Origin of the sequence: uncultured Psychroserpens sp., from assembly GCF_947500255.1 — a bacterium.
In the GTDB taxonomy this organism is placed as follows: Bacteria; Bacteroidota; Bacteroidia; order Flavobacteriales; family Flavobacteriaceae; genus Psychroserpens.
The window spans coordinates 1-230,686 of sequence record NZ_CANMRL010000002.1; the positions used below are offsets into that span (position 1 = coordinate 1).

Annotated in this window: 198 protein-coding genes and 2 tRNA genes (1 of these 200 cut by a window edge); 105 read left to right on the forward strand and 95 right to left on the reverse strand. The window is 33.7% G+C overall.

The genetic code is table 11. The annotated features are described in order from the left end of the window. From Q0783_RS06760 to Q0783_RS06780, 5 genes are all read left to right on the forward strand, one after another. A partial coding sequence (locus Q0783_RS06760; protein WP_298894173.1) for a T9SS type A sorting domain-containing protein occupies positions 1-588 on the forward strand: 588 nt, incomplete at its 5' end. 250 nt (positions 589-838) lie between these two features. After that, on the forward strand, positions 839-5,497 hold the full coding sequence (locus Q0783_RS06765; protein ID WP_298760976.1) for a LamG-like jellyroll fold domain-containing protein: 4,659 nt from the start codon (positions 839-841) through the stop codon (positions 5,495-5,497). A gap of 341 nt (positions 5,498-5,838) precedes the next feature. After that, positions 5,839-7,077: an ABC transporter permease gene (locus tag Q0783_RS06770; RefSeq protein WP_298894174.1), complete on the forward strand. Its 1,239-nt coding sequence runs from the start codon at positions 5,839-5,841 to the stop codon at positions 7,075-7,077. Further along, the gene (locus tag Q0783_RS06775; RefSeq protein WP_298894175.1) at positions 7,070-7,588 is read left to right on the forward strand and encodes a hypothetical protein; all 519 of its coding nucleotides are present in this window, start codon (positions 7,070-7,072) and stop codon (positions 7,586-7,588) included. Before Q0783_RS06770 ends, Q0783_RS06775 begins: the two co-directional genes overlap by 8 nt. 18 nt (positions 7,589-7,606) lie before the next feature. After that, entirely contained in the window at positions 7,607-8,512 is a 906-nt protein-coding gene (locus Q0783_RS06780) for a GyrI-like domain-containing protein (RefSeq protein ID WP_298894176.1), read from the forward strand. A gap of 2 nt (positions 8,513-8,514) precedes the next feature. Here Q0783_RS06780 and Q0783_RS06785 read toward each other — a convergent pair whose 3' ends face one another. From Q0783_RS06785 to rpsF, 5 genes are all read right to left on the reverse strand, one after another. After that, entirely contained in the window at positions 8,515-8,988 is a 474-nt protein-coding gene (locus Q0783_RS06785) for a DUF6495 family protein (protein WP_298894177.1), read from the reverse strand. Positions 8,989-9,052: 64 nt separating this feature from the next. Beyond that, the gene (locus tag Q0783_RS06790) at positions 9,053-12,172 is read right to left on the reverse strand and encodes a carboxypeptidase regulatory-like domain-containing protein (RefSeq protein WP_298894178.1); all 3,120 of its coding nucleotides are present in this window, start codon (positions 12,170-12,172) and stop codon (positions 9,053-9,055) included. Positions 12,173-12,274: 102 nt separating this feature from the next. Continuing rightward, on the reverse strand, positions 12,275-12,724 hold the full coding sequence (gene rplI / locus Q0783_RS06795) for a 50S ribosomal protein L9 (protein ID WP_230937134.1): 450 nt from the start codon (positions 12,722-12,724) through the stop codon (positions 12,275-12,277). Between the two features lie 13 nt (positions 12,725-12,737). Next, entirely contained in the window at positions 12,738-13,034 is a 297-nt protein-coding gene (rpsR, locus tag Q0783_RS06800) for a 30S ribosomal protein S18 (protein ID WP_028873640.1), read from the reverse strand. A 2-nt stretch (positions 13,035-13,036) separates the two neighbouring features. Continuing rightward, positions 13,037-13,375: a 30S ribosomal protein S6 gene (rpsF, locus tag Q0783_RS06805; RefSeq protein WP_230937135.1), complete on the reverse strand. Its 339-nt coding sequence runs from the start codon at positions 13,373-13,375 to the stop codon at positions 13,037-13,039. A 201-nt stretch (positions 13,376-13,576) separates the two neighbouring features. On the opposite strand from rpsF, the gene Q0783_RS06810 reads away from it, so the two are divergent. Then, the gene (locus Q0783_RS06810) at positions 13,577-14,272 is read left to right on the forward strand and encodes a LytTR family DNA-binding domain-containing protein (RefSeq protein ID WP_230937136.1); all 696 of its coding nucleotides are present in this window, start codon (positions 13,577-13,579) and stop codon (positions 14,270-14,272) included. A 60-nt stretch (positions 14,273-14,332) separates the two neighbouring features. Here Q0783_RS06810 and priA read toward each other — a convergent pair whose 3' ends face one another. The 4 genes from priA to nadC form a co-directional block, all read right to left on the reverse strand. Continuing rightward, on the reverse strand, positions 14,333-16,786 hold the full coding sequence (priA, locus tag Q0783_RS06815) for a primosomal protein N' (protein ID WP_298894632.1): 2,454 nt from the start codon (positions 16,784-16,786) through the stop codon (positions 14,333-14,335). Positions 16,787-16,954: 168 nt separating this feature from the next. Beyond that, positions 16,955-17,392 carry a DUF2147 domain-containing protein gene (locus Q0783_RS06820; RefSeq protein WP_366522609.1) on the reverse strand — a complete coding sequence of 146 codons (438 nt, stop codon included), beginning with the start codon at positions 17,390-17,392 and terminating at the stop codon, positions 16,955-16,957. Next, complete coding sequence (locus Q0783_RS06825; protein ID WP_298760993.1) at positions 17,376-18,332, reverse strand: YihY/virulence factor BrkB family protein; 957 nt, start codon at positions 18,330-18,332, stop codon at positions 17,376-17,378. Before Q0783_RS06825 ends, Q0783_RS06820 begins: the two co-directional genes overlap by 17 nt. Next, positions 18,332-19,189: a carboxylating nicotinate-nucleotide diphosphorylase gene (gene nadC, locus Q0783_RS06830; protein WP_298894179.1), complete on the reverse strand. Its 858-nt coding sequence runs from the start codon at positions 19,187-19,189 to the stop codon at positions 18,332-18,334. Before nadC ends, Q0783_RS06825 begins: the two co-directional genes overlap by 1 nt. Before the next feature lie 69 nt (positions 19,190-19,258). Between nadC and rlmH the strand changes: the two genes are divergently transcribed. Beyond that, on the forward strand, positions 19,259-19,732 hold the full coding sequence (rlmH, locus tag Q0783_RS06835) for a 23S rRNA (pseudouridine(1915)-N(3))-methyltransferase RlmH (protein ID WP_298894180.1): 474 nt from the start codon (positions 19,259-19,261) through the stop codon (positions 19,730-19,732). Here rlmH and Q0783_RS06840 read toward each other — a convergent pair. From Q0783_RS06840 to Q0783_RS06850, 3 genes are all read right to left on the reverse strand, one after another. Continuing rightward, positions 19,698-20,120 (reverse strand): HXXEE domain-containing protein, encoded by a 423-nt coding sequence (locus Q0783_RS06840; protein ID WP_298894181.1) that lies wholly within the window; start codon positions 20,118-20,120, stop codon positions 19,698-19,700. The two genes, rlmH and Q0783_RS06840, sit on opposite strands and share 35 nt — an antisense overlap. A 23-nt stretch (positions 20,121-20,143) precedes the next feature. Next, positions 20,144-20,443, reverse strand: coding sequence for an HPF/RaiA family ribosome-associated protein (locus Q0783_RS06845; protein WP_230937142.1), 300 nt, complete (start codon positions 20,441-20,443; stop codon positions 20,144-20,146). A 112-nt stretch (positions 20,444-20,555) separates the two neighbouring features. Beyond that, positions 20,556-20,912 (reverse strand): lipocalin family protein, encoded by a 357-nt coding sequence (locus Q0783_RS06850; RefSeq protein ID WP_298894182.1) that lies wholly within the window; start codon positions 20,910-20,912, stop codon positions 20,556-20,558. 134 nt (positions 20,913-21,046) lie between these two features. On the opposite strand from Q0783_RS06850, the gene Q0783_RS06855 reads away from it, so the two are divergent. Further along, on the forward strand, positions 21,047-21,433 hold the full coding sequence (locus Q0783_RS06855) for a DCC1-like thiol-disulfide oxidoreductase family protein (RefSeq protein ID WP_298894183.1): 387 nt from the start codon (positions 21,047-21,049) through the stop codon (positions 21,431-21,433). Positions 21,434-21,456: 23 nt separating this feature from the next. Here Q0783_RS06855 and Q0783_RS06860 read toward each other — a convergent pair whose 3' ends face one another. Further along, positions 21,457-22,854 (reverse strand): TIGR00366 family protein, encoded by a 1,398-nt coding sequence (locus Q0783_RS06860; protein ID WP_298894184.1) that lies wholly within the window; start codon positions 22,852-22,854, stop codon positions 21,457-21,459. A gap of 71 nt (positions 22,855-22,925) precedes the next feature. Between Q0783_RS06860 and Q0783_RS06865 the strand changes: the two genes are divergently transcribed. The 4 genes from Q0783_RS06865 to Q0783_RS06880 all read left to right on the forward strand — a co-directional run bounded on the left by Q0783_RS06865 (position 22,926) and on the right by Q0783_RS06880 (position 27,511). After that, complete coding sequence (locus Q0783_RS06865; protein WP_298761007.1) at positions 22,926-23,501, forward strand: non-canonical purine NTP diphosphatase; 576 nt, start codon at positions 22,926-22,928, stop codon at positions 23,499-23,501. 5 nt (positions 23,502-23,506) lie between these two features. Next, positions 23,507-24,337 (forward strand): alpha/beta hydrolase-fold protein, encoded by an 831-nt coding sequence (locus Q0783_RS06870; RefSeq protein WP_298894185.1) that lies wholly within the window; start codon positions 23,507-23,509, stop codon positions 24,335-24,337. Between the two features lie 305 nt (positions 24,338-24,642). Then, positions 24,643-26,535 (forward strand): DEAD/DEAH box helicase, encoded by a 1,893-nt coding sequence (locus Q0783_RS06875; protein WP_298894186.1) that lies wholly within the window; start codon positions 24,643-24,645, stop codon positions 26,533-26,535. A 133-nt stretch (positions 26,536-26,668) separates the two neighbouring features. Then, positions 26,669-27,511, forward strand: a complete 843-nt coding sequence (locus tag Q0783_RS06880; RefSeq protein ID WP_230937149.1) for a carboxypeptidase-like regulatory domain-containing protein — start codon at positions 26,669-26,671, stop codon at positions 27,509-27,511. Here Q0783_RS06880 and Q0783_RS06885 read toward each other — a convergent pair. The 4 genes from Q0783_RS06885 to Q0783_RS06900 all read right to left on the reverse strand — a co-directional run bounded on the left by Q0783_RS06885 (position 27,482) and on the right by Q0783_RS06900 (position 29,836). Further along, entirely contained in the window at positions 27,482-28,132 is a 651-nt protein-coding gene (locus Q0783_RS06885) for a hypothetical protein (protein WP_298894187.1), read from the reverse strand. The two genes, Q0783_RS06880 and Q0783_RS06885, sit on opposite strands and share 30 nt — an antisense overlap. 104 nt (positions 28,133-28,236) lie before the next feature. Further along, positions 28,237-28,611, reverse strand: a complete 375-nt coding sequence (locus tag Q0783_RS06890) for a VOC family protein (protein ID WP_298894188.1) — start codon at positions 28,609-28,611, stop codon at positions 28,237-28,239. Between the two features lie 5 nt (positions 28,612-28,616). Continuing rightward, positions 28,617-29,141, reverse strand: a complete 525-nt coding sequence (locus tag Q0783_RS06895; protein ID WP_298894189.1) for an SRPBCC family protein — start codon at positions 29,139-29,141, stop codon at positions 28,617-28,619. 38 nt (positions 29,142-29,179) lie between these two features. Next, positions 29,180-29,836 carry an RNA methyltransferase gene (locus Q0783_RS06900; protein WP_298894190.1) on the reverse strand — a complete coding sequence of 219 codons (657 nt, stop codon included), beginning with the start codon at positions 29,834-29,836 and terminating at the stop codon, positions 29,180-29,182. 36 nt (positions 29,837-29,872) lie between these two features. On the opposite strand from Q0783_RS06900, the gene Q0783_RS06905 reads away from it, so the two are divergent. After that, positions 29,873-31,090: a hypothetical protein gene (locus Q0783_RS06905; RefSeq protein ID WP_298894191.1), complete on the forward strand. Its 1,218-nt coding sequence runs from the start codon at positions 29,873-29,875 to the stop codon at positions 31,088-31,090. Positions 31,091-31,096: 6 nt separating this feature from the next. Continuing rightward, on the forward strand, positions 31,097-31,780 hold the full coding sequence (locus Q0783_RS06910) for an NAD-dependent deacylase (RefSeq protein WP_298894192.1): 684 nt from the start codon (positions 31,097-31,099) through the stop codon (positions 31,778-31,780). Positions 31,781-31,806: 26 nt separating this feature from the next. Here Q0783_RS06910 and Q0783_RS06915 read toward each other — a convergent pair whose 3' ends face one another. The 6 genes from Q0783_RS06915 to ruvX all read right to left on the reverse strand — a co-directional run bounded on the left by Q0783_RS06915 (position 31,807) and on the right by ruvX (position 35,162). After that, positions 31,807-32,007, reverse strand: a complete 201-nt coding sequence (locus Q0783_RS06915; protein WP_230937156.1) for a helix-turn-helix transcriptional regulator — start codon at positions 32,005-32,007, stop codon at positions 31,807-31,809. Beyond that, positions 32,007-32,456 carry a hypothetical protein gene (locus Q0783_RS06920; RefSeq protein ID WP_298894193.1) on the reverse strand — a complete coding sequence of 150 codons (450 nt, stop codon included), beginning with the start codon at positions 32,454-32,456 and terminating at the stop codon, positions 32,007-32,009. Before Q0783_RS06920 ends, Q0783_RS06915 begins: the two co-directional genes overlap by 1 nt. 329 nt (positions 32,457-32,785) lie before the next feature. Then, positions 32,786-33,559 (reverse strand): nucleoside triphosphate pyrophosphohydrolase, encoded by a 774-nt coding sequence (gene mazG, locus Q0783_RS06925; RefSeq protein ID WP_298894194.1) that lies wholly within the window; start codon positions 33,557-33,559, stop codon positions 32,786-32,788. A gap of 90 nt (positions 33,560-33,649) precedes the next feature. Then, on the reverse strand, positions 33,650-34,075 hold the full coding sequence (locus Q0783_RS06930) for a DUF5606 domain-containing protein (protein ID WP_298761024.1): 426 nt from the start codon (positions 34,073-34,075) through the stop codon (positions 33,650-33,652). 17 nt (positions 34,076-34,092) lie between these two features. Further along, the gene (gene def / locus Q0783_RS06935) at positions 34,093-34,683 is read right to left on the reverse strand and encodes a peptide deformylase (RefSeq protein WP_298894195.1); all 591 of its coding nucleotides are present in this window, start codon (positions 34,681-34,683) and stop codon (positions 34,093-34,095) included. 65 nt (positions 34,684-34,748) lie between these two features. After that, complete coding sequence (gene ruvX, locus Q0783_RS06940) at positions 34,749-35,162, reverse strand: Holliday junction resolvase RuvX (RefSeq protein WP_298894196.1); 414 nt, start codon at positions 35,160-35,162, stop codon at positions 34,749-34,751. A 689-nt stretch (positions 35,163-35,851) separates the two neighbouring features. On the opposite strand from ruvX, the gene Q0783_RS06945 reads away from it, so the two are divergent. The 3 genes from Q0783_RS06945 to Q0783_RS06955 are packed head-to-tail and all read left to right on the forward strand — an operon-like array spanning position 35,852 to position 38,146. Then, the gene (locus tag Q0783_RS06945) at positions 35,852-36,667 is read left to right on the forward strand and encodes a 2,3,4,5-tetrahydropyridine-2,6-dicarboxylate N-succinyltransferase (RefSeq protein ID WP_298894197.1); all 816 of its coding nucleotides are present in this window, start codon (positions 35,852-35,854) and stop codon (positions 36,665-36,667) included. Between the two features lie 14 nt (positions 36,668-36,681). Further along, the gene (locus Q0783_RS06950) at positions 36,682-37,077 is read left to right on the forward strand and encodes a hypothetical protein (protein ID WP_298894198.1); all 396 of its coding nucleotides are present in this window, start codon (positions 36,682-36,684) and stop codon (positions 37,075-37,077) included. A 10-nt stretch (positions 37,078-37,087) separates the two neighbouring features. After that, on the forward strand, positions 37,088-38,146 hold the full coding sequence (locus tag Q0783_RS06955; RefSeq protein ID WP_298894199.1) for a glycosyltransferase family 9 protein: 1,059 nt from the start codon (positions 37,088-37,090) through the stop codon (positions 38,144-38,146). Here the strand turns inward: Q0783_RS06955 and Q0783_RS06960 are convergent. Continuing rightward, positions 38,143-38,964 (reverse strand): glycosyltransferase family 2 protein, encoded by an 822-nt coding sequence (locus Q0783_RS06960; protein ID WP_298894200.1) that lies wholly within the window; start codon positions 38,962-38,964, stop codon positions 38,143-38,145. The two genes, Q0783_RS06955 and Q0783_RS06960, sit on opposite strands and share 4 nt — an antisense overlap. A 42-nt stretch (positions 38,965-39,006) precedes the next feature. Here Q0783_RS06960 and Q0783_RS06965 point away from each other — a divergent pair, with 42 nt between their 5' ends. Next, on the forward strand, positions 39,007-39,765 hold the full coding sequence (locus tag Q0783_RS06965; protein WP_298894201.1) for a glycosyltransferase family 2 protein: 759 nt from the start codon (positions 39,007-39,009) through the stop codon (positions 39,763-39,765). On the opposite strand, the gene Q0783_RS06970 is transcribed toward Q0783_RS06965, so the two are convergent. Further along, entirely contained in the window at positions 39,762-40,511 is a 750-nt protein-coding gene (locus Q0783_RS06970) for a lipopolysaccharide kinase InaA family protein (RefSeq protein ID WP_298894202.1), read from the reverse strand. The two genes, Q0783_RS06965 and Q0783_RS06970, sit on opposite strands and share 4 nt — an antisense overlap. A gap of 78 nt (positions 40,512-40,589) precedes the next feature. Here Q0783_RS06970 and Q0783_RS06975 point away from each other — a divergent pair, with 78 nt between their 5' ends. From Q0783_RS06975 to uvrB, 25 genes are all read left to right on the forward strand, one after another. Beyond that, positions 40,590-41,642, forward strand: a complete 1,053-nt coding sequence (locus Q0783_RS06975) for a glycosyltransferase (protein ID WP_298894203.1) — start codon at positions 40,590-40,592, stop codon at positions 41,640-41,642. A gap of 1 nt (position 41,643) precedes the next feature. Further along, positions 41,644-42,576 carry a glycosyltransferase family 2 protein gene (locus tag Q0783_RS06980; RefSeq protein ID WP_298894204.1) on the forward strand — a complete coding sequence of 311 codons (933 nt, stop codon included), beginning with the start codon at positions 41,644-41,646 and terminating at the stop codon, positions 42,574-42,576. A 26-nt stretch (positions 42,577-42,602) separates the two neighbouring features. Beyond that, the gene (locus Q0783_RS06985) at positions 42,603-43,247 is read left to right on the forward strand and encodes a class I SAM-dependent methyltransferase (RefSeq protein ID WP_298894205.1); all 645 of its coding nucleotides are present in this window, start codon (positions 42,603-42,605) and stop codon (positions 43,245-43,247) included. A gap of 11 nt (positions 43,248-43,258) precedes the next feature. After that, a complete protein-coding gene (locus tag Q0783_RS06990; RefSeq protein WP_298894206.1) occupies positions 43,259-43,987 on the forward strand; it encodes a glycosyltransferase family 2 protein in 729 nt (242 codons plus the stop codon). A 39-nt stretch (positions 43,988-44,026) separates the two neighbouring features. After that, positions 44,027-44,602: an L-threonylcarbamoyladenylate synthase gene (locus Q0783_RS06995; protein ID WP_298894633.1), complete on the forward strand. Its 576-nt coding sequence runs from the start codon at positions 44,027-44,029 to the stop codon at positions 44,600-44,602. Positions 44,603-44,626: 24 nt separating this feature from the next. Next, on the forward strand, positions 44,627-46,051 hold the full coding sequence (locus Q0783_RS07000) for an HD domain-containing protein (RefSeq protein WP_298894207.1): 1,425 nt from the start codon (positions 44,627-44,629) through the stop codon (positions 46,049-46,051). Then, a complete protein-coding gene (locus Q0783_RS07005) occupies positions 46,048-46,500 on the forward strand; it encodes a GNAT family N-acetyltransferase (protein WP_298894208.1) in 453 nt (150 codons plus the stop codon). Before Q0783_RS07000 ends, Q0783_RS07005 begins: the two co-directional genes overlap by 4 nt. After that, positions 46,501-47,517 carry a COX15/CtaA family protein gene (locus tag Q0783_RS07010; protein ID WP_298894209.1) on the forward strand — a complete coding sequence of 339 codons (1,017 nt, stop codon included), beginning with the start codon at positions 46,501-46,503 and terminating at the stop codon, positions 47,515-47,517. Between the two features lie 38 nt (positions 47,518-47,555). After that, positions 47,556-48,074, forward strand: coding sequence for a hypothetical protein (locus Q0783_RS07015; RefSeq protein WP_298894210.1), 519 nt, complete (start codon positions 47,556-47,558; stop codon positions 48,072-48,074). Between the two features lie 12 nt (positions 48,075-48,086). Then, positions 48,087-48,665, forward strand: coding sequence for a HupE/UreJ family protein (locus tag Q0783_RS07020; RefSeq protein WP_298894211.1), 579 nt, complete (start codon positions 48,087-48,089; stop codon positions 48,663-48,665). A gap of 114 nt (positions 48,666-48,779) precedes the next feature. Beyond that, the gene (locus Q0783_RS07025) at positions 48,780-49,676 is read left to right on the forward strand and encodes an ATP-binding cassette domain-containing protein (RefSeq protein ID WP_298761049.1); all 897 of its coding nucleotides are present in this window, start codon (positions 48,780-48,782) and stop codon (positions 49,674-49,676) included. Positions 49,677-49,731: 55 nt separating this feature from the next. Continuing rightward, positions 49,732-50,556 carry an ABC transporter permease subunit gene (locus Q0783_RS07030; RefSeq protein WP_230937179.1) on the forward strand — a complete coding sequence of 275 codons (825 nt, stop codon included), beginning with the start codon at positions 49,732-49,734 and terminating at the stop codon, positions 50,554-50,556. Between the two features lie 130 nt (positions 50,557-50,686). Beyond that, positions 50,687-54,124 carry a T9SS type B sorting domain-containing protein gene (locus tag Q0783_RS07035; protein ID WP_298894212.1) on the forward strand — a complete coding sequence of 1,146 codons (3,438 nt, stop codon included), beginning with the start codon at positions 50,687-50,689 and terminating at the stop codon, positions 54,122-54,124. A 7-nt stretch (positions 54,125-54,131) separates the two neighbouring features. Beyond that, on the forward strand, positions 54,132-56,954 hold the full coding sequence (locus tag Q0783_RS07040; RefSeq protein ID WP_298894213.1) for a T9SS type B sorting domain-containing protein: 2,823 nt from the start codon (positions 54,132-54,134) through the stop codon (positions 56,952-56,954). A gap of 7 nt (positions 56,955-56,961) precedes the next feature. Next, positions 56,962-59,400, forward strand: a complete 2,439-nt coding sequence (locus Q0783_RS07045; RefSeq protein WP_298894214.1) for a T9SS type B sorting domain-containing protein — start codon at positions 56,962-56,964, stop codon at positions 59,398-59,400. Positions 59,401-59,438: 38 nt separating this feature from the next. Next, positions 59,439-61,280: a gliding motility-associated C-terminal domain-containing protein gene (locus tag Q0783_RS07050; RefSeq protein ID WP_298894215.1), complete on the forward strand. Its 1,842-nt coding sequence runs from the start codon at positions 59,439-59,441 to the stop codon at positions 61,278-61,280. 652 nt (positions 61,281-61,932) lie between these two features. Next, complete coding sequence (locus Q0783_RS07055; RefSeq protein WP_298894216.1) at positions 61,933-66,774, forward strand: T9SS type B sorting domain-containing protein; 4,842 nt, start codon at positions 61,933-61,935, stop codon at positions 66,772-66,774. Positions 66,775-66,847: 73 nt separating this feature from the next. After that, a complete protein-coding gene (locus Q0783_RS07060; RefSeq protein ID WP_298894217.1) occupies positions 66,848-69,175 on the forward strand; it encodes a choice-of-anchor L domain-containing protein in 2,328 nt (775 codons plus the stop codon). Between the two features lie 139 nt (positions 69,176-69,314). Beyond that, a complete protein-coding gene (locus Q0783_RS07065; RefSeq protein WP_298894218.1) occupies positions 69,315-73,121 on the forward strand; it encodes a two-component regulator propeller domain-containing protein in 3,807 nt (1,268 codons plus the stop codon). A gap of 373 nt (positions 73,122-73,494) precedes the next feature. Continuing rightward, positions 73,495-74,472: a hypothetical protein gene (locus tag Q0783_RS07070; protein ID WP_298894219.1), complete on the forward strand. Its 978-nt coding sequence runs from the start codon at positions 73,495-73,497 to the stop codon at positions 74,470-74,472. 32 nt (positions 74,473-74,504) lie between these two features. Continuing rightward, on the forward strand, positions 74,505-75,485 hold the full coding sequence (locus Q0783_RS07075; RefSeq protein WP_298894220.1) for a hemagglutinin protein: 981 nt from the start codon (positions 74,505-74,507) through the stop codon (positions 75,483-75,485). Between the two features lie 5 nt (positions 75,486-75,490). Continuing rightward, positions 75,491-76,285, forward strand: a complete 795-nt coding sequence (locus Q0783_RS07080; RefSeq protein ID WP_298894221.1) for a T9SS type A sorting domain-containing protein — start codon at positions 75,491-75,493, stop codon at positions 76,283-76,285. A gap of 5 nt (positions 76,286-76,290) precedes the next feature. Continuing rightward, entirely contained in the window at positions 76,291-76,704 is a 414-nt protein-coding gene (locus Q0783_RS07085) for a lipocalin family protein (protein ID WP_298894222.1), read from the forward strand. A 12-nt stretch (positions 76,705-76,716) separates the two neighbouring features. After that, positions 76,717-78,768 carry a tail fiber domain-containing protein gene (locus tag Q0783_RS07090; RefSeq protein ID WP_298894223.1) on the forward strand — a complete coding sequence of 684 codons (2,052 nt, stop codon included), beginning with the start codon at positions 76,717-76,719 and terminating at the stop codon, positions 78,766-78,768. A gap of 53 nt (positions 78,769-78,821) precedes the next feature. Further along, a complete protein-coding gene (uvrB, locus tag Q0783_RS07095) occupies positions 78,822-80,828 on the forward strand; it encodes an excinuclease ABC subunit UvrB (RefSeq protein WP_298894224.1) in 2,007 nt (668 codons plus the stop codon). Here the strand turns inward: uvrB and Q0783_RS07100 are convergent. Further along, entirely contained in the window at positions 80,825-81,226 is a 402-nt protein-coding gene (locus Q0783_RS07100; RefSeq protein WP_298894634.1) for a TerB family tellurite resistance protein, read from the reverse strand. The two genes, uvrB and Q0783_RS07100, sit on opposite strands and share 4 nt — an antisense overlap. A gap of 209 nt (positions 81,227-81,435) precedes the next feature. Here Q0783_RS07100 and Q0783_RS07105 point away from each other — a divergent pair, with 209 nt between their 5' ends. The 4 genes from Q0783_RS07105 (at position 81,436) to Q0783_RS07120 (ending at position 84,011) form a co-directional block, all read left to right on the forward strand. After that, positions 81,436-82,302, forward strand: coding sequence for an alpha/beta hydrolase-fold protein (locus tag Q0783_RS07105; RefSeq protein ID WP_298894225.1), 867 nt, complete (start codon positions 81,436-81,438; stop codon positions 82,300-82,302). A gap of 11 nt (positions 82,303-82,313) precedes the next feature. Continuing rightward, positions 82,314-82,556 carry a DUF1456 family protein gene (locus tag Q0783_RS07110; protein WP_230937194.1) on the forward strand — a complete coding sequence of 81 codons (243 nt, stop codon included), beginning with the start codon at positions 82,314-82,316 and terminating at the stop codon, positions 82,554-82,556. Positions 82,557-82,637: 81 nt separating this feature from the next. Further along, the gene (locus Q0783_RS07115; protein WP_298894226.1) at positions 82,638-83,339 is read left to right on the forward strand and encodes a phosphoadenylyl-sulfate reductase; all 702 of its coding nucleotides are present in this window, start codon (positions 82,638-82,640) and stop codon (positions 83,337-83,339) included. Positions 83,340-83,351: 12 nt separating this feature from the next. Further along, a complete protein-coding gene (locus Q0783_RS07120; RefSeq protein ID WP_298894227.1) occupies positions 83,352-84,011 on the forward strand; it encodes a hypothetical protein in 660 nt (219 codons plus the stop codon). 47 nt (positions 84,012-84,058) lie between these two features. On the opposite strand, the gene Q0783_RS07125 is transcribed toward Q0783_RS07120, so the two are convergent. From Q0783_RS07125 to Q0783_RS07140, 4 genes are all read right to left on the reverse strand, one after another. Continuing rightward, on the reverse strand, positions 84,059-84,400 hold the full coding sequence (locus Q0783_RS07125) for a hypothetical protein (protein ID WP_230937197.1): 342 nt from the start codon (positions 84,398-84,400) through the stop codon (positions 84,059-84,061). Positions 84,401-84,570: 170 nt separating this feature from the next. After that, positions 84,571-85,338, reverse strand: a complete 768-nt coding sequence (locus tag Q0783_RS07130) for a hypothetical protein (protein WP_298894228.1) — start codon at positions 85,336-85,338, stop codon at positions 84,571-84,573. Positions 85,339-85,556: 218 nt separating this feature from the next. Continuing rightward, complete coding sequence (gene sucC, locus Q0783_RS07135; RefSeq protein WP_298894229.1) at positions 85,557-86,747, reverse strand: ADP-forming succinate--CoA ligase subunit beta; 1,191 nt, start codon at positions 86,745-86,747, stop codon at positions 85,557-85,559. Positions 86,748-86,917: 170 nt separating this feature from the next. Continuing rightward, on the reverse strand, positions 86,918-87,574 hold the full coding sequence (locus Q0783_RS07140) for a hypothetical protein (protein WP_298894230.1): 657 nt from the start codon (positions 87,572-87,574) through the stop codon (positions 86,918-86,920). 119 nt (positions 87,575-87,693) lie between these two features. Here Q0783_RS07140 and lysA point away from each other — a divergent pair, with 119 nt between their 5' ends. After that, entirely contained in the window at positions 87,694-88,899 is a 1,206-nt protein-coding gene (gene lysA, locus Q0783_RS07145; protein ID WP_298894231.1) for a diaminopimelate decarboxylase, read from the forward strand. Between the two features lie 39 nt (positions 88,900-88,938). Here lysA and Q0783_RS07150 read toward each other — a convergent pair whose 3' ends face one another. The 13 genes from Q0783_RS07150 to Q0783_RS07210 form a co-directional block, all read right to left on the reverse strand. Further along, positions 88,939-91,320 carry a hypothetical protein gene (locus Q0783_RS07150; protein ID WP_298894232.1) on the reverse strand — a complete coding sequence of 794 codons (2,382 nt, stop codon included), beginning with the start codon at positions 91,318-91,320 and terminating at the stop codon, positions 88,939-88,941. A 4-nt stretch (positions 91,321-91,324) separates the two neighbouring features. Continuing rightward, complete coding sequence (locus tag Q0783_RS07155) at positions 91,325-92,908, reverse strand: carboxypeptidase-like regulatory domain-containing protein (protein WP_298894233.1); 1,584 nt, start codon at positions 92,906-92,908, stop codon at positions 91,325-91,327. After that, positions 92,865-93,242, reverse strand: a complete 378-nt coding sequence (locus tag Q0783_RS07160; protein WP_298894234.1) for a glyoxalase superfamily protein — start codon at positions 93,240-93,242, stop codon at positions 92,865-92,867. The genes Q0783_RS07155 and Q0783_RS07160 overlap by 44 nt, the downstream gene beginning before the upstream one ends. Continuing rightward, the gene (locus tag Q0783_RS07165; protein ID WP_298894235.1) at positions 93,235-93,819 is read right to left on the reverse strand and encodes a hypothetical protein; all 585 of its coding nucleotides are present in this window, start codon (positions 93,817-93,819) and stop codon (positions 93,235-93,237) included. Before Q0783_RS07165 ends, Q0783_RS07160 begins: the two co-directional genes overlap by 8 nt. A 70-nt stretch (positions 93,820-93,889) precedes the next feature. Continuing rightward, the gene (locus Q0783_RS07170) at positions 93,890-95,293 is read right to left on the reverse strand and encodes a M20/M25/M40 family metallo-hydrolase (RefSeq protein ID WP_298894236.1); all 1,404 of its coding nucleotides are present in this window, start codon (positions 95,291-95,293) and stop codon (positions 93,890-93,892) included. 73 nt (positions 95,294-95,366) lie between these two features. Beyond that, positions 95,367-96,245, reverse strand: coding sequence for a PPK2 family polyphosphate kinase (locus Q0783_RS07175; RefSeq protein WP_298894237.1), 879 nt, complete (start codon positions 96,243-96,245; stop codon positions 95,367-95,369). A gap of 7 nt (positions 96,246-96,252) precedes the next feature. Continuing rightward, on the reverse strand, positions 96,253-97,416 hold the full coding sequence (locus Q0783_RS07180; RefSeq protein ID WP_298894238.1) for a sigma-54 dependent transcriptional regulator: 1,164 nt from the start codon (positions 97,414-97,416) through the stop codon (positions 96,253-96,255). Between the two features lie 2 nt (positions 97,417-97,418). Then, positions 97,419-98,243, reverse strand: coding sequence for a DUF6268 family outer membrane beta-barrel protein (locus Q0783_RS07185; protein WP_298894239.1), 825 nt, complete (start codon positions 98,241-98,243; stop codon positions 97,419-97,421). Positions 98,244-98,341: 98 nt separating this feature from the next. Beyond that, complete coding sequence (locus tag Q0783_RS07190) at positions 98,342-99,223, reverse strand: mechanosensitive ion channel domain-containing protein (RefSeq protein WP_298894635.1); 882 nt, start codon at positions 99,221-99,223, stop codon at positions 98,342-98,344. Between the two features lie 2 nt (positions 99,224-99,225). Next, on the reverse strand, positions 99,226-100,542 hold the full coding sequence (locus tag Q0783_RS07195; RefSeq protein WP_298894240.1) for an ABC transporter permease: 1,317 nt from the start codon (positions 100,540-100,542) through the stop codon (positions 99,226-99,228). Position 100,543: 1 nt separating this feature from the next. Continuing rightward, complete coding sequence (locus Q0783_RS07200) at positions 100,544-101,470, reverse strand: ABC transporter ATP-binding protein (protein WP_298894241.1); 927 nt, start codon at positions 101,468-101,470, stop codon at positions 100,544-100,546. Between the two features lie 240 nt (positions 101,471-101,710). Then, positions 101,711-102,838, reverse strand: coding sequence for a molecular chaperone DnaJ (gene dnaJ / locus Q0783_RS07205; RefSeq protein WP_298761100.1), 1,128 nt, complete (start codon positions 102,836-102,838; stop codon positions 101,711-101,713). A 5-nt stretch (positions 102,839-102,843) separates the two neighbouring features. Next, positions 102,844-103,389: a nucleotide exchange factor GrpE gene (locus Q0783_RS07210; protein WP_230937215.1), complete on the reverse strand. Its 546-nt coding sequence runs from the start codon at positions 103,387-103,389 to the stop codon at positions 102,844-102,846. 155 nt (positions 103,390-103,544) lie between these two features. Here Q0783_RS07210 and Q0783_RS07215 point away from each other — a divergent pair, with 155 nt between their 5' ends. Next, positions 103,545-104,219, forward strand: a complete 675-nt coding sequence (locus Q0783_RS07215) for a YceI family protein (RefSeq protein ID WP_298894242.1) — start codon at positions 103,545-103,547, stop codon at positions 104,217-104,219. A gap of 80 nt (positions 104,220-104,299) precedes the next feature. Here the strand turns inward: Q0783_RS07215 and Q0783_RS07220 are convergent, their stop codons facing one another. Then, on the reverse strand, positions 104,300-104,812 hold the full coding sequence (locus Q0783_RS07220; protein ID WP_298761104.1) for a fasciclin domain-containing protein: 513 nt from the start codon (positions 104,810-104,812) through the stop codon (positions 104,300-104,302). A 130-nt stretch (positions 104,813-104,942) separates the two neighbouring features. On the opposite strand from Q0783_RS07220, the gene Q0783_RS07225 reads away from it, so the two are divergent. The 3 genes from Q0783_RS07225 to Q0783_RS07235 are packed head-to-tail and all read left to right on the forward strand — an operon-like array spanning position 104,943 to position 107,269. Beyond that, a complete protein-coding gene (locus Q0783_RS07225) occupies positions 104,943-105,500 on the forward strand; it encodes an RNA polymerase sigma factor (RefSeq protein ID WP_298894243.1) in 558 nt (185 codons plus the stop codon). Then, a complete protein-coding gene (locus Q0783_RS07230) occupies positions 105,500-106,276 on the forward strand; it encodes an anti-sigma factor (protein ID WP_298894244.1) in 777 nt (258 codons plus the stop codon). Before Q0783_RS07225 ends, Q0783_RS07230 begins: the two co-directional genes overlap by 1 nt. A gap of 27 nt (positions 106,277-106,303) precedes the next feature. Further along, entirely contained in the window at positions 106,304-107,269 is a 966-nt protein-coding gene (locus tag Q0783_RS07235) for a DUF2268 domain-containing putative Zn-dependent protease (RefSeq protein ID WP_298894245.1), read from the forward strand. Positions 107,270-107,317: 48 nt separating this feature from the next. Here Q0783_RS07235 and Q0783_RS07240 read toward each other — a convergent pair whose 3' ends face one another. After that, positions 107,318-108,046: an energy transducer TonB gene (locus Q0783_RS07240; RefSeq protein WP_298894246.1), complete on the reverse strand. Its 729-nt coding sequence runs from the start codon at positions 108,044-108,046 to the stop codon at positions 107,318-107,320. An 86-nt stretch (positions 108,047-108,132) separates the two neighbouring features. Further along, entirely contained in the window at positions 108,133-110,283 is a 2,151-nt protein-coding gene (locus Q0783_RS07245; RefSeq protein ID WP_298894247.1) for a carboxypeptidase-like regulatory domain-containing protein, read from the reverse strand. Between the two features lie 142 nt (positions 110,284-110,425). Between Q0783_RS07245 and Q0783_RS07250 the strand changes: the two genes are divergently transcribed. Then, positions 110,426-111,112: a lysoplasmalogenase gene (locus Q0783_RS07250; RefSeq protein ID WP_298894248.1), complete on the forward strand. Its 687-nt coding sequence runs from the start codon at positions 110,426-110,428 to the stop codon at positions 111,110-111,112. Between the two features lie 90 nt (positions 111,113-111,202). Here the strand turns inward: Q0783_RS07250 and Q0783_RS07255 are convergent, their stop codons facing one another. Beyond that, positions 111,203-112,474: an NAD(P)/FAD-dependent oxidoreductase gene (locus tag Q0783_RS07255; protein WP_298894249.1), complete on the reverse strand. Its 1,272-nt coding sequence runs from the start codon at positions 112,472-112,474 to the stop codon at positions 111,203-111,205. 136 nt (positions 112,475-112,610) lie between these two features. Here Q0783_RS07255 and Q0783_RS07260 point away from each other — a divergent pair, with 136 nt between their 5' ends. The 3 genes from Q0783_RS07260 to Q0783_RS07270 are packed head-to-tail and all read left to right on the forward strand — an operon-like array spanning position 112,611 to position 113,963. Beyond that, positions 112,611-113,105 carry an RNA polymerase sigma factor gene (locus Q0783_RS07260; RefSeq protein WP_230937225.1) on the forward strand — a complete coding sequence of 165 codons (495 nt, stop codon included), beginning with the start codon at positions 112,611-112,613 and terminating at the stop codon, positions 113,103-113,105. A 4-nt stretch (positions 113,106-113,109) separates the two neighbouring features. Beyond that, complete coding sequence (locus Q0783_RS07265) at positions 113,110-113,751, forward strand: hypothetical protein (RefSeq protein WP_298894250.1); 642 nt, start codon at positions 113,110-113,112, stop codon at positions 113,749-113,751. A 2-nt stretch (positions 113,752-113,753) separates the two neighbouring features. Then, positions 113,754-113,963, forward strand: coding sequence for a hypothetical protein (locus tag Q0783_RS07270; RefSeq protein ID WP_298894251.1), 210 nt, complete (start codon positions 113,754-113,756; stop codon positions 113,961-113,963). Positions 113,964-113,970: 7 nt separating this feature from the next. On the opposite strand, the gene Q0783_RS07275 is transcribed toward Q0783_RS07270, so the two are convergent. Beyond that, the gene (locus Q0783_RS07275; protein WP_230937228.1) at positions 113,971-114,768 is read right to left on the reverse strand and encodes a lysophospholipid acyltransferase family protein; all 798 of its coding nucleotides are present in this window, start codon (positions 114,766-114,768) and stop codon (positions 113,971-113,973) included. A gap of 48 nt (positions 114,769-114,816) precedes the next feature. Next, a complete protein-coding gene (locus Q0783_RS07280; RefSeq protein ID WP_298894252.1) occupies positions 114,817-115,455 on the reverse strand; it encodes a CoA pyrophosphatase in 639 nt (212 codons plus the stop codon). A 6-nt stretch (positions 115,456-115,461) separates the two neighbouring features. On the opposite strand from Q0783_RS07280, the gene Q0783_RS07285 reads away from it, so the two are divergent. From Q0783_RS07285 to Q0783_RS07295, 3 genes are all read left to right on the forward strand, one after another. Further along, positions 115,462-116,169: a peptidylprolyl isomerase gene (locus Q0783_RS07285; protein ID WP_298894253.1), complete on the forward strand. Its 708-nt coding sequence runs from the start codon at positions 115,462-115,464 to the stop codon at positions 116,167-116,169. A 94-nt stretch (positions 116,170-116,263) separates the two neighbouring features. Then, the gene (locus tag Q0783_RS07290; RefSeq protein WP_298894254.1) at positions 116,264-118,411 is read left to right on the forward strand and encodes a M3 family metallopeptidase; all 2,148 of its coding nucleotides are present in this window, start codon (positions 116,264-116,266) and stop codon (positions 118,409-118,411) included. A 105-nt stretch (positions 118,412-118,516) separates the two neighbouring features. Further along, positions 118,517-118,945, forward strand: coding sequence for a hypothetical protein (locus Q0783_RS07295; RefSeq protein WP_298894255.1), 429 nt, complete (start codon positions 118,517-118,519; stop codon positions 118,943-118,945). A gap of 6 nt (positions 118,946-118,951) precedes the next feature. Here the strand turns inward: Q0783_RS07295 and Q0783_RS07300 are convergent, their stop codons facing one another. Together Q0783_RS07300 and Q0783_RS07305 are read right to left on the reverse strand one after the other, a co-directional pair. Next, positions 118,952-119,566: a trimeric intracellular cation channel family protein gene (locus tag Q0783_RS07300; RefSeq protein WP_298894256.1), complete on the reverse strand. Its 615-nt coding sequence runs from the start codon at positions 119,564-119,566 to the stop codon at positions 118,952-118,954. Beyond that, positions 119,566-120,321 carry an RDD family protein gene (locus Q0783_RS07305; protein ID WP_298894257.1) on the reverse strand — a complete coding sequence of 252 codons (756 nt, stop codon included), beginning with the start codon at positions 120,319-120,321 and terminating at the stop codon, positions 119,566-119,568. Before Q0783_RS07305 ends, Q0783_RS07300 begins: the two co-directional genes overlap by 1 nt. A gap of 23 nt (positions 120,322-120,344) precedes the next feature. Here Q0783_RS07305 and Q0783_RS07310 point away from each other — a divergent pair, with 23 nt between their 5' ends. The 13 genes from Q0783_RS07310 to Q0783_RS07370 all read left to right on the forward strand — a co-directional run bounded on the left by Q0783_RS07310 (position 120,345) and on the right by Q0783_RS07370 (position 132,059). Next, entirely contained in the window at positions 120,345-121,322 is a 978-nt protein-coding gene (locus Q0783_RS07310; RefSeq protein ID WP_298761132.1) for a stage II sporulation protein M, read from the forward strand. Continuing rightward, on the forward strand, positions 121,309-122,247 hold the full coding sequence (locus Q0783_RS07315) for a hypothetical protein (RefSeq protein ID WP_298894258.1): 939 nt from the start codon (positions 121,309-121,311) through the stop codon (positions 122,245-122,247). Before Q0783_RS07310 ends, Q0783_RS07315 begins: the two co-directional genes overlap by 14 nt. Continuing rightward, complete coding sequence (locus Q0783_RS07320) at positions 122,240-122,998, forward strand: DUF4129 domain-containing protein (protein ID WP_298894259.1); 759 nt, start codon at positions 122,240-122,242, stop codon at positions 122,996-122,998. Before Q0783_RS07315 ends, Q0783_RS07320 begins: the two co-directional genes overlap by 8 nt. Further along, entirely contained in the window at positions 122,995-124,191 is a 1,197-nt protein-coding gene (locus Q0783_RS07325) for a DUF4350 domain-containing protein (protein ID WP_298894260.1), read from the forward strand. Before Q0783_RS07320 ends, Q0783_RS07325 begins: the two co-directional genes overlap by 4 nt. A 2-nt stretch (positions 124,192-124,193) precedes the next feature. Beyond that, a complete protein-coding gene (locus Q0783_RS07330) occupies positions 124,194-125,297 on the forward strand; it encodes a MoxR family ATPase (protein WP_298761137.1) in 1,104 nt (367 codons plus the stop codon). Positions 125,298-125,353: 56 nt separating this feature from the next. Then, positions 125,354-125,833: a hypothetical protein gene (locus tag Q0783_RS07335; RefSeq protein WP_298894261.1), complete on the forward strand. Its 480-nt coding sequence runs from the start codon at positions 125,354-125,356 to the stop codon at positions 125,831-125,833. Between the two features lie 17 nt (positions 125,834-125,850). Continuing rightward, positions 125,851-127,182 carry a DUF58 domain-containing protein gene (locus Q0783_RS07340; RefSeq protein WP_298894262.1) on the forward strand — a complete coding sequence of 444 codons (1,332 nt, stop codon included), beginning with the start codon at positions 125,851-125,853 and terminating at the stop codon, positions 127,180-127,182. Positions 127,183-127,284: 102 nt separating this feature from the next. Beyond that, positions 127,285-127,884 (forward strand): DUF998 domain-containing protein, encoded by a 600-nt coding sequence (locus Q0783_RS07345; RefSeq protein WP_298894263.1) that lies wholly within the window; start codon positions 127,285-127,287, stop codon positions 127,882-127,884. Beyond that, positions 127,874-128,998 (forward strand): aminotransferase class I/II-fold pyridoxal phosphate-dependent enzyme, encoded by a 1,125-nt coding sequence (locus tag Q0783_RS07350; RefSeq protein ID WP_298894264.1) that lies wholly within the window; start codon positions 127,874-127,876, stop codon positions 128,996-128,998. Before Q0783_RS07345 ends, Q0783_RS07350 begins: the two co-directional genes overlap by 11 nt. 15 nt (positions 128,999-129,013) lie before the next feature. Beyond that, the gene (locus Q0783_RS07355) at positions 129,014-130,033 is read left to right on the forward strand and encodes a phytanoyl-CoA dioxygenase family protein (RefSeq protein ID WP_298894265.1); all 1,020 of its coding nucleotides are present in this window, start codon (positions 129,014-129,016) and stop codon (positions 130,031-130,033) included. A 67-nt stretch (positions 130,034-130,100) separates the two neighbouring features. Further along, positions 130,101-130,661, forward strand: coding sequence for a TetR/AcrR family transcriptional regulator (locus Q0783_RS07360; protein WP_298894266.1), 561 nt, complete (start codon positions 130,101-130,103; stop codon positions 130,659-130,661). A 65-nt stretch (positions 130,662-130,726) separates the two neighbouring features. Further along, positions 130,727-131,473 carry an SDR family oxidoreductase gene (locus Q0783_RS07365; protein ID WP_298894267.1) on the forward strand — a complete coding sequence of 249 codons (747 nt, stop codon included), beginning with the start codon at positions 130,727-130,729 and terminating at the stop codon, positions 131,471-131,473. Between the two features lie 166 nt (positions 131,474-131,639). After that, positions 131,640-132,059 carry a DUF2141 domain-containing protein gene (locus Q0783_RS07370; protein WP_298894268.1) on the forward strand — a complete coding sequence of 140 codons (420 nt, stop codon included), beginning with the start codon at positions 131,640-131,642 and terminating at the stop codon, positions 132,057-132,059. Positions 132,060-132,178: 119 nt separating this feature from the next. Here Q0783_RS07370 and Q0783_RS07375 read toward each other — a convergent pair whose 3' ends face one another. The 3 genes from Q0783_RS07375 to Q0783_RS07385 are packed head-to-tail and all read right to left on the reverse strand — an operon-like array spanning position 132,179 to position 135,978. Further along, complete coding sequence (locus tag Q0783_RS07375; RefSeq protein WP_298894269.1) at positions 132,179-134,482, reverse strand: TonB-dependent receptor; 2,304 nt, start codon at positions 134,480-134,482, stop codon at positions 132,179-132,181. Beyond that, positions 134,479-135,405 carry a FecR family protein gene (locus Q0783_RS07380; RefSeq protein ID WP_298894270.1) on the reverse strand — a complete coding sequence of 309 codons (927 nt, stop codon included), beginning with the start codon at positions 135,403-135,405 and terminating at the stop codon, positions 134,479-134,481. Before Q0783_RS07380 ends, Q0783_RS07375 begins: the two co-directional genes overlap by 4 nt. A gap of 60 nt (positions 135,406-135,465) precedes the next feature. Beyond that, positions 135,466-135,978: an RNA polymerase sigma factor gene (locus Q0783_RS07385; RefSeq protein WP_298894271.1), complete on the reverse strand. Its 513-nt coding sequence runs from the start codon at positions 135,976-135,978 to the stop codon at positions 135,466-135,468. A gap of 132 nt (positions 135,979-136,110) precedes the next feature. Here Q0783_RS07385 and Q0783_RS07390 point away from each other — a divergent pair, with 132 nt between their 5' ends. Next, on the forward strand, positions 136,111-137,589 hold the full coding sequence (locus Q0783_RS07390; RefSeq protein ID WP_298894272.1) for a hypothetical protein: 1,479 nt from the start codon (positions 136,111-136,113) through the stop codon (positions 137,587-137,589). A gap of 87 nt (positions 137,590-137,676) precedes the next feature. On the opposite strand, the gene Q0783_RS07395 is transcribed toward Q0783_RS07390, so the two are convergent. Further along, the gene (locus tag Q0783_RS07395; RefSeq protein ID WP_298894273.1) at positions 137,677-138,156 is read right to left on the reverse strand and encodes a Dps family protein; all 480 of its coding nucleotides are present in this window, start codon (positions 138,154-138,156) and stop codon (positions 137,677-137,679) included. Positions 138,157-138,259: 103 nt separating this feature from the next. Between Q0783_RS07395 and Q0783_RS07400 the strand changes: the two genes are divergently transcribed. Beyond that, positions 138,260-139,198 carry a LysR substrate-binding domain-containing protein gene (locus tag Q0783_RS07400; RefSeq protein WP_298894274.1) on the forward strand — a complete coding sequence of 313 codons (939 nt, stop codon included), beginning with the start codon at positions 138,260-138,262 and terminating at the stop codon, positions 139,196-139,198. A 71-nt stretch (positions 139,199-139,269) separates the two neighbouring features. On the opposite strand, the gene Q0783_RS07405 is transcribed toward Q0783_RS07400, so the two are convergent. The 5 genes from Q0783_RS07405 to Q0783_RS07425 form a co-directional block, all read right to left on the reverse strand. Then, positions 139,270-140,298: a transporter gene (locus Q0783_RS07405; protein WP_298894275.1), complete on the reverse strand. Its 1,029-nt coding sequence runs from the start codon at positions 140,296-140,298 to the stop codon at positions 139,270-139,272. A gap of 60 nt (positions 140,299-140,358) precedes the next feature. Further along, entirely contained in the window at positions 140,359-140,733 is a 375-nt protein-coding gene (locus Q0783_RS07410; RefSeq protein WP_298894276.1) for a hypothetical protein, read from the reverse strand. A 112-nt stretch (positions 140,734-140,845) separates the two neighbouring features. Beyond that, positions 140,846-141,043 (reverse strand): hypothetical protein, encoded by a 198-nt coding sequence (locus tag Q0783_RS07415; protein ID WP_230937252.1) that lies wholly within the window; start codon positions 141,041-141,043, stop codon positions 140,846-140,848. A gap of 134 nt (positions 141,044-141,177) precedes the next feature. Further along, the gene (locus Q0783_RS07420; RefSeq protein ID WP_298894277.1) at positions 141,178-141,975 is read right to left on the reverse strand and encodes a TIGR00266 family protein; all 798 of its coding nucleotides are present in this window, start codon (positions 141,973-141,975) and stop codon (positions 141,178-141,180) included. A 65-nt stretch (positions 141,976-142,040) separates the two neighbouring features. Next, on the reverse strand, positions 142,041-142,496 hold the full coding sequence (locus tag Q0783_RS07425; RefSeq protein WP_298894278.1) for a DUF4442 domain-containing protein: 456 nt from the start codon (positions 142,494-142,496) through the stop codon (positions 142,041-142,043). A 144-nt stretch (positions 142,497-142,640) separates the two neighbouring features. Here Q0783_RS07425 and Q0783_RS07430 point away from each other — a divergent pair, with 144 nt between their 5' ends. The 7 genes from Q0783_RS07430 to Q0783_RS07460 all read left to right on the forward strand — a co-directional run bounded on the left by Q0783_RS07430 (position 142,641) and on the right by Q0783_RS07460 (position 148,806). After that, on the forward strand, positions 142,641-143,087 hold the full coding sequence (locus Q0783_RS07430; protein WP_298894279.1) for a DUF4870 domain-containing protein: 447 nt from the start codon (positions 142,641-142,643) through the stop codon (positions 143,085-143,087). Between the two features lie 62 nt (positions 143,088-143,149). Beyond that, entirely contained in the window at positions 143,150-143,488 is a 339-nt protein-coding gene (locus tag Q0783_RS07435) for a PadR family transcriptional regulator (protein WP_230937256.1), read from the forward strand. After that, positions 143,488-145,347: a PspC domain-containing protein gene (locus Q0783_RS07440; RefSeq protein WP_298894280.1), complete on the forward strand. Its 1,860-nt coding sequence runs from the start codon at positions 143,488-143,490 to the stop codon at positions 145,345-145,347. Before Q0783_RS07435 ends, Q0783_RS07440 begins: the two co-directional genes overlap by 1 nt. Positions 145,348-145,436: 89 nt before the next feature. Continuing rightward, positions 145,437-146,228, forward strand: coding sequence for a nuclear transport factor 2 family protein (locus Q0783_RS07445; protein ID WP_298894281.1), 792 nt, complete (start codon positions 145,437-145,439; stop codon positions 146,226-146,228). Positions 146,229-146,248: 20 nt separating this feature from the next. Further along, complete coding sequence (locus Q0783_RS07450) at positions 146,249-146,977, forward strand: head GIN domain-containing protein (protein WP_298894282.1); 729 nt, start codon at positions 146,249-146,251, stop codon at positions 146,975-146,977. A gap of 27 nt (positions 146,978-147,004) precedes the next feature. Next, positions 147,005-147,868 (forward strand): hypothetical protein, encoded by an 864-nt coding sequence (locus Q0783_RS07455; RefSeq protein ID WP_298894283.1) that lies wholly within the window; start codon positions 147,005-147,007, stop codon positions 147,866-147,868. A 104-nt stretch (positions 147,869-147,972) separates the two neighbouring features. Further along, positions 147,973-148,806, forward strand: coding sequence for a DUF2807 domain-containing protein (locus Q0783_RS07460; protein WP_298894284.1), 834 nt, complete (start codon positions 147,973-147,975; stop codon positions 148,804-148,806). Positions 148,807-148,868: 62 nt separating this feature from the next. On the opposite strand, the gene Q0783_RS07465 is transcribed toward Q0783_RS07460, so the two are convergent. Then, entirely contained in the window at positions 148,869-149,381 is a 513-nt protein-coding gene (locus Q0783_RS07465) for an NAD(P)H-dependent oxidoreductase (RefSeq protein ID WP_298894285.1), read from the reverse strand. Positions 149,382-149,444: 63 nt separating this feature from the next. Continuing rightward, positions 149,445-150,422 carry a thioredoxin-disulfide reductase gene (gene trxB / locus Q0783_RS07470; protein ID WP_298894286.1) on the reverse strand — a complete coding sequence of 326 codons (978 nt, stop codon included), beginning with the start codon at positions 150,420-150,422 and terminating at the stop codon, positions 149,445-149,447. A 212-nt stretch (positions 150,423-150,634) separates the two neighbouring features. Here trxB and Q0783_RS07475 point away from each other — a divergent pair, with 212 nt between their 5' ends. Then, positions 150,635-151,114, forward strand: a complete 480-nt coding sequence (locus Q0783_RS07475) for a hypothetical protein (protein ID WP_298894287.1) — start codon at positions 150,635-150,637, stop codon at positions 151,112-151,114. 100 nt (positions 151,115-151,214) lie between these two features. Here Q0783_RS07475 and Q0783_RS07480 read toward each other — a convergent pair whose 3' ends face one another. Continuing rightward, on the reverse strand, positions 151,215-151,997 hold the full coding sequence (locus Q0783_RS07480; protein WP_298894288.1) for an SDR family oxidoreductase: 783 nt from the start codon (positions 151,995-151,997) through the stop codon (positions 151,215-151,217). Between the two features lie 16 nt (positions 151,998-152,013). After that, entirely contained in the window at positions 152,014-152,508 is a 495-nt protein-coding gene (locus Q0783_RS07485; protein ID WP_298894289.1) for a DinB family protein, read from the reverse strand. Between the two features lie 114 nt (positions 152,509-152,622). Here Q0783_RS07485 and Q0783_RS07490 point away from each other — a divergent pair, with 114 nt between their 5' ends. The 3 genes from Q0783_RS07490 to Q0783_RS07500 all read left to right on the forward strand — a co-directional run bounded on the left by Q0783_RS07490 (position 152,623) and on the right by Q0783_RS07500 (position 154,492). Next, a complete protein-coding gene (locus Q0783_RS07490) occupies positions 152,623-153,048 on the forward strand; it encodes a helix-turn-helix domain-containing protein (protein ID WP_298894290.1) in 426 nt (141 codons plus the stop codon). An 18-nt stretch (positions 153,049-153,066) separates the two neighbouring features. Then, positions 153,067-153,876: a hypothetical protein gene (locus Q0783_RS07495; protein ID WP_298894291.1), complete on the forward strand. Its 810-nt coding sequence runs from the start codon at positions 153,067-153,069 to the stop codon at positions 153,874-153,876. Between the two features lie 244 nt (positions 153,877-154,120). Then, positions 154,121-154,492 carry a nuclear transport factor 2 family protein gene (locus tag Q0783_RS07500; protein ID WP_298894292.1) on the forward strand — a complete coding sequence of 124 codons (372 nt, stop codon included), beginning with the start codon at positions 154,121-154,123 and terminating at the stop codon, positions 154,490-154,492. Between the two features lie 149 nt (positions 154,493-154,641). Here Q0783_RS07500 and Q0783_RS07505 read toward each other — a convergent pair. From Q0783_RS07505 to Q0783_RS07515, 3 genes are all read right to left on the reverse strand, one after another. After that, positions 154,642-154,719: transfer RNA gene (locus Q0783_RS07505), tRNA-Pro, on the reverse strand. A 39-nt stretch (positions 154,720-154,758) separates the two neighbouring features. After that, positions 154,759-154,847 (reverse strand) — tRNA-Ser (locus Q0783_RS07510). 93 nt (positions 154,848-154,940) lie between these two features. After that, positions 154,941-156,986, reverse strand: a complete 2,046-nt coding sequence (locus Q0783_RS07515; protein ID WP_298894293.1) for an HDIG domain-containing metalloprotein — start codon at positions 156,984-156,986, stop codon at positions 154,941-154,943. A 157-nt stretch (positions 156,987-157,143) separates the two neighbouring features. Between Q0783_RS07515 and Q0783_RS07520 the strand changes: the two genes are divergently transcribed. Further along, positions 157,144-158,322 (forward strand): acetyl-CoA C-acyltransferase, encoded by a 1,179-nt coding sequence (locus tag Q0783_RS07520; protein WP_298894294.1) that lies wholly within the window; start codon positions 157,144-157,146, stop codon positions 158,320-158,322. A 9-nt stretch (positions 158,323-158,331) separates the two neighbouring features. Continuing rightward, positions 158,332-159,081, forward strand: coding sequence for a C40 family peptidase (locus Q0783_RS07525; protein ID WP_298894295.1), 750 nt, complete (start codon positions 158,332-158,334; stop codon positions 159,079-159,081). 50 nt (positions 159,082-159,131) lie between these two features. On the opposite strand, the gene Q0783_RS07530 is transcribed toward Q0783_RS07525, so the two are convergent. Both Q0783_RS07530 and gyrA read right to left on the reverse strand, forming a co-directional pair. After that, the gene (locus Q0783_RS07530; protein WP_298894296.1) at positions 159,132-160,409 is read right to left on the reverse strand and encodes a tetratricopeptide repeat protein; all 1,278 of its coding nucleotides are present in this window, start codon (positions 160,407-160,409) and stop codon (positions 159,132-159,134) included. 29 nt (positions 160,410-160,438) lie between these two features. Next, positions 160,439-162,985 (reverse strand): DNA gyrase subunit A, encoded by a 2,547-nt coding sequence (gene gyrA / locus Q0783_RS07535; RefSeq protein WP_298894297.1) that lies wholly within the window; start codon positions 162,983-162,985, stop codon positions 160,439-160,441. Positions 162,986-163,241: 256 nt separating this feature from the next. On the opposite strand from gyrA, the gene Q0783_RS07540 reads away from it, so the two are divergent. Continuing rightward, positions 163,242-165,791 carry an ATP-dependent Clp protease ATP-binding subunit gene (locus Q0783_RS07540; RefSeq protein WP_298894636.1) on the forward strand — a complete coding sequence of 850 codons (2,550 nt, stop codon included), beginning with the start codon at positions 163,242-163,244 and terminating at the stop codon, positions 165,789-165,791. Positions 165,792-165,875: 84 nt separating this feature from the next. After that, the gene (locus tag Q0783_RS07545; protein WP_298894298.1) at positions 165,876-166,241 is read left to right on the forward strand and encodes a hypothetical protein; all 366 of its coding nucleotides are present in this window, start codon (positions 165,876-165,878) and stop codon (positions 166,239-166,241) included. 176 nt (positions 166,242-166,417) lie between these two features. Here Q0783_RS07545 and Q0783_RS07550 read toward each other — a convergent pair whose 3' ends face one another. After that, on the reverse strand, positions 166,418-179,452 hold the full coding sequence (locus tag Q0783_RS07550; protein WP_298894299.1) for a T9SS type A sorting domain-containing protein: 13,035 nt from the start codon (positions 179,450-179,452) through the stop codon (positions 166,418-166,420). 475 nt (positions 179,453-179,927) lie between these two features. Further along, entirely contained in the window at positions 179,928-181,439 is a 1,512-nt protein-coding gene (hutH, locus tag Q0783_RS07555) for a histidine ammonia-lyase (RefSeq protein ID WP_298894300.1), read from the reverse strand. A gap of 126 nt (positions 181,440-181,565) precedes the next feature. On the opposite strand from hutH, the gene Q0783_RS07560 reads away from it, so the two are divergent. After that, positions 181,566-182,951 (forward strand): TlpA disulfide reductase family protein, encoded by a 1,386-nt coding sequence (locus Q0783_RS07560; protein ID WP_298758013.1) that lies wholly within the window; start codon positions 181,566-181,568, stop codon positions 182,949-182,951. 37 nt (positions 182,952-182,988) lie between these two features. Here the strand turns inward: Q0783_RS07560 and Q0783_RS07565 are convergent, their stop codons facing one another. Then, positions 182,989-184,560, reverse strand: a complete 1,572-nt coding sequence (locus Q0783_RS07565; RefSeq protein WP_298894301.1) for an NAD(P)H-hydrate dehydratase — start codon at positions 184,558-184,560, stop codon at positions 182,989-182,991. A 326-nt stretch (positions 184,561-184,886) separates the two neighbouring features. On the opposite strand from Q0783_RS07565, the gene thrA reads away from it, so the two are divergent. From thrA to thrC, 3 genes are read left to right on the forward strand one after another with little or no spacing between them, the layout of a single operon-like run. Then, entirely contained in the window at positions 184,887-187,331 is a 2,445-nt protein-coding gene (gene thrA, locus Q0783_RS07570; protein ID WP_298894302.1) for a bifunctional aspartate kinase/homoserine dehydrogenase I, read from the forward strand. After that, positions 187,331-188,251 (forward strand): homoserine kinase, encoded by a 921-nt coding sequence (locus Q0783_RS07575; RefSeq protein WP_298894303.1) that lies wholly within the window; start codon positions 187,331-187,333, stop codon positions 188,249-188,251. The genes thrA and Q0783_RS07575 overlap by 1 nt, the downstream gene beginning before the upstream one ends. Further along, entirely contained in the window at positions 188,252-189,547 is a 1,296-nt protein-coding gene (thrC, locus tag Q0783_RS07580; RefSeq protein ID WP_298894304.1) for a threonine synthase, read from the forward strand. It abuts the gene before it with no gap. A gap of 62 nt (positions 189,548-189,609) precedes the next feature. On the opposite strand, the gene Q0783_RS07585 is transcribed toward thrC, so the two are convergent. The 5 genes from Q0783_RS07585 to Q0783_RS07605 form a co-directional block, all read right to left on the reverse strand. Next, complete coding sequence (locus tag Q0783_RS07585; RefSeq protein ID WP_298894305.1) at positions 189,610-190,308, reverse strand: hypothetical protein; 699 nt, start codon at positions 190,306-190,308, stop codon at positions 189,610-189,612. Next, on the reverse strand, positions 190,305-195,764 hold the full coding sequence (locus Q0783_RS07590) for a T9SS type A sorting domain-containing protein (RefSeq protein WP_298894306.1): 5,460 nt from the start codon (positions 195,762-195,764) through the stop codon (positions 190,305-190,307). The genes Q0783_RS07585 and Q0783_RS07590 overlap by 4 nt, the downstream gene beginning before the upstream one ends. 32 nt (positions 195,765-195,796) lie before the next feature. Next, complete coding sequence (locus Q0783_RS07595) at positions 195,797-198,127, reverse strand: hypothetical protein (protein WP_298894307.1); 2,331 nt, start codon at positions 198,125-198,127, stop codon at positions 195,797-195,799. Between the two features lie 32 nt (positions 198,128-198,159). Then, complete coding sequence (locus Q0783_RS07600; RefSeq protein ID WP_298894308.1) at positions 198,160-198,669, reverse strand: T9SS type A sorting domain-containing protein; 510 nt, start codon at positions 198,667-198,669, stop codon at positions 198,160-198,162. A gap of 123 nt (positions 198,670-198,792) precedes the next feature. Then, a complete protein-coding gene (locus Q0783_RS07605) occupies positions 198,793-199,440 on the reverse strand; it encodes an outer membrane beta-barrel protein (RefSeq protein WP_230936395.1) in 648 nt (215 codons plus the stop codon). Between the two features lie 228 nt (positions 199,441-199,668). On the opposite strand from Q0783_RS07605, the gene Q0783_RS07610 reads away from it, so the two are divergent. The 4 genes from Q0783_RS07610 (at position 199,669) to Q0783_RS07625 (ending at position 204,312) form a co-directional block, all read left to right on the forward strand. Continuing rightward, complete coding sequence (locus tag Q0783_RS07610; RefSeq protein ID WP_298894309.1) at positions 199,669-201,603, forward strand: hypothetical protein; 1,935 nt, start codon at positions 199,669-199,671, stop codon at positions 201,601-201,603. A 227-nt stretch (positions 201,604-201,830) separates the two neighbouring features. Further along, the gene (locus tag Q0783_RS07615; RefSeq protein ID WP_298894310.1) at positions 201,831-202,769 is read left to right on the forward strand and encodes a cadherin repeat domain-containing protein; all 939 of its coding nucleotides are present in this window, start codon (positions 201,831-201,833) and stop codon (positions 202,767-202,769) included. Positions 202,770-202,895: 126 nt separating this feature from the next. After that, positions 202,896-203,438 (forward strand): DUF4287 domain-containing protein, encoded by a 543-nt coding sequence (locus Q0783_RS07620; protein WP_298894311.1) that lies wholly within the window; start codon positions 202,896-202,898, stop codon positions 203,436-203,438. 22 nt (positions 203,439-203,460) lie between these two features. After that, entirely contained in the window at positions 203,461-204,312 is an 852-nt protein-coding gene (locus tag Q0783_RS07625; protein WP_298894312.1) for a class I SAM-dependent methyltransferase, read from the forward strand. 5 nt (positions 204,313-204,317) lie between these two features. Here Q0783_RS07625 and rimO read toward each other — a convergent pair whose 3' ends face one another. Beyond that, on the reverse strand, positions 204,318-205,622 hold the full coding sequence (gene rimO, locus Q0783_RS07630) for a 30S ribosomal protein S12 methylthiotransferase RimO (protein WP_298894313.1): 1,305 nt from the start codon (positions 205,620-205,622) through the stop codon (positions 204,318-204,320). Between the two features lie 105 nt (positions 205,623-205,727). Between rimO and Q0783_RS07635 the strand changes: the two genes are divergently transcribed. Further along, complete coding sequence (locus tag Q0783_RS07635) at positions 205,728-206,819, forward strand: serine hydrolase (RefSeq protein WP_298894314.1); 1,092 nt, start codon at positions 205,728-205,730, stop codon at positions 206,817-206,819. Here Q0783_RS07635 and Q0783_RS07640 read toward each other — a convergent pair. The 10 genes from Q0783_RS07640 to Q0783_RS07685 all read right to left on the reverse strand — a co-directional run bounded on the left by Q0783_RS07640 (position 206,816) and on the right by Q0783_RS07685 (position 214,143). After that, positions 206,816-208,489, reverse strand: coding sequence for an amidase family protein (locus Q0783_RS07640; protein WP_298894315.1), 1,674 nt, complete (start codon positions 208,487-208,489; stop codon positions 206,816-206,818). The two genes, Q0783_RS07635 and Q0783_RS07640, sit on opposite strands and share 4 nt — an antisense overlap. A gap of 31 nt (positions 208,490-208,520) precedes the next feature. Continuing rightward, complete coding sequence (locus tag Q0783_RS07645; protein ID WP_298894316.1) at positions 208,521-208,949, reverse strand: SRPBCC domain-containing protein; 429 nt, start codon at positions 208,947-208,949, stop codon at positions 208,521-208,523. A 338-nt stretch (positions 208,950-209,287) separates the two neighbouring features. After that, a complete protein-coding gene (ftsY, locus tag Q0783_RS07650) occupies positions 209,288-210,262 on the reverse strand; it encodes a signal recognition particle-docking protein FtsY (RefSeq protein WP_298894317.1) in 975 nt (324 codons plus the stop codon). A gap of 143 nt (positions 210,263-210,405) precedes the next feature. Beyond that, the gene (locus tag Q0783_RS07655) at positions 210,406-210,558 is read right to left on the reverse strand and encodes a DUF4295 domain-containing protein (protein WP_008271041.1); all 153 of its coding nucleotides are present in this window, start codon (positions 210,556-210,558) and stop codon (positions 210,406-210,408) included. A 68-nt stretch (positions 210,559-210,626) separates the two neighbouring features. Then, positions 210,627-210,809: a 50S ribosomal protein L33 gene (gene rpmG, locus Q0783_RS07660; RefSeq protein ID WP_031444791.1), complete on the reverse strand. Its 183-nt coding sequence runs from the start codon at positions 210,807-210,809 to the stop codon at positions 210,627-210,629. Between the two features lie 27 nt (positions 210,810-210,836). After that, positions 210,837-211,073 carry a 50S ribosomal protein L28 gene (gene rpmB, locus Q0783_RS07665; RefSeq protein WP_298894318.1) on the reverse strand — a complete coding sequence of 79 codons (237 nt, stop codon included), beginning with the start codon at positions 211,071-211,073 and terminating at the stop codon, positions 210,837-210,839. A gap of 80 nt (positions 211,074-211,153) precedes the next feature. After that, positions 211,154-212,401 (reverse strand): competence/damage-inducible protein A, encoded by a 1,248-nt coding sequence (locus Q0783_RS07670; protein ID WP_298894319.1) that lies wholly within the window; start codon positions 212,399-212,401, stop codon positions 211,154-211,156. Beyond that, positions 212,401-212,742, reverse strand: a complete 342-nt coding sequence (locus Q0783_RS07675; protein WP_298894320.1) for an Hpt domain-containing protein — start codon at positions 212,740-212,742, stop codon at positions 212,401-212,403. The genes Q0783_RS07670 and Q0783_RS07675 overlap by 1 nt, the downstream gene beginning before the upstream one ends. A gap of 3 nt (positions 212,743-212,745) precedes the next feature. Next, positions 212,746-213,357, reverse strand: coding sequence for a fumarylacetoacetate hydrolase family protein (locus tag Q0783_RS07680; protein WP_298894321.1), 612 nt, complete (start codon positions 213,355-213,357; stop codon positions 212,746-212,748). A gap of 9 nt (positions 213,358-213,366) precedes the next feature. Next, entirely contained in the window at positions 213,367-214,143 is a 777-nt protein-coding gene (locus Q0783_RS07685) for a 3'-5' exonuclease (protein ID WP_298894322.1), read from the reverse strand. A gap of 177 nt (positions 214,144-214,320) precedes the next feature. Here Q0783_RS07685 and Q0783_RS07690 point away from each other — a divergent pair, with 177 nt between their 5' ends. From Q0783_RS07690 to Q0783_RS07700, 3 genes are read left to right on the forward strand one after another with little or no spacing between them, the layout of a single operon-like run. Then, positions 214,321-214,860 carry an RNA polymerase sigma factor gene (locus tag Q0783_RS07690; protein ID WP_298894323.1) on the forward strand — a complete coding sequence of 180 codons (540 nt, stop codon included), beginning with the start codon at positions 214,321-214,323 and terminating at the stop codon, positions 214,858-214,860. A gap of 10 nt (positions 214,861-214,870) precedes the next feature. Continuing rightward, positions 214,871-215,269, forward strand: a complete 399-nt coding sequence (locus tag Q0783_RS07695; RefSeq protein WP_298894324.1) for a hypothetical protein — start codon at positions 214,871-214,873, stop codon at positions 215,267-215,269. Positions 215,270-215,297: 28 nt separating this feature from the next. Beyond that, positions 215,298-215,513 (forward strand): methyltransferase type 11, encoded by a 216-nt coding sequence (locus Q0783_RS07700; RefSeq protein ID WP_298894325.1) that lies wholly within the window; start codon positions 215,298-215,300, stop codon positions 215,511-215,513. 82 nt (positions 215,514-215,595) lie between these two features. Here Q0783_RS07700 and Q0783_RS07705 read toward each other — a convergent pair whose 3' ends face one another. The 4 genes from Q0783_RS07705 to Q0783_RS07720 all read right to left on the reverse strand — a co-directional run bounded on the left by Q0783_RS07705 (position 215,596) and on the right by Q0783_RS07720 (position 221,364). Beyond that, the gene (locus Q0783_RS07705) at positions 215,596-216,915 is read right to left on the reverse strand and encodes a dihydrolipoamide acetyltransferase family protein (protein WP_298894326.1); all 1,320 of its coding nucleotides are present in this window, start codon (positions 216,913-216,915) and stop codon (positions 215,596-215,598) included. A 91-nt stretch (positions 216,916-217,006) separates the two neighbouring features. Next, positions 217,007-218,104 (reverse strand): glycosyltransferase family 2 protein, encoded by a 1,098-nt coding sequence (locus Q0783_RS07710; protein ID WP_298894327.1) that lies wholly within the window; start codon positions 218,102-218,104, stop codon positions 217,007-217,009. A 7-nt stretch (positions 218,105-218,111) separates the two neighbouring features. Next, entirely contained in the window at positions 218,112-218,729 is a 618-nt protein-coding gene (recR, locus tag Q0783_RS07715; protein ID WP_298894328.1) for a recombination mediator RecR, read from the reverse strand. A 100-nt stretch (positions 218,730-218,829) separates the two neighbouring features. After that, positions 218,830-221,364: a T9SS type A sorting domain-containing protein gene (locus Q0783_RS07720; protein WP_298894329.1), complete on the reverse strand. Its 2,535-nt coding sequence runs from the start codon at positions 221,362-221,364 to the stop codon at positions 218,830-218,832. A gap of 145 nt (positions 221,365-221,509) precedes the next feature. Between Q0783_RS07720 and Q0783_RS07725 the strand changes: the two genes are divergently transcribed. Continuing rightward, the gene (locus Q0783_RS07725; protein ID WP_298894330.1) at positions 221,510-222,970 is read left to right on the forward strand and encodes a sodium:solute symporter; all 1,461 of its coding nucleotides are present in this window, start codon (positions 221,510-221,512) and stop codon (positions 222,968-222,970) included. On the opposite strand, the gene Q0783_RS07730 is transcribed toward Q0783_RS07725, so the two are convergent. Continuing rightward, positions 222,957-223,319 carry a CoA-binding protein gene (locus Q0783_RS07730; RefSeq protein ID WP_298758185.1) on the reverse strand — a complete coding sequence of 121 codons (363 nt, stop codon included), beginning with the start codon at positions 223,317-223,319 and terminating at the stop codon, positions 222,957-222,959. The two genes, Q0783_RS07725 and Q0783_RS07730, sit on opposite strands and share 14 nt — an antisense overlap. A gap of 172 nt (positions 223,320-223,491) precedes the next feature. Between Q0783_RS07730 and Q0783_RS07735 the strand changes: the two genes are divergently transcribed. Beyond that, positions 223,492-225,963: a TonB-dependent receptor gene (locus Q0783_RS07735; protein WP_298894331.1), complete on the forward strand. Its 2,472-nt coding sequence runs from the start codon at positions 223,492-223,494 to the stop codon at positions 225,961-225,963. 438 nt (positions 225,964-226,401) lie between these two features. On the opposite strand, the gene Q0783_RS07740 is transcribed toward Q0783_RS07735, so the two are convergent. Next, on the reverse strand, positions 226,402-226,584 hold the full coding sequence (locus Q0783_RS07740; RefSeq protein WP_298894332.1) for a hypothetical protein: 183 nt from the start codon (positions 226,582-226,584) through the stop codon (positions 226,402-226,404). Positions 226,585-226,838: 254 nt separating this feature from the next. Further along, positions 226,839-227,849: a beta-ketoacyl-ACP synthase III gene (locus Q0783_RS07745; RefSeq protein ID WP_298894333.1), complete on the reverse strand. Its 1,011-nt coding sequence runs from the start codon at positions 227,847-227,849 to the stop codon at positions 226,839-226,841. Positions 227,850-228,033: 184 nt separating this feature from the next. On the opposite strand from Q0783_RS07745, the gene Q0783_RS07750 reads away from it, so the two are divergent. Both Q0783_RS07750 and htpG read left to right on the forward strand, forming a co-directional pair. Beyond that, positions 228,034-230,487: a prolyl oligopeptidase family serine peptidase gene (locus Q0783_RS07750; protein ID WP_298894334.1), complete on the forward strand. Its 2,454-nt coding sequence runs from the start codon at positions 228,034-228,036 to the stop codon at positions 230,485-230,487. 132 nt (positions 230,488-230,619) lie between these two features. After that, positions 230,620-230,686: the 5' end (the start) of a molecular chaperone HtpG gene (gene htpG / locus Q0783_RS07755; RefSeq protein ID WP_298894335.1), read on the forward strand. It continues 1,823 nt past the right edge of the window; only the first 67 of its 1,890 coding nucleotides appear in the window; it begins with the start codon at positions 230,620-230,622; its stop codon lies beyond the right edge, outside the window.

Sequence of the window (230,686 nt, forward strand, 5' to 3'; positions counted from 1 at the left end):
TGTGCGTGGGAGATCACTGGTACACAACCTGCTGAACCTGCAACAGAGTGTTATGAAACTGCAACATTTAATAACACAACATGTGCGTGGGAGATAACAGATAATGGAACAGGAATAACCTATTATGCAGATACAGATAATGACGGGTTTGGAGATCCTGACAACTCAATTGTTGATTGTTCTCAACCAGCTGGATATGTTATAGACAATACAGATTGTGATGACACCAATGATCAGATTTACCCTGGCGCAACAGAAATACCAGATAATGGAATTGATGAAGATTGTGATGGTATGGATGATAATACTCTAGATACTGAAGAGTTTAACAGTAGAGATATTTCTATTAGACCAAACCCATTCACAACTACCATAACTGTTAGTTTGCCACTAAGCTTGAATGGTAGTGAATTTGAAATAAACATCTATGACCTAAATGGTAGAGTTGTTTATAAAAAGAGAAAATCTAGTATAGATGGATCTATAGTTATCGATGAGCTTGACAGGTTAGAACAAGCACCATATTTCATCAAGATATCTAATAGAGATAATGGTATAATTGTTACTAAGAAACTAATTAAATTTTAGTGATAAATCAATTAAACAAAAAAGCTGAATTATAATAATTCAGCTTTTTTTTGTAACATACTAAAACACAGACAATAACAACTAAGACCTAATTAGAGCAAATATCTAAAAATACTCTATTTGTAAATATCTGAAAATCAGGTGTTAAAAAATTATATTTGCATTTCATCGATTATATTTGCATTTCACAGAGTATACACATACATTTGTATTATAAATTTATTAGTCCCAAACTAAAATTTAACCGCTTATGAAAATTTCTACTTTTTTTCAGAAAAAGTATGCTCTAATGGTTTTTACAATAATAACCATGAGCATATGTAACGCTCAAACGACTACAACCCTAGGTTTTTATGATTTCGAATCAGGAACCCAAGGATGGACAGGAGGCTCTTTAGCCTATAGAAACATGTCCACCTTTTGGTCTTATGATGGCACATATGCATTTTGGCTTCGTAATGGTTCAACACCTGCGAACTCAACTATGACTTCGCCTTCTTTCAGCTTAAATTCTTACGACAAAATAGATTTCAAATTCTTTTTCTCATCCTATAGTATGGAATCGGGTGAAGATTTCATCATAGAGTATTATGATGGATCTACTTGGCAAACGATTGCCACTTACAGAGCTGGCTCAGTCGCAGGTAAAAATGCCGATTTTGAAAGTACTACTGTAAAATATTTTTATAGTAAAACGGCGACTATATTTGCATCGGATTATACATTCCCATTATTACCAACAGGACAATTCAGGATTGTAATACGAGCCAATAACAATGGTGATTATGTTTTTGTTGATGCTATAACTATAACAGGAACAACTTTCCAAACACCAACAACCGCACCTGGTGGTATAACATCAGACCTTGACCTCTGGCTAAAAGCAGATCAATTAGATGGATCTTCTGTTGCCGCAGATGGTTCACTAGTATCTCAATGGATAGATAATGGTAAAGGTAATCATGCAGAAACTGTAATTACAGGACAAGAACCCGTCTATAGAAATAATATTACAAACAATTTTAATTTCAACCCTGTTATAGAGTTTGAAAATGATAATAATACAGCTAATCGAGATATGTCATATATCATTAGTGATGGCAGTAGAGATGTTTTAAAAGGTACAGGTGGTTTTAACACTAATGATATGTTCGTTGTATTAATGCCTGATCCTGATATTACAACATCAATGATTCCATTAGATACATTTACAAGTACTGACCCTACAGGTCAAACTTATGATGAAGATGTTACAGGTTTTGGATATGGAGCTTATTCGGCTAGATTCGATAACGAACGACTCACCTACTGTATTGGAGTTACCAATGAAAGTTCTGCTTCCAACCCTGCACCAAGTTATGATGATGGTTATGGACGTGGCGATCTAGGTACTGGAACCGATTATAATCAAATCCACATTGTCAATATTAGACAAAATGCTGCCGATACTGATATGGAATTGTACTTTAATGCCAATCAAGTGGGTACCCTTACTAATGACATAGCTGCATATGCTCAAGTAAACAATGCTAGGTACTGGATTGGTCGTAGTCAATATTGGTCTGGAAGTTATGATGGTCGAATTGCAGAAGTCATCACATATGATTCTAGAAAAACGGATGCCGATCTTACACAAGAACGCAATAGAATTCAATCATACCTTGCTGTTAAATACGGAATCACATTAGGTGTTAATGGAACATCTCAGGATTATGTGAATAGCGATGGTACTATTATTTGGGATCAATCTAAAGATGCTGCTACCTACAATTACGATATTACGGGAATAGGAAGAGATGATGTTTCCGAATTAAATCAAAAACAATCTAGAAGTGTTAATGACGCTGTAGACGGAACTGGAAGAATTGAAGGAATCCTTACAATGGGATTGACAGAAATCTACGATACCAATAGCGATAACATTACTTCTAATGCTACTACTTTTGGAGATAAAGAATACCTCGTATGGGGAAATAATGGCGCCGATCTAAATTTAGCTGCTACTACAATTTCTGTCAATATGAGTGCTGGTATCTCACCTGCGCTTACAACTAATGTATCCTTTACTGCGATGCAACGTGTATGGCGTGTGGAAGAAACTGGTGGTGATATTCCTTCAGTAAAAGTTAGAATACCTCAAGCTGCTATTAGAAATATTACACCTCCAGGAAGCTACTATATGTTTATATCGAGCACTGGAGTCTTCGATCCTACTGCAGATTATAGAGTAATGACATCGGATGGTAACGGTAACCTTGAAACTAATTACGATTTTGATGGTACGAAATACATCACTTTTGGTTATGCACCAATGGTTATTGTAGAGCGTTCCGTTTATTTTGATGGTTCGGTTGATTATGTTGATATGGAAGATGCCTTAGACTTAAACCCTTCAGAATATACCATTTCAGCATGGATCAAAAGAGATGCGGCAGATACTGGAACAAAATCTATCGTATCCAAAAGAGACAATCCATTTACAACGGGTTACGACCTGAGAATTCTTACTGATAATAGAATTCAAATGTGGATAAAGAATGGAACAGATCAAATATTAACTACATCTGCAGCCATACCAGATGATGAATGGCATCATGTTGCGGTTATTTATAATGGCACAAGACTCTACATATACATAGATGGTGTTGTTGCAAATCAAGCGAATAGAACAGCTCCTGTTGATACTGATGAATCCTTCTATATTGCTGCTGCCGGTAAGAATACGCCAACACAACACTTTAGAGGTAATATTGACGAAGTGCGTGTTTGGGATGTTGAACTTAGCGTAGATGAATTAAGGTTCATCATGAATCAGGAAATAGAAGACAATGCAACATTTGTTGGTGGTAAAGTATTACCAACAACGATTACTAAAAATGATGTGGCTACAATTCCATGGTCTGATCTCGCAGGATATTATCCAATGTCTGTATATACCTATACAAATACCGAAGATGCTTCAGGCAACAGTAATCAAGGTGCTTTAAGAAACCTAGATACTGTAGATAGACAAACAGCTCCTTTACCTTTTGAATCTCAAGGAAATGGTGATTGGACCACCGAAGCGACTTGGTTAAACAACACTGTTCAACCATTACCAAATGAATTATCGATAGTAGATGGAACGACGCCTATCGACTGGAACATCGTTAGAATTGGTCATAATGTAACTATTGATACTGAAGTGGTCTTAGGAAGAGATCGTCAAGTATTAGGACTATTTGTCGATGCTGGTGAATTAACTGTTGATGGCGACAATGCAGATGCTGCTGCTGGAAATGGTTTAACAGTATCACATTATTTAAAGCTTGATGGAAAAATCGATCTAGAAGGGCAATCACAATTAGTACAAACTGAAGATAGTGATCTAGACCCTACCTCATCAGGTTCTCTGGAAAAAGATCAACAAGGTACTGCCGATGTACATACGTACAACTATTGGTCGTCTCCTGTTGGTGAAATTAATTCAACAACAAATAATAATTCATATACAGTAACAGATGTCATGTTTGATGGTGTTAACCCGATTAACTTTATCAATACAGGCTATGATGGATCTGATGGTGCTACCATTAGTATTGCTGATTATTGGATATGGAAATTTGCCAACCAATTAGATGATGACTATTCTGCATGGCAACATGTGAGACGTAATGGAACATTATTAACTGGTGAAGGATTCACGATGAAAGGTCCTGGATCTGGAACAATAGTAGATCAACAAAACTATGTTTTCCTTGGAAAACCAAATAATGGTGATGTTAACTTAACCCTTAACGCCGGAAACGATTACTTAGTAGGTAACCCATACCCTTCTGCAATTGATGCAAATCAATTTATTACTGATAACGGACCAAATATTACTGGTGCTGGTGCCGACCCATTAATTAGTGGTACACTTTACTTCTGGGAACATTGGGGAGGTGGAACTCACAACTTATTAGATTACCAAGGTGGTTATGCAACGTATAACTTCTCTGGTGGTACAGGAGCACCTTCGTTAGGAACTAATGATCCAGACGTTGGAACTGGCGGAACTCCAACAAAACTTCCAGCTCGTTACATCCCAGTAAGTCAAGGATTCTTTGTTGTTGGTGAAAGTACTGGTACAATTAATTTTAATAATGGCCAACGTATTTACCGAAAAGAAGGCACTGGAACATCAGTTTTTGTTAGAAATGCTAATCCGAATACTATTGCTGGAGCGGACACCCAAACTGAAGCTGTAGATAATCGTATGAAGTTTAGAATTGGTTACAATTCTATAAATACTATTCACAGACAGTTATTGTTAACTATTGATGAATCGACTACAACTGGATATGATTGGGGATATGACGCCAAGACTTATGACAATCAAATGGATGATCTATTCTGGATGATAGCTGATGAAAAGTATACGATACAAGGAAGTAATTTAGCTGAATCTGATACAGTATATCCATTAGGTATCAAAACAAATGATGATGGATTAAATACGATTACTATTGATAATCTAGAAAATGTACCTAGTACGATTGATATATTTATCCACGATATAGAAAATGATACGTATCATAATCTTAGAGAAGGAGATTTCCAATTTTTCCTTCCTGCAGGTGAATATTTAAACAGATTTGAATTAACATTTAGTGAAGGAGATTCATTAAGCGTTGACGACAATGAATTGAAAACAGTAGATGTTTTCTATAACAATGAAACAGAAAGCATTGTATTATTGAATCCTAACGCTATTGATGTGAAGTCTATAGAATTATATAACATCATAGGACAAAATATTACAACCATTGAAAATATTTCAGAACTGGACTATTCTGAATACAAAGTTAAGAGCCTAAGCACTGGAACTTACATCATTAAGATAGATACTTTAAGCGGTTTGTTATCTAAGAAAGTTTTGGTGAAATAAAATAGACCCAAATCTACCGTGATCTTAACTTATAAATGGCCTCTCTCCTAATGGATTGAGGCTTTTTTTGTAATCTATCAACTCTAAAAACAGATTGTGATTGATATGGATTTTTCTAAAATACTAGATCTCGTTTTTTAGAGTCGCATATTTCTTTTGGAATGCAAGATTTTTATGCCGTATTCATTTTCCGAAGAATCGAAAATCATTTTAATACATTTAAATCTTTCACAAAAAAATTATAAATTTTAGATGCATTCGAAAGTTATTTCAATTTTATAGTAACTTTATGGGTGTTTAGTAGTCTTACTATAAAACACAACCAAATTTTAACGTATAATATGTTTTCATTAGTTAGAGAAAATATCCGAATTGCATTTGATTCTATTAGAAGTCAATTGTTACGAACTATTCTTACCGTTTTAATTATAGCCATAGGTATAACTGCTCTCGTAGGTATTTTAAGCGCTGTTTCTGCATTAGAAAACACTATCTCTAGTGATTTTTCATCAATGGGAGCCAACACGTTTAATATCCAACGCTATGAGTTCAACACTCAACGACGTGGTGATGAATCTCAAAAGATAAATCCGGTTATTAATTACCGACAAGTAAAAGCGTTTGAAGAGGAATATAACTATCCGTACACAAAAACATCGATTGCCTTTTTAGGTACACGAACTGCTGAAGTAAAGTATGAAAATGAAAAAACTGATCCCGAAGTACAAGTATATGGTGTCAATGAACATTTTATTCAAAATACAGGACTAGAAGTTGAAACTGGACGTGCTTTGAATTACTTTGATGTTGAAAACAGTAATACCGTTTGTGTTATTGGTAGTGATCTCAAAAAAGCACTATTGGATGATGTTAACCCTTTAGGTAAAACCATTAGCATTAGAGGTGCTAAATTTAAAGTTGTTGGCGTGCTAAAAGAAAAGGGCGCAACCTTTGGTAATAATCAAGATCTACGTGTGCTTATGCCACTGCAAAAAGCACGTACTATTTTCACTAATGCAAATATCAACTATAATTTAAGTATCAAAGCCGATAAAAAAGACATGCTTGAAGGCGCTCAGGACGAGGCTATTTTATTATTCCGAAATATTAGAGGGTTGAATCCCGTAGAAGAAAACAATTTTGGTATCGAAAAAAGTGATGACCTTATTAATCGTATTGGTTCTATTACAGGTGTACTATCTACTGCTGCGTGGATTATTAGTATCATTACAATCTTTGGATCTACCATTGCATTGTTAAACATGATGTTGGTATCTGTAACCGAACGAACTCGTGAAATTGGTGTACGTAAATCTTTAGGTGCTAAACGCCGCACTATTGCCTTTCAATTTTTTATTGAAACTATTATTATTGGGCAATTAGGCGGATTATTAGGTATTCTATTAGGTATCCTGATTGGTTACATTTTTGCAGCAGCAGTCGATTTTAACTTTGTCATTCCTTGGGGAGCGATGATATGGGCAAGTGTCATCACGTTTGTAGTTGCTGTAATTTCTGGCTCATATCCTGCAAATAAAGCAGCTAAACTTGACCCTGTGGAGTCGTTGCGCTATGAATAATTCTAGAGTTCAATTACTTTCTGAAATTGAACCTTACAAATCTTTATTAATTGGCAAAAAGCTAATAAACGTATTTTTTACCCACCAACGTAAAGGCACTGTGCATCTTGAAGGATTAGGAAGCGCTTACTATTTTTCTACTATTTTAGAAACTGAAGACAAAAAAAAGTATTGTTTTGGTAACGATTGGATTACCAAATGGGATACTAATGAACATCTTTATGAAGTGACACATGAAAACTGGAGGATACCAAGAAATATCAAGTATAGAAACATTGCAATAATTGATATACTAATAGACGATGATGACGAAATTTATATAAGATTAGAAAATGATGTATTAATCTATCACACTATGGATTATGGAGATAAATTATTTTTTGATGAGTATTCGACATTGTTTGATAAAAATGGAAAACTGCTGAATGAAGAATTACCTAGACAAAACAGAGGTTTAAGTCTATCATATAGGGCAAATTTTTTCACAAAGCTTTTACGTAAATTGTTTTAGTTTATTTTTGTGAATTCAATGACACTTTCCAAAGATCACATTAAAAGCATTAACAAAGGCCTAGATTATATCGAAAAACATCTAGAACGCGATCTGTCTCTAGAGCAAATTTCAAGAGTTGCACATTACTCACCTTATCACTTTCATCGCATATTTAAAGTGTTCACAAAAGAAACACTTAACAATTATATAGCGAGAAAACGTGTTGAAAAAGCTTCGGCAGATTTACTACATCGTGAACATATCACTATTTCAGAATTATCGACGCAGTATGGGTTTACAAGCAACTCATCTTTTAGCAGAGCTTTTAAAAAGTTCTATGGTGTGAGTCCGTCCAATTTCCGAAGACATAGCAAAGGAAAATATAGCAAGATTAGTCAAGCGAAAAGCAAGAATGGGCAACCCATTACTACATTTGAAGACTATGTTTGTCATACAAATCAAAACAACGACACAGTTATGACAACAAACATTAAGGTAGAAACGATTGACAGCATTCACACACTAGGTATTACATGTATTGGAAAACATCAGTTAACACCAACTTTTAATCAATTATTAGATTGGGCTGGACAACAAGGTTTGTTACGTAATCCAGATTTTAAAATGGGAACACTATATTACGACAGCTTTAAAATTACTGCACCAGATAAGGTACGAATGACTGCTTGTCTGCTTGTTGATGAACCTTCAAAAACTGATGGCGAAGTAATTTCGACTACAATTAAAGGTGGACTGCACATCACAGCTCATTATGAAATTGGCATTGATGAGTTTCCTACAACTTGGATGAATTTATTTAAATGGATGAATGATAATGGTTACAAAAAGCGTTCGGAACCGCCTTTTGAGATTTATCACAATGATTTTAATAAGCATCCTGAAAAGAAATGTATTGTAGATCTCTACATTCCAGTTGACTAAATTTATTTACTCACTAAATTTTCAAAATATTGATATAAGGCTCCTTTAGTAATGTTGGCTCCTTCCTGTATTAATTTGAACTTATCCTGACCTTTATCATCAGAGTAATCCTTTTTTGCTGTGAAGAATTCGACATCATCAGACATCAAATTATCTCTAAACCATGTATAACCTTCTTTTGTAGTGATATCAATAGAGTCTTTCTTAACTTTTAATGCAATAAGCCTCATATGCTTATCTGTACAATGAAACAAATGCATCTGTTGTGGAGAAATATGCTCTAGATACTTCACCTTAGAAAGCACACCTTCCCATATGAGATCACTAAAGACGTCTAGTTCTTGTTCGGCTACTTCAGGTGTATTAGTTTTAATAGCTGCCCACTCTTTGGCAGTAATAGATTGTGTTGCTAAAAAGTTGATGAATTCTTGGTGTAATTCTTCAAATTGTTCCTTTGTGAGTCTAGAATATTTCATATACAATGATAAAAAAATGCGCTCTTAAAATTAAGAGCGCAAATTTAATGAATTTATCTAGTATTTAGAAGATATATCGTACTCCAAATTGTGCTTGCCATCTTGAAGCTAAACTTGTATCATAACTAAATGTTTCTTGCAAGTCTGCGTTGAATGTATAGGTTGGCACATTGGTACCAGGGTCTACAACAACACCTAAAGGTTGCACACTAATTGGCTGTTGAATAACACCCCAATCACTATTAATTAAGTTTCCGACATTTAATACATCTACACTTAATTGAATCGTGTTCACCTTATCACCTGAAACTTTAAAATTAAAGTCTTGAAGCAACTTAAGATCCCAACGTCCTCTCCATGGTGCTAATGCGCCATAACGCTCGGCATATTGACCTCTTCTATCATTTAAATAATCATCTTGTTGAATATAAGATTCGAAAGCTTCTGCTTGTCCAGCTCCAGAAAACTGCATTTGTGATATTTCACTCGCAGTAGGAATGTATAGTAAGTCATTTAAATTTGACCCATCACCATTAAGATCTCCTCCATATGTATAGTTGAAACGACCACCACGAGCATATTCGAAAAACGTTGAAATAGTCGTTGACCATTTATCACTACCATAAGTCCATTTCTTACTAGCAACACCAATAATTCGGTGTGTATCTCCATATCTAGAATAACTTAATACATCGTCGTTAACATTTCCTAAGGCAGGATTAAACGCAAAGGCATCTCCAGTAATTTCAGCCTCAATAGAATTCACATCTTTAGCATTTAAATAGCTATAACCTAACATGGTGTATAATCCATTATCAAATGATTTTTGTGCTTTAAATGAAGCATTCCAAATTCTACCTTTATCTGAGTTTGTAAATACGTATGCGTTATTAATAATATCGTTAGATGTATAAATTGCTCTGTTATCAACTCCAGCCAAAGTTCCTGAAGGAGGTAATAGTCCCCAATTTTGTACATGAGCACCATTAATATCTTTTGTATAAGACACATCTCCTGTTAATATCAAACCATTTTCAAATCTATAATCTGTTCCTAAATTAGTACGCCATACCTGCGGAAATTTATAATCTGGATCAACAGCTTGGTAAAAGAATACATTAGGATTACCAATTTGGTTTCCTAACCATACAAATGGAAAACGACCAGTAAATAATCCTGAACCACCTCTTAATTGTAAACTTCTATCTCCTTTTACATCATAGTTAAAACCAACTCTTGGTGAGATCAACCAATCATTATTTGGCATTTGCGTATTATCTAGGAATACTGTTTCTCCAGTATTTGGATTTACATATGGAATGTCTGGTGCATAGCAGCAAGCAACATCAATCACATCTTGTGCTTTTTCTGCACTATCAAAAAACAATGGTTTATCGAAACGCACACCATAAGTTAATTTAAACTTCTCGGAAACGTTCCATTCATCTTGAAGATAAAATGACATCTGACCAACATTAGTTTCAGCTAAAGCAAAACCTCCAGCTTCTCCAACTTGATTACCCGATAATGATGCGTGTGCTGCAAGCGCTTGATTGTATAAATCTTGTAACTGTCCAGAATCAACTAGGTCTTGGAAACCGTCCATAGTCGTGGTTGGAAAAAATACACCTTGGGCTCCATAAACACCTAGGTTAAATGAGTTATCAAACTGAAACTTCTCAAAAGCAAAACCAATTGTATACGTGTGATCTCCATCAAAGTAATTCATGTTATTTGAAAACTGAAGTACTTTTTGATCTAATCTATTATTGATTGAGAATGGTTCATGTCCAGCGATAATATAGTTAGAACCATCTTGGGTAATTGTAATGGTTGGTGCTGGCGTGGACAATGGATCTCTAAAGTCGTCAAAATGAGTAAATCCAAATTGAAATTTATTAGATACTTGATCAGAGAATGTTGAATTTAATTCTAACTGAACAGATCTAATATTATTATTGATCTCATAACCTGCATTTTCAAATTGTAATGTATTAGCATTTGGCCCTCTAAATCCTAAAGCAGTAGGGTGTGCTGGCTTTTCTTTAGAAGCATTTAAAAAGTTATAAATTATTGCTAATCGGTTGTTGTCATTGATATTCCAATCTAATTTTATAATACCTTTATTAGACTCAGCTGCATAAGTAAATCCTTGGTAAGCACCAGGATTATAACCTAAATCTAATAGTGCATTTTGAACTGCAATTAAATCAGACTCCAGCACTCTAGATTCGTTAATAGCACCACTTCCTGTATTTGGAACCCAACCATTACTTCCTAAATCAGTTCGTTCATCCTTTTCGAAATTAGCGAAGAAAAATAGTTTGTTCTTTATGATCGGTCCGCCAATACTAAATCCGTACTGATTTTGTTCTAATTTCGGTTTTACAACATCTTCACCTCTAACCGTTCCACCAGTAAGGTCTTCATTTCTAAAAAACCCATAAACAGTACCATGAAATTCATTAGTACCACTTTTTGTTACGGCGTTAACAGCAGCACCAGTAAATCCAGCTTGAGTCACGTCGTAAGGAGCTGTGCTTACAGTAATTTGGTCTATCGCATCAATTGATATTGGTGTCGATTCTGTTTGTCCACCAGGCTGAGCTGCATCCAAACCAAAAGGATTATTGAAGATAGCACCATCTAGCGAGAAGTTATTAAATTGGTCATTACGTCCACCAAACGATCCAGCACTAGCAGTTGGTTCTAATCTTGTAAAATCGTTAGTTGATCTTGTAATTGTTGGTAATCTTGTTAATTCACGTCTACCAACAGATGTTTCGGCACCTGTTCTATCTGTACTAAATGTTCCTGTAGTGCTACCAGTAATGACTACAGCATCAAGCTGTTCACTATCAGGTGTCATTTGTAAATCAATATTCTCCGTTTTACCTAAAGTTAAGAATACATCATTAAAGACTTGTTCTTTATAGCCTACATAAGATATGGTAATTGTATAAGGACCACCAACTCTCATATTAATGATATTGTAGCGTCCGTCAAAATTTGTAGCAGCTCCATACTTTGTACCAGTTGGCGTATGTACAGCAACTACATTAGCTCCAGGCAAGGGTTGAGAGCTTTCGTCTAAAATAACACCTTTTAAACTAGAGGTTGTTACCTGAGCAAAAGCCATAGTAACAAATAGTAGCATAAAAGCTGTAAAAAGGTTTTTTTTCATTTGTATTTAGTTTTTGGTTGTTATAGATTAGCCTAAAGTTAATAAAAAAAGACTGTTCAAATGAACAGCCTTTTTTTATTTATTAACCTTTGTTGTAAACTACTAAGCCTCAGCAACTACTTCAAATGGTAAATCTACTGATACTTCTCTGTGTAATCTTACTACAGCATCGTATTTTCCTAAACGCTTTACAGTTCCACCAGCAACAGAGATGAATTTTTTGTCAATCTCATGACCAGCTTTTTGTAATTCGTTAGCTAAATCAATATTATTTACAGATCCAAATAATTTATCTCCAGTACCTACTTTAGATGAAATCTTGATTTCTAAATCTTTAATAGCGTCTGCAGTTTTTTGAGCTGCTTCAATAATTGATTTTTCTTTATAAGCTCTTTGCTTTAAAGTTTCTTCTAGGACTTTCTTTGCAGATGATGTTGCCATTACTGCTTGTCCTTGAGGAATTAAAAAGTTTCTACCATAACCGTTCTTAACTGTTACAATATCGTCTTTAAATCCTAAATTTTCAACGTCTTGTTTTAATATAAGTTCCATAGTTATTGGTATTTTATTTTAATAAATCTGCTACGTAAGGCATTAACGCTAAGTGACGCGCTCGTTTTACGGCAACAGATACTTTTCTTTGGTATTTTAAAGATGTTCCTGTTAAACGTCTCGGTAAGATTTTACCTTGCTCGTTAACAAAACCTAATAACCAATCTGCATCTTTGTAATCTACATACTTGATACCAGATTTCTTAAAACGACAATATTTCTTCGTTTTGCTTGTGTCAATGTTTAACGGAGTAAGATATCTGATCTCTCCATCTTTTTTTCCTTTTGCTTGTTGTTCAATTGAAGACATAATTACGCTTTTTGTTTATCTCTGTTTCTTCTCTTTTCTGCCCAAGCAATTGCATGCTTGTCTAATTTTACCGTTAAGTAACGCATAAAACGCTCATCACGTCTAAACTCTACTTCTAATGGATTAATAACTTCTCCATCAACAGTGTACTCAAATAAGTGATAAAAACCACTCTTTTTGTTTTGGATTGGATATGCTAATTTTTTTAAGCCCCAATCTTCTTTGGCTACCATCTTCGCTCCTCTAGAAACAAGAAAATCTTCATATTTCTTTACTGTTTCCTTTATCTGGTCATCAGATAAAACGGGATTTAAGATGAAAACAGTTTCATAATGATTCATAAAAATCTTTTTTATTGTGTTAAAAATGAGTGCAAAAATAACTATAATTTATGTTTCTGGCAACGTTTTTGTATATAAAATTTTAGGTATCAAAAAAATGTTAATATTTTGTTAAAAATCACACTTTACCGATGTTTTTTGGTTTTTATCCGAATTTTTCGTACTATTGTCGATATCTTAACCTAAAATATAAATAATGTTATGACTTTAAACTGTGTAGTAGTTGATGATTCTGCGATTCAACGTTTATCGATTGTAAAGTTAATAGAGAATCATTCCTCTCTTAACCTTATTGCAGAATATAGTAGCGCATTAGAGACCAAGAACGGACTAAACACTCATAAAGTAGATTTAATCTTCTTAGATATTGAGATGCCTGTATTGAACGGTTTCGAGCTACTTGATGTACTCAACAACAAACCCCAAATTATTTTCGTTACAGGTAAAACTGAATACGCATTTAAAGCTTTTAATTATGATGCAACCGATTATCTTCAAAAACCTATAACTAGGGAACGATTTAATCAATCTGTTGAAAAAGCATTAGAGCAACATAAATTAAAGCTAGATTTCAATGAAACTGATGGCGAACACATCTTTGTCAAAAGTAATCTAAAAAAACGAAAAGTTTACATTAAAGATATTAAATGGATTGAAGCTCTTGGTGATTATGTAAAACTAGTTACCGAAGAAAACAGCTTAGTCGTTTTATCTACTATGAAAGCTTTTGAACATGAATTACCAGAAGGTAAATTCTTAAGAATCCATAAATCATACATCGTAAACCTTGATAAAGTTGATCGATTTAATAGTAAAAATGTTGAAGTTGGTGCTTATGAGATTCCATTAAGTAGAAATAAGAAGACCCAACTTGTTGATGCATTAAATAATATCTAAAGGCCTTAAGACTAATAATAGTTTGAAGATATAACTTATAACTAACCTAACTAATTAGCTTTAATAATTATCGACATTTAAGATTACTCTTATTGCCCTAAAATCTTTCACGCTTAAGAAGCTGTTATTAATTTTAATGATAGCTTCTTTTGTTTTCGCCAACGATTGTTTCTGAGGAATTTTTACTAAAATATGTTTTAAATACTGATTTCTAATCCTTGCTACAGGTGGAAACTCTGGACCAAGTACATGCTGACTAAAAACGGTTAGAAGCGATTTAGCATACCAATCGGCTCCAACATTGACACGATTATAATCTTTATGTTTTAATGTGATTTTAATCATCCTATATATTGGAGGATATTTATAAATGTGACGTTCATCTAACTGTTCTTCAAACATCTGAACATAATTATTTGTAGACACTTGTTGCAATATCTTATGATATGGATTATACGTTTGAATTAACACTTTTCCGCGTTCTTCTGTACGTCCTGCTCTACCAGATACTTGAGCCATTAATTGATAACTTCTTTCGTGAGCTCTAAAATCTGGAAAATTAAGCATATTATCAGCATTCATAATACCTACAAGTTTCACATTTCTAAAATCCAATCCTTTAGTTAGCATTTGGGTTCCAACTAAGATGTCTATTTCACCTTGCTCTAGCGCTGTTATAATTTTCTCATAACCATACTTACCTCGAGTTGTATCTAAGTCCATACGCGCTACATTATGCTCTGGAAACAATAATTTAGCCTCCTGCTCTACCTGTTCTGTACCAAGACCTTTACTGTCTAATTCTAGACTTCCACAAGCATCACAGGTTTTTGGCATCACGGTATTGTAGCCACAATAGTGACAACGCAGCTGATTTTTATATTGATGAAAGGTTAAACTCACATCACAATTTGGACATTGAGGCGAATGACCACAAGTATGACATTCTACAATTGGCGAAAAACCACGTCTGTTCTGAAACAAAATAATTTGATGACCATTCTTCAAGGTTTCGGTCATTTCTTCAATTAATCGGTCACTAAAATGACCTTGCATACGCTTTCGTTTGTGTTTATCCTTAATATCTACCAATTCAATATCTGGCATCAACACATTGTTATAGCGATGATTTAATTCTACCAATCCGTATTTTGATTGCTTTGCATTATAATAACTCTCGAGACTTGGTGTAGCAGAGCCTAATATTGTTTTACATTGAAAGATACTTGCCAAAACAATAGCAGTATCACGCGCATGGTATCGTGGTGCTGGATCAAACTGTTTATACGACGATTCGTGCTCTTCATCCACAATGATTAATCCTAAGTTCTGAAATGGTAATAACACCGAAGAACGGGCTCCTAAAACCACCTGAACCGTAGATGAATTAGAGAGTACATTATTCCAAACCTCAACGCGCTCATGAGAAGAATACTTACTATGAAATACAGCAACCTTTTCGCCAAAATAATTTTGAAGACGCTCTACCAACTGAGTAGTTAACGCAATTTCTGGTAACAAATACAGGACTTGTTTTTTAGCTTTAAGCTGCTCTTCAATAAGCTTAACATAGATTTCCGTTTTCCCAGAAGACGTCACACCATGCAGGAGCGTAATATTTTGATTATCAAATGATGTATTGATTTCACCTAAAGCTTTTTCTTGATGTGTATTTAATCGTTTTGAATCTTCATTATCATCTCCTTCATAAGTTACACGATCGGTTTGAATATAATATTCTTCTAGAATTCCTTTATTGATCAATGCTTTTACAATGGCACTAGACGTCCCACTTTCCGAAGTAAGGTCAGATACCTTTACTGGTTTTTTGGTTTGTGCAGAAATTGAAAACAAAGTCATTACTACATCTCTTTGCTTTGGTGCTCGACTGAGATCTGTGAGTAACTCCTGTAAGGCATTTTCCGAAGTATAAGACGCGCCTAATTTCACATAGCGCACTAATTTAGGCTTATACTTTTCATAGATTTCCTCTTGAACCGAAATAGCATTTTTATCAAGTAATCGCTTGATCACTGGTAAAACATTTTTCTTGTCGAGAATAGACATCAAATCTTGAATCTTCAATGATGATTGATGATGCAAGGCTTCATAGATTACAAATTCATCATCTCTAAGATCAGCATCGTTAATTACAGTCGTATCATTTTTAGAAATAATAGTTTCGCTTTCTAAAATAAATGCGCTAGGTAAAGCTGCACGCATCACATCTCCTAATGTACACATGTAATAGCTTGCAATCCATTTCCAATGCTCTAACTGCTTTTGTGTCACAATAGGAGCTTCATCTAGTATTTGGTGAATGTCTTTAGCCTCATAGGTTAAAGGTGCATTGTTATGAATATCAATAACCAAAGCTGTGTAGATCTTTGTTTTTCCAAATGGAACAGAAACACGTATACCTGGCTTTAGAAAGTTGGCTTCTGCCTTGGTAATTGCATAGGTGAAGCTCTTTTCTAGAGGAATTGGTAATATGACGTTAATGAAATAGTTCAGCTTAATGGAATGGTTTGATGTCTCGATATAAGATTGATAATATCTCTTCAAAGGTAAGGACATCTTCTTTGTTTATCAACCTAAGTGTTTTAATAAATAGATTATCGTTATGAATTTCTATTTCTAGTTCATTAAAAAGCAACAAATAGAATATCTAGAAACATAAAACTAGTCTTCAGCTCTTACCCAATACTGTGTTCGATAAAAGAAAGCTACATAGCCACGTACTTGAAGTCTATCGGCATTGTCTTCGTCTAGTTGTAATCGGCAATCATACTGTTTTCCATCTTCTGGGTTTGTGATGGTTCCTTTTTTATAAGCATCACCAGATTTTTCCATGTTCTTGATGATTTTCAATCCTAGTACAGGTTTATTATAATCATCGCCTTCACAGAATTTACAGGGTAAATCTCGTTTTTTAGGATCAAAAATTTCAATGATTTTTCCAAACACCTTTCCATTTTCTTTGTAGATCTCAACAATAGACTTCTCCTCGCCTGTTTTGTCATCAATTGTTTTCCATTTCCCAAGAATGCTTTGTGCAGAGACGCTTATGGTCATTAAAAGTATAACTATAACAAGGCCAATTTTATTCATCTTCTCCATTCTTTTTCTTTTTTAAACGTCTAATTGTCGCATTTAGTTCATAACCTAGCAACAATATATTAGCATTTAACCACAAATACAACAATAAAATCAATAGAGCTCCAATAGAACCATAAAGCTTATTATACTGTGAAAAGTTTTCGATATAAATACCAAATAAATATGATGTTAATATGATTAACAAAGTCGTGAACAAAGCACCAATGGAGAAAAACCTTGACGTACGTCCTTCCTTTGTACCAAAATAATATAGGGTTGCTGTGGCGATGTATACCATAAATACAAAGAATAAATATTTAGCAAAAACAACCCAAAACACATTAGATTGATTGGCCTTAAAATCGATACTATCAAATTGTTCATATAAAGGTTGAATCACATAAATTTGAAAATACCCAAAGAAAGCCACTGTTAAAACTACTAGCAAAGCTAAAATCAAAGCGACTCCTAAAGCATATAAATACTGTTTAAATATATTTCTTGTGAGCTCCTGATGGTATGAGTTTTCAAATCCAGAAAACACCGCATTTACACCATTGGCCATTAATAAAATGGATACGATAAAAACAGAGGATAATAATCCGCCACGTTCTGTATTCTCAATATTTTCAAAAATATTGGAAAAGAAAAAATCTGAAGTTTGAGGCGGTAAAAATGACGTTAAAAATTGTTGAAAATCAACTTGAAACCCTTCAATAGGTATATAAGGCATCAAAATAAGTACAAACAATAAAAACGGAAATATGGCTGTAAAAAAACTAAAGGCTATGGCGCTAGCCCTGGCTGTAAGTGCTCCTTTAAAAATACCTATAGCATAAAGCACCAGTAAATCATATAGTGTTAAACCTTCAAGAGCAGGTAATTTTATCTTCCTAAGTAAATCTACAATTCGATTTACGATAGGGATTTTACTCAATATCTCTTTTAATGATTTAGACATTAAACTGCTTTAAGACTTAAATCCATATTATACACAGAGTGCGTCAAAGCTCCAGAAGAAATATAATCTACACCACACTCGGCATACTTTCGTACGGTTTTTTCATTGATTCCTCCTGAAGATTCTGTTAGGCATTGGTTGCCAATTAACCGCACTGCTGTTCGAGTGTCTTCATAATTAAAATTGTCAATGAGAATACGATACACGCCTTCAGTCTCTAAAATTTCTTTAATCTCTTCAAGGTTTCTAGCTTCTACTATAATCTTTAAATCACGTTTAGAATCTTTTAAATACTGTTTAGTTTTATTGATAGCTTTGGTAATTCCTCCAGAAAAATCAATATGGTTATCTTTCAGCATAATCATATCATACAATGCAAATCGATGGTTTTCACCTCCTCCAATTTTTACAGCCCATTTTTCTAAAGCTCTAATTCCTGGTGTTGTTTTTCTTGTATCCAAAATTTTAGTTCCTGTACCTTCTAATAAATCTACAAATTGCTTTGTTTTTGTTGCAATAGCACTCATACGTTGCATAGCATTAAGTACTAAGCGTTCGGCTTTTAAAATAGATTGTGATGCGCCCTCAACATAAAACACAATATCTCCATACTTGACATGACTTCCATCTTCGATTAGTGTCTCTACTTTCATATCTGCATCAACATAAGCAAAAACCTGCTTAGCAAACTCGACACCAGCAATAACACCTTCATCTTTTACTAAAAGTTTAGCTTTCCCTTTAGCTGAAGAAGGAATACAAGCCAGCGAGCTATGGTCACCATCGCCTACATCTTCTCTAATGGCATTAGCAATAATGCCTGCTATTTCTTTATCAAATTGTTCTTTTGAAATCATGTTTTGGATATTTACCGTAAAAATAGCAATTGCAACTTAAAAAATTTCAAAAAAGCATAACTTTGAAATATGACAATTAAACTTCTTGCCATTGGCAAAACAGACAATAGAGATTTGCAATCGCTGATTGATGATTATCAAAAACGGTTAGGGTTTTATATCAAATTTGAATTTGAAATCATACCAGATCTCAAAAAAGCAAAAAACTTAAGTGAAGCGCAGCAGAAGCAAAAGGAAGGTGACCTTATTTTAAACAAACTTAACACAACTGACGTTTTAATTTTATTAGATGAAAACGGAAAGCAATTAGACTCAGTAGCATTTTCTCAGTATTTACAAAAGCATATGAACTCTGGTATTAAACAATTAGTATTTGTAATAGGTGGCCCATATGGGTTTTCTCCTGAAGTTTATCAAAAAGCACAAGGAAAGCTATCATTATCAAAAATGACCTTTTCCCATCAAATGATTCGTTTATTTGTTATAGAGCAGTTGTACAGAGGATTTACTATCTTGAAGAACGAGCCTTACCACCATAGATAAGCGTTATCAAATACACTGCTGTAATAAGCAATAAAGGTGCTGTAATAACGCCTGGCGTATAACTCTTTTGCATGATAGTCCATATAGGATGTCCCACACCATTCACTAATTCAATAAACAACCAAAATCCAATCACAAACTTAGCGAGTATATGATCTGGTCTCACAACATAATACCAAGCTGTTATTCCAAAAATGAAGAGTCCGATATTAATAATTAGAAAACCCAAATGACGATCTTCAGAGATCAAACCAGTTAGCCAAGTTGCTGGAGGAAAGTTTTCCCAGAGCTTACCAATATATTCTTCTATAGAATGAAATGCTTGAAAACAAACCAGTAGCAAAAAAACCGTTGAGATTCTATTCGCTTTATGTGTGCTTTCAAGCATTATCATTTTAAAATTTAGGCGTATTAATACGTTTTATAAACTTCTTTTCTCTTTTTTAGTTGTCGTACTAAATCACTGATGGTTTCTCTTACAGCAACTTCATATTGAGCTTCATTAGAAGTCGCAAAAATACGTGGCCCAGGCAAACTTAATTCAATATCACAAATCTTACCTTTAGTGTGGTCATTGTCATCTTGTTTGAAGCGTACAGTTGCACCTACTATAAACTCATATCTGTCTGATAATTTGTTTAATTTTTCTTCGGTAAACTCATTAAGGGTCTCACTTCTATCGACACCTACATATCTAATCATAACATTCATAATCGTTCCTTGTTTTTAGGTTAATTTCGTTACTCTAATTTACGAAAATTTGAACGATTAATAATGATAAATCTCATAAAGAATTGATAATATTTTCTTATGGAAATTATAGTTATTTTTTAATCAAAGTTAAAATCTCTTCATTACCTGAGCGACTCATTGTAAAAGACAATGTATCAGTATTGAGCGTATTAATTTCTACTGCTATTTCTAATTTATCTTTTGGTGTAGAGTACAAAATACCATCGGCTATCTTATAGGTTCCACTGGTTTCTTGAGCACCTACTTTAGATGTATAGGTCTTGTCTTTTTTAAAACTGAAATACGCATTGCTATTGCATTTGTCTTTCGCTGTAGCTGTATCAATCCAACTAGTGCATTCCCATTCGCCAACAATAGCTTCGGCATATTTAGCATCATTACAAGACACTAGTAATATAACAGCTAACAACATCAATAATTTTCTCATAGTTTATAGTTTAGATTCATTAGTAATGATAAAGGTAAATAAAGCAATATCAAAATTTGAATACTAAAAAAAATCGAATGATATTGTAAGCACCTCTAAAATTGTTCGTCTACCTAATTAAATATCAACATATTATGAGAAGAGAGATTACTAAAGATATTATCATTTTTGATGGCGAATGTAATTTGTGTAATGGCGTTGTAGGTTGGCTTTTAAAGTTTGCACCTAAAGACTTATTCCAATTTGTAGCTTTTCAATCAAAATATGGACAACAATTACTGGGCAAACATGGTTTTCCTACTGAACGGTTAGACACCGTTATTTTAATCGACGATAATGGTGTAAAAACGCATTCTGATGGCTTTTTAAGAATTGTTTCTAAAATCCCTAAATGGAAACGCGTTGCTGCCTTATTAGCCTTTATTCCAAGAATGATACGTGACTTTATTTATAAAACTGCTTCGAAAAATAGAGTAAAATGGTTTGGACAGTCGAAAAGTTGTACTATAGATTTTAGGTAAAAAAAGATTTAAGGCTACTGAATCTATAATGGTACATATAATACCATCAGCGCTTGAATAATAAAAAATATAATAAAAGGCACAACTAAATACCCCATAATATCTCTAGCCTGCAACTTTACTCCTGCTCCCATTACTGGCAATACTAATAATATAAAGAATGGCTGTAACATATTACTCAAACTCTCTCCATAAGCTACAGACAATGATGCACGAGACACCATAGCTGTTACTTGATCTGGAGGTAATCCAGCTCCAATATCTTTAACCGCCTCAATCATACTCGGACCCACAACAGCAAACTCTCCTCCTGCCGAAGGAATAGCGAAGTTAACAACGCCTCCTGTGAGATAGGCATAAAACGGATAGGTATCTATAGTCATAACAGATAACAATGCGTCTGTGAGTTGCTCACCAACTCCTGTATACATCATAATTCCCATAATTCCGGCATAAAACGGATATTGAAATAGCACTCCAGAAATATTATTACTTGCACGTTTCATCGCAATACTATAGCGCATAGGTGTTTTATGCATTAATAATCCTAACATTAAAAAAATGAATATCATGATGTTTAAATTCACATCAAACCCGTTTTCAACAAAATGGATGACGATATAAGTCAAGCCCATAGCAAAAATTAGAATTGATAATAAGAATGTGTTATTTAGGGTGTCTGAAATAGCCTTTATAGGAAGTTTAAAACTTTCGGCTTCTTCTTCAATAGATTCCTCCTGAGATTCGTAGCCTGGCTTTAATAAGTCTTTTAGCTCTTTACCTGTTGTGTTTTTCGGAATTAAAAACAAAAACAATATAGGTGGCAAAAGAACAAATACTGCAATCATTAGCAAGTTTAATGTAGATCCCAACGTAAAACTTGTAGAAATTACATTAGATAGTACATTTTTCTCAATCAAAAAATTATCATTGGTATTTAGTAATAATGGAATAGAACTTGACAAACCGCTCACCCATCCACCAAATGTAAAATATGTGCATGCAATTAAAAACGGATAATTAACACCTTTGACGCGTAAAGCTAATTCTCTTGCTAATAAACAAGTAATAACAATCCATCCAAAACTCACAAATGATAATAACGTTCCAACCACTAAAACAAACATGTATACCTGTTTTGGTGTTTTAATATATACTGTCAATTTTTCAATACCACGCTTTATTTTTGGAGATAATGCGATACTAAAACCAGTAATAATAATTAACACGATCTGCATCCCAAATTTTAGCAACTCGAAAAAACCATTATACCATGATTTAATGATCTTTACTGGTGATGCATCAGCCCAAAAATAAGCTCCCAAAGCCGCAATTAAAGTTAACAGGATAGCAAATACAAAGGCACTTGGCATATACTTTTGAAAGATATCTGTAAATTTTTCGCCGAGTTTAGTGAGCATGGTTAATCAAGTTAAAATTTAAGTCACAATTTAAGTAAAAATATATACTTTTGATTTAAACACTTATCTATATGCAACTCGTTTTCGCTACTAACAATTTAAATAAGCTTAAAGAAGTACAAGCACTCATTCCAGATAATATACAACTACTTAGTTTAAAAGATATTGGTTGTTTTGAAGATGTACCTGAAACACAAATGACCATTGAAGGTAATGCGATTCAAAAAGCTGTATATATCAAAGATCATTATGGTTTTGACTGTTTTGCAGATGACACTGGTTTAGAGGTTGAAGCACTTAATGGCGAACCTGGTGTTTTTAGCGCACGTTATGCTGGTGAATCGCGTGATGCCAATAGCAATATGGATCTTTTGCTTAACAACCTAAAAGAAAAGCCTGATAGAACCGCACAATTTAAAACGGTTATTGCTCTAGACCTTAATGGTAAATTAGAAACGTTTACAGGAATCTGTAAAGGTGAGATTACCACAACCAAACAAGGCGACAAAGGGTTTGGCTATGATCCAATTTTTAAAGCAGAAGGTTATGATAAAACCTTTGCCGAAATTTCTCTAGAAGAAAAAAATAACATTGGACACCGTGGAAAAGCAGTAAGGTTACTTGTCAATTTTTTAAATCAACTATAGTTTATATGAAACTCAAGACCATAATAATCCTTATTACTACGATAGTTACGTACCAAATAAATGCACAAACTCCAATTATAGAAACATCTAAAACGACATTATCAATTGGCGAAAAAGTAATCTTGGATTCTAAAATTCTGAATGAAAATAGAACATTAAACATCTATCTACCTCATAGTTATGCTCAAGACTCGTTAAAAACCTATCCTGTAATTTATTTATTAGATGGCTCAATTGATGAAGACTTTTTGCATATTTCTGGACTTGTACAATTTGGTTCATTTTCTTGGATAAATATGCTTCCTGAATCTATTGTTGTTGGTATTTCTAATGTTGATAGAAAACGAGATTTCACTTATCCAACTTCTAACAAAAAAGATAAAGCAGATTTCCCAACAACAGGAAAGTCTGAAGCATTTATAAACTTCTTAGGCACCGAATTACAGCCATATATAGATCAAAATTACAGAACTAATAAGACCAAGACAATTATAGGTCAGTCTTTAGGTGGTTTATTGGCAACAGAAATTTTGTATAAAACCCCTGACCTCTTTGATAATTATATTATTGTTAGTCCTAGTCTATGGTGGGACGATAACTCATTACTAAAGTCAAAACCAAAAGCCTATACGACGAAAAAAAGCATTTATGTAGGTGTAGGAAAAGAAGGTTCTATTATGGAGAAAGCTGCTACAGACTTATTCAAAACATTAAAATCAAACAAAAAGGAAAACACACAGGTCTATTTTGGTTTTTTTGAAGATTTAGATCATGGTGATACTTTGCATTTAGCAGTTTATGATGCCTTTGAACTCCTATTTAAAACCAAGGAATAGGCTATAGGTGAGCATTTATCATATTTTAAAATCTAGTATCGAGCAAAAACAAACGATCTAATCTCGCGTTAACGATGGAGCAATTGTTGGAGCTCTTTTGGAAAAAAGCGACTTGTGAGAGCGTGTTAAAACGCCATAATATTGATTATCCAAATAATAGTCTATCTTTGCACCTTGAAATTCCCGAAGGATCGGGACGTTAAATTCCTCAGAGTGAGGATGTGTTACCTAGAAGTTTAAGTGTTTAGTATGTCGATTCGCTTCTTTTGTAACACCAAAGAACATAATCGAATACAAACAAAAGAATGAGCACATTCCAAGAACTCGGTCTTAATGAAGACCTGCTTGCTGCTATTAATGATCTAGGATTTGAAACGCCTAGTGATGTACAAGCAAAAGCCATCCCAATTTTATTAGAAGAAGAATCAGACCTCGTTGCTTTAGCGCAAACAGGTACTGGTAAAACAGCTGCTTTTGGTTTTCCAATGCTACAAAAGATCGATATTGATAGTCGTACGACTCAAGGATTGATCTTATCACCAACACGTGAATTGTGTTTACAAATCACAAACGAACTAAAGCTCTACGGAAAGCACTGTAAAGGTTTGAACGTAGTTGCAATTTATGGTGGAGCCAGCATTACAGATCAAGCACGACAAGTAAAGCGTGGTGCACAAATTATTGTTGCTACTCCTGGCCGAATGAAAGATATGATTAGCCGAAATATGGTTGATATTTCTAAAATTGAATATTCGGTTTTAGATGAAGCTGATGAGATGCTAAACATGGGGTTCTATGAAGATATCACTGATATCTTATCTCATACTCCCGACGACAAGAATACTTGGTTATTTTCGGCAACAATGCCTAAAGAGGTGGCTAGAATCGCTAGAGATTTTATGCACGATCCAATTGAGATCACTGTAGGAAATAGAAATGAAAGTACAAGTCAAGTGTCTCACGAATATTATTTAGTAAATGCCAGAGATCGTTACCAAGCTTTAAAGCGTTTAGCAGATGCCAATCCTGATATTTTTTCGGTGATTTTCTGTCGTACGAAACGCGATACTCAAAAAGTAGCTGAAAACTTAATTGAAGATGGTTATAGTGCTGGCGCATTACATGGTGATTTAAGTCAGAATCAACGTGACCTAGTGATGAAATCATTTAGAAACAAGCAAATACAAATGCTTGTTGCAACAGATGTTGCTGCTCGTGGAATTGATGTAGACGATATTACTCATGTTATTAACTATCAGTTGCCAGATGAAATTGAAACCTATACACACCGTTCTGGTCGTACAGGTCGTGCCGGAAAAACTGGTGTTTCTATGGTGATTGTTTCGAAAAGTGAGGTACGTAAGATTAAAAGTATCGAACGTATCATCAAAAAGGAATTTGAGAAAAAAGAGATTCCTGATGGTATGGAAATTTGTGAAGTACAATTAATGTCACTTGCCAATAAGGTTCATAATACTGAAGTAAATCACGAAATTGATTCTTATTTAGTTAGTATTAACGAGCTCTTTGAGGATACAGATAAAGAGGAATTGATTAAAAAATTCTTTTCAGTAGAATTTTCTCGTTTCTTTAATTATTACCAAAAAGCAAAAGATCTGAATGTATCAGACTCTTCAAGAGGTCACGATGAAGAAGGCTCAAGGCGAAGTGGTAATGAAACACGTTACTTTATTAATGTAGGTCGAAAAGATGGTTACGATTGGATGAAATTGAAAGATTTCTTAAAAGAAGTCTTAGAGCTAGGCCGTGATGATGTATTCAAGGTAGATGTTAAAGATAGCTTCTCTTTCTTTAATACTGAAAAAACGATTCAAGAGAAAGTATTAGCCTTTTTTACTGATTTTAAACACAACGGACGTTTTGTAAATGTTGAAGTTAGCGAAGATAGAGGTGGTGGACGAAACCGAGGCGGAAGACGACGTGATGGTGGTGGACGACGCAGACGTGATGACAAACCTAGAGGAGAAAGACGTTCTAGACGTAGTGATTCAGGTTCTGGTAACCGAAGTGATAGACGTTCATCGGAAAGCTCAGGAGGACGAAGTGACAGACGTTCTGGAGAAAACTCTGGAAACAGAAAAGATAGGCGACGTTCGGAGAGAGAATCTAGCGGATCTAGACGTTCTGATCGTAAACCAGTTTCTGATAGACCTAGACGATCTCGACGCAGAGATTAAATTTAAATACATAAACCTCATGATAACCTCATGAGGTTTTTTTAAACCATGTTGTTAATATTAAGTCAAATTTACGTCTACTTACTTAGTGGTATGCAATTTGTTTAGTACTTTTAACACATATTATAAGTGTATGAAATATTTATTTACAGTATTTTTATTTGCTTTTGCCTTAACTACAGGATTTTCACAAGACGCTAAAAATCAAAACACTAAAGTCAAAGACTCGACAAGTCAAGACTCTACTAGTGTAAAAGTAGCGACTAGTGTGAGAGGTACTATCATTGATTTAAGTACCGATAAGCCTATAGATCGTGTAAATATTGTAAACCTTAATCAGGTGATAGGAACCTCAACTGATGATGATGGTAATTTTGAAATCAAGGCTCAAGTAAATGATACACTTCACTTATCGTATTTAGGATATAAATCCATTAAAGTAAGAGTTACAAACGACTGGTTAAAGTTTGGTGAAACCAAGATAGGCATGACAGAATTAGCGCTGGCTTTAGAAGAAGTAGTTGTTAATCAATTAAAGCTAACAGGCTATCTAGAAATAGATGTTAAGCAAGTCCCTATTAAATCTAATTATAGGTATAGTATTTCTGGTTTATCAAACAAAGGTTATGAAGCTGGAAACAAAAGACCTAATGCGGTTAGCAAAGTTCTTGGTGCTATTTTTAATCCGGCCGATTTCTTGCATAATATGTTTGGTAAAAAACCTCGTGAATTGAGAAAACTAAAGAAAATGAAGAAGGACGATGAGATTAGAAATCTTTTAGCTTCTCGTTTTGATCGTGAAATGCTAATGGTATTATTAGAAGTCGATCGTTTTGATTTAGACGAAATTGTTAACCAATGTAACTACTCTAAAGACTTTATTCAATCTGCTAACGATCTTCAAATCCTAGACGCCATAAGTGAATGCTATGAAGAATATAAGATCTTAAACAGGAACAAATCTGGAAGATTTTAAGGTCTGACTCTGAAATATTTGCCTACAAGTTCTCGCAAAATAAAATAACCAACTTACAATCCCTATAAATTTAGCACCATCTTCAAGCAATTTTGTAATGTAAGGCGAAGATTCGTAAAAGAAATTATCTACGAACAGGGAGGCACCAAACCAAAAAAAAGCGCACAATAACAATAAATAATCTGTGCGCAAAAGCACTTTAAAAAAAGTCAAAGCATACACAGATATAATGACTAAATAGCTTAGGTAAACTATTTTTTGTGGAATGCCTAGCGATGGCAAAACAGATTCGTGCAACATAAAGACATCATCAAATCCGAGCAACATAGAAATCAAAGCAGAAGAAATCACAAATGCTTTGAGGCGTTTATTTTTTACGAGTTGACTGCAAAATACACATATAGCTGCAGTAGCAGCCCATAAAAAAATGCCAAACTGAGATAACATACCTATATACGCAGGAAGTTGTGCAATTACAGCCGGATCATCTGTAAGAGTTTCTAGTGCAATATTTTTAGAATAATGAACATATAAAACAATGCTTATAACACTAAGTGAAAAGACAAAAACAGAAATAAATGAGGATAGTAATGATTTTAATTGATTGGTTAAAATAGTCACTTTAATAATAGCTAATTATTAGAACTAATCTAAAGCTATAGCACAAACAAGCAAATTAAATCACGTAAACTACAGATATATCAGATTATCAGTAATTTACAATACTATTTATTAGAATGCAATGCAACTCTATTCCCTTCTGTATCAATAAAAACTGCCATGAAACCATGTTCTGGTGAAATTTCAGTCTTAGGCTGATATATGTGTCCGCCTGCAACTTCAATTCGGTCTAATTCATTTTGCACATTACTACTTACAAAATAGACTAAAGTCCCTTCCTGACTAGGAATATAACTCTCTTGCTTAATTAAAGTACCTGTGGCTCCCGGTTTTTTTTCATCAAAAGGAAACCATCCCATAAGTATGCCTCCAAAATCATGAATAGCAATATCTACTTTAAAAACAGCTTCATAAAATGCTTTGGCCCTATCCATATCATGTACTGGAATTTCGAACCATCCTACCATATTGTGTTCCATAACTATTATGTTTCTAATATCTCCTTTAAACTTGCTAAGCCCTCTTCAAAATCTTTACCTACATGCTTATCAACATTATATAACATCATGAAAATGTTAGCAGGCACTTTATTAATTCCTGAAAATCCCCAAGTCACTTTTGTTTTTCCATCACCAGCATCATCGACTCTAGTCACAGCATCTGATTCAGATTTCCATGGTTTAAAAAAACGTAACCTCGCTTCTAGTCTATCATTTTCAACAATATTCATGATTTCCTGCTCACCTGTTCCAACTTCTTTATTTCCATCCCATTTAGATATAAAACCAACTTGTCCATCTGTACCTATAAATTCTTGTGTCATATTAGGATCTCTTTTTTTCCACGGTGACCAATGGTTTTGATTTTTAATGTGCTTCAAATAATTGAATACCTCAGGAAGTGGTTTATCAATTATTATGCTTCTATTAACTTCATAATGCTTAGGTGCTATTAAAGCGAGAAGAATAATAAGTGCTACTATTCCTCCTAAAATGTAAAGAACTATCATAATTATAGGGTTTTGGTTGTTGTATTAAAATTACGAAATTATCGCGTTTGATAAAAACGCTCTATAATTTCTTTATGACTCTTTATCGTTTTTTTACACCAATCTAATCGCTTTTCCAGCTGCTCATCTTCAGTTAATTGCCAATTCACGTTGGTTTGCTTGAGTTTTGTAGTCACATGCTGAAGAATTATTGCAGCAGAAACTGATATATTTAAACTTTCAGTAAAACCTACCATAGGTATTTTCAAAAAACAATCGGCTGCTTCAATCACTTCAGCTGAGAGTCCGCTCATTTCCCTTCCGAAAAAAAAACAAGACGGTTTTGTAACATCAAAATCTTCAAGCAAACTATCATCTTCATGCGGTGTTGTTGCTACAATTTGATACCCTTTCCTTTCGAGGTCATTAATCGCTTCTTTCACTGAATGGTAACGGTTTAAATCTACCCACTTTTGCGCTCCCATAGCTATTTCCCTATCAATGCGTTTTGTATTTTGTTCTTCAATGATGTTTACTTCTTGAATCCCAAAAACATCGCAACTACGTATCACAGCACTGGTATTATGCAATTGATAGACGTCCTCTGTGGCAACTGTAAAATGCTTGGTACGCTGCGCTAATATGTTCGTAAATTTTTCTTTACGTTGATCTGTTAAATAACTTTCAAGATGTTGTAAAAGTTTGACGTCTATCATGAAAAATAATTTATATTTATGAAAATATAAAACTCAATGGGATATAAAAAACAATTACTCTTTTTTTCAATTCTAATCTTAAGTTGTTTCATTGTTGACGCACAAGAACTAACAAATGACATACGAAAAGACACAGTTTCATTCAGTGAAGAAAACACACAAAAAGTATTAGAATTTGGAGAATTCATTGCTGCCACTGTGCATAACAATGATTCAGAAGCCTTTATCTCTAAACTTAATGATAAAGTCTTTTTTGAACGCATTTTAAGTGTAAACCCATCAATAGATACCGAAGACAGCTACATTAAAGGATTTTTAATTGGTATGAAGCGCGCCTTGAACTCATTTCCAAATGAAATCATTATGGAGGTCGAAAATGGAGCATATTATGACTTTATTAGCTACCGTTATGATCAAGAGGCACAAACTTACTATGCTCTATTTAGAATGTATTCGTCAGAATCTGGAATGAATTATCATGATTTCAGAATTCATAAAGAGAATGATGAGATTCTGTTTTCTGATATGTATGTGTATTTATCTGGTGAGCATTTCACCGAAACTTTGGGTAGACTAATGACCTATACGCTTCCTGAAAAAAAATTATTCGGACTCTTAGAATCGTCGCCAAATGAAGAATCTAAAGATCTTTTTAAAGCAATTATGCATAATAAAAATGGAGACTTTTTAAAAGCCTTTGAAATTATGGATGGTCTAAAATCTGAATTAGCAAAAGAGAAGTTCTTACTCATTTTTAAAAGTCTAATTGCTAGCCAGATTGATGATGAGAAGTATTTAAAATCTTTAGAAGATTTGATTAACACCTTTCCAGATGATCCAACAATACTACTAAATAAAATCGATTATCATATTTATAAAAGTGAGTATTTTGAAGCAATTCAAGTTATTAATCAATTACAAAACGCAACAGAAGATGATTTTTTAAACTATATAAAAGCTTCTGTAGCTTTTGAAGATCAAAACTATGATCTTGCGTTGAATTATTTTAAGTATACTGCTGAAAACTATCCTGATTTTTTTGAAGGTCAAGCCGGTTACCTCAATACATTAATTATGATGAATGATTACCCAGAAGCTGTAAATTATCTTGATGAGTTAATTGCAGATGGCTATGATAAACCTGCAATTATAGAATATATTGAAGAAGATGACGAGTATGGAGAAAACATTCTTGAAACATTTTCAAAATCCAAAGATTTTAAAGCTTGGAAAAAGAAAAAAGAAAAAAACTAGTAAGTTATGAAACATCTTGTCGTTTTAACAGGTGCTGGAATAAGTGCAGAAAGTGGCATAAAGACCTTTAGAGATGCAGATGGTCTATGGGAAGGTCATGATGTTATGGAAGTCGCTACACCACAAGGTTTTGCTAAAAACCCAGAACTCGTTCTAGAGTTTTATAATCAACGTCGTAAACAACTATTTGAAGTACAACCGAATAGCGCTCATAGAGATGTTGCTGCTCTAGAGGAAGACTACAAAACCACTATAATTACACAAAACGTAGACGATTTACATGAACGCGCAGGAAGTAGTAATGTGATTCATCTCCATGGCGAACTTCTTAAAGTGAGAAGTACAAAAAATTATAACGACATACAATCTTGGACAACTGATTTAAAACTTGGTGACCTTTGTGCTCAAGGACATCAATTAAGACCTCATATTGTTTGGTTTGGTGAAGATGTGCCAATGATAGACAAAGCTATTACTATTTGTGAAACAGCAGATATATTATTAATCATAGGCACTTCTATGCAGGTTTATCCTGCTGCAGGATTAATGAATTATGTAAAACAATCTACACGAAAATTTTTTATAGACCCAAAACCAGCTATTAATAGTCAACCCAATCTTACAGTTATTGCAGATACGGCTACAAATGGAATGGAAAAGCTCAAATCAATATTAAGACAAGGTATATAATCATAGATACTAAAAACAAGCTTATTCTAATCATCTTGAGATAGTTTAAAAAAGTCATTAACAGGTTTACTAAAGACTTCAGAAAGTTTTAATGCTAAAACAGTTGAAGGTACATATCTATTGGCTTCTATCGAATTTATTGTCTGTCTTGACACACCAATTTTTTTAGCCAAATCATCTTGAGTTAAGCTCAAAATGGCGCGTTCTACTTTAATTGTGTTTTCCATTATCTATAACGTTTTAAGTTATGATAAAACAACAATTGTATCATAAGCATGAACAATAAAACTTGAAAGTCTCCTAGGTCTTTAAAGGCTTGCCCTTCAGAGTTCACAACATTAGATACTCCAAATTCAACATAAGGCATTACCAATGCATAAATAACTCCAATCACAAAAGCAATCGCATAGGATTGGGCTCTTAAGCTTATGGTCATTTCATCTTCCTCTTTATCCTTGGACAACGACATAATTAATAAACCAACGAGCATTGTTTTTTGCAAGATGTGTTTTAGCCATAGCGTATCACCATCTAAAGCAAAAGCACGTACAAACATTGTAGTTATCGACAGAAGTACTACAGCAATTCCAATAGGCATAAATCGATGTGATAATCTAAAATTAATAAACTTTTGAAATCGATTACGTTCGCAATCTATCATTTTCTCTCTATTCATAATTGACAAATATATTTTATATTAAGTAAAAATGTTTTTACTATATGACAAATATACTTTACATTTTTGAATTACACAACTATTTTCTAAAATTTGTCTTTTAATGAAATTACTTTGAGAAAAATTATGGAGAGTGTATAAATAATAAAATCCTGTCTGAGTAAACAGACAGGATTTTACCCCTAACTAAACTAAATTTTAAATCTTAATGTGTCCGCTTAACTACTACATTAAGATTACCTACTTATGATTAAGAAACTTTTATAAGTTCCTATCTGATTTATATACGAGTGATTTGATTGTTTTGGATTACGAAAACTAAAAAAAAATTATATTTTTTTTGCTTCTTCCCAAAAAACGTCCATTTGCGCTAGTGACATATCAGATAATGGTTGCTCTAAATCTTTAGATTTTTGTTCCAAATATTGGAAACGTTTCATGAATTTTTTATTAGTACGCTCCAGAGCACTTTCAGGATCTATTTTTAAAAACCGTGCATAATTAATCATAGAAAACAACACATCTCCAAATTCGCTTTCAATTTTATCTTGGTCACCTTTATTTACTTCGTCCTGAAGTTCACCCAACTCCTCTTTTACCTTTTCAAAAACTTGATGTGGTTCTTCCCAATCAAAACCAACTCCAGCAACTTTATCCTGAATGCGGTTGGCCTTTACCATAGCAGGTAAACTTTTTGGGACTCCTTCTAAAACACTTTTCTTTCCTTCTTTTAGTTTTAATTGTTCCCAATTTCGTTTGACGTCCTCTTCGTCATTAACAGTAACATCTCCATAGATATGAGGATGACGCTCAACCAATTTATCACAAATGCTATGACACACATCTGCAATATCAAAAGCATTAGTTTCACTACCAATTTTTGAATAAAACACGATATGAAGTAACACATCTCCTAATTCTTTCTTGACCTCATCAAGATCATTATCTAGAATGGCATCACCAAGTTCGTAAACTTCTTCAATCGTTAAATGACGAAGTGTTTGTAGGGTTTGCTTTTTGTCCCATGGACATTGTTCACGCAACTCATCCATAATGATAAGCAAGCGTTCAAAAGCTTTTAACTGTTGGGTTTTATTGGACATTTTTTTGACATTAGATTTCAAAAATACGACGCTTTCCCTCAGATAGAAATTCTAAGTGTAGTTTAATATGAACAATCTATCAACGACGTTCTATTCTTCTTCGTCTGCTGTAACTTCTTCGCCCTCTTCTAAGGCATCCAGCATATCATGTTTTTGAAGTAAATTATACCATTGTACAATTTTTTTGATATCGCTAGCATAAACACGGTCTTCATCATAATCTGGTAATACACCAAAGAAATATTCTTCTAAAGTGTCTTTAGAATCTTTATGACTAATAGATGTCGTCTGTGCATTTTCTTTATCTCTAATTTTTTTAAAAACCTCTCTTAAAGGTAATTCTTCTGTTAAGGTATAAACAGCAATCTCACTTAACACACTAATGTTATTGTGAATATTAACAGCCATTTTCTTCTTATCAATTAAAGATTCTGCAACAAAACCGCTACGTGTTTGTGCTACTATTTTATATAATCCTGGTTTTCCTGAAATGGAAAGTATTTTGTCTAAACTCATGGTAATATGTTTCAGTATTAACGCTTCTTTTTCATTAATGGAAAGCGCATTCTGTAATCTACTTTTATTTTTCCTTTGGAAATATTAGTTAATTTCCCTTTAATTAAACGCTTTTTTAGTGATGATAGTTTATCAGTAAATAAAATACCCTCAATATGATCATACTCATGTTGCACTACTCTAGCAATTAACCCATCAAATACTTCGGTGTGCTCCTTAAAATTTTCATCCTGATACTTTATGGTAACTTTAGGCTTTCTAAATACATCTTCTCTAACATCAGGAATACTTAAACACCCTTCATTAAATGCCCACTCATCACCTTCTTCTTCTAAAATTTCGGCATTAATAAATGTACGTTGAAAGTTTTTAAGCTGTTCTTGCTCCTCTTCAGTATAGGTCTCATCTTCAGCAAAAGGTTCAGTATCGACTAAAAACAAACGGATGGGTAAACCAATTTGAGGCGCAGCTAATCCAACACCATAAGCACCATACATGGTATCTTTCATATTCTCGATTAGTGCATCAAGATTAGGATAATCTTTAGTAATAGCCTTCGCTTTTTTTCTTAAGACTGGGTCGCCATAAGCAACAACTGGTAATATCATTGTATTGTAATTTTCGGGTGCAAAAATACGATTCTTATTATTATTTGAGAACTTTTAAGACGGTTTTAAGACTGATTATACAAATAACTTTGAAGAATAATCGTCGCGCTAATTTCATCAACCAAGGCCTTATCTTGACGTTGCTTTTTTTTGAGTCCACTATCAATCATTGTTTGAAATGCCATCTTAGAGGTAAATCGCTCATCTACACGTTTAACTGATAAATGAGGTATTTCTTTTGTAAGTGTCTCTAAAAATTTTGCTATGAAAACCTCACTTTCCGAAGCTTCAAAATTCATTTGCTTAGGCTCTCCTACAATTATCAACTCAACATTCTCCTTAGAGATATAGGTCTTTAAAAATGGAATTAATGCTTTAGTCTCTACAGTTGTAAGACCAGAAGCAATAATTTGCAACTCATCCGTAACTGCTATTCCTGTTCGTTTTGTTCCGTAATCTAAAGCTAAAATTCTCGCCATTTTGCAAAGTTAATCTTATAATCTTGTTTATCAATCTTAATGCCATAAAAAAAACTCTTCTTTGCAAATCAAAGAAGAGTTTTAAAATAATCAACTATTAATAAATCCATGAAACTATTCACCCTCTACCTTAAACAGTTCATGTTTATATAATTAAGACACACCTGTTTAAAAAAAGTCACACACCTCTATAAAAAAACCTTTCTTATGTTTAAGAAAGGTTTTTAGTAGCTATTAGTTAGATAGGGTATAGATTAGGGATTATCTATAGTTTTTTCATGAAACTCAACTTCATCAAATCACAACTCTAACGTTTCTCATAAAAAAACCTTTCTTGGGGCGAAGAAAGGCTTTTAGTCTTGCTATTATATTAAAAAGGGTATATAGGGCTATTGCTATTATTAACTCAAAACCAATTATTTAGACACATCATTTTTTAATAGGTCACATGATTTCAAAAAAATAGAAAACTCTCCTAAGGGAGAAGGAGAGTTTTCACAAAAATTAGCTATTAATTATTAAATGTCTAGGCATTAGTTTTAGGGAAAATGCCCGACTAATAATAATTCACATTAATTAAGACACAACACTTTTTAAAAGGTCACATATATTTTATTTTTTTATTAATTCAGAATTTATTCTAATCAATTATACCATTATCTTTGTGCAAATAGCAGATAAATTTCAATATGAAACAACTACAAGACACTATAGAAAAAGCTTGGAATGATCGTTCATTATTAACTAGTGATGATACGATTAAAAGTATACGACAGGTCATTAACTTATTAGATGAAGGAACGCTTAGAGTTGCCGAGCCCACTCCAAGTGGATGGCAAGTGAATGAATGGGTAAAAAAAGCAGTTGTGCTTTATTTTCCAATTCAGAAAATGGAAACGCTTGAAGCTGGAATTTTTGAATACCATGACAAAATCCCTTTAAAGCGTGATTATGAAAAGAAAGGTATTCGTGTTGTCCCAAATGCGGTGGCACGTCATGGTGCCTATATTTCCCCAGGAACCATTTTAATGCCTAGCTATGTGAATATTGGTGCTTATGTTGATGAAGGTACTATGGTAGATACGTGGGCAACGGTTGGAAGCTGTGCCCAAATAGGCAAAAATGTACACTTATCTGGTGGTGTTGGTATTGGAGGTGTATTAGAACCACTTCAAGCTGCACCAGTAATTATAGAAGATGGCGCCTTTATTGGCTCACGTTGTATTGTGGTTGAAGGCGTTCGTGTTGAGAAAGAAGCTGTTTTAGGTGCTAATGTGGTGCTAACCATGAGTACTAAAATTATTGATGTTACTGGAGATTCACCAGTAGAAATGAAAGGTGTCGTTCCAGAACGCTCTGTGGTTATACCTGGTAGTTATACAAAAACGTTTTCGGCAGGAAATTACAATGTGCCTTGTGCTTTAATTATTGGAAAACGAAAAGAAAGCACCAACAAAAAAACATCGCTTAATGATGCATTACGTGAATACGATGTTGCCGTGTAATTAACTCGAACTATATGTTAAAGAGAATTGCCGTTTCCTTTTTATTAATCACAGTCCTATCTTGTCAAAAAAACAGGGTACTAACGTTTCGTGACTTTGTAGCTGTAGATAAAATAGAAAGCGTCCAAATGATTAATAATTCGGGGGCTTTCAGTTTAACAGAGAAACAACTAATTAGATTCAAAAAAGAGATTTCTTCTATGACTTACGAACCAAATATTACAGCAAAGGTTGGTGCTATTAACATGAGTCTAATCATAGAAGGAAAATCTTATGATATGACAACAGCTACTCATGGAGATTTTATAGAAATTGATGGTGCTTTAGTCGTTAAAAACAAATCTAAATTTAAAAATCCTTTTTTTAAGACTAACAACATTAACTTTGATAATTATAAAGAAGATAAATAACTAACTGGATTTGAAAATCTTAATTATACAACAAAAAATGATTGGTGATGTACTCACCACTAGCATTTTGTTTGAAGCGCTTAAAAATGAGCATCCAAATGCAGAATTGCACTATGTGATTAATTCGCATACATTTCCTGTGGTTGAGAACAATCCATTTATTGATAAATTTTTGTTCTATACTCCTGAAATGGAAGAAAGCAAATCAACATTTCTTTCGTTTTTAAAGTCGTTAAAAAAAGAAAAGTATGATGCCGTTATAGATGTATACTCTAAGCTATCTAGTAATTTAATGACAAAATTTTCGGGAGCAAAAATTAAGATTTCAAAACAAAAATGGTACACTTCACATTTCTACACACATACATTTAAAGAGCCCAAAACACCAAAAACAAAAGCTAGTATTGCTATTGAACACCGATTGCAATTACTAAAACCACTTTGCAATTCGATTCCTGAATATATTAAACCAAAAGTGTATCTCACACCTGAAGAAGCTGAACGATCGAAACAATTTTTGTTAGATTCGAATATCGATTTATCAAAACCAATATTTATGATAAGTGTCTTGGGAAGTGGTGAGAATAAAACCTATCCCCTTCCGCACATGGCAGATTTGATTGATACGATTGTTGAGAATACTGGCGGACAAATTTTATTCAATTATATTCCAAAGCAAATAGATGAGGCAAAAACAATCTACAACTTTTGTAAAGCCGACACTAAAAAACACATCTTTTTTGAAGTCTTTGGAAAAAGTTTACGCGAATTTCTTGCTATTACTCATCATTGTACGGCTCTAATTGGTAACGAAGGTGGCGCTGTAAATATGGCTAAAGCTTTGAGTATTCCTACGTTCACAGTGTTTTCACCATGGATATCTAAAGAATCTTGGAATATGTTTGAAAATGATTCATCACATGTATCGGTTCATTTAAAAGATTTTAAGCCAGAATTGTATGAAGGTAAAACACTGAAAGAAGCAAAAAACAATGTATTTTCCTTGTACAAAAGCTTTCCACCAGAATTAATCATTCCGAAGTTAAAAAACTACCTCAAACAATTTTAAATTGTTTCGATTCCAAAGTCCGTTTTAATTATTTTGTCCCGCTTAGTTATTGCACGTATTTGATTATTTTTCTCAATCATATCTGGAGTCACGTAACTTCTTTCATGAAATAAATGTAAACAGATAGCACTATAACGTATTTGCTTAAACTTGATGCCGTAATTCATAAGGCGTTCACCAAGTTCGCGATCTTCTCCTCCATATTGCATACGTTCATCAAAGCCATTTACAGCTAATATATCGGCTTTCCATGCTGATGCATTCATACCATCAAAAGTGGCTTTGGTTGGTGTTATAAAATTCAAAAAAGCCGCCTTTAATTTTGATGTTGTAAGCTTATTCATCTTAAAGGATTTTGGTTGTCCTTTTTTTAAAAGCCAACGCGTATCGAAACATAGTTGTGATTTTATTTCAGATTGATCAACAACCTTAGACACCTCTTCTGTTAACTTAAAATATCCAGATGATAAGGCATAACCTTTAGCGCGAAATTTTAAATGTGTTTCAATAAAATCATTACGTGCAATACAATCACCATCTGTATAAATTAAATAATCACCAAGACTAGCAACTGTTGCTTTATTCAATATCTTAGTTTTTTGAAATCCGTTGTCCTCCTGCCAAATATGTTGAATCGGGTAACTCAGTTCCTGTTTCATCCTATCAATTAAAACTTTTGTTTCATCTGTTGAGCCATCATCGGCTATAACAACCTCAAAGCTATTAATCGTTTGTTGATTAAAGCTCCAAAGCACTTTTTGCAAACTTTCTGGCTTATTGTAAGTACTTATAATTACAGAAACATCAATGGTTTTCATTGTTCCAAAAATAGTTATTTTTACCAAATACTTTAAGTACTTATGATTAAGATTTCAGGTGTTATAATAACTTTCAATGAAGAACGGAATATAGAAAACTGTATAACGTCTCTAATTGGTGTTGTTGATGAAATTTTAGTAGTAGATTCTTATTCTAAAGATCGTACTAAAGCGATTTGTGAGCACCATAATGTGAGGTTTATAGAACAGGAATTTTTAGGTTATATCGAGCAAAAAAACTTTGCTTTGAGTCAAGCAACTTTTGACTATGTTGTGTCTTTGGATGGTGATGAATCTTTATCGGAACAACTTCAAAAATCAATAATCAATTTAAAGACCAATTGGAAATTTGATGGTTACTATTGTAATCGTTTTAATAATTTTTGTGGCCAATGGATTAAACATTCCGATTGGTATCCCAATAAAAAATTACGTGTATTTGATCGCAGAAAAGCGGCATGGAAAGGTATTAATCCTCACGATGAAGTTCAACTGCACGAGACATCTAAGACAGGTCATTTAAAAGGTGACATCTTACACCTTACCTATCAAAGTTATTCAGAGTTTAACCAAAAGACTGAGCATTTTTCGACAATTGCAGCTAAATCTTATTACGATTTAGGAAAGAAAGCACCTGTTTGGAAAATTATGTTTAATCCGTTTTGGGCTTTTTTCAAATCCTATTTTTTAAGATTAGGTTTTTTAGATGGGTTTAATGGTTATGTAATATGCAAGCAAACAGCTAACATCACATTTTTAAAGTATTCTAAATTAAGAGAACTTTACAAGGCGGAAGTTTAGGCCTTTTTTTTGCGCCAGAATAGAATTTTATTCTTAATTCTTCGTTTTCGATGGTATCTATTTTGAAATTCTTGGGTGAAATCCCACATCATATTAAAAATAGTGTCATAAGATTCTCCAGTACATTTTGCATATTCATCACTCATGGTTTCTATCATTGACCTGTGAATAGTAAGCTTTGCAAAATTCTTGATGCGAGTTTCAAAATCCATGGGTTCAAATTCCATTCGATTTAAATCTACCAAATAAAAATCATAACCCTCAGCATTCCTGGTGATAAGTGTGTTTCCTGGTGAGTGATCTAAAAAGTTAATTTGCTTCTGGTGCAAGCTATATGTAAACCTTGTGAAAGCTCTCAAAATAGCATCGTGGTCAGCGATATCAAAATTAGTTGTTAATTCACGATAGGTCAGTTCATACGACACAAAAGAACTAATGTAATAACTTGTTCTGAGTCCGAGCCAATTAAAATTTTCGATGTATTGAATGGGTTTTGGAGTTCCAATACCTAACTCACTTAGCTTTGAAGCATATTCAAAAGAGCGCTTAGCCTTACTCTTCCTAAAGTAGCGGTAAGCGATCTTATTAATTAAATTCGGAATTTTAAATGCTTTAATGACAATTTCGGTACCGTCATGAAGCGTGTGTTTAGTGACCAGGTTTCTATCAGACTGTAAGGTCTTTGCTGAATTTTCACTTGCCTGATTGGCTATGATTTTAGCTATTTCATCTTGATATTTATCCAACTTCAACCTGATATTTATTCATCGGGTAAAATTATAAAATTATCCACTACATTTGCAATTAGCTTATCATAAATTATAATGCCACAACAAACGGTTTATATCTTACATAAAAATGGTGCAGATAGTCACTATACAGGATTACAGTTTTTACTTCAAAAAGAAGATATAAACCTTGAATATAGAGAGTTTTCAGTATTGAGTAAGTTGTTTAAATCACTTACTAAATTTGACTTTAAATTATTTAGAAAACAATTAGTGAATGCAGCGTTCATGATAGGTCTCCTTTTTTCGAAAGACAAGAAAATTGTTTTAGGTATCGCGCCTTTTGACTCTAAATTAGGTGGATTGTTGAATTACTTGAAGAAACACCAAGTGTATTATCACACGTCATGGACATTTTGGGATAAATCCTTTCATCCAAAAACAAAGAAAAATTCTCCAAAGGTTTTTAATACGTGGAAACAGTTTCTTGAAGAAAAAGTCTCACATATTTTTGCTGTAACTCATCAAAGTAAATCACAGCTACTTGAAAATTATACGCTTAAAGACAGTAAAATTAGTGTGGTTTATCATGCGATAGATAAAGCATTCACAACTAAGATAACACCCAAAAGAAAACGACAAAGTTTTGTGTATTTAGGTAGACTTGTACCGCAAAAAGGAATTGAAGAGATTCTTGATTTTTTTGCCAAAAATGAGAAATGCTCACTAACTGTCATTGGTAAAGGACCACAACAAAACTTAGTTGAAGATCACGCTATTTCTTATAAAAATATAACGTATTTAAAACATACGTCAAATAAAACGATACTAGCCGAATTACTAAGCACTCATGAATATGTGCTTCTTAATTCTAAAAGAAATAAAAAATGGGAAGAACTATTTGGACTAATCATCATTGAGAGTATGGCCCAAGGTTTAATTTCTATTGCACCAGATCATTCTGGTCCTAAAGAGATCATTTCAGAAGATATAGGTTATATCTTTAATGAAGGTAACTTAAAAGACACTTTAGACCATGTCTTAAGTTTAAATGTATTTGATAATACTATGTCAGAAACAGCTAAGAAAAAATCTGTATTTTATCTACCAGAAAACATTGCTAAGCATTGGCAAGCTATATTAGAATAATATGATTGATGTAAGTTGTATTTTAATAAACTATAATACGTCTCAATATACTATAGACTGTATCAAGTCGATAATTGACAATACTCAAAACTCGATTACTTATGAAATTGTGGTCATTGATAATGCCTCTCGTTTTGAAGATTATAGCATATTAAAAACACAAGTGGATGAATTAAATGCCAAGCAAGTAAAGCTTATCAGAAGTAAGCTCAATGTTGGTTTTGGCGCAGGTAACATGTTGGGTGTTCAGTATGCCGAACCTTGTAAATATTATGCATTTATAAACAATGACACGCTACAAGTAAGTGAAAACTGTTTATACCATTTAAAAGCGTTTATGGATCAAACAACTGATGCTGGCGTATGTTCTCCTCAAATGTTGGACGAACACAAAAAGTTTAGAGTGACTATAGATCATTTTTCATCTATTCAGCGTGAAATTTTAAGAAGACCCTTACTAGAAACATTATTTCCATCTACATATCTCAATCGCAAAAAAACGTACGATAAGCCTACAAAAGTGCATTATGTTCAGGGTTCTTTTATGTTTATAGATGCAAAAGACTTTGATGATATTGGTGGTTTTGACACTAATTTATTTCTGTATTACGAAGAATCTGATGTAAGCAGACGACTTTTAAAACAAAAGAATAAGTATACCTACTTAATACCTGATCTAGAATACATTCACTACAAAAGTGCTAGTATAAAAAAGAACATACATATAAAAATAGAGCAAAAAATCGCATTGCTGTATTACATAAAAAAGCACTTTGGATGGCTACATCACAAAATTCTAATTATTTACTATTCTATTCGCTATTTTTTCACATCGATTATAAAACCTAGCTATTGGAAATTATTTTATATTTTTTTAATTGGCGCACCATTATCAAAATCACTAAAACAGCAACAAAAAATTAATCAACAATAACAAACTAACCATCAATAAAATATTAAATGGATTATAACAATAAATCGAATACTTACTATAAAAATGAAAGAGAGGAAATGCTTGAGTTTTTCCCTACCGATGCCAAGACGGTTTTAGATATTGGTTGTGGCGAAGGTGCTTTTGCTTCAGTTATCAAGGAGAAGTATCAAATTGAAACTTGGGGAATTGAATACATGGAGGATCATGGTAATGAGGCAAAAAAATCTCTAGACAAAGTTTTTATCGGTCCGTGTGAAGACTTTATTGAAGATCTTCCAGAAAACTATTTTGATGTTATTTACTGTAATGATGTCCTTGAACATCTGGTAGACCCTTACTGGGTTCTAGAAAAAATACAATCTAAATTAACAGACAAAGGCATCATTATTAGTTCAATACCTAATATGAGATATCACAGTGCATTAAAAAAGCTTGTTGTCAATAAGAGTTGGGAATATGAACGCAGTGGTGTTATGGACAAAACGCATTTACGTTTTTTTACTAAAAAAAGTATTAGAAATATGTATGAGCGTCTGGGTTATGAAGTAGTCACTCATAAAGGTATAAACAAAACCGGGTCAATAAAACCCTACTTATATAATATTCCATTATTGTTTACAGCTACAGATATGTTTTATGTACAGTATGCAACTGTAGCAAAAAAAGCATAATTTTATGTGTCATGAGAAAATTCAAAAATGTTTTTGCAAAATTATTTAGGGCATTATTTGGTAAAACACCAAGTGATTTCAAGAACATTCCAATTTTCATAAATAACTACAATCGGCTACCAACAATTCTAAAACTTATAGAGGCTTTAGAAAAAAGAGGATATACCAACATTCATATTTTAGATAATCAATCTACATATCCACCTCTTCTTGAATATTACAAGAACACGCCTTACAAAGTACATTTCCTTGAAAAAAACTTTGGCTCTAAAGCATTTTGGAAAAGTGGGTTGTGGTTAAAATTCGTAACATCATATTATGTCTATACAGATCCCGATGTTGTTCCAATAGAAGACTGTCCAGATGACTTTTTAGAATACTTCTATTCGTTGTTAAAGAAATACCCAAAAGCTCACAAAGTAGGTTTTTCACTCAAAATAGACGATCTACCTGATACGTATATCAACAAAGAAAAAGTTATTGAATGGGAAAGTAGATACCATAAAGAAACCATAGAGGATAATGTATTTATAGCTGCAATAGATACCACTTTTGCGCTTTATCGCCCTTTTTCTAAGCTTGGACAACGCGACCATAGAACGTTGACATTGAGAACTGGAATTCCGTATCAAGCAAGACACTTACCTTGGTACATTGACAACGAGAATCTTGATGATGAAGAACTGTTCTATATCAATTCTATCGAAACAAGAACGGGTTGGTCTAGACAAAACAAGTAAATCAAAAAAAATCTCGAAATTTGCATCTTGTAAATTTAAATCATAGTGAGCATATTAGATACCGAAATAGAAAACGCCTTATCAATTCTTAAACAAGGAAAATTGATTCTCTATCCAACAGATACTGTTTGGGGAATTGGTTGTGATGCATCAAATCATGAAGCTGTAAAGAAAGTCTACAAACTCAAACAAAGAGCAGATTCTAAGGCACTCATATGTCTTGTCAATAACTATTCTATGTTAGAGAAACATGTTGATAAAGTGCCTCAAATGGCATATAGTATTTTAAATATCGCCGTAAAACCAACCACAATTATTTATGATAATCCAGCTGGTGTTGCAGAAAATCTAATCGCTAATGATAATACTTTGGCCATTAGAGTTGTCAAAGATAAATTTTGCGAACAACTCATTAAACAATTAAAAAAACCTCTGGTCTCAACTTCGGCAAATATTAGCGGTCAGCCTACTCCAAAATCATTCAAAGAAATAAGTGAAGAGATTTTAAAAGGTGTGGACTATGTCGTAAATTTGCAAAGCGAAAAAAGTGATATAAAACCATCGTCAATTATCAAACTAGGAAATGATGGGGCTATAAAAATCATACGAGAATAAAACTTGCGTCGAGCAATTTTAATAATGAATTATAAACAAGCATTAAAACATCCCATTTTTGCGGTTATTAGCAAGTCTGCTCAAGAATTAGGAGTCGATAGTTATGTTATTGGTGGTTTTGTTCGTGATTTCATTTTAAACCGTGGTGAACACAAAGACATTGATATTGTTGCCATAGGAAGCGGTATCGCTCTTGCAAAACTAGTGGCTAAAAACTTGCCTTCTCAACCAAAAGTTCAAGTCTTTAAAACCTACGGAACTGCTATGTTAGTGCATGACGGAATGGATATTGAATTTGTTGGAGCACGAAAAGAATCATATTCTAAAAACAGTAGAAATCCAGTTGTCGAAAACGGTACACTACAAGATGACCAAAATAGGCGCGATTTTACAATAAATGCCATGGCCTTAAATTTATCTGAGCAGCACTTCGGAAATTTGCTAGATCCTTTTAATGGCATTCAAGACCTAAAAGATAAAATCATACGTACACCTTTAGATCCTGACATCACTTATAGTGATGACCCTCTGAGAATGATGCGTGCGATTAGGTTTGCTACTCAGCTCAATTTCACTATTGAATCTAAATCGCTTCAAGCCATATCAAAAAACAACGATCGTATTAAGATTATTACTAAAGAACGTATTGTAGTCGAGCTTCATAAAATTCTTGAAAGTGATAAGCCCTCAATAGGATTTTTACATTTAGAAAAAACAGGTTTGCTAGACCATATCATGCCTGAGCTTACAGCACTTAAAGGTATTGATGAAGTTGAAGGTCAAACACATAAGGACAATTTTTATCACACCTTAGAAGTTGTTGATAATATTGCAAAAACAACTAAGAACTTATGGTTGCGTTGGGCTGCACTACTACATGATATTGGCAAAGCTCCTACTAAAAAGTTTAGCAAAAAAGTAGGCTGGACATTTCATGCCCATGAATTTGAAGGTGCCAAAATGGTATACCATTTATTCAAACGTCTAAAAATGCCTTTGAATGACAAAATGAAGTTTGTTCAAAAAATGGTATATATGAGTTCTCGCCCTATTGTTCTTGCTCAAGACATCGTTACAGATTCTGCAGTGAGACGCTTGGTTTTTGATGCTGGTGATTATGTCGAAGATTTGATGACATTGTGTGAAGCAGATATCACAACTAAGAATCCAAAAAAATTCAATAAGTATCATAACAATTTTAAAATTGTTCGTCAGAAAATTGAAGAAGTAGAAGCTCGTGATCATGTACGTAATTTTCAACCTCCAATTTCAGGAGAAGAAATTATGAAAGCCTTTAATTTAAAACCATCAAGAGAAATTGGTCAAATTAAAGAAGTAATCAAAGAAGCGATTTTAGAAGGCGATATTCCTAATGAATATGAGGCTGCCTATCAACTTATGCTGAAAGAAGGCGAACGATTAGGACTCAAAGTAAATTCTCAATTATGATTAAAATCATAAGAACAGACTCAAAGAATGAAGATTTTAGCGACCTGATAAAAGAGTTGGATGCCTATCTAAAAGTGACCGATGGGGATGAGCATGAATTTTACAATCAATTTAATGGCATTGATGTCTTGAATCATGTGATTCTTGTATATGACCAAAATGAAGCTGTTGCTTGTGGTGCCTTCAAAGAATTTAACACCTCTAGTGTTGAGATTAAACGCATGTATACTAAACCAAAAACGAGAGGTAAAGGTTTGGCCTCACAAGTGTTAAGCGCTTTAGAAACCTGGGCTCATGAACTAGGCTATACAGCTTGTGTCCTTGAAACAGGAATACGTCAAAAAGAAGCTGTTCAGTTCTACAAAAAAAATAATTACACTAATATCCCAAACTATGGTCAATATATAAATATGACCAATAGCTTGTGCTTTGAAAAAAAACTAGTTTAAATGAAAAAGGATAATAAAAAAGTCATCTATTGGCTACTTATTGGCTGTGTTCTAATCTTTATAATGGTTATTGTTGGCGGTATTACCAGATTAACACATTCTGGATTATCTATATCAAACTATAAACTCATTTCTGGTACTATCCCACCTATGAATGATGTTGAATGGCAAGAAGCTTTTGAACTTTACAAACAATACCCTGAATATCAAAAATTAAATACGCATTTTGACTTACAAGATTTTAAAGATATTTATTTCTGGGAATGGTTACATCGCGTCATTGGTAGATTTATAGGACTCGTATTTATTATCCCTTTCTTATATTTTTTAATACGAAAGCAATTAACCAGAGCAACTATCAAAAAAAGTATTATTCTATTAGCCCTAGGCGCTTTTCAAGGCTTTCTAGGTTGGTATATGGTTAAAAGTGGCTTGGTCGATAATCCTGATGTAAGTCATTATCGTCTTGCTGCTCATTTAACAACAGCGTTTCTAACATTTGCTTTTACATTTTGGGTTGCCTTAGATTTAATCTTTCCGCAAAAAAAAGAGATTGAAAAAAAACTAAGAAACTTTATAAGAATAGCTTTAGTCGTTTTAATATTACAAATTATCTATGGTGCATTTGTTGCAGGTTTAGATGCAGGCTTCATGCATAACCATTGGCCTATGATGAGTGAAGGCAAGTTTATTCATGAAACTGTATATACTGAACATCAGCCACTTTATAAAAACTTTATTGAAGGCAGAAGCGGTGTACAGTTTGCCCATAGAACTTTAGCGTATATTGTTGTGATTTTTATTATTGCTATTTGGTTAAAGACTAGAAAACTAAACGTATCAAAGTACCAAGCAATCGGTATTAAAACACTATTAATCACCATAGCTATTCAGTTTATTCTAGGTGTTCTTACTATAATATATACTGTTCCTGTTTGGTTAGGGGTTTCTCATCAAGCTGGAGCATTCTTGCTTCTTTCTGCTATGGTATTTACATTGCATCGTTTCAGTAAATAATTTAAAAAAAGCATACCTTTGCGCTATAATTAATTACCATGATTTACAGATTTAGAGTCATACTTGATAACGATACTGAAGACGATATTTTTAGAGATATTGAAATTAGAGAAACAGATTCACTTGAAGATTTGCATAACACCATCACACAGTCTTTTGGTTTTGACGGATTAGAAATGGCCTCATTTTATGTGAGCAACGATGCCTGGGAACAAGGCGAAGAAATTTCGATGTTTGATGTGAGTGAAGGAGCAAATGCCGTGAGAACCATGAGTGAAACAGTTCTTAATGATATTGTACACGAAGCCCAAACAAAATTGATTTATGTGTATGACTTTTTAAACATGTGGACCTTCTTTGTAGAACTTGCTGAAATTGTAGATGAAGCTGAAGGTGCCGACTACCCAAACCTCATGTATGTTCATGGTCAAATTCCTGATACCGCTCCTGAAAAAGCGTTTGAAGCTGAGGATCTTGATGACGATTTCAATGAATTAGATGATGATATTGATGTAGGCGATTATGATAATTTAGATTTTGACGAAAATTGGAATTAATACATTTAGAAAATGAGTGAATTTTGGGATTTTTTAGTCGAAGGTGTTAATCATATTCTTGACCCAGAAGGTCTAGATCATTTCTACTTTATTCTCTCATTTTGTATCCTTTATACGTTTAAAGACTGGAAAAAAATTCTGGGGCTTGTAACAGCATTTACTGTAGGCCATTGTATTACACTTTTTTTATCAGGTCTTAATATTGTAAGCATTAATACAGATGTCATAGAATTTCTAATTCCTATTACCATTTTATTGAGTTGCCTCAATAATTTTTGGATACTTCTAAAAGACAAATCATACAAGCCTCAACTCTCAATTACATACCTTATCTTATTAGTATTCGGACTCATTCACGGACTAGGATTCTCAAATTATATCAGACGATTTATTTTTGAGGACGAATCTATCGTTTTGCCTCTACTTGGCTTTAATGTTGGTATCGAATTGGCTCAACTACTTATTGTTGCTGGCTTCCTATCTATTATATCCATACTAGCCCTAATAGCAAAAAAGAATACAAAGTGGATAAAACTGAGTGTAAATTTAATTATTACTCTATTGGTTTTAAAAATGTTATTCTTAGATTGAGAAGCATACATTTAGATGCTATAATTCATTTTTGTAACAAATCTAATTTATAGTCGTCATATTTAAATAATCAACCATTGCAGACCTTTGTGCTGCAAAAAAATCAATCAAATTTTGGAATCAATTTTAACCATTAACAATCTTACCAAGAAATTTGGGTACTTAACTGCTGTTAAAGATTTATCGTTTACTATAAATAAAGGTAATGTTTATGGCATCTTAGGACCCAATGGAAGTGGTAAATCAACCACGCTTGGAATCGTTTTAAATGTTGTCAATGAAACTGCTGGTGACTTTCACTGGTTTGATGGCAATGTATCGACTCATGATGCTCTAAAAAAAGTAGGCGCTATTATTGAGCGACCAAATTTCTATCCTTACATGACTGCGCATCAAAACCTAAAACTAGTCTGTAAGATAAAAGGAGTAGACAATAGTAAAATTCAAGAAAAACTTGAAGTTGTCGGACTTTTAGATAGAAAAGACCATAAGTTCAAAACCTATTCTTTAGGTATGAAACAACGTTTAGCTATTGCCTCTGCATTACTAAACGACCCAGAAATCTTAATCTTAGATGAACCAACAAATGGTCTCGACCCTCAAGGAATTCATCAAATACGACAAATCATAAAAGATATTGCTAACAACGGCACAACCATACTTTTAGCATCTCACCTTCTCGATGAAGTTGAAAAAGTATGTTCTCATGTTGTGGTCTTGAGAAAAGGAGAAAAACTATACTCTGGACGCGTTGATGAAATGATCTCAAGTCATGGCTTTTTTGAACTCAAAACTGAAAAGCAGGATGAATTAATCCATCTTTTGGAAAATCATAAATCCTTCGGAAATATAAAAGTAGAAGACACTTTAATCACAGCGTTTTTAAATGATCCGATGGATGCAGAAACCTTCAATAAGCTGATGTTTGATAAAGGCATCATTTTATCTCATCTTGTTAAACGTAAAGAAAGCTTAGAAGAGCAATTCTTACAATTAACAGACAATAATTAATCATCAATCAAAAGCAGTTCTGAAGTCGCTTCAGAAACTATAAAAACCAACCACCATGTTAAGATTATTACAACTAGAACTTCAAAAATTACTGCTCAATAGAGCGAGTAAGGTTCTTATTTTTATATCATTTATTTTACCATTTTTTGTCATTATCCTATCATCACTACGAATTAACTTTTTTGGCTTTTTCGTACTAGAATTAGGTGACTACGGATTGTTCAATTTCCCAATCGTATGGCACATTACCACATTTTTTGCTTCGCAATTCAAATTCTTTTTTGCTATTGTCGTCGTCAGTATGATCGGTAACGAATACAGCAATAAAACACTCAAACAAAACCTCATCGACGGGTTGAGTAAAAAGGAATTTATTCTGTCAAAATTCTATACCATTATATTTTTCTCTGCGGTTGCTACCATTTTAATATTCCTCATTTGCTTATTCATCGGGTTATACTACTCTAGTATCAATGAAGCGCATTTAATTTTTAGAGAAACCGAATTCTTATTTGCTTACTTCTTAAAATTAGTTGGTTTCTTCAGCTTGTGTTTATTCTTAGGAATGCTCGTAAAACGTTCGGCGTTTGCCTTAGCATTCTTATTTGTACTCTATATTCTTGAATGGATTATTTTCGGACTAATAACATGGAAAGCTAATGTTGATATTGCGGAGAAAATTCAAAATTTCTTCCCATTAAAATCCATGTATAAGTTAATTGATCAGCCTTTCCAAAGAATTGCAATTTCTAAAGCGCCTAATGGTCAAGAGTTTTTATATGACTTCGCTGTGCATTGGCATGAGATCGCAATTGTATTAGCTTGGACAGCCTTATTTATCTTTTTATCGTATAGATTATTAAAAAAGCGAGATTTGTAATATCTTTATTGGCTTAGGTGTCAATTATTTTATAGGTTTTAGTTAGGTGAGCTTTCCGAAGAAAAAAGTAGGAATTCTAAGGCTGAAACTGTTTAATAACTGACACTTCAAGGCTAATTGCAAATATTACATGAAAAAGAAATCCGTTTTAACCCTTATAACGTTACTTTCTGTTGCCCTCACTTTTGCTCAACAAGAAGCTTCTTTTTGGTATTTTGGTCAAAATGCTGGGCTCCAATTTGACGCTGGAACTGGCAGTGTAACTGCAATAGTTGATGGCGAGTTGAACACCTTAGAGGGTTGCACCTCTATTTCAGATACAAACGGAAACTTACTATTTTATACAGATGGGCAAACGGTCTGGAATCAAAATCACGAAATAATGGCAAATGGTGATTATTTTGGAGGTACAGGTTTATTGGGAGACCCATCTAGTACATCTTCTGGCTTAATAGTACCAAAACCACAAGACCCAACCCAATATTATATTTTTACTGTTGATGAGCCACATCACAATAACGCGAGTGTAAGTCCTAACCAATTTACAGGTAATTATGATAGTGGTGGTACAGTTCCTGGTGCTGATGATGGATTCAATAATGGGTTCAATTATTCCTTGGTTGATATGACATTAAATGGAGGTCTAGGCGATGTTGTAGATACGGAAAAAAATATTCAGCTTGTCACTTATGATGTCACTAATCCTCAAGAAGTAGCTTATAAATGTTCAGAAAAAATCACTGCTGTAAAAGCAGATGACTGCTCTTCATTTTGGGTCATTACTCATTTTATAGATAAATTTTATGCGTTTAAAGTGGACATAAATGGTGTTGACACAACTCCTGTCATTTCTACTGTTGGTCCTGAAGTTCCTGTTTCTGGTTATCGTAGAAATTCGCTTGGTTATATTAAAGCATCTCCAGACGGAACTAAATTAGCTGTAGCGCATTTTGGATTTGCAAATATAGAAGCTGGCAATGCGGCTGGAGGCGTTTATTTGCTTGATTTTGATAATGATACAGGAGTCGTTTCTAACTCTGTTGAATTATACGGACCAGAAAATAATAGAAGCCCATATGGTATTGAATTCTCTTCAGAAAACACAAAACTATATGCTAGTATTGGTAACGGTATTCAAGGTAATGAAGGTAGTATTTTATTGCAGTGGGATCTTCTAGTAACGGACATTCCTACATCTGGGACTGAAATTCCTTCACCTGCTAATTTCACTGCTGGAGCTTTGCAATTAGGCATTGACAAAAAAATATATAGAGCACAATTTGACTTTACAGACGCCAACTCTGGTGATTATATAGGTATTATAGAAAACCCAGAAGCAGATGCCGGAAATATTATTTACAATGCTCAAGGAGTATTATTAGATGTTTCTGGCACAAATGAAAATGTGAGTCGTATCGGCTTACCGCCTTTTATCCAATCTTTATTTAATTCGCAAATTGATATTATCCAAAATGGGATTAGTACTACTGAATTGAAACTTTGTACAGGTGATAGTTACACCTTAATTGCTGAAAACGTTCCAGGTGGCACCTATACTTGGATGAAAGATGGTATCGTCGTACCAGAAGATACGTTTGAGCTATTCGTTGACACACCTGGTTTTTATGAGGTATTTATTGAACCTAATAATGGCGAATGCCCAATCGAAGGTGAGGCTGTTGTTGGTGTTTTTGATATTCCTACAGCTACGCAACCTCAAGACATTATCGTTTGCGACTCATCTGAAACATCTCAGTTTGATCTCTCGGTTCAAGATGCCGATATATTAGGTTCACAAGATCCTAATCAATATACTGTGCATTATTATACCTCACAGGAAGATGCAGATTCTAATGACAATGAAATTACCGGTCTGTTTGAAAATACCGAAACACCTCAAATCATTTATGCACGCGTCGATAATAACGATAATCAAAACTGTTATGCGACCACTTCATTTACCTTAAACGTATTTGTAACACCTGTTATTCTCACATTAGATGACATCACTGTTTGTGATACCGATTTTAATGGTAATAATATGGACGGATTTACCAACACTAATCTTCAAGATTTAAACGCAGGAATTTTAGGTCCGCAAGATGAGACACTTTATACTATTTCGTACCATCCTTCTCAACAAGATGCTGATGATAACACCAATGCTCACTCAAGTATATATACCAATACAACACCTAATGTAGAAGAGATTTTCGTACGTATTGAAAATAATGCCAATACTGATTGTTACAGTACAGATTCGTTTATTCTTACCGTGAACAACTCACCAGATGCCCTTGACGCAACACTTATACAATGTGATGAAGATGGGATTCCTGAAGGCTTTACCATATTTGACCTTAATCAAGCCTTTGATGATATTACTGGTGGTGCTCCAGACAGAACGATTAACTTCTATGTGTCGCTTTCTGATCTAGAAAATGATGAAGATGAACTCAATGCTGATGCTTTTGAAAATTATTTCAATCCGCAAACCATCTATGCGTTAGTAACCGATACATCGACTGGATGTATTAATATTGCCGAACTCACTTTGGAGACTAGTTCTACAGCCTCTAACAATGCTATTTTGGAAGTCTGTGATGATGATGGTACCGAAGATGGATTCTATAACTTCAACCTCTCTAATGCTCTTGATGATATTCTCTTTGGACTGCCTTCCGATCTGGATGTGACCTTCTATGAAACCTATGAAGAGTCCTTAATCGAAGACAATCCATTGGGTAATAGCTTTATTAATACAACGCCATACTCTCAAACCATTTATGCGCGTGTGGAGAATATAAATGCCTGCTTTGGAATTAGCGAGATTCAACTCACTGTTTTCGAATTACCTAATATCGTCACTCAAGAAGAAGTATTTTATTGTCTCAATACCTTTCCCGAGACCATTACCCTAACTGGTGGACTCATTGATGACACACCAAATAATTATTATTACGACTGGTCGACTGGTGAAGATGAATTTGAAATTCAGGTGAATGAACTAGGTATCTATACGGTTAGAGTGACCTCTACTGATGGTTGTTTTAAAGACAGAACCATTACTGTATCAGCTTCTGATATTGCTACATTTACCAGTATTGAAGTCACCGATGCCACGAACAATAACTCCATTTCTGTTTTTGTTTCTGGTGATGGCATTTATGAGTATGCACTAGACGATCCTAGCGGACCATACCAAGAGAGCAATGTCTTTGAAAATGTAAGCTTTGGATTTCATACGGTATATGTTCGTGATATTGAAAATGATTGCGGTATTGTAGATGAGATAGTTTCTGTAATTGGATTCCCAAAATTTTTCACGCCGAATGGTGATACGTATAATCAACATTGGCAAGTAAAGGGAATTTCAGCAGATTTTCAACCAAACTCACAAATATTGATTTTTGATCGCTATGGGAAATTACTCAAAGAACTCGATCCGCTTGGTCCTGGTTGGGATGGTACTTTTAATGGATTTAATATGCCATCTAGTGACTATTGGTTTGTAGTGACCTTAGAAGATGGTCGTGTATTTAAAAGTCATTTTGCACTGAAACGTTAACATAAACATGAAATTTAAACTCCAATATCTAATCCTTCTCATCGGCTTTTTCGGTTATGGTCAAAGCGAAGGGTCGTATTGGTTTTTTAATGAAAATGCTGGCGTCAATTTTAATTTTTGTGATGATAATGTGGTGACAGATACCGATGGTATGGTTCAAAGTGATGAAGTGGGTTTTGAACGCTATCCTTCTGTAATTTCTGATAAATATGGAAATCTGTTATTCTATTCAGATAGTAGAACCATTTGGAACAGAAATCATCAACAATTTCCAAATGCCAGCTTGCTTAATGGTACTGATTTAAAAGGGTTTAAAAACTCTGTCATTCTTCCAAAACCAAATAATCCTGGCCACTACTATATTTTTACGATAGATCAAATAGGTCCAAACAACCTCTTTGACGATGGCATCAATAGTGGTTTGAACTATTCTGAAATAGATATGTCTTTAGATAATGGTCTAGGCGATGTCATACCTAATCAAAAAGATATTGAACTTATTACCTATAATCCGCAATCCACCAACGAAACCATTATAAAAACAAGTTGGATGCTGACTGCTGTGAGAGGTTCAGACTGCAACTCCTATTGGATAATCACGCATTTTCAATCTAATTTTTATGCTTTTAAAATGGATGAAAACGGTGTAGATCCAAACCCAGTGATTTCTACGGTCGCTCCTTTACAAGAAATTGGAATTTTTAATAGTACTGGTGATCCGTATTATTTTGGGTCTGGACAATTAAAATCGTCTCCTGATGGTACAAAATTAGCTATAGCACACAGTGGGTTTGTTTCTGAAACTCAATTTATTGATCCAGGAAGTATCCATGTCTATGATTTTAATAATACCACAGGTCTCATAGACAATCGCAAAGATGTATTTGCTGGTCAAAATAGTAACGATTACCCTGTAGCAGTTGAATTTTCTCCTCTTGGTGATTGGCTTTATGGTATAACAGCTGAAGGTGACGCTATAGATTTTGATGTGCCTAAACGGTTCTTGCGATGGAATTTAAACTCAGATAACATCTCAGATTCGATAGAAATAATAGAAGAAGAAGGTATTGCAACTGGTGATGCGTTACAGCTTGGTAATGACAATAAGATTTATAGAACTAATATCGTTTTTGATAGTAGTAATGATGACTATCTACGTTATATGAGTGTGATTAGCAATCCTGATGTCAATAATTTAGACAATATCAATTATATAGAGTTTAGTTTTTTAGTCGACATCAACGATGACCTACAAAATACGGTGAGAACAACTTTACCTCAAATTAACAGACAATGGTTTAACCAACGCATTGATATTGTTAATAATGGCTTGAGCAGATGTGAACTTTTTCTATGTGGCGGACAAAGCAAAAATCTAATCGCCATTAATATTGAAGGCGCAACATATACATGGTTTCAAGATGGTCAAGTTCTCAATGGTGAAACAGGATTTATATTAGAGGTGACTACGCCAGGTTTTTACGAAGTATTTATCGAGCCTAATGATGGTCGCTGTCCTATCGAGGGTAACGCTACTGTTCTAATTTCTACAGAGGATATTCCAGTAGCAAATGATGCTTCTATACTTCAATGTGATGACGATACCGACAATGTTACCATTTTCAACTTAAGTGAAATCGTAGAGGACGTTTCTAATGCAGCAGAAGGTGTTCAGGTTAAATTCTATGAAACCTTTAGTAATGCACAAAGTGAGATTGCTCCAATATCTGTTAATTATACAAATACATCTAATCCGCAAATTATTTATGCAGTCGTAAAAAATACTGATAATGGCTGTATTAATATTTCCGAAGTGACCTTAGAGGTAAGTAGTACAACTGCAAATAATGCGATCTTAGAAGATTGTGATATGGGAGAAAACGACGGATTAACAACATTTAATCTTTCCGATGCTAATGATGCCATAACAGCTGGTCTACCCGATGGATTAACTATTTCTTATTATCCAACCTATGAAGATGCTTTATTGGAAAGTTTCCCTCTAGCTACAAATTTTTCTAATACAATTCCGTATGCGCAAACCGTATATGCAAGAGTAGAAAACGATAATGCTTGCTATGGTATTAGTGAGATTCAATTGAGTGTTTATGAACTCCCAGATGTTGAACTAGAAGAAACACTATATTATTGTCTAAATACTGCTCAGGACACGATTACACTTACTGGAGGTGTTATTGATGATTTGCCAAACAACTACTCTTACGAATGGTCTACTGGTGCTACAACTACAGAAATTGATGTTAATGAGCCAGGAACTTATACGGTAAGCGTAAGTAATACTAACGGCTGTTTTGTTAATAGAACTATAACTGTACTCGCTTCTAATATAGCAACCATTACTGACATTCAAGTGACAGATGCTACATTCAACAACTCTATATCTGTATTTGTAACTGGTGAAGGTATTTATGAATTTGCATTGGACAACCCTATGGGTCCGTATCAGGAAAGCTCTTTATTTGAAAATGTAAGTTTTGGTTTCCATACAGTGTATGTTAGAGACATTAAAAACGACTGTGGAATAGTTGAACAATTGGTTTCAGTGATTGGAGTTCCAAAATTCTTTACGCCAAATGGAGATACACATAATGTATTTTGGAATGTCAAAGGTATTTCAGCAGATTTTCAACCCAATACTCAAGTTTTGATTTTTGATCGCTATGGTAAATTACTGATAGAGGTTGATCCGCTTGGTTCAGGTTGGGATGGTACATTTAATGGTTTTGATATGCCAACTAATGATTACTGGTATGTTATTACGCTAGAAGACGGACGAATATTAAAAGGACATTTTACTTTAAAACGTTAAATTTTACATGAATAGAACCCCAAAATTATCAGTATTAATCACTCTTTTATTATACTTTAACCTTATACAAGCGCAAACGCCTAACGACTGCTCGGATGCGATTCAAATTTGTGGTAATTCTAGTGTAGATTTAGATGTAAGTGGCACAGGAAACATCGATACCTTTTCCAATGCCTGTGGTATGGTTGAGAATAATACCATATGGTTTAGACTCACTTTTGAACAAGGTGGAACTTTAGGTTTTGTGCTAACACCAAATAGTAGTGCGATTACAGAAGATTACGACTTTTCAGTATTTGGCCCAACAAATTCTTGTGCTAACTTAGGTCAAGCTATCAGATGTTCTACAACTAACCCAGCTGCTGCAAATCAAGGCAATAACTTAACAGGAATGAGTGACCCAGAAACTGATGTTTCCGAAGGTCCTGGAGCAGATGGAAATAGTTTTGTTAGTTGGATTACGGTTCAAGCAGGAGAAACATACTACCTCTTAATTGATAGACCTATTGGTAATAGCCCATTTAGTTTAGAATGGACTGGAACAGCTCAGTTCCCAGAATCTCCAGAACCTCAAGTACCAAGTGATGATGCAGCACTTTCTTTTGATAGATGTGATAATCTAGCGCCTTTTGATGATGGTGTTGCCTCTTTTAATTTAGAAGAAAACACGCCTATTATTTTAGGTGGCCAAACCAATACTGTTGTGACTTATCATACGACTGAAGAAGATGCAATACTTGGCAACAATCCTATTGCTAGTCCTTACATGAACACAAACAGCAATGAAATTATTTATTCAAGAATTGAAAACACCGTATCTGGCTGTTTTGTTACCACTCAATTTAATCTTAATGTAAGAAGCATCAATGCGAATGCGCCCAGTGATTTGATTATTTGTGATAATGATAATGATGGCGATATTACCAACGGAATAGCTGAGTTTGACTTAGAAGAGACCATATCTGAAGTTTTAAGCGGGCAAGATCCTGATAATTTTACAGTCACATTTCATAGCACAGAAAATGATGCAGAAAATGATACTAATCCAATTGCTACCATGTTTGAAAATACGACGCCTGATAATCAGCAAGTATTTATTCGTATTGAAGAAATTGCAAATGATTGTATTGGTGTTTTTCCTTTAAACCTAACTGTTAATCCAATTCCTGAGGCCAATGACACCACACTTATTCAATGTGATGAAGATGGCATTCCAGAAGGTTTTACCATTTTTGACCTTAATCAAGCCTTTGATGATATCACTGGTGGTGCTCCAGACAGAACGATTAACTTCTATGTGTCGCTTTCAGATCTAGAAAATGATGAAGATGAACTCAATGCTGATGCCTTTGAAAATTACTTCAATCCGCAAACTATCTATGCGTTAGTGACCAACACTACTGTAGGTTGCACTAATATTGCTCAACTAACCTTAGAAACGAGTTCTACGGCTTCCAACAATGCCATTTTAGAAGTGTGTGATGATGATGGTACTGAAGATGGATTCTATAACTTCAACCTCTCTAATGCGCTTGATGATATTCTCTTTGGATTACCTACCGATTTAGATGTGACCTTCTATGAAACCTATGAAGAAGCATTAATCGAAGACAATCCTTTAGGTAATAACTTTACCAATACCATTCCTAATTCCCAAACCATTTACGCACGTGTTGAGAATATGAATGCTTGTTTTGGAATTAGTGACATACAGCTTACTGTTTTCGAACTCCCCAATATTGTCATTCAGGAAGAAGTCTTTTACTGTCTTAATAATTTCCCTGAAACGATTACCCTAACTGGTGGCCTTATTGATGATATTCCTAATAATTATTATTACGATTGGTCTACTGGTGAAGATGAATTTGAAATTCAGGTGAATGAACCTGGCGTCTATACAGTAAGAGTAACCTCTACTGATGGCTGCTTTAAAGACAGAACCATTACAGTATCATCTTCCGATATTGCTACATTTACCAGTATTGAAGTGACAGATGCAACATCCAATAATTCGATTTCTGTTTTTGTTTCTGGCGACGGCATTTATGAATACGCGCTAGACGATCCTAGTGGGCCATACCAAGAAAGCAACGTCTTTGAAAATGTAAGCTTTGGATTTCATACGGTGTATGTGCGTGATATTGAAAATAATTGCGGCATTGTTGAAGAGTTGGTCTCTGTGATTGGATTCCCGAAATTTTTCACGCCTAATGGTGATACGTATAATCAATTTTGGCAGGTCAAGGGAATTTCAGCAGATTTTCAACCGAACTCACAAATATTGATCTTTGATCGCTTTGGAAAACTACTCAAAGAACTCGATCCGCTTGATGTTGGTTGGGATGGCACTTTTGATGGCTTTAATATGCCTGCAAGTGATTATTGGTTTGTAGTGACTTTAGAAGATGGTCGCACACTTAAAGGACATTTTGCATTAAAACGCTAACTAAAATTTGTGTAAATTGAATATCTAAAAATGGTTGAATGAGGTTCTTAAAACACATAATAGTTATTGTAGCCTTTGTTTTTACAATTCCCTCATTTGCGCAAGACATTGAACTTTTCCAGCAATTCAACGGCAGGTATGACTACACAGCTATTGGCAATACACTCAATCCGTTTGAGAATAATTTAGATGATAGCTTTTGTTTTCCTTTAGAATCTTCTAGTGCCACACTTAACTTGTCGTCCTCTGCTACTGTAGTCGCCGCTTATTTATATTGGGCAGGTTCTGGTACTGGAGACACAAATGTCACACTTAACGGACTTTCAGTTGACGCTGTAGACACGTATACAGTTGATTACTCAGAGCCTTTAGCGGAGACGCTTACCTATTTTTCATGCTATGCAGATATTACCGATTTTATAATTTCCGAGGGAAACACACTCTATGAACTATCTGATCTAGATTTAACAGATACATTAACCAATACACCTGGATTCTGTAATAATCGTACCAACTTTGCTGGCTGGAGCATCTATATCATTTTTGAAGATAGTACACTCCCATTAAATCAATTAAATCTATATCAAGGTTTGGAGATCATTAATAGAAATAATCAAGAAAAAACCATTACGATTGATAACCTTAATGTGATTGATAATGAAGGTGCAAAAATTGGATTTCTAGCTTGGGAAGGTGATAACAATCTAAACTTTGGAGAAAGCTTATCTATTAACGATAATATCTTATCAAATCCACCACTAAATTTAAGTGATAATGCGTTTAATGGAACCAATAGTTTTACAAATTCGAGTGCATTTTATAACGCAGATTTAGATGTTTATGATATTCAAGATAACATCAACATTGGTGATACAAGCGCTGTCATAAAAATGACTACTGGTGATTTTGATGAGTTTGGTGTTTTTAGAGCAGACTTGATAATTATAAATAATATAGTTACTGTTTTAAATAGTCAATTACCAGATGCAACAATCGTACTTGATGATTATATTATCAATTGTGGTGATCGCAGTCTTGCTGTTGATTACACTGTTTTTAATACCAATAGTACAGATCATTTACCTGCAAATACGCCTTTAGCTTTGTATGCTGATGGTGTTCTTGTTGGACAAACACAAACACAAAATGACATCCCAATAGATGCTTCGGAAAGTGGTACGATTACAATAACATTACCAGATACTATAGACGATATATTCTTGTTGACCTTAGTTATTGATGATGATGGCACTGGAAATGGAATTGTTATTGAAATCAATGAAAATAACAATATTGATGATGAACTTATTGAACTTTTAGTCATTCCTCCTATTCAAATACTACCTAATGAAATTGCGTGTAATGAAGGCTTCAATAGTGCTGCTTTTAATTTAGTAGAACTTTTTGAAAACTCTATAACGACTGAATTAGAAGTTGAATTTTATGAAACCATAGACGATTTAGAATCTAATATAAATGCCATTTCAAACCCTGAAGCCTATTCAAATACTAGCAACCCAAAAACTATATATATCAAAGTATACAATCCACCTTGCTATGATGTATACCAGTTTGATCTTTCAGTAGAAAATTGTCCGCCTTATGTACCTGAAGGGTTTTCACCAAATGACGATGGTACAAATGATTGGTTTAACATTCAAGGGCTTTACGATATTTTTGAAGATCATAAACTAAAAATCTTTAACCGCTATGGCACGTTAATTTTTGAAGGCGACAATGGCAAAAAATGGTATGGCTTGATTAACAGAGGTTTAAACAATCATGGTAAACGTGTACCTGTTGGAACGTACTTCTATGTTCTTGATCTTAATGATGTTAACTATCGACCATTGGTAGGCTGGGTGTACGTAAATTACTAGAAATGTTAAAATTTTATGTAATTCATCTTATTTTTTTGTGCTTTAGCTTATTTAATCATAGTTTTCTATTGAAATCAACCTGATGTTCACAATCGTTCCCTACTATGTTTTCAAATTGTGTCTATCAACCAACCAACAAGTATGAAACAATTTTCGTCAAGATTATCACGATACTTTAAAATTACACAATTACCTACTTACAAATTTTAAGCAGGAACCTACCTTGGTACTACAACGACGTATTCTTCCCAGGAGAAACAGCTCCAAATCTTAACGTTAGTCAATCGGGAAAATCATACCGTTGTAGTCCAATTTCCTGTGATCATCTAATAACTATCAATTCAATTGACGAAACATAATGACAAAATGTTTTGTCGCTTTAATATTATGTTAGATACCTTAGAAATCGTTCAAATCAATGAAAAGGAGAAAAAGACTTCTATGATGATTTAGTTATCGAAAACTGAAATAATTTAACAATTTGGACTTTAATAGACGTTATAAAGATCATAAATGTTAAAATTTTGCGCTATTCGTCGTCTTTTTTTGTATTTCATCCAAATTACATCTACTTTTCACTCCAACAGAATATCTATAATCAAACAAGTCCCAAACTAACTAGGTTGTGATATTATAACTTAACCGCTTACAAATGACATTTTTGAAACAATCCCTCTTCATTATTGCATGTCTTATATGCTGCACAATTGGTGCTCAGCAAATTAGTATCAATAACTCATTTACAGAACAAGAACTTATAGAAAACAATCTTATTCAAGGTTGTGTTGAAACGTCTAACATTCAATCCCAAGTTAACGGTCAAATAAACGGATTTAATAGTTTTGCTTATTTCGAGCGAGCAGGTTCTAATTTTCCTTTTGAAAACGGAATCATGTTATCTACAGGTAATGCTGCATCTGGAGGAAACACAGTAAATACTGCTGTTTTAAATGACGGTGAGCCCAATTGGACAACCGATTCAGATTTAGAGACAGCTCTTGGAATCACTGGAACACTAAATGCTACGTCGATAGAGTTCGACTTTGTATCGGTTGCAAACCAAATTCAGTTTAATTATATCTTAGCATCTGAGGAATATTTTGGAAACTTCCCTTGCGAATACTCTGATGGTTTTGCTTTTCTTATCAAAGAAGCAGGTACTAATGATCCTTATGTTAATATTGCAGTAATTCCTGGAACGACCACTCCCGTAAATACAAACACTATTCATGATGAAATTGTTGGCTTTTGTAGTGCTTCAAACGACCAATTCTTTGAAGGTTACAATCTAGGCGACACTAATTACAATGGTCGTACAACTGTAATGACAGCAACAGCAAGCATACAGCCTAACGTTCAGTATCATATCAAATTAATTATAGCAGATCAAACCGATAAAAATTATGATTCGGCAGTATTTATTGAAGGAAATAGTTTTAACTCTACTGTAGATTTAGGTCCAAATATCCAAACCTGTGCCGATCTAGTGACTTTAGATGGAGATATTGAAAATCCGTTGGCCACATACTCTTGGTTTTTAAATAACAACAGTATTCCTGGTGAAACACAATCAACTTTAGATGTGACCCAATCTGGAGATTACCGAGTGGAAATTGAAATTCCTTTGGCTGGTTCTACTTGCCTGATTGAAGATACCGTATCTGTAATTTTAAGTTCAACACAATCAGCTGGACCCATTTCAGATTATGAATTATGTGATGATGCTAGTGCAGATCAAACAGAAACTTTTGATTTATCTACAAAAGACGCTGAAGCTATAGCAGCTGTTCCTGCTTCAAGTTACACAGTAAGCTATCATCTTACAGCAAATGATGCTCAAAATGCTGCAAATGCCGTATCAGGATCTTTTCAAAATACCTCAAACCCACAAACTATATTTGTAAGAATCGAAGATACAAGTACTGGATGTTTGGCATTTCAAAGTTTTGATTTAGTCGTTAACCCTTTACCTATTATTACACAACCAACAACTTTAATGGTTTGTGATGATGCAACAGCTGATGGTTTTACAACTATAGATTTATCTCAAAAAGATGATGAGATTACAAATGGAAATTTCGATCTTAGTGTTACATACCATTTGACACAAAACGATGCTGATAATGGCATAAATGCTATCCCATTACCTTATGTGAATACGAATGCGAATGAAACTCTTTTTGTTAATGTCACAAATATAAACACAGGATGTTCTACAACAACGACCTTAGATATTGAGGTTTTGAACAATCCTGTTATTAATACAGACGATCATTATATTGAAGCCTGTGATCCCGATCATGATGGTTTTGCCAACTTTGATCTCACTTCTGCAATTGATGATATTTTAGAAGGCTTAACTGGTGTTAATGTAACCTTTCATGAAACTCAAGAAGATGCCGATTTAGGTGTAAATGCAATTGCAAATGAGACCAACTATACCAACATCACTAGTGGTGAACAAATCATTTATGTTCGTGTTGAAGATGCTGCAACAGGTTGCGCCTCTACAACGCCTATTGAAATTCATCCAAATTTATTATTAACAGCAACAGACATAAGAAACTTTAATTTATGCGATGTTGATAATGATGGTATTGAAGAGTTTGACCTTATAAATATTAGTCAGACTATCGTTAATGACGTTGAGGAAGTGATGGAATATAATATCATAGTCGCTTTCTATTTAACAGAAGACGACAGAGACAATGAAGTTAATCCAATTGACATCAATGTTCCTTTTATTCCTACATCAAATCCACAAACACTATTTATAACAATTACTAGTCCTGTATGTCAAGAGATTGCTCAAATTGATTTGGTCATAAATCCAATTATAGAGTTTGATCCTGTTGATAACCAATTAGTTTGTGATACAGATCAAGATGGGTTTACAACCATAGACTTAAGTCAGTATGATAATTTAATTACTGATGGTCAACCAGACTTTACTGTATTGTACTTTGCCTCAGAAGCAGATGCAAATTCAAGCTCAAATGTGTTACCAACACAATTTACAAATACTTCGAACCCGCAAACTTTATATGTGAGAATTAGATCTGATAATACATTTTGTGCAGATATAAATCCGCTTGTCATTGAGGTCTTACCTGCACCTTTATCTAATCAACCTACAGATATTGTTATTTGTGATGACGATCAGGATGGTGTATCCATTATTGATTTGAATAGTAAAATATCAGAGTTAGTGAGTGACACTACAGATAGAAGTATCACATTTTACAATACTCAAAATGATGCAGATTTAGCAACTAATGTAATTGCGACAGCAACATCATATGCTGCTAGTACAGAGACTGTTTTTGCTAGAATAGAAAACACGATTACTGGATGTCATTCTACTGAAAGTTTAGAAATCATCGTTAACACACTTCCTAATTTTACCGCAATTTCAAACTATAAGATTTGCGAAGACCAAAGTGATAATGTAGGTGATTTTATCTTTTCTACTAAAGATGCTGAAATTTTAAACGGACAAACAGGAAAAGAAACCCTATACTTCTTAAATCAATCCGATGCAGATAATAACACTAATGCAATTGATAAAACTGTAGCTTATCAAAATACATCAAACCCTCAAACCATCTTTGTGAGAGTTCAAAATATCACAGATACCGATTGCTACGGAACGGCTTCTTTTATTATTGAAGTAGGTACAAATCCTGAGTTTAATGCTCCAACAGATTGGTTTGTTTGTGATGACATCTCAAATGATGGAAGTGAAACTTTTGATTTAAACACTAAAGTTCAAGAAATTTCACAAGGTATTAATGATACCTTAGATATTACATTTTATACGTCTTTGTCAAATGCCGAAAACGACATTAATGCACTTCCTCTAAACTATACGAATACCTTAAACCCACAACAGATTTTCGTGGTTATCGATAATGGAACTATTTGTAATTCGATTACAAGTTTCGAATTAAATATCATTCAATCACCCGAAGCTAATCCAGCATTACCAATTTCAATGTGTGATGAAGATTATGATGGTATTGTAACCTTTGATCTTACTCAAGCGGAGTTCGATATTCTCGATGTAAGGCAAGATGATATTACAGTGACTTATTTCGAAACTATGGAAGATCTGGAAGCGAATACAAATGCTATTCAGGATCCAAGCAATTATACCAACCTCACTAATCCGCAAACTGTTTTCATTCGAGTGACGAATACCATTTCAAATTGCTTCGTATCTGTTCCTTTAGAATTAGATGTTAACCTACCTCCTGCCATTAATGATTTTGGAGTTTATCAAATTTGTGATAATGAAAATGACCTATTCGATTTATCTGAAATTGATGCAACACTACTAGATCAGACAGCAAATGTTTTAGTTAGTTATTATGCTTCTGAAGCAGATGCGCGTAACCAAGAGAATGCTTTAGCTAACGACTATAACTATCAAACTAATAATGATACGCTATTTGCTCGCGTAGAATTTTCTACAACACATTGTTTTACAATCTATGAGTTCAACCTACAGGTAAATTCGTTACCTATAGCTAATCAGCCCAATGATTTAGAGGCTTGTGATGATGATTTTGATGGGTTATTAGTATTTAACTTAACACAGCAGAATGCTCAAATTCTGGGTGGTCAAAACCCTAACGCATTCACAGTTACCTACTATAATGATGTAGTATTAGCTAATCAAGGTACAAATGACTTAGGAGATAGTTATGAGGCGATAACAAATGAAACTATTTATGTTCGTGTCGAGAATAATGCAACTGGCTGTTATAGTACAACTCAATTTATGACTATTATTTTTGAAAAACCAGTCATTGATATAGATGATCAAGTCATCTGTTTAGACAACTTACCACTTATTGTAAGTGCAAACACGAACAATGCTGGTGATACATATATATGGTCTACTAACGAAACAACACCTGAGATTGAAATTACCAATATAGGAACTTATTCCGTCACAGTAACTACACCAAATGGTTGTGAAACAACACGAGTATTCTCTGTATCTGAATCTGAAGCCGCAACCATCGAAATTACCGAAACCGTAGATTTCTCTGATCCAAACAATATTACAGTAACCATTAGTGGTATAGGAAATTATTTGTATCAACTAGATGACAATCCACCACAAGATACAGGCTTCTTCCAAAATGTAAGTCTTGGATATCATACCATAACTATTATTGATTTAAATGGATGTTCAGAAACAACAAAAGAGATTGTTGTTATCGATGCGCCTAAGTTCTTTACACCTAATAATGATGGTTATTTTGACACATGGCATATTACTGGAGTTGAAACCTTAACTGGAACAGTCGTATACATTTATGATCGCTATGGAAAAATGCTAACAACTTTAGACTCTAACTCAAGAGGATGGGACGGTTTATACAATGGTAATCTTATGCCTGCAAATGATTATTGGTTTGTTGCCAATGTAAAAAAGGATAACATTTCTTTTCAAGTTAAAGGCCATTTTTCATTGCGTTTATAAGAGGATAATCTTAACATTTTTTAAGGCTTAACAAGCTATTCAATGTGTATCTTTGCAATCGGAAAAATTGCAAATGAAACTCGCTATAAAAATTCTATGTTGTTTATTTTCGCTCGGTGTTTTTGGGCAAAATATTACTGTAGACTCACAAACGTTTACACCGCAACAACTCATTGAAGACATTCTTATTGATAGTGAATGTATTGATAATGTTGTTGTTACGAACGTCGTTGGCGGTAATTTTAATGACTCGGACCAGAGTTATGGTTTTTTTGATGCGACAGGAACGACGTTTCCATTCGACACTGGAATTGTAATGAGTACAGGACGCTTATCTAATGTTCCTGGTCCAAATACAACGCTTAGTGATGATACGGCTTCAAATTGGTCTGGAGATAATGATCTCGAAACTATTCTTAATGAAACCAATACGACTAACGCGACCATTTTAGAGTTTGATTTCACCTCTGTTGCTACTCAAATTAGTTTTAGATATATTTTCGCTTCCGAAGAATACCAAGAAGGAAATCCAAATACTTGTCAATTCTCTGATTTATTTGGATTTTTGATTCGACCAATAGGAGATCAACAATATACAAACATTGCGTTGGTTCCTGGTACTCAAACTCCGGTAAAAGTAACAACAGTCCATCCAGATCTTCCTGGATGTGATGCTGAAAATGAAGCCTATTTTGCTGGCTTTAATGGCGCAGTATCTCCTACAAATTTCAACGGACAGACCTCCATATTAACAGCGACAGCTAATGTCATCCCTAATCAGACCTATCATGTTAAACTTGTGATAGCCGATGAACAAAACTTCAGATTTGATTCTGCAGTCTTTCTTGAAGCTGGCAGTTTTAGGCTCTCAACAGATTTAGGTCCTGATCGCTTAATTGCCAATGGAAATGCTATTTGTGGTGACGACACATTTACCATCCAAACCAATGAACCTGGAGCGACAAACACCTACAAATGGTTTAAAGACGATGTAGAGTTATTAGGCGAGACCAATGCGTCTTTAGAAGTTGACGATGCAGGTTTATATAATGTTGAAATAACGAAAGGGACTTGCCTCCTATTTGGTGAGATTAATATAGAATATGCAGAAAACCCAGTAGTCTTTGATTCGGTGTTAATTGAATGTGACCAGAATCAGGATGGTTTGACTTTTTATAACTTGTTTGATGCAGAACCTCTAGTTACCAATAATGATTCTTCCATTTTTATTAGTGATTTTTTCTTTACTGAAAATGATGCCGAACAAAATGTGAATGCGATTGTTGGTGCCAATACCTTTGAAAATACTATTCCTTTTCAAACCGTGTATGCTCGAGTAGTCAATCAAGCCAATTGTTATAGCATTGCTGAAGTAGAATTACAAATTTCAAATAATATCATCGCTATTCTACCTCTTGAAGCCTGTGACAACGATCCTGTCGATGGATTTACGAATTTCAATCTAAATGACATTAGAACGACCATAGAACCTCAAATTCCAATGGATGCTTCAGTAAGTTTTTATGAAACTGAAATTGATGCGTTTTTTGACACCAATGCACTTCCAAATACGTATCAAAATACATCAGCAAATACACAGACTATTTTTGTAAAAGTTGAAAGCAATAACCAGTGCTATTCAATTTCCACAGTAGAATTGGTAGTACTCTATACACCTGTTTTATTAGACGATGAAACTTTCATTTATTGCCTAAACAGCTTCCCTGAAACTATTACTTTGGTTGGAGGTGTCTTAAATGACGAACCTAACAATTATTACTACGAATGGCTATTTAATGGGAGTACAACAGCAGTCAACACAACCTTTAACGATATTAACGAGCCTGGAAATTACACCGTTATTGTTACCGATCCTAACGGTTGTTCATCAAGTAGAACCATTACAGTGCTGGCCTCTAATCTAGCGACTATAGATAATATCATTGTCACTGAAGGCTCAAGTAACAATAGCGTTACCATAGAAGTTTCAGGTGAAGGTGATTACGAATTCGCATTAGATGATCCTGATGGTGATTATCAATCTGAAAATACGTTTACCAATGTGACTTCTGGATTTCATACGGTTTTTGTTCGCGATATAAATGGTTGCGGTATTACCGAAGAAACGATTTCAGTATTAGGTTTTCCCAAATTCTTTACACCAAATGGCGATCCTTACAACGAGCGTTGGCAAGTCTATGGTGTTAATTCTCAATTTAACCAAGGAACTGACATCAAGATTTTTAATCGCTATGGCAAACTCTTGACACAGTTTGATAATGAAAGTGCTGGTTGGGATGGCACACTTAACGGACAAGCACTTCCAAGTGACGACTACTGGTTTACAGTAACGTTGATTGATGGAAGAACCTTTACAAGTCACTTTGCGTTAAAGCGCTAATACATTATAATGCATAGTGTATTGATATTCACAAAGATTACTTAACTTTAGATACAAACTTTACCCATAAATGAGACATCTTGTTTCTGTAATCTTTCTTTGTATTGGTCTAAATTGTTTTGCGCAAAATTCTAAACAAATGTCTTTTCGCGAACTAACAGTTGCACAAGGCTTATCGCAAAACAGTGTAGTGAGTATTGTGCAAGATTCTACAGGTTATATGTGGTTTGCCACACAAGACGGTCTCAACAAATATGATGGGAGATCTTTTACCTTTTTTAATAAACACTTTGAAGATGTCACCAGACCAACTTACAGCAAGCTAGGTAAACTATATATTGATAGAAGTGATGATCTCTGGATTATTAGCAACTCAGGGATTCTTGAAAAATTTGATAAGAACACTCAAAGTTTTAATACCATACAATCCATAAAAAATGTAAGTGTCATTTTTCAGAACACAAAAAAAGAATATTATATCGGTTCCTACGGAAATGGGCTTTTTAAAATTGATTCTGAAACAAACGACACACTAGATGTTTTTAAACCTCAATTAAAAGGCCTTAATACATATGATATTATTGAATTAAATGGTGATAATTATGTCGCTACATCCAAACACATATTTCAATTAAGTGATAAGCACATAAAGGCAGTAGAGGTTGAAAACAATGAAACAAACTTTAGTTCAATTGCAGTCTCAGAAGAGAAAACAATATGGTTAGGCAGTTTTGAGAATGGATTGTATTATAAATCTCTAAAATCAAATAGATTTGAAAAGTTTAAGCATCCTGACCTACCTTCAAAATTAAATATTCAAGATTTACTTATTGACAACAATAATAATGTATGGATAGCAACTTATGGAGATGGTTTATACATTATTGAATATAAAAAAAATAACGTAGCTCATTTTACCGAAAACAAGAACAATCCATACGCATTGCAATATAATGATGTACTATGCTTATATCAAGATTACACTGGCACAGTGTGGCTAGGAACAGATGGCGCTGGCTTAAGTTATTATGACGAACACCTAACAAAATTTAATGTCATCACTAATAAACAAACACCTAAAAATATACCTGTAGATGTCACTAGAGCTATAGTCTACGATACTAATAAAACGATGTGGTTGGGAACGTCAGGAAAAGGTTTAACGTCTATCAATTTAGATGAAAACAACTACAAAAGTTACACCACGCAAAACTCAGCAATTAATAGCAATCGAATCATGAGCTTGTTGTTTGATGATAATGAGTTATGGATTGGTCATCAAGGAAAAGGTTTACAAATATTAGATAACTCTGGTACGTTTAAAACTATTAAACTATTGGAGAATGAAACTATCTGGAAAATTTATAAACACAGTAAAAATCAATTTTGGCTATGTACAAGAGATAGTGGTATTATTTTATATGAAAAAGGCAAAGGTATTATTCATAAATTTTCGACTGATAATTCAGGTTTAACTTCAAATAACATTAGAACTATCCAAAAAGGAAAAGCAAATGATATTTGGATTGGAACCGAGAATAATGGGCTCTTTTTATTGCATACACAAACCAAAATAATTGAACCAGTACAAAACATCACAGACAAAATTAAGTCGTTATATTTTAGAGACTCTATTTTATGGATTGGTACTAATGGAAATGGTATAAAAGAATACAACACTATACGTAAAGACATTAAAACTTATGCTCTTGAATATGGTTTATCTAATAATGTTATTTATGCAATCTTACCAGATGAAAACGGAAATTTATGGTTGAGTTCTAACAAAGGAATCACACGATTTAACCCACAAGATGAACAAAAGCGGCGTGCTGAAAACTATTCAGAAAACAGTGGACTACAATCTTTTGAATTTAATACAGGAGCGTATTTTAGAGCTAATGATGGTACACTGTTCTTTGGCGGGCTAGAAGGCGTTAATTGGTTTTCTCCAAGTGATTTAACTACCAATCAAGTGAAGCCTAAAACTGTTATTTCAAAATTTGAAATATTTAATCAGACACAAGAAATGGTAGCATCTGAAACATTTCGTCATGATCAAAACACCTTAACCTTTACCTTTGCTAGTTTACACTTTTCTGAGCCATCAAAAAATCTCTATCGCTACAAACTAATTAATCATGACGAAGACTGGTCTATACCTAGTTACAACAATGTTGCGCATTATACAAATTTGCCTCCCAATACATATACGTTTCTAGTCACATCAAGTAATTATGAAGGTGTTTGGAACAAAACGCCTAAAACCTATTCATTTGAGATATTAAAACCTTGGTATAAAACAAACTTAGCTTATAGTATTTATGTGTTGCTAATTGGTTTAGGAGTTTTTGCCATTTTTAGTTATTTTAAATTTAAGTGGAAATTAGAAACTCAAGTACGCTTAGAACATGCAGAAACTGAACGTCTCAAACAATTAGATGAATTTAAAACCAAATTATATACCAATATTTCTCATGAGTTTAGAACACCTTTAACACTTATTTCTGGTCCGATTGACCAACAACTATCTAGAAAAGCTTTAGACCCAAAAGATCGTAAAGAACTTAACTTGGTTAAGCAAAATGCAAACAGATTGCTTAATCTGGTTAATCAAATGTTAGATCTTTCACTTATAGATTCAGGTCAATTACGATTGCAGGTTGAGAAAGGAAATCTAAATGTCCTTTTAAAACAGATTATTGCTGCTTTCCAATACAAGGCAAATAACAAACATATTCATATTAATAGTCGTATCGAAAACCTTACTACAGCATGGTACGATGTCGATTTAATCGAAAAAATAGCATCCAACTTATTATCAAATGCAATTAAATATGCACCAGAGCATACAGAAATAATAATAGATGCTAATGCCTTAGACAATTCTCTAGTCTTATCAATAATCAACGTTAACACCAGTATTTCTAAAAAAGATTTCGAAAAATTATTTCAACGATTCTATCAAGATAATGAAGCTTCTGATGGCGTTGGAGTTGGTTTAGCACTCGTTAAAGAATTAGTTAATTTATCAAAAGGAAATATTACAGCCAATACAGTAGATCAAAACAAAGTGCAATTTACAGTTACACTTCCTATTTCTAAAAGTGCCTTTACATCTTCAGAAATTAAAACTGAAACTAGAAATCAAATAGCTTTAGATGTATTAGATGACAATCTAAATAAAAACCATGATGATCCACTTTTATTAATTGTTGAAGATGATAAAGACATAAGAGCATTTGTATCTTCAATTTTTAAGAATAGTTATCAAATTATTGAAGCAGGAAACGGAAAAACTGGAATAGAGATGGCGTTACAACATATTCCAGATATCATCATTAGTGATATTATGATGCCTATTCAAGATGGTATTGCGTTATGTAACACGCTAAAATACAATGTACTCACAAGTCATGTACCAATTATTTTACTAACAGCCAAGGTTGGTGAAGAGAATGAGATTGAAGGCCTAAAAACTGGAGCTGATGCCTATATTACCAAACCATTTAATAGTGAAAAACTTCAGCTTAGAGTAAAAAAACTTATAGAAAACAGACAACAACTTCAAAAGCATTTTAGCAAAGATTTCACTATAAATCCTGAAATATCTATTACCTCAACTGAAGCTGAATTTCTAAAACGATTAAAATTAGTATTAGATGAAAAAATAACTAATACAGATTTTACTAGTGAAGCATTTTCAGAAGCCATGCATATGAGTAGGACACAACTACATAGAAAACTAAAGGCTATTGTTAATATGAGTACATCGGAATTTATCAGAGCACAGCGCTTAAAACTGTCTATCGATCTACTTAAAAAGTCAGATGCTACCATTTCTGAAATAGCATACCAAATAGGTTTCAATACACCTTCATACTTTATTAAGTGTTTTAAAGACACTTATAAATGCACACCCAACGAGTATTTATCTAAAAAGTGAAATGCATTTTAAATTATTGATTTTCAATAGTTTAAAACACAATTTCAATACATGTTACATATGTTTCATACTTTGAAACATATCTTCCACCCTCTCCAGTGTCTTCATTATAATTTTACATCTATAAAGAATTCAATAGCTAAAGTTTAAGATGGATAACAATCCAAAAGAAAAAGAAGATGAAAAGATATACCTAAGTATCGATCATCTAAAAAAAGGGACTTATAAACTCAATATCCTTTTGAAAAATGAGATTATCAAAACAATAAAATTTTATAAACAATATTAAAGACGCTATTAATCAATTGAGAAAAGGGAGTAACAAAAAAACGTTGAGTAAACATTATTCCCTTTTTTATTTAAAATTCAAATCATGAAAGTAAAATTAACACTACTTATTTTATGCTTAACCTATTTAAGTTATGCTCAAAATGGAATCAATTACAAAGCTCTTATCAAAGATGAAAACGGAAATGCTATAGTTAATCAATCTGTAAGCATTCAGCTATCTATTCAAGAAAATGCAGATACGATTTATCAAGAAACTCATGTTGAAACAACAAGTAACAACGGATTTATAGTCTTAAATATTGGAGAAGGCAACTCATCATTAGGAAACTTCTCTAACATAGACTGGAGTAGCAATCCGCATTTTTTGAAAGTAGAAATTGATACTGGAAACGGGTTAGTAGACATGGGAACGTCACAATTTAAAACGGTGCCTTATGCACTTAGTTCTGCTGATTCTTCCTGGGAAAAATCTGGAAATGATATCTATCGAGATTCAGGAAATATAGCAGTAGGAAGCTCTAGTGCTGAACAAAAACTAGATGTTAATGGTAAAATTAAAATTGCCGATGACAACACAACTCCAACAGAAGGCACCATGCGCTACAATAGTGTAACTAAGAACTTTGAAGGTTATGATGGTACTAAATGGGTCATTCTTAATAATAACCCTTCATTTAATGTAACTACAATTACTGCACCAGATAATGATACTCAAAACTATACTGATTTCACATTTATCTCTGGTAGTCGCATCACATTTTCTATTGACTTTAGTGCTCCTATGAATATATCTTCTGCAGTGATTGGTAGTTCAATACTTATTGGAGATGATGGTACTGGTACCGGAACTATGAATTGGTCTAATGGTGATACTCGATTGACCATCACAACAGATCAAAGCTATTTTGATCTTTCTGCAGATTGTTTTAGTGGTGTACCAATAATTCTAAAAGGAAATGGTATCAATCAACTTCTTGATGCTAATAATCTTACCATTGATGGTGATGATGATGGCATTGCTGGTGGTGATTTCGTTGTCATTTTTGTGACTATTTGCTAGATCGAATTTCAATTATCTAAAAGTATAAACAAATGAGAAATAGAATATTTTACAACTGTATGTTACTTGCATTAAGCAGTATATACATAAATGCGCAAACTATTGAAAAATTCAGTATTGACAATGGAGGTGCTTCGGTAAGTTCTGGAGATATACAAATACTATATACTATTGGAGAAACTAACGTACAAGAATTAAGTGCTTCAGGTATTAACATTTCCGAAGGCTTTATCAATGCGGATTTCAGAATTCTCATAGACCCAATTGTATTATTACAAGGGCCTTCATTAAATCCAATGACTAATGGATTAATGAATGATACGCTCAGAGAAAATGGATTATTACCAACAACTAGTCCGTATGAAGATAATGCTACTTGCAATGCCACTGTATTTAATACTACAGGTACTAATGCTATAGTAGATTGGATATGGTTAGAATTAAGAGCCGCTAATGACAATCAACGTCTTATTAATGCGCGCTCAGCTTTAGTGCAACGTGATGGTGATGTTGTTGATTTTGACGGTACATCATCTGTAATTATGCAAGCCGCTCCAACAAATTACTATGTTGTTATAAAACATAGAAATCACCTAGGCGCCATGAGTTCTGCCACAATCAATTTATCAGAAAGCACTACAACCATTGTAGATTTTACAACCAGTAGCTTTTTAACTTTTGGAAATAACGCTCAGACTATTTTAAATTCGGGCAATACAGCGCTTTGGGCAGGAGATACTAATACTGATGATAGTATCATATTTTCTGGCAGCAACAACGATGTAAATGCTATTAAAGACTATATCCTTGCAGACCCAAGTAATGTTCTAAATTTTATCACATATGCGTCTTCTGGATATCTCCTTCAGGACATTGATTTAAATAACATTGCGCGCTTTTCTGGATCTCCAAATGACAGTAATATTATCAAAGATAATATTCTTAATCATCCAGCAAACTTCCTAAACCTACCAACATTTACAATAAGTACAACCGTTCCGCCAAAAAATTAGAAACCATGAAAAGCTTTTACACAATATTATTTACTATCTTTTTTACATTCTCTGGACTATCACAAGGTTATCAATTTGGAATTCAACATAATTCTGGCTACAATTTTTCTATTGTTGCGATACCAGATTTTGACGCAACAGATACCGATGTATCGGATATTGGATTTACACTTATGCTACCAGCAGGTGATACCGATATTATAAATACCTCACAATTTAATGGTCGTCCGTGGGCTGCCAATCAATTTACTGCTGCACAATTATCTGGAGCAGGGTTTGGTGATGGTACACGTGATGCTTTTGTTATTAATTTGCCTCCAGGACAGAGCATTGTATCTCACACAACAGATACACCATTTGTAATTTTTACATTCGATATTAGTAATTCTCCAACCCAAGGTTTTATGGACTTATTGCCAAACTCAGATCCTATTGCAATGGGTCTTGGTGGAGCTCTAGATAGTTTTTTTAATTCAAATATTGATAATACAAATACACAAGATTATTTTTCTGGAATAGCTTCAGGTCAAGGAAGTTTTATGTTTGAAACTTTAGACGTGGATGACATTGAACTTGAAAATTATAGCATTGCTGTATATCCAAATCCAGCTCTAGATATACTTCATGTATCAACACCTTTTAAAGTTCAGAAACTCATACTTTATGACATCTTAGGAAAACAAATCATGTCACTAAAAGACTCTAAATCCATGATAGTTGAACACTTACGTTCTGGTGCCTATTTCTTGAAAATTGAAACTGAAACAACTACCATCACCAAAAGAATTATTAAAAAATAAAACATATGAAAACTTACAAACAACTCAGCATTCTATTAGTCATACTATCTTTCTTTGGATGTAGTAATGATGATGATAACAATGGAAATGGTAATCAACCAACAAATCGCGAATTATTAACCTCTGGAAAATGGTATAATGAATCTGTAACTCCTGGTAGTTACAATGATTGTGAAAAAATGGGTTATATCCAATTTTCTGATAATGGCACTTTTACATTAGAATCTTTTGATCTAAATGCTGGTAATTGCGAATCATTTGGCATCAATACAGGAGCATTCACACTTTCTAATAACATCAACATTAGCGTATCGTTTGAGGGTGAAATCATTACAGCAGTAATTGTTACGATTACCGAAAACTCACTAACTATTACTACAGATGAAGAAACAATAGTTTTTGATAAAACAGAAGGATAAAACCCAAATATTATGAACTTTTCTAAAAAAAATCACGAACTCAAAAAAAACAATAGAACTGTTGTGAGCAAAATAAAGCTTACAATTATAGCATGTTTGATAGCTCTTACATCAATAGCACAAACTGGTATTAACTATAAAGCATTAATTAAAGATGTTAATGGAAATGTAGTTAGCAATTCTATTATTGAGGTACAATTTACATTACTACAAGGTCTCTCAATGAATACTGTCTACACAGAAACGCATATGCCAACGACAGATGATAATGGTATAGTGATTTTAACTATTGGGCAAGGTACAACGACAGGAGATATTAGAGATGTAGAGTGGATTCTTGGTGAGGTATTCATAAATGTACAAATTGACACAGGCAGTGGTCTAATAGATTTTGGAACAACAGAATTTCAATATGTACCCTTTGCCTATGCTGCTGAAATAGCAGCCGAAGCAAAAAATGTCACTGGACTAGAGGCAATTAATGAAAGTAATGGTATTGGCTGGAGATTAATAGGGTCTAATCCAGATAACCATGGCAATATTGGGGAAAAAGCACTTGACTTTTCAGAATCGCAATTTCCTTCAGAAACACTGGGAGCTATAGGAGAACTTTCAGTTGCATTTGGGCGCAATTCTAGTTCTATAGGTTATTCATCTTTTGCCATGGGAGATATTGCAACAGCTGGTGGCGAGCAATCATTTGCATTTGGCGAACAGAGTTCTTCTCCGGGTGATTTTTCCGTAGCTATGGGCTTTAACAACCTCTCTTCTGGGGACTATTCTAATGCTTTTGGACGTAGTAATTTAGTATTTGGCGATCACTCATTTGGATCTGGACAAAGTAATCAAATATCAGCAGAATATGCTTTTGCACACGGTCGTTCTAATCTGGTATCTTCTACCTACGGTATTGCAATGGGAGATGATAATACGGTCGAAGGCTATTCTGCAATAGCACTTGGGAGTGGAAATGAATCACAAGCTAGCTATTCTACAACTCTAGGATTAAATAACCTTGTTTCCGGCTTTGCAGCGCTTGCTACAGGAACATCAACTATTGCCTCAGCAAATTATGCAACGGCATTAGGGATTAGTACAATAGCTTCCGGTATATCATCATTTGCTGCAGGAAACAATAGTGAGGCGAGTGGTGATAACTCAATGGCTTTAGGATATTTTAATGAATCAACTGGGAGTAGGTCTGTTGCTATTGGAAGAAATTCAATTTCGTCAGGTGCAAATTCAGTAGTTATAGGAGATGATTCAGTGGCAAGTGGCATAAACTCTATAGCCATAGGTGAATTGCTAGAGTCTCGTGCAGCAAATGAGGTAGTTGTCGGATTTGGTAATACACTTTACAATCCTGATAGCCCTTCAAGTAATAGGGCGTTTAGTGTTGCTAACGGCTCATTTTCCTTTAATGGAACTAGTATAACATTGAACAGACGAAATGCTTTAACGGTATTAAGAAATGGCAATACAGGAATAGGAACAGATACTCCTCAAGAACGACTTCATATAACAGATGGCAGATTACGTATAGGATCAGAAACCATTGAAGATGGAGGTAGCAATATCTTGCGGTTTAATGCCAGTTTAATTCCTGATCAAAACAACGTTATGAGTCTGGGAAATTCATCTTTGCGCTGGACTGGACTTTGGGCTACTGACGGTACCATTAATACGTCTGATAGACGTGAAAAGAAAGATATCAAAACATTAAACTATGGCTTGAATGAAGTGTTACAAATGAATCCCGTAAGCTTCAAATGGAAGGATAGAATAGATCAAGACACTAAACTGGGTTTGATTGCACAAGATGTACTAGAACTTATTCCTGAAGTGGTCAAAACCCATACTTGGGAACCCATTTCAGAAGAGAACGACACTTTGCAAAAAGTGAAACTCGACAGACTTGGTGTGTATTATTCTGATTTAATTCCTGTACTTATCAATGCCATAAAAGAACAGAATAAAGAAATTGAAGCCCTAAAAAAGGTACTTAAAACACAAAAATCCTTAGAAGATAGAATCTCAAGTCTAGAGCAGAAAATTAGTCACTAGAATTGAACAACACTTAGGTTTAAAATATGAACGCATTATTGTAACTTTGTTAGATGCGTTTTAAAGTACAATCCGAATTCAAACCCACAGGAGATCAACCTGAGGCAATAAAACAATTGGTTAGTGGCATCGAATCTAACGAAACCTATCAAACCTTATTAGGTGTAACAGGATCTGGTAAGACCTTTACAGTAGCCAATGTCATTCAAGAAGTACAGCGACCGACCTTGGTCCTAGCTCACAATAAAACTTTGGCTGCACAATTGTATTCAGAATTTAAGCAGTTCTTTCCAGACAACGCCGTCGAATATTTTGTATCATATTATGATTATTATCAGCCAGAAGCTTATATACCTGTTTCTGGAGTGTATATAGAGAAAGATCTATCGATTAATGAGGAAATTGAGAAGATGCGTTTAAGTACAACTTCTTCTCTACTATCTGGTCGGCGTGATGTGATTGTTGTAGCATCGGTATCCTGTTTGTATGGTATTGGAAATCCAGTTGAATTTCAGAAAAACGTTATCTCACTAGAAGTCAATCAGGAAATTTCTAGAACCGAACTCTTACATAAATTGGTGCAAAGTCTGTACTCAAGAACAGAAGCGGATTTTAATCATGGAAATTTTAGAATAAAGGGTGATACAGTTGATGTGTTTCCAAGTTATGCTGATGATGCCTTTCGTATCCATTTCTTTGGAGATGAGATTGAAGATATTGAGCAGTTTAATATTCAAACTAATGAGGTGATTGAACATTATGACCGATTGAATATTTATCCAGCCAATATGTTTGTGACCTCGCCTGATATTTTACAAAATGCTATTAAAGACATTCAGGATGATTTGGTCAAACAACATGATTATTTCAAGGACATAGGAAAACATTTAGAGGCAAAGCGTTTAAAAGAGCGTACCGAATTTGATTTGGAAATGATTCGCGAGCTAGGCTATTGCTCTGGGATTGAAAACTATTCAAGATACTTAGATGGTCGTGAGCCTGGCACAAGACCATTCTGTTTATTAGATTATTTTCCAGATGATTATTTGATGGTTGTAGATGAAAGTCACGTGACCATTTCTCAAGTACATGCTATGTATGGTGGTGACCGAAGTCGAAAAGAGAATTTGGTAGAATACGGATTTAGATTACCTGCTGCTATGGATAATAGACCTTTAAAATTTGAAGAGTTCGAGGCTTTGCAAAATCAAGTCATTTATGTGAGTGCAACACCTGCAGATTATGAGCTTCAGAAAACAGATGGTGTTTACGTGGAGCAGGTGATTAGACCAACAGGGTTATTAGATCCGGTAATCGAAGTGCGTCCAAGTTTAAATCAAATCGATGACCTTATAGAGGAAATACAGCAACGCATTGAAAAAGACGAACGTACTTTGGTAACTACATTGACCAAACGTATGGCTGAGGAACTTACTAAATATCTAGATCGTATTCAAATTAGATGTCGCTATATTCATAGTGATGTTGATACTTTAGAACGTGTTGAGATTATGCAAGACCTTAGAAAAGGATTATTTGATGTCTTAGTTGGTGTGAATTTACTTCGTGAAGGTTTAGATCTACCTGAAGTGTCGCTGGTGGCTATTTTAGATGCCGATAAAGAAGGGTTTTTACGTTCTACACGTTCATTGACACAAACTGTAGGTAGAGCTGCGAGAAACTTAAATGGTAAAGCTATCATGTATGCAGACAAGATTACTAGAAGTATGCAAAAGACCATAGATGAGACCGAATACAGGCGTGAAAAACAAATTGCGTATAATACTAAACACAAGATCACACCTAAAGCCTTAAATAAGAGTTTAGACAATGCCTTATCTAAAAATTCGGTAAGTACCTATAGCTATGAATTAGAAGCAGCTAGAGCTGCAGAGCCTGAAAGCGAATATTTAACTAAAAGTCAGTTAGAAAAGAAAATACGTGAAAAGCGTAAATTAATGGAGCAAGCTGCTAAGGCCCTCGACTTTATTATCGCAGCACAGTTACGGGATGATATTAAAGGTTATCAGGAAAAATTAGAAAAACTTAAAGTGTCTTAATTATACTGCACTTTAAATATGTCAATCAAAAAGTCTGGTGGTACAATTTTATTTGGAAAACTTTCCATAAGATCTAAAACGCGATTAATCGACTCATGACTTAATCCCATTCGTAATCCGAAATTATGAAGTTTCACTAATTCTTTATTAGAAATTTGATTGTCTAGGTTCATTAATAAGACCAATCTATGGAATTGAACAATGCGTTCGCTATGTGATTTTAGATGTACATAGGTTACAGGATGGTCAAAAAGGTAATCGAAGTCTTCTTTAGAAATTTCTAATTGTTTAGCAATACTTGCAAGAAATTTATATTCTATAGATTTTATATTTTCGTCTGTCTGCGCAAAGGCTATCATTTCCGATAGCAAACTTAGCTTCTCTACACGATTTATCATATTAGAGGGATTCATGATTTCACTTTTATAAATTTAAAAGGTTTGTTTAGGTTATAATCCTGCATATTTTGTAAGTCATCGAAAAATAAAGTGCAATTCGTCGTTCTTTTCCTACTTTCATGTGTAAAATAAATTTAAACAACTGATTATCAATATATTAAAAACAACGTGCAGTTCGTCGATTTTTTTACTTTCAAAACATATTATCGATGAACGGTATGGTCGCTATTTCTCAAATTTTGTGTACATTCGTTTTATTCAATCAAGACATGAAAAAGACTACTCTAATTTTATTTTTTCTTCAATATATTAGTCTGAGTTGTAGTGCTCAAAGTACGGCTTCAAAACAAGTCTCTACATTTAGTATTGAAGCGCCTCAATTAAAAACACATAAAACCATTTGGGTCTATACTCCAAAATCATATTCGGATTCTGAAAAAAAATATCCAGTACTATATATGTTTGATGCTCAGAATTTATTTGATGCTGAGACTTCTTATGTTGGTGAATGGAAAATTGATGAATATTTAGACACTTTGAATGATAAAGAGGTTATTATAGTGGGTATCGAACATGGTAACGAAAAACGTTTAGAAGAATTAACACCATATCCTCATGAAGACTATGGTGGTGGTAAAGGAGACATTTTTATGCAGTTTATCATCAATACTGTAAAACCACATATAGATGTCACCTATAGAACAAAACCAGATGCCAAGCACACAGGAATTTTTGGCGCGTCTCTAGGAGGATTGATGGCATTTTACGCTACTATAAAGTATCCTGAAACATTTAGTATGGCTGGTGTGTTCTCACCGTCGTTTTGGGTGAGTGACAAGATCTACGAATTAGCCAATACTACAGAAATTTCCAGTAGCTCTAAATTTTTCTTTTTGGTTGGAGACAAAGAAGGGGACTCTATGGTACCAGACCAAGAAAAAATGGTGACACTCCTTTTAAATAAAGGTGTAAAAACAGAGCAAATTCAGAATAAAATAATTGAAGGAGGTGAGCATAATGAAGCGCTATGGAGTTCTAATTTTCCTGAAGCATTTCAATGGTTAACTTCCGATTAATAGCTATTACTATGACTAATAACGATATATTTAAAAAACTAAGAGTCGCTCATAAGTTACGTGATGATGACATCATTAAAATTTTAGAGCTGGTAGATTTCAGAGTTTCAAAAAGTGAACTTAATGCCCTTTTTAGACGAGAAGATCATCCAAACTATATGGAATGTGGAGATCAAATTCTAAGAAACTTCCTCAATGGATTAATTATTCATTTACGTGGTCCAATGCCAAAACCGCAAAAAAAGAAGCCTTAAATTATCATTATCGCAAAAATGAGCAAAGTCAGCTAATTCTTCAGAATTGTATACTAACTTGCCTATCTCTAATGTCCTATTATGTTTGAAATTTCTTCAGTAAAAAAAGTGCTTCCAAATATTTCAGAAGCAGAAATAAAAGCCCTCAATGCAAAGTATAAACCGCTTTCTGCTACAGAACGTATTCAGCAATTATACAAAGATTTTGACATTTCAGAAGTGATGCTAACAAGTTCATTTGCAGCAACATCAGCATTTCTACTTAAACTGTTTTCGGAAGTTAATAAGAAACAAGAGGTATTCTTCATAGATACTGGTTATCATTTTGAAGATACCTTAAGGTACAAAGAAGAATTGACTAAACGTTATGGGTTGAATGTCTCATCAATAAGTGCTTTAAAAGAAGAACATGAATTCACTTCTAAAGACAAAACTTGGACCAAGAATCCAGATTTTTGCTGTTCTATAAATAAAGTCAAGCCTTTAGATGTTATCAAAAATAAATATAAGGTTTGGGTATCTGGTTTAATGGAATGGCAAAGTGATCATCGAGCCTCTTTAGATATTTTTGAGCTACGCGGTGAGATTCTAAAGTTTTATCCCTTACTTGATATCTCTAAAGACAAACGTGATGCTTATATTAAGGAACATGATTTACCATTTCATCCATTGGTAGCCAAAGGGTATCATTCTATTGGGTGTAAACACTGTACGGTTCCTGGAGAAGATCGCAATGGTCGTTGGAACAATAATCCAAAAACGGAATGCGGATTGCATTTATAATTAATAATGAGCATGAAACACATCTATATTGTTTTCGCTCTACTAGTTTCTTTTACAACTAGTGCACAAGTAGTAGTTATTGATTGTGATAATTCTAAGCTAACATTTGATAAAGCACATGTTAAACTACTACATACCTTAATGGATAGCGCTAAAGTGTCTAAAGGTGGTAATAGAATAACGCTGGAACAACAATTCTTTTGTGCAATGCCCAACTCTTTTGATAAGATGTTAGATTTATTATTTCTAGACTCTACAATAATTCGCAACAAAATTAAAGAAAGTGGTGGTCCTCCTCCAAAGATTTATTTAGATCATCCTTGGGTGAGTTTTTTGAGTGAGATCAATTGTATTGAATCTAACCAATACTATAACAAATACATTAATATGTGTATTGATGGTTCTTATGGTGCTGATGATATTAGAAACGGATTTATGATCTACAAACGCTTTGAAACGGACACAGAAGCCTTTTGTAAGGTCTTAGCTAAAAGAAATGATAGTGAGATTAAAAGTGTCTTTAGGTTTATATTTGATAGTTCACATCCTGAAAACGAATTTAATGAGGAGCTTTATGACAAGATATATCCTTTAATTTATAAAGAAAATAAAAAGCTTGCAATGGATATGAAATTAACGCTTGAGTGTTTAATAAAAGAAAAAAGACATTAAAAAAGCGTCCAAATCTTGAACGCTTTTACATAAACTAAAATCTCTAGTTATCTTTTCTTTGTAAGTGTTACAGGAAATTTAAACCTTCGTTGATAACTAATAACTTCCTTAGATAATTTTTTGTAATTCAAACGGTTTTTAATAAAACTATCAAAAGCTTTATTTTTTGTGTCTACAGATAGGACAACCATTTCGTTGTTCTCGTTAATCGTGATTTCTACATCGGCAGTTAAGCCTTCAGGAAATTCAAACGATGGATTTTTTAATAATTTACTGATTGTTTCTTCAACTGGATTTGGTTCGACAGTCTTGATTGGATCTGTGCTTGCAGAAAGCGCACTACTAAACGTAATTGCTACGACTAGTACTAACATTTTTAATGTTTTCATGATTAATTGTTTTTTAGATTGATACTTAAAAGACTGATGAAATGATAAGATGTTACAAGAAAGCAGTAAGAATTAACAGTGTTTAACGTTGATTAGCAGTTTATTAACATAAATTCATAAAAAAGGCCCTCAAAATTGAGAGCCTTTCTACATTATTTTATAGCGTTTGTTTATTTTGAAGCGACTAATGTACCGTCATTCGCATTGTTTTGAATACTAGTAACATAATTAGCCAACACTTTTAAGTTAGTTTCCTTATTACCTTTAATTTTATTGTCTTTTATAAAAGCTAAAATCAGTTCTGATTGTCTAGGAAAATCTTTCTTAATATCCTTTTTCTTGGTAGATAAACTCACTAAACTTCTATTATTATCTAGGATATAGTAGCTTTCAACCTTCTTTAATTTAGCAGGCTTATCTGCACCATATGCACTTGACGCCACTTTAGCTTTCGTATACTTATAGTCAACCTTTTTAAGTAATTTACTATCATTGGAGTTACCATCAAAAACGAAATAGTCAATAACAGTGTCTCCGTTAGTATCAAGATGAGAAATGGCTTGATAGGTTTGGTTCGTTGCAATAAAAGTCAACTTCAAATTATCTGTTTTTACGATATTATAAATCTTATCACCATTCTTTATTTGTAATGCATTGTTCATTGGATTGTAACGAGCTAAAACAATGGTTGGCGCGGCATTGATTGTAATTCTAGCATTTTGAAATGATGCTTGAGGAATATGACTTAGGTTTTCAAAGCTTTGATTTGGCAAATATCCTCTAATATTTTGGATTTCCAATTTGACATCGGTAGGATTAGCACTAGTAATATCTCGAGTATTTATACCGCCACGTATACATTCGACGCCTTCTGCTACTTGTCCATTACTTAGATTTACAGTGAGCACACAAATGATAAGAAGAAAGAGATTTTTCATAATAGTTGATTTTTAGATTAATAACCTTATCAAGTTATTAAAATTTTGTTAAAACGAAAAGTCTTACTCTCTGAAAATTAAATATTTAACACTTAACTATTTTATAAAAATGAAAACAGCACAACCTAAAAATCAACTATATTTAATTCAAATGATATTATAAAAAAACTCCCATGTGATAATCACATGGGAGTTTTATATGGTATTTATAAATTCTTTTATGCTAGAACAGTCTGAACTTTATCTGCTGCTTCTTGAAATTCTGTAGCACTCATAACATCTAGTCCAGAATTATCAATTAATTCTTTCGCGATGTCTGCATTAGTTCCTTGCAAACGTACAATGATAGGCACATTGATTGTTCCCATATTTTTATAAGCATCGATAACACCCTGAGCAACACGATCACAACGAACGATACCTCCAAAGATGTTAATTAAGATTGCTTTTACTGCTGGGTCTTTTAAAATAATTTGGAAAGCGGCTTCAACACGAGCTGCATCTGCTGTACCACCAACATCTAAGAAGTTAGCTGGCTCTCCTCCTGCTTGTTTGATTAAATCCATTGTTGCCATTGCCAATCCTGCTCCATTTACCATACAACCTACATTCCCGTCAAGATCAACATAGTTTAGACCTTTCTCTCCTGCTTCAACTTCAATTGGATTTTCTTCACGCAAATCACGTAACGCAGCTAAATCTTTATGTCTAAATAAAGCGTTATCATCTAAAGATACTTTAGCATCTACCGCCATAATTTTATCATCACTAGTTTTTAAAACTGGGTTGATTTCGAATAAAGAAGAATCAGATTTCACATAAGCCGTATATAAGGCTGTAACAAATTTTGTCATATCCTTGAAAGCAGCACCAGATAAACCTAAGTTAAATGCTACTTTACGTGCCTGAAATGGTAAAATTCCAGTTGCTGGATCGATTTCTTCTGTAAATATCAAGTGTGGTGTTTCTTCTGCAACAGTTTCAATATCCATCCCACCTTCTGTAGAATACATGATCATATTACGTCCGTTACTACGATTTAATAACACAGACATATAATATTCTTCAGGTTCTGAATCTCCAGGATAGTATACATCTTCAGCAACTAATACTTGATGTACACGTTTTCCTTCGGCAGATGTTTGAGGTGTCACCAAATCCATTCCAATAATTTGACCAGCTATGGTTTTAACATCATCTAAGCTTTTAGCCAATTTAACGCCTCCACCTTTTCCACGACCACCTGCGTGAACTTGTGCTTTAATTACGTGCCAACCTGTACCAGTTTCTTCAGTTAATTTCTTAGCTGCTTCAACTGCTTCATCAGCATTTTGTGCTACAATACCACGTTGAATACGTACGCCAAAACTGCTTAATAATTCTTTTCCTTGATATTCGTGTAAATTCATTTGGTTTAGAAATTTATAGTTTGTCTTCGTTTAGTTTACGAAGTCATTTTTACGACCACAAAAGTAAACATACTAAAAGTTTTTACCAATAGTTTTTAATATTGATTTATGAGCCTGCTAATTCAATTAATAGTACATCTTGATTATCAATTTCATTTTATCTAATTATTTTAATCTTTTAAGCGCTTAATTACCGAAAATGCTTTATCAACCAAATGATCTTCAACTACAATGGTAAATTCATTGGTTGTAGAAACGACCTCATATAAAGTAATATTCTCCCATGCTAAACGCTTAAAGATTTGATAATACAATCCAGCAATTTTCGAATTACCTTTTGGCAAATAAATACTAATTGCTGATAATTTATCTTGCAACCCAATTTGCACTTCATTTTTAAAGGTTTTTAAAATGCTTTCCTTTTCGGAAGTGGATATGATGATATTACTTTCTAAAACACCACGCGTAAATGCATAGAAAATATGATGATTTACACTAATCTTTTCTAAAATTTGCGAATGGCTATGAATTAAAGTTTTAGAATTTTGGAATGTAAAATCACTCAAATTTGAGCGCACAGTGATATCTCCTAAGTTTTTAAAAATCTTCTTTAAACGAATAGAGTTTTCTAGGTTAAAAGGTTGTTGGTAACGTCGCAATGCCATCATTATCGCACCATCTTTTACCGGTTTACGCAACATCTCAGAAATAGGTTTATTTAACTCTTTAGCTAAAGCTGAAAAATTAATGATTTGTCGTGATAAGCCTTCTTCTAAAAAAGGGCTAGATACGATGATATCCTGTACACAAGAAGCTATAGTTTTCAATTTGTTAACTATTTAACATTTTGTGTAAAATTAGCAATATTTTTTTATTTATATGTTTTAACTAAGGATTACATCTATTTTTGATCCTTCAAATACATTGATTATAAGATTTAAAACGAATGAAAAACAACACTTTATTACAGATTGCAAAGGACTTTGGAAGTCCGGTTTACGTATATGATGCCGAGAAAATAAAGTCTCAGTATAAACGATTAACATCAGCTTTTGGTAAAGTCAAACAGTTAAAGTTAAATTATGCGGTTAAAGCGCTATCTAATGTCTCGATTTTAAAATTATTTAATCAATTAGGATCTGGATTGGATACTGTTTCTATCCAGGAAGTACAGTTAGGACTTAAAGCTGGGTTTCAACCAGAGCAAATTATTTTCACTCCTAATGGTGTATCACTTGCTGAAATAGAAAAAGCGGCAAGTCTTGGTGTACAAATTAATATTGACAATCTTTCTGTGTTAGAACAATTTGGAACTAAGCATCCTAAAATACCTGTTTGCATTCGTATTAATCCGCATGTAATGGCAGGTGGAAACACGAACATTTCCGTAGGTCATATTGATAGTAAGTTTGGTATTTCTATTCATCAAATTCCTCATTTACTTAGAATTGTTGAAAATACTCAAATGACCATTAATGGCATTCATATGCACACAGGAAGTGACATTCTAGATATTGATGTCTTTTTGTATGCCAGTGAAATTTTATTTGATACTGCTAAAAATTTTAAAAATCTTGACTTTATCGATTTTGGATCTGGATTTAAAGTCCCATATAAAACAGGTGACATTGAAACCAATGTTGAAGAACTAGGTGAAAAACTATCTAAACGTTTCAATCAATTTTGTAAAAACTATGGTAAGCAGCTTACTTTGGCTTTCGAACCTGGCAAGTTCTTAGTGAGTGAAGCTGGTTATTTTTTAACCCGAGTTAATGTAGTTAAGCAAACCACATCAACTGTTTTTGCTCAAGTTGACTCTGGTTTTAACCATTTAATACGACCTATGCTTTATGGGGCTCAACATGAGATTATTAATATTTCTAATCCAAATGGTCGGGAACGCTTTTATTCGGTTGTAGGCTATATTTGTGAAACAGATACTTTTGCCAATAACAGACGTATAAATGAAATTACTGAAGATGATATACTAGCCTTTAAAAATGCTGGAGCGTATTGTTATTCTATGGCATCAAATTACAACTCAAGATATCGTCCAGCTGAAGTTTTATGGTATAACAAAAAAGCACATTTAATTAGAAAGCGGGAAACTTTTGATGATATTTTACAAAATCAAGTTGCAATAGACTTATAATAAATACTTAGCGCAGGATTTTTCTTGCGCTTATATAGTTTAATTAGCGACTTCTATTTGTTGCGACATTAGATCTTGACTATTAACAATACCTTCAATATATAACTTGATTGGATTATTAGTATTTAAAACTTTAAAAGAGAGTTCTCCATTAGTATCAAATCTAGCATTAGGAATCCAATCGATTACGCCATATTCTTTAAAAAATTTAGAATCAAACACGTTATACTTTGGCACATAAAAACGTTTAGGTGTAGTATAGGTTAACGGAATATTGTATTGAGTAAAAGACACTTTAGTCTTTACTTTAAATTTCTTATACGGATCCGTATATATTTTTATAATACCGGCAGCACCTCTAATACCTCCACCTATGCCTCCTTTATTGACTTCAACATAATCAACAACTTCCATACTAAACTTATATAGAACATCTAAATCAACTAAAATAACATCGTCTAAGTATATTAATGGAACATCTGTTGCATTTATAGAAACTGGAGCTCGTGTTTTAATTCTAAATCTAGAAGATTCTTGAGAGGCTTCATTTACATTCATGGTTTCATCAACCAAAAAACCGCGTTCACTAATAAATTGTGCAAAAGTTCTATAAAACTGTCTTTCATGTTCTCCAAAATCTATCACTTTTCCCAAAGTTTTGTTTTGCAATTTTTCAATTCTTGTGTATTTCTTTTTGGCATAGAGTTTTACCTCATCTAAGGACTCTATATCGTCAAACTTGAAGTCACTGGTACCTGAAGTTGCATATTGATTGGCTCTAAGTGTAGTTTTTGGTTGATATGCTGTTTGGAAATCAATAATCTTAGAAGGTGAAAATTGTAACACTACATTTGACCGACCAACATTTCCATTACGTTTAGTTTCGCCTATTCTTATCTTCTCATCATCCAATGGAAAAAAACCTCTTTTTTCAAATGATTTTTGACCTTCTGACAATGACAATATTTCCGACCCAGTATTAATATTTGGGTAAATTAATAAACTCTTACCACTGCTCGTATTAGCATTGATTGTATAGCTTATACCAACTTCAAAATCATAAACGGGTTCTGGAGGTGCATTGAAAATGGTCGTCCAATCATAACTACTCCATCCTTGAGTGAGAAGTAAATTATCTAATTCGTATTTTTTCTTCTCCGTAATATCTGTAAAATAGTAGGACGCTTGTTCTACCGCACTTTTTAAATATGGTTGAAGATAGATAGCTGAGATAATATTTTGATGATGTGCATAGCTTCTAGTTTCTGAAGGCAACACTGAAATACTCAAATTTTGAAATAACTGTGTATCTATAGTTGGTAGCTTAAGTGTAATTTCTAAGCTATCATTTTGCACCTGATTTACCGATGCTTTTGTAACTGAATTTAAAGGCAAACCTTCAAAATTAAAATACAAACGTTCTGCTATAGGTCTATCTTCTTCATCAAAAAGTGTGAATATATTCACACCTTCGTAGAGATAGCTAAGGTCTACAGTAGTTATAGATTCTTTGGCTCCGTTGAGACTTAATATAGCCTCAGTAGCATTTGCTCCATTATGAATAACAAGTTTGAAGTTTTTATTTCCAAAGTTTTCTAATCCAATATCATTTGTTTTAAGAGCGACACCTATGCTGTTAGGTGTTGTGATATCTTTAATAGAAAGCAAGATTCCAGTTCTCTCAGGTTGTTCTAATTTAGAAACTACTTTACTATCATTATAAAAATATTCCAAACTATAATCCTCACCTTCAGTAGGAAATAATAAAAACTGACCTATTCCAAATTTATTCAATGTTGTAGACGTTAACACATCGCCATTCTTATTAAGAATATCAATTTTTAAATTAGGTACTCCTAAACCCAATTTATCTTTGGCGATTACACCAACAACATTCAAGGTCTCAGATAATAAATGACCACTTTCAGGAAGTACTTGTATATCAATAGTCTTATCTATATCTATTGGTTTGTCATTAACTTTATCTTGTGGGTTTATTACATTAAATTTTTCTAGGAAATATGTATGCTCATTGTTGAAATTTCTTGACCAATTGGTATACGCTTTAAATTGATATTCTCCACTAACAAATGTACTATCTATCATAAAATCACCTCTAGAAACACCTTGATTCATCATGATAAGTTTTTCACGGAGTACCTTATCGTTTTTGTCTAAAATTTGGCAATATAAATTTGCTGTATTTGTTGAAGGTTGCTTGATATCCTTAAGAAACACATAAGCATTAAAGCCCAACATTTCTCCTGTGATGTAGGTCGTTTTATTAAAATGCACATAAATCTGCTCTCTTGAAAGATCGGCAAAATCTTCATAGGCATCTATAATCTCACTAGTATCTTGAGAAAAGCCAAAGTTACAAGACAGAAATAGGAATAACAATAGGTGGATATTAGTCTTCATCTTATCAATTATTGGTGTTTTTTAGAGGTGTATTCATCCAATAGTCATCATTAGATTGTAACGAATTTACTTCAGCTTCAGATAAGGGTTTATATTTCATAATAAACTTCAAGTTTTTGGGCTTGATCTTATTTTCAAAAACTTCTTGAGCAAAAAACTCTCTAAATTGATATGCTTCAATCTTTGGCGATTTCAGTATTCTTCTATTAGCGACATCGTAAATATTTTTAACACGATAATCAAATTCACTCATATTGGTAGTTTCATCAATTGTCTCAGGTAGACTCCAATCGGCTATTGTAATCTTGACAGTTTGTTGATCGACAATTTCGGCTTTCTTTACCAGCAATTTGCGCTTCTGGTATTTGAATCTAAAATCTTTCCTATCTACTGTCGTTGTATCTAACTTATTATTAAACTTCATATAGAACGCCTGTTCATATACATTAAAATCTATACTTTGTACATCAAATACAAACTTGTTACTCACAATGAATCGGTTATTGAATGTGATATAGTTTAAATACATAAAATCACCTTTAGGTTTATACTCAATAACCACTTCAAAAAGAGGATTTACATTATTAGTTTCAAGAACCCTATACTCTAATTTATGAATTGCAAAATTATCTTTTGCAATAAAAATCTTCCCACTTGCTTTATGACCGCTACCTACCAAACCACTTTTAGCCTTAAAAGAAATCTCATAAATAATATCATCATTAAGATAAACTTTACGCAAGGTTTCAAATTCGTGATTCTCTAAAAATTTACGCTTAAAAACATAAACAAAAGAAAAACTGAGATGCTCAAAATTTCGTATTGGATTATGAACATTTAATATCCCCAATTCGTTACCTCCTTGACCAGACAAGGTCGTGTTTTTGATATATTTTGAATCGCCATCATAGGCAATTAACAAAGAAGAATCTCTAGAGAACTCTTTATTTTCTTTGTAACTTAATATAGCGCTCTCATTGTACGCATTCATCATTATATCTGTTTGAAAACCGGCGTCATATGATTCTATAATAGCTTCATTCAAATTATAATAATCACCACGAACAATTTGGTAATCTCTATAATAACCTACCGAAGAATATGGTTTAGTTGGATAATTAAGTGTTATACTAGCTATGGCTTTTTTTACTAAAGTGTAAGCATCTAAATCACTACTAGATGTTTTTTTTCCTTGTACGACAACTTGACCTAAGGCTTCAATTTTCGGATCAAGATATATTGTATTAACACTCTTATCTTTTAACGATGTCGCCTCGATAATTTTAGTTTCATACCCTAAACAAGAAATAATTAAAGTGTCTTTTATTGCTTTGTATCGATAAGGAATTCTAAAATCACCATCGACATTTGCCACAATACCTTTACCACTACTTTTAAACTGGATGGTAGCATATGGCACAGTATAATTGGTTTGTGTTTCAACAAGTTTGCAGAAAATTTCTTCAACACCTTGTGAATAACAAAGTGACGATGCAAAAAGAAAAACACTAACTATTGCAAACTTTTTTATCAAATTCATGGGCTTATAAATCTCTATAAAAAACCAAACCATTTTTGTTTTCGTCATAAATACCAAATTCACGAGTTCCCCAAGCTGTATCTCTCAAGTTTGTGTTTTGATGGAAAACGTCTGTAGTTTTATATTCTTCAAATAAGGCATCAACCTCATCAACATAAATTCTCAACAAGGCACTATCCATTCCTTCTGTCCAATCATTTTCATCATGCCATTGTAAATGTATTTCGATACCATCTCTTATAACACCTGCATAATTAGGATTGTCTCCAGCATCTTTAAAAGCCAGTTTAAATCCGAGTTTATTTACATAGTAATTTACAGCGTCCATTACATGTCGCACTGGAAGTACAGGATGAATTTGTTTTAAAAAGGCCTTACTCATCAGTCTTTTTTACTTTACCTGTAAAATGATTTACTTTTGGATTTATTGGGTTTCCTGTAACTCTCCTAAACGAAGCTAATTGCCCACAATGCCATATAGCATCAGCTATCGGACCATTAACTTGGTTCCAAAACGGAATTTCATTCTCTCCAAATATGATTTTATACTGAGAAATATCATCACTATCTCTAAGGATATCTGCAGCTGTTTTTAAATTGATTAGTGTTTGTTTACGTTTATCCTCATAGCTCATTGCCGATTTATCGACTCTACTATTTGGTTTTTTCAATGTAGAGTTGACTATGATATACGAAAGGTCTAAAATATGATCTATAGTTTCTTCAGAAGAACGTACCTCTTCACTTGGTCGATAAGTTAAATCTTTTTCGGTAAGACCTTCACTAGACCAATAAAACCTAAATCCAAGTCCATCAATCATTCTTGCTGCCATAGTTCCTGCTGTAAATTCTTTAGAATATTCTGGAACTTCATAGTATGGTAATTTTTCTTCTGAAGTATCTTGAGCGTAACTGATTGAGCTCAGAATTAATGCGATAAAAAGTATCGTGTTTTTCATGTATACATATATTTGGTTGAATAATAAGATCTGTTATTAAAATTAAGATAATCTATTTAAATAGAAAAGCTTAATCTCTTAACTCTTCTGTATTAGAAATAGTTTGAGTACCATATTTATCAATGAGATAAATTAATGCGGTCATAGACGCTGCACCTAATTCTAACTCTCTTTTGTTCACATGTTCAAAGGTATCATTACTAGCATGATGATGATCAAAATAGCGCTGAGAATCTGGTCGTAATCCAGCTAAAACTATGGTGTCGTCTTTTAGAGGGCTAATATCTGCGCCACTGTAACCTTCTTCGAAGTAATGAATTAAATAGGGTTTAAAAAGCGATCGCCATCCCTGTATTTTGGTTAACATCGCTTCATTACATTGAAAGCTAAAGCCTCTTGGTGTAAATCCTCCAGAATCACTTTCTAAAGCAAATACATGATTTTCTTTTTTTTGTTTTGCAACCTCAGCATATTTTCTTCCTCCGCGTAATCCATTTTCTTCATTCATAAACAATACAGCTCGAATAGTACGCTTTGGGCGAATACCACTTTCTTTTAATAATCGTAAAACATCCATAGATTGAACTACACCTGCACCATCATCATGAGAACCATCTCCTAAATCCCAAGAATCTAAATGACCACCAACTACGATGATTTCATTTGGGAATTCACTACCTGTAATTTCACCGATAACGTTATACGATTGTACATCGGATAATTGCTTACAGTTTTGACTAAAAAAGAAATTAAGATTCTTATTAAGTGCCAACATTCCACTTAGTAACTCGGCGTCGTTTGTGCTAATAGCTGCAGATGGAATTCGTTTACTTACGGGTAAATCTCCATAACCCATGCTTCCAGTATGTGGATAGTCATCCAATCTTAAATTCAGTGAGCGAACAATAGTACCAACCGCTCCATATTTGGCCGCTTCAGCAGCTCCAGCATAACGTTCTACAGAGCAACCACCATAAGCTTCGAATGTATTAATTAAATCGGCCTGCATTGGTCTATTTATAAAAACGATCTTCCCTTTTATCTTTTCTTCTCCTAAAGCTTCTAGATCTTTATAAGTTTTCACTTCAATTATTTTGGCTTTAACACCTCCATTTGGTGTTGCTACTGATCCACCAAGCGCACAAATATTAACATTTGTCGTTACTCCAGGTGAGGTTTCAATATAAGCGAATTCTGGAGCTCCTCTTACCCAGCGTGGCACCATAACAGGTTGTAACCAAACTTTATCTAAGCCTAATTTTTCAAATTCTTCCTTTGTGTACTGAACTGCTTTTTCGGCATTTAATGAACCCGAAAGACGGCCTCCTATTTGATTAGATAAATGGTCTAACCACTGGTAACTCATTCCGTTAGTTAAAGAATTAGAATAGATTTTTTTTAAGTTTTCAGCATCTGTTTGCGCTGAAATTTGAAAAGCAACAAAAAGTAAGAGAATAGTAATAAATCGCTTCATATGATGGTATTTTACATTGAAGCTTAAATATACTATTTTAAATAATGACCTTTAAAAAAGAAATCATAAAAAACTACTCATTTTTCAACTCATCGATATAGATATCAAGATTTGCTTTTATTCCAGCATCTAGTTCTGGTTCAATTATATCCTTATACTGAATTAGAGTATCATATAGAATTCTCGCAACAATATAGCGTGCTGTTGGTTTATCATCGGCAGGAATAGTATACCAAGGTGCATGATCATTAGATGTTCTATTTAAAGCATCCTCATAACACCTCTGATAATCATCCCAAAGCTTGCGTTCTCTAAGATCGCCTGGCGAAAACTTCCAATGCTTATCAGCTTTACGTAAACGACGTAATAATCTGTTTTTCTGTTCGTCTTTAGAAAGGTGTAGGAAGAATTTAAAAATTACAGTGCCGTTGTCTGCAATGTGTTTTTCAAAATCATTAATTTGATCAAATCGTTTATCCCAAAAGGCTTCATTAACATCATCAATAGAATGCACATCAGGTAAGTTCTCTCCTAAAATATATCCAGGATGCACTCTGGTTACCAACACATTTTCATAATGTGTTCTATTAAAGATCCCAAACTTTCCACGAGCAGGAAGCGCAATATAATGTCGCCATAAATAGTCATGATTTAGTTCTAATTCGGTAGGAACCTTAAAACTATGGACCACAATTCCTCTTGTATTAAAATCTTTAAAGACTTCCCTAATCATACTATCTTTACCTGCAGTGTCCATACCTTGGATGCAAATCAGAACAGCATATTTACCGTGTGCATAAATGGTGTTTTGAAAATCACCAAGTTTTTCTCTAACCTCTTCTAATTCGCTTTCAATTCTCTTTTTATCAGCTTTAAGGTCAAAATGAGTAGAGATATTCTTAAGTTGAATTTTTTTAGTAACCTTAAATTGATTTATGTCAATCTTTTTCATTGTAATACTATTTAGATGCAAATAATTTTACATCGTTCTCACTTACTTCCTTTTCTCCAAGAATAATCAAACGTTCTACAACATTGCGCAATTCACGAATATTACCAGTCCAATCGTACTCTTGAAGACGTTTAATTGCTTTATCTGAAAATTCTTTTTTTGCAGTTCCTTGTTCTTCAGCAATCTTTGATGAAAAATGATTTACAAGTAATGGAATATCCTCTCGTCTATCATTGAGCGCTGGTACTTTAATTAAAATTACAGCTAACCTATGGTATAAATCTTCTCGAAATCTACCTTCGGAAATTTCAGTTTTTAAATTTTTATTTGTGGCAGCTACAACACGTACATCAACCTTAATATCTTTATCATTACCTACACGCTGAATCTTGTTTTCTTGCAAAGCACGTAATACTTTTGCTTGTGCAGAAAGACTCATATCTCCAATTTCATCTAAGAAGATTGTGCCACCATTAGCAGCTTCAAACTTTCCAGCTCTATCCTTTACAGCACTTGTAAAAGCACCTTTAACGTGTCCAAACAACTCACTCTCTATCAATTCTGAAGGAATTGCAGCACAATTCACCTCAATTAATGGCCCTTTAGAACGTTCACTCTTTTGGTGCAACCAGTGTGCTACAAGTTCTTTACCCGTTCCATTTGGACCAGTAATTAACACTCTAGCATCTGTTGCAGACACCTTTTCTATCATTTCTTTAATATGAGAAATAGCATCACTCTCACCTATCATTTCATACTTCTTGCTCACTTTCTTTTTGAGCATTTTATTTTCAACAACAAGTTCTTTTCTATCTAGAGCGATACGAACTGTATTGAGCAATCGATTTAAATCTGGTGGTTTAGAAATGTAATCAAAAGCTCCCAAGCGCATCGTATTTACAGCTGTATCTAGGTCACCATGTCCAGAGATCATAACCATGGGTGTTTCTGGCTTTATCTTTTTAACGGCCTCTAATACTTCAACACCATCCATTTTAGGCATTTTTATATCACAGAGTACTAAATCATAATCCTCTTTTTTTATTTTTTCGATACCAACTAGTCCATCTTCTGCTTCATCTACCTCATAAGTATCGCTTTCTTCAGAGAGTATTTTAACCAATACTCTTCTAATTGCTGCTTCATCTTCTATTACTAAAATCTTTGCCATTTTTATATTTTAAATTTTATTCCAGTTCTTAAATAAAATGCATTTACATCATCTAATTTAAAAACTTCATTTCTATTATCATCACGTAATACATTATTTAATCTAAATGTATATCCTGCATAGCCATAAGCTACTAAATTTTTAGTAAAGCAATATTCATACCCAAGTCCACCAACTGCTACAGATAATGAAATATTATCAACTTGTCTACCATTTATAGTAAGTGGTCTTTGCAAATGTGCAAAATAACCATCTAAACTTACAAAGGCTTGAAGTATATTACTATCTGTAAAATAATACTTAACATTTGATTTTGGAACTCCAGCAGAAAACGACCAATGGTAATTTATTCTTCTGTAGTAACTTACAAAAGGTAGCGGAAATGGTACACCAGTTGTGGCATTATACGTTAATCCAAAAATTAAACGAAAAGGACGTTTAACACTCTCATCTTCTCGCCTATCATTTATGGCAAAAACGCCTCCATTAAAAAAGACATCTTCAAATGTCATCTTATCTATTAAAGTTGATGCAACTCTTGGATTAGCCTTAAATGCAAGTCTCCAATTTTCACTTGTCTTAAATGTATATCCTATATTTAAATCGATAATATTTATGGTCTCTATCAGTGACCTGTCAAAAGGGTAATTATCTTCTAAATTAAGTATGATTCGGTTATATTCTGCACCAACAACCAGATAACAATCTTCATTTGTCTTTATAGGATAATTTACTAAAGCTCTAACTCTGGTATATTGATCTTCGGATTTACTTTTTGGTATAAATGAGTATTCTAATCGTGCAATATCTGTAAGTTGTGCTAGCACAGGTTGTGTGAAGCAACAAAAAAATAATACAGAAAGAAATTTACACGATTTTATGTCCATAAATGATTTTTAAGGTTCTTAAATTTAAAGCAAAAGAACTATTCAGGTTTTTGAATAATATGAATATCTCTTTGAGGGAACGGAATAGAAATATTATGCTCTCTAAACAATTTATCGATTTCAAAACGTATATCACTCTTCGGAAATTGTGCTTTAAAGCTATCTGCTAGTGTAAATACCAATTTAAAATCTAATGAACTATCTCCAAAATTAGTAAATACTACTGTTGGCTCTGGGCTACTAATCACATCTGGACTCGTACTAGCAGCTTGTAATAATAGTTTTTTCACGAGTTGCACATCACTTCCGTAAGCGACTCCTACCGAGACACTTTCTCTAGTTAATGTTCCATTTTGCGTCCAATTGTATAGGCTGTTCGTTAAATATAAGTGATTAGGAATTACTAATACTTTATTGTCGATAGTAACTGCTCGAGTTGTTCTTAATTTAATTTCTTCAACACGGCCAACTTTTCCTTCTATTTCAATAATATCACCCACATGAACCGATTGATCAATTAAGATAAACACTCCAGAAATAATATCTTGAAAGAAGGTTTGAAGCGCGAGTCCAATACCAATTAAAAGTGCTGCTGAAGCTGCAAAAACCGCTGTCACATTTACACCAACAGAATGTAAGGTTATCAATAGGATGATTATATAGATCAACCATCTAAAATAGCCATATATAACATTAAATTTTCCTTTATCCTCTTTAGGTAAATTTCTAGTAATAATCTTTAAAACCAGTCTAAGAATCAAGGTAGTAATAAAGATAACTGTAATTACAACTAGAACATCTAAAATTGAAATACTGATATCTTTACCGAAATCAATATGTTGCCCCAGAAACTCCTTCGTCTTTTCCCAAGCAGAACTTTCGGTTATGGTTTCTTCTATTTTAGACAGGTCTTGAAACATCATTAATATTTAATCCACTTATACAATTCTTTATAGCTTGGTTTTTTACCGTACATCAAGATACCAACTCTATAAATTTTGGCTGCAAACCACACTGTAAACACAAATGTTCCTGCTAAGATACCAAAAGACAATACTTGTTGCCAGATAGGTACTCCAAATGGTATTCTCATAAGCATGACTACTGGTGATGTAAAAGGTATAAATGAAAATACTGTAGATACTGTTCCATGTGGATCTTCTATTACTGTAAAAATACCAACATAAACAGCTAAAATCAATGGCATGATGATGGGCATCATAAACTGTTGTGTATCTGTTTCGTTATCTACTGCTGCACCAACAGCAGCATACAATGAACTATATAATAAATAACCTCCAATAAAGAAAAACATAAAGGCAATAACCAAATTAGCTAATGGTAAATTAAAAAAAGATTGCATTGCCAATTGCATCTCATTTGCCATGTCTGGGTTTTGCATAGCTTGATTCACGATTTCCTGTTGAGGCGTTTGTAATTCGGCCATACTAAGTCCAAATATCGCTGTAAGCGCAAATACTAAAATACTACCTAAAATTGTCCATATGGCAAACTGAGTGATTCCTGCCAAGGAGGTTCCAATAATCTTACCCATCATCAATTGAATTGGCTTAACAGACGATATAATAACTTCAATAATTCTACTGGTTTTCTCTTCTATAACACTACGCATAATCATATTCCCATAGATAATTATGAACATGAACAATAAATAACCTGCTGCGCCACCAAAGGCCAATTTTAAATAACTATCAATTTTTGAAGTTTTCTCTCCTGTAAATGTTTCTTGAGCAATAGTAATATTCGTTTCAGAAGCTTCAATTTTTTTAACATCTACACCTCCTCTTCTAAGTTTTTCATCTCCAAGTTTCTTTTCTATTTTATCTTCCAAACTTGACATGATAGATAATGAAGGGGATTCGTCTGAAAAAAACTTAACACTTGAGTAAATACTTGAGGTATCACTACTTTTTTCTATGTACAATAGACCAAAATCTTCTTTTGACTTTACCAGCTCTTTCGCAGTTTCAAGATTAGTATCCGCAGTAAGCATTATATATTTAGTATGATCAGTATTTTCAAATACATCACTTAAAATTCCTGTTTCATCTAAAACCGAAATAGTTCTATCCTTATCATTATTTAATTGCGATAGGTAGGCAACTACCGCTATAAGAGCAACCATAATCAACGGACTCACAAATGTCATAATAATAAACGATCTGTTTTTAACCTTAGTGAGATACTCTCGCTTTATTATCAATGGTAAATGGTTCATTCTAGTTATTTTTTACAGTTTGAATAAAGATATCGTTGGCACTAGGTATCACCTCAACAAAATGATGCACTTCAGCTTTAGACGTTAAAAAAGACAACAGATCGTTAGAGTTATCTCGTTCATTTAATTTAACATTAAGCTTTACATCATCATTAAGATTTCTAAATGTTGCTGGCAATACTTCAAATTTCTCTTTTATCGCATTGGTTACATTTTCTACAGCACTAGTTTGTAATCCAACTTCAAATGTGTTGGTCTTAAATTGACGTTTAATGTCTGTTAATTTTCCATCTAAAACCTTATTAGATTTATGTATTAAAGCGATATGGTCGCAGAGTTCTTCGACAGATTCCATACGATGTGTTGAAAAAATGACAGTAGCACCCTCATCTCTAAGTTGAAGGATTTCGTCTTTAATTAAATTAGCATTTATGGGGTCAAAACCTGAAAAAGGTTCATCAAAAATAAGGAGTTTAGGTTGATGCAAAACCGTAACAATAAACTGAATTTTTTGTGCTTGGCCTTTACTAAGCTCCTGAATTTTTTTGTTCCACCAATCACCAATTTCTAGTTTCTCAAACCAGTATTTCAATCGCTTTTTAGCCTCCTGCTTTGTTAAGCCTTTGAGTTGCGCAAGATACAGAGCCTGTTCTCCAACTTTCATTGATTTATATAAACCGCGTTCTTCAGGTAAATAACCTATATTTTGAATATGCTCTGGTCTTAATGGCTCTCCATCTAAAAAGACATCACCAGTATCTGGCATAGTGATTTGATTGATAATCCTAATAAGCGTCGTTTTTCCAGCGCCATTAGGACCTAGTAGACCAAAAATACTTCCCTTTGGAACAGCAATAGAAACGTCATTAAGCGCTCTAAACTCTCCGAAATTTTTAGATACGGAATCAGCGACTAAGAGGTTATTCATAAACAAGGTTTAGATTGGTTGAATTTAATAATGGTAAAGATAAAAATGTTAATGATGTAATGAAGCTAATCGGCTTCTTTTTTTAATGTTTACAGCAGTTTAAATGAAATATATAAAAAACAAAACCCACCCTTAAAACAAATTAAGGATGGGAAAAAATTGCTATGAAAAAGAAAAATTACCACTAATAGATATTAGTGATAATTCAAATATAGTGTTTTTTATTAAAAAAGGGGATTGTTATGAAAACATATCTTTAACTTTTTCAAAAAACGATTTATCGCCACTTTCTGGCTTTGGCTCGAAGTGCTCATCATTTCTCATATTTTCAAAGAATTCTTTCTGTTGTTTATTTAATGTTTTAGGTGTCCAAACGTTAACATGAACCAGTAAATCACCACTTCCATAACCATTAATACTAGGAATTCCTTTTCCGCGTAAACGCAAAATTTTACCTGATTGTACACCAGCCTCTACTTTTATTCTTACTTTACCAGTAACAGTATCAATTTCTTTTGAAGTTCCTAAAACAGCATCGGGCAAACTCACATACATATCATAATGCAAATTATCACCTTCTCGTTTTAAAGTGTCATGTTCTTGCTCTTCGATGACAACGAGTAAATCTCCTGAGATTCCATTTCCAGGAGCTTCATTTCCTTTTCCAGTTACTTTTAGTTGCATAGAATCTACAACACCAGCTGGAATTTTAACAGATACCGTTTCTTCTTGCACTTTTAGTCCTTGTGCGTCAGCATCATTAGGCTTCTTATCTATACTCTGTCCAGCTCCTCCACAAGTAGGACAAGCCGAAGCCGTTTGCATACGACCCAAAATAGTATTTGTAACTCGAGTTACTTGACCAGCACCATTACATGTACTACAGGTTTTATAGGTTGTGCCAGGTGCTTGTACTTTACGTTTTACTTTAATTTTTTTCTCAACCCCTTTAGCGATTTCTTCGAGTGTTAATGAGACTCTAATTCTTAAGTTACTTCCCTTAACACGTCGCTGTCCGCCTCCAAAGCCTCCGCCAAAGCCAGAGAAACCTCCGCCTCCGCCAAAAGCTCCACCAAAGATATCACCAAACTGACTAAATATGTCATCCATATTCATGCCGCCTCCACCAAAGCCACCAGCGCCTTCAAAAGCTTGATGTCCAAATTGGTCATAACGTGATTTCTTATTTTCATCACTTAATATCTCATAGGCTTCGGCTGCTTCTTTGAATTTTGCCTCTGCCTCTTTATCATCTGGGTTTTTATCTGGATGATATTTTATAGCCATCTTACGATATGCCTTTTTTATTTCAGCAGCAGATGCACTTTTATTGATTCCTAATATTTCGTAATAATCTCTCTTTGCCATGTCTTTTATTGTCCAATTACAACTTTAGGAAAACGTATTACCTTATCTCCTAATTTATATCCTTTTTCAATAACATCAATAATTTTCCCTTTCAAGTCATCACTTGGAGCAGGAATTTGAGTTATTGCCTCATGATCATCTGCATTAAATGCGTCACCTTGAGCTACTTCTATTTTTGATAACCCTTTTTTCTCTAATGTCGATAATAGTTTATTATAGATTAATAATACACCCTTTCGTAATTCTTCGGCTTCCTTATCATCTTCGATATGCAATAATGCACGTTCAAAATCATCAAGCACTGGCAACATGGACACCATAACATCTTCACTTGCTGTTTTAAATAAATCAATACGTTCTTTAGTTGTACGCTTTTTATAGTTTTCAAACTCTGCAAACAAGCGCATAAATTTATCTTTCTCTTTAGCTAAATCATCTTGCAATTGTTCTTCCAACGTTAACTCTTCTGTTTGTGTTTCTTCGTTGTTATCTACTATTTCTTCTTGCATTTGCGGTTCTTCTATAGTTTGGTTTTTATCTTTCTTACTCATATTCTGGATTATTTAATAAATCTTCGATTTAAAGATGGCAAAAGTACTGCCATTATTATTAAAATGTCAAAATGTCACCAAAATATTTTCTTCGGAATTGGAGAAGCTCATAGCAATCTGTATTTTTGTAGAACACGAACACTAAAAAAGACAATATGAAAGCTAAATTTTTAAAAATTTCAATGATTCTTGCTATTGCTGTAGCATTTACGGGCTGTAAAGATAAAGCCGATGAAGCAAACACCAGTGATGCCGAAGCTGCAGCTGTGAGTGAAAACACTTCGAAAAAATACACGGTAAATGTAGCCGAATCAACAATTCATTGGAAAGGTTTTAAGCCAACAGGCACGCATACTGGAACAATCAACATAGACAATGGAACATTTAACACTAATGACGGACAGTTACAAAGTGGAACGTTTTCAATTGACATGAAATCTATCAATGTTACAGATTTAGAATCTGGAGATGGTAAAGAAAATTTAGAAGCACATTTAATGGGAACCGTTGAAGGAAAAGAAGGTGATTTTTTCAATGTTACTAAATTTCCTACTGCTGCTTTTGAAATTACTGGCACTAAAGCCCTAGAAGGAGATAAAACAAGATTATCGGGTAATTTAACTATCAAAGGTCAGAAACATAATATTGCATTTCCTGTCACAATTACCAATACTGATGACATGATGACCATAGAAAGCGATGCATTTACTATAGACAGAACAACTTGGGGCGTTAATTATGGCTCAAAGTCTATATTTGATAATTTAGGTGACAAGTTTATTAATGATGATATGGAATTAAAGATTGTTGTAAAAGCAAAAAAAGCATAAACAATCTCGTTTTTTAGTTATAAAATAAAAAGCATTCACAATTGTGAATGCTTTTTATTTTCATAGCAATTATTCCAAACTTATTTTGGCATTACTACAGTGTTAATTACATGGATTACACCATTACTTCCCATGACATCCGTTGCAGTAATCTCGCTGTAATTTCCTTTTTGGTCTTTCAACCATATTTTTCCATCTTTTTGCATCACTGTTAGTGTTTGTCCATTAAGCGCTTTTAATTCAACTTTTCCTTTGCCCTTCTTTAAAGCCGCTACAACATCTTTAGCTGTTAACTTTCCAGATACAACATGATACGTCAAAATGTTAGCTAATGCTTTTTGGTTTTCCTTTTCTAATAAAGATCCTAATGTTTTTGAATCAATCTTAGCAAAAGCGTCATTTGTTGGGGCAAATACAGTAAATGGTCCATCACCTTGCAATGCTGCGACTAAATCTCCTGCTTTTAATGCTGTTACTAATGTTGAAAAATTATCATTACCGACAGCAACATCCACAATAGTGCCCTGTGCTTTTACGTTTTGACTTAACACTAATGCTGCTACTGTAGTTAAAATTAATACTAACTTTTTCATAATTTTTAAATTTATTGGTTAAACTATTTAGTGTACTTTGTTTTCGTTTTGAAGTACTTTCATTTATATTTACACAGCAATGTTCTCTGTGGATGAGCAACAGATTTATTTTGTGAAATCTTTAACATTAATGAGCGACGAAAAAGATCTTATTTTAAAACTTCAGCATAAGGATGAAACAGCGCTAGGTCTTGTTTATGATAAATATTCAAGTGCGCTGTATGGTGTTATTATAAGAATATGTAAAGATGAAGATGTGGCAAAAAATCTATTACAAGATACATTTATGACCATTTGGGAAAAATCTGAAAGCTATGATGTGAACAAAGGACGGTTTTATACTTGGGCCTACAGAATTGCTAAGAACAAAACGTTAAATTTTCTAAGAAAATCAGATAAGCTCATCCAAGTAGAAAATTTAAGTGTATATAAAGATAGAACAGAAGAAGAAACTGACATACTAGATTATTTAAAACTAAACGGTACGATAAAACGCTTAGAACCTCATCACCAAAAAGCTATAGAATTGGTGTATTTTAACGGACTTACACATCGTGAAGCACATGAGGTAATGGATGTTCCCTTAGGAACGTTTAAATCTTACATAAAACAGGCAATAAAACAATTGCAGCAATCGTACTTAAAAATGGTAACGTTTTTGATGATCTTAATTGAAGTAATGAGATGATGGAAAAGACTTACATATTAGACAACGGATTATTAGAACTCTATGTGTTAGGAGAGCTGAATGCTGATGAACAAGCTCAGTTAGAAACTGCAATAGCTCAACACCCTGAGCTAAAATTACAATTAGATACTATTGAAGCTAATTTTGAGAAAATGGCTTTAGAAAATGCTATAGATGCTCCAAAAGAGATCAAATCTAATGTGTTAAATACTATTTCTAAATCATCAACTAAAACTGTTTCTATTGCACCACAAAAATCACTAAGACCTTATTTAAATATTGCAGCCAGTGTAGCTGCTTTGCTTTTTATTGGTTCTATTTACATGTTTAGTCAATTAAATAACACGAAAAAACAGTTGCAGCTTGTAGAACAAGAAAACAAAAAACTTAACAGCAACATTGAGAACCTTAATAACTACCTCATGGAAACTAACAAGTGGTATGTTGCAATCAATGATCCTGATGTTCAAAAGTATGTATTAACTGGTAATGCATTAATGCCAGAAGCTACAGTAATAAGTTATGTTAACAATGAAAAAAAATCGGTTGTCATAAACACAAAATATTTGCCTAAGCTTGATGATGAACATGATTATCAAATGTGGGCCGATGTTGAAGGCGAAATGATAAATATGGGTGTTATTGATAAAGACAAGGACATGCTAGCCATGAATTATATCGATAATGCTGAATCTTTGAATATTACCATAGAACCTGCAGGAGGAAATGATCATCCAACAGTATCCCAACTCATCACAAATATTTATCTAAACTAAATAACTAGAAGCCTTCCCTAACCAACTATGACTAGAGTTACTAAAGCTGTATTTTATCTTTTTATGATGTTATGTTTTATCAATTGCAGCAACTCTTCTGAAAAAAACAGTGCGACTTTAACGTTGCATTTTGAAGATATAGATAACTTTTGGAAAGCCTATGACAAAGCAAAATGCTTTAAAAACAATGCTGATCGTACCGAAGTATTACAGGAAGAATATATAGACAAAGGAAGTAAAGGGTTACAATTATTGATTAAAAAAGATCAACTTACTGCTGCAGATTTCGCAACATTTATCAAGGACACTATCTTTTATAATTCTATTAGATCTGTGACACTAAATGCTAAAAATGACAGTGAGAAAATTAGAAAACATTTAAAATCTTTTGAACACACCTACCCTAAAGCTCAATTTAATGACATTTACTTTGTAGTTGGTCAATTTAAGCGTGCTGGAACTGTTATAGAAAATACGATGATCATAGAAATTGAGAAAAATGCTGTTAGTTCTATGACTGATTCTGAATTCCTATTCAACAAAGATCAATTAAAAAATCTTAATGATTATGCATCTCTTATTCCGCTTATTGTTCATGAACAAGTGCACGTAAATCAAAAAAATATAAATACTAAAAATTTATTATCTAAGTCTATATGTGAAGGCTCAGCAGATTTTTTAATGCACTTGCAAACAGGAAAATTTCCACTTACCTTACAAGAAACTTATAGCTATGGTGAATCAAATGAAGCTGAATTATGGATAAAATTCCAAACAGATCTTAATCGAAATTTTAAGCATATAAAAACCAACTGGTTTTACAATTATGACAGAGATGACATTCCTCCAGATCTAGGGTATTTTATAGGGTTTAAAATTTGTGAAACATATTATAACCAGTCCGAAAACAAAGAAAAGGCTATAGAGTTTATGTTAGACATTAGCAATAGTGAAAAACTCTTAGAATTAAGTGGCTATAAAGGAGGATTGTGATAAAAAAAGCACAGATATAGTACATCTGTACTTTTTTATACTTTAATTTTATTCTTCCAATACAAAGCTAATCGGTATACTATAAGGGACCTTTACTGCCATACCTCGTTGCTTACCTGGCGTCATTTTTGGCAGAAGACTAATAATACGCTCTGCTTCAGTTTCTAATATTTTATCTGGGCCTCTAGATTTGATTCCAGTCACCTTTCCTGTTTTATCAATCATAAAAATCACATGCACTCTACCATGCATTCCTAAATCCATAGCAGTTTGAGGATACTTAAAATGTTTTTTGATATGTTCTTGAATTGATTTTTGGAAGCATGCCTTTTTTTCTGCTTTGGTTCCATTTTCACAACCAGGATAAACAGGAATGTCTTCAATTACAGCAAAAGGAACTTCTATATCTTCTTCTACCTCTTCTACCTCAACTTCGTCTTCTGATGCTATATATTCTACGATGTCTGTTTGACTCACTTCACTGCTTTCAATAATTGTTTCTTCAATTTCAACAACATCTTCAACAATTTTAATTTCTTGAGGAACCATTGCTGGCGGTGGCGGTGGTGGCGGTGGTGGCACATTGAGGTTGACTATTGAAATATCTTCATCAATAAAATTGTCTACTTGAACAATATCATTTAATTGTACATCTCTCTTATAAGATTTATGTTCAAATAAAAGATACGTTGATAACAGCATTAAATTTAAGCCTATGGCGAAATAGAGACTACTATTTCTACCGATATCAACTTTTGGATTTTTCTTGGCTTTCATGATACTAGTGTTTTACCTAAGTAAATTACATCAATACTAGCACAAAAAGAATGACAAATGTCATGTTTGAAAAACCCTAAATCACTTTATAAATTATCCAATTGGTTATCACTTCCATCTTCACTAATAGTCCAAAAGAAGCCTACAAAAAAGAATTGATCTTGTGCAGGACGCAATGCACGTCTATTAAAAACACCATTCATATTTGGCGTATTCGCATATTGATAACCATTAATGTTTTTAAATCCGAAAACATTATTTATAGAAAAGTATAGAATTTTCTGTTGACTCAAAAGATAAGCCCAATTCAAGCTTACACTATTAAAGCTTTTAGTTTTTTCTCCTAAAAAATCATTAGTATTTGGGTTCGTATAGGGTCTACCAGAACCAAAAGTATAACTAAAGCCTACCTGACTTTTCCAATCCTCAATCCAGTATTTTGCTACGGCCGAAAAATTATGTGTATTTGCAAAATTTGGTTGCGCTTTAGTTGGATAATTACGATAATTACGTTCTGTATCCAAGTAAGAATAGCTTACCCAATAATCTGTGTTCTTGATGCTTTTATTATCTCTCCAAAAAATATCTAAGCCTTGCGCAAAACCCGAACCAGAATTATTAAAGTTAGAATCGAAACCTTCAAATTCGGTATCAAATTTTACAAGGTTATCATATTCCTTTCTATAGGCTTCTGCTCTAAATATTCGTCCATCATTGACAAACTGATAATTCAAAATGTAATGTTTAGTGTTTTGGGTTTCCACTTCTGAATTGAATTTTAAAATTTCATTGTTAGCATTTTGATAGAAACTTCCGTAAGCAATAGATAGTTGTCCGTTTTCTGATGTTTTATAAGCAATTGAAGCTCTAGGTGCTATTTTGAATTCATCAGACAATGCATAACGATCTGCTCGCACACCAATTTTCATTGCGAAATCCTTACTAAAGATGATATCCGATTCTGCAAAAGCAGCTGTATTATTATTGTTGAATCCATAAGATCCATTAAAAGTTTCGCCATTAAAGGTTTCATCAAAATCTGTAATAAAATGTTCTATACCAAAGTTTAATTTAAATCTACTATTAAAGCGTTTTTTGAGCTTTAACTTAAAGTGCGCTGAATTTTCATCATCTTCAATATCACTATCCATAACCGTAATATCTGTTTTAGCGATGGTATAGCTTAAACCTGAAAGCAATGACCAGCCATTCCCTAAAACACCTTGATACGACGTATTGGCATAGAAATTTCTATTGTTTAATTTAAAACGTAAGCCTTCACTTAAATTTATATCTTCCTGAGTTAAATCGAAATTTGAGGTGTCAAAAGCTGCATAAAACTTTAACATACCACTGTTGAACTTTTGACGAAATACGGCTTCCCCTTGAGCACCTTCATATGGTTTCTCCCAATCGTTACGATCATCAAACAAAGCTATATAAGGTGCCAAATTAATGTACGACGCATTAACACTCAATGAGGTTTTGTCCCATTTTTTGGTATGACCAAGACTTCCTCCAACACTCATGATACCAATATCTGTTTTCTGTTGATCGGGTTCGTCAATTGTATTTAATAAGAGTACACTTGACAGTGCATTTCCATATTCGGCAGAATAACCACCTGTTGAAAATGTAATACCGTCAAACAAAAATGGAGAGTAACGACCACGTGTTGGTGTATTATTTGCTGTTGGTGTATAAGGTGTAAACACACGAATACCATCTATAAAAATTTGTGTTTCGTTAGCATCACCTCCTCTTACAAACAAACGTCCATCTTCGGCAACTGTTGATGTACCTGGTAGTGTTTGTAACGCACCAACAAAATCACCCAGAGCACTTGCTGTGGTTACAACATCTAATGAATTAAGTACAGATACCTTACTATTATCATTAGCTTCAAATGTTCCTGCTGAAATTACCACAGCATCCAAAGCTTCCATATCTTCATTAAGTTTAATTTGCAGGTTCTTAAGTGTTGAAACATCACCAATAATTGTTTTGGTTTCGTAGGATAAAAAAGAAATAATTAAAGTTTGTGAGCCTGTTTCTTCGGAAGTGAAACTAAAATTGCCTTTATCGTCTGTAGTATCTCCGTCGTAGGTTCCATCTAGATAAACATTAGCGCCAGTAATAGGCAGGTTTTTAGAGTCGGTTACTTTTCCGCTTATCGTTGTTTGTGCAGATAGTACTGATGAAAATAGGATGGTTAAAAGTGTTACTAAATTCTTCATTGGTTGATGATTTTAACTGTTTGTTTTTTGATTGATAGGTCAAAGATGTAAAAGAAGGCCCTCTACAAAAATTCTATTTGACCGAATTGTTAAAAATCAGTACTGAATTGCATATTTTTGAAACCTGATCAATTCAACATACATGTTTACACTTTCAAAGTCTGAGAAAACTTTTAGTCTCATTTTTGCTTTTATTGTTATTGCCGAATTAATTACAGCCGCTTCTCAAGCCTATATAAAATGGCATTATCTCTTCAAGCCTGCAATTGTTATATCTCTATTGGTTTTCTTTTGGAAAAAGAGTAAAACACTTCATACTAAGCTTAGACTTTTTGTAGCATTAGCATTGGTCTGTTCGCTTATTGGTGATGTACTACTCATGTTTGTTGAGCTATCTCCTAACTATTTTCTATTTGGGTTAGTATCGTTTTTAATGGCTCACATTATGTATGTTATTGTTTTTTTGCATCACAGAAATAAAACATTGAAACCTTTAGGGTTTGTGTCTGTTTTGTTGCTATATGCAATTAGTTTATTCTATTTATTGAAAGACGGTTTAAATGACATGCTAATTCCAGTAATCGTTTATATGTTAGTAATTTTAAGTATGTCTACCGCTGCCTATTTACGACAAAAGAAGGTATCACGAATTAGTTTTATACTTGTATTTATAGGAGCACTACTATTTATGATGTCTGATAGTCTTTTAGCATTAAATAAGTTTTATACACCTCTAGCATATTCGAATATAAGTATCATACTTACGTATGCCTTGGCACAATATTGTATAGTTATTGGGCTATTGAAATTATCACAAACATCGCGTTAAGGATGGAAACGTCATCCTTTTGTTTACAAAAGATATAGTGTACAGCCTGACCGACTGTAACCTAAGTGAAAGTTGGTAACGCCCTAATTATTACTTTTTAAATGGTCGTATGATAAGCCTTGCTGCCTTATCAAAATTAATGTAGTTATATGTCCAATTAAAAAATACAATCACACGGTTTCTAAAACCTACTAAGGACATAAGGTGAATGAACATCCAAATAAACCAAGCAAAAAACCCACCAAATTTAAAGTGTTTGAGATCAACTACTGCTTTATTTCTTCCTATGGTAGCCATAGAACCTTTATCATTGTAAGTAAATGGTTTTAGCTCCTTATTGTGAATTAATTTGATAAGGTTTTTACCCAATAGTTTTCCTTGTTGTATAGCAGGTTGTGCTACTTGCGGATGACCACTTGGATAGTTTTCGGTGGTCATAAATGCAATATCTCCCAATGCAAAAACATTTTGATACCCTTCTATTTGATTAAAGCGATTCACTTTATATCTGTTCGTTCTCTCTAATAATGAAGACGCATTGAGCCCTAATACTGGTGATCCTGTAACGCCTGCAGCCCAAATTAAGGTTTCGGTATGTAAAACCAGATCAGAATTGGTGATCACTGTTTTTCCATCGTAATCTTTAACAAATGTATTGGTGTGCACATTAACACCTAAACCCTTGAGAAATGCTTCTGATTTTTTTGAAGCATGCTCGCTCATTGGCGGTAAAACCCTATTGGCGCCTTCCAATAGATGAATTTGCATATCCTTACTATCTAAATCGCGATAATCTCTAGGAAGAATATGGTTTTTGAGCTCTGCAATAGCACCTGCCAACTCTACTCCTGTTGGACCTCCTCCTACAATTACAAAGTTTAAGAATGCATTGCGCTCTTCTTTAGTATTAGCAATAGCTGCTTTCTCCAAATTTTGTAAGATCAAACTTCTAATGTTTAGCGCTTGAGGCACACTTTTCATTGGCATACTATTGGTTTCAATAGATGCATTTCCAAAATAATTGGTTTTAGTCCCAGTAGCAATAACAAGATAATCATAACTAAGTACACCTATACTTGTTTCAACTTCATTCTTTTCGGCATGAATATGCTTGACCTCTGCTAGTCTAAAAAAAGAGTTTTTATGTTTTTTAATTATTTTTCTTAGAGGATAAGCTATAGAATCTGGTTCTAAACCAGAACTTGATACTTGATATAATAAAGGTTGAAATGTATGATAATTGTGTTTATCTAATAGTACAACTTGTACATCTTTATTAGCGAGAGTTTTAGCTAAATTTACACCTGCAAAACCACCACCAATAATAACCACTCGCGGTAGTTTTGAATTGGGAATATTCATAAGAAATGGCTCTTAAAATAATAGTTACAAAGGTACGATATAACGGCGTTAAAAACTTATTTTTGAATTAATGTTTAACACAGTTGTAACAATTTAAATTTTATGACTACATATAGTTAACTAACTGATCAATAATTTGAATAAAGAACTCGAACATAGTTTTGTTGAATTGCTTGAAAAGCATCAGAACATTGTACATAAAGTATGTCGATTATATACAAATAATCAAGATGCGCACAATGATTTGTTTCAAGAGATCACCATACAGTTATGGAAAGCATACCCTAAATTTCGAGGTGATGCCAAATTTAGTACATGGATGTACCGTGTGGGATTAAATACGGCTATCACTTTATATAGAAAATCAAAGCGCAGTATTGCTACTCAAGGGTTTGAATCGGTTTCTTTTAAAATAAAATCGGAAGATTATGATGACACCGAAGAACAACAACTCAAGTTATTGTACAAAGCAGTGCACCAATTAAATGATATTGAAAAAGCATTGGTCTTTTTATATTTAGAAGACAAAAATTACAGTGAGATAAGTGAAACCCTAGGTATAACTGAAGTTAATGCACGTGTGAAAATGAATAGGGTGAAGAAAAAATTAAAAACAATATTAAATCCGTAACATTATGGATGAATTAGATCTATTAAAAAAGGATTGGCAGAAACAAGAGTCTGCTTACCCAAAGTTGACGTATAATGAGCTCTATAAGATGATTCTTCAAAAATCGTCTTCCATTGTAAAATGGATATTCATTATAAGTATTCTAGAGTTTATATTTTGGCTATTTATGGCCATTGGATTAAAAGCCTCTGGTATTAATAAAGACTACGAAGGTCTACAATCTGATACTGGTTTTATCATTCTTAGCATTATTTCTTACACAATTCTGGCCTATTTCTTCTATCGCTTTTATATGAACTATAAAACGATAAATACTACTGATAATGCCAAAACACTCATGGAAAATATTTTAAAGACCAGACGTACGGTAAAACAATATGTTGGTTTTAATTTAGCTGTATTAGTTATAGGTGTGGCCTATATGATGCCATATGCATTAAATCATGATGAATCTACACGCGCACTTATTGAAACTGCTCAAGCAAATGGTGATATTTTGAAATATTATGTTGGTGTTGCCATAGTGACATTAATCGCATTAGTTATTGCGATTGGTATACTGTTATTATTCTATTGGCTTATTTATGGGCTTCTATTGCGCAGTCTCAATAGAAATTACAAGGAACTCAAAAAACTGGAGGTCTAAATATGAACAATAAAAAACTTAAAGATTCAAACACTGATGATTCTAATTCGATGTTTGTTATAGGCATCATATTTATAGTCCTTTCGCTCTGTTTTGACTGGTCTAAGTTTTTCTTATTTATGGGACTGATCTTTCTATTTAATGCTGTAAATAAAAGACAAGCAATAATTAACACTTCTAATCAAGATAACGACACCGAAATAAAAGACTAATTACCAATTACCAGTCTCTAAGTTTGTTTAAACGTTCTTGCTCTTCTAATTCTTCTTGTGGAATAACCTTTAAAAAAGAAGGATGCTGTTCAATAGCATATTCTATTTTTTCAACAATCTCTGCTATAGACTCATTCTCGTAATCGATTTGCAAAGGCTCTTTAACTTCAAAAGATTGGTAAACGTTCTTCTTTTTAACACGCAATCCTTTTTTATCAAATGAGCGTCTAAATCCATCAATTACAATTGGTACAACTACAGGTTTATACTGTTTAATAATATGTGCTGTACCTTTTCTAATAGGTTTAAAAGGTGTGGTTGTTCCTTGCGGAAATGTAACAACCCAACCATCATCTAGTGCTTTTTTGATACTTGTGATATCACTCATTTTTACTTGACGATTGACATTTTGACCTTTAGAGCGCCATGTACGTTCTATACTTATAGAACCTGTATAAGCAAATATTTTCGGAATTAGACCAGACTTCATTGTTTCCTTCGCGGCAACGTAATACATGTTTAATTTAGGATTCCAGAGATAGCCTACATTTTTTATATTATCTAATCGACCACTAAGACTAGCATTAAACACATGAAACATAGCAATAACATCGGCAAAATAAGTTTGATGATTAGAGATAAAAAGTACGTTTGTGTCTGGCAGACTTTTTATAATATCTGAACCTTCTATTTGCAGTTCATTAAAACCTCTAAATCGTCGATGTGTGAGAAGACCTAAGATTCTTATCAGCCACTTTTTTATAAAAAGTATATGCCCAAAGGGGTTTCTTTTAAATAATCCCATTAATTGTTAGTTATTAAGCGGAAAGACAAACTTACAAAAATCTAATACTTACAACACCTTTTTTAACAAGTCTTTTAATTCACTTAACATCATGGCTGTAGCTCCCCAAACCACATGTCCGTTTAATATAAAAGCTGGAACTTCTAGTTCGCGTTCATATGAGGTCATTACACTAACATCTTTTGTATGATTCTCATTTAAAAAATCGGTAAGCTTAACTTCTATAAGATCTTCAACCTCTTCATCTTGCTTAACAAAATTTGGTGTTATTGTTGTTACTCCCAAAAAAGGAGCCACTGTAAAATTACTTGGCGGAATATATAAAGGGGTCATCGCTTTTAAAACATCTACAGTATCTATATCTACACCAACTTCTTCTTGAGTTTCCCTGAGTGCTGTGAATTCTAAGTTAGGATCATTATCTTCATATTTACCGCCTGGAAAACCGACTTGAGCAGAATGCACACCTCTGTAGGTTTTTCTTAAAATGAGTATTAAATATGTCGTTTCACGTTTAGGATAAAACAGAGCCATGACGCCTGCTTTTTTTGCATATTTCATTTTCTCCCTGTTTTCCTCAACTAGATGTTCACGAAATGGTGGTGACATTTTAAACTGTGAGGTTTCTCCTGGAAGATTTAGATTTTTTATTTTTGATACCGATTTTATAAACGTTTCAAAATTCATTCCCTTATGAGGTTTTTTCTAATAACCGTATGTTGCATACTAATTTTCAATTGTGAAGATAAACAATCTGAAAAGAAATCTCCTACACAAATTATAGATTCTACTCAAGTTAAAAAAGAAGCTGATATAGAAAAAACCGATACCATTTCCGAAGAAAAAAAAGAAGACTTCCTATTGACCAAAGATAATGCCATGGAGTTTTTTCTTCAATATGAAAAAGAAAACAAAGAAAATAAAGTACGTATTGTTACCGACTTTGGAAACATAGATATCTTGCTGTTTAATGAAACTAAATTCCATCGCGCTAACTTTATCTATCTTACCAAAAAGGGGTATTTTGATAATACACAGTTCTATCGTGTAATCGAAAATTATATCATTCAAGGTGGAAGTACAGATGAAAGGGATGTGATGCGTAAAAGACGTTTTATTGGTAAGTACTTATTACCAACAGATACCAAAAGAGGGTTTCGCCATGACAGAGGTGTCATCTCTATGCCAAGCAGTGATATTGACAATCCATATAAATTAGCCTCTCCATATGAGTTTTTTATCACTCTAAGAGATGTATATCAATTGGATGGTGATTATACAATCTTTGGAAAAGTAATAGCAGGACTAGATGTCGCAGACAAAATTGCCAATGTTGATACCGACGATGCCGATTGGCCTCTCAAAAACGTTTACATCAAAAGAGTAGAACTATTGAACTAGTGTTCACATAAATCTCGACTTTTAACAAATTTACAACAACCTAGATGCTCAATTTTAAGTACCTTCAAAGTCGTAAAACCAATATTAATTTCTAATGATTTCTAAATCCCTAAAAACTGCAGTTCTATGCAGTGTTATTCTCTTTGCGAGCTGTAAAGATGACACCAAAACAGAAGACAAAATAGCTATGAGTGATAATGTATTACTACAAGAATGGACTGGTTCCTATCAAGGCGTTCCCGCTTTTGACAAAATGAATGTCGATGATATCAAAGAAGCTGTACTAAAAGGTATGGAACTTGGCCTTGAAGACATAGAAGCTATTGCAAACAACACAGAGGATCCTACTTTTGAGAATACAATTGTAGCTCTTGAAGCGTCGGCAGACGAGCTTAACCATGTATTTACCTACTATGGTATTTTAAGCAGTAATATGTCATCACCTGAGTTTAGAGATATACAGGCTGAATTAGCGCCTCAGCTTTCCGAATATAGTTCTAAGATCTCACAAAACGAAAAATTATTTCAGCGTATCAAAACGGTTTATGATGCTTCACAAAATACGCCATTGGCAACAGACCAACAACGTGTGGTTGATTTGATCTATAAAGGGTTTGAAATGAATGGTGCTAATCTCGATGTTGAAAAGAAAAAACGTTATGCCGAAATTAACAAAGAACTCTCGTCGTTATACACTAAGTTTTCGAATAATGTTCTACATGATGAAGAGAGCTACGTAACCTACCTCAACAAAAATCAGTTAGGAGGTTTATCTGAATCATTTATTAATTCTGCAGCAAAAATAGCAGCAGACAAAGGTCAGGACGGTAAATATGCCATTACCAATACGCGATCATCTATGGATCCCTTCCTCACCTATTCTACTGAACGTGATTTACGAAAAATTGTATGGAGCAATTATTATGCACGTGGTGACAATGGTGATGATTATGATAATAACCAGATTATTGCAGAAATTCTAAAACTGCGTAAAGAACGTGTTGGATTATTAGGTTATGATAACTATGCCGAATGGCGCTTACAAGATCGAATGGCAAAAAATCCTCAAAATGCCATGGATCTTATGGAAGCCGTTTGGCCTGCAGCAATTGCTCGTGTTGGTGAAGAAGTTGCAGATATGCAAGCTGTAGCTGATGCCAATGGTGACGCTATTAAAATTGAGCCATGGGACTACCGCTATTATGCTGAAAAAGTGCGTCAAAAAAAATATGATTTAGATAGTGACGAAGTGAAACAATATCTTCAATTAGATAAATTAACAGATGCTTTATTTTATACTGCTGGACGTTTATTTAATTACAAGTTCACACCTGTAGAAGCAGGAAAAGTACCTGTTTTCCATGAAGATGTAAACGTATGGGAAGTTACCGATAAAGATTCTGGAAAGCACATAGGGCTATGGTATTTAGACCCATTTGCTAGACAAGGGAAGCGTTCTGGTGCTTGGGCAACAACATATAGAAGTTATACATCATACCAAGGCGAAACAAATGTATTAGCGTCTAACAATTCTAACTTTGTGAAAGCAGCTCCAGGTGAAGCTGTATTAGTATCTTGGGATGATGCCGAAACTTTTTTCCATGAATTTGGGCATGCATTACATTTCTTTTCAAGTAATGTGAGATACCCTACGCTAAATGGAGGTGTTAGAGACTACACCGAATTTCAGTCGCAGCTATTAGAGCGTTGGTTGTCTACAGATGAAGTGATTAATCAGTTTTTAGTACATCACAAAACTGGCGAACCCATTCCTGCAACTCTGGTAGAAAAAATTAAAAAAGCATCCACGTTTAATCAAGGATTTGGAACAACCGAATATCTGGCTTCTGCACTTATGGATATGAAATTACACTTAGCCGATCCTACAAATATTGATATTGATGCCTTTGAGCGTGAAACTTTAAAAGCACTAAACATGCCTGAAGAGCTACCTATGCGCCATCGAACACCTCATTTTGGACATGTGTTTTCTGGTGAAGGTTATGCCACAGCATACTATGGATATATGTGGGCAGATGTATTAACAAGTGATGCTTCTGAAGCATTTAGAGACGCTCCAGGCGGATTCTATGACGAAGAAGTTTCGGCTAAATTAGTAAAGTACTTATTTGCACCTAGAAACTCTATGGATCCAGCTGAAGCTTATCGCCTATTTAGAGGACGTGACGCTAAGATAGAAGCCTTGATGCGTGATCGTGGTTTTCCTGTAACTACTGAATAAATTAGAACATTTAAATTGTATTTGTATTCCTATTATCTTTCCTATGGGTGAGATAATAGGAATTTTTCTTATCTTTAAAAAGACAACTCTTTACCTGTATTTATAATGAAATCAATACAAATATTCATGGCTGTATTGTTTCTTTTAGGATGTAAAAATCCAGAAGAAAAGGCTAATACAATTGTTTCGAAAGATGATTGTGTCAAGGCTGTTTTCGAAAAGGATAGTATTTTAGGTAACATTAGAAATCACTCGTCAGAAAAAATATCGCTAAGCGAAACAATAACGAACTACTCTAATGATCTAAAAAAATTAGATTTCAGTAATTGTCCAGATGCTTTTAAACTAGCTTTTCACGAGCATATAGATGCTTGGATTAAAATGAAAGACATTACCAATAAATATCCATCACTTAGAGGTGAGCTACATGCTATTTTTGATCAGATAGAACAAAGTAAAGACTCGACAGAATTCAAATTACACCTGAAAGGTATATGGGATACTTGGACACAAATTGAAGAAAGTTATAAATAATTGTCTTTATAATTCTTCTTTTTTATACAAACTTGGTAAACTAATTTTAAGTCTTACTGCAAGTAACCTTATGATAATAACAATGAGTCCAGCAATAACAAATATAAAGTTGGTATCTGCAACAAAATTACGCAGTAGGAAATAAGTGAGTCCGCCTAAAATACAAGGCGTTGCGTAAATTTCCTTTCTAAAAATTACTGGAATCTCATTACACAAGATATCTCTTAACACACCTCCAAAACAGGCTGTTACAGTCCCTAAAGCTATGCAAATTATTGGATGTAAACCTGCTACAAGTCCGGCTTCTATTCCAACCACAGTATATAAACCAATACCTATAGTATCAAATAAAAATAGTGAACGCCTTAGATATCCTATTTGCTTCCGAAGTACAACTGCAAATATTGCTGAGGCTACAATGACATATACATATGTCATATTGGTCATCCATGATACTGGTTGCACACCAATCATGACGTCTCTTAATGTACCACCTCCAACCGAAGTTACAAAAGCAATAATAAGAACACCAAAAGCATCCATGCGTTTATCGAGAGCTACCAAAACTCCAGAAATAGCAAAAGCAATAGTTCCTAAGATATCGATAACTTGAAAAAACATTACATTCCTTGGGTATAGTAATTATAATCTTTTAGTATAGTATCGATAAATTCGATATCACTACTATTAAAGTCTTTTATTTCAACAACTTCCACAATCTTTTTTCTTAACTTAATAAGCGTTTCATAATCTCTAGAGGCTTTTGCCTTTACATAAGTTTCTTTAATAATACGAGCATCATTATCAGAAAGCCTAATAACATTTGGATATGTGGGCTTGTAGGTATCATCTAATTCTTCCAATATCGTATGGCTTATATTAACCTTATTCTTTAATGTAATTACAGAAGTGCCAGCGGTCATATCTCCTAATCGCTGGCTCATTTTACTTGAAACTATTGCAATTAAAGCAACGACTGGTCCAAAAAGTGGCCCTAATAAATTTAAATCTACAATTCTAAAAAACCAGCGCACTACATGATCTCCAATTCCTGCTTGATAGCCATCAATCTTAACTACTTTTATTTTCATGATACGCTTTCCAATGGTTTGACCATCAAGTAAGGATTCAAACACTAAAGAATACAATATTACAGGCAATAACAAAAGGATATAAATAGCTGTTTGTGACCATCCATCCATCTTATCGATAGCACGATCCCATTCCATGACATTAAATACAATTTGAAAAGCAACAACGATGTAAGCGACTTTTATAATCAAATCTATAACGTAAGCTAATATGCGCTCACCAACACTTGCTGCGATGAAGGTTATATTAACGTTTTGTGTCGTATTTATTTGTAACTCTACCATTAATTGCTTTAATTTGAATGCGTATGAGAGAAGTTGCATTTATCAAACAAAATAAAGAAAAGTGGCTTAATTTTGAAAAGGCCATTTTTGGAAAAAAACTCAAAAATCCTGATGAATTAGCATCACTTTATATTCAGTTAGTAAATGATCTGTCGTATGCACAAACTTACTATCCCAAAAGTAAAACAATTCTTTATTTAAACAACTTAGCGGCCAAAGCTTTTCAAAAAATTTATAAAACCAAACGAGAAGACACTAATCGCTTTGTGCATTTTTGGAAAGTAGAAGTCCCTCTTATTGTTTATGAACACAGACGTTATGTTCTCTATGCTTTTATACTCTTTTTAACCTTTGTTGCTATTGGTGTCCTGTCTGCTGTATATGATGATTCGTTCGTGCGGTTAATTTTAGGAGATGGCTATGTTAATGATACCTTAGAAAACATTGAAGCTGGAGATCCTGTTGCTGTCTATAAAAGCGGTAGTGATTGGGGAAGTTCTATTGGTATCACCTTCAATAACCTTCGTGTAGGTATCACATCCTTCGTTTTGGGAATTTTTGGTGGACTAGGTACAGCCTATGTCATGCTTGAAAATGGTATAATGGTTGGTGCTTTTCAGTATTTCTTTTACCAAGAAGATGTACTTTGGGAAAGTGTGAGAGGGATTTGGATTCATGGGTCTATGGAAATATTTGCCATAGTCATTGAAGGTGCAGCAGGTTTAATGCTTGGAGCTAGCATTTTGTTCCCTAAAACTTATTCTCGAATGATCTCCTTAAAAATAGGTGTTAAAAATGGTCTCAAAATCTTAATAAGCACTTTTCCTTTTACAATAGCTGCTGGCTTTTTAGAAGGATACGTTACAAGATACTCTAACACAATGCCTAATTGGTTATCTGTTGGTATTATACTATTTACACTAAGTCTCATCACCTTTTACTATTTGGTTTACCCGTTTATAGTCAACAGAAAAATAAAAAAAGCCTATGCAACTCTATAAATCCAGAGGTTTCGGAGAATACTTTCAAGATACCTTTGCGTTTTTAAAACAAAACGGAGGCCATCTATTTAAAAACTTTTTTATCATCAATGGGGTTTTCTTATTAATCTTAATGGTGATGACCTATTTTTTTGGTGAATTCTATACAGATATGCTCTTTAGTGGTATAAATGGAACAACTAATCCCTTAGACAACTACTTGAATGATAATGCCGGACTTTTCTTTTTATTCGCATTTGTGTTTATTGTTGTTGCATTGGTCGCAGCAATGATATCCTATTCATTTCTGCCTATATATCTAAAACTCTTTATCAAAGCTAACGGAAAGCATTTTAACGCTACCGACATTTTAAACGTGTACAAAGCTAATATTGGTAAAATTTTCATCTTTTTACTGTGTGCGATACTTATTGCCATTCCGCTAGCTATATTTATAGGTTTACTCTCATTTGTTCTGGCCATTACGTTTATTGGTTTACTCGCCTTACCTTTAGTTATTGGTGGTGTAAGTTTATATTACCAAGGTGCTCTAATGGAATACTTTGAAAATAAAAAAGGAATTTGGGAAAGTTTTGGGTATTCATGGAAATTAATGAGTTCTAAATTTTGGGCAGCTATAAGCTGCGCTGGACTCTTCTATCTCATGAGCTATATTATACAAAATGTAGTATCATTAGTGCCTTATATTTTTGGAATGATAAATATGTACACAGATTTTCAACCTGGTGTCAATCCTGATCCAGAAGAAGTAGGTAAAACAGTGACATTTTTAATGATTGTAGTTTTCTTAATTACCTTCTTTGTGAGTAGTTTGCTTAATATTATTGTACAGCTTAACCAAGGTATCATTTTTTATAGTCTAAAAGAAGACAACGAAAATATTGGTGCTAAAAGTGATATTGATTTAATTGGATCTGGTGAGTAGATACTTGTACTTACATATAATCCTCTTATTCTTCGGAATATCGCTAAACTCCAATGCAGCCAGTTTTGATGAATCGTTTTATGCTAAAAGCATACAAGATTCGGTATATATTGATGTAGAGCCCATAAACAAACGAGAATACAACGACCTTAGAGAAAAATATGATGGCAACGAGTTCATTTATGAACGGACAGCAGAAAACTCTGGATGGTGGACACGTTTCAAACAATGGCTTTCCGACTTATTTAAAGAGCTCTTTAATATTAATTCTGATGCTAAAGCTGCCGATATTACAGATATTGCACTAAAGATTTTTTATGTTGTTATCTTTTTACTTGTTGTGTTATTTATCGTTAAGGCCATAATTAACAGAGAAGGTTATTGGGTATTTGGTAAGTCTTCAGATAAAAGTATCATTCCTGTCACAGATATAGAAAACAATATTTTTGAAACTAATTTTATTACTCTTATTAAAAATGCTGAAAACAATGGCAACTATAGGTTGGCCATTAGATATTATTACTTATGGTTGCTTAAAACACTATCAGAAGCAGAACTTATAGATTATGATGTAGAGAAAACAAATAGTGATTATTATACTGAAATTAAAAGTGAAAACACTAGGAAAGAGTTTTCATATACGTCATATCTCTATAATTATATTTGGTATGGAGAATTTGATATAGACAATTTGCAATTCGAGAAAGCCAAGACTGCATTTACTCAATTTTTAAATTCAATTAAGACATGAGTAAGACACTAAAAATATATCTCGGCATCTTGCTATTACTATTTATAGGTATTGCTGCTATAGAGTTTTCTAGACCTATACCTGTCAACTGGGAAAAAACCTATAACGAGACCCATAAAATACCTTATGGAACCTTTGTGTTTTACGAAGAATTAAACAACTTATTTCCAGACAGTAAAGTGCAAGACATTAAAGTAACACCATACGAGTATTTTGATGACTATTACAGCTGGGAAGATAGCACCTATCTCACTTCTGGGACCTATATGATTATTGATGAATATCCAAATATTGATAACACCTCAGCTCAAGAATTGTTAGATTTTGCGTCTTATGGCAATGATATATTCATGTCTAGTAATTATTTTCCAACCAGACTTTTAGATTCATTAGGTTTTAAAACTCAAAACGATTTTAATTTTGAAGGCAAGGCAGAGTTTTCATTCACAAACCCAATTTTCAAGAATGATTCTATTACTATCGAAAAAGGACTAAGTAATATCTATTTTTCTGAAATAGACACACTCTACACTACTGTTCTAGGTTATCAAAAATTTGGAGATGCAAAATATGCTAACTATATAAAGACATCTTGGGGAGATGGCTATTTCTATATTCACCTACAGCCTGCAGCGTTCACAAATTATAACTTACTTAAAAAGTCTAATGACAAGTATGCATCAAGTGCAGTATCCTATTTAAAAGATGATACGATCTATTTTGATTCGAGAAATAAATCGAGAAAAACAATGAGTAATTCATCTTTACGCTTTATTCATAGCCAACCACCTTTAAAATGGGCTTGGAGATTAATGCTATTAACAACAGTATTATTTATGATATTTAATGCTAAACGAAAACAGCGTATTGTAAGTGTGAAAACTCCACTTAAAAATACCACAATAGAATTTACAAAAACGATTGGTAATTTGTATTACGAAACCAAAGACCATGACAACTTAATAGAGAAAAAAATCACATACTTTTTAGAATATATACGTCGTGTATACTATTTAGATACTCAAATTTTAGATGATAAATTTGTAAAGAACTTATCTTTAAAATCTGGTAAAGATGAAAGTGATGTTAAAAAATTAATTAACCAAATTGTACATTTAAAAGCTAAAACAACCTGTAATGAAGGTGATTTATTGCGATTAAATAAAGCTATTGAAGATTTTTACACGAGATAACTATGGAACATTTAGATGACAAGCAAAACGAAGATTTAACGCCTAAAAATGAGCATTCAGATGTATCATCATCAGAAAATGCGAATGCAGCAGTACCACCTGAAACCAATCAAGCTCTAGAAACTTCTGAGAGTGATATCAGTTTTAAAAATCGTATTGATTTAAGTGAGCTACAAGATGGTATAGCACTCATTAAAAATGAAATTGGAAAAGTCATTGTTGGGCAAAAAGGAATGATAGATATGCTTATCGCTTCTATTTTAGCCAATGGACACTCGCTTATAGAAGGTGTTCCTGGTGTAGCAAAAACGATCTCTGCAAAACTTTTGGCCAAATCTCTAGATATTGGTTTTAGTCGAATTCAATTTACACCAGATTTAATGCCAAGTGATATTTTGGGTACGTCTGTATTTAATATGAAAAATTCAGAATTTGAATTTAAACAAGGTCCTATTTTCTCAAATATGATTCTCATTGATGAAATAAACAGAGCACCAGCCAAAACCCAAGCTGCACTATTTGAAGTGATGGAAGAACGCCAGATTACCATAGATGGAAACAAATTTAAAATGGAATTACCGTTTATTGTTTTAGCCACTCAAAACCCTGTAGAACAAGAAGGTACTTACCGCCTACCTGAAGCGCAATTAGACCGTTTCCTATTCAAAATAGATATTGATTATCCTAATATTGATGAGGAAGTAGAAATCTTAAACAGAGAACAAAATTTACAAGGAGCTCTTAAAACAGATCAAGTAAAAGCACATTTAAGTAAAGACCAAATTAACAAATTCCAAACATTAGTAGATCAAATCATTATTGAATCACATTTGATCAAATATATTGCCGATATTATCGTAAATACACGTAGTAATCCGTTTTTATACCTAGGAGCTTCACCTAGAGCCTCAATTGCTATACTAAAAGCAAGTAAAGCATTTGCTGCCATGGACGGAAGAGATTTTGTAACACCAGAAGATATTAAACGTGCAGCTATCCCTGTTTTACAACATCGTGTCATTGTTACTCCAGAACGTGAGATGGAAGGCGTGACCACGAAACAAATTATCAAACAAATTATAGAAGCTGTAGAAATACCTAGATAATTCGTATGGAACTAACGCAACATTGTAAACTTTGTGATCATAAAATCATTGATTATATGACAGGTACTCTATGTGGTTTAACCAACAAAAAACCTGATTTTCAAAATAAATGTGGCGTCATAAAATTAGAATCAGAGTTTGAAGAACAGATAAAAAAAACCAACATCGAATACGAGGCTGTATTAAAGACCAAAACAGATACTATTGGACATATCACTATGTATTCTATCATTGCTGTCGCATTATTTATTGCAGGTTTTCTTTTAGGAAAATTTATTTTCGATAAAGGTGTCATCTCAACGGTTCCATTAATTGTAATGGGATTAGGACTTGGCCCATTAGGTATTGCATTTGGTCCTTTAAATAAATACATGACCAATTTAAAACTTGCTAAAAAAAAGAAGCAAGATCTAGATATATTGTGTAAAATGTATGGTTATCATTACGATATAAATATCGTTCATAACAAAGACAGTTTAGGAAACAAATCATACGATACCGATTTAAAAATTAGAAAAACTAATAACACCTATTAAATAAAAAATAACACCATTTGAAACGCATTAAACCTTTTTATTTACAAAACAGATTCTTCTATGCATGTATTGCCATTATGGTATTATTTGTATTGAGTTTTTTATTTCCTAGAGGTTTTGCTATTGTTAAGCTAATACTGTTATTGTTGGTGACCTTAACAGTCTTAGATACCATCATTTTATTTGCAGCCAAAAACGGTGTTGTTGGTAGACGAATTTTGCCAGAAAAATTTTCTAATGGTGATGAAAATCCGGTTAATCTTATTCTGAATAATTATTATACATTCAATGTTAATGTAACTATTATTGATGAAATTCCTGAACAATTTCAAGTGCGTGATTTTAATATCAAACGAAAATTAGAAGCCTCAAGTACATCACAAATTGAATATAGACTCCGACCTGTAGAACGTGGTGAATATCACTTCGGAAAATTAAATATCTATGTCACTTCAGTCTTTGGTTTAATTGCACGTCGTTTCACTTATAACGACGAAGCGATGGTTCCAACTTACCCTAGCTTTATCCAATTGAGAAAGTATGATTTACTGGCCATAAGTAATAATTTACACCAATATGGTATTAAAAAAATACGAAAGATTGGTCATACCATGGAGTTTGAACAAATTAAAGATTATGTTTTAGGTGATGATCTCCGTACCATAAATTGGAAGGCCACAGCTAAGCGAAATCAGTTGATGGTAAATCAATTTCAAGATGAAAAATCACAGCCTGTTTACTCCATCATAGATAAAGGCCGTGTCATGAAAATGCCTTTTGACGGACTTACACTTTTAGATTATGCTATAAATGCTGCCCTTGTGATTTCTAATGTTGCACTAAAAAAACAAGATAAAGCAGGTATTCTAGCCTTCTCAAAAAAGGTAGAAAATATTGTCGTTGCCGAACGTCGTACATCTCAAATGAACCTTATCCTTGAAACATTGTACAATGTAAATACCGATTTCTTTGAAAGTGACTATGGCAGACTATATGCAGACACCAAACGAAATATCAAACAACGAAGTTTGATGCTTTTGTACACCAATTTTGAAACTTTAGATAGTCTCCACAGACAATTACCGTATTTAAAAGGGATTGCTAAAAACCATTTATTGGTTGTCATTTTCTTTAAAAATACAGAGCTTAATAATCTCATTACCGAAAAGGCCGAAACAGTTCAACAAGCTTATGATAAAGTCATTGCAGAGAAGTTTGCTTTTGAAAAACGTCTCATCGTTAATGAGCTTCAGAAATATGGTATTCAATCTATATTGACCTCTCCTCAAGATTTGACAATCGATACCATCAATAAATATCTAGAGATTAAGGCAAGAGGACTACTTTAATTTACTTGATTTAATCAATCTATATTTTCTTTTATTAAATTAGTGCTAGATAACATTTCATGTGTCTACATACTACTAATTAGTAGTATTTAAATAATTAGAATGAATAAAAGAATAAATAATAAGATAGTTGGAACTTTGGGTTTGTCATCCGTTATTCTACTGGTAATTGCTCTTTTATTTTTTGGTTTGCTAAATAAAGAGTTTAATTTCATTAATGATTTCATAAGCAAACTAGGTGCAAAAGAAGAGCCTTATGCATTTTGGTGGAACTTAATTGGTTTCATCTTTGTTGGAGTTTTATTAGCTGCCTTCGGACTTACATATGGCATTTTTTTAAAAGATAAATTACTCTCTATCTTTCTATCTATATTTGGTATTGGATTCGCTTTAACCTCTATACCAATGGATATGTCCTTATCAGATTCGCCTGTATCTAAAGCTCATATTGTGGTGATTTGCCTTGGACTTGCCTTTTGGTTATTTGGACTCTCAAGAATGGGATATAATTTAAAATTAAGCAAGAAGATAAGACATAGAGCCAATTTAACAGCTATCTTACTTATAGGGTCAATGATTGGTTTTGTTTTTGGATTGTGGTCTATGCCAATAACTCATCGATTAGTTTTTGGTATTGTATTTGGCTGGACGACGCTAACCTCATTAGAATTAATAATCAAAAAAAACGAGTATGAACATTAAAGACTTTGCCGTAGAACGTTACTTTGCTAGATACGAATTTACTGCCAAGTATATGTTATCCAGTTCCGATTGTGATGGTTATCCCATGAGCTATGTTTTAGATTTAGCGTCAGACAATGAAAAGACATCTTGGGATACTCTAAAACTTGGATATACTGAGACTTTAGGCAGTCCAACGCTTAGAAAAGCCATTAAGCAACATTATAAAACAATCGATTTAGATGATATTGTGGTGTCTTCTCCTGGAGAAGCTAATTTCATTCTAATGAACATTTTACTTAGTAAAGGCGATCATATTATCTGTATGTCTCCAATGTATCAATCGTTGTATCAAATCGCAAAAGAGTTAGAATGTTCGGTATCATTTTGGAAGCCTAGTGAAGAAAAAAATAAATGGTATTATAATCCTGCCGATTTAAAAAAATTGATACAAGCAAATACAAAGCTCATCATTGTTAACTTTCCTCATAATCCTACTGGATTTAGCCCTGAAGTGAATGACTATTTACAGATTATAGACATTGCTCGTCACCATGGTATACCTATTTTTTCAGATGAAATGTATCGATTTTTAACTCATGCAGAGCATAGTGATTTACCTCCAATGTGTGATTTATATGAAAACGGCATCAGTCTTTGGGGAACGGCTAAAACTTTTGGACTAGCAGGATTACGGCTTGGTTGGCTCACTTCTAAAAACAAAGAATTTCTAAAAAAAGTAGAAAGCTTTAAAGATTATTTGTCAATTTGTAATAGTGCAACTAGTGAAATATTAGCAACCATTGCTTTAAACAATATAGATAAATTTGTAAAGCCTAACATAAAAAAGATTCAATCCAATATCGCATTGTTTTCGGAGTTCCATAAAAGGAACAATCACCTATTTGATTTTCACAAGGCAAAATCTGGATCAACAGCATTTATTAAATTAAAGATTAATGAGACCTCCTATCAGTTTGCTGAAAAATTGGTAAAAGAAACGGGAATTATGCTTCTACCAAGTGAAACATTTGAATATGGTACATCCCACGCAAGAATTGGTTTTGGTAGAGCCAATATGCCCGAAATGTTAGATGTTTTTCAAAAGTATATTACTAAACATTATAGCTCATAATTTTATATCAAATCTATGATAAAGAAGCATATCTCTATGGCCAAAGAAGAAGAACAAGGAAAACTTGGTATAACTTATCTAAAAACAATATGGGCATCTGTTATGCTTCAAAAAGAAGGAATAGTAAATGAAAGCACACAACTAAAACATAATTATGTAACTGCAGTATTTGATGCTTTGGGTATAGGAATAGAACCTACTTATAAATATGTCTTTGAATCTTCCCCTTCTTTTGAACAATTTGAAGATTGGATATTGAGTAATGGACAAGTATCTCAAGAAATGATCAATCTGTTTAACTTAGCCATATCGTCTTCAAATCAAAAATTACAAGACCAAACTACTGAAAACAACGTACTAGATAAAAAAGCATTAGAACATTGGGATAAAGAAGGCTATATAATTATACCTAATGCCATTACTGAAGACGATATTGAAGCTAGTTTAGATGTTATCTATACGCATTTACAAATAGATCCAAACAATACATCCACTTGGTATGAAGACCACCCATTAAAACAAGGGATCATGGTGCAACTGTTTCGTCATCCACAATTAGACAAGAACAGGTTTTCAAAAAAGATCCAACAAGCCTACCAACAACTTTGGCAAAGAACTGATTTAATTGTAAGCAATGACAGAGTTAGTTTTAATCCTCCTGAAACTGATAATTACAAATTTCCTGGGCCAAATCTACATTGGGATGTTAGTCTCAAACGCCCCATTCCTTTTGGTCTTCAAGGCTTACTATATTTAACAGACACACCTGAAAACCAAGGTGCATTTACCTTAGTTCCAGGATTTCACAGAAAAATTGATTCATGGCTAGAGAATTTACCACATACAGTAAATCCTAGAACCTATGACTTTCAACAATTAGGAACTAAACCAATTGCGGCAAAGGCTGGAGATTTTATTATTTGGAATCAAATGCTTCCGCATGGAAGTTCGCCAAATACAGGAATGAAACCACGTGTTGTTCAATACATTAATTATCAACCTATCCATCGTGAAATTGAAACGGAATGGATCTAAAATGACTAAATTTTTCAAAAAATAGACAGACTTGTCTATTTTTGATAATTTTTTATATATTTGCAATATGAAACACGCTTTAGTTAAAGATCATATTATTCAAACAGCTTCACATTTGTTCTATCAAAATGGGTATAACCTCACTGGTATCAACGAAATTATAAAAGAAGCAGGCATAGCCAAAGCGACACTCTATAATCATTTTAAATCTAAAGAAGACATCTGCATTGCTTATTTACAGCATAAAAACAGCATGTTTATTTCAGAAATTAAAGCTTTTGTTGAAGAACGTAAACATGGCGAAAATCGCATTTTAGCATTATTTGATTATCTGGATCAATTTTTTAATTCCAAAGAATTTAATGGTTGTTGGTGTATAAATACAATTTCTGAAATCCCAAAGGACAATACCAAAATACGAGAAGAGATTTTAAATCAAAAACAAAATTTAATCGTATACATCACTGAATTAATCAAAAATAACTTAGAAGGCCTATCAAAAGAAAACAGTAAATCTATTGTAAAGCAAGTGTACTTACTCTATGAAAGCGCAGTCTCTGAAAGCTACTTACAAAATGATATTTGGCCAATTCATTCGGCGAAAACTATTTGCAAACAACTATTATAATATCAAAAAAATTTACACAAAAACAGACAGACTTTTCTGTCTATAATCAAACACAAATATATATTATGAAAACATTCGAAAACAAAACAGCCCTCATCATTGGAGGCACTAGCGGTATTGGTTATGAAACTGCTCAACACTTGTTAAATGAAGGCGCAACTGTACATATTGTTGGTAGATCGACAGGAAAAGTTGCAGCTCAAGATCATTTAATAAAGCATACGGTAGACATAACCGATGCATCCGAAGTAGATGAACTCATTTCAAAAATTAATAGCTTAGATAATCTAGATTACCTGGTAAATGCTTCAGGTATTTTTGGACCAAAGTCCTTTTTAGATCATACTAAGAGTGATTATGATTCATATTTAGACCTCAATAGAGGCTTTTTCTTTATTACACAATCTGCTGCAAAAAAAATGAAGGATACATCTGGCGGATCTATTGTAAATGTAGGTTCGATGTGGGCAAAACAGGCTGTTAAAGCTACCCCATCTTCTGCTTACTCAATGCAAAAAGCTGGTTTGCATTCGTTAACACAACACTTAGCCATGGAATTAGCCGATTATAATATTAGAGTTAATGCTGTATCTCCTGCTGTAGTTCAAACACCTGTATATCATAGTGTATTTGGAGGAAAAGAAGAAGCAGATAAGGCTTTGGAAGGGTTTAATGCATTTCATCCTATTGGAAGAAATGGTACACCTAAAGATGTTGCCAATAGCATCACCTTCTTATTATCTGATAAAGCGTCTTGGGTCACTGGAGCTATTTGGGATACAGATGGAGGTGTAATTGCTGGACGTAATTAAACAAACCCATTTACAATCAAAAAAGCATGTCATTAAACAATGATATGTTTTTTTTTACAATTCAGTCATAAAAATTGACGGTTCGGTTAGTCTCTTTAGGCAAAGTTTTCTTTTCGTTGGATATTTGACTCATCAATAACAAATAAACCATTTAAAACATCATATCATGAAAACTTTATTTTTATCAATCGCCTTAATAGTAGTATCAACTTTAGGATTTGCTCAAGATAGCAAAGGACAAACCATCACAGTAACTATAGAAAATGCTAAAAACGATAATGGCAAACTATTAGTGTCTCTAAATACAAAAGATACCTTTATGAAAGGTGCAGGAATTCAAAATGCCGAATCTAAGATTAAAGACGGAAAAGCGACCATCACTTTTGAAAACGTAACGCCTGGAGATTATGCCATCATGGTTTTACATGATGAAAATGAAAACGAAAGAATGGATTTTGAAGACAATGGAATGCCAAAAGAATCTTACGGAATGTCTAATAACCCTAGAAGTTACGGACCTCCAATCTATGAGGATGCAAAATTCACACTTACTAAAGAAGATATTAAATTATCTATTAGACTATAACACAACTTCATCAATCAATCAATCAATCAATCAATCAATCAATCAATCAATCAATCAAAAAGTTAGTCAATCAAAAAAAAGAACCTTCTCATAGAAGGTTCTTTTTCATTTACATTGGTTTACCAATATAATCTGAAAAGGATATTAGGTGCAAAACCTATAGAGAATCTATCTATAAGCTCTATATCACTATTTAAGTCGTTATTACCTCTATACTCTCTACTTATAAGGTTTTTATTATCGTAGACGTTTCGTATTGAAAACCCTACTTTTGCTCTTAACTTACTATCTTCGGAAAATTTGAACTTATACGTAGACGATAAATCAAGTCGGTGATAGTTTGGTAATCTATTGGTATTTATTCCATCATTAAACTCTAAACCATTAATTCCATTTGTAGATGCTGTATAAGGCTTACCTGTTTGCCACCGCCATCCTAACGCCACTTGAAAATTTGATAATTTATAACTTAATGAAGCAGTAAAAGCATGTCTTACATTAGATCTGGAATCAAAAAATTCAGTATTATTTAAATTTTGATACTTACTCTCCGAATTATTGAATGCATAACTTAGCCAAGAATTGAACCTATTAAATCGTTTCCTCACATAAACATCAACACCGTAAATTCGCTGCTCTCCAATATTAAATGCGCTATTATTTGGATTCAAAAATCCAAAAGACAAAGCTGTGATATCATTTAAAGTTTTGTAGTAATTGTCGATATCTATAGTCCATCCATTGTTAGTAAAGATAAATCCGGCAGATACTTGTTTGCTATTAATAATAGGAAACTCATTTCCGTTAGCTAATCGCCAGACTCTATTTTCTAAAGACAAATCACTTATTATGGTTTCATCGATCTCACTAATAATTTGATTTTTAATTTCTCCCGAAATTTGAAGTTTTAAGTTTCTGAGTAACTGTTTGTAAAACAACAATCTTGGCTCAAACCTAAAGGTGTCGAGTTCATCAAAGTAGTTTACTCTTAAACCTAAAGACAATTCAAATAATTTTGGATTTTTATATTCATAATTTCCATATAGACTATGCGTTTTTACTACAGTTTTATCTTCATCTAAAACAAATTGTAAATTCGCTGTATTTAAAAACGCATATGCAACATCTTTTAATACGAATTGATAACCTAACGTCGCAGAATTATTAGTATTTATATGCTGCACAAACTCTGTTGAAATTCCAGAATCAAAGATCACATTTCGCTTTTCAAAATCAGACACTTGCGTCTCTCCTTCCGAAGTAATAAAATTATAATTGAGTTTATATTCTGAAAAAAACGCTGATGTATGTTGACTCAATTTAGAATTCCATTGGGTTTCCCAACCCATGCCATAACCTGTGTTTTTAATCAACATAAGATCATTAAAACTTTGGTCATTATCTATATCAAACACTGTATAATTTAACTGATTATCTATAGAGATCATGCTTGCATACAAGCTATTGTTAGCATTAGGTTGGTAGTTTAATTTCACATTAAAATCTAAAAAACTGAAATCGTTATTGGGGTTATCACCGTTTTCAATTTTTGTGCTTTCAAAAACCTTATCTGCTAATCTATCGAATGTATAGGATTGGTAGAGGTCGGTATAACTTGATCTAATTGAAGCTTGAATACCCAATTTATCTTTAATGATTGGTGCTTCAATAAATGCATCTGCACTAATACCATTAAACCCTATTTGTGCTTTTAATTCATCCTCAATTTCTGAATTAGTCCGCATAGATATTACACTAGAAGCGCGTTCACCATATCTAGGATGAGACCCCTTGTTTATAAAAGTAACATCTTTAGTCGCATTGGGATTAAATGGTGAGATCATTCCAAAGAGATGTCCTTTATGATAAATATTAATCCCATCCCAAATTAACCGATTTTGATCCATCTTTCCGCCTCTAACTAAAAAACCAGAAGCTGTTTCATTTGGACTCACAACTCCTGGTAATAATTGAATACTCTCTAAGACATCTGGCTCGGTGAGGCCAGGTAATATGCCCAGATCTTTCGGACTAATTTGATATGACCCATCTTTCCGCTTGGATATGCCTTTTGTGAGATAACTATTAATAATTATTTTATCTAGTTCTTGTATATTGACTTCAGATTCAGATTTATTGACGATGATATATCTACTCGCAACAATTTCAAAACTCAACCCAGTTTGTGTTTCTATAGCTTTAAGCACTTGTGTTAAGCTGCGCTTTTCTTTTTTAAGATTAACTGTTTTTCCTTTTATAATCTCGTCTTTATATGAAAAACGTACATCATAAATATCTTCAATAAGATCAAAAGCATTTTCAATTTTTTCAGACTCAAAATTGATATAAAATTTATTAGCCTCTTCTTGCGAAAAGGCTAAAACAGGCAAAATTAGTAAAATGCTGTTAATCAATTTTTTCACTTTATACTCAAATAGATGTTCCGATTGTCTTTTTCAACGTATCTTATTTGTAGAGATTTAAATACCGTTTTTAATGCAGTATCTAAATCGTTGTGGGTAAAACTACCTGTATACACAACTGTTTGATCAATATCTTTTGCTTCAATATTAATATCGTATCTTGATTCTAATGCAGAAATCACATATTTTAAAGGTACACTTTTAAACGTGCTTTCACCATGAATCCAAGTAGGATCAGTCTCAAAGGTTTCCCACTTTTCTATAGAATGACCATTAATGCGTCTAACAGAATGTGTTGGTAATAAAATGTAGTTTTCGTCTTTAGATTGTACGCTCACTTTTCCTTCAAAACAAACCACTTCAAATAGATCGCTTATAGAATTAACATTGAATTGTGTTCCTAAAACTTTAACCTCACCATTTTCAGTATGTACTGTAAACGTATTTCCTTTTTCTACTTTGAAATAGGCTTCACCTTCTAAGTGCAAAGACCTATCAGATGCCCATTCGTCTTCATTATATGTCAATGTAGATTTAGAATTTAAAATCACCTCAGACCCATCTAATAATGCTATTGTTTTATATTCTCCGTAATTGGTTTTGATTGTCACAATATCATCAGCTAAGAGCGAGAATAGTCCAAAAAATAAGACTATAGATGCAGCAATACCAATAAACCAACTATTCGTATGGAGCTTACGAACATTACCTTTCTTTTTAGAAATATGATCAGTAATTTTTTCAAAAGAGGCTTCTGTTGAGGCTTCTAATGCTTCGTAGGTTTCAATCCCTTTTTTGATTTTCATATAAGAATTATACTCAGCGTTAGTCACTAAGGTTTTCAGATCTTCATCAGTGATCTTGCCTTCTAACCATTTGGCTAAAAACGTATCTTTTTCGTTATGTAAATCTTGTTCTTTCATTTGAATACTATAATAAAGACAACTACAATTAATAAAACCCTACCTAAAACATCATATTTTTTAAATATTTCCAATTTCCGACCTCATGACAACTAATGCAGCATGCATTCGTTTTTCAACAGCTTTTATCGAAATGTCTAATTCTAGAGCTATATCTTTGTATTTCTTTTTCTCTATTCTATTTAATAGAAATACTTCCTTCTGCTTTTCGGGTAATCCATTTATTGTACGTTCTAACTTATCCATAAACTCTTTCTCAAGCATTATAAACTCTGGAGATTCATTAGTAGCTTCTTTCACTAAACTTTGTTGATGCTTTCTCACCACATTGTCATGTTTCACAGAATTTAAGAACGTATTTGAGGCTACTGTATAAAGATAGCTTTTTACTTTATCATAATTTACTTTACTACAGTTGTCCCAAAGTTTTATAAAAGTTTCCTGCAAAATGTCTTCAGCCTTATCGATATCCTGAGTTTTAAAAAAAATAAAGCGTCGCAAATCTTTGGCATACTCACGATAGATAGTCTCAAAAGTTTGAGACTGACATATTTTATGTGGATCTTTAGCCATTATTTGCTTTGAAAGTGAACGTGTCAAAACTAAATAAAAAAAAATTAGAGTAAAAAGTAGGGTATTTTTTTTGACAGTTGTCTTAGTTATGATTAATCGATAAAACCATATTTAATCTTAAAAATTGCTATGATGAAAAATTTCAAATTATTTCTTTTAAGCTTTGCCCTTATTGCAAGCGTTTTTACGTCATGTACAAATGACGAACCTGTAATAGAAGATCAAAATATAGACGAAAGTGCGTCTATCACTACATCTCTATCAGAACTTAGATTACAATTCAACAATCAAGGAAACATGATTCCTACGGAGAATCCAACAGGAAATATCGTGTTTGATTTCTGTTTTGATTTCGTATACCCAATTAACCTATCTTATAATAACGGGACTACAGTTGCTGTTGAAAGTCTTGAAGATTTAGTACAAGTTTTAATTAATTCTACAGATGATCTATACATTAATGGGATTGCTTTTCCTTTTGATGTCGAAACATATAACGATGATTCTGATGCTATAGAAGTAGTTACTATTAACAATGAAGAAGAATTTGAAGATGTTTTAGAAGACTGTGATTTTGATGAATTTGATTGTGAATGCGATGACGAGTACGACCCAGTTTGTGTTGAAATAGAAGCTCCAAACGGAGAAGTATTCTTAATGACTTATCCTAATGAATGCTATGCAGAGTGTGACGGATTTACCGAAGATGATTTTTCTGAAAACTGCGAAGAAGATTATAATTGCCCTGGAGGTATTGAGTGCTTTACTTTTAACTTCCCACTATCGATTATTACAGATGATGGTACAACTTTAGAAGTAAACTCACAAGAAGAATTAGATAACGCCTTATACAATTCATACTATTTTGATTTCGTATTCCCAATTGACGTGACTCTTGATGATGGTGATGTATTAACTATAAACAATGAAGAAGAATTTGAAGACATTTTAGAAGATTGCTTTGATGAATACGACGATGATTGTGAAGAATGTGCAAATACAGATGGTCCAGTTGTATGTGTTGAATATGAAGAAGACGGTCAAACGATAATCATTCCATTCCCTAATGCATGTTATGCAGAATGTGAAGGATTTACTCAAGAAGATTTTGTTGACTGTGGAAATACAGGTTCAGAATGTTTAGAATGTCTAGAAGAAGAAATCGATCCAGTTTGTGTAGAATATGAAGAAAACGGACAAGTATTTGTTACGTCTTTCCCTAATGCATGTTATGCAGAATGTGCAGGGTTTAGCTCAGAAGACTTTATCGAATGTGAGGATATAAATAATCCTTCAGATTGCTCTGAAGAAGATGTAGAAGGTCTATTAGTTGAATGTCAATTTTGGACTGTAACCATTGGAGATCAAGAATACACTTATGTGTTTGGTAGTGATGGAACAGTTACCGTAAGTGAGGCCAATGACCCAATAACTTCAGGTACTTGGGAAGTTTCAACAACTCCTGTTGGAGGAGAGGTTGGTGTTACTGTAAATACAGATTCAGGTAACTTTGCTAGTGTTTGGTTATTCTTTGATTGTGATAATCCAGAAGGACCAGAAGTAGTAAGTACTGCTTCATGGGTACTAGATATAACATCTGGTTGTGAATAAAATTGATTGGTTTTAAGCTTGATAATAAACCCTTTGGAATCCTATTGATTCCAGAGGGTTTTCTTTTAGATACAATATTTCTTAGATTCAAATACTTTCATCTAACCAAGCTTTCATCATCCATACCGTTTTTTCTTGCTCTGTTATAAAATCACTAATCATAGAATTAGTTCCTTCATCATTAGCATTTCCAGAGCTTTCTAAAATCTGACGCTCAATTTTCAATAATTCGGTTAAAGAGGCTACTATGAGTTTTACAGCCTTTTCATCTTCGGAAATATCTTTACCAACAGGGACTTTTGCCGCTTTTGTGTAATCTTCGAAGGTATGTAACGGAGTCACACCTAAAGTTAAAATACGTTCTGCAATTTCATCTACCTTTATATTGGCATCTGTATACAGCTCTTCAAACTTTACATGTAAGTCGAAAAAACGTTTTCCTCTAATATTCCAGTGAATGCCTCTTAAATTCTGATAATAAATCTGAAAATTTGCTAAAAGATGATTTAAATCTTCTGCAATTAATCTTGTTTTGTGAGTTTCAAGCCCTATACTATTTAGTGTCATAATGTCTATTGTTTTTATTAATGCAAATTTATTTTATAATTAATTCAATTTATTATAGTTTTTATAAATAGTTTTTATATTTTTATAGTCTAAATGAATAACAATGACAATTACACAACTACATTACGTATTAGCTATAGCAGAACATAAGAATTTCACAAAAGCTGCCGAAAAGTGTTTTGTAACGCAACCAACTCTAAGTACTCAAATACAAAAATTAGAAGAAGAACTCGATATACTCATCTTCGATAGAAGTAAAAAACCTATTGAACTTACAGATGTTGGTAGAAAAATTGTGCAGCAAGCCAAAAATATAGTTGATGAGTCTGATCGTATACAGGATATTGTAGATCAACAAAAAGGATTTATTGGTGGTGAATTTAAGATTGGGATTATTCCAACCATAATGCCAACACTATTACCTATGTTTCTCAAAACTTTTATTAAGAAATACCCAAAGGTCAAACTCAAAATTGAAGAGTTAACCACTGAAGAAATCATCACTAGAATTGTAGACGGACATTTGGATGCCGCAATTGCTGCTACGCCTCTAGAACACGAAACGATAAAAGAGCGTGTACTGTACTATGAACCTTTTGTAGGTTATGTCCCAGACGATCACAGATTAAAGGACAAGAAAAAAATTGAGGTATCTGATTTAGATATTAATGACATGTTGCTATTAGAAGATGGTCATTGCTTTAGAGATGGTGTAATCAATCTTTGTAAGGCATTTAAAACCCATGAAGACGACCAATTTCAATTAGAAAGTGGTAGCATAGAAACCTTAGTCAAACTATCCAATGAAGGCTTGGGAATGACACTTCTTCCCTATCTAAATACGCTAGATCTTAACGAAAAGATGTCAGCTAAATTACATCATTTTAATGATCCTTCACCAGCTAGAGAAGTAAGTATTATTTATCACAAAAGTGAACTAAAAATGCAAATCATTGATGCATTACACAATGTAATCTCTGGTATTATAAGAGGTGCTATAGCATTTCAAAATGTTGAGATTATTAGTCCAATAGCTAAATAAATCTTAACTTTTAGAGAAAATCGCAGAAAAACCTTTAAGGTTTATCTGCGATTTTTAACTATAAGCCCATATTAGAAGGCATACTGAACACCTAAAGTAATGGTTTCCTTTTGTTTTAACTGAACACCATTTACATCTTGCAATAATGGAGTCGCAAATTCAAAACCAAAACGCACATTCTTAAATGACCCTTCAGGCACATAAAGATTAAAACCTAAGCCAGAATTAATATAGGTACCACCTGAGTTCCTAGTATCTGCGGTAATCACCATCATTGGGTTTAAATCAGAATTAACGCCATCAATCTCACTAACAATCAAACCTTCCAAACGTGCTGAGAAGCTCAACCAATTTGCAACTTTATAGGCCATCCAGTTATTTAAACTATAACGATTTCCTAAGGAATAATCATTATCATTTTCACCAAAACGAATGACACCTCTTAGTTGAGAGCCAAATGAAATAGCATTATTTTGAACTAAATAGGTCAAAGCCAATTCAGAATCAAAAGTTCCACTGCCAATTTGCATTGGATAAGGCAAAATAACTTCATTACCCATAGAGGCTGGTGTTTCATCTTTATTATCTATAGATCCTATAGGCAAAGAAAATCCTATTTGTCCATGTAATTGCTGACGGTTTTTGTTAAAAAACTTGTACATCATGGCTAACTTCAAATCACCAAATCCAGAAGATTCAGTCATAAATGTTCCACCCATGGCAGTAAGGTGATCCATTTCCATGGTTATATAGCTAGTCATAGCCATAACTGTAATTCGATTACTTGGTGCATACATAGCGCCTAGCATATGCATTTGCATTGGCATTTCTGTTGGTGTGACCATATACTCTCCTCCATTTGGAACCAAAACGCTCCCAAATCCCACATCATCGTTACTGCGTTTGAGGTCTTCCATTGCCATGGACATATATCTGTATGAGAACATAAATTCTCCTTTTCCGTGCGTATGGTCTCCCATAACCGATATTGGTGCATGTCCATCTGGTCTACTTCCTGACCATTTTTTTGTGTCTTCGTTGTCTTGTGCGCATACGAGCGTACTTGCCATTAAAAAAATGACATATATAAGTTTGTTCATTCTGTATTGCTTTTAAAATGAATGTTATAAATAATTTGAAAAAATTAAGACAGAAATGTCTTAGCCGAAATAAGAAGGCACAAACCGAGGAGGATGAAACAACTCATAAATAAAATTACGTGTTTCAGTAGTATTAGAACACCATCTTTTTTTAGATAAATAAGGCTCTATTACTGTATCGTTTTCTGAATGATATACTTGAAAATATAATGGATAAAATGCCTCAAATACGGTATTTATAGCTAAACTTTCATCACTTGAGCTATCATTTTGAGAAACTTGAAGCTGTTTTGCTAAATGACATTTACCATTACACTGAAGCTCGGGTTTTTCCTTATTCACACAATAGGTCTCAATAATATAATCAATGTTTAACTGGTAATATAAGACTTGACCTACAAAGTAAATTGGTCTAAAAGCGAAAGAGATGAGCAATATGAAAAGAAATATCTTTTTCAGGGCTTCAATGATTTATACAAAGATAAATTAAAAGTAAATTCTACTAAACTTAAAACCATAAAAAAAGCGACTCGTAAGTCGCTTTTTTTTATTCATTTAATAAGATTAAACATTGATCTAATTCTGGGTTCTGTAAGATTAAAGATTTAATATAAATCTTAAGCTCTTCAATTTCGTAAGGTAATAATCTTTGAAGTGCTTTTTGTAATTCTTTACAGAACAATGTAGCGTCGAAACTCACTTTATTAAGTACAGTTTTTGTGTACTCAAACATTGCTCTTGCCATTCTTTAATTGGGTTTAGGGTTTAAAAAAAGTAGATTTGTTTTATATGCCTTTGTTTTAATTATTACATTCTAAATGTAGTAAAAAAAATGATTCCCTAGACGAACAGTGTCAAAATTTAACAGCCAATTATATGTTAAAACCTATTATCGCCATCCAATAAATCTCCTAAACCTCCAAGGATACTGCCTTCTCCCTTACTATTACCACCTCTTGGTATAGAAGACACAATACGACCTGCAAGTCTGCTAAATGGTAGTGATTGCACATATACTACTCCAGGCCCTCGAAGTTTAGCAAAGAATAAGCCTTCACCTCCAAAAACGGTATTCTTAATACCACCAACAAATTCAATATCATAATCGATGTCTTGAGTAAACCCAACAATACAACCTGTATCTACTCGTAACGTTTCACCAGCTTGTAATTCTTTTCTTGCCATGGTTCCTCCTGCATGTACAAAGGCCATCCCATCGCCTTCTAACTTTTGCATGATAAATCCTTCGCCTCCAAAGAGTCCGCGACCAAGTTTTTTAGAAAACTCTATACCTACACTTACACCTTTAGCTGCACATAGAAATGCATCTTTCTGACAAACAAATTTGCCATTATACTCTGTAAGATCTATAGGAACAATTTTTCCAGGATAAGGTGAAGCAAATGATACATTGCGCTTTCCTGAAAGGTCATTATAAAAGGCTGTCATAAACAAACTTTCGCCTGTGAGAATACGTTTTCCTGCACCTAATATTTTTCCGAAGAACCCTGTATCCTTTTCTGAACCGTCACCAAAAATGGTTTCCATTTTGATACCGTCGTCCATCATCATAAAGCTTCCAGATTCTGCAATAACACCTTCTTGAGGGTCGAGTTCTATCTCGACATATTGCATTTCTTCTCCGTAAATTCTGTAATCGATTTCGTGTGATGTCATGGTTTTGTGTTTTTTAATTGATTACCTATATGTTTTAAGACTCCTGCTTTTGTTACAACTCATTATTAACTTTTAACCTTTAGCGTCCATTCAAAGTTAAAATCTGATACTTGTACGCCGTCTTTATTTATTCCTTTCGAATTTAACCAAACGGTTTGTCCTTCTCCTGTTTCTATGGCTTTCTTAATGGCATCATCAATGTCTTCTCCTTGATTACAAGTAAAAGTAATTCTTCCCGTTGCCTTTTTAGTAAACGATCCATTATTATTGGCGACCAACATGGAAATATTCTTTCCACTTGACTTGATCTTAGACATAACCAAAGCACCAGTAGTTAACTCTGCTGCCATACCTTGTACAGCCCAAAACATAGACTTAAATGGGTTCTGATTAAACCATCTATGCTTGACCGAAACCACACAAGTGGTATTACTTAAAGCTTTAGTACGTACACCACAAAAATATGCGGATGGTAATTTAAATAATAAAAAGGCATTGAGTTTTCTTGGTGAAACTATCATGTTTACTGGAAGTTTCAGCTAATTTATTGAAAATATTTGACACTACCATTTGTTAATATTATGTTAAATTTAAGTACTATGCGTAACATAATACCTGTTTTTAGACATATATTTGTATAAGAAATTACTATATGTTTTAAAATCATGTTAGACAATCATCAAAAAAACATCGCAACATTTATCCATTTATCAACCTTTAGTAGGTTTATAATTCCATTAGGAAATTACATTGGGCCAATTGTATTATGGATGGTGAACAAAGACAAATCAGAGTTTATTGATAATCATGGGAAGCAAGCCATTAATTTTCAAATAAGTATTTTACTTTATACATTAATTCTTGGTACAATATCAATCCCATTTTTCATTTTTAAAGTTTTCAACGGTTTAGACTTTGTGGATTTTAATGGGTTTCATGATTTTCATATCAATATTGGACAACCTTCTCCTCTATTATATATAACTGGAGGTTTAGCTTTTTTAGCAATCATAGGGTTTATTCTAGAAATGGTATTTATAGTTATTGCTAGTTTAAAAGCAAGAGATGGCGAATTATATCATTATCCATTAACCATCAACTTTTTAAAATAAAATTTCATCAATTAACCATCAATCAATCAAAAAATGAACAGTTTCACTTTAAAATCTCATTTATGAAGATAGAAAACACAAAAGCACAAATGCGAAAAGGCGTATTAGAATACTGCATTTTGTCAGTATTAAAAGATGACGATGCTTACGTGGCAGAAATCTTAGGCACGCTTAAAGACGCAAAACTACTTGTGGTAGAAGGGACAATTTATCCACTTCTCACAAGGCTTAAAAATGCTGGACTACTCAATTATCGTTGGGAAGAATCCACATCTGGACCACCAAGAAAATATTATGGTCTTACAGAAACAGGTCAGTTATTTCTAAAAGAATTAACCATTACCTGGAACGAATTACAAAATGCAGTTAATATAGTAACAAGAGAAAAAACTAAAAAATAATGAATAAAACAGTCAACATAAATTTAGCAGGTATATTCTTCCACATAGACGAAGATGCATACTTAAAATTACAGCGCTATCTTGAGGCTATAAAACGTTCATTTACAGACTCTCAAGGTCGATCAGAAATCATATCAGATATTGAAGCTCGTATAGCCGAACTATTTAGTGAGCGTGTACAAAACGAAAGACAAGTTATAGGGCATAAAGAGGTAGATGAAGTCATCACTATCATGGGACAACCAGAAGATTATCTGGTTGATGACGAAATCTTCGAAGATGAGCCTAAACGTTCATACTCAAAACGTAGTACGTCTACATCTAAAAAATTATATAGAGATACAGACAACTCTTATGTTGGAGGTGTTTCATCAGGATTAGGGCACTATTTTGGTATCGATCCATTATGGATTCGTTTAATCTGGTTCTTATTAATTTTTGGAGCAGGTACAGGAGTTTTATTATACATCCTACTTTGGATCTTTGTTCCTGAAGCTACAACAACTTCTGAAAAATTAATGATGAAGGGTGAGCAAGTCAATATTAGTAACATCGAAAAAAAAATTAGAGACGGTTTCGACAGTGTGTCCAATGCTGTTCAAAATGTAGATTTAAAAAAACAAGGCGATAAAATAAAAGAAGGTTTCGAACACGTTTCAGATTCTATTTCCGAAGGTGTAAAAAAAGCCGATTTACCTCGTCAAGGCGAACGTATAAAATCAACATCTAGTACATTTTTTGAGACTATTGGAGACATCATTATGTTCTTTTTAAAGCTTTTTGCTAAATTCTTTGGTATTATTTTAATGATCGTTGGTGCAGTCACTATCATTTCATTAGTAATTAGCTTATTTAGCCTTAGCATACTGGACAACGTAAACATTCCTGGAACCAATTTCTTTCATATTGCCGATGCTACTAATGTACCTGTTTGGGTCATGTCGCTACTCGTATTTTTCTTTGTTGGTATTATAGCATTTTTCATATTCTACCTTGGATTGAAAATATTAATTACCAATCTGAAATCTATTGGTAACCCAGCAAAATATACCTTATTGGGCTTATGGTTAATTTCATTTATCTCATTAATTATATTGTCTGCAAAATTCGGACTTAGTTTTAAAGAAGAAGGTTCTACAATTAAGACTGAAAAATTAGCATCAATTACAGCTAACGACACTATAAGTTTACGAATGGATGACAATGATTTATTCTCAAGAAACAGATACTATAGAAGTTATGGCTTTGATACAGCTTACGACGATAACGACAATAAAGTATTATACTCTAGAGGTGTGAGACTTATTGTGAGATCAACTAAAGATAGTATTGGTAAAATTAGAGTAGAACGCAGTGCAAGAGGATCAGATTACAACAATGCTAAAAATAGAGCAGAACGTATCAGCTACAAATATAACTTACAGAATAATGAATTATCATTAGATAGCTATTTAACCATTCCTTTAGATGAGGCCCGCAAAGGTCAGTCGGTTACTGTAACCGTTTATTTACCTGAAGGCGCTGTACTTTATGCAGATAAAAACACATACAACTATCATAGTAATGATTACTATTATAACGACATTCTTGATCATAACATGGAAGAGCGTCATCTTAAAATCATTACCAACGGTGTGAAATGTTTGGATTGTCCGGAAGATGATGAGTTCAGAACCGAAGTTGATATAGACGATGACGAGAACGGACTCGAAATTAACGAGGATGGCATAAAGGCTAAATCGGATAACAGTAGTCTAAAAATTGACGACGACGGACTTGAAGCAAAAATCGACGATGTTAATGTTAATATTAACGACGAAGACGGTGTAAAAATCACAACCGACAACAACGAGAATTAACAATTCATCCTAATCAATCAACGGTTCAGATATTTAAAATTTAACTAACCAACCATTTTTTAAATATTTGAACCTTAATCAATCAAAAAATGATACAGTTACTATATAGACTTATAATGTTCACCGTCGCTTTTTACGGAATGAACATGTCAATTAAGGCTCAGGTAGACCAACATAAAGAGATATTTAATACTTTAAAAGTAAATGACAGTTTAATCTTTGAGCGTTCATTTAATAAATGTGAAACACACTATTTAAAACAGTTAATTGCTGAAGATTTTGAGTTTTACCATGATATTGGCGGACTTGAAACATCAAAAGAAGCTTTTATTAAAAGTATGAAAAATGGTATTTGTAATCCTAATAATAAAACCAAGTCTAGACGAGAATTGGTTGAAGGCAGCCTTGAAGTATTTTTACTAAAAGATAATGGTAATGTCTATGGGGCATTACAAAATGGAGTTCATAAATTTTTTGAAACAACCAACGGAAAAGAAGTTGCTGGTAGTATTGCTAAATTTTCACATTTATGGGTTTTAAAAAACGAAAAATGGGTTTTAAAACGTGTGATAAGTTATGACCATAAAATGCAAGAACAACCTATTGTAGATGGTGTGGAGATTTCTAATGAACTATTAGACACTTATATAGGCCAATATCAAGCTAAAGAAACTGGTTTGGTTGTGATATCTAGAACAGAAAAAGGATTGCACATAAACGCTGGACAAATGAGTGCAGATATTTATGCTAAATCTCCATCACTTTTTGCTCATAAGCAAGCTCCCTTAACCTTTGAATTTGTATCTGACTCTCAGGGAAAGATCACTAAATTCATCGTAAGAGAAAACGACAATATAGTTGAAGAAGCTATAAAACAATAAATCATCAAAAAACAAAAATCATGACAACATTAACAAAATTTACAATTGCAGTAATATTTAGCTTACTGCTAACATCATGCAACTTCGATATCAATTTTGATACTGGAGTTAGAGGAAATGGAAACGTATCAACAGTAGAGCGTACACTTGATGGAGATTTCGACCAAATTGCTGTAAGCAGAGGTTTAGATGTTTATTTAACTCAGAGTGACACGCCAATGTTAAAAGTACAAGCCGACGAAAACCTTCATGACATTATAATTACAGAAATAGACGAAGGTGTTTTAAAAATATATGCAGATAAAAACATTAGCCGTTCCGAAGCTAAAAAAGTAATGGTAAATGTAAAAGACATTAATCTTATTACATCAACAAGTGGTAGCGATGTATATTCTACAAACACTATCATTGCAGACAACTTGAAACTAGTAACGACTAGTGGAGCTGATTTAGAAATTGATATCGATGCCGAATCAACAACCTTAAGAGCTACAAGTGGTAGTGACCTAAAAGTGTCTGGGACTACAAATGATTTAAATGCTGAAGCGACTAGTGGAAGTGACATAAAAGCTAGAGAATTAAAAGCTCAAAACTGTACTGCCTCTGTAACAAGTGGCGCAGACATTATAGTAAATGCTGAGCAAAAACTTAAAGCTAATGCAAGTAGTGGTGGTGATATAAAGTACTATGGAAATCCAACAAATGTAGATACTAATGATGGCGTCTCTGGAAGTATTAGAAAACAATAGAATAACTTCAGTTCAAAGTAATTTGAGATGAAAAAAGTTATAAAAATCATACTTGTTTTTTTCGCGCTAATTTTACTCTTGTTCTTTACTAATGTTTTATGGAAATCTCCATCATTCTACAAGGCAGCTAAGCAACATACCTTAGAAACTCCTATAATGGATATGGTAGAGTACAAAAGCATTATCAATGAGCACCGCAGACCATATATTTATGAAGTAGCTTCAAAAAACAAAGGTAAAGTCATTGTCGTTGGTGTAGAACATATCAACGACCCATCAAATGCTCAATTTGATTCCATAAGACATTACTGGGATATGCATAAACCAAATATTGCTCTTGTTGAAGGTCGAATGGGGTTTTTATTTAAATGGTTACAAGATCCAATAGAGAGCTATGGTGAAAGTGGTTTAACATCTGATTTGGCTAAAAGAGATAATGCCGACTTATATACATGGGAACCAACAAGAGAAGATGAAATAGAGCTCATGATAAAAAAGTACCCAGCAGAACAACTAGCAATGTTTTATGCGCTTCGACCATTTTATGGTATACCAAAAGAGGAACGCCTTAACAATCCAGAAGAAATGCTACAACAATTGATTGAGGAGCGCACAGACTATGAGCATTTGAGGTATTCAATTACGTCTTGGAAAGATGTTGATAGTATCTGGAAGCAAGATTTTCCTGGTGATGATTGGCGAGATCATAGTTCAGCTTATGGATGGCCTGGCTATTTTCAAGACATTTGGAATAGCTCTAATCTCTCAAGAGATGAACATATGATTCATATTATTTTGGAGCAAGTAGATCAAGGTCATACTGTATTTGTCACTATGGGATCAAGTCATGCACCAAGAATCGAAAACACCTTAAAAACAGCCATAAAATAAACGTTTAACAACCAACTAATCAACCACTTTGAAACCATTTCAAGCTTAATTTTAAGTTTGGGATGGTTTTTGTTTATATTTGTTATAACACTTAATTTATAACAATGAAAAATGTTACCTTATTTCTATTACTCGTTTTGGGTTGTACTGTAACAAGTTTTGCTCAAGATACCGAAAAGGTAAAAGGTGATAGAAATTTAACCATTAAACAAACCTACATTGATGGTTTCAAGAAAATTATAGTTGGTGGAGATTTTAAAGTAGAGCTATTTTATAATAAAAAACCATCTGTAGAAATTGAAACCGACGACAACCTTCACGAGTATATTGACATACAAGTTATTGATAGCGTACTCACACTTACTACTACACGAGATATTAGAGCTAAAAAGCTCAATGTGAAAGTAAATTATGGAGATGCCTTCTCTGATATTGAAGTTAAAGATGATGGCGAAGTAAGATCACTAACATCTTTAGAACTAAATAATGCGACATTAAAGACCAGTGGTTCGTCTAGAGCATATCTAAATATTAAAGCAAATGATTTTAATTTTATTAGCTCAGATAAAACCAAAGTTAAATTAAACATTACAGCTACAAATGTCACTGCTGAAATAAGCGATAATACTAAAATGGATGCATTGATAAATGCTACAGATGCAAAAATCGACTTATACCAACGTGCTAATTCTGATGTTGAAGGAAATATAGAAAACTTAACACTTAGAGCAGATAACAATTCTCAATTTAATGGTAAAAACTTTACCACTAAAACATGTAGTGTTATTGCTGAAATTGCTAGTGATGTCTATTTAGAAGTGATTGAAGATATTGTTATTGAAGCAACAGGTTCAAGTGAAGTTTATCTCTACGGAAATCCTAAAATAACTATCAATAAATTTACTGATACCGTTAAACTTCAAAAGAAAGTAAAGTAATGGTTTAATAAGTATTAACAGATATATAAAAGCCCAAAGCATTAAAACTTAGGGCTTTTTTGTTATAGTTTTTTTATTAAAGATTCTAGGCGTGGTACCAACTCTTTAGGAATAGTCTCGGCATTACTAAGCCAAGTATGTGTATGTCCAATGTAAGTCATACCTAAATATTTTGCACTTTGAGTAAAGGGCATTTCAAAGCCCTCAAAAATTTCTTGATCAGACCCACAACTTAATGACCCCATTACTTTGCCTCTTAACTGTCTACCCATAGTTTTCTTTTCGCCAATCAAGACATCCGAAATCCTATCAAAAAAAGTTTTCATTTGGGCACTCATAGTATACCAATAAACAGGCGTTGCAAACAAAATTGTATCATAACGAAGTATCGACGTTAGTAAAGGGAGAAAATCGTCGTCTTCATTCTTTAATTCATAATCAAAATAACCAATATTGTAATCGGACAACACGACTAAATCGATCTCATTTCCATGAGAAATAAGATAATCAACAACTTTTCTGGTATGTCCAAAAGGTCGTGAACTTCCTAATATAATAATGGTTTTATGTTGCATATAAACAATAAATCCGAAGCTTGATATATTAAACTTCGGATTTTTTTACTTAGAAATTAACACCTAGTATACAGGAGTAGACACTTCAAAATCAGACTCTTTTGCCGCTAAATAGCGTTCTGCATCTAATGCAGCCATACAACCAGTACCTGCGGCTGTTACAGCCTGACGATATACGTGATCGGCAGCATCTCCAGAAACAAAGACACCTTCAACATTAGTTTTGGCAGTTCCAGGCACATTAATAATGTATCCTGTTTCATCTAATTTTAGATAATCTTTAAAAATATCAGTATTTGGTTTGTGTCCAATAGCTACAAAAAATCCAGTAGCAGGAATATCAAACTTCTCTCCTGTTTTATTATTAAATGCTCTAACACCAGTCACAACTTGACCATCACCTAAAACTTCTTCGGTTTCGGTATTGTAAAGAATTTCGATGTTAGGCGTATTGATCACTCGATTAGCCATAATCTTAGAGGCTCTAAATTCGTCTCTACGCACAAGCATAGTTACTTTAGTACAAAGTTTAGATAGGTAATGTGCTTCTTCTGCTGCACTATCACCAGCTCCTACAATCACAACTTCTTGATTTCTGTAGAAAAATCCGTCACATACAGCACATGCAGAAACACCACCTCCAAGTTTTAAATATTTCTGTTCAGATTCTAAGCCTAAGTATTTAGCCGAAGCGCCTGTCGAAATAATAACGGTTTGACAATGAATTTCCTTAGTATCATTTACCCATACTTTGTGAACATCTCCAGAAAAATCAACCTTTGTAATCCATCCATCACGAACATCTGTTCCAAAACGAGCCGCTTGGTTTTGTAATTCTATCATCATTTCCGGACCAGTAATTCCTTCTGGGTATCCTGGGAAATTTTCTACATCATTTGTCGTTGTTAATTGGCCTCCTGGTTGCGTTCCTTGGTAAAGTACTGGCGCCATATTTGCTCTAGACGCATATATTGCTGCAGTGTATCCTGCAGGTCCTGAACCTATAATTAGGCATTTTACTTTTTCTATTGTATCAGACATATTTTTGTTTCAATTTATTATAAGCAAAAGTAGGTTTTTTGATTAAAAACTTACATCAAAGTTATTAACAGTTATTATAGTATTATTTGATTTTTCAATGTCTTTAATTACGAATATGATTGTTTACTATTTTGATTATGAGTCTGTAATTTTAGATATAGTGTAAGTTTTTTTGTAAATTTAAAGTAATCACATCTTAAAATCATCATATTATGAAAGCTACTATTTCATCACTCCTAATTATACTGTTGATTTTTTCCTGCAAGGACAAACCTACTAATGACACTGAAGACACAACGATAGATATTTCACAAATTAATGTAAATTCCAATCCGCTTGAAGGTGCTTGGGAACTTGTTGGTTATTATAACTATGTGGATAATGAAGTGATAGATTCCTTTCGTACCAGCGAAGGTTACAGACAAGTAAAAATGTACACAGATTCTAAAGTCATGTGGAGCAAATATATCCCAACAGACTCTTCAGAATGGTTTGGATATGGTAGCTATACGGTTAATGGTAGTGAACTTGTAGAAATTTTAGAATATGGCTCAGAAATGATGAGTAAAATTATTCAGGAAAAGAAAGAATTTAAACATGAATTGATTATTAATGGTGATTCATTTAGTCAAATAGAGATTGATGAAGATGGTAATCGGATTTATGCTGAAAATTATAAGCGTATAGAATAATACTTTAACCTATTATAAAATAAAAAAAGCTAAACATTTTGTTTAGCTTTTTTTATTGGATTAACTGCGTTGATCCTGAATTTGGTTTGTTGGTTATTATTTATTCAAGAATATGTCCACCAGAATGATTGAGCATAGTTCCCGTCATATATCCTGCTAAATCAGAAGCAGCTAAAACTACTACATCAGCAGTTTCTTTTGTAGAAGGTAGTCGCTTTAAAGCAGTTTTTTGTTGTTCTATAAACCCTTGCATTTCATCTCTACTCATCCCCATATTTTCTCCCATAGTGGTAAAGGTATAGTCAATAGTAGGAGAATCTGGCATGGCTTCGGAACGCACTCCAATAACACGAACGCCTTCTCCACCCCATTCGGTTGCAAGACTTTTTACCAAACCTTCGGTGGCTGCATGAGATGCTGTTAATGCAGCACTCCAAGGAGAGCCAACTTTTGCCAAAGTAGAAGTGATGAAAATTATGACTCCATTTTTTTGCTTAGACATTATTGGAAAAGCTGCCTTAGCTGTTACAAATTGATTTGCTGTTGTCGTTTTTAGTGGTATAAGAAATTGCTCCAATGATACATCTAAGGCTGGTTTACCGTGATTATATTCCGCAGGATTTGATGCGCTAAGGTTAATCACGATATCTACCTCTACACTTTCACGTTCAAACCATGAAAAATATTCACTAACTTCATTTTCATCTAACGTGTCAACTTTTCTAATCTCACCCACTTCAGAAGATTCTATACCATCAACATTGATATCCGATAGATATATATTTGCACCACTTGCTTTAAAAGCTTTTGCTACTTTAGACCCTAAAGCCCCTTTAGCTCCAAAGATGAGAGCGTTTTTATTTTTCAATAATTGATTTTTCATTTTTTTATACATTGTTTTAATTATACTTCATGGCTTCATAGCCAAATATTTTTCTTAACAACCCTAACTGACCAATGGCATAAGATTCCCTATCTATTAAAAAAGAAATAGTATTCAGGAGGTTAGGTTCACCTAGTAATGGAGCGTCAAAAGGTTGTGGAGCTAAAAGTTCTTCTTTGGTTAATGCTGACAACCTATCTCTTAAAAGTGGAGTGATTCTGTTCCAATCTTCCTTAATGGGAACCAAATCGGGATAGGTTATGTGTTTTTGAATAGGTCTCTGGTCTTTGAACAAGTCATAGTAAACATCTTGTTCTTTTAACCCGATGTTATTACCCAATCGATATCTAACGGACACAAGGTTTCCTGCAAGCCATGCGATATGGTTTGTACTTTGATTGATTCTTTCTTGGGCATCATCTGGTCGTATATCTACTAAACAATTGAGATAAAGCTTACTGTGAAAATCATACTGCTCCAACAGTCGCACAATTGATAAGTCTATTTCCATATTTTAGGTTTTTGAATATTATTGTATATTTGACTGGTTGCAAAAAACAACTGGATAAATATACATAAAACTAATTGTATTTCACAACTGGTTTTATAATTAAATTAGTTTTGTATGAAAAATTGTAAGTCATATTGCCCGATGAATCAGGCTTTAGAGGTATTTGGAGACAAATGGACTTTATTGATTATCAGGGACATTATGTTTGATAGGAAGCGTTATTTTCGAGAAATGTTGAACTCCGATGAAAAAATAGCCAGTAATATATTAACCAATAGATTGACTAAACTTGAAGAATTTGGGATCTTGATTAAGACCAAAGATGCTCATCATAAACAAAAAAATGTCTATAGCTTAACGGAAAGAGGAATCGATTTAATGCCTGTGATGATAGAAATTGCAAATTGGAGCACCAAACATAGAGAAGTATCTGAGAAGGATAGAATTCATGTGGGTGAACTAATAGCTGGAGGACAAAAGTTACAGGATAAAATGCAGGATGCTCTTAAAAAAGAGTTGGAATTAGTTTCTAAAAAATAATATTATCCCCTTTTCAATATGAAACAATTAAATATTACAATAGTTCTATTAGTCTTATTTATTTTTATTGGCTGTCGTGAGAAAGTTGAAAATTTTAATACTAGCACAGACAAGAAAACCAATGAAATTCAATCCAATGAAATTTCTACAGCTTCTAAATCTTGGCTAGAAATTGTAAACAATAAAAATCTTATTGATATAAGAGGATATTATGCTAACAATGCTTTTAAGGTCATTTCTGCTGATAGTATAGTTACTGGTTCTTCGACAATAGCAGAATATTATATCAATAAATCCAATTTAATTACAGAAAGTAAAACCTTGTTTCTAACAGAAGCCAACAAAACTCAGGGTATCGATTATGAACTAATCAACTACAAAACTGAAGATTTAGAGGAATACATTCAGGTTGTGATTTGGAAACAAAATGATGACAAAAAAGTAAGGGAGTTTGAATACTCGGTAAAAAGAAACAAGGTCAATTCTAATGTCGATAAAGATGACATCTCAAAAAGAAGGGGTTTATGGATTGAACTATGCAATAAAAACAATGCAGAAAATCTGGTTAAAGAGCTTTATGCTAATAACGCAATCTATTTTAACCACAAACCTTTAGTCATTGGTACTGAAGCCATTTCTAAAGAATATCAATACATGAATAATAACAATTACAATCTAACTCTTGAACCTTTAAAAGTTGAAATGGTAACAGAGCATATCGCTTTCGAGATTGGACAATGTAAAGGCAGCTATGGAGGCAAATATGTTATTGTTTGGAAAAAAGAATCTGGTGAAAAATGGAAAGTTTTTATTGATTCAAACTTTTGAAATGTTACAACAGTAGAATATACTATGCATTGTTGTCATGAAGTTGGCAATAATTTTAAAAAGACAAGAATGAAAAAAAATCTTATAAGCTTATTTTGCATCACAATATTTTTATGTCAATGCAAATTGCTTGGTATAAAGAGAAAAATGTTAAGGTAGTCATCCTAATCAATAATAGACTTAAAACACGTCAACCCATTTGGGATGCAATTGAAAAAATATTGTATTAGATACTAGTAAGATAATGAGCCCAGAAGTATTTATTAAATCATATGAAGCAGCTTTAGGAACTCAGGATTGGAGAGCAATAGAGCCTTTAGTTTCTAAAAATGTAAGTGTTACCTTTTCTAATGGAACGGTTCACATTGGAAAAGAAAATGTTCAAAAAGCATTTGAGAAAAATTTTTCTTTAATTAAAAATGAAAAATATACCGTTGTAAATATTAAATGGTTGGTGAAAGATAAAAAGTGTGCGGTCTATTTATTCGAATTTAATTGGACTGGAATTGTAGAGGGTAACTCTGTATTTGGAAATGGAATTGGAACCTCCGTTTTAATAAAAGAAGATGCTAAATGGAAATTATTGACCGAACATTTGGGAAGAAAACCAGATTGATTCTTTTATAAAAAAGATTGGATATAGTTTTATTCACTTTAAAGGAAATTAAGGCTGAAATATACTTACGACTAGAATGAAACATTATGAGATGCCAAACCTCAACCTTGTAGAAATAAAAAAAGCTGAACATAATTGTTCAGCTTCTATGGTCGGGGTGGCAGGATTCGAACCTGCGACCTCCGCGTCCCAAACGCGGCGCGATAACCGGGCTACGCTACACCCCGAAATGGTTATCTTTACTATTAAATAACTAGGAAAATTAGCGGAGAGACAGGGATTCGAACCCTGGGTACCTATTTCTAGGTACGACGATTTAGCAAACCGCTCCTTTCGGCCACTCAGGCACCTCTCCAATTGTATATGAACTTTGCAATAAATTGCGGATGCAAAGGTAACTTATCATTACAAAGAACGCAACTATTTTTTAGATTTTTTTCTGTAAAATTTATTCAGGGTATTCAATTCTGAGATGGAATATGTTAGCTAACTTCATTTTAAGGACTTTCTTTATAGATTGAATCTCCTTAAAGGTAATATTGGCATTTAAAAATTGTCCATCCTCCATTTGTTTACTTATAATACTTTCAACAAACTTATCAATTTTAGTCGTTGTAGGTTCTTTTAAACTCTTAGAAGCTGCTTCAACACTATCACACATCATTAATATTGCAGTTTCTTTACTGAATGGTTGTGGACCAGGATATCTAAAATCACTTTCCTTAGTATCTTCATTAAGTTCTTTTTCCTTTCGATAAAAATAATACACCATACTCGTCCCATGGTGCGTTCTTATAAAATCGATAACTCTATCTGGTAAATTATTTTTTTTAGCAATCTCAATACCATCAAGTACATGATCTATAATAATATGAGTGCTTTCACGTGATGACAATTCATCATGAGGATTAATTCCTGTTGCCTGATTCTCTGTGAAATAAGTAGGGTTTTTCATTTTACCAATATCGTGATACAATGCTCCTACTCTAATAAGCATTGCATTAGCTCCTATTTCATTAGCTGAAGCTTCAGCTAAATTCGCAACATTTAGTGAATGATGGAATGTACCAGGCGCTTTATTTGCTAATTCTTTTAAGAGTTTCGTATTTGTATCTGAAAGTTCTAATAAAGACACATCAGAAACCAATCCAAATAATTTTTCATAGATATATATTAATGGTTGCACAAACAAAGTGGCTAATCCACCAAGAACGAAGAGACCAAAAGTAGAAGGATCTAAATTAGTGATATCACCTTCATGAATCACGAAAAAGGCAAAATACGCAATGATGTATATGAGTGTGATCTGTCCTACAGAAATAAATAAATTTGCACGTTTATATAATTCTGAAACCGTCAAAATGGTAACAATACCAGCTATGATTTGCAAAAACATATACTCATAACTATTTGGTACTATAAAACCTAGAAGCAATACAGTTAACACATGCGCAAATAGACCTAGTCGAGCATCAAAAAAAGCTTTTAATACTAATGGTAAGATACAAAGAGGTACTACATAAACATATTGAGAATTATAGTTAATGACCAAAGTGGTCAATAAGATCATTAATAGAATATTGAAGAAAATAAAAGTTACTTTAGTATTATCTAAAAAGACATCTATTCTATATTTCCGAAGAAATAATAAAAGCATTAACAATGCAAGAGCAACCAAGAGTGCATATGCAAAAACAATCAAATTATAGTTAGATTCATTCCATACTTGAGACTCGTATTCGGTCTCCAAAGACTTTAATACGTCATACTTATTACCTTCAACTAATTCACCTTTAGATATAATTAAAGTTCCTTTTTCGATACTACCTCTTACTGTCGAAATCTCCTCTATTTTCTCATCAAGTGCATTTTGAGTAAATGAGGTATTTAAGCTCAAATTAGGCTTAATAATGTTAAAAAAGAGCGAGACAAAAGTCGCATCAAACTTTGACAGATTATTGGCTTCTAACTTCTTCTCGATAACACTTCTAAATCCGTCAAATTTGGTAAGGTTAGAAAATTGAGTAACATTATATTGTGTTTGCTGATCTAATAAAATGACATTTTTAGCTCCTGAGTAATCATAAGCTTCATCCAAAACACCAACCTTATAAATATCATTTATTGCAGACTCACCTACTCTAAATAAGTTTCTATGCTTTCTAATGATGCTATCTGCAAATGAGGTTTTAAATTTTTCAGAATAATCTCTAAGTACAGTAGCCTTAACTGATGTATTGATATCAAAATAAATAGGACTATTTTCCGATGCCTCAATGCGCTCTTGCTGAATCTCATCTGAAGATTTCTTAATCGCAAAGTCAAAAGGCGCCAAAAGGCTTTCAGATTGCCATGGTTTGCCTTTATCAAAATCATATTTAAATTTCCCGCTCTTCGGAAACAAATAAACAATTAAAAATGTGGTACTTAAAAACAAAAGCACTTTATATAAAAGTGCATGATTTTTATACCATTTATTAATTAAGTCATTCATGATTACAACGATTAAAGCACTATTTAGTTATCGCATTTAATTAGTACTTATACTTTCAAAAGTAAGAAAATATAATAGAACTCATGTTATCGCTCTGAAGCTGTCTTTTTATTAAAAAATGATTAATTTTGCAGCTAGAAAACAAAATAGATTTAAAATGAGTAGAGACGTCGTAATTGTATCAACCGCAAGAACTCCTATAGGAAGTTTTTTAGGAGCTTTATCAACAATTCCAGCACCAAGATTAGGTGCTATAGCTATCAAAGGCGCTTTAGATAAAATTAATTTAAAGCCTGAAATGGTAGAAGAAGTTTTAATGGGAAACGTTGTACAGGCTGGAACTGGTCAAGCGCCAGCAAGGCAAGCAGCTATTTTTGCTGGCATTCCTGATACAGTACCATGTACTACAATAAATAAGGTTTGTGCTTCTGGTATGAAAACTGTTATGCAAGCTGCACAATCTATTGCACTTGGTGACACAGATATAGTTGTTGCTGGTGGTATGGAAAATATGAGTTTGATTCCGCATTATTATCATGCACGTTCAGCAACAAAATTTGGTCCTGCCAAAATGGAAGATGGCATGCAAAAAGATGGTTTGGTAGATGTATACGACCAGAATGCTATGGGTGTATGCGCAGATGCTTGTGCTGCAGAGTATGAATTTTCTAGAGAAGATCAAGATGTGTATGCTATTCAATCTTATAATAGATCTGCAGCAGCTTGGGATGCTGGTAAATTTGACAATGAAGTTGTACCTGTTGAAGTTCCTCAGCGTCGTGGCGAACCTATAGTTGTAAATAAGGATGAAGAGTATACTAATGTGAAAATGGAAAAAATTCCTGCATTAAGACCTGCCTTTACTAAAGATGGAACCGTTACTGCTGCTAATGCATCAACTATTAATGATGGTGCAGGTGCTATGGTATTAATGAGTAGTGAAAAAGCCAAAGAATTAGGATTACAGCCTTTAGCGACAATTAAAAGTTATGCAGATGCAGCTCAAGAACCAAAATGGTTTACTACTGCTCCTGCAAAGGCATTGCCAAAAGCCTTAGATAAAGCTGGTATTTCTCTAAATGATGTGGATTTTTTCGAATTCAATGAAGCCTTTTCAGTTGTTGGATTAGCTAACATGAAAATACTTGGATTAAATGACAGCAACGTTAATGTAAATGGTGGTGCAGTTTCATTAGGTCATCCACTAGGATGTTCGGGTGTTAGAATTATTATTACATTATTGAGTGTTCTGCAACAAAACGATGCTAAAATTGGAGCTGCTGCAATTTGCAATGGTGGTGGTGGTGCTTCGGCAATAGTAATTGAACGTAATTAATATAGTTTAATGCAATACGGAATTTGTAATCTAAGCATTGTTCCTCTTAGAATTGAACCTAGTGACCCAAGTGAGTTAGTATCTCAGGTACTCTATGGTGAAATTTTTAAAGTATTAGAGCAACGAAAATCTTGGAGCAGAATTCGGCTTGCATATGATAAATATGAAGGTTGGATAGATAATAAGCAGTATCTCGAGATTGATGAAGATACTTATAAGTCTATCAAACAACAAGATCATATACTATCAACTGATTTGATCGAGTTTATACAAGACAAGAATCAGCAATTATATACTATACCTTTAGGATCTTCATTAAATGGTTTAGACATATTAGAGCACAAATTTGATGGAAACTCTGTATCTTCTAAACAGGAAAAATCTAAGCTATTAAAAACCGCATTCACCTACCTTAATGCTCCCTATCTTTGGGGAGGAAAAACACCCTTTGGAATCGATTGCTCAGGATTTACACAAATGGTTTATAAGATTAACGGCTATCAACTACTTAGAGACGCTTCCCAACAAGCTACTCAAGGTCAAGCCTTAAGCTTTATTGAAGAAAGTGAACCTGGAGATTTAGCATTTTTTGATAATGCCGAAGGGTCAATTACACATGTAGGTATTATAATGGAAGATAATTACATTATACATGCACATGGAAAAGTAAGAATAGATCGCTTGGATCACTCGGGTATTTATAATGTAGACAAGCGAGTTCATACACATAAATTGAGAGTCATCAAAAAAATTATATAAAAAAAGCGATTAGTATAACTAATCGCTTTTTTTAATGTATTCTGAATGAATTAGTTTCCTGCTTCTAATTCCTCAACTCTAGCCTTCATCGCTTTAAACTTATCTGTTTGAGCTGTAGCACTGTAAATATTCATCAATGTTTGAGCCGCTTGAATATTCTTAGGCTTTAATTTTAAAGTTGTTTCCAAAAACGGAATCGCCGACTCGTATAATTTTTGACGTTCAGCTCTTAATTCGTCATAACGTTTATTATCTGCACTTGACGTTCCTAGAGAATTCATCTCTTCAACAATAGATTTTTCACCGCTTAAAATTAAAACGGCCATATTGTTATATGCATCAGTATAAGAAGGATCTAAAGAAATTGCTTTTTCATAATACTTCCTAGCCGAATCATTTTCTCCTGCTTCAGCTGCAATAACCCCTAAATTATACTGCAATTCTGCATTGTTAGGATCTTTTTGCGTCGCTTCTTGCATCAATTCTTTAAAACGATCTCTATTTCCCATTTTTAATTGAACATTTGCTTCAGAAATTAAAAGCCCTAAATCATCTGGGTTTTGATCTCTAGCTTCTTTCATAGCTGCTAACGCTTTTTCATTGTCACCATTTGTAATATGAATAAGTGCAATGTTCTTTACAATTTCCGCAGATTTAGAAGGTGTTGGTTTATCTTTAGGTGCGATATGAGATCCTCCTTTTAAAGAAGCATCTCTCAATACTTTATTATCAAATAATTCTTCTTCACCCGTTTCTTTATTTAAAGCGTAATATTGAAACCCTCTACCTTCATAACCTAAGTCTCTTAATTCTTCATAGTACTTTAAAGATGTAACATAATCTTGAGCCGTTACAGCAGTAGATGCAGCATAATATAAATATAAGGTATCACTAGGTGACATCTTATAAGCTTTTTCAAAATTGGCAGAAGATTTCATATACTCCTTATTTTGAAGATCGGTTTGAGCTGTTGTTAATACACTATTTAACATCTCTCCCTTAATGGTATTGATATCTTGGGTGTATTTTAGCTTACCTGCTTGGGCTTCAACTTCCTTAGCCTTATCAAAACTTTCGATTGCTGTTTCGATATCTTCATTAGAAACTGTACCTGTTGCATAAAAAGCTTTTCCTTTCAAAAAATAAAATTTAGCTTTCGTTTTCGCATCTGCACTTCCTATTAAAGATTCGGCAGATTGTATAGCCGATTTAGCATCGGCATAATTACCAGATTTAATTGCTTTTTCAGCAGCTTTAAGTTCACTCTTTTGAGCAAAAGAAATTGTGCTTACTAAAAGTGCTAAAGCAACTACAATTTGTTTTTTCATTATTAAGTTATTTTAAGTGTTAATGTAATTTATTCTTCTTCGTTAGAATCAAGAGTTGTGCCACTATCGTTAACATCCTGAATATCAGAATCTTCAATATCAACCTCTTCGTCATCTTCTTTCATTACTTTTGCTACTGCTGCAATAGAATCACTTCCCTTTAAATTGATAAGTTTTACACCTTGAGTTGCTCTACCCATAACTCTTAGGTCTTTAACTTCCATCCTAATAGCAATTCCAGATCTATTGATAATCATTAAATCATCTTCATCTGTAACAGACTTGATTGCAACTAAATGACCTGTTTTTTCAGTAACAGATATCGTTTTCACACCCTTTCCTCCACGATTGGTAATTCTATAAATTGCTTCTCCATCTTCTGGATCATCAATATAGCTTCGTTTTCCATAGCCCTTTTCAGAAACTACAAGAACAGATTCCTCTTGCGGATTCTCGATAGCAATCATACCAATTACTTCATCTTTATCATTTGCTAATCGAATTCCTCTTACACCAGAAGCATTTCTACCCATAGGTCTAGTCTTTTCTTCTTCAAATCGGATAGCTTTACCAGATTTCAAAGCAAGCATAACTTGACTATTACCTGTTGTAAGTTTTGCTTCTAGCAACTCATCATCTTCCTTAATTGTAATAGCATTAATACCATTTGTTCTAGGTCTTGAATACTGTTCTAGAGATGTTTTCTTGACTTGACCTTTCTTTGTGGCCATGATCACATAATGACTATTGATGTAGTCCTCGTCTTTTAAATCTTGAGTACAAATGAAAGCCATAACTTTATCATCTTGCTCAATATTTATTAGATTTTGAATGGCGCGACCTTTAGATGTTTTACTACCTTCTGGGATTTCAAAAACACGCATCCAGAAACATTTTCCTTTTTGAGTGAAGAACAACATGTATTGGTGATTAGTTCCAACAAATAAATGTTCTAAGAAATCTTCATTACGTGTAGTTGAAGCTTTTTGACCAACACCACCTCTATTTTGAGTTTTGTACTCGGTAAGCGATGTTCGTTTGATATATCCAGCATGAGAAATAGTAATTACTACCTGCTCATCAGGAATCATGTCCTCAATACTTAAGTCTCCTCCAGCATATTCAATTTGAGAACGACGCTCATCACCATACTTATCTTTAATAACAAGAAGTTCATCTTTAATGATACCGTAACGACGCTCTTTCTTGTCAAGAATATCTTTAAGGTCTTCAATTGTTTTCATCAATTCGTCATACTCAGTACGCAATTTGTCTTGCTCTAATCCTGTAAGCTGACGTAATCGCATCTCAACAATTGCCTTAGCTTGTATTTCGGAAAGCTTAAATCTTTCAATTAATTTTGAACGCGCTTCATCTGCGTTAGATGAGGCACGAATGAGTGCAATAACTTCATCAATATTATCTGAAGCTATAATTAGACCTTCTAATATATGTGCACGTTCTTCAGCTTTACGTAATTCATATTTTGTACGCCTTACAACAACTTCGTGTCTATGTTCAACAAAATGATGAATCATTTCTTTAAGGTTCAATAGTTGCGGACGACCATTCACCAATGCAATATTATTTACACTAAAAGATGACTGTAATGCTGTATACTTATACAACATGTTCAATACAATATTTGGGATGGCATCACGCTTTAATACGTAAACGATACGCATACCATTTCTATCAGATTCATCTCTAATGAGAGAGATGCCGTCAATTTTCTTATCATTTACCAAATCAGCAGTCTTTTTTATCATATCTGCCTTATTGACTTGGTAAGGTATTTCACTAACGATAATACATTCTCTACCTTGTACTTCTTCTATTCTAGCTTTACCACGAATAACGATACGTCCACGACCTGTTTTAAAAGCTTCACGAACACCATCATAGCCATAGATAGTCCCTCCAGTAGGAAAATCTGGAGCTTTTACATGCTGAATAAGTTCATCAATTTCGATATCATTATTATCGATATAGGCCACAGTCCCATCTATTACTTCTGATAAATTATGAGGTGGCATATTAGTAGCCATACCCACAGCAATACCTGAAGCTCCATTGACTAGTAGACCTGGGATTCTTGTAGGAAGTACTGTTGGTTCTTGAAGTGTATCATCAAAATTTAATTTGTGATCTACAGTTTCTTTATCAATATCTGCAAGCATTTCCTCAGATATTTTCTTCATTCTGGCCTCAGTATAACGCATTGCTGCCGGACTATCGCCATCGATAGAACCAAAGTTACCTTGACCATCAACTAACATATAACGTAAACTCCAATCTTGAGCCATACGCACCATAGCATCATAAACCGACGTATCACCATGTGGATGATACTTACCTAGTACCTCTCCTACTATTCTTGCCGATTTCTTATGAGCAGTATTTGATCTAACACCAAGTTCATGCATGCCGTAAAGTACACGTCTATGTACTGGTTTTAAACCATCTCTGACATCTGGTAATGCACGTGACACAATGACCGACATTGAATAATCAATGTAGGCAGATTTCATTTCATCCTCAATGTTTATAGGGATCAATTTCTCTCCTTCTTCCATATATTATATAAATTAGATTTTTGTAGGTTTTCAAATCGTGCTAAGATAACGATTTTCATAGTGTTTAAGCGTCTTATCATCCAAAAAATAAAACAATTTATTAACAAATTTTAGTCTAATTTTTAATAAGTATCTTGTTAAATACTTTGAATTTGTAAAGTTTTTTCACTCTATTAGTAGTACGCCTATATTTAAGGTATAGTTTTTGCCCTATAATAGGTAGATTTTATTATTTTTAATGCAGAAAGAGTTTACTATGGATGATAATTTTTCCCCAAGAGTTAAAGATGTAATTGCGTACAGTAAAGAAGAAGCGTTGCGATTAGGTCACGATTTTATAGGCACCGAACATTTAATGTTGGGACTACTTCGTGATGGCAATGGCAAAGCTATAGATATATTAAATGCACTTGATATCGACCTTAATCACTTAAGAAGAAAGGTTGAGATTTTAAGCCCAGCAAATCCAAATATAACTGTAGCTTCAAATGAAAAGAAAAATTTACACTTAACTAGACAAGCAGAGCGTGCACTAAAAACTACTTTTTTAGAAGCAAAATTATTTCAAAGCACGTCAATAAATACTGCACATTTATTATTGTGTATTTTAAGAAACGAAAACGATCCTACCACAAAACTTTTAAATAAGTTAAAGGTAGATTATGATAATGTAAAAGAACAATTCAAATTTATGATAACAAATGATGACGATTATATAGACCTTCCAAAATCTGAGTCATTCTCTGATGACGAGCCTAATGAAGAGGAGGCCGCTAAAGAGAATCCTTTTGGACAGTCTTCAGCCAAATCAACTAAGAAATCAAAAACTCCAGTGTTAGATAACTTCGGAAGAGATCTTACTGTTCTTGCCGAAGAAGGAAAACTTGACCCTGTAGTTGGAAGAGAAAAAGAAATTCAACGTGTCTCTCAAATTTTGAGTAGACGTAAAAAGAACAACCCATTATTAATAGGTGAACCTGGTGTTGGTAAATCGGCAATTGCTGAAGGACTAGCGCTTAGAATTGTGAAACGAAAAGTATCAAGGATCCTGTTCAATAAACGTGTTGTTACTTTAGATCTAGCAAGTTTAGTTGCTGGAACCAAATATCGTGGGCAATTTGAAGAACGGATGAAAGCCGTGATGAACGAGCTTGAAAAAAACGATGACATCATCTTATTCATTGATGAAATTCATACTATTGTTGGAGCTGGTGGCGCTACAGGAAGTTTAGATGCCTCAAATATGTTTAAACCTGCTTTAGCAAGAGGAGAAATCCAATGTATTGGAGCGACTACACTTGATGAGTACAGACAATATATAGAGAAAGATGGTGCGTTAGAACGTCGTTTTCAAAAAGTTATAGTAGAACCTACAACTGTTGAAGAGACCATAGAAATTCTTAATAATATTAAAGGCAAGTACGAAGAACATCACAATGTTGATTACACTCAAGAAGCTATTGAAGCTTGTGTTAAATTAACTAATAGATATATGACCGAACGATTTCTACCAGACAAGGCAATTGATGCTCTTGACGAAGCTGGATCTCGTGTACATATTACTAATATTGATGTTCCAAAACAAATTCTAGAATTAGAAAAGAAATTAGAAGAGGTTAAGGAAACTAAAAATAAGGTTGTTAAAAAACAAAAATATGAGGAAGCTGCTAAACTAAGAGATGATGAAAAGCGTCTAGAAAAAGAATTGGCGATTGCTCAAGAAAAATGGGAAGAAGAAACTAAGCAACATAGAGAAGTTGTTACCGAAGATAATGTAGCAGATGTAGTGTCTATGATGACAGGAATCCCTGTAAATAGAATTGCTCAAACTGAAAGTAACAAGCTAGCACAATTACCTGAACTCATAAAAGGGAAAGTAATTGGGCAAGATGAAGCTGTTTCCAAAGTTGTAAAAGCCATTCAGCGTAATCGTGCTGGCCTTAAAGATCCAAATAAGCCAATTGGTTCATTTATCTTTTTAGGGCAAACAGGAGTAGGTAAAACACAGCTAGCCAAAGTATTGGCTCGTGAGCTTTTTGATAGTGAAGAAGCGCTTGTTAGAATTGATATGAGCGAATACATGGAAAAATTTGCAATTTCAAGATTAATTGGTGCACCTCCAGGCTATGTAGGCTATGAAGAAGGTGGTCAATTAACTGAGAAAGTGCGCAGAAAACCTTATGCTGTGATTCTATTGGATGAAATTGAAAAAGCACATCCTGATGTTTTTAATATGCTTTTACAAGTTTTAGATGATGGTTACTTAACAGACAGTCTAGGACGAAAAATTGACTTTAGAAATACAATAATAATCATGACTTCCAACATTGGAGCAAGAAAATTAAAAGATTTTGGTCAAGGCGTAGGTTTTGGAACTTCTGCTAAAGCAGCACAGGCAAATGATAATTCAAGAAGTATCATTGAAAATGCACTTAAAAAAGCATTTGCTCCTGAATTTTTAAATAGAATTGATGACGTCATGGTCTTTAATGTTCTTGAAAGAGAAGATATTAATAAAATCATCGACATTGAATTAGCTCATCTCATCAAGAGAATAAAAGATTTAGGTTATAAATTGAAGTTAAGCAAAAAAGCTAAGGACTATATTGCTGAAAAAGGATTTGATAAAGATTATGGTGCAAGACCTTTAAAGAGAGCTATTCAAAAATATATTGAGGATGCTCTAGCCGAAGAGATTATTAATTCTCAATTACTTGAAGGCGATACTATAACTATGGATTTAGACACTAAATCTGATGAATTGACTATAAAAATTGAGAAATCTGAAAAGCAAACAGAATCTTAAATTTTAATCACTTAATAAAAAAAGCCTCTTTAAATAAAGAGGCTTTTTTTTGTTTCAAATTTTTAGAATGACTAACTTTAAGATATGACAGATCAAATAAAACTTGATTTTTGCGATGTTTATCTTTACGAAAACTACATGGTCGTAACTGTAAACACAGGCGTTAATATCACTGTTAAACACAATGTTATACTAACAGATATTGCAGATAGTCATTTCAAAAACAAACCTTTTGTCTATATCACACACAGAATAAATTCGTATTCTGTTGATCCATCTGTTTATAAGGAAACTTCAAAAATTACTAACCTTGTCGGTTTTTGTGTCGTCTCAAAAAATTTTATGGCTAAGAGTACTGCTCAGATAGAAAAATTGTTTTTAAATAAACCTTTTGAAATATTTGATACATTACCTGAAGCTTTTAGTTGGGCTCAAACATTAACTGTATAATACTTAGGTTTAGCTCTTATTTAAATTACTACAATCTCCATTAATACTTCAATTAATGTTGTTGTCATTATACGCTCTAAAATTTCAATTATAATAATTCTTGAATAAAAAAAGGCAGCTATAAAATAGCTGCCTTTCATATTTACCCTTAGGGAATTCCCTAATTATTTATCAATTTACTTCTTACCAGAAGATACAATCTTCTTAGTAACCGAACCTTGACTCGTAGTTAACTTAACATAGAACATTTGGTTTGAGATTCTTGACAAGTCAAAAGTAGTCTTGTCTTGAGAACCTGTAACATATCTATCGTTAGTTTCACTTAAGATCAATAGACCTTTAGTATCAAATAACTCAATAGTTACGTTAGTATCAAACTCGAATGAGTATGCAATATTAACTTCCTTATCAAATGGTACTGGATACGCTTTGAAGTCAACCGTTAGGTCTTGAGCCATTCTGCTGCTAGCTTCAGGATCTCTGTTCGTTGGATAGAACGCAAATCCTTCTTCTTCTGTTGCAGAACTTCTCGCTGCTGTTCCAGCAGTACTCCAAGTGTACTCTACAGAACACTCACCTTCGTTTCCACATGCATCAACTGCATAGAATGTACGAGTAAATGAGTACTCAAGCGTAGATTCAAACTGACCACACTCAACAGTTAATGCTTTGTTGTGACCGTTAACACTTTCTACGTACCAGTCTTCAGAGTTACAAGATGGTAATCCATCAATTCTTGGTCCGAATCCTACTTCCTCACCATTCTGAACTATACTATAGTCAAAGAATAAGTTATTAAAGTAGAATATCAATTCAAAGTTTCCATATTGAGGTAAGTAATTACCATCAAGGTCTGTAACAAATCCTTGGTAATAAGGAGCGTCATTTACAGTACCCGCTGGTGCATCTCCAAATGTTAAGATGTAACCTGCTTGGAATATGAATCTTAATTCAGTACCAACTTGAGTAACCCCTCCTGGTTCAACAGTAGTTTCACTATCGGTAAACACTTGTGTTTGACCAGAAGCACTACAGTTATCAGTATAAGGCGCTTTATCTGCGAATCCTGATGGAGTTTCAGTAACATAACCGAAATCTACATCTTCAGGACACTCAACTACAGGAGGCGTATTATCGCTGATCGTGATTGTTTGTGTATGAACAGTTTCATTTCCACAAGCATCAGTTGCAGTCCAAGTACGAACTATAGTTGCATCACATTGTCCTTCAAGGTCGAAGTTAGGATCTTCAACACAATCAGATAATGCAACATTAAAGTCTCCATTACTACTGAAGTGTCCTCCATCGTAATCTCCTTGGATTTTGATCCAAGTAGATACTCCTAAACCGTTACTTTGTAAACTAGCTTTGTTACCATATTGTAATCCATATCTTAAGTTAGAAGGGTTATGAGAAAGAGCTAACTCTACTCCTGCATAATCACCTTGTCCAACTAATTTGTTGTCTTTAGATTCATCCATGAGGTAATAAGTCCAAGTTTGTGCATCTGCTAATGTCGCTCCATTAGAAGTTCCAGCGTCTAGCTTAGCTTGACGGAAACCTGTTGGAGACGCAGCATTAGGAATAGATGTCCACTCTTCATATGTACTAGCATCTTTAAACCATGCAACAAATTCAAATATTTGATTCGCATTGTTAACATTAGCAACTGTTCCAGTCAATTTAGCAGTACCATTCGAGAATTGTTCGAATGTTGACGTGCTAGTAGACGTCCAGTTTCTATTAGTAGCGTCTAAGCCTCCATTGTTAGCAATCCATAATGTATGGTTACTAGCATCATCAGCTTTACACTCTCTTCTAAATAAACCTGGGTTATAGTCTACAGTTGCATCTGAACAATCATCACTAGCAGTTAATACTGGTGCTGCTGGGATTTCCTCACCACATTCGATAGCGATATCTTGTGGTAATTCTTCATTAAATGAAGGTCCAGTTGTATCCTGTACAATAAATGTACAAGTAAATGGTTCAGATACATTCTCGCAAGTATCTTCTACTTCGAAAGTAACAGTAAGTGTCGTTTCGCAATCTTTTCTTTCAGCATCTTTTCCGATTACTCTGAAAGTTAAATCACTTACGTCTGCACAGTTATCTGTGAAACATGGTGCTAATGTACCGTTAAGTTCTTCGATTGAAATACCATCAATAGTCCAGTCTCTGTCTTCAATGCTAATTTCGTCTCCAATTTCTAGAGAGATTTCAGCAGTTGCAGGACAACCTTCAATTGTTACGGTTTCATTATCACAAACTCCAGTTGGCATTGGCGCAACATTGTCAATTACAGTTACAGTTTTCTTAGCTGTAATTGTACGTCCACAGTCGTCAGTAAATGTATAATCTACATCAAAAGATCCACAGCTACCTTCGAAAGGTTGCGGTACACCTTGTACAGATCCAGAAATCTCACAAGCTCCAGTTGCACCATTATTATAAGATAATGATCCACCTTCGAATGATGCTACGTCTTCACATGAAATCTCCATGTCTTCTACTTCATCAAACTCAGCCATTGGTGCTGGCAATACTGAAACAGTCTTGCTAGCTGTGATTGTTCTATCACATACATCAGTATACGTCCAGTCTACTGTAAGTGTTCCTCCACATTCTGTGTAAGATCCACTTAATTCACCTTCTACTGATCCTTCAATTCTACAAGTACTACTACCTCCGTTAGAGAATCCTAATGATCCTGCCTGGAATGTTTCAGCTTCTTCACATGTAATTTCCATGTCTTCTACTTCATCAAACTCAGCTTCTTCTGCAGGAAGAACAGTAACTATCTTCTTAGCTGTGATTTTTCTACCACAATCATCAGTAAATGTATAATCAACATATATGAAGCCTCCACAAGTCGTGTAATCTCCAATTACTGTTCCATCTACTTCTCCTGATATCTCACATGCTCCCGTTGCTCCGTTAGAGTATCCTAATGGAGTTGCTTCGAAATTTAATAATGCATCAGTACATGAAATTTCCATTTCACCTGGATCATCAAATTCAGCTACAGGTGCCTGTAATACTGTAATAGTCTTTCTAGCTTCGATTGTTCTGTTACATGCATCAGTATATGTCCAGTCGATATAAAGTGTTCCACCACACTCATCGTATGATCCACTTAATTCTCCTTGAACTTCTCCCGCTATCTCACATGCTCCAGTTCCTCCATTAGTGTATCCTAATGGTCCTGCTACTATTGATGCTGCTTCTTCACATGTAACTTCCATGTCTTCTACTTCATCAAACTCTGCAGCTGGTGCTGGTAATACTGTAATCGTCTTCTTAGCTGTGATTGTTCTATTACAATCATCAGTGTATGTCCAGTCAACTTCTAATGTTCCTCCACATTCTGTGTAAGATCCACTTAATTCTCCTTGAACTTCTCCTGATATCTCACATGCTCCAGTTCCACCATTAGTGTATCCTAATGATCCTGGCTCGAATAAATTAGCTTCTTCACATGAAATCTCCATGTCTTCTACTTCATCAAACTCAGCCATTGGTGCTGGTAATACTGTAATAGTCTTACTTGCGTGGATTGTTCTTTGACAATTATCTATGTAAGTCCAGTTTACATAAAGTGTTCCACCACATTCATCGTATGATCCACTTAAATCTCCTTGAACTTCTCCTGATATCTCACATGCTCCAGTTCCGCCATTAGTGTATCCTAATGATCCGGCTACTACTGATGCTGCTGCTTCACATGAAACTTCCATGTCTTCCACTTCATCAAACTCAGCCATTGGTGCTGGTAATACTGTGATTGTCTTCTTAGCTGTAATTGTTCTATCACAATCATCAGTGTACGTCCAGTCAACTGAAAGCGTTCCTCCACATTCTGTGTAAGATCCACTTAATTCACCTTGAACTTCTCCTGATATCTCACATGCTCCAGTTCCACCATTAGTGTATCCTAATGTTCCAGGCTCGAATAAATTAGCTTCTTCACATGAAATCTCCATGTCTTCTACTTCATCAAACTCAGCCATTGGTGCTGGCAATACTGTAATAGTCTTTCTAGCTTCGATTGTTCTCTGACAGTTATCAGTGTATGTCCAGTCGATATAAAGTGTTCCACCACACTCATCGTATGATCCACTTAATTCGCCTTGAACCTCTCCTGCTATCTCACATGCTCCAGTTCCGCCATTAGTGTATCCTAATGGTCCGGCTACTACTGATGCTGCTGCTTCACATGAAACTTCCATGTCTTCTACTTCATCAAACTCAGCCATTGGTGCTGGTAATACAGTAACCTCTTTCTTAGCAGTGATTGTTCTATCACATGCATCAGTGTATGTCCAGTCGATATAAAGTGTTCCGCCACATTCTGTGTAAGATCCACTTAATTCCCCTGGTACTTCACCTGAGATGTTACATATATCATCATCAACTCCATTAGAGTATCCTAATGCTCCTGCTACGAATGAATTTGCTTCCTCACATGAAATCTCCATGTCTTCTACTTCATCAAACTCTGCAGCTGGTGCTGGTAATACTGTAATAGTCTTTCTAGCTTCGATTGTTCTGTTACATGCATCAGTATAAGTCCAGTCAACATAAAGTGTTCCACCACACTCATCGTATGATCCACTTAATTCACCTTCTACTTCTCCTGATATCTCGCATGCTCCAGTTCCTCCATTAGTGTATCCTAATGGATTCACTTCATATTGGCTAGCTAAATAGCAAGCTATAGTAATATCCTGTACATCGTTAAACTCAGCCATTGGTGCTGGTAAAACAGTAACTTCTTTCTTAGCAGTGATTGTTCTATTACAATCATCAGTGTATGTCCAGTCGATATAAAGTGTTCCACCACACTCATCGTATGATCCACTTAATTCGCCTTGAACTTCTCCTGATATCTCGCATACTCCAGTTCCGCCATTAGTGTATCCTAATGCTCCTGCTTCGAATGAATTTGCTTCTTCACATGAAATCTCCATGTTTTCTACTTCATCAAATTCTGCAGCTGGTGCTGGCAATACTGTAATAGTTTTGCTTGCTTCGATTGTTCTTTGACAGTTATCAGTGTATGTCCAGTTTACTATAATTACTCCACCACACTCATCGTAATCTGGTGTAGCTTCGCCTTGAACTTCTCCTGATATCTCACATGCTCCAGTTCCGCCATTAGAGTATCCTAATGCTCCTGCTTCGAATGAATTTGCTTCTTCACATGAAATCTCCATGTCTTCTACTTCATCAAACTCTGCAGCTGGTGCTGGTAATACTGTGATTGTCTTCTTAGCTGTGATTGTTCTATCACAATCATCAGTGTATGTCCAGTCGATATAAAGTGTTCCACCACACTCATCGTATGATCCACTTAATTCTCCTAGTACTTCTCCTGATATCTCACATGCTCCAGTTCCGCCATTAGTGTATCCTAATGATCCTGCTTGGTATGAATTTGCTTCTTCACATGAAATCTCCATGTCTTCTACTTCATCAAACTCAGCCATTGGTGCTGGTAACACTGTAATAGTCTTTCTAGCTTCGATTGTTCTCTGACAGTTATCAGTGTATGTCCAGTCGATATAAAGTGTTCCACCACACTCATCGTATGATCCACTTAATTCTCCTAGTACTTCTCCTGATATCTCACATGCTCCAGTTCCGCCATTAGTATATCCTAATGTTCCGGCTACTACTGATGCTGCTTCTTCACATGAAACTTCCATGTCTTCTACTTCATCAAACTCAGCCATTGGTGCTGGTAATACTGTGATTGTCTTACTTGCTTCAATTGTTCTTTCACATGCATCAGTATATGTCCAGTTTACATAAAGTGTTCCACCACACTCATCGTATGATCCACTTAATTCTCCTTGAACCTCTCCTGATATCTCACATGCTCCAGTTCCGCCATTAGTGTATCCTAATGATCCTGCTTGGTATGAATTTGCTTCTTCACATGAAATCTCCATGTCTTCTACTTCATCAAACTCAGCCATTGGTGCTGGTAATACTGTAATAGTCTTTCTAGCTTCGATTGTTCTCTGACAGTTATCAGTGTATGTCCAGTCGATATAAAGTGTTCCACCACACTCATCGTATGATCCACTTAATTCTCCTAGTACTTCTCCTGATATCTCACATGCTCCAGTTCCTCCATTAGTGTATCCTAATGATCCGGCTACTACTGATGCTGCTTCTTCACATGAAACTTCCATGTCTTCCACTTCATCAAACTCAGCCATTGGTGCTGGTAATACTGTGATTGTCTTCTTAGCTGTGATTGTTCTATCACAATCATCAGTGTATGTCCAGTCGATATAAAGTGTTCCACCACACTCATCATATGATCCACTTAATTCGCCTTCTACTTCTCCTGATATCTCACATGCTCCAGTTCCTCCATTAGAGTATCCTAATGCTCCAGCTTCGAATGAATTTGCTTCTTCACATGAAATCTCCATGTCTTCTACTTCATCAAACTCAGCCATTGGTGCTGGTAATACTGTAATAGTCTTTCTAGCTTCGATTGTTCTTTGACAGTTATCAGTATATGTCCAGTCAACATAAAGTGTTCCACCACACTCATCGTATGATCCACTTAATTCACCTTCTACTTCTCCTGATATCTCACATGCTCCAGTTCCGCCATTAGTGTATCCTAATGTTCCTGCTACTACTGATGCTGCTTCTTCACATGTAACTTCCATGTCTTCTACTTCATCAAACTCTGCAGCTGGTGCTGGTAATACTGTGATTGTCTTCTTAGCTGTGATTGTTCTATTACAATCATCAGTGTATGTCCAGTCAACTTCTAATGTTCCTCCACATTCTGTGTAAGATCCACTTAATTCACCTTGAACTTCTCCTGATATCTCACATGCTCCAGTTCCGCCATTAGTGTATCCTAATGATCCTGCTTCGAATGAATTCGCTTCTTCACATGAAATCTCCATGTCTTCTACTTCATCAAACTCAGCCATTGGTGCTGGCAATACTGTAATAGTCTTACTTGCTTCGATTGTTCTTTGACAGTTATCAGTGTATGTCCAGTTTACTATAATTACTCCACCACACTCATCGTAATCTGGTGTAGCTTCGCCTTGAACTTCTCCTGATATCTCACATGCTCCAGTTCCGCCATTAGTGTATCCTAATGATCCTGCTTGGTATGAATTTGCTTCTTCACATGAAATCTCCATGTCTTCTACTTCATCAAACTCTGCAGCTGGTGCTGGTAATACTGTGATTGTCTTCTTAGCTGTGATTGTTCTATTACAATCATCAGTGTATGTCCAGTCAACTTCTAATGTTCCTCCACATTCTGTGTAAGATCCACTTAATTCTCCTTGAACTTCTCCTGATATCTCACATGCTCCAGTTCCTCCATTAGTGTATCCTAATGTTCCTGGCTCGAATAAATTAGCTTCTTCACATGAAATCTCCATGTCTTCTACTTCATCAAACTCTGCCATTGGTGCTGGTAATACTGTAATAGTCTTTCTAGCTTCGATTGTTCTCTGACAGTTATCAGTATATGTCCAATCAACATAAAGTGTTCCACCACACTCATCGTATGATCCACTTAATTCACCTTGAACTTCTCCTGATATCTCACATGCTCCAGTTCCTCCATTAGTGTATCCTAATGATCCTGCTTCGAATGAATTTGCTTCTTCACATGAAATCTCCATGTCTTCTACTTCATCAAACTCTGCAGCTGGTGCTGGATTAACTTTAATTTGTTGTCTTTCTGTAATTGTTCTATCACAATCATCAGTGTATGTCCAATCGATAAATAGTAAACCTCCACATTCAGAATACTGACCGCTTAATTCACCTTCTACTTCTCCAGATATCTCACATGCTCCAGTTCCGCCATTAGAATATCCAAGAGGATATGCTGTAAATGAATTTGCTTCCTCACAAGTAATTGTAATATTATCTACTTGCTCAAACTCAGCCATTGGTGCTGGTAATACTGTGATTGTTTTTCTGTAATCAATTGTTCTCTGACAGTTATCAGTGTATGTCCAGTCAACATAAAGTGTTCCACCACACTCATCGTATGATCCACTTAATTCTCCTTGAACCTCTCCTGATATCTCACATGCTCCAGTTCCTCCATTAGTGTATCCTAATGATCCGGCTACTACTGATGCTGCTTCTTCACATGAAACTTCCATGTCTTCTACTTCATCAAACTCAGCCATTGGTGCTGGTAATACTGTAATCGTCTTCTTAGCTGTAATTGTTCTATCACAATCATCAGTGTATGTCCAGTCGATATAAAGTGTTCCACCACACTCATCGTATGATCCACTTAATTCTCCTTGAACCTCTCCTGATATCTCACATGCTCCAGTTCCGCCATTAGTGTATCCTAATGATCCTGCTTCGAATGAATTCGCTTCTTCACATGAAATCTCCATGTCTTCTACTTCATCAAACTCAGCCATTGGTGCTGGCAATACTGTAATAGTTTTGCTTGCTTCGATTGTTCTTTGACAGTTATCAGTGTATGTCCAGTTTACTATAATTACTCCACCACACTCATCGTAATCTGGTGTAGCTTCGCCTTGAACTTCTCCTGATATCTCACATGCTCCAGTTCCTCCATTAGTGTATCCTAATGATCCGGCTTGGTATGAATTCGCTTCTTCACATGAAATCTCCATGTCTTCTACTTCATCAAACTCAGCCATTGGTGCTGGTAATACTGTGATTGTCTTCTTAGCTGTGATTGTTCTATTACAATCATCAGTGTATGTCCAGTCAACTTCTAATGTTCCTCCACATTCTGTGTAAGATCCACTTAATTCACCTTGAACTTCTCCTGATATCTCACATGCTCCAGTTCCACCATTAGTGTATCCTAATGTTCCTGGCTCGAATAAATTAGCTTCTTCACATGAAATCTCCATGTCTTCTACTTCATCAAACTCAGCCATTGGTGCTGGTAATACTGTAATAGTCTTTCTAGCTTCGATTGTTCTTTGACAGTTATCAGTGTATGTCCAGTCGATATAAAGTGTTCCACCACACTCATCGTATGATCCACTTAATTCTCCTAGTACTTCTCCTGCTATCTCACATGCTCCAGTTCCGCCATTAGTGTATCCTAATGATCCAGCTACTACTGATGCTGCTTCTTCACATGAAACTTCCATGTCTTCTACTTCATCAAACTCAGCCATTGGTGCTGGTAATACTGTGATTGTCTTCTTAGCTGTGATTGTTCTATCACATTTATCAGTATACGTCCAATCAACTGAAAGTGTTCCACCACACTCATCGTATGATCCACTTAATTCGCCTTGAACTTCTCCTGATATCTCACATGCTCCAGTTCCGCCATTAGTGTATCCTAATGATCCTGGCTCGAATGAATTTGCTTCTTCACATGAAATTTCCATGTCTTCAACTTCATCAAACTCAGCCATTGGTGCTGGTAATACTGTGATTGTTTTTCTGTAATCAATTGTTCTCTGACAGTTATCAGTATAAGTCCAGTCAATATATAATGTTCCACCACACTCATCGTATGATCCACTTAATTCGCCTTGAACTTCTCCTGATATCTCACATGCTCCAGTTCCGCCATTAGTATATCCTAATGTTCCGGCTACTACTGATGCTGCTTCTTCACATGAAACTTCCATGTCTTCTACTTCATCAAACTCAGCCATTGGTGCTGGTAATACTGTGATTGTCTTACTTGCTTCAATTGTTCTTTCACATGCATCAGTATATGTCCAGTTTACATAAAGTGTTCCACCACACTCATCGTATGATCCACTTAATTCGCCTTGAACTTCTCCTGATATCTCACATGCTCCAGTTCCGCCATTAGTGTATCCTAATGATCCTGCTTGGTATGAATTTGCTTCTTCACATGAAATCTCCATGTCTTCTACTTCATCAAACTCAGCCATTGGTGCTGGTAATACTGTGATTGTTTTCTTAGCTGTAATTGTTCTATCACAATCATCAGTGTATGTCCAGTCGATATAAAGTGTTCCACCACACTCATCGTATGATCCACTTAATTCGCCTTGAACTTCTCCTGATATCTCACATGCTCCAGTTCCACCATTAGTATATCCTAATGCTCCTGCTTCAAATGAATTTGCTTCCTCACATGAAATCTCCATGTCTTCCACTTCATCAAACTCAGCCATTGGTGCTGGTTCAACTGTAATAGTCTTTCTAGCATCAATTGTTCTTCCACATGCATCAGTGTATGTCCAGTCAACATAAAGTGTTCCACCACACTCATCGTATGATCCACTTAATTCACCTTCTACTTCTCCTGATATCTCACATGCTCCAGTTCCGCCATTAGTGTATCCTAATGGATTCACTTCATATTGGCTAGCTAATTCACAAGCTATAGATATATCTTGTACATCATTGAACTCAGCCATTGGTGCTGGTAATACTGTAATAGTCTTACTAGCTGTAATTGTTCTTTCACATTTATCAGTATATGTCCAGTTTACTGTAAGTGTTCCACCACACTCATCGTATGATCCACTTAATTCACCTTCTACTTCTCCTGATATCTCACATGCTCCAGTTCCGCCATTAGTGTATCCTAATGATCCTGCTACTACTGATGCTGCTTCTTCACATGAAACTTCCATATCTTCTACTTCATCAAACTCTGCAGCTGGTGCTGGTAATACTGTGATTGTTTTTCTGTAATCAATTGTTCTCTGACAGTTATCAGTATAAGTCCAGTCAATATATAATGTTCCACCACACTCATCGTATGATCCACTTAATTCGCCTTGAACTTCTCCTGATATCTCACATGCTCCAGTTCCGCCATTAGTATATCCTAATGTTCCGGCTACTACTGATGCTGCTTCTTCACATGAAACTTCCATGTCTTCTACTTCATCAAACTCAGCCATTGGTGCTGGTAATACTGTGATTGTCTTACTTGCTTCAATTGTTCTTTCACATGCATCAGTATATGTCCAGTTTACATAAAGTGTTCCACCACACTCATCGTATGATCCACTTAATTCTCCTTGAACCTCTCCTGATATCTCACATGCTCCAGTTCCTCCATTAGTGTATCCTAATGATCCTGCTTGGTATGAATTTGCTTCTTCACATGAAATCTCCATGTCTTCTACTTCATCAAACTCTGCAGCTGGTGCTGGTAATACTGTAATCGTCTTCTTAGCTGTAATTGTTCTATCACAATCATCAGTGTATGTCCAGTCAACTTCTAATGTTCCTCCACACTCTGTGTAAGATCCACTTAATTCACCTTGAACTTCTCCTGATATCTCACATGCTCCAGTTCCTCCATTAGTATATCCTAATGTTCCTGGCTCGAATGAATTTGCTTCTTCACATGAAATTTCCATGTCTTCAACTTCATCAAATTCTGCCATTGGTGCTGGTAACACTGTAATAGTCTTACTTGCTTCAATTGTTCTATCACATTCATCTGTGTATGTCCAGTTTACAGTAAGTGTTCCACCACACTCATCGTATGATCCACTTAATTCTCCTTGAACTTCTCCTGAAATATTACAAGTTCCTGGCGCTTCTCCATTAGAATATGCTAATGCTCCTGCTTGATAAGAATTTGCTTCTTCACATGAAATCTCCATGTCTTCCACTTCATCAAACTCAGCCATTGGTGCTGGTAATACTGTGATTGTCTTCTTAGCTGTGATTGTTCTATCACAGTCATCTGTAAATACATAATCTACATAAATAAAACCTCCACATGTTGTATAATCTCCAATTACTTCTCCATCTACTTCTCCTGATATCTCACATGCTCCAGTTCCTCCATTAGAATATCCTAATGGACTAGCCTGAAATGCTAAAGCTTCAGCACATGTAACTTCCATGTCTTCTACTTCATCAAACTCAGCAGCTGGTGCTGGTAATACTGTTATTGTTTTACTTGCTTCGATTGTTCTATCACAATCATCAGTATATGTCCAGTTTACTGTAAGTGTTCCACCACACTCATCGTATGATCCACTTAATTCTCCTAGAACTTCTCCTGATATCTCACATGCTCCTGCTCCACCATTAGTATAAGCTAAGTATCCTGGTTGATAAGAATTTGCTTCTTCACATGAAATCTCCATGTCTTCTACTTCATCAAATTCTGCAGTTGGTGCTGGTAATACTGTAACTGTTTGACTCACACTAGAAGAATATCCACAATTGTCAACAACCGTCCATGTTCTAACTACTGTTCCGCCTTCACAAGCATTACCTAGATTATCAATGTTCTCATCTAAAATAACTTTTAGTAACTCTGTACAATTATCTAGAGCAGTAATATCCTCTGCTGGTGGTATTAAATCTATGCAACTAACTGTTACATCATCTGGATCACCTGAAAGCTCAGGAGCTTCAGTATCTCCACCTGTATATTGAATAGTTATAGGTTCTGCAAAATTCCCACAATCATCTTCAATACTATATTGATAAGCAACCATCCACTTACAATCATTTACTTCTTTAACTGGGGAAGTAGACTTAATAACGTTTACACCTCCACAATTATCAGAAAATAATGCAGCAATCTCTCCTTCAGTTGGACCTAATGGTCTATCATCATAACAAAGATTAAGCCCATTATCACCAGAAGGTATTTGAGCTCCTTTATTTAATTGAGGTGCTTGGTTATCTCCACCACTATAAGTAATAACTAAATCTGGTGCCATGTTAAAACAGGCATCCCTAATAGTATAAGTGTAAGTAACAGACCAATCACAACCATCGCTTACAGGAGTTCCTGACTTTTCTACGATAACATCGCTACAATTATCTGAATATAGACCAGCTATATCAGCAATTGATGGTCCCATAGGGATTGAGTCATCGCAAAGGCCTAAACCTGTAGCTCCTTCAGGTAGAACTGCTCCATCATTTAATTGAGGCGCCGTTAAATCACCACCTGTATAGGCGATTTTGATTTGCTCTTCAAAGTCTCCACACTTAACATCATAAGTGTACTCAACTCTCCAGTCACAATCATTCCCTTCCTCTAGGACAGATTTAACAACCTCAGCTGGAATATCTCCACATTGGTTTAAATAAAGATTCGCGACGTCGGCCTCTGTAGGACCTGGAGGCGCATCGTCTAGACATCGGTTGAAGAATGTACTTCGACCAAGGTCTTGTGCAAACACTGAGCCTGTACTAAACGCAAAAAGCATGATAAAGACAAGTAGTGTCTTCATGCTTTTAGTTTGTTTAGTCATAAGATCAATGCTACAACACGATAAGTTAGTAATAGATTGCCAAATTTTGGCGCGTCTACCACTTCGAGTAAAATTGCTCATAAACATAACATTTGGTTTTAAATTAAAATTATCTTAACATTTATATTGACAATACACGTATTGTCAGCAAAAGCGCAAATACAATATTTGCGTATAAGCTTCAAAACAAAATATGACGTACCGCAAATGCAGAACATCAGGTTAGAATGATGTCATTCTAAAATCAATAAATGCTAATAATCAATTGTTGTGCTATTAAACAATTTTTAAGGTAAGAATAGTAAATTAGGTTGCTATTATTTAATTTACTATCAAGTTGAAATTGAACATAATCCACCTCAACTTACTTTCAAAAGTATAGTATAAAATACTGACTGCCAAATAAATTTATCCTTTTTTTTGATATTAAACAGTTGAACATTTTTTTTTGCAGTTAATCGAAAAGTAATTCATTTTCAATGTAAAATTCATCGATAAAATGTATGGTTTTTTCTATTAGCTTATAAAACACCAAATCTTCTTTTACGAATTGAACCTCAACTCTATAGCTCTCTAAAAAAGATTCAATAAAGGCTGAAGACTTTAGCGGACTTCTGAAATGAATGGCTTGGGACGCATTAAGTAGTTCGATGGATAATATACGCTCAATATTGTAAATAATTTTAAAACATTGGGTTGCTGCATTTGCTCCCATACTCACATGGTCTTCTTGACCATTACTAGACACAATACTATCTACACTTGCAGGTGATGCCAGTTGTTTATTTGCACTCACAATACTTGCTGCTGTATATTGAGGAATCATAAATCCAGAATTCAACCCAGGGTTATCAACTAAAAATGTAGGCAAACCTCTAAGGCCTGAAACCAATTGATAAATTCTTCTTTCAGAAATATTACCCAACTCAGCCATAGCTATTTTAAGATAATCTAAAGCTAACGCCAATGGTTGTCCATGAAAATTTCCACCAGAAATAATTTCATCTTCTCCGACAAAAATATTTGGATTATCTGTGACTGCATTAATTTCAGTTTTGAAAACTTTATGTACAAAATCAAGAGTGTCCTTTGTTGCACCATGCACTTGTGGAATACACCTAAACGAATAAGGATCCTGAACATGTTCTTTTTTTTGTTGAATAAGATCACTGCCTTCTAAAAACGCTCTTACACGTTTGGCAGTTTTAATTTGCCCGTTGTGAGGTCTTACTAAATGAACCAACTCATTAAAAGGTTCAGATCTTCCATCAAATGCCTCCAAAGAAATACTACCAATTAAATCGGCAAAATAAGAAAGCTTATATGACTTTATGAGTAAATGAATACCATAAGCGCTCATAAATTGAGTTCCATTTAATAAGGCTAAACCTTCTTTTGATTTTAACTGAATAGGTTGCCAATTAAATTGAGACATAATGTCTTGAGTCGCACAAATCTTTCCATTGCAAACCACCTCTCCTTTTGCTATAAGTGGTAAAGCCAAATGTGCAAGTGGTGCTAAGTCTCCAGAAGCACCTAAAGATCCCTGTGTGTAAACAACAGGTAAAATATCGTTATTATAAAAGTCGATTAGTCGCTGTACCGTTTTTAACTGAACACCACTATGACCATAACTCAAAGATTGTACTTTAAGTAATAACATCAACTTCACAACTTCACCTGGCACTTCTTCTCCAACACCGCATGCATGAGACATCACTAAGTTTTCTTGAAGTTGAGTTAGTTTATCTTTAGAAATTTTAACATCACATAAGGATCCAAAACCAGTATTTATTCCATATATGGGTTGATCTTGGTTTTTTATTTTCTCGTCCAGATAGTTTCGACAGTTTTCAATTCTGTCAATTGCTTCTTTTGATAGTTCAATTTTTTTATTTAAGAAAATGATATCGCTAATAGTAGATAACTCTAATATTTCAGAAGATATAAAATGAGTGGTATTCATATAAATAGTTTACAGTGCCAAAATTCAGAATTATAGCTCTACTTTGCAACAAATGTTAATAATTAATAAAATATCACTTAAAATATTATTAATCTGTATTTTTGAGTAACTAAAACAATTATAATTATGAAAAGATTAATTATTGCCTTATTTGCATTAGCTATTTTTGCATGTGAGCAAGAACCAAAAATTGATTATGCCGTTCTATCTGGTAAAGTAGAAAATTCAAAGGCTAAAAAAGCAACATTGAGTAGTACCGATTTCAAATCTGAAATTGAAATAAAAGAGGATGGTACATTCTCAGATACATTACGTATTTCTGAAAATGGGTTTTATTCACTCTCAATTGGTAGAGAAAGCACTGCTATGTATCTCAAAAAAGGAGATAACATTGATTTGACTGTTGACGCTAAGGAATTTGATGAGACCGTTACCTATTCTGGTGAAGGTTCTGTAGAAAATAATTATCTAGCCAAGAAATATCTAAACAACGAAGAGACGACTAAAGACGTAGCAAGTTTTTATTCTTTAGAAGAAGACGCCTATAAAGATGCTATTGGTAAAATGAAAGCTAAAAACCTTGAAGCACTTAAAGCTCTTGAAAGTGCTGATGCTGATTTTGTCGCTACAGAAACAGAAAACTTAACATACGATGAGTATGGTATGATTGATCGTTACGGAAGATATCATGCGTACTATGCAAAAAAACCTGGTTATGAAGTGTCTGAAAGTTTTGTTCCTGACGCTATAAAGAATATGACTTTTGATAATGAAAAAGCATATAAATCATCTGATGCCTACAGAAGTATCGCTATAGGAAAATCTCTTAATCCAATCTATGAAGCTATTGGTGATGATCACTTAGCTACCACGACAGAACATTTAAAAAGTATTGCAGATATCAAGATTCCTGCTTTAAAAAATGACATTATTGATAATTTAGCAGGTTTCCTAGTATCTCCTGGGAATCCAAATATGGAATCGCTACATAACTTTTTTGTTAGCAATGCCACAAGCGAAGACACAAAGAAAAGCTTAACTGAAAAGTTTGAAAAAAACAAAAACTTAATGAAAGGGAAGCCTTCACCTCAGTTTAACAACTACGAAAATCATAAAGGAGGTGAAATGTCTCTAGCAGATTTAAAAGGAAAATATGTGTATGTAGATGTTTGGGCAACTTGGTGTGGACCATGTATTAGAGAAATCCCTTCTTTGAAAGAAGTTGAAAAGAAATTTCACAACGAAAACATTGAATTCGTTAGTACTTCTATCGATGAAGTTAAAGATCACGACAAATGGATAGACATGGTAAAAGATAAAGATTTAGGAGGTGTACAATTAATGGCTGACAATGCTTGGAAATCTAAGTTTGTTAGAGATTATGCTATTGATGGTATTCCAAGGTTTATCTTAATTGATCCTAATGGAAATATTGTAAGCGCTGATGCACCAAGACCTTCAAATCCTAAACTGGTGGAACTATTAGAAGAAGAGCTTAAAATGCAACCTTAAGTTTACCAATATAATTAATAAAAAAAAGCCGCTTTTATTAGTGGCTTTTTTTTGTTTCAGATTCTTCCGATTGTGCGTTTTCAACTTGAGGTTGTTCTGGTTGTTTGAACAAATCGATATAGGCTTCTCCAAGAGCCTCAATTATGTGACTTGCAATTAGGCCTTGATATCCTAAATCTTCAATAGCAATATCTGCAGATCTTCCGTGTAAATAAGCACCAAAAACAGTAGCCATAAGCGCATCATAACCTTGTGATATTAGTCCAGTAATAACGCCTGTTAGAACATCGCCAGTTCCTGCAGTTGCCATACCAGGATTTCCAGTAGTATTGACATAATATTTATCATGAAAAACCGTAATACTATTAGCGCCTTTAATAAGAACAACAACCTTGTGTTTTTTTGAAAATGCCTTGGTCTTTTTGAGCTTATCAAAATCATCTTTCCATTTACCAATTAGTCGCTCTAATTCTTTTGGATGAGGCGTTAAAACACTCTGTTCTGGAAGCAATTTTAAAAGTGCTTTTTTCTTTGAAAATATATTTAATCCATCGGCATCAATAACTAATGGTATTTTATTTGTTTTAAGGAATTTTTCCAGTGCAGAAATCGTTTTTGGATCGGTTCCCATTCCTATTCCTAATCCGATAACCTTGGGTTCAATATCAAAAATAATATCAGAGATCAGCGTATCATTTTCATCTGTTATAACCATAGCTTCAGGAAACGCTGTTTGCAAAATCTGATAACCACATTTTGGCACATAAGCCGTTACTAATCCTGCTCCAATAGATAAAGCAGCACGACTTGCTAGCACGACCGAACCTATCTTTCCGTAACTACCTCCAAGAATCAAACTATGCCCAAAATCGCCTTTATTCGCATACTTTTCTCTGGGTTTATAAATAGGCAATACTTCATGTTTACCAATTAAATCGGCTTCAGTTTCTGTCATAAACAAAAATTCTCTATCAATCCCAATATCTAGGACTTCCCATTGTATAGTAAACTTAGCGGTTTCTGGTAAAAAAAATATCAATTTAGGGGATTGAAAACTCAAGGTATAATTTGCCCAAACAACTCCATTTTCATCTTCGGGAGCTTTATTTGTATAAGCGCCTGAAGGAATATCTACGGCTAATGTAAATGCTTTGCTATTTCTAAAGTGAACAAACAAAGATTTCACCCAATCATTTGCAGGTCTATTGAGACCAATTCCAAAAATAGCATCTACGATAATATCGTCTTTATGAATCTCAGGGAAATCTGCTTCACAATTCAACATATCTGGCCATTTTTTTGTGGTCTGTTTAATGCGATCATAATTGATTAAAAAGTCTTTTGAACGCTTGTCACTACAATTAACCACATAGGTTTTTACGTTATATCCATGAGTCACTAAATGTCTGGCGATTACGAGTCCGTCACCACCATTATTTCCAATTCCGCAAAACACATGAATAGGTACTTGTGCACCTTGCATACGAACATGTAACCAATTAAAAATTTGTATTCCAGCGCGTTCCATCAATTCAGTAGATGAAATATTCTGTTTCTTGGAAGTTAGTTGATCGCCTTCGTAAATTTGTTCTTTTGAAAAAATCTTCATGTAAGAGGTTTATAATCAGTTGTTAAATTGTTAGTTTTTATCGCTTAAAAGCTGCATAACATCATGTTTTCTGTTTTAAACTGAAAAAAATGTAAAATAACCTTTTAAGTTTTTTTATTCTTGTAAAAATAATACATTTGAAAGGTATAGGCTATTATTTATGCAAAACGAAACAAAAATATTCTTACAGTTTACTGCGATAGACATCGAGATAACTTATCGTAAGTCTACCCTTAGGGGTGTTTAGTATATTAAATCTTCAATACATTACAAATCCCTCTCAAGGATTAATAAAGAAAACCCAATTCAATTATAAATAACTACAAATGAATGTTTTAAAATTTGGAGGAACTTCAGTAGGTTCAGCAAAAAACATAAATAATGTCATAACTATTCTTGATAATTACGCAAAAGACGATGCTGTTATTTGTGTCGTTTCAGCAGTTGGAGGTATTACTGACAAACTTCTAAAAGCTGGTGAATTAGCTCAAGAAAAAGATGAAAACTATAGTTCAGAATTTGATACTATTGCACAAAAACACCATTCGATTTTATCTGAATTAATTCCTACAGGAAATGAAAAAATAGTAGCTCATTTGACTGAGACATTACAGGAGTTAAAACATCTTTTAGATGGTATTTTTTTGATCAATGAATTATCTCCAAAAACATCTGATAAATTACTAAGTTTTGGAGAGTTATTATCTTCTTTCATTATTGCAGAGACAATGAAAAAAAGAGGCATGGATTGTCTTAGAAAAAACAGTCAAGAGCTCATTGTGACTAACTCAAATTTCACCAAAGGTGAAGTCGTTTTCGACAGCACCAACACCAACATAACTAATTATTTTTCTAAAGCCACACAACGCATCACCATATTGCCTGGATTTATTTCAAAATCAACATCTGGAGAGCAAACAACTCTAGGCCGTGGAGGATCCGATTTTACTGCTGCTATTGTTGCTTCAGCTTTAAAAGTTAATCAACTTGAAGTTTGGACTGATGTTAGTGGTATGTTCACAGCTAATCCTAAGTTAGTAAAGCAGGCTATTCCAATTAAAAAATTATCGTATCAAGAGGCCATGGAACTATCTCATTTCGGCGCCAAAGTTTTATATGCACCAACAGTGCAACCTGCTTTAGATGCAGAGATTCCAATTCTAATAAAAAACACCTTAAAACCTAATGATGAGGGTACACTAATTTCTACTTCTGGTGAAGAAAACGGACTGGCTGTAAAAGGAATTAGCCACATTAGTAACATCTCACTAATCACCTTACAAGGGAGTGGAATGGTTGGCATTCCTGGGTTTTCTAAACGTTTGTTTGAAACTTTAGCAAATGAAAAAATCAATATCATTCTAATTACCCAAGCTTCATCAGAACATTCCATTTGTTTAGGAATTGATGAGAACAATGTAGATGCAGCAAAATTAGCTGTTGATAGTACCTTTGAATATGAAATATCACTTCATAAAATAGATCCAATAATTATTGAGAATGATCTTTCCATAGTTGCCTTAGTGGGTGATAATATGAAAAATCATCAAGGTATTAGCGGTAAAATGTTTAGAAGTTTGGGGAAAAACAATATTAATATTAGAGCTATTGCTCAAGGTGCTTCAGAACGAAACATTTCAGCGGTAATTGCTAATAAGGATGTTAAAAAAGCACTTAATACGCTACACGAAAGCTTCTTTGAAGTTAAAACGAAACGCCTTAATGTTTTCATTACAGGAGTTGGTAATGTTGGGGAAAAACTTATTGATCAAATTCAGCAACAGCATTCATTTTTAAAGAAAAAATTAAAAATCGATGTGAAAATTGTTGGAATGGCTAATTCACGTAAAATGGTTTTTAATGAAGATGGAATAGATTTAGATAATTGGGCCGCTCAATTTCATTACGCAGACAAATCAAGTTTGCGAGGCTTTTTTGACAAGGTAATTGCACTTAATTTAAGAAATAGCATCTTTGTTGATATTACAGCAGACGAAGCCGTAGCGAACCTCTATGATGAGTATTTAAGACAAAGTATTGCTGTTGTAGCATGTAATAAAATTGCATGCGCTAGTTCTTATAAAAATTATATAAATTTGAAAAGACTCTCGTTAAAATACAATGCTCCTTTTTTATTCGAGACCAATGTTGGTGCAGGATTACCAATTATCAATACGTTAAATAATTTGGTTGCTTCTGGTGACAAAGTCACTAGTATTGAAGCCGTTTTATCAGGTAGTTTAAATTTTGTATTCAATAATTTTAGCAATAAAAACAACTTCCATGACACGGTAAAAAGAGCACAATTTGAAGGCTATACAGAACCGGATCCAAGAATAGATTTAAGTGGAATTGATGTTGCTAGAAAGCTATTGATTTTAGCTAGGGAAAATGGTATGGTCATGGAAATTGAAGATATTGAAAACAACTCGTTTTTAACAAAAGACAATTTAGAAAGTAATTCTGTAGATGATTTTTATGACACTTTATCAGCTAGTGAAGCTCATTTCCAAAATCTTTATGCATCTGCCAAAAAGAATAATTGCCAACTTAAATACGTAGCAGAATTAAAAAAGGGTAAAGCCAAAGTTGGATTAAAAGAAATTCCTAAAGGGCATCCATTTTATAATTTAGAAGGTAAAGATAATATTGTCATGTTTCATACCGAACGCTATCCAGAGCAACCTCTTATAGTGAAAGGTGCTGGTGCTGGTGCAGATGTTACTGCCTCAGGTCTTTTTGCTGATATAATTAGAATAGGAAATAACTAATGAAAGAACTCAAAATATTCTCACCTGCAACTGTTGCAAATGTCTCTTGCGGATTTGACGTACTAGGATTTTGTTTAGATACGATTGGTGATGAAATGATCATTAGAAAAACGGATAAAAAAGGAATTCATATTACAAAAATTGAAGGTTATCATTTGCCTTTTGAAGCTGAGAAAAATGTGGCTGGTGTTTCTGCTTTGGCTATGCTTAATGATGTACAGCCAGATTATGGGTTTGAGATAGAAATCTACAAAAACATAAAACCTGGAAGCGGTATTGGAAGCAGCTCTGCAAGCGCTGTAGGGAGCGTATTTGGTATGAATGAACTCTTAGGAAAACCTTATAATAAAACACAACTCACCAGCTTTGCTATGAAAGGAGAAGCATTAGCTAGTAAGAGTGAGCATGCAGATAACATAGCTCCAGCCATTTTTGGTGGATTTACACTTGTAAAATCTGTTGCACCTCTTGAGGTATTACAATTGCCTACACCTAAAAATTTATTTGCCGTAATTATCCATCCGCAGATTGAAATAAAAACGGCTGAAGCACGTGCCATTTTGCCAAAAGAAATTCCGTTAAAAGATGCTATAAGACAGTGGTCAAACGTAGGAAGCTTGGTACACGCATTGCATATCAATGATTATGAGCTCTTGAGTAATTCATTAAAAGACGTGGTTGTAGAACCACATCGCAGTCGACTTATTCCTCATTTTGACCTAGTAAGAGAACATGCATTAAAACACAAGGCATTAGGTTGCGGTATTTCTGGATCTGGCCCCTCTATTTTCAGTTTATGTCACGGAAATGAAACTGCTCAAAATGTTGCTAAAGCCATTCAGAATATATATTCAAAAACCAAGATTCCTTTTGAAATATACATTTCAGAAATTAACACTGAAGGGATAAAAATTTTATAAATGAATTACTACAGTCTCAATAGAGAAGCACCAAATACGAATTTCACAGATGCTGTTATCAAAGGGCTTGCACCAGATAGAGGATTGTATTTTCCTAAAAAAATAACACCTTTACCTGCATCATTCTTTGAAACTATTGATCGTAAGTCACGTTCTGAAATTGCATTTGAAGCGATTCAACAATTTGTAAGTCCGGACATTCCTGAATCTGTTTTAAAAACAATTATTGAAGAGACCTTATCTTTCGATTTTCCAATTGTAAAACTAAATGATCACATATCATCTTTAGAATTATTTCATGGTCCAACTATGGCATTTAAAGATGTTGGTGCGCGCTTTATGGCTAGATGCTTGGGATACTTTAATCAAAATAATGCAAATGACATTACTGTATTGGTGGCTACTTCTGGTGATACAGGAGGCGCAGTTGCCAATGGTTTCTTAGGTGTAAAAGGTGTGAATGTTGTGATTTTATATCCTTCGGGAAAAGTGAGTGATATTCAAGAAAAACAACTCACAACACTTGGACAAAATATAACTGCTCTAGAAGTAGATGGTGTATTTGATGATTGTCAAGATATGGTTAAAAAAGCATTTTTAGACCAATCCATTACCAATAAAATGCAATTGACGTCTGCCAATTCAATCAATGTAGCCAGATGGTTACCACAACTGTTTTATTTTATGTTTGCCTATCAGCAGTTGCACAACGAACACGATGATATTGTATTTTCAATTCCTAGTGGGAATTTCGGAAATATTTGTGCGGGAATGATAGCACAACAATTGGGTCTACCAGTTAAACATTTTATAGCTGCTAACAATGCAAATAATGTTGTAACCGAATACTTAACTACTCGAAAATACCATCCGAAACCATCAGTACAAACCATTAGCAATGCTATGGATGTTGGTAATCCAAGTAATTTCATACGTATTCAAGAGATTTACAATAATGATTTTAATCAACTTAAAAATAACTTATCGTCATACAGTTACTCTGATAAAGAGACCAAAGATGCTCTGCTAGAGATTTATGAGCAATACAATTATATTGCTGATCCACATGGCGCTGTTGGCTATTTAGGCTGTAAAGCACATTTGAAATCCCATAATAATGTACATTGTGTGTTTTTAGAAACCGCTCATCCAACAAAATTTCTGAATGTGGTTGAAGACGTTATTCAAACTAAAATTGAGTTACCTCATCAAATTAAAGACGTTATAGACAAAGAAAAGGTAGCTACCAAAATTTCAAACTACAAAGATTTAAAAGCGTTTCTATTACGTTCTTAAATTAGTATGGCCTCATCATAGAACCTAAAGTTCTTTGTTAATACATTTACCGATTAACTTTACTATAAAATTCTAAATTCAAAAACACCAGACTCAGATGAATTGCCTTCAGCATCTTTGGTAATTATATTCCAATAATATGTATTACCTGATGTTACCGAAACTGTTAATTGATCTACAGACATATCGCTTGTATTTAAACTCGGCGGATTATTGGTTCCAAAATACACATCGTAGCCTACAATATCATTGTCAACATCACTTCCACTCCAGTCTAATGTGACTGAGTTTGTGGCAGAAATAGTTTGAGCCATACTTGGTGAAATTATTTCGGCAGGAAAAGGTGCATAGGTTTGAACACCTGGACCAGCATTGTAAAAATTCCAACTAGCACTCACTTTAGCTTCCCCTTGATAATTATATTCTACAAACCATCTAAAGGCTTCAGCGCGACTTATGGTTACAGGAAATATAAAGTCTGATGTTTCGTGCTGTGTAACAACACCAGTATCTAAATTTTCTACAGTGAGTGTGTAACTCTCTGCATTATCATTGGGCTCCCATTCAAAGAAAACAGTACTCTCTGTAGGTGTTGGATTTTCACCTTCATTGCACAAAGAATCTTCTTGTGGGAAAATCAATTGTACTCCAATTGGTGAATCCTGCCCTATTCCATTTCCATTTATAGGTCCATCATCTGTAGTATCGCTGCATCCCAACACCAAAATTACTACACAAATTAAATAGGTTATCTGCTTCATTTTTTTACGATTTTTAATGTAGATGTCATCGTTTCTGATTTTACGATAATTAGATATATACCATCAGGTAAGTTAGTAGTGTCTATACTCATATTCGTTCCTTCGTTTACAATAGTTTTGTTTAAAACCAGTTGTCCTAATATAGAATACAACTTAACACTCACTTCTTCATCTTCAATACCATTGTAAATATTAATCTTGTTTTCAAAAGGGTTTGGATACACTAGAAAATCTTCTGTCATCAATATGCGCTCTTCATAAACCCCTTGGCATTCTAAATCTGTACTTACTTTTAATGTATTTATACCTTGCTGTAACTCTAGGGTAATTGTTGAGTTATGGGTAGTGAATGTCTCATCATTAAATTTAATGTTGTAACTAGAACTACCAGACATATCAAGAGACACTTCATTTCCTGATGCCATTCTGCTTGCAAAAACTTCCAGCGGATCTGGTTGGGTAATAACAATAGTATAGCAACTCACATAATCTGGCCATTCCTCGATGGTAATACACATTTCATAGGTTCCAGCCAAGAGATTAAAAATATCCACATCATTGGTAAAGTTATATTCTTGAAAAAATTCATCATTAGTAAGTGTGACTGTATATGTGTAAAGTTCTTGGGCTACAATAGTAATTTTACCATTATTACTGTTTAAACAGGTTTCACCAGTGATTGATACGGTAAAATTATCATTTGGTAAATCTGGAAAGGCACATCCTGTAAAATCTACTGCAGCTCCAAATTCGGTATTAGGGCAAAGATCATCTTCATTTGGAACGCCATCATTATCGGCATCTTCGCATATGGTTTGATAACTAGCAGAATCATCTTTAATCCAATTATCATAAGTACCATCAGTATTAGAAATTACAGCAACGGGATCATCAACTAAAATACAACCTAAACCTGGATTGTTTGATGCATTAAATAGTTGCAAATTTTCATTATTTCCATTTTGTAAATTGAGTTGATCTCCAACTAACATATTTGACTGACAAAGCAGTTGGGTTAAATTAGTATTTTGGGTAACACTCAGACTACTTAATTGATTTGCGGCACAGTTTAGTTCTTCTAAATCTATTAAATTCTCTACATTTAGATTTGTAAATAGATTATTTGAAACATTCAAATCTAAAAGACTTAAATTGGTGTCAAAGTTAAGCTGCGTCAAGCTATTGTTGGAGACATTCAAGGTTGTTAAATTTAACAAAGCTGATAGGTCTAAATCTGTGAGCATATTCTCTGAAGCATTTAAAACTATCAAAAGAGAATTGTTACTTAAGTCTAATGTTGCTATACTGTTGTCATCTATCTCTAAACTTGTTAAACTTACAAACGCTTCAATACCTGTTGCATCAAAAATCCCTCTTCCGCTTACATTTAAAAATGTAAGACCTTCGATATTCTCGGTAAATACATAATCATCTAATGATCCAGAATCGTAACCTAAATCGATTAAAGCTTGCTCAAAATTATCATCTGGTACATATGTTTGTCCGAAAAAACATTCTGTAGCAAATTGCGCTGTTGCATCTATAGTCCAGTTTGCGCCAGCAGGCACAGAGCCAGTATCGATTTCAATACAAACTAAATTTGGATTATTTATGGCATTTAAGTTAGTTAATATCGCATTTTGCCCGTTTTTAATATTAAGTGTTTCTAGCAGATTAGACTGACAACTGATATTTGTAAGAGATTGATTCTGCTGAAAATCGAGTTCAATAATTTGGTTGTCATCACAATTAAAAATTTCTAATGACAAAATCTCACTTGGCAAAAATGATGTAAATGCATTGTTACTAATATTCAAATCTGAAAGGTCTGAATTTGCGCTAAGATCTAGACTGTTTATTGAATTTCCAGAGCAATCAAGTACGATTAAAGCCGTACTATTCTCAATAGTTAAATCTGAAAGTACATTATTAGAACAATTGATATTTAATAAGTTAGTATTAGAACTTAAATCTATTTCACTCAAGTTATTATTAGAACAATTTAAAATTTCCAAAGCAATAAAATCTTCTATTCCTGTAAAGTCGGCAATAGTATTTCCACTAACATCTAAACTGATGAGCTCTTCTATATTTTCGGTTAATACATAGTCATTTAAAGGACCAGAGTCATACCCTAAATTGATTAAGGCTTGTTCAAAATTATCATCAGGCACATAGGTTTCGCCAAAATTGCAATCTTCATTATAGCTTGTAGCATCATCTTTAATCCAATTTACACCAATAGCATTAGTATCATCAATTTGAATACAAGTTAAATTAGGGTTACTTGTAGCATTAAAACTTGCAATATCTGCATTCATACCATTTTGAATATTAACAAAATCGAATAGGTTGTTAGACACATTTATAACTACAGTTTCTGGGCAAAACTCATCTTGGTTGACATTATATATACATGCGGAAATTGCCATTGTAGTTAAATCTATAGCATCATTAATTTGATTGCTACTAATATTTAATCGTTTTAAGGCTCCCAAATTGTTAGACAAGACAAAAGTTGTCAATAGGTTAGAACTACAGTCTACTTCAATTAAGTTCGTATTAGGAGTTAAATCTAGAGTAGTTAATTGGTTATTTGAACACGACAAAAACTCTAGAAGTGTGTTTGAACTTAAGTTTAATTGTGTTATGTCATTAAAACTACAATTTAATTGTTCTAGATCAACATTCATTGTAACATTAAGCTGTGACAAATTATTTTGAGATCCTTGCGCTTCAACTAAATTGATATTATTCTGAAGGTTTATATCTGAAATTTGATTATCAGTGAATGATAAAAACGTTAATTCAGTATTGGATGAAATATCAAGTTGAGTTAAATCATTCGATGCACAATTTAAAGTAGTTAACGATTGATAATTACCAACCAATACATCTGAAAGATTATTACTAACACAAGTAATACTAACAAGAGTTGTGTTGTTTACTGTTGTGGTTACTAAGTTATTTATACTATTACTGTTGCAATTAAGACCTTCTAGAGCTACATTATTGCTAATGTCTAGATTTGTTAAATCATTATTTGAGCAATTCAATTCTCTTAAAGACGTATTGCCTGATATGTCTAGAACGTCTAAATTATTATCTGCACAATCTAAAATTTCGAGATTCGTATTTATGGATGTATTGAGATTAGTTAAATTATTTCCTGCACAGAATAATTCTATCAAACTCACTGTTCCAGTTGTGTCAAATAATCCATTGGTATCGTTTACATCATTTGTAAGCAAATAGTTAGAACTGCAATTGAGACGCTCTAAATAAATCATGTTACTAACGTCTAAATCATCTAAATAATTTCCACTACAGTCTAACTCTATTAACGACTTAAAATCTCTTATTCCAGTTAAATCAGAAATGCTCTCATCACTAACATTTAACACTTCTAAATGCTCAATGTTAGAGGTTAATACTTGCCCATCTATAACATCATCGTAATTAAAATCAATGAGTGCTTGTTCAAAAAACGGATCAGGAATTAAGGTAAAACGACTATTTAGGCAATCGCCATCATATGATGCAAAATCATCTTTTTGCCAACTTCCAGGAATACTTCCTACAATGGCATTATCAACATTGATACAAAATAAATTAGGATTTCCGGTAGCATTAAAGGTGGTCAGGGATCCGTTACTTCCGTTTTCAACATTTAAGGTTTTTAATGCATTTAAGTTACAAGTCACAGATAGTAAAGCGGTATTCGCTGTGAAATCTAGATCTTCAATTTGATTTATCGAACAATCCAAAAGCTCTAAATCAGTATTCGCGCTCAAGTCTAAACTAGTAAGCTGGTTGTTTGACACATTTAAATTTTGTAATACATCAAAATCTTGAATACCTGTTAAGTCTGCAATTGCAAGCCCTGAAACATCTAAAACAGTTACCGCAATGATGTCTATAGTTGCAACAAAGTTATTTAGTGTTCCATCAGAGTCTATACCTTGATCAATGAGAGCTTGTTCAAAATTATCATCAGGTATATAAGTACCGCAGTCAAGATTATATGTTGCTATTGCATCTTTTAGCCAACCTGCTGCGCCATTGGCAAATGCCACGTCATCTACATTTATACAAAATAGATTTGTATTATTAGTTGCATTTAAGGACGTTATTGCAGTATTATTTCCATTATCTATGTATAAGGCAAAGAGGTTATTATCGTTACATAAAACACTTGTTAAAACTGTATTTGATCTTATATCTAAACTTTCAATCAGATTTGTCGAACAGTCAAAATTATTCAACATCAAATTACCGCTCACATTTATGCTGGTGAGCGCATTATTAGAGCAATTGAGTATCTCTAGTGCTGTGTTATTACTTAAATCTAATGAATCAATTACATTGCTAGCACAGTTGAGGTTTATTAAAGCTGTATTGGTATTTAATTCTAAAACAGATACATCATTATTCGAAATATCTAATTGAAACATCATTCCATTATTTGAAAAATTTACGCTTTCAATCGAATTAAAACTACAATCTAAAATTCCCAAAGCAGAAAAATCTTCAATTCCAATTAAATTAGAAATTGATGCATTTGAAATATCTAAGTTTGTAATGTCAATTATATTTTCTGTTAACACAAAATTATCTATAACATCATCGTAGCCTTGATCGATCAATACTTGCTCAAAATTATCATCTGGTATGTAAGTGTAAATATTGGTACAAGTAGTTTCACTGTAGTAGGTCCAATCATCTTTAATCCATCCTGAAGGCGTAAAACCGTTATCGATTTGAATACAGAATAAATCTGGATTATCGCTGGCATCAAACAAAGCAATAAGGTCGTTAAAACCATTACTTACTATGAGTGATGTTAATTGATTTCTAGATACATTAATTAAAGCTGAACCTTGGCACAATGTAATTGGATCTGTTTGCGGATTGGGGCAGACTAGTGAATTAATAGTACTTAAATCTAAGTTGGTTAAAGAATTATTAGAAGCATCAAGACTTTTTAGTATCGTATTAGCTGATAAGTTGAGTGTATTAATTTGATTTGAAGAGCAAAATAGATCTTCTAAATCTAAGTTATTACTCAAGACCAATTCACCTACTATTCTATTATTTGATACATTTAATAATTTTAAATTAGTGTTTGTTGAAACATCAATAGTTTCCAACCTATTATCATTACATAGTAAAATTTCAATGCTCGCGAAATCCTCAATCCCTGTAAGGTCAGCAATTTCTAAATCAATGACACTAAGTGTGACGACATTAGATATTCTATCTGTAAGTACTAAATTATTATTCGCGATTCCATCTCCCATACTATTAGCATCTCCAACAGCTACTATAGAGCCGTCCTCGGCATGTGTTTCGAGATAATTTTCGAAATTATTATCGGGAATAGATGTTGTTTGTGCGCTTAAGATGGATGAAGCGAACAACAGTGTAATCACTAAAAACTGAAAACTATTTTTCATAACACTTTAGTTATTTGAAACACGCGTTTATTTTAATTTTTAGCTTCTTTAATAACCTCCTTGTGATAATGAATGTGTTGATCAAACTTATCTTTTAAAGAATTAGTGAATTTAAGCTTAAAGCTAGGGTCTTCTTTTAATTTCTTCCACACTAAATGCTTCATAGTGTCGATACCTTGATCTTGCATCATTTTTTCGGCTAGTTTTAATCCGTTTTCTATGTCGGCATCTGTTATTTCATAATATATGATATCATTTTCAACGGTATAGTTACGTCCATCGGCAGACATCCCACTCGTAGCATCTTCATCTAGGTGAGAGTTATTAATATCTGTGACTGAAGTACCATTTTCAAGAACAACGATTCTCTCAATGGTCTGCTGTAAAAGTTTTTTTAATTCATTGATCTCATTAGCCTGACTTAAAAACTGTTCTTCTAATTTTTCAATAAACGGACTCGTATCGTTAGCGTTCAAACCAACTGCAACATTTACATAGTTAAAACCAGATTTAAAATCGACCGATTCCCATGCAACACCAACAATATTTTTAATATCTCTAGGTTTTATGTCGGCTGGTGATACAGCTATACCTATACCATCATTATTACCGCTAGGTAAGATATAATCACCAATATTTACTTTCCCATAAACCTTTACAGGTACTTGTCCCATAAAAGCTACTTTTTCATAGTATTTTTCTAATTGAGGTTGTGGTAATGCTCCAAGAACAATTGGTTTATAAGAAATAACCATCATTCTATGAGATCCGTTAGTAGTTTTGGATATTTTTCCTCCGTTGACTCCTACAATATCACCATACGACATCGTTTCATTTATATCTGCTCTAATGAGATACTCTGCATAATCTCCTGCACCAGATGCATATGAAACTCCTTTAAATTTTTGTTTGTTATAGTCAAAAACTTGCAAGTTTCTAACAGCAAAAATCTCGTTTGCTATAGCTGCAATTTCCTTAATTATTTCAAGTGCTAAAGATGCTATTTCTGCGGCTATTTTTGCTGGTCCTGGTGATACTACACAAGCACCAAACCCAACACAAGCTCTTACATCTGCAGATGCTGAAGTTAAAGCAATACCTGCTATTGTGACATCAATTGTTTGCCAAACCAAATCTAAAGAACCATCTACAACATCATAAATTACGTTTAATCTATCTAAATTATAATCTGCATTATTAGTAAACTCAGATTCAACTGTTTCGCCTTCAATTCTTCCCCAAAGCATTGGTGCATTATCATAATTTGGAATCGTAACACCAGAGACTGTATTTGCGTCATTGCCATAAAAATCCACCCATGGCTCAAATGGCGCTCCACCACTCAACAACTCCCATAAAACATTAGCAGCACCTCCAATACCTGCTAATGGTGCTAACTCAGACACGTCATTTGGTGATGTTTCATCCCAAAACGAAATATAATTGTTTTCATTTCTGGCACCTACTGCATTCACTTTAATCGCGATCCCTTGGTTTCCACCTTCAATTAGCAATGGATATTTATTGATGTCTAAATCGGATCCATTTAAAGTTGACGTTATTTTTACCTGTGAATCTGAAGTTACATTAAGTCCGCCATCCAAATGCGTTGAATCTGTGACTTTTAATGTTTCTGCTGTTAGGTCTCCAAAACTAGCTTCTCCATTCACAATTAAATCGTTCAAGGTTGTTAATCCTAGTACATCTAAAGTTCCATCTAAGGCAGTATTCCCATTAACACCTAAATCTCCTGTTAATGTTGATGGGCTACCGTTGTTTACATTAAAGGCTTCATTTAGATTTACAATGCCATCAACGTCTAAAGTTCCTGTTAGGTTAGTAGCATTACCATTATTTACATCTAAAGTACTACTTAAATTTGTTGGTCCTTCCACCTGTAATTCTCCGTTTAAATATGTTCTATCATCTACGGTTAAGGTTCCTGTAGCTGTAATGTTTCTGTGATAAGCGTAAGGTAAAAACGTTAATCTTTCCCTGCTCATGGTTTCAAAATTATTACCAGCATCAAAATCAATCTCTACTTTTAAATCTTTGGGAGTGCCATCCCAACTTATTTCCTTAAAATAATCGTGTTCTGCATCACCGATTAGAAGATTGATACGTCCAAACTCATCTGTATTTGTAACTTGAACTTCTTGAAATTCTATTTGATTGCCACTATCATATATTGTGAACCTTATGGCTATTGTTGTATTTGGCAAATAATTACCTTCCGAATCCACTCCAGGTAATTCTAAATTATCTGGACTAATAATTACGGCTTGATATGAAATGCCATCCGTCTGTGCAAATGCCTGCGACATTAAACAAATAAACAGTGTAAGAGTAAGTATTCTTTTCATAATTGATGGGTTTATAATTATTAATTTCTTTTTCAAATTTTTATAAGTTTTGTATTAAAGTGTTTGCTACCAGAAATCACTTTTAAGAAGTAAGTTCCTGTTGCAATACCATTAATTTTTAATTTGATTTTTTGAGCTGGTAAAAATTCTTGAGAATGGACTAATTTAGCGTCTACATCAAACATCATCACAGATATTTTTTTTAGTATCGAATTACTAAATGCAATAGTTATTGATTCTTTAAAAGGGTTGGGATATACTTCAGCTTCAAGGTTATAATCATGACCTTTAACAGCGATTATATTGCTTAAAGGTTGCTGATAACCTTGTCTTAAATAGTAACCGTTGTTAAAATGTGTTCCAATAACGCTTGCTTGACCTACACTTTGACTCACTTTGTAAGTTCCTTTTGTAGTAACTACATTTTGAGAAGACCCACTGCTGCCAAGACTTGATCTCATTATGCGATATCCTGAATTATCTTGTGCCAGAAATTCTTGTGAAAATCCAAACAGTACTAGTATGCATATTAAAGTTTTCATTGCTTTATTCTTTTTATTGTCAAGCTATTAATAGTGTTTGTAGCTTAAACTTATAAGTAATTATTCATTTATTTAAAAAACAGTTCATATGTCCACCATTTGTCTACTTAAATGCTCAATTGCTTAATAACTGCAATAGCATTTAGGTAGATTTATGATAAAACCCAAACCAAATTGATGGGCATTCAAATTCAGTTTTTCAGCATTCTTTCCACTACTAATCAATACTGATTTTCCATAATTATAACCCACAAAAATTGCAGTACTTCTTGAAATAGGGTACTGCATCTCTACTCCTCCTCTAAAGAATAAAATATTGTTATTAAACTCTTCTTCTCCAACAAGGTTAAAAACATCATTGTTTATCGTTTGGTTACCTCTTATCAAAAACTCTGAAGCCATAGAAACGTTAGCAAAAAAGCTTAGATCTCTTAGCTCAAACATCTTTATTCCTAATCCTGCTTTTACGCCTAAGTAACTCACATCCCATTCAAAGTAATTATCAATACTAGACTCACTACCAATTGCAGCATAACTATTGTAGGATGCACCTAGCGACAAAAACAATGTTCTGCTATTATTTATAGTTTGTCTGTAACCCATACCAAAATAGGATTTCGATTTAGAGAGTAAATTATTGAGAGGTTGCCCTTGTGAGTTTTCATAATCAAAAGACGAAACCGTTGTGCCAAACTCAAAGCTGAGTTGTTGGCAAAAACATAAATTACTTAGTAATAGAACAACTATCAGAATTGAATAATTCTTTATCATGAAACCAGTTTTTGTTGAAGCAATTTAGATAAAATAAGGCCTGGTTTTTTATAAATATTGCGTTGTCCACCATTTGTCCACCATCAAAAAAAGCATGCAAATAAAAATTTGAGGATATTTATATTAAGCAATTAAAGTTTAAAAAATAACATACAACTAATTGATTATCAAGAATATAATTTATACCATTAAATGTTAGTATCTTGAATAATCTAACCACCAAAAAACATGGAATCAAAATCTCGTACCAAAAATGTCCCAGTTTTAAAATTTCAGAATAATGTCTACTCGAACGTGGACAAATTAGCTTTTCTATTTTTTCTATTAGTCTTCGGAATACATTTCAATTTAAATGCACAGTTAGAAAAAAAAGTGGATAGCATGCAGCAAATAATTAATACGGCAAAAAATGATAGCATTCGAGCAACAGAGCAATTAACTATAGCTGAGATGATTATTTATCAAGATCCGCAAAAGGCTAAAACCTATATTGATAGTGCCGAAACGATTTATAAAACAAAAACATACGAAAGAGGCTTGGCGAATTTATATGCTGTAAAGGCCAACTATTCATATACACAGAGCAATTATGACGATGCTATGAAGTATCTAGATAAATCTGGTAACGAATTCATGAAAGTTGGTGATACTATTTTAGGATTGACAATCAAGTCTAACATTATAATTACCATGAAAGCACTCTCAAAACCACAAGACAGTATAGAGCGCATCATAAATGAAATTGAACCTTTAATTCTAAAACATAAAGACACTGCTTTAATGGCTACTATGTTAGAACATAAAAGTGACATTGCACTAGAAAGAGGTCATAGAAATATTAGCTTATCAAAAATGCTCGAAGCTATTGAGTTAAGAGAACAATTTAACGACTCGCTATACTTACCACAAACCTATTACAAGACAGGTGTACTCTATTTAGAAATGTTTGATTATGAATCTGGTATCTCACAATTAGATATTGGTATTGAAATTAGCGATGTTATCGGACAAAATAATATGAAAGCGCAATTACTTCGTATGAAAGGTATTGGTTTAATGGAACTTAAGCGCTATGACGATGCTAAGCAAAACTTTGAAGAGGCCTTACAAATTTCAAAAATGATTAATTTAAGACGGAATACGGCTAAAACATTAATACAAATGGCAGAATTAGAAACGCGCCAGAACCATATTACAGAAGCCAAATCTTATCTTGAAGACTATAATAAGCTAGATGATGATCTCAAAAGAGGTGGTGCGCATTATGATTACAATTTAACACAAGGTCAATTAAATTTAAAAATAAACCAGCCTAAAGCAGCACTAGTAAATTTTAATTATTGCTTAAAAGATGCTGAGGCTATAAATTCCTTTAAAGATATTAGTTGGTCAAAACTGTATAAATCTCGTGCTCTTAAACAGCTGGGGCGATTTAATGAAGCTTATAGTGAACTACAAGAAAGTAGTGATGCTAAAGATTCGCTTAATAGTTATCTAAGAACGAGCTTAGCTGAAGAGCAAAAAATTATTTATGAAACCAATAGAAAAGAAAAAGAAATTGCGGTACAAAAATCTGAAATTGAATTACTTAAAGAACAAGAAAAAGTAGCACATACACGTCAACTTCTCTTAATTATAGGTATTGTCTCTTTGCTTCTGCTAGCCGGTTTATTGTTATACGGATTACGTCAAAAGATACAGAGAAATAAAGCAGAAAGAGAAAAATTAGACGCATCTCTTGAATTTAAAGAAAAAGAACTAACCACACATGCACTCCATCTGGCTCATAAAAATGAGGTTTTATTAGACTTAAAATCACAACTCAAAGAGCTAAAATCTGGTCCTGAAAATTCAAGAAATTATCAAAAGGTTATCAATACTATAAACCTGGATATTAATAATGATGGTAATTGGGAACAATTTAGAACCTATTTTGAAGACGTACATAAAGACTTTAACGCTAAGGTCATGAAGACCTACCCAGAAGTTTCTACAAATGACTTAAGACTTATGGCGTTATTGAAAATGAATCTCTCAAGTAAAGAAATTGCAAACATTTTAAACATTTCTGCCGAAGGTGTTAAAAAGGCACGATACAGACTACGTAAAAAATTACAACTTTCTACGGAAGATTCATTACAAGAACTCGTTATAGAGCTGTAAATGAGAAGTTTAAAAACTAAAGTCCACTTCTTGTCCTTATCCATATTTTGAGGTGTCCACATGATGTCCACCTCTATTATTTTTAATCATAACTTACTGATTGTAGGTTTGTTGTGTCATTAATTTGGCAACCAGTTTTGTGGTGCCTTGCTCTGGTTAGGCTGCAGACTTTACCAGTTGCAAGTCGCTACAAAAACTTATTTACAAAACCACAAAACACAAGTATTATGAACATTCAAGTTAGACTTTTTGCCCTTTTAATAGCTCTTACATTTTTCGCTTGCTCAAGTGAAGATGACTCTAGCAACCCTCCAGCTTCAAACAATACGATAGAAGCTTCTATTGATGAATATCCAACATCGGGAGATTTAGTTACAACAATTAACTCTAACCTATCAGGAGAAGTAACCTTTAGCATTACCTCACAATCTATTTCGCAAGCCATGGGTATAGACAGTGATACAGGAGAATTAAGAGTATTAGCTTGGCAAGTGTTCGATTATGAAGCTAATCCTGTAATTACTCTTACGGTTAAAGCCACCAATGGCATAGATACCGAAAACAAGGCTGTGATTGTTTCAATTAATAATATAGATGATATTGCTGCTTTCTTAAATAGTTCGAGAACAGCTTATGACAATGCTGCCGATGGTGAATGGATTAGCATTACTGAAAGCGAATACAATGATTTGGCCAATTACTTGGCAGAAGTTACTAAAAGTGGAGCAACAGATAGTCATTTTTCAAGTACAGCAAATATTCAACAAAATTCGGGCAATTCTCTTTTAGCAAATAGAAATGGAGATACCATGCCAGAAGGCAGTTACATTTTTGCGTTTAAACACTACTCTTGGGCAAATAATATTTCAGGCAGTAAAGTTAAATTATCACAAGGTGATGAGTTTGGAACTTACGAATCTATCGGAACTTCCTTACCAGAGCACAACGCAGAGTATAACTATTTTGTAATTAAAGGAAATGCAACCGCAACATCTGCAGAAGCACACCTTGCTATATTTGCAAATAATAGTATTGGTTATAAAAACATCTCAGGAACAATCTATGGTTGGGGAGATGGTGGTGATACTAATATGATTACAAATGGTAATATCAATGCAGTTTTCCTTTACCAAGGCTTAAGTACAACAATGAAACAATGGGATTAGCCAAAATCACGTTAGTTTGTTTAAAAGGGTAAGTATAATGCTTACTCTTTTTTATTAGGTTAAACTGAAATATTATTAACTTGTATTATCTTTAAAAACAATAAACTTTCAGAAAACCGTTTCGATATGGACAAAGCACTACAAACGATGATCAATAATATGCTAGAAAAAACTGGTAAGTCATTAGACCAATGGAAATCGATATTAAAAGACAAAGCTTTTGTTAAACATTCTGAAGGTGTTAATTTCCTAAAAAAAGAACATGGTGTTACTCACGGGTTTGCTAATACGATTGTAACATTATCTAAAGATGAACAACACACTTCAGATGATTTAGTATCTAATCAATATAAAGGTAAAGAGGCATTATTTCCTATTTATGAAAAACTGTTGAGTGTTGTTAATAGTTTTGGAAATGATGTGACTGTTACGCCAAAAAAAACTAGTGTTAGTGTGATTAGGAAACGCCAATTTGTATTAATAAAACCGGCAACCAAAACACGTATAGACTTAGGTCTTAAACTTCCTGGAGAACCAACAACCGATCGTTTAGGTAACTCAGGTCCTTTTGGAACCATGTGTACCCATCGTGTGCAAATTACATCAGAAAGTGATATCGATCAAGAATTGACCGATTGGATGAGGGAAGCCTATATAAAGTCAGAATAATGAGTGTTAATACAATGGAAATATGTCAAATTCCGAAGATAAAAAGAAGCACATAGAAATACATGAAACTGCATTTGTCACGTCCATGTTTCGATCTTCAAATGAAGCGTTGAGCGAGGATTATTTTGCTAAACTTTGGAACAACCCAAAAACCGAAAAATGGATTGAAGACTATCTCGAAAAAGTGTCTTCTGAAGAAGCAGCAACACACTGCCTGAGAAACCGATATTTCCTTGATACTCTAAAAACATTAATAGATACAAATCATGTAGAAGTACTCATTAACTTTGGATGTGGTTTTAGTATGTATCCTTTTCTTTTGGATAAAAACCTTATTCATATTGAAATTGACAAATCTGAAATTATACAATACAAAACCGAAAAACTAGACGATTGGCAACATAAAAATATACTTCCTAAACGTCGTATCTATTCTATTGGTGTAGATTTTAGTGACGATTACGAAGATAAACTTAGAGAACAAATAGAAGCTATTAAAGGCAATCGTAAATCTTTTATTCTTATAGAAGGGGTTTTATTCTTTCTGGACAGAGCAGAAACCAACAGGTTATTTGATTTCTTTGACACGCTTCAACACTCAGGTGATTTTATAGGTAGTGGTTCATTTCAAGATAGTTTAAAAGACTCTCAAGCTTTTAAAAGATTATTAGATTTTTTTGGTAAAAAAGTCATCAATATGAGAGAAAGCGATTACCAAACAATAAATGATATATATTACGAAAACATAAAGAATTACAAACTCATTGACCATCAAGATTACTTTAGTCTATCTAAAACTTATAACAACCCTATACAACTTGAAAAAGACCTTATTTTAAACGAGCATTTTTACGTGTTGAAAAAAGATACATAAAGGATTTAGCTTAGCACCTCTGCATACAAATCAAAATCTTCGGCTTCAATCACTTTAACTGTAGTGAATTCACCAGTTTTTAAATACGTTGATGTCGCATCAATCAAAACCTCATTATCAACATCAGGCGAATCATATTCGGTACGACCCACAAAATAATTGCCTTCTTTTCTATCAATCACCACTTTAAACTCTTGTCCAATCTTAGTCTGATTCAATTCCCATGAGATTTGAGACTGAATTTCCATGATCTGGTTGGCTCTGTCGATTTTTACTTCTTCTGGAACATCATCCTCTAAATTATAAGCATGTGTATTTTCTTCATGAGAATAGGTGAAACATCCTAAACGTTCAAAACGCATCTCCTTAACCCATTCTTTAAGTGTTTGAAAATCTTCTTCAGTTTCTCCTGGATAACCAACTATCAGTGTCGTTCTAATGGTCATTTCGGGTACCTTAGCTCTAAATTCCTTGAGTAACTTAGTTGTTTTCTCTTTGGTTGTGCCACGACGCATACTTTTCAGAATAGCATCTGAAATATGCTGTAATGGAATATCAAGATAGTTACAGATCTTTGGTTCACGATTCATAATATCTAACACATCCATCGGAAAACCTGTTGGAAATGCATAATGCAAACGAATCCATTCAATTCCTTCAACTTTAACTAAGTGCTCTAGTAATTCGGCTAGATTTCGTTTTTTATAGAGGTCCAAACCATAATAGGTCAAATCTTGAGCAATCAAGATGAGCTCTTTAACACCATTAGCAGCCAGCTTTTCGGCTTCAATAACCAACTCTTCTATTGGTGTACTTTTATGTTTTCCACGCATTAAAGGAATCGCACAAAAGCTACAAGGCCTATCACAACCTTCAGCGATTTTCAAATAGGCATAATTTTTTGGTGTCGTTGTTAATCGTTCACCTATCAATTCATGTTTGTAATCTGCTCCTAAAGCTTTTAATAATTGTGGTAATTCTGTAGTTCCAAAATATTGATCTACATTAGGTATTTCTTTTTGAAGATCTGGTTTATAACGTTCACTTAAGCAACCTGTTACAAATACTTTGTCTACATCACCTGCCTCCTTTTTCTGCATAAACTCCAAAATGGTATTTACACTTTCTTCCTTAGCATTATTAATAAAACCACACGTGTTAATGACAACAACATTTCCTTCTTCTTCATGAACAACATCTTTACCACTGGCTTTTAGTTGTCCCATCAATACTTCACTGTCGTAAACATTCTTACTGCAACCAAGCGTTACGACGTTGATCTTATTTTTCTTAAGTGATTTAGTTCTCATAGTCAAATTTCAGGCTGCAAAGATACGTAATGATTTGTGATATATTTGTTTTCAGAAGATTAAACCTTTATCATACGTAATAGTCCAATTATGAAATCTCAATTTATGAAGTTTGTACACTGTGCCTTTATTTTAGTTTGCTTCGCCTTTTTATACAATTGTACTTCAGACGATGATAATACTCAAACCTTTATTGATGGGACACCAGAACCTGAAAGCACTTATTTCCCTCCAATTGATGGTAGTGAAACCTGGGACACCAAATCTATAGCAGAATTAGAATGGAACGATCTAGGACTTCAACCACTTTTAAACTTTCTAGAAGAAAAAAACACAAAGAGTTTTATGATACTTCACAATGGAAAAATTGTGGTAGAAGCTTATATGAATGGTCATAACAATGCGTCTCCTTGGTACTGGGCTAGTGCAGGAAAAACACTAACAACTACAATAATGGGAATTGCACATGATGACGGTTTGTTGACTATTGATGATAAAGTATCTGATTATATAGGAACTGGATGGACAAGTATTCCGCTAGACAAAGAAAACCTCATTACATGCAAGAATCTCTTGTCAATGAACTCAGGTTTAGATGATAGTCTTGGTGATGACTTTTCTCCAGATAATCTTCAATACTTGGCAGATGCAGGCAATCGTTGGGCCTATCATAATGTATTTGTTAAGCTTCAAGATGTTATAAGTTCGGCAAGCAATCAAACTTGGAACTCTTACTTCAATACGAATTTAAAAAATAAAATAGGAATGACAGGTGCTTGGATTCCTTTAGGTGACATCAATGTGTATTGGAGCAACACTAGAAGCATGGCTCGATTTGGTTTAATGATTGCTGCTAATGGCAGATGGGATGAGAATCAAATTGTGTCTCAGTCTTTCTTAAATGAAGCGACAAGCACCTCTCAATCCTTAAATCAAGCTTATGGTTATTTATGGTGGCTCAATGGCAAATCAACGTATCGCCTACCACAAACGCAGCTTGAGTTTTCAGGAGAATTAATTCCAAATGCACCTGAGGATATGTATTGCGCTTTAGGACGAGACGACCAAAAGATCTATATCGTTCCAAGTAAAGACTTAGTGGTGATTAGAATGGGAGAAGCTGCCGACGATATCAACTTTGCACTCTCTACTTTTGATGATGACTTATGGGAAAAAATTAATGCTGTAATTGACTAATTATAATTTGTTGGTGCCTTTCGCATTTTAGATGCTTGTTCATAAACACGAGCCCAATTTAAAAGGTCTATTTCTCGCAAAGGTGAACTTATTAAGGTTAGACCTTTAGGAGCTCCGTTTTCAGCGTAACCCATCGGAACAGTTAATGCAGGATACTCTGCTACTGCAGCAAAACCAGCATGATAGTTATTAATAGACAAAACTCCATCTAAATTATGTGCAGTCATGGGTTCATCAAAAAAGCGTTTTCCGTTTGTTTTTAAAATCGATTTTATTTTTGTAAACTCTTCATCGGTTGCAGAATCATCTGAAATACCTTGAAATAATTTTTGTCCGTAAGGCATTATACGCATACTATCTTTTCGGTTAAAATCCATAATATCTTCAATAGAGGCATACTCTAAATACTGATTTCCATAATTTTTTAAATAGTTGACCAAATCTACTTTCATGTCTAGATTCAGCAATCGTAAAAACCCTGGAAGGTTAACATCTAAGGCTTCAATTTCAATAATTTCTGCACCTTGAGTTTTTAAAACAGATATAGCATTGGCATATAACTCATCGTCCATCAAACCTTTAAAAGCTCCAAATCTCTTATTCTCTAACTTGTTAGCAACACCAAAACTCCCATAGTAAAAACTGGCGCCCCATTTTGTGTTAATACTCTTAGAATCGCCGTTATCGAATCCAAAAATTGCGTCTAATACAATGGCATTATCCATTACATTTTTAGTCATAGGTCCAGCAGTATCCAAAGTTGATGAAATTGGCACAATACCACTACGACTTACCAAACCAATGGTAGGTTTTAAACCAACTACAGAATTTTGACTAGAAGGCGATAAGATCGAACCAGAAGTTTCACTCCCAATAGCCGCTACACAAAAGTTAGCTGCAACTGCCACACCGCTTCCAGAACTAGAGCCTCCAGTATCAATAATTCTCCTACCATAAGGATTTAAGGTTTGACCACCAATTGCAGAATAACCACTTGGACAATCACCACAAAAGAAATATGCCCATTCACTTAAATTGGCTTTTCCAAGAATTAATGCACCTTTAGATTTAAGTTGTTTGACTATAAAAGCATCTTCGGTCGTATTATCTTTTAAAGCTACAGAACCTGCTGTTGTTGGCATTTCGGATGTATTTATATTATCTTTTAAAAGAATAGGCATGCCGTAAATTGGATGCTTGTACTTCTTTTTATCTTCTTGAAACAACTTATCTCTTGCTATTGCTTGTTTTATAACGTTAGGATTTAAAGCAATCACCGAATTTAATGACAACTCATTTTCACGATCAAACTTTTTTATACGATATAAATAAAACTTTGTTAATGACTCATAACTAAGCAGACCTTCAGAAATATGCTTTTGAAGTGAAGGAATATCCTGATCAAGAATAAGAGGTTTTAATGTAAAATAGTCGTCTTCGGTAAAATCTTTTAAGTCATCATCTATAACATCCCAAAGCTCAGTAGTATTAATATACTTAGAATCTAAAACTTTAAACTCTCTAAAGTCTTTGGTAGAAATATCGCTTAGATCATCACTGTCGTTAGCTGTTTCAGCGACTTGAGTATCTTCTGAAGATGTTTTCTTTTCATCAGAAGGTTTACAGTTGTAGGTAATTAGAATAAGGCAGAATAGAAGTATAAAACGCATGATTTGTATTTTTAATAAAAATACGGAAAAATCAACTGCGTTCTTCAAAAGGAATAATCGTTCCGTTTTCGATGTAGTTTTTTAGGTCTTTTAGTAATTGTGCCCAGCAAAATGAAGAATTTCTATATTCATGATTATTCTCTGGCCAATTGGTATGTGAGAACTTAAACAAGGTCTTATTGTCATGCTCTTCTAAAGTAATCCCAAAAGTTGTTGGGTTCCAATCGGTATCGGCATTTGTCATTTTCAAATAAAAATGGTCATTAGTTTCAACTTTTGTGACTTCACCAAACCAATTGTATGCATCGGTAAAATTAAGGTTATAGGTTGCTCCTAATTCTGGTTTTCCAGACGACTTTAAAGGCCACCAATTATTTAAATGTTCTGGTAAAGTAAAGGCATCAAAGACTTTTTGTTTTGGTGCCTCAATGTAGAAATCGAAATAGATACTATGAGCCATAAGGATTGAATGTATTTATAAAATCATAAATATAATGTCCTATAAAGATAAACAAAACAGAATAGACAAAAAGAAGCCAAATTATGAGAGCATTATAGTGTTTCATTTTAAAGCTTCTATAGGTATATATTGCTATAACTATAAAAATTAGAGATAGTATAATTTTCGGAAATGTAGCAAACTTCCATAAGTATTTTGGAATTAAAGGACTGCTTGTTCCATCAAGGTAAGTGTAAACAATCTTTTGTAAATAATAGAGTACTCGAATAAGTGCATAAGCAAAAGTAACAATTGAAAGTGTTCTTAAAACTTTTTCGTTATTCAAAATGCTCTGCTCTCTATTTAAAAAAACTATCTACAAACTCATACTTATTAAAGACCTGTAAATCTTCAATCCCTTCACCAACACCAATATATTTAACCGGAATTTGAAATTGATCACTAATACCAATAACGACACCTCCTTTAGCAGTTCCATCTAATTTTGTAACGGCTAATGTAGAGACTTCTGTAGCGGCAGTAAACTGTTTAGCTTGCTCAAAGGCATTTTGCCCTGTAGAACCATCTAAAACCAATAACACATCGTGAGGTGCATTGCCTACCACTTTTTGCATCACACGTTTCACCTTACTCAACTCGTTCATTAAGTTCACTTTGTTGTGTAAACGTCCAGCAGTATCAATAATAATCACATCGGCATCTTGGGTTACACCTGATTGTAGTGCATCAAAAGCTACGCTAGCAGGATCACTTCCCATTTCTTGGCGTACCATAGGCACATCAACGCGATCTGCCCAAACCTGAAGTTGGTCAATTGCCGCAGCTCTAAAAGTATCTGCTGCTCCTAAAACGACTTTAAGTCCTTTCTTTTTAAACTGATACGCTAATTTACCAATGGTTGTTGTTTTTCCTACACCATTAACACCTACTACCATAAGAACATATGGTGTTTTTGAGCCATCTTCTTGTTTTGGTAATTCAGGAATCGTGTAATCTGTATCTTCACCAGAATTGGTCTCTGACAACAATCCAGCAATTTCTTCACGTAAGATCTTATTTAATTCTGAAGTCCCTAAATACTTATCTTTAGACACACGTTCTTCGATACGTTCAATAACTTTAAGTGTCGTATTTACACCAACATCACTAGTTACTAGCACTTCCTCCAAGTTATCCAATACATCATCATCAACTTTGGATTTACCTGCAACTGCTTTATTTAATTTCGAGAAAAACGACGTTTTCGATTTCTCTAACCCTTTGTCTAAGGTTTCTTTTTTTTCCGAAGAAAATATCTTTTTAAAAAAACTCATTCGTTATACTTATTTATAAGTTCTAGTCAACTATCGAGCCGAATTTTTTTTCTGCTATTTTGGCAGAAAACTGCTCAAATATAGACATAAAAAAACTGCTTTCAAATATGAAAGCAGTTCGTCACTAGATATAAATATCTAATTTATTTTTTGTTTAAAAAATCATTGACAAACTCTGGTGCCATTACTGACTCAACAAACATGTAAGCACCTGTCTTTGGTGATTTTACCATTTTGATTGCTTTAGTAAGTCTTTTAGATCCTGTTTGTAATGATGCTACTGATTTCTTTGCCATGACTCTATATATTTTGAGAGATAACTCTTATTTATGTATTATTTGAGTTTTCTTACGAAAATCTCTAATTATTTAATTTCTTTGTGAACTGTCATACGCTTAAGGATTGGATTAAATTTCTTAATCTCCATTCTATCTGGCGTATTCTTTTTATTTTTCGTAGTAATGTAACGAGAAGTTCCTGGCATTCCAGATTCTTTGTGCTCTGTACATTCTAATATAACCTGTATTCTATTTCCTTTTTTTGCCATTGTACGTGTCTTTAACGCGTTATGCTATTATTTTAAAAATCCTTTGGATTTAGCTTCTTTTATTGCAGCAGAAATACCAACCTTGTTGATAGTCTTTAATGCTGAAGTCGATACTTTTAAAGTTATCCACTTATCTTCCTCAGGAATATAAAAACGTTTCTTGATTAAGTTAGCGTTAAATTTACGCTTCGTTTTGTTCATTGCGTGAGATACGTTGTTTCCAACCATCGCTTTCTTTCCTGTAAGTTCACAAACTCTTGACATTTCTTTCTAACTTTAATTATGTTTCTTTAAAACAGGGTGCAAATTTAATAAAACTTTACAATATCAACAAACTAAAAGTGCTACTTTTTTAAAATTTCTTTTTGTAGCATTTCAAAGGCCTTATTTGCTGCTTTGTTGATGACTTTAACACGATGATTTCCAAAGCTGAATTTTTCAGAATATACACCATCTTTTGTAGCAATAGCGATGTATACAATTCCTAAGTCTTCAGCAGTATCATCTTTTGTAGGTCCTGCATTACCTGTAGTTGCAATCGCATAATCAGTATGCAATAAAGATCTCACATTTTTCGCCATGGCTTCTGCTACAGCTCCACTTACCACTGAATGTTCATCTATCAATACTTCGGAAACGTTAAGGACATTGACTTTTACCTCTTTTGTATAACTTACTACGCTTCCTTTAAAATATTTCGAAGCCCCAGGGTTAGCTGTAAATCGTTCTGCAATAAGACCTCCTGTACAACTTTCGGCAGTAGCTACTGTTTTTTCTATTTGGGTTAAGTATTTACCAATAACAGCCTCTATGGATAAATCATTTTCAAATCCCACAAAAATATCTTGAATTTGTGGTAATAATAATTGCGTTTGTTTTTCCATTTCAGCTTCAACAAGACTCTTATCTCTATGTTTAGCAGACAATCGTAAACGCACACGACCTAAGCTAGGTAAGTAGGCAAGTTTGATAAAATCAGGCAATTCGTTTTCAAACGTTTCAATACGCTCAGCGAGTGTACTTTCGCCCATACCATAGGTTAAAAACGTTTTGTGTTTAATATATGGAAACTGAAATCGTGTTCTTAGTTTAGGAATGACTTCATCTTCCATTAATGCTTTCATTTCATAAGGTACTCCAGGTAAAGAAATAAATACTGTATCGTTTTTTTCTAGCCACATTCCAGGAGCACTACCGTATTTATTCATCAAAACCTCAGCTTTTGAAGGTACTAAAGCTTGATCTAGATTGACTTGCATAATAGGTTTTTTGACATAGACTTCCCAAATATGCTCTACATTTTTTCTAACGGAAGAATCTTCTACCAAAGTATCCTCAAAATAATCGGCGATTGTTTTTTTAGTAATATCGTCCTTTGTAGGGCCTAAACCACCAGTAATTATGACAATATCAGCATTAGTTTCAGCTTCAGAAAAAGCCTTTAAAATATGTGCTTTGTCATCTTGCACCGAAGTAATCTGATACACCGATACACCAATTTTGTTGAGTTGCTTTGCTATAAATGCAGAATTCGAGTCAATAATTTGCCCAATAAGAATCTCATCACCAATGGTAATAATTTCTGCTTGCATTATAAGTTGAAGTCTTTTTTGAGTTCGGCAGTAGCATATTCTACTGCAGTGAGTACAAGTTGTAATTCTTTAGAGCAGTCTTCACCTACTTTTTCAAATTTCCCCCAATCTTGCACAACGATTAAGTGGTGTAGTACACCGAGCTCAAATAAGTCTACTGTTGGTTTCATTTTATGAGCAGCTTGATAAGCGTTATAAAAATCTTGCTCTGCCACTGCTTTTTTAAGTCGTTCTGCATCTTCAGGTACTTCTTCTAAAAATGCCTCGGCTAATGATTTAATAAAATCGGCATCATTATCTGCCAATTCGCGAACGCGTTCTAATTTGTAATGTTGTTCCATGTATTATTTTACTGTAATAGAAAACAATTGCTTGTCTTCGATATATCCCTTTAGTTTATCATTAGCAAGAACTTTGCCAACTCCCGACGGAGTTCCCGTAAATATAATATCTCCAATCTTTAAAGTAAAATATTTTGACACATATTCTATGATTTCGTCAATTTTCCAAAGCATTAAGCTCGTGTTTCCATCTTGAACTTTTATTTCATTTTTGAACAAACTGAAATTAATATCATCAACATTTTCAAAATCAGATTTTGGCAACCATTCTCCTACAACTGCTGCTCCATCAAAGGCTTTCGCTTTTTCCCATGGTAAACCTTTGGCTTTTAATTGTGCTTGTAAGTCTCTAGCAGTAAAATCTATTCCTAGTCCAATTTGATCATAATATTTATGAGCAAACTTTTTAGCGATATGCTTACCTACTTTATTAATCTTCACTAAAATTTCAACCTCGTGATGCACATCATCTGAAAAATCTGGAATAAAAAAAGGCTGTTTTTTTAATAAGATAGAGGTATCTGGTTTTAAAAACACAACAGGATCAACTGGTCTTTCATTTTCCAGTTCTTTAATGTGTTCTGTATAATTACGACCTATACAAATGAGTTTCATTCTCTAGATTTAAAACAGTTTATTATTAAAGCCTCTTAGTTTTATAGCTGTAAGTACTTTTTTAGTGTACAATGGAAAATCGGCATTGAGTAACCATCCAAAATATCCTGGTTCGGTTTCTAAAACTTCGGTAACACGTTTACCTTTGTGCTTCCCAAAAGAGAAACATTCTTGTCCGTCTTTATCATAAGCTATAAATCCGGCAAAATCGGCAAATTTCTTACGCGAGCTAAATTCGGCAAGAAAACTAGTATCATTTTCCAGCTCGTCATATCTATCTAATTGTGATTTTAATACTTCATAAGTAGCTAATGTATCAGCTTCGGCACTATGAGCATCATCTAAATTTTTATCACAATAGAACTTGTAAGCTGCACTTAATGTACGTTTCTCCATTTTATGGAAAATAGTTTGTACATCAACCGATTGTCTATTTTTCATATCAAAATCTATATCGGCACGTAACATTTCTTCTGCTAACAATGGAATATCAAAGCGATTAGAATTAAAACCTCCTAAATCGGAATCTTTAATCATATTATGCACCTCTTTTGATATCTCATTAAACGTTGGTTTATCTGCAACATCTTCATCTGAAATCCCATGAACTAAGGTGACATGAGGCGGAATAGGAATTGTCGGGTTTACACGTTGGGTATAGGTTTCCTCCTTTCCGTTAGGATGTACTTTTAGGATTGATATTTCAACAATACGATCGTTGGTAATATTTATTCCTGTAGTTTCAAGGTCAAAAAAACAGATGGGTTTTGTAAGATTTAGTTGCATGTACTATTAATTTTTCACAAAGGTAATTAGATTAATGAATATTTACTTAATCAGTAAAATTAACTTTTGATTTATGAAACAGAATCAAAACTAGTTCGTCAATTTATAATAGTAAAAAATGCAATAGATTAAAAAAGTTGCGTCTTTATAATTGAGAGCTGTAAAAAAGCACAATGAATGAATCAATCAAAAAATAGCGAAAAACTAAACACCTTTTTTAAAGAAGAGTATTCTTCCCTCAAATCTTATGTAAGTTCTAACTTAAAGGCTAGTGTTACTAGAGATGCAGAAGACATCATTCAAGATGTAGCTTTAAAGTTATTTACAAGTGCTGATAGATATTCTCCAATAAATAATGTAGCTGGTTTTGTGTATCGTGCCATGAGGAATAAAATCATCGATATTTTAAGATCAAATAAGAAGAACATAGAATATCACTCTCAAAATGAAACGAAGTTAAATGAATTTGCAGCTTTAATTTATGAAACAACATCAGATCTATATCCTGAACAAATGAAAGAAGAATTGAAAAAAGCAATTATTAACCTCAAGCCCAACTATAGAGATATAATTATAGCGATTGACTTTGAAGGTTATACCTATAAAGAAATAGAACTAGAAACTGGTATTCCAATTGGTACTTTAATGTCTAGAAGGCATAGAGCTATTTCACTACTGTACAAAAACTTAAAATCTAAACAAGAAATAATTAGTTAAAATAAAAAACATGTCAAATTACTTTAAACACAAAATGAGAGGCAAATCTCCAGGAGAAATTGCCGGAATGATAATCTTCGGAACGATATTCATAGCTGGATTAGCTATCCTGTTTGGCTTTGTAATCATGTGGCTTTGGAATTGGTTAATGCCAATGATTTTTGGGCTAACAACACTTACTTATTGGGAAGCTGTTGGTGTTTTTATATTATTTAAAATTCTTTTAGGTGGATGTGGTGGATTTGGAGGAAAAGACAAATCATCTACAAAAAAATCAAATTGTAAAAATGAACATAAAGGAGAGTTTTCAAAGTGGAAATATTATGACAACTTTTGGAAAGAAGAAGGAAACAAAGCCTATGAAGATTATGTAGATCGTATAACTAATAAAGAAGAACCCAATGATTAGTCCATTCTATTTAAAACATAAAAGTCATATGAATATCTATATATTTAAAACGAATATAGAAACAAAGAAAGAGGCAGATAACATAAAGAAAATGTTGAACTCTACTTTAGGAATAAAGCAATTCTCAATTGACCTAGAAGACGTTGACAAGGTATTAAGAATTGAAGCTCACAAGATCTTAGATGAGAGTAAAATAATAAATGAGGTAATCTCAGGAGGGTTTTCTTGTGAAGAACTAGAATAAAAATTAGAAAGACTAAAAATAAAAAGCACAATCTTAAGATTGTGCTTTTGTATATTGAAATACTTGTCTCTACAAGCTTTTACTAAATTTCTCTATCCGAGTCCCAAGCCTCTAAATAATCTTTTACAGCTTTAACGAATTGTCCTCCTAAAGCACCATTTACAACACGATGATCATAAGAGTGAGACATAAACATGCGGTAACGAATCCCAATAAAATCACCTTCTGGTGTTTCTACTACAGCAGGAACTTTTCTAATAGCTCCAAGTGCTAAGATACCAACTTGAGGTTGATTAATAATTGGTGTTCCCATGATACTTCCAAACGTTCCTACATTGGTTACTGTGTAAGTACCTCCCGATATATCATCTGGTTTAAGTTGATTCTCTCTAGCACGACCAGCTAAATCATTTACTTTTTTGGTCATTCCAACTAAGTTTAACTGATCAGCGTCTTTAATAACTGGCACAATAAGATTACCATCTGGTAATGCAGCTGCCATTCCTAGATTTATATGCTTTTTCTTAATAATAGAATCTCCTTGAACAGAGATATTCATCATTGGATAATCACGTAATGCTTTCGCTACAGCTTCCATAAAGATTGGTGTAAACGTCAAGTTTTCTCCTTCTCTTTGCTTAAACTCGTTTTTGACTTTATTACGCCAATTCCATATTTTAGTAACATCGGCTTCTATAAAACTTTGCACATGTGCTGAAGTTTGTACAGATTCGACCATATGATGCGCAATAAGTTTACCCATTCTAGTCATTTCAATGATCTCATCTTCACCACTAGCGACTACTGGAGCTGTTTTCTTCTCCACACCATTAGCTTGAGCAGGTGTTGCTTTAGGTGCTTCTTTAACAGGTGCCGACTGAGTACCTCTACTACCTAAATAGGCTAGCATATCATTTTTAGTTACGCGACCATCTTTACCTGATCCTGCAATTGCATCCAATTCTGTTTGAGAGATTCCTTCTTGCTTTGCTATATTTCTAACCAATGGTGAATAAAAACGATCACCTGAACTAACCACAGGAGCAACAGTTTCTTGAGCAACAACAACTGTTTTTGTCACTTCTGCAACAGCAGCAGGCTCAGCGACTTCGTGTTTAACTGGTTCTGTCTTAGGTGTTTCTATAGGTTGATTAGCCTCTCCATCTATTTCTATAACTGCAATCGTTTGACCTACTTGTACCACATCATCAACATCAAATAGTTTTTCTACTAAAACACCATCTACTTCACTAGGCACTTCACTATCTACCTTATCTGTTGCAATTTCAAAAACTGCTTCATCAGCTTCAATAGTATCACCTACGTCTTTTAACCAAGATGTAATAGTTGCCTCTGCAACACTCTCTCCCATTTTAGGAAGCTTTAGTTCAAATTTTGCCATATCTGTAATCTAAGGTCAATAATTGGTTTGTTGATTGCAAAATTAATGAAAAAACAACACAATTATTGAGATTATTTCAAATAATTATTATCTAAAAGAATATTACTTCTCCTCTACTTTTGGAGTCGTTACTTCCGATGATAAAGTTAGAATTTTTTGGTAGAATTTTAAATGTAGCTGTACAATTTTTAGGTGTATTGGATAGGATTTCGATAATTGACTTAAAACTAAGATGTTTGTTATCTAATACATATTCTGTATTGTCCTCATATGTTTCGATTTCAGGCTGAACTTTTAAACTACATTTTAAAGCAGTTTCTAATGCAATATTTATTTCCGAAGAAACTAATACATACTGGTTTATTTGTTTATTATTTCGTTCAGGAGAATGGCTAAAGAACGGACTTAATTTAATTCCAAACCAAACCAATGTATCAAAAATACTATTCGATTTGAAATGCTTGTTATAAAAGATTTGCATAGCGCCATAAAAGCGTTTAGCGTAAGTTTTATCCTTTAACGTACTTTCCCCTTTATAATGAATTGTAGATATGGCACCATGATATATACTTTGATATCCAGCTTTCAAAACTTTATAAGAAAAATCAATGTCCTCACCATACATAAAATAATCTTCATCAAACCCATTTACCTCTTTATATATAGTACGTTGCATGAGCATAAAAGCGCCTACAAAAATAGGTACTCGTCCTGTTCCGTTTTCTGCTAAGTTAGACACATAGTAAGATCTAGATAAACCAAGCATCTTCTTTACTGCTATAGCTGGTGTTGGGATATTACGTTTACTTTCTGGTAAAAATCGCCCTCGACCATCTATAAGTCGGCAAGACAGTATCCCTAATTTATTTTTTAATTCTGATAGCGTGAGTAATTTTTCAAATGTATCTTCGGCAACAACTGTATCTGGATTTAAAATACAAACATATTCACCTTTGGCATTGGCAACACCTATATTGTTGCCTTTAGAAAACCCGAAATTAGCCGTGTTCTCTATGAGTTTTACTTCAGGAAAACACTCTTTTATCATCGCACAGCTAGTATCTGATGACTGATTGTCAACCACAATAATCTCGCTCTCTATATTAATCAATGCCGCTTCGACACTTTTTAAGCAGAGCTCTAGAAAGTGGCGCACATTGTAATTTAATATGATTACGGATAGCTTCAATTAAGGACTAAGATTTTAAGGAGGCTTCAAACGGAATTCTATTAATAATACTGCGACCAAGTGTGACCTCATCGGTATATTCAAGCTCATTCCCTACAGAAATGCCTCTAGCGATCGTAGATGTTCTTATATCATAAGATTGAATCTGTTTATAAATATAGAAATTAGTGGTATCCCCTTCCATGGTTGAGCCCAATGCAAAAATAAGTTCCTTAACAGTTCCTTGTTTAACTTTCTCGACTAGTGATTGGATATTGAGTTCATTAGGTCCAATCCCATCCATTGGTGATATTTTTCCACCTAATACATGATACAATCCTTTAAAAGAACTTGTATTCTCTATAGCCATAACATCTCTAATATCTTCTACAACACACACAATATCTTCAACTCTATTCGGATTGGCACAAATTTCACAAACATCAGTATCACTAATATTGTGACAATTTTTACAAAATTTGATATCAGTACGCATAGTACTTAGAGCTTTTGCAAAATCTAATGTTTGCTCTTTTGGTTGTCGCAATAGATGCAATACTAAACGCAGTGCCGTTCGCTTACCAACTCCTGGTAATTGTGACATTTCATTAACTGCATTCTCTAGTAATTTTGAAGAAAATTCCATAGTTGCTAATTTACAATTTGTAATGTAATTTACAGAGACATTGTACAAAAAAACCACCATGATAACTCACAGTGGTTTTATATTGTGTTAGACGATTGGTCTATTCTATAATAAGCTTTTTAGTTACAAACCCATTAGTGTTATTGATCTTAACAAAATAAAGACCAGATGCATAGTTTGAAACATCAATAGATGTCGGTTCAGAAATATTCTTATTCTTAGTAAAATACATTAACTTACCTAAGGCATCGTATATTCTAATCGATACTGGCTCGCTCTTATCCCAACTTAAAGTTATATTATTTTTAGCAGGATTTGGGTATAGATTAAACGATTCTAGATCGAATTCAGAAACACTTAATGTAGCATCAAAAACATCAGATCTCCACAAACCACGACCATAAGTTCCTGCGTATATTTTACCATCTGCGCTATTGATTTCCAGTTCACTAACACGAACATTTGGCAAACCATTATTGAACGGTACCCAAGCGTTACTCGTTGTATCATCTAGATAGTAAACACCATAGTTCATACCAACGTAAATACCATTATCATCATTATCTTGAAATGCTACAGCAAGGGCTGTAAAGTTTGGTAATCCAGTTCCTAGCGGATTCCATGTTACTCCGCTATCTGTACTTAAATAAACTTTTTGAGCTCCAAATCCAGAACTGGCTACAGCTACCTTTGAGGGATCTGTTGGATGTACTGCAATATCATTAATTCTAGCAGTAAAACCTAAGTTCAATCCCGTAGCTTGTGACCAAATAGCACCTCCATTAGTAGTACGATATAATATGTCATTAATAGAAATATACATGACATCATTATCTGCAGGAGATATTTTAAGGTCATCAATATCTGCACCATAATTTGGTGAAATAGAAGCCCATGTACCACCACCATCTGTAGATTTATATACTTCATCAAACGCACAATAAATCACATTAGCATCAATAGGGTCTTGCTCGAATGGCACTATCCAATTCCAGTTGTTCTGACCTCCTTTACCATCTGGCTGAGAAATTCCTGCTAGATTAACACCTCCATTAAAGGTTTTATAAAATGATCCAAATTGACTCGTTCCATACATGATTTGAGAATCGTTCTTATCAACAAAACTTTCCATACCATCAGCACCTAACCAGTCTGTCCAATTTCCATTAACATCCATTACAGATGTACCATTATCTTGTGCACCACCAGTGACAACAACAGGATCTGTTTGGCTTACTCCAATTTTATAAAACTGACGTATTCCAATACCATTTGTTAGATCTGTATAGTAATTGCTATTTACAGCGCTTGTATTATTTGCCACATAGCAGCCTCCATCTGTTCCAACGTATAATTTGTAGCCATCGGTACTATTTCCAACAAATTCTAAAATATCAACATCGGCATGACAATACCCTATATTATTGAATGAAGCACCACCAACAGTCCATTGAGATGTAATAGAAAATGTAGCACCTCCATTAATTGATCTCCAAGTATTAATTCCTGCTATATGTACTTCGTTCACATCGGCAGGGTTAACAGCTATATCCATATCTCTAGGCGCCTGACCTAGATTATCATCGGCTAAAGTCTCATAACCAAAGTAATTTTTTCCGGCATGACTCAAGCCGATAAATGAATCACCAGAGTTTGTTGATCTATAGAAACCACCAAATCTTCCGCCATCTGCTTCAACTACATATACTGTACTAGGGTCATCAGCAGAAACACCAATCATTTTTGGTCCATTACTAAAATCGGTAGTGTTTTCTGCAAAAGAACCGCCACCATTTGTTGATTTATAAAAACTAGAACCTGTTGCATATACGACACTTGCATCTCCAGGTTTAAATTCTACATCATAGGCACTACCACTAAAAACCTGTATCCAGTTTTGTCCATTATCAAATGATTTGTGAAACCCGCCACCTTGTGCTGTACAGTACATTTTGGTACTTCCAGGTGTAGGATCAATCAATATTTTATTTACGGCTCCATTTCCAATATCAGAATAAAAATTCCATGTAACTCCAGAATCGGTAGATCTAAAAATAGTTCCACCAGTTGATCCCCAATAATAATGCGTTGGATTTTTTGGATCTATCGCTACTGCATAAACATCAATATTTGATAAATTATCTGTTAAAACGGTCCAGGTTTGTCCAGCATCTGTAGAACGCCAAATACCTCCAGTTTCTGCACCAACTATAATAGTTGTAAGCATTGTTGGATCAACAGCTATAGATGTAATACGTCCAACACCAGGATTCCAACCAGATGTTGCATTCCATGAGGTTGGTCCCATTTCTTCCCAAGTACCTACAGTTGTTCTAGACAATTGATCTTGATTAGAATTTTGTAAGGCAATGTAATTTTCTAATTCTTCTTGAAAGTATTCAGGCGACTTTAATTTTCCTGTAGCATCCATATTACGCTCGGCGTTATAAAGCCATCTTCTGTAGGACTTATATCCAGTACCTCGACCAGTACCAGCGTTTTCAAAATAAGATTCTGCTGCTGTAATAATCTCTGCAACAGTGTAGGTGCCTTCAGCAATCATATCTCTATAGTTCTGAGAGAATACTGTAAAGGAAAAAGAAGCGATGGTTAAAAAAGTAAGTATCTTTTTCATTTAAATAAATTTAGGTTAAAATTAGCCTATAGAAAAACACATAGCACTAGCTTTTCTTTAAGTTTAATTTTAATTAGTTAATATTGTTTGCAATTTTTTAGCTAAAATAAGACATTTCATTCAAAAATCTGTTAAAACCTCAATTATGTCGACAAACGCCATCATTTTACTCATTCTAGCCTATTTTGGCGTGCTTATTTTAATTTCGTATTTCACAGGAAAAGAAGATTCTAACGAAGCCTTTTTTAAAGCTAATAAATCTGCACCATGGTACCTAGTAGCGTTTGGTATGATAGGCGCTTCTCTCTCTGGAGTTACCTTTATTTCTGTTCCTGGAGCTGTTGAAGCTAAGCAATTTGGTTATTTTCAGGTGGTTATTGGATACTTTTTTGGATACCTCATCATTGCTTATGTGTTGCTTCCACTGTATTACAAAATGAACCTTACGTCTATTTACACTTATTTAAAAGAACGTTTTGGAACGACAAGTTATAAAACAGGTTCTATCGCTTTTCTAATATCTAGAACTGTTGGTGCATCCTTTAGGTTATTTCTTGTTGCTAAAGTTTTGCAATTGTTAGTATTTAATAATTTCAATATTCCTTTTCCAGTAACTGTTGTCATTACAATTGCCTTAATTTGGTTGTATACATTTAGAGGAGGCATTAAAACTATAATTTTCACAGACACGCTTCAAACACTTTTTATGTTAGTTTCGGTAGTTGTCACAATTTCTTTTTTAGCAACTGCATTGGATTTAAACAGTATTTCTGAACTATATAATAATGTTGCTGAAAGCAAACTGAGTAAAGTCTTTTTCTTAGATGATGTTAATGATGCGCAGTACTTTATTAAAAGTTTTCTGGCTGGTGTCTTTATAACAATTACCATGACTGGTCTTGATCAGGATATGATGCAAAAAAACTTAACCTGTAAAAACTTAAAAGACGCTCAAAAAAACATGGTGAGTTTTAGTGTTATTTTAGTATTTGTGAATATTCTTTTCTTAACATTAGGATTATTGCTAACGCAATATGCAGCACAGCATGGCATTACAGCAAAAAAAGACGATTTGTTCCCAACTATTGCGATGTTACCTGAAATTGGAGTAGTAACCTCTGCTTTCTTTTTATTAGGTTTAATTGCAGCCGCCTATTCGAGTGCAGATAGTGCACTAACATCTTTAACAACATCTTTTTGCATAGATATTATCGAGTTAGATAAAAAACCAAAAGAAGATCAAAAAAGAGTTCGCAAACAAATTCATGTCTTATTTAGCGTTATCCTTGTTATCGTTATTATCTTATTTGATCTTTTATTTAAAGATGTTTCTGTGATCTGGGAATTATTTAAGGCAGCGGGATACACATACGGACCTTTACTTGGGTTATTTGCTTTTGGAATTTTAACAAAAAAGCACTTAAAAGATAAATACGTGTGGATTATTGCAATAGTTGCTCCAATTGTATCATACTTTATAAATATGTATTCTGTAGATCTATTAAATGGCTACCAAATAGGATTTGAGATTTTAATAGTAAACGGTTTACTTACCTTTTTAGGCTTACTATGTATTTCAAAAAGATCGGAAGTTAGTATTGATTAGTACCCAATAAAACTAGCGTACATGCTTCTTCAAAATAAATATCTGCTTGTTTTAAGAGGTTTTGAAATTCAGAATTCTCAGTTCCAGGATTAAAAATGATGCGTTCAGGTTGTAATCCTATGATATAATCGTAAAAGGCTTTTTGGCGTGCCGGATTTAAATACAAAGTTACCGTATGTATGTCTTTGTAAGGCATTAAATGTGTATCTATAGTAACTCCAGACACTATTCCTTCTCTCAAACCAATGGCTACGACCTCATGGTTATATTTAACTAGTCTATTCATCGCAATATTAGAATATCGCTGTGGTTTAATTGAGGCACCCAGCACTAGTGTCTTTTTGTTCATGATACATTTATTTATGACAAAAATAATGTTCCAATTTATATTGTTATGGTTCAAATGTTAAAAAGATGTTAAGTAATGTTAAAAAAAGTAACACTATTATAAAGTTGTCGTCTATGAAATAACAACCGCTCCTATTGAGCGAAAAAGACTAATCAATCAAATCAATCAAAAAATGAAAAAAATCACACAATTGTGCATTTTTCTATTTGCCCTTATGGCATTTGCACAACCCTCAGAATCAGAATTAAGAGATGGTACGGTATCTGGTCGTGTTATCGACGCGAAATTAAATCAGCCCTTACCATATGTAAATGTTATTGTAAAAGATTCTAAAGATGTTATTATTACAGGTGGAATCACAGATGATAAGGGTAAATTCAAAATTGAAAAACTACCTGAAGGTCCTATTAAAGTTGAGATTACTTACATTGGTTACAAGAGTGTAATGAAGGAAGCTACTATTGGTAAAGACAACTATAATATCAAATTTGGCGACATCTTAATTGAAGAAGACGCCGAGAGTTTAGAAGAAGTTACAGTAGTTGCTGAAATATCAACTATTCAGCAAAAAATAGATCGAAAAGTTATTAATATAGGTAAAGATCTAACAACCTCTGGACCGACAGCTTCAGACATAATGAATAATATCCCATCTGTTAATGTAGATCAACAGACTGGTGATATTTCTTTACGAGGTAATCAAAATGTTCAGGTTATGGTAGATGGTAAACTATCTAATATTCCTGCAGCACAATTATTAAAACAAATTCCTTCTACATCAATCAAACAAATCGAATTGATTACAAACCCTTCAGCAAAATATAATCCTGAAGGTATGAGTGGAATTATTAATATCATTCTTCATAAAAATGTAAATATCGGCTTTAATGGTAATGCTAATGTAGGTCTAAGCTATCAATTAGAACCTAAGTTCAATAGTTCTATTGATATGAATTATAGAAATGGTAAACTTAATTTCTACGGAAGTTATGGTAATAACATTTCAGATAATAGAAATACAGGGTTATTAACACAAACAGAAGCTGATGTATCACAAACCTTTAACTTTTTAGATCAACGTAATTCACACTTATTTAAAGTAGGAGTCGATTATTATATCAACGATAAAAACACTTTCTCAATATTTACCAACCAAAACATTTTTGATGGAGGTACTTTAGGGGAAACTAACTTATTCTCTATCAGTAATCCGTCTATAGGACAACTGCAAACCTTTGATAATGTAAATGAAAATGAGAGTCAGCAGTACAATGTAAATTATAAATTAGATTTTGATAAAGAAGGACACAACATCGAATTAGAAGTTGACCATAATCTCTTTGATAGTGACTTAGTAACGGTTAACCGCTTTACGGGAGTTGATGCAAGACCTAACTTTGATGAATTTACAGATACCGAACGTAACCGAACAACAATCAACTTAGATTACGTGAACCCATTATCAGAAACAGCAAAATTAGAATTAGGGCTTCAGGCGCGATTATTTGATAATTCGATCGGTTATAATTCTGATGCTAGAGTAAGAAATGAATTTGGAGATTACATTCCAACTCAAACACTTTTTGATTACGAAAGAAACATTTACTCTGCTTACGCAACTTATGGTAAAAAGAAAGACAAATGGTCATACCAAGTTGGTTTAAGAGCAGAAAGTGTTCAAGTTGAAGCTTTGGCTATCGATACAGATTTAACTAATGATACAACGACAAATTTTCCTTTTGAAAATGATTATTTCCAAGTATATCCATCTGCGTTTGTTACCTATAATCCTTCGGAAAAAAATTCATATCAGTTTAGTTATAGTAGACGTGTAGATCGCCCTGGTGTTGGTCAAGTAAATCCTATTCCTGAATTTAATACACCTTTGATTTCTCAATTTGGTAATCCAGAATTAGAACCACAGTTCACCAATTCAGTAGAAGTTAATTATACTAGAAATTTAGAAAAAGGAAGTATCACAGCTGGAGTTTTCTATAGACTTATAGAAGATGAAATTAACCAAGGTGTTTTTGTAGATCGTTCAGATCTAGGTTCTGGTCGTGTGATTTTAACCAATGACAATTTTGATAATACATCTGCCTATGGTGTTGAGATATCTAGTAGTTACAGACCAACAAAATGGTGGAGTTTAAATGCGAGTTTTGATTTATATGCTCGTAAACAAACTGGAATTGCTGAATCTTTAGACCCAACAATTATAAATCCGACAGAAGCAGATATCGCTCTCAATGAAGTTGAAGTAGATAATATCATATATAACTTTAGAGTATTTAACAACTTTAAAGCAAGCAAAAAATTATCATTCTCTGCATTTGCTATGTATAGAGGAAAAGATACTGGATTAAACTTTGAAATGGATCCAATGTACTTTGTAAACTTAGGAATGCGTTACAGCTTTCTTGAAGATAATAGAGCAACATTTAGCATGAACTTTAATAATGTATTTGATACTCAAGAAATTTCTATTGTAAGTGAACGTCCATTTAGACAAACAGTAGATTTTCAACCAGAATTCAACACCATATTTGTAGGATTATCTTACCGATTTGGAGGTGGAAAATACAGAGCTAAATCTCGTAAAAGACGTGATAATGATGAAAAATCAGGAGGAGGAATCCTTTAAAAAGATGTTTAGTAACCTACATATAATAGTTGATGGTTAGTGTTAATGTTTGGTTATTAAATAAGAAAACCCAAGGCTTTTAGTCTTGGGTTTTTGCTTTTATATAATCACATTGTGTAATGATTTGTTTTGTATTACGACTTAACTGAAGTAAAGTTAGTTTTTTACATGTTAAAATTTTCGAGAAATAAAATTGATTAGTAGCAAGAAATCCGGAACCAAAATGTTTCGGATTTTTTTATGACTTCGGTTTAAAAGTTAATTGATGTTAAAAATGTTAAGAGATAAAATAAAACACACTTTTTAGCGTCTATAGGTTGTGATAAGTTTTAAAGCTAATCAGTTTAAAAAAATCACTGTTTTATAGTTTTAGTGTTTTTAGTAAAATTGGTTAATAGCAGAAAAATCCCAAAGTTCACGCTTTGGGATTTTTTGTATCTAAGACTGTTTTCTAGCTCTATTACGAATCCCCAAAATTCCTAAAACAATCATAACAACTCCACAAGCCATTCCTAAATATTTATTTTCCAATGCATCATAAAATTTGAATAGTACTATAAATCCAAAAATAATTACTGCGAGTCCACCTCCCAAAGCCCCTTTTCTCAACGAATTTGACATTATTAAATAATTAAAAGTTAGATGATAAAAATAGAGATGATATATGATCAAAACGAATCTAATGATAAACACTTCATAAGCGTATCATATTAATTCATATATAAAAATCCCAAAGTTTTCACTTTGGGATTTTCTCTTATAATTATTCAAAAAAACTCTTAAACCTTGCTTTATCTTTGCAATAGGATTGGTTCGTTTATTAATAGATGCTGAAACTGTAAAAAGGTTGCTTCAATGTCTATTATTTTTTTTCATTACCACTTCATAATTACACTTCCCCAAGTAAATCCGCTACCAAAAGCAGCCAGTACAACAGTATCTCCTTCTTTAACTTTTCCTTCTTCCCATGCTTCAGTTAATGCAATCGGGATAGATGCAGCAGTTGTATTTCCATACTTTTGAATATTATTGAACACTTGATTGTCCTCTAACTTAAACTTTCGTTGGATAAATTGTGCTATACGTAAATTTGCTTGATGCGGAATGAGCATATCAATATCATCAACCTGAAGTTGGTTTTTCATCAAACCTTCCATAATCACCTCACTAAAACGAACAACTGCGTTTTTAAATACAAATTGACCATTCATATAAGGAAAATAGCTTTCATCATTTGGATTATTCTCGGCAATAATATCATTAACCCAACGCTTACCCATACCTGGAGCAATCAATACTAATTCTTCAGCATGTTCACCTTGTGAATGCAAATGGGTAGATAAAATACCTTTGGTTGTATCTTCTTCTCTAGTGAGTACTGCAGCTCCTGCTCCATCACCAAAAATTACCGAAACACCACGACCACGAGTCGTTTTATCTAATCCGTAAGAATGTAATTCACTACCAATAACTAATATATTTTTATACATTCCTGTTTTTATAAAATTGTCGGCTACAGAAATAGCATAAACAAAACCAGAGCATTGATTACGAACATCTAATGCACCAACAGTTTTAATATCTAAAGCATGTTGCACTTGTACTCCTGGACCAGGAAAATACATATCTGGACTTAAGGTCGCAAAAATGATAAAATCGATATCATCTTTATCTATACCTGCACGATCAATGGCTACTTTAGCAGCTTTTACTCCCATTGTTGCAGTGGTGTCACCAGAACCTTTTACAACCCATCGACGTTCTTTTATTCCAGTTCGCTCCTGAATCCATTCATCATTAGTATCCATCATTTTGGATAAATCGTCATTAGTCACCACATTATCTGGAACATAGTGTCCCAAACCTATTATCTTGGAATTGTACATAGTAAAATTTAGTATTAAATAAGTATACAAATTTAACCATTTCAGAATGAAACCCATTTGCATTCGTTATGCATGCATAATAATATGAGTTTAATGTAAAAAATACATCAATTTTAACATCGAAATTTTTAATTGAAACTGCAATTTTAAGTACCTTAAGGGTCTAACAAAATTTAGATATAAAATGAAACGTTTAATTCAACTATTTAGCTTTTTTATACTTTTTGGTAGCTATGCACAACAAAATTTAAGTTACCAGCAACCACCAGAAGATATTCTCGAACTCGCCGATGTAGATCTGGCTCCAGGTGTACAAATCGATAGTAAAGGTGAACACATGGTGTTACTCTATCGTAATCAATACAAGTCTATAGCCGAATTATCTGAAACAGAATTAAGATTAGCTGGACTTAGAATAAATCCAGTAACTAATATTGGAAGTAGAACACGTTATTTCACAAATATCAAAGTAAAGAAAACCGATGACAAAGATGCAAAGCAGGTCTCTGGGCTGCCAGACGATGCCAGATTATCAGGTTTTAGATGGTCTCCAGATGAGTCAATGATAGCTTGTTTAAATACAACAGCCTCTGGTGTGGAGGTTTGGGTGTTACATATTGCAGAAGCAAAAGTTACCAAACTTACAGGTCCTAAAGTTAATGCCAACATGGGAAGCACAATAAATTGGTTTAAAGACAATACGAATCTATTGGTTAAGATGTTACCAAGCAATAGAAAAGAACTTATAAATACTGCTGTTGCTGTTCCAACTGGACCAACAATTTCGGTGAGTGATGGTTCTAAAGCACAAAACAGAACCTATCAAGATCTATTAAAAACACCAAACGATGAATTTAATTTTGAACAATTAGCACTTTCAGAAATTAAAAAAGTTTCTATTAATGGCGGTATTGAGGATTTTCTTAGTCCTGATATGTATCGCGGAATTAGTTTCTCACCAGATGGCAATTATGTAAATGTCATGAAGATAAAACGACCATATTCTTACCTAGTAACTTATACTCGATTTCCAAATGAGAGCACCATTTATGATATGAATGGAAAGAAAATTACAACAGTTAATGATGTTCCATTAGATGAAGTAAGACCTAAAGGATTTATGGCCACTCGTAAAGGAAAACGTAGTATGTCTTGGCGTGCTGATCAACCTGCAACTTTAGTTTGGGCAGAAGCGCTTGATGGCGGAGACCCTGCCGTTGAAGTTGATTTTAGAGATGCTGTATATGAACTTAAGGCACCTTTTAATGGCAAACCTCGAGAAATTTTAAAAACAAAACAACGCTTTGGTGGTATTCAATGGGGAAATGAAAACACAGCTATAGCTTACGATTATTGGATCAATACGAGAAACACTAAAACTTATGTTTTTAATCCATCAAACAACAAAGTGGCTCCTAAAATTATATCCGACAGAAATTACCAAGATGTCTATAGTGATCCAGGAGACCTAGTCACTTCAAAGAACACCTATGGACGCTATACTTTTGAAATAAATGGTGATAAAATATACCTTATGGGTGATGGTTATACTAAAGAAGGTCAATTTCCTTTTATAGATGAATATAATCTAAAAACTAATAAAACAAAACGTCTCTATCAATCTGAATACAAAGACAAATTAGAGAATCTAAACTCGGCAATCGATATGAAAAAAGGCAAGATCCTTGTGCGTATCGAATCGCCTACCGAGTACCCAAATTATTACATTAGAAATATTAACAAGAAAAATGATCTTACAGCTATTACCACATTTGACAATCCGTTTAAAAGTCTAGAAAAAATCAATAAAAGTGTTATCAGTTACAAACGAGATGATGGTTTAGATTTAGAAGGAACGTTGTATTTACCTCTAGATTACGAGGAAGGAAAAAAATACCCAATGATTTTATGGGCTTATCCTCGTGAATATAAAGACAAATCAAGCGCTTCTCAAAGCACAGCAAATCCGAATGAATTTGTATATCCATATTGGGGCTCACCAATCTATTGGGTTACTAGAGGTTATGTCGTGTTAGATGATGCAGCATTTCCAATTGTTGGTGAAGGCACCGAAGAGCCTAATGATTCATTTAGAACACAGCTCGTTGCCAACGGAAAAGCGGCTATTGACGCTGTTGATAATTTAGGTTATATCGATAGAGATAAAGTGGCTGTTGGTGGACATAGCTATGGTGCTTTTATGACGGCAAATCTTTTATCTCATTCCGATCTTTTTGCTGCTGGAATTGCTAGAAGTGGTGCATATAATAGAACATTAACACCTTTTGGCTTTCAAAGTGAAGAACGCAGTTACTGGGAATCTCCAGAAGTTTACTACAATATGTCACCATTTATGCATGCCGACAAAATGAAAACACCTCTTTTACTTATTCATGGTGTGGCCGACAATAACTCTGGTACCTATCCGTTACAAAGCGAGCGCTATTTCAATGCTTTAAAAGGGTTAGGCGCGACAGTACGTCTAGTCATGTTACCAAAAGAAAGTCATGGCTATGCTGCGAAAGAATCCATAATGCATATGCTTTGGGAACAAGATCAATGGTTAGAAAAGCATGTGAAAAATAAAGGTGAAGAGGAAGAGCCAATAAGCACTACCGAATCGAAAATAAAAAACTAAGACTTAGTTATAACATAAAAGCCATTCTTTCTTGAATGGCTTTTTTTATGTCATCTTGTCATAATCTATCTATTGGTATTTTATTTGCCTACTTCTTAATGTTCAAATTAATTATAATAAAATAGATATATCATGACAAAAGGAAACATTAATGTATCGGTAGAAAATATTTTTCCGCTCATTAAAAAATTCTTGTATA

What these genes read in the sequence shown, in the direction of transcription:
- Q0783_RS06765 (WP_298760976.1), top strand. Translation starts at nt 839, where the DNA reads ATGAAAATTTCTACTTTTTTTCAGAAAAAGTATGCTCTAATGGTTTTT.
- Q0783_RS06770 (WP_298894174.1), top strand. Translation starts at nt 5,839, where the DNA reads ATGTTTTCATTAGTTAGAGAAAATATCCGAATTGCATTTGATTCTATT.
- Q0783_RS06775 (WP_298894175.1), top strand. Translation starts at nt 7,070, where the DNA reads ATGAATAATTCTAGAGTTCAATTACTTTCTGAAATTGAACCTTACAAA.
- Q0783_RS06780 (WP_298894176.1), top strand. Translation starts at nt 7,607, where the DNA reads ATGACACTTTCCAAAGATCACATTAAAAGCATTAACAAAGGCCTAGAT.
- Q0783_RS06785 (WP_298894177.1), bottom strand. Translation starts at nt 8,988, where the DNA reads ATGAAATATTCTAGACTCACAAAGGAACAATTTGAAGAATTACACCAA.
- Q0783_RS06790 (WP_298894178.1), bottom strand. Translation starts at nt 12,172, where the DNA reads ATGAAAAAAAACCTTTTTACAGCTTTTATGCTACTATTTGTTACTATG.
- rplI (WP_230937134.1), bottom strand. Translation starts at nt 12,724, where the DNA reads ATGGAACTTATATTAAAACAAGACGTTGAAAATTTAGGATTTAAAGAC.
- rpsR (WP_028873640.1), bottom strand. Translation starts at nt 13,034, where the DNA reads ATGTCTTCAATTGAACAACAAGCAAAAGGAAAAAAAGATGGAGAGATC.
- rpsF (WP_230937135.1), bottom strand. Translation starts at nt 13,375, where the DNA reads ATGAATCATTATGAAACTGTTTTCATCTTAAATCCCGTTTTATCTGAT.
- Q0783_RS06810 (WP_230937136.1), top strand. Translation starts at nt 13,577, where the DNA reads ATGACTTTAAACTGTGTAGTAGTTGATGATTCTGCGATTCAACGTTTA.
- Q0783_RS06820 (WP_366522609.1), bottom strand. Translation starts at nt 17,392, where the DNA reads ATGGAGAAGATGAATAAAATTGGCCTTGTTATAGTTATACTTTTAATG.
- Q0783_RS06825 (WP_298760993.1), bottom strand. Translation starts at nt 18,332, where the DNA reads ATGTCTAAATCATTAAAAGAGATATTGAGTAAAATCCCTATCGTAAAT.
- nadC (WP_298894179.1), bottom strand. Translation starts at nt 19,189, where the DNA reads ATGATTTCAAAAGAACAATTTGATAAAGAAATAGCAGGCATTATTGCT.
- rlmH (WP_298894180.1), top strand. Translation starts at nt 19,259, where the DNA reads ATGACAATTAAACTTCTTGCCATTGGCAAAACAGACAATAGAGATTTG.
- Q0783_RS06840 (WP_298894181.1), bottom strand. Translation starts at nt 20,120, where the DNA reads ATGCTTGAAAGCACACATAAAGCGAATAGAATCTCAACGGTTTTTTTG.
- Q0783_RS06845 (WP_230937142.1), bottom strand. Translation starts at nt 20,443, where the DNA reads ATGAATGTTATGATTAGATATGTAGGTGTCGATAGAAGTGAGACCCTT.
- Q0783_RS06850 (WP_298894182.1), bottom strand. Translation starts at nt 20,912, where the DNA reads ATGAGAAAATTATTGATGTTGTTAGCTGTTATATTACTAGTGTCTTGT.
- Q0783_RS06855 (WP_298894183.1), top strand. Translation starts at nt 21,047, where the DNA reads ATGAGAAGAGAGATTACTAAAGATATTATCATTTTTGATGGCGAATGT.
- Q0783_RS06860 (WP_298894184.1), bottom strand. Translation starts at nt 22,854, where the DNA reads ATGCTCACTAAACTCGGCGAAAAATTTACAGATATCTTTCAAAAGTAT.
- Q0783_RS06865 (WP_298761007.1), top strand. Translation starts at nt 22,926, where the DNA reads ATGCAACTCGTTTTCGCTACTAACAATTTAAATAAGCTTAAAGAAGTA.
- Q0783_RS06870 (WP_298894185.1), top strand. Translation starts at nt 23,507, where the DNA reads ATGAAACTCAAGACCATAATAATCCTTATTACTACGATAGTTACGTAC.
- Q0783_RS06875 (WP_298894186.1), top strand. Translation starts at nt 24,643, where the DNA reads ATGAGCACATTCCAAGAACTCGGTCTTAATGAAGACCTGCTTGCTGCT.
- Q0783_RS06880 (WP_230937149.1), top strand. Translation starts at nt 26,669, where the DNA reads ATGAAATATTTATTTACAGTATTTTTATTTGCTTTTGCCTTAACTACA.
- Q0783_RS06890 (WP_298894188.1), bottom strand. Translation starts at nt 28,611, where the DNA reads ATGGAACACAATATGGTAGGATGGTTCGAAATTCCAGTACATGATATG.
- Q0783_RS06895 (WP_298894189.1), bottom strand. Translation starts at nt 29,141, where the DNA reads ATGATAGTTCTTTACATTTTAGGAGGAATAGTAGCACTTATTATTCTT.
- Q0783_RS06900 (WP_298894190.1), bottom strand. Translation starts at nt 29,836, where the DNA reads ATGATAGACGTCAAACTTTTACAACATCTTGAAAGTTATTTAACAGAT.
- Q0783_RS06905 (WP_298894191.1), top strand. Translation starts at nt 29,873, where the DNA reads ATGGGATATAAAAAACAATTACTCTTTTTTTCAATTCTAATCTTAAGT.
- Q0783_RS06910 (WP_298894192.1), top strand. Translation starts at nt 31,097, where the DNA reads ATGAAACATCTTGTCGTTTTAACAGGTGCTGGAATAAGTGCAGAAAGT.
- Q0783_RS06915 (WP_230937156.1), bottom strand. Translation starts at nt 32,007, where the DNA reads ATGGAAAACACAATTAAAGTAGAACGCGCCATTTTGAGCTTAACTCAA.
- Q0783_RS06920 (WP_298894193.1), bottom strand. Translation starts at nt 32,456, where the DNA reads ATGAATAGAGAGAAAATGATAGATTGCGAACGTAATCGATTTCAAAAG.
- mazG (WP_298894194.1), bottom strand. Translation starts at nt 33,559, where the DNA reads ATGTCCAATAAAACCCAACAGTTAAAAGCTTTTGAACGCTTGCTTATC.
- Q0783_RS06930 (WP_298761024.1), bottom strand. Translation starts at nt 34,075, where the DNA reads ATGAGTTTAGACAAAATACTTTCCATTTCAGGAAAACCAGGATTATAT.
- def (WP_298894195.1), bottom strand. Translation starts at nt 34,683, where the DNA reads ATGATATTACCAGTTGTTGCTTATGGCGACCCAGTCTTAAGAAAAAAA.
- ruvX (WP_298894196.1), bottom strand. Translation starts at nt 35,162, where the DNA reads ATGGCGAGAATTTTAGCTTTAGATTACGGAACAAAACGAACAGGAATA.
- Q0783_RS06945 (WP_298894197.1), top strand. Translation starts at nt 35,852, where the DNA reads ATGAAACAACTACAAGACACTATAGAAAAAGCTTGGAATGATCGTTCA.
- Q0783_RS06950 (WP_298894198.1), top strand. Translation starts at nt 36,682, where the DNA reads ATGTTAAAGAGAATTGCCGTTTCCTTTTTATTAATCACAGTCCTATCT.
- Q0783_RS06960 (WP_298894200.1), bottom strand. Translation starts at nt 38,964, where the DNA reads ATGAAAACCATTGATGTTTCTGTAATTATAAGTACTTACAATAAGCCA.
- Q0783_RS06965 (WP_298894201.1), top strand. Translation starts at nt 39,007, where the DNA reads ATGATTAAGATTTCAGGTGTTATAATAACTTTCAATGAAGAACGGAAT.
- Q0783_RS06975 (WP_298894203.1), top strand. Translation starts at nt 40,590, where the DNA reads ATGCCACAACAAACGGTTTATATCTTACATAAAAATGGTGCAGATAGT.
- Q0783_RS06980 (WP_298894204.1), top strand. Translation starts at nt 41,644, where the DNA reads ATGATTGATGTAAGTTGTATTTTAATAAACTATAATACGTCTCAATAT.
- Q0783_RS06985 (WP_298894205.1), top strand. Translation starts at nt 42,603, where the DNA reads ATGGATTATAACAATAAATCGAATACTTACTATAAAAATGAAAGAGAG.
- Q0783_RS06990 (WP_298894206.1), top strand. Translation starts at nt 43,259, where the DNA reads ATGAGAAAATTCAAAAATGTTTTTGCAAAATTATTTAGGGCATTATTT.
- Q0783_RS07000 (WP_298894207.1), top strand. Translation starts at nt 44,627, where the DNA reads ATGAATTATAAACAAGCATTAAAACATCCCATTTTTGCGGTTATTAGC.
- Q0783_RS07005 (WP_298894208.1), top strand. Translation starts at nt 46,048, where the DNA reads ATGATTAAAATCATAAGAACAGACTCAAAGAATGAAGATTTTAGCGAC.
- Q0783_RS07010 (WP_298894209.1), top strand. Translation starts at nt 46,501, where the DNA reads ATGAAAAAGGATAATAAAAAAGTCATCTATTGGCTACTTATTGGCTGT.
- Q0783_RS07015 (WP_298894210.1), top strand. Translation starts at nt 47,556, where the DNA reads ATGATTTACAGATTTAGAGTCATACTTGATAACGATACTGAAGACGAT.
- Q0783_RS07020 (WP_298894211.1), top strand. Translation starts at nt 48,087, where the DNA reads ATGAGTGAATTTTGGGATTTTTTAGTCGAAGGTGTTAATCATATTCTT.
- Q0783_RS07030 (WP_230937179.1), top strand. Translation starts at nt 49,732, where the DNA reads ATGTTAAGATTATTACAACTAGAACTTCAAAAATTACTGCTCAATAGA.
- Q0783_RS07035 (WP_298894212.1), top strand. Translation starts at nt 50,687, where the DNA reads ATGAAAAAGAAATCCGTTTTAACCCTTATAACGTTACTTTCTGTTGCC.
- Q0783_RS07040 (WP_298894213.1), top strand. Translation starts at nt 54,132, where the DNA reads ATGAAATTTAAACTCCAATATCTAATCCTTCTCATCGGCTTTTTCGGT.
- Q0783_RS07045 (WP_298894214.1), top strand. Translation starts at nt 56,962, where the DNA reads ATGAATAGAACCCCAAAATTATCAGTATTAATCACTCTTTTATTATAC.
- Q0783_RS07050 (WP_298894215.1), top strand. Translation starts at nt 59,439, where the DNA reads ATGAGGTTCTTAAAACACATAATAGTTATTGTAGCCTTTGTTTTTACA.
- Q0783_RS07055 (WP_298894216.1), top strand. Translation starts at nt 61,933, where the DNA reads ATGACATTTTTGAAACAATCCCTCTTCATTATTGCATGTCTTATATGC.
- Q0783_RS07060 (WP_298894217.1), top strand. Translation starts at nt 66,848, where the DNA reads ATGAAACTCGCTATAAAAATTCTATGTTGTTTATTTTCGCTCGGTGTT.
- Q0783_RS07065 (WP_298894218.1), top strand. Translation starts at nt 69,315, where the DNA reads ATGTCTTTTCGCGAACTAACAGTTGCACAAGGCTTATCGCAAAACAGT.
- Q0783_RS07070 (WP_298894219.1), top strand. Translation starts at nt 73,495, where the DNA reads ATGAAAGTAAAATTAACACTACTTATTTTATGCTTAACCTATTTAAGT.
- Q0783_RS07075 (WP_298894220.1), top strand. Translation starts at nt 74,505, where the DNA reads ATGAGAAATAGAATATTTTACAACTGTATGTTACTTGCATTAAGCAGT.
- Q0783_RS07080 (WP_298894221.1), top strand. Translation starts at nt 75,491, where the DNA reads ATGAAAAGCTTTTACACAATATTATTTACTATCTTTTTTACATTCTCT.
- Q0783_RS07085 (WP_298894222.1), top strand. Translation starts at nt 76,291, where the DNA reads ATGAAAACTTACAAACAACTCAGCATTCTATTAGTCATACTATCTTTC.
- Q0783_RS07090 (WP_298894223.1), top strand. Translation starts at nt 76,717, where the DNA reads ATGAACTTTTCTAAAAAAAATCACGAACTCAAAAAAAACAATAGAACT.
- uvrB (WP_298894224.1), top strand. Translation starts at nt 78,822, where the DNA reads ATGCGTTTTAAAGTACAATCCGAATTCAAACCCACAGGAGATCAACCT.
- Q0783_RS07100 (WP_298894634.1), bottom strand. Translation starts at nt 81,226, where the DNA reads ATGATAAATCGTGTAGAGAAGCTAAGTTTGCTATCGGAAATGATAGCC.
- Q0783_RS07105 (WP_298894225.1), top strand. Translation starts at nt 81,436, where the DNA reads ATGAACGGTATGGTCGCTATTTCTCAAATTTTGTGTACATTCGTTTTA.
- Q0783_RS07110 (WP_230937194.1), top strand. Translation starts at nt 82,314, where the DNA reads ATGACTAATAACGATATATTTAAAAAACTAAGAGTCGCTCATAAGTTA.
- Q0783_RS07115 (WP_298894226.1), top strand. Translation starts at nt 82,638, where the DNA reads ATGTTTGAAATTTCTTCAGTAAAAAAAGTGCTTCCAAATATTTCAGAA.
- Q0783_RS07120 (WP_298894227.1), top strand. Translation starts at nt 83,352, where the DNA reads ATGAAACACATCTATATTGTTTTCGCTCTACTAGTTTCTTTTACAACT.
- Q0783_RS07125 (WP_230937197.1), bottom strand. Translation starts at nt 84,400, where the DNA reads ATGAAAACATTAAAAATGTTAGTACTAGTCGTAGCAATTACGTTTAGT.
- Q0783_RS07130 (WP_298894228.1), bottom strand. Translation starts at nt 85,338, where the DNA reads ATGAAAAATCTCTTTCTTCTTATCATTTGTGTGCTCACTGTAAATCTA.
- sucC (WP_298894229.1), bottom strand. Translation starts at nt 86,747, where the DNA reads ATGAATTTACACGAATATCAAGGAAAAGAATTATTAAGCAGTTTTGGC.
- lysA (WP_298894231.1), top strand. Translation starts at nt 87,694, where the DNA reads ATGAAAAACAACACTTTATTACAGATTGCAAAGGACTTTGGAAGTCCG.
- Q0783_RS07150 (WP_298894232.1), bottom strand. Translation starts at nt 91,320, where the DNA reads ATGAAGACTAATATCCACCTATTGTTATTCCTATTTCTGTCTTGTAAC.
- Q0783_RS07155 (WP_298894233.1), bottom strand. Translation starts at nt 92,908, where the DNA reads ATGACGAAAACAAAAATGGTTTGGTTTTTTATAGAGATTTATAAGCCC.
- Q0783_RS07160 (WP_298894234.1), bottom strand. Translation starts at nt 93,242, where the DNA reads ATGAGTAAGGCCTTTTTAAAACAAATTCATCCTGTACTTCCAGTGCGA.
- Q0783_RS07165 (WP_298894235.1), bottom strand. Translation starts at nt 93,819, where the DNA reads ATGAAAAACACGATACTTTTTATCGCATTAATTCTGAGCTCAATCAGT.
- Q0783_RS07170 (WP_298894236.1), bottom strand. Translation starts at nt 95,293, where the DNA reads ATGAAGCGATTTATTACTATTCTCTTACTTTTTGTTGCTTTTCAAATT.
- Q0783_RS07175 (WP_298894237.1), bottom strand. Translation starts at nt 96,245, where the DNA reads ATGAAAAAGATTGACATAAATCAATTTAAGGTTACTAAAAAAATTCAA.
- Q0783_RS07180 (WP_298894238.1), bottom strand. Translation starts at nt 97,416, where the DNA reads ATGGCAAAGATTTTAGTAATAGAAGATGAAGCAGCAATTAGAAGAGTA.
- Q0783_RS07190 (WP_298894635.1), bottom strand. Translation starts at nt 99,223, where the DNA reads ATGTTTCAAGACCTGTCTAAAATAGAAGAAACCATAACCGAAAGTTCT.
- Q0783_RS07195 (WP_298894240.1), bottom strand. Translation starts at nt 100,542, where the DNA reads ATGAACCATTTACCATTGATAATAAAGCGAGAGTATCTCACTAAGGTT.
- Q0783_RS07200 (WP_298894241.1), bottom strand. Translation starts at nt 101,470, where the DNA reads ATGAATAACCTCTTAGTCGCTGATTCCGTATCTAAAAATTTCGGAGAG.
- dnaJ (WP_298761100.1), bottom strand. Translation starts at nt 102,838, where the DNA reads ATGGCAAAGAGAGATTATTACGAAATATTAGGAATCAATAAAAGTGCA.
- Q0783_RS07210 (WP_230937215.1), bottom strand. Translation starts at nt 103,389, where the DNA reads ATGAGTAAGAAAGATAAAAACCAAACTATAGAAGAACCGCAAATGCAA.
- Q0783_RS07215 (WP_298894242.1), top strand. Translation starts at nt 103,545, where the DNA reads ATGAAAGCTAAATTTTTAAAAATTTCAATGATTCTTGCTATTGCTGTA.
- Q0783_RS07220 (WP_298761104.1), bottom strand. Translation starts at nt 104,812, where the DNA reads ATGAAAAAGTTAGTATTAATTTTAACTACAGTAGCAGCATTAGTGTTA.
- Q0783_RS07225 (WP_298894243.1), top strand. Translation starts at nt 104,943, where the DNA reads ATGAGCGACGAAAAAGATCTTATTTTAAAACTTCAGCATAAGGATGAA.
- Q0783_RS07230 (WP_298894244.1), top strand. Translation starts at nt 105,500, where the DNA reads ATGGAAAAGACTTACATATTAGACAACGGATTATTAGAACTCTATGTG.
- Q0783_RS07235 (WP_298894245.1), top strand. Translation starts at nt 106,304, where the DNA reads ATGACTAGAGTTACTAAAGCTGTATTTTATCTTTTTATGATGTTATGT.
- Q0783_RS07240 (WP_298894246.1), bottom strand. Translation starts at nt 108,046, where the DNA reads ATGAAAGCCAAGAAAAATCCAAAAGTTGATATCGGTAGAAATAGTAGT.
- Q0783_RS07245 (WP_298894247.1), bottom strand. Translation starts at nt 110,283, where the DNA reads ATGAAGAATTTAGTAACACTTTTAACCATCCTATTTTCATCAGTACTA.
- Q0783_RS07250 (WP_298894248.1), top strand. Translation starts at nt 110,426, where the DNA reads ATGTTTACACTTTCAAAGTCTGAGAAAACTTTTAGTCTCATTTTTGCT.
- Q0783_RS07255 (WP_298894249.1), bottom strand. Translation starts at nt 112,474, where the DNA reads ATGAATATTCCCAATTCAAAACTACCGCGAGTGGTTATTATTGGTGGT.
- Q0783_RS07265 (WP_298894250.1), top strand. Translation starts at nt 113,110, where the DNA reads ATGGATGAATTAGATCTATTAAAAAAGGATTGGCAGAAACAAGAGTCT.
- Q0783_RS07270 (WP_298894251.1), top strand. Translation starts at nt 113,754, where the DNA reads ATGAACAATAAAAAACTTAAAGATTCAAACACTGATGATTCTAATTCG.
- Q0783_RS07275 (WP_230937228.1), bottom strand. Translation starts at nt 114,768, where the DNA reads ATGGGATTATTTAAAAGAAACCCCTTTGGGCATATACTTTTTATAAAA.
- Q0783_RS07280 (WP_298894252.1), bottom strand. Translation starts at nt 115,455, where the DNA reads ATGAATTTTGAAACGTTTATAAAATCGGTATCAAAAATAAAAAATCTA.
- Q0783_RS07285 (WP_298894253.1), top strand. Translation starts at nt 115,462, where the DNA reads ATGAGGTTTTTTCTAATAACCGTATGTTGCATACTAATTTTCAATTGT.
- Q0783_RS07290 (WP_298894254.1), top strand. Translation starts at nt 116,264, where the DNA reads ATGATTTCTAAATCCCTAAAAACTGCAGTTCTATGCAGTGTTATTCTC.
- Q0783_RS07295 (WP_298894255.1), top strand. Translation starts at nt 118,517, where the DNA reads ATGAAATCAATACAAATATTCATGGCTGTATTGTTTCTTTTAGGATGT.
- Q0783_RS07300 (WP_298894256.1), bottom strand. Translation starts at nt 119,566, where the DNA reads ATGTTTTTTCAAGTTATCGATATCTTAGGAACTATTGCTTTTGCTATT.
- Q0783_RS07305 (WP_298894257.1), bottom strand. Translation starts at nt 120,321, where the DNA reads ATGGTAGAGTTACAAATAAATACGACACAAAACGTTAATATAACCTTC.
- Q0783_RS07310 (WP_298761132.1), top strand. Translation starts at nt 120,345, where the DNA reads ATGAGAGAAGTTGCATTTATCAAACAAAATAAAGAAAAGTGGCTTAAT.
- Q0783_RS07315 (WP_298894258.1), top strand. Translation starts at nt 121,309, where the DNA reads ATGCAACTCTATAAATCCAGAGGTTTCGGAGAATACTTTCAAGATACC.
- Q0783_RS07325 (WP_298894260.1), top strand. Translation starts at nt 122,995, where the DNA reads ATGAGTAAGACACTAAAAATATATCTCGGCATCTTGCTATTACTATTT.
- Q0783_RS07330 (WP_298761137.1), top strand. Translation starts at nt 124,194, where the DNA reads ATGGAACATTTAGATGACAAGCAAAACGAAGATTTAACGCCTAAAAAT.
- Q0783_RS07335 (WP_298894261.1), top strand. Translation starts at nt 125,354, where the DNA reads ATGACAGGTACTCTATGTGGTTTAACCAACAAAAAACCTGATTTTCAA.
- Q0783_RS07345 (WP_298894263.1), top strand. Translation starts at nt 127,285, where the DNA reads ATGAATAAAAGAATAAATAATAAGATAGTTGGAACTTTGGGTTTGTCA.
- Q0783_RS07350 (WP_298894264.1), top strand. Translation starts at nt 127,874, where the DNA reads ATGAACATTAAAGACTTTGCCGTAGAACGTTACTTTGCTAGATACGAA.
- Q0783_RS07355 (WP_298894265.1), top strand. Translation starts at nt 129,014, where the DNA reads ATGATAAAGAAGCATATCTCTATGGCCAAAGAAGAAGAACAAGGAAAA.
- Q0783_RS07360 (WP_298894266.1), top strand. Translation starts at nt 130,101, where the DNA reads ATGAAACACGCTTTAGTTAAAGATCATATTATTCAAACAGCTTCACAT.
- Q0783_RS07365 (WP_298894267.1), top strand. Translation starts at nt 130,727, where the DNA reads ATGAAAACATTCGAAAACAAAACAGCCCTCATCATTGGAGGCACTAGC.
- Q0783_RS07370 (WP_298894268.1), top strand. Translation starts at nt 131,640, where the DNA reads ATGAAAACTTTATTTTTATCAATCGCCTTAATAGTAGTATCAACTTTA.
- Q0783_RS07380 (WP_298894270.1), bottom strand. Translation starts at nt 135,405, where the DNA reads ATGAAAGAACAAGATTTACATAACGAAAAAGATACGTTTTTAGCCAAA.
- Q0783_RS07385 (WP_298894271.1), bottom strand. Translation starts at nt 135,978, where the DNA reads ATGGCTAAAGATCCACATAAAATATGTCAGTCTCAAACTTTTGAGACT.
- Q0783_RS07390 (WP_298894272.1), top strand. Translation starts at nt 136,111, where the DNA reads ATGAAAAATTTCAAATTATTTCTTTTAAGCTTTGCCCTTATTGCAAGC.
- Q0783_RS07395 (WP_298894273.1), bottom strand. Translation starts at nt 138,156, where the DNA reads ATGACACTAAATAGTATAGGGCTTGAAACTCACAAAACAAGATTAATT.
- Q0783_RS07400 (WP_298894274.1), top strand. Translation starts at nt 138,260, where the DNA reads ATGACAATTACACAACTACATTACGTATTAGCTATAGCAGAACATAAG.
- Q0783_RS07405 (WP_298894275.1), bottom strand. Translation starts at nt 140,298, where the DNA reads ATGAACAAACTTATATATGTCATTTTTTTAATGGCAAGTACGCTCGTA.
- Q0783_RS07415 (WP_230937252.1), bottom strand. Translation starts at nt 141,043, where the DNA reads ATGGCAAGAGCAATGTTTGAGTACACAAAAACTGTACTTAATAAAGTG.
- Q0783_RS07420 (WP_298894277.1), bottom strand. Translation starts at nt 141,975, where the DNA reads ATGACATCACACGAAATCGATTACAGAATTTACGGAGAAGAAATGCAA.
- Q0783_RS07425 (WP_298894278.1), bottom strand. Translation starts at nt 142,496, where the DNA reads ATGATAGTTTCACCAAGAAAACTCAATGCCTTTTTATTATTTAAATTA.
- Q0783_RS07430 (WP_298894279.1), top strand. Translation starts at nt 142,641, where the DNA reads ATGTTAGACAATCATCAAAAAAACATCGCAACATTTATCCATTTATCA.
- Q0783_RS07435 (WP_230937256.1), top strand. Translation starts at nt 143,150, where the DNA reads ATGAAGATAGAAAACACAAAAGCACAAATGCGAAAAGGCGTATTAGAA.
- Q0783_RS07440 (WP_298894280.1), top strand. Translation starts at nt 143,488, where the DNA reads ATGAATAAAACAGTCAACATAAATTTAGCAGGTATATTCTTCCACATA.
- Q0783_RS07445 (WP_298894281.1), top strand. Translation starts at nt 145,437, where the DNA reads ATGATACAGTTACTATATAGACTTATAATGTTCACCGTCGCTTTTTAC.
- Q0783_RS07450 (WP_298894282.1), top strand. Translation starts at nt 146,249, where the DNA reads ATGACAACATTAACAAAATTTACAATTGCAGTAATATTTAGCTTACTG.
- Q0783_RS07455 (WP_298894283.1), top strand. Translation starts at nt 147,005, where the DNA reads ATGAAAAAAGTTATAAAAATCATACTTGTTTTTTTCGCGCTAATTTTA.
- Q0783_RS07460 (WP_298894284.1), top strand. Translation starts at nt 147,973, where the DNA reads ATGAAAAATGTTACCTTATTTCTATTACTCGTTTTGGGTTGTACTGTA.
- Q0783_RS07465 (WP_298894285.1), bottom strand. Translation starts at nt 149,381, where the DNA reads ATGCAACATAAAACCATTATTATATTAGGAAGTTCACGACCTTTTGGA.
- trxB (WP_298894286.1), bottom strand. Translation starts at nt 150,422, where the DNA reads ATGTCTGATACAATAGAAAAAGTAAAATGCCTAATTATAGGTTCAGGA.
- Q0783_RS07475 (WP_298894287.1), top strand. Translation starts at nt 150,635, where the DNA reads ATGAAAGCTACTATTTCATCACTCCTAATTATACTGTTGATTTTTTCC.
- Q0783_RS07480 (WP_298894288.1), bottom strand. Translation starts at nt 151,997, where the DNA reads ATGAAAAATCAATTATTGAAAAATAAAAACGCTCTCATCTTTGGAGCT.
- Q0783_RS07485 (WP_298894289.1), bottom strand. Translation starts at nt 152,508, where the DNA reads ATGGAAATAGACTTATCAATTGTGCGACTGTTGGAGCAGTATGATTTT.
- Q0783_RS07490 (WP_298894290.1), top strand. Translation starts at nt 152,623, where the DNA reads ATGAAAAATTGTAAGTCATATTGCCCGATGAATCAGGCTTTAGAGGTA.
- Q0783_RS07495 (WP_298894291.1), top strand. Translation starts at nt 153,067, where the DNA reads ATGAAACAATTAAATATTACAATAGTTCTATTAGTCTTATTTATTTTT.
- Q0783_RS07500 (WP_298894292.1), top strand. Translation starts at nt 154,121, where the DNA reads ATGAGCCCAGAAGTATTTATTAAATCATATGAAGCAGCTTTAGGAACT.
- Q0783_RS07515 (WP_298894293.1), bottom strand. Translation starts at nt 156,986, where the DNA reads ATGAATGACTTAATTAATAAATGGTATAAAAATCATGCACTTTTATAT.
- Q0783_RS07520 (WP_298894294.1), top strand. Translation starts at nt 157,144, where the DNA reads ATGAGTAGAGACGTCGTAATTGTATCAACCGCAAGAACTCCTATAGGA.
- Q0783_RS07525 (WP_298894295.1), top strand. Translation starts at nt 158,332, where the DNA reads ATGCAATACGGAATTTGTAATCTAAGCATTGTTCCTCTTAGAATTGAA.
- Q0783_RS07530 (WP_298894296.1), bottom strand. Translation starts at nt 160,409, where the DNA reads ATGAAAAAACAAATTGTAGTTGCTTTAGCACTTTTAGTAAGCACAATT.
- gyrA (WP_298894297.1), bottom strand. Translation starts at nt 162,985, where the DNA reads ATGGAAGAAGGAGAGAAATTGATCCCTATAAACATTGAGGATGAAATG.
- Q0783_RS07540 (WP_298894636.1), top strand. Translation starts at nt 163,242, where the DNA reads ATGGATGATAATTTTTCCCCAAGAGTTAAAGATGTAATTGCGTACAGT.
- Q0783_RS07545 (WP_298894298.1), top strand. Translation starts at nt 165,876, where the DNA reads ATGACAGATCAAATAAAACTTGATTTTTGCGATGTTTATCTTTACGAA.
- Q0783_RS07550 (WP_298894299.1), bottom strand. Translation starts at nt 179,452, where the DNA reads ATGAAGACACTACTTGTCTTTATCATGCTTTTTGCGTTTAGTACAGGC.
- hutH (WP_298894300.1), bottom strand. Translation starts at nt 181,439, where the DNA reads ATGAATACCACTCATTTTATATCTTCTGAAATATTAGAGTTATCTACT.
- Q0783_RS07560 (WP_298758013.1), top strand. Translation starts at nt 181,566, where the DNA reads ATGAAAAGATTAATTATTGCCTTATTTGCATTAGCTATTTTTGCATGT.
- Q0783_RS07565 (WP_298894301.1), bottom strand. Translation starts at nt 184,560, where the DNA reads ATGAAGATTTTTTCAAAAGAACAAATTTACGAAGGCGATCAACTAACT.
- thrA (WP_298894302.1), top strand. Translation starts at nt 184,887, where the DNA reads ATGAATGTTTTAAAATTTGGAGGAACTTCAGTAGGTTCAGCAAAAAAC.
- Q0783_RS07575 (WP_298894303.1), top strand. Translation starts at nt 187,331, where the DNA reads ATGAAAGAACTCAAAATATTCTCACCTGCAACTGTTGCAAATGTCTCT.
- thrC (WP_298894304.1), top strand. Translation starts at nt 188,252, where the DNA reads ATGAATTACTACAGTCTCAATAGAGAAGCACCAAATACGAATTTCACA.
- Q0783_RS07585 (WP_298894305.1), bottom strand. Translation starts at nt 190,308, where the DNA reads ATGAAGCAGATAACCTATTTAATTTGTGTAGTAATTTTGGTGTTGGGA.
- Q0783_RS07590 (WP_298894306.1), bottom strand. Translation starts at nt 195,764, where the DNA reads ATGAAAAATAGTTTTCAGTTTTTAGTGATTACACTGTTGTTCGCTTCA.
- Q0783_RS07595 (WP_298894307.1), bottom strand. Translation starts at nt 198,127, where the DNA reads ATGAAAAGAATACTTACTCTTACACTGTTTATTTGTTTAATGTCGCAG.
- Q0783_RS07600 (WP_298894308.1), bottom strand. Translation starts at nt 198,669, where the DNA reads ATGAAAACTTTAATATGCATACTAGTACTGTTTGGATTTTCACAAGAA.
- Q0783_RS07605 (WP_230936395.1), bottom strand. Translation starts at nt 199,440, where the DNA reads ATGATAAAGAATTATTCAATTCTGATAGTTGTTCTATTACTAAGTAAT.
- Q0783_RS07610 (WP_298894309.1), top strand. Translation starts at nt 199,669, where the DNA reads ATGGAATCAAAATCTCGTACCAAAAATGTCCCAGTTTTAAAATTTCAG.
- Q0783_RS07615 (WP_298894310.1), top strand. Translation starts at nt 201,831, where the DNA reads ATGAACATTCAAGTTAGACTTTTTGCCCTTTTAATAGCTCTTACATTT.
- Q0783_RS07620 (WP_298894311.1), top strand. Translation starts at nt 202,896, where the DNA reads ATGGACAAAGCACTACAAACGATGATCAATAATATGCTAGAAAAAACT.
- Q0783_RS07625 (WP_298894312.1), top strand. Translation starts at nt 203,461, where the DNA reads ATGTCAAATTCCGAAGATAAAAAGAAGCACATAGAAATACATGAAACT.
- rimO (WP_298894313.1), bottom strand. Translation starts at nt 205,622, where the DNA reads ATGAGAACTAAATCACTTAAGAAAAATAAGATCAACGTCGTAACGCTT.
- Q0783_RS07635 (WP_298894314.1), top strand. Translation starts at nt 205,728, where the DNA reads ATGAAGTTTGTACACTGTGCCTTTATTTTAGTTTGCTTCGCCTTTTTA.
- Q0783_RS07640 (WP_298894315.1), bottom strand. Translation starts at nt 208,489, where the DNA reads ATGCGTTTTATACTTCTATTCTGCCTTATTCTAATTACCTACAACTGT.
- Q0783_RS07645 (WP_298894316.1), bottom strand. Translation starts at nt 208,949, where the DNA reads ATGGCTCATAGTATCTATTTCGATTTCTACATTGAGGCACCAAAACAA.
- ftsY (WP_298894317.1), bottom strand. Translation starts at nt 210,262, where the DNA reads ATGAGTTTTTTTAAAAAGATATTTTCTTCGGAAAAAAAAGAAACCTTA.
- Q0783_RS07655 (WP_008271041.1), bottom strand. Translation starts at nt 210,558, where the DNA reads ATGGCAAAGAAATCAGTAGCATCATTACAAACAGGATCTAAAAGACTT.
- rpmG (WP_031444791.1), bottom strand. Translation starts at nt 210,809, where the DNA reads ATGGCAAAAAAAGGAAATAGAATACAGGTTATATTAGAATGTACAGAG.
- rpmB (WP_298894318.1), bottom strand. Translation starts at nt 211,073, where the DNA reads ATGTCAAGAGTTTGTGAACTTACAGGAAAGAAAGCGATGGTTGGAAAC.
- Q0783_RS07670 (WP_298894319.1), bottom strand. Translation starts at nt 212,401, where the DNA reads ATGCAAGCAGAAATTATTACCATTGGTGATGAGATTCTTATTGGGCAA.
- Q0783_RS07675 (WP_298894320.1), bottom strand. Translation starts at nt 212,742, where the DNA reads ATGGAACAACATTACAAATTAGAACGCGTTCGCGAATTGGCAGATAAT.
- Q0783_RS07680 (WP_298894321.1), bottom strand. Translation starts at nt 213,357, where the DNA reads ATGAAACTCATTTGTATAGGTCGTAATTATACAGAACACATTAAAGAA.
- Q0783_RS07685 (WP_298894322.1), bottom strand. Translation starts at nt 214,143, where the DNA reads ATGCAACTAAATCTTACAAAACCCATCTGTTTTTTTGACCTTGAAACT.
- Q0783_RS07690 (WP_298894323.1), top strand. Translation starts at nt 214,321, where the DNA reads ATGAATCAATCAAAAAATAGCGAAAAACTAAACACCTTTTTTAAAGAA.
- Q0783_RS07695 (WP_298894324.1), top strand. Translation starts at nt 214,871, where the DNA reads ATGTCAAATTACTTTAAACACAAAATGAGAGGCAAATCTCCAGGAGAA.
- Q0783_RS07700 (WP_298894325.1), top strand. Translation starts at nt 215,298, where the DNA reads ATGAATATCTATATATTTAAAACGAATATAGAAACAAAGAAAGAGGCA.
- Q0783_RS07705 (WP_298894326.1), bottom strand. Translation starts at nt 216,915, where the DNA reads ATGGCAAAATTTGAACTAAAGCTTCCTAAAATGGGAGAGAGTGTTGCA.
- recR (WP_298894328.1), bottom strand. Translation starts at nt 218,729, where the DNA reads ATGGAATTTTCTTCAAAATTACTAGAGAATGCAGTTAATGAAATGTCA.
- Q0783_RS07720 (WP_298894329.1), bottom strand. Translation starts at nt 221,364, where the DNA reads ATGAAAAAGATACTTACTTTTTTAACCATCGCTTCTTTTTCCTTTACA.
- Q0783_RS07725 (WP_298894330.1), top strand. Translation starts at nt 221,510, where the DNA reads ATGTCGACAAACGCCATCATTTTACTCATTCTAGCCTATTTTGGCGTG.
- Q0783_RS07730 (WP_298758185.1), bottom strand. Translation starts at nt 223,319, where the DNA reads ATGAACAAAAAGACACTAGTGCTGGGTGCCTCAATTAAACCACAGCGA.
- Q0783_RS07735 (WP_298894331.1), top strand. Translation starts at nt 223,492, where the DNA reads ATGAAAAAAATCACACAATTGTGCATTTTTCTATTTGCCCTTATGGCA.
- Q0783_RS07740 (WP_298894332.1), bottom strand. Translation starts at nt 226,584, where the DNA reads ATGTCAAATTCGTTGAGAAAAGGGGCTTTGGGAGGTGGACTCGCAGTA.
- Q0783_RS07745 (WP_298894333.1), bottom strand. Translation starts at nt 227,849, where the DNA reads ATGTACAATTCCAAGATAATAGGTTTGGGACACTATGTTCCAGATAAT.
- Q0783_RS07750 (WP_298894334.1), top strand. Translation starts at nt 228,034, where the DNA reads ATGAAACGTTTAATTCAACTATTTAGCTTTTTTATACTTTTTGGTAGC.